204 protein-coding genes, 1 riboswitch and 1 other annotated feature (2 of these 206 running past the window's edge) are annotated in these 230,686 nt (G+C 37.4%); of the genes, 52 read left to right on the top strand and 152 right to left on the bottom strand.

Going from position 1 to position 230,686, the window contains the following annotated elements; genetic code table 11:
- Positions 1–30, top strand: partial view of a peptide deformylase gene (gene def, locus MHB44_RS04835; protein ID WP_341301781.1) — the final stretch only. 528 nt of this gene lie to the left of the window's left edge; only the last 30 of its 558 coding nucleotides appear in the window; the start codon falls outside the window, past its left edge; its stop codon occupies positions 28–30.
- A 209-nt stretch (positions 31–239) separates the two neighbouring features.
- Here the strand turns inward: def and MHB44_RS04830 are convergent, their stop codons facing one another.
- On the bottom strand, positions 240–536 hold the full coding sequence (locus tag MHB44_RS04830) for a hypothetical protein (RefSeq protein ID WP_341301780.1): 297 nt from the start codon (positions 534–536) through the stop codon (positions 240–242).
- 121 nt (positions 537–657) lie between these two features.
- Positions 658–1,428: a Cof-type HAD-IIB family hydrolase gene (locus tag MHB44_RS04825; RefSeq protein WP_341301779.1), complete on the bottom strand. Its 771-nt coding sequence runs from the start codon at positions 1,426–1,428 to the stop codon at positions 658–660.
- A gap of 436 nt (positions 1,429–1,864) precedes the next feature.
- Here MHB44_RS04825 and MHB44_RS04820 point away from each other — a divergent pair, with 436 nt between their 5' ends.
- Both MHB44_RS04820 and rnjA read left to right on the top strand, forming a co-directional pair.
- Entirely contained in the window at positions 1,865–2,074 is a 210-nt protein-coding gene (locus tag MHB44_RS04820; RefSeq protein ID WP_341301778.1) for a DNA-directed RNA polymerase subunit epsilon, read from the top strand.
- Between the two features lie 5 nt (positions 2,075–2,079).
- Positions 2,080–3,747 (top strand): ribonuclease J1, encoded by a 1,668-nt coding sequence (rnjA, locus tag MHB44_RS04815; RefSeq protein ID WP_341301777.1) that lies wholly within the window; start codon positions 2,080–2,082, stop codon positions 3,745–3,747.
- 65 nt (positions 3,748–3,812) lie between these two features.
- Here the strand turns inward: rnjA and MHB44_RS04810 are convergent, their stop codons facing one another.
- On the bottom strand, positions 3,813–5,990 hold the full coding sequence (locus MHB44_RS04810) for a methyl-accepting chemotaxis protein (protein ID WP_341301776.1): 2,178 nt from the start codon (positions 5,988–5,990) through the stop codon (positions 3,813–3,815).
- An 892-nt stretch (positions 5,991–6,882) separates the two neighbouring features.
- Here MHB44_RS04810 and MHB44_RS04805 point away from each other — a divergent pair.
- A complete protein-coding gene (locus MHB44_RS04805) occupies positions 6,883–7,062 on the top strand; it encodes a hypothetical protein (RefSeq protein ID WP_341301775.1) in 180 nt (59 codons plus the stop codon).
- Entirely contained in the window at positions 7,062–7,832 is a 771-nt protein-coding gene (locus MHB44_RS04800; protein WP_341301774.1) for a protein kinase, read from the top strand. The genes MHB44_RS04805 and MHB44_RS04800 overlap by 1 nt, the downstream gene beginning before the upstream one ends.
- Before the next feature lie 48 nt (positions 7,833–7,880).
- On the opposite strand, the gene MHB44_RS04795 is transcribed toward MHB44_RS04800, so the two are convergent.
- Positions 7,881–8,714, bottom strand: coding sequence for a TetR/AcrR family transcriptional regulator (locus tag MHB44_RS04795; RefSeq protein WP_341301773.1), 834 nt, complete (start codon positions 8,712–8,714; stop codon positions 7,881–7,883).
- A gap of 99 nt (positions 8,715–8,813) precedes the next feature.
- Here MHB44_RS04795 and MHB44_RS04790 point away from each other — a divergent pair, with 99 nt between their 5' ends.
- From MHB44_RS04790 to MHB44_RS04780, 3 genes are all read left to right on the top strand, one after another.
- Positions 8,814–11,906, top strand: coding sequence for an efflux RND transporter permease subunit (locus tag MHB44_RS04790; RefSeq protein WP_341301772.1), 3,093 nt, complete (start codon positions 8,814–8,816; stop codon positions 11,904–11,906).
- A gap of 174 nt (positions 11,907–12,080) precedes the next feature.
- Entirely contained in the window at positions 12,081–12,362 is a 282-nt protein-coding gene (locus tag MHB44_RS04785; RefSeq protein ID WP_341301771.1) for a transporter suffix domain-containing protein, read from the top strand.
- Complete coding sequence (locus MHB44_RS04780) at positions 12,352–12,783, top strand: MarR family transcriptional regulator (protein WP_341301770.1); 432 nt, start codon at positions 12,352–12,354, stop codon at positions 12,781–12,783. Before MHB44_RS04785 ends, MHB44_RS04780 begins: the two co-directional genes overlap by 11 nt.
- A gap of 298 nt (positions 12,784–13,081) precedes the next feature.
- Here MHB44_RS04780 and MHB44_RS04775 read toward each other — a convergent pair whose 3' ends face one another.
- Positions 13,082–14,650 (bottom strand): family 10 glycosylhydrolase, encoded by a 1,569-nt coding sequence (locus tag MHB44_RS04775; protein WP_341301769.1) that lies wholly within the window; start codon positions 14,648–14,650, stop codon positions 13,082–13,084.
- Between the two features lie 444 nt (positions 14,651–15,094).
- Here MHB44_RS04775 and MHB44_RS04770 point away from each other — a divergent pair, with 444 nt between their 5' ends.
- The 3 genes from MHB44_RS04770 (at position 15,095) to MHB44_RS04760 (ending at position 17,269) form a co-directional block, all read left to right on the top strand.
- Positions 15,095–16,318 carry an MFS transporter gene (locus MHB44_RS04770; RefSeq protein WP_341301768.1) on the top strand — a complete coding sequence of 408 codons (1,224 nt, stop codon included), beginning with the start codon at positions 15,095–15,097 and terminating at the stop codon, positions 16,316–16,318.
- 76 nt (positions 16,319–16,394) lie between these two features.
- The gene (locus MHB44_RS04765; RefSeq protein ID WP_341301767.1) at positions 16,395–16,598 is read left to right on the top strand and encodes a hypothetical protein; all 204 of its coding nucleotides are present in this window, start codon (positions 16,395–16,397) and stop codon (positions 16,596–16,598) included.
- Between the two features lie 134 nt (positions 16,599–16,732).
- Positions 16,733–17,269, top strand: a complete 537-nt coding sequence (locus MHB44_RS04760; protein WP_341301766.1) for a GNAT family protein — start codon at positions 16,733–16,735, stop codon at positions 17,267–17,269.
- A 133-nt stretch (positions 17,270–17,402) separates the two neighbouring features.
- On the opposite strand, the gene MHB44_RS04755 is transcribed toward MHB44_RS04760, so the two are convergent.
- The 9 genes from MHB44_RS04755 to MHB44_RS04715 all read right to left on the bottom strand — a co-directional run bounded on the left by MHB44_RS04755 (position 17,403) and on the right by MHB44_RS04715 (position 25,321).
- On the bottom strand, positions 17,403–18,743 hold the full coding sequence (locus tag MHB44_RS04755; protein WP_341301765.1) for an LLM class flavin-dependent oxidoreductase: 1,341 nt from the start codon (positions 18,741–18,743) through the stop codon (positions 17,403–17,405).
- Positions 18,744–18,755: 12 nt separating this feature from the next.
- On the bottom strand, positions 18,756–19,634 hold the full coding sequence (locus MHB44_RS04750) for an ABC transporter permease (protein WP_341301764.1): 879 nt from the start codon (positions 19,632–19,634) through the stop codon (positions 18,756–18,758).
- Entirely contained in the window at positions 19,570–20,400 is an 831-nt protein-coding gene (locus MHB44_RS04745) for an ABC transporter permease (RefSeq protein WP_341301763.1), read from the bottom strand. Before MHB44_RS04745 ends, MHB44_RS04750 begins: the two co-directional genes overlap by 65 nt.
- Before the next feature lie 14 nt (positions 20,401–20,414).
- Positions 20,415–21,413: an aliphatic sulfonate ABC transporter substrate-binding protein gene (locus tag MHB44_RS04740; protein WP_341301762.1), complete on the bottom strand. Its 999-nt coding sequence runs from the start codon at positions 21,411–21,413 to the stop codon at positions 20,415–20,417.
- A 35-nt stretch (positions 21,414–21,448) separates the two neighbouring features.
- Positions 21,449–22,225: an ABC transporter ATP-binding protein gene (locus tag MHB44_RS04735; protein WP_341301761.1), complete on the bottom strand. Its 777-nt coding sequence runs from the start codon at positions 22,223–22,225 to the stop codon at positions 21,449–21,451.
- Positions 22,226–22,916: 691 nt separating this feature from the next.
- On the bottom strand, positions 22,917–23,396 hold the full coding sequence (locus MHB44_RS04730) for a hypothetical protein (protein WP_341301760.1): 480 nt from the start codon (positions 23,394–23,396) through the stop codon (positions 22,917–22,919).
- A gap of 6 nt (positions 23,397–23,402) precedes the next feature.
- Positions 23,403–24,065 carry a TrkA family potassium uptake protein gene (locus MHB44_RS04725; RefSeq protein ID WP_053994880.1) on the bottom strand — a complete coding sequence of 221 codons (663 nt, stop codon included), beginning with the start codon at positions 24,063–24,065 and terminating at the stop codon, positions 23,403–23,405.
- A 137-nt stretch (positions 24,066–24,202) separates the two neighbouring features.
- Positions 24,203–24,658, bottom strand: a complete 456-nt coding sequence (locus MHB44_RS04720) for a redoxin domain-containing protein (protein ID WP_341301759.1) — start codon at positions 24,656–24,658, stop codon at positions 24,203–24,205.
- Positions 24,659–24,778: 120 nt separating this feature from the next.
- A complete protein-coding gene (locus MHB44_RS04715) occupies positions 24,779–25,321 on the bottom strand; it encodes a peroxiredoxin (protein WP_337988232.1) in 543 nt (180 codons plus the stop codon).
- Between the two features lie 385 nt (positions 25,322–25,706).
- Here MHB44_RS04715 and MHB44_RS04710 point away from each other — a divergent pair, with 385 nt between their 5' ends.
- The 7 genes from MHB44_RS04710 to thiW all read left to right on the top strand — a co-directional run bounded on the left by MHB44_RS04710 (position 25,707) and on the right by thiW (position 32,152).
- Entirely contained in the window at positions 25,707–26,249 is a 543-nt protein-coding gene (locus MHB44_RS04710) for an XRE family transcriptional regulator (RefSeq protein WP_341301758.1), read from the top strand.
- A gap of 18 nt (positions 26,250–26,267) precedes the next feature.
- Positions 26,268–27,374, top strand: coding sequence for an ABC transporter ATP-binding protein (locus tag MHB44_RS04705; protein WP_341301757.1), 1,107 nt, complete (start codon positions 26,268–26,270; stop codon positions 27,372–27,374).
- A complete protein-coding gene (locus MHB44_RS04700) occupies positions 27,364–28,170 on the top strand; it encodes an ABC transporter permease (RefSeq protein ID WP_341301756.1) in 807 nt (268 codons plus the stop codon). The genes MHB44_RS04705 and MHB44_RS04700 overlap by 11 nt, the downstream gene beginning before the upstream one ends.
- The gene (locus MHB44_RS04695; RefSeq protein ID WP_341302923.1) at positions 28,170–28,967 is read left to right on the top strand and encodes an ABC transporter permease; all 798 of its coding nucleotides are present in this window, start codon (positions 28,170–28,172) and stop codon (positions 28,965–28,967) included. Before MHB44_RS04700 ends, MHB44_RS04695 begins: the two co-directional genes overlap by 1 nt.
- Positions 28,964–30,037, top strand: coding sequence for an ABC transporter substrate-binding protein (locus MHB44_RS04690; protein ID WP_341301755.1), 1,074 nt, complete (start codon positions 28,964–28,966; stop codon positions 30,035–30,037). Before MHB44_RS04695 ends, MHB44_RS04690 begins: the two co-directional genes overlap by 4 nt.
- 151 nt (positions 30,038–30,188) lie before the next feature.
- Positions 30,189–31,385 carry an MFS transporter gene (locus MHB44_RS04685; RefSeq protein WP_341301754.1) on the top strand — a complete coding sequence of 399 codons (1,197 nt, stop codon included), beginning with the start codon at positions 30,189–30,191 and terminating at the stop codon, positions 31,383–31,385.
- A gap of 64 nt (positions 31,386–31,449) precedes the next feature.
- A riboswitch (TPP riboswitch) is annotated at positions 31,450–31,557 on the top strand.
- 91 nt (positions 31,558–31,648) lie between these two features.
- Positions 31,649–32,152 (top strand): energy coupling factor transporter S component ThiW, encoded by a 504-nt coding sequence (gene thiW, locus MHB44_RS04680; protein ID WP_341301753.1) that lies wholly within the window; start codon positions 31,649–31,651, stop codon positions 32,150–32,152.
- 217 nt (positions 32,153–32,369) lie between these two features.
- Here the strand turns inward: thiW and MHB44_RS04675 are convergent, their stop codons facing one another.
- The 14 genes from MHB44_RS04675 to MHB44_RS04610 form a co-directional block, all read right to left on the bottom strand.
- Complete coding sequence (locus MHB44_RS04675; RefSeq protein WP_341301752.1) at positions 32,370–34,967, bottom strand: VWA domain-containing protein; 2,598 nt, start codon at positions 34,965–34,967, stop codon at positions 32,370–32,372.
- The gene (locus MHB44_RS04670) at positions 34,951–36,696 is read right to left on the bottom strand and encodes a BatA and WFA domain-containing protein (RefSeq protein WP_341301751.1); all 1,746 of its coding nucleotides are present in this window, start codon (positions 36,694–36,696) and stop codon (positions 34,951–34,953) included. The genes MHB44_RS04675 and MHB44_RS04670 overlap by 17 nt, the downstream gene beginning before the upstream one ends.
- Before the next feature lie 11 nt (positions 36,697–36,707).
- Positions 36,708–37,583, bottom strand: a complete 876-nt coding sequence (locus MHB44_RS04665; protein ID WP_341301750.1) for a DUF58 domain-containing protein — start codon at positions 37,581–37,583, stop codon at positions 36,708–36,710.
- Positions 37,580–38,575 carry a MoxR family ATPase gene (locus MHB44_RS04660; protein ID WP_341301749.1) on the bottom strand — a complete coding sequence of 332 codons (996 nt, stop codon included), beginning with the start codon at positions 38,573–38,575 and terminating at the stop codon, positions 37,580–37,582. The genes MHB44_RS04665 and MHB44_RS04660 overlap by 4 nt, the downstream gene beginning before the upstream one ends.
- Positions 38,576–38,586: 11 nt before the next feature.
- Entirely contained in the window at positions 38,587–40,008 is a 1,422-nt protein-coding gene (locus MHB44_RS04655) for a hypothetical protein (RefSeq protein WP_341301748.1), read from the bottom strand.
- A 12-nt stretch (positions 40,009–40,020) separates the two neighbouring features.
- Complete coding sequence (locus tag MHB44_RS04650) at positions 40,021–40,866, bottom strand: ABC transporter permease subunit (RefSeq protein ID WP_341301747.1); 846 nt, start codon at positions 40,864–40,866, stop codon at positions 40,021–40,023.
- Positions 40,863–41,798 (bottom strand): ABC transporter ATP-binding protein, encoded by a 936-nt coding sequence (locus tag MHB44_RS04645; RefSeq protein ID WP_341301746.1) that lies wholly within the window; start codon positions 41,796–41,798, stop codon positions 40,863–40,865. The genes MHB44_RS04650 and MHB44_RS04645 overlap by 4 nt, the downstream gene beginning before the upstream one ends.
- A complete protein-coding gene (locus MHB44_RS04640) occupies positions 41,795–44,191 on the bottom strand; it encodes a hypothetical protein (RefSeq protein WP_341301745.1) in 2,397 nt (798 codons plus the stop codon). Before MHB44_RS04640 ends, MHB44_RS04645 begins: the two co-directional genes overlap by 4 nt.
- 744 nt (positions 44,192–44,935) lie before the next feature.
- Positions 44,936–45,823, bottom strand: a complete 888-nt coding sequence (locus tag MHB44_RS04635) for a LysR family transcriptional regulator (RefSeq protein WP_341302922.1) — start codon at positions 45,821–45,823, stop codon at positions 44,936–44,938.
- Between the two features lie 68 nt (positions 45,824–45,891).
- Positions 45,892–46,332, bottom strand: a complete 441-nt coding sequence (cbpB, locus tag MHB44_RS04630; RefSeq protein ID WP_053993727.1) for a cyclic-di-AMP-binding protein CbpB — start codon at positions 46,330–46,332, stop codon at positions 45,892–45,894.
- A 219-nt stretch (positions 46,333–46,551) separates the two neighbouring features.
- Positions 46,552–46,791, bottom strand: coding sequence for a short-chain dehydrogenase (locus MHB44_RS04625; protein WP_341301744.1), 240 nt, complete (start codon positions 46,789–46,791; stop codon positions 46,552–46,554).
- Between the two features lie 63 nt (positions 46,792–46,854).
- Positions 46,855–47,622: a 2,4-dienoyl-CoA reductase gene (fadH, locus tag MHB44_RS04620; RefSeq protein ID WP_341301743.1), complete on the bottom strand. Its 768-nt coding sequence runs from the start codon at positions 47,620–47,622 to the stop codon at positions 46,855–46,857.
- 257 nt (positions 47,623–47,879) lie between these two features.
- The gene (locus MHB44_RS04615; RefSeq protein ID WP_341302921.1) at positions 47,880–49,064 is read right to left on the bottom strand and encodes an iron-containing alcohol dehydrogenase; all 1,185 of its coding nucleotides are present in this window, start codon (positions 49,062–49,064) and stop codon (positions 47,880–47,882) included.
- Between the two features lie 81 nt (positions 49,065–49,145).
- Positions 49,146–50,666 carry a CoA-acylating methylmalonate-semialdehyde dehydrogenase gene (locus tag MHB44_RS04610; protein WP_341301742.1) on the bottom strand — a complete coding sequence of 507 codons (1,521 nt, stop codon included), beginning with the start codon at positions 50,664–50,666 and terminating at the stop codon, positions 49,146–49,148.
- A gap of 290 nt (positions 50,667–50,956) precedes the next feature.
- On the opposite strand from MHB44_RS04610, the gene MHB44_RS04605 reads away from it, so the two are divergent.
- Entirely contained in the window at positions 50,957–51,568 is a 612-nt protein-coding gene (locus MHB44_RS04605) for a TetR/AcrR family transcriptional regulator (RefSeq protein WP_341301741.1), read from the top strand.
- A gap of 45 nt (positions 51,569–51,613) precedes the next feature.
- On the opposite strand, the gene MHB44_RS04600 is transcribed toward MHB44_RS04605, so the two are convergent.
- The 8 genes from MHB44_RS04600 to MHB44_RS04565 form a co-directional block, all read right to left on the bottom strand.
- Positions 51,614–53,620 (bottom strand): EAL domain-containing protein, encoded by a 2,007-nt coding sequence (locus MHB44_RS04600; RefSeq protein ID WP_341301740.1) that lies wholly within the window; start codon positions 53,618–53,620, stop codon positions 51,614–51,616.
- A 30-nt stretch (positions 53,621–53,650) separates the two neighbouring features.
- Positions 53,651–55,804 carry an RNA degradosome polyphosphate kinase gene (locus MHB44_RS04595; RefSeq protein WP_341301739.1) on the bottom strand — a complete coding sequence of 718 codons (2,154 nt, stop codon included), beginning with the start codon at positions 55,802–55,804 and terminating at the stop codon, positions 53,651–53,653.
- A complete protein-coding gene (locus MHB44_RS04590) occupies positions 55,801–57,348 on the bottom strand; it encodes a Ppx/GppA phosphatase family protein (protein ID WP_341301738.1) in 1,548 nt (515 codons plus the stop codon). The genes MHB44_RS04595 and MHB44_RS04590 overlap by 4 nt, the downstream gene beginning before the upstream one ends.
- Before the next feature lie 164 nt (positions 57,349–57,512).
- Positions 57,513–58,415: a chemotaxis protein gene (locus MHB44_RS04585; protein ID WP_053993718.1), complete on the bottom strand. Its 903-nt coding sequence runs from the start codon at positions 58,413–58,415 to the stop codon at positions 57,513–57,515.
- Positions 58,416–58,480: 65 nt separating this feature from the next.
- Positions 58,481–59,803 (bottom strand): MFS transporter, encoded by a 1,323-nt coding sequence (locus MHB44_RS04580; protein WP_341301737.1) that lies wholly within the window; start codon positions 59,801–59,803, stop codon positions 58,481–58,483.
- A 254-nt stretch (positions 59,804–60,057) separates the two neighbouring features.
- Positions 60,058–60,924 carry an NAD(P)-dependent oxidoreductase gene (locus MHB44_RS04575; protein ID WP_341301736.1) on the bottom strand — a complete coding sequence of 289 codons (867 nt, stop codon included), beginning with the start codon at positions 60,922–60,924 and terminating at the stop codon, positions 60,058–60,060.
- A 219-nt stretch (positions 60,925–61,143) separates the two neighbouring features.
- Positions 61,144–61,350 (bottom strand): aspartyl-phosphate phosphatase Spo0E family protein, encoded by a 207-nt coding sequence (locus tag MHB44_RS04570; RefSeq protein ID WP_341301735.1) that lies wholly within the window; start codon positions 61,348–61,350, stop codon positions 61,144–61,146.
- A 92-nt stretch (positions 61,351–61,442) separates the two neighbouring features.
- Entirely contained in the window at positions 61,443–61,631 is a 189-nt protein-coding gene (locus tag MHB44_RS04565) for a hypothetical protein (protein WP_341301734.1), read from the bottom strand.
- 363 nt (positions 61,632–61,994) lie between these two features.
- Between MHB44_RS04565 and MHB44_RS04560 the strand changes: the two genes are divergently transcribed.
- From MHB44_RS04560 to MHB44_RS04550, 3 genes are all read left to right on the top strand, one after another.
- Positions 61,995–62,183, top strand: a complete 189-nt coding sequence (locus tag MHB44_RS04560; protein WP_053993713.1) for a DUF2187 family protein — start codon at positions 61,995–61,997, stop codon at positions 62,181–62,183.
- A gap of 84 nt (positions 62,184–62,267) precedes the next feature.
- Positions 62,268–62,885: a type II CAAX endopeptidase family protein gene (locus tag MHB44_RS04555; RefSeq protein ID WP_341301733.1), complete on the top strand. Its 618-nt coding sequence runs from the start codon at positions 62,268–62,270 to the stop codon at positions 62,883–62,885.
- Between the two features lie 61 nt (positions 62,886–62,946).
- Positions 62,947–63,645: a hypothetical protein gene (locus MHB44_RS04550; RefSeq protein WP_341301732.1), complete on the top strand. Its 699-nt coding sequence runs from the start codon at positions 62,947–62,949 to the stop codon at positions 63,643–63,645.
- Positions 63,646–63,742: 97 nt separating this feature from the next.
- Here MHB44_RS04550 and MHB44_RS04545 read toward each other — a convergent pair whose 3' ends face one another.
- Together MHB44_RS04545 and MHB44_RS04540 are read right to left on the bottom strand one after the other, a co-directional pair.
- Entirely contained in the window at positions 63,743–64,189 is a 447-nt protein-coding gene (locus tag MHB44_RS04545; protein WP_341301731.1) for a MarR family transcriptional regulator, read from the bottom strand.
- A 121-nt stretch (positions 64,190–64,310) separates the two neighbouring features.
- Positions 64,311–65,678 carry an ATP-binding protein gene (locus tag MHB44_RS04540; RefSeq protein ID WP_341301730.1) on the bottom strand — a complete coding sequence of 456 codons (1,368 nt, stop codon included), beginning with the start codon at positions 65,676–65,678 and terminating at the stop codon, positions 64,311–64,313.
- 310 nt (positions 65,679–65,988) lie between these two features.
- On the opposite strand from MHB44_RS04540, the gene MHB44_RS04535 reads away from it, so the two are divergent.
- Positions 65,989–67,755: a B12-binding domain-containing radical SAM protein gene (locus MHB44_RS04535; RefSeq protein WP_341301729.1), complete on the top strand. Its 1,767-nt coding sequence runs from the start codon at positions 65,989–65,991 to the stop codon at positions 67,753–67,755.
- Positions 67,756–68,152: 397 nt separating this feature from the next.
- Here the strand turns inward: MHB44_RS04535 and MHB44_RS04530 are convergent, their stop codons facing one another.
- The 8 genes from MHB44_RS04530 to MHB44_RS04495 all read right to left on the bottom strand — a co-directional run bounded on the left by MHB44_RS04530 (position 68,153) and on the right by MHB44_RS04495 (position 81,490).
- Positions 68,153–69,508, bottom strand: coding sequence for a potassium transporter TrkG (locus tag MHB44_RS04530; RefSeq protein ID WP_341301728.1), 1,356 nt, complete (start codon positions 69,506–69,508; stop codon positions 68,153–68,155).
- A 113-nt stretch (positions 69,509–69,621) separates the two neighbouring features.
- On the bottom strand, positions 69,622–70,380 hold the full coding sequence (locus MHB44_RS04525; RefSeq protein WP_341301727.1) for a TerC family protein: 759 nt from the start codon (positions 70,378–70,380) through the stop codon (positions 69,622–69,624).
- A 263-nt stretch (positions 70,381–70,643) separates the two neighbouring features.
- Positions 70,644–71,729, bottom strand: coding sequence for an SDR family oxidoreductase (locus MHB44_RS04520; RefSeq protein WP_341301726.1), 1,086 nt, complete (start codon positions 71,727–71,729; stop codon positions 70,644–70,646).
- A gap of 22 nt (positions 71,730–71,751) precedes the next feature.
- The gene (locus MHB44_RS04515) at positions 71,752–74,802 is read right to left on the bottom strand and encodes an efflux RND transporter permease subunit (RefSeq protein WP_341301725.1); all 3,051 of its coding nucleotides are present in this window, start codon (positions 74,800–74,802) and stop codon (positions 71,752–71,754) included.
- Positions 74,803–74,977: 175 nt separating this feature from the next.
- The gene (locus tag MHB44_RS04510; protein ID WP_341301724.1) at positions 74,978–76,555 is read right to left on the bottom strand and encodes a peptide chain release factor 3; all 1,578 of its coding nucleotides are present in this window, start codon (positions 76,553–76,555) and stop codon (positions 74,978–74,980) included.
- Between the two features lie 680 nt (positions 76,556–77,235).
- Positions 77,236–78,141 carry a zinc ribbon domain-containing protein gene (locus MHB44_RS04505; RefSeq protein WP_341301723.1) on the bottom strand — a complete coding sequence of 302 codons (906 nt, stop codon included), beginning with the start codon at positions 78,139–78,141 and terminating at the stop codon, positions 77,236–77,238.
- Positions 78,142–78,358: 217 nt separating this feature from the next.
- Complete coding sequence (locus MHB44_RS04500; RefSeq protein ID WP_341301722.1) at positions 78,359–79,825, bottom strand: UDP-N-acetylmuramoyl-L-alanyl-D-glutamate--2,6-diaminopimelate ligase; 1,467 nt, start codon at positions 79,823–79,825, stop codon at positions 78,359–78,361.
- A 276-nt stretch (positions 79,826–80,101) separates the two neighbouring features.
- Entirely contained in the window at positions 80,102–81,490 is a 1,389-nt protein-coding gene (locus tag MHB44_RS04495; RefSeq protein WP_341301721.1) for an aldehyde dehydrogenase, read from the bottom strand.
- 207 nt (positions 81,491–81,697) lie between these two features.
- Here MHB44_RS04495 and MHB44_RS04490 point away from each other — a divergent pair, with 207 nt between their 5' ends.
- A complete protein-coding gene (locus MHB44_RS04490; RefSeq protein ID WP_341301720.1) occupies positions 81,698–81,853 on the top strand; it encodes a hypothetical protein in 156 nt (51 codons plus the stop codon).
- 111 nt (positions 81,854–81,964) lie between these two features.
- Here MHB44_RS04490 and MHB44_RS04485 read toward each other — a convergent pair whose 3' ends face one another.
- A complete protein-coding gene (locus MHB44_RS04485) occupies positions 81,965–84,058 on the bottom strand; it encodes a catalase (RefSeq protein WP_341302920.1) in 2,094 nt (697 codons plus the stop codon).
- Between the two features lie 442 nt (positions 84,059–84,500).
- On the opposite strand from MHB44_RS04485, the gene yhfH reads away from it, so the two are divergent.
- Positions 84,501–84,626, top strand: coding sequence for a protein YhfH (yhfH, locus tag MHB44_RS04480; protein WP_341301719.1), 126 nt, complete (start codon positions 84,501–84,503; stop codon positions 84,624–84,626).
- A gap of 307 nt (positions 84,627–84,933) precedes the next feature.
- Here yhfH and MHB44_RS04475 read toward each other — a convergent pair whose 3' ends face one another.
- From MHB44_RS04475 to MHB44_RS04420, 12 genes are all read right to left on the bottom strand, one after another.
- Positions 84,934–85,509 (bottom strand): RloB family protein, encoded by a 576-nt coding sequence (locus tag MHB44_RS04475; RefSeq protein WP_341301718.1) that lies wholly within the window; start codon positions 85,507–85,509, stop codon positions 84,934–84,936.
- A complete protein-coding gene (locus tag MHB44_RS04470) occupies positions 85,506–86,783 on the bottom strand; it encodes an ATP-binding protein (protein ID WP_341301717.1) in 1,278 nt (425 codons plus the stop codon). Before MHB44_RS04470 ends, MHB44_RS04475 begins: the two co-directional genes overlap by 4 nt.
- A gap of 181 nt (positions 86,784–86,964) precedes the next feature.
- Positions 86,965–87,906, bottom strand: coding sequence for an NAD-dependent epimerase/dehydratase family protein (locus MHB44_RS04465; RefSeq protein ID WP_341301716.1), 942 nt, complete (start codon positions 87,904–87,906; stop codon positions 86,965–86,967).
- 247 nt (positions 87,907–88,153) lie between these two features.
- The gene (locus tag MHB44_RS04460; RefSeq protein ID WP_341301715.1) at positions 88,154–88,681 is read right to left on the bottom strand and encodes a YceI family protein; all 528 of its coding nucleotides are present in this window, start codon (positions 88,679–88,681) and stop codon (positions 88,154–88,156) included.
- Between the two features lie 258 nt (positions 88,682–88,939).
- Positions 88,940–89,698, bottom strand: a complete 759-nt coding sequence (gene srtB / locus MHB44_RS04455; RefSeq protein ID WP_341302919.1) for a class B sortase — start codon at positions 89,696–89,698, stop codon at positions 88,940–88,942.
- Between the two features lie 13 nt (positions 89,699–89,711).
- On the bottom strand, positions 89,712–90,482 hold the full coding sequence (locus tag MHB44_RS04450; RefSeq protein ID WP_341301714.1) for an ABC transporter ATP-binding protein: 771 nt from the start codon (positions 90,480–90,482) through the stop codon (positions 89,712–89,714).
- A gap of 6 nt (positions 90,483–90,488) precedes the next feature.
- Positions 90,489–91,454 carry an iron ABC transporter permease gene (locus MHB44_RS04445; RefSeq protein WP_341301713.1) on the bottom strand — a complete coding sequence of 322 codons (966 nt, stop codon included), beginning with the start codon at positions 91,452–91,454 and terminating at the stop codon, positions 90,489–90,491.
- A gap of 295 nt (positions 91,455–91,749) precedes the next feature.
- On the bottom strand, positions 91,750–92,658 hold the full coding sequence (gene isdE / locus MHB44_RS04440; RefSeq protein ID WP_341301712.1) for a heme ABC transporter substrate-binding protein IsdE: 909 nt from the start codon (positions 92,656–92,658) through the stop codon (positions 91,750–91,752).
- Positions 92,659–92,903: 245 nt separating this feature from the next.
- Entirely contained in the window at positions 92,904–94,163 is a 1,260-nt protein-coding gene (locus MHB44_RS04435) for an NEAT domain-containing protein (RefSeq protein WP_341301711.1), read from the bottom strand.
- Positions 94,164–94,244: 81 nt separating this feature from the next.
- Positions 94,245–95,654, bottom strand: coding sequence for an NEAT domain-containing protein (locus tag MHB44_RS04430; RefSeq protein WP_341301710.1), 1,410 nt, complete (start codon positions 95,652–95,654; stop codon positions 94,245–94,247).
- Positions 95,654–96,274, bottom strand: a complete 621-nt coding sequence (isdC, locus tag MHB44_RS04425) for a heme uptake protein IsdC (protein ID WP_341301709.1) — start codon at positions 96,272–96,274, stop codon at positions 95,654–95,656. Before isdC ends, MHB44_RS04430 begins: the two co-directional genes overlap by 1 nt.
- Positions 96,275–96,687: 413 nt before the next feature.
- On the bottom strand, positions 96,688–97,260 hold the full coding sequence (locus tag MHB44_RS04420) for a manganese efflux pump (protein WP_341301708.1): 573 nt from the start codon (positions 97,258–97,260) through the stop codon (positions 96,688–96,690).
- 206 nt (positions 97,261–97,466) lie between these two features.
- On the opposite strand from MHB44_RS04420, the gene MHB44_RS04415 reads away from it, so the two are divergent.
- Positions 97,467–98,348 (top strand): glycine betaine ABC transporter substrate-binding protein, encoded by an 882-nt coding sequence (locus MHB44_RS04415; RefSeq protein ID WP_341301707.1) that lies wholly within the window; start codon positions 97,467–97,469, stop codon positions 98,346–98,348.
- A 46-nt stretch (positions 98,349–98,394) separates the two neighbouring features.
- On the opposite strand, the gene MHB44_RS04410 is transcribed toward MHB44_RS04415, so the two are convergent.
- The gene (locus tag MHB44_RS04410; protein ID WP_341301706.1) at positions 98,395–99,012 is read right to left on the bottom strand and encodes a thermonuclease family protein; all 618 of its coding nucleotides are present in this window, start codon (positions 99,010–99,012) and stop codon (positions 98,395–98,397) included.
- A 277-nt stretch (positions 99,013–99,289) separates the two neighbouring features.
- Positions 99,290–99,871: a phosphatidylglycerophosphatase A gene (locus tag MHB44_RS04405; RefSeq protein WP_053993695.1), complete on the bottom strand. Its 582-nt coding sequence runs from the start codon at positions 99,869–99,871 to the stop codon at positions 99,290–99,292.
- A 111-nt stretch (positions 99,872–99,982) separates the two neighbouring features.
- Here MHB44_RS04405 and MHB44_RS04400 point away from each other — a divergent pair, with 111 nt between their 5' ends.
- From MHB44_RS04400 to MHB44_RS04390, 3 genes are all read left to right on the top strand, one after another.
- Positions 99,983–100,702: an alpha/beta hydrolase-fold protein gene (locus tag MHB44_RS04400; RefSeq protein ID WP_341301705.1), complete on the top strand. Its 720-nt coding sequence runs from the start codon at positions 99,983–99,985 to the stop codon at positions 100,700–100,702.
- 83 nt (positions 100,703–100,785) lie between these two features.
- Positions 100,786–101,301 (top strand): YjcG family protein, encoded by a 516-nt coding sequence (locus MHB44_RS04395; RefSeq protein ID WP_341301704.1) that lies wholly within the window; start codon positions 100,786–100,788, stop codon positions 101,299–101,301.
- 4 nt (positions 101,302–101,305) lie between these two features.
- Entirely contained in the window at positions 101,306–101,734 is a 429-nt protein-coding gene (locus MHB44_RS04390; RefSeq protein WP_341301703.1) for a GNAT family N-acetyltransferase, read from the top strand.
- A 110-nt stretch (positions 101,735–101,844) separates the two neighbouring features.
- On the opposite strand, the gene MHB44_RS04385 is transcribed toward MHB44_RS04390, so the two are convergent.
- The 6 genes from MHB44_RS04385 to MHB44_RS04360 form a co-directional block, all read right to left on the bottom strand.
- The gene (locus tag MHB44_RS04385) at positions 101,845–102,093 is read right to left on the bottom strand and encodes a stage VI sporulation protein F (RefSeq protein WP_053993691.1); all 249 of its coding nucleotides are present in this window, start codon (positions 102,091–102,093) and stop codon (positions 101,845–101,847) included.
- A gap of 116 nt (positions 102,094–102,209) precedes the next feature.
- Positions 102,210–102,371 (bottom strand): YjcZ family sporulation protein, encoded by a 162-nt coding sequence (locus tag MHB44_RS04380; protein ID WP_083448446.1) that lies wholly within the window; start codon positions 102,369–102,371, stop codon positions 102,210–102,212.
- 65 nt (positions 102,372–102,436) lie between these two features.
- On the bottom strand, positions 102,437–102,802 hold the full coding sequence (spoVAE, locus tag MHB44_RS04375) for a stage V sporulation protein AE (protein ID WP_053993690.1): 366 nt from the start codon (positions 102,800–102,802) through the stop codon (positions 102,437–102,439).
- Between the two features lie 10 nt (positions 102,803–102,812).
- Positions 102,813–103,808, bottom strand: coding sequence for a stage V sporulation protein AD (locus tag MHB44_RS04370; RefSeq protein WP_341301702.1), 996 nt, complete (start codon positions 103,806–103,808; stop codon positions 102,813–102,815).
- A complete protein-coding gene (gene spoVAC, locus MHB44_RS04365; protein WP_341301701.1) occupies positions 103,802–104,257 on the bottom strand; it encodes a stage V sporulation protein AC in 456 nt (151 codons plus the stop codon). Before spoVAC ends, MHB44_RS04370 begins: the two co-directional genes overlap by 7 nt.
- Entirely contained in the window at positions 104,258–104,662 is a 405-nt protein-coding gene (locus MHB44_RS04360) for a YhcN/YlaJ family sporulation lipoprotein (RefSeq protein ID WP_341301700.1), read from the bottom strand.
- A 134-nt stretch (positions 104,663–104,796) separates the two neighbouring features.
- Between MHB44_RS04360 and MHB44_RS04355 the strand changes: the two genes are divergently transcribed.
- A complete protein-coding gene (locus tag MHB44_RS04355) occupies positions 104,797–105,321 on the top strand; it encodes a CotY/CotZ family spore coat protein (RefSeq protein ID WP_053993687.1) in 525 nt (174 codons plus the stop codon).
- Between the two features lie 62 nt (positions 105,322–105,383).
- On the opposite strand, the gene MHB44_RS04350 is transcribed toward MHB44_RS04355, so the two are convergent.
- From MHB44_RS04350 to MHB44_RS04325, 6 genes are all read right to left on the bottom strand, one after another.
- Complete coding sequence (locus MHB44_RS04350) at positions 105,384–105,779, bottom strand: hypothetical protein (RefSeq protein ID WP_341301699.1); 396 nt, start codon at positions 105,777–105,779, stop codon at positions 105,384–105,386.
- 53 nt (positions 105,780–105,832) lie between these two features.
- Positions 105,833–107,209: a magnesium transporter gene (gene mgtE, locus MHB44_RS04345; RefSeq protein ID WP_341301698.1), complete on the bottom strand. Its 1,377-nt coding sequence runs from the start codon at positions 107,207–107,209 to the stop codon at positions 105,833–105,835.
- Positions 107,210–107,613: 404 nt separating this feature from the next.
- On the bottom strand, positions 107,614–108,519 hold the full coding sequence (locus MHB44_RS04340; RefSeq protein ID WP_341301697.1) for an RluA family pseudouridine synthase: 906 nt from the start codon (positions 108,517–108,519) through the stop codon (positions 107,614–107,616).
- Positions 108,512–109,306: an NAD kinase gene (locus MHB44_RS04335; protein WP_053993684.1), complete on the bottom strand. Its 795-nt coding sequence runs from the start codon at positions 109,304–109,306 to the stop codon at positions 108,512–108,514. The genes MHB44_RS04340 and MHB44_RS04335 overlap by 8 nt, the downstream gene beginning before the upstream one ends.
- Complete coding sequence (locus tag MHB44_RS04330) at positions 109,306–109,974, bottom strand: GTP pyrophosphokinase family protein (protein WP_053993683.1); 669 nt, start codon at positions 109,972–109,974, stop codon at positions 109,306–109,308. The genes MHB44_RS04335 and MHB44_RS04330 overlap by 1 nt, the downstream gene beginning before the upstream one ends.
- A gap of 53 nt (positions 109,975–110,027) precedes the next feature.
- Positions 110,028–110,411 (bottom strand): hypothetical protein, encoded by a 384-nt coding sequence (locus MHB44_RS04325; protein WP_341301696.1) that lies wholly within the window; start codon positions 110,409–110,411, stop codon positions 110,028–110,030.
- A 127-nt stretch (positions 110,412–110,538) separates the two neighbouring features.
- Here MHB44_RS04325 and MHB44_RS04320 point away from each other — a divergent pair, with 127 nt between their 5' ends.
- The 4 genes from MHB44_RS04320 (at position 110,539) to MHB44_RS04305 (ending at position 113,351) form a co-directional block, all read left to right on the top strand.
- On the top strand, positions 110,539–111,129 hold the full coding sequence (locus MHB44_RS04320) for a CYTH domain-containing protein (protein WP_341301695.1): 591 nt from the start codon (positions 110,539–110,541) through the stop codon (positions 111,127–111,129).
- 22 nt (positions 111,130–111,151) lie between these two features.
- On the top strand, positions 111,152–111,934 hold the full coding sequence (locus tag MHB44_RS04315) for a lytic transglycosylase domain-containing protein (RefSeq protein WP_341301694.1): 783 nt from the start codon (positions 111,152–111,154) through the stop codon (positions 111,932–111,934).
- Positions 111,935–112,141: 207 nt separating this feature from the next.
- Positions 112,142–112,549: a globin gene (locus MHB44_RS04310; protein WP_053993679.1), complete on the top strand. Its 408-nt coding sequence runs from the start codon at positions 112,142–112,144 to the stop codon at positions 112,547–112,549.
- A complete protein-coding gene (locus tag MHB44_RS04305) occupies positions 112,542–113,351 on the top strand; it encodes a DsbA family protein (RefSeq protein WP_341301693.1) in 810 nt (269 codons plus the stop codon). The genes MHB44_RS04310 and MHB44_RS04305 overlap by 8 nt, the downstream gene beginning before the upstream one ends.
- Positions 113,352–113,924: 573 nt before the next feature.
- On the opposite strand, the gene pepF is transcribed toward MHB44_RS04305, so the two are convergent.
- From pepF to spxA, 4 genes are all read right to left on the bottom strand, one after another.
- On the bottom strand, positions 113,925–115,742 hold the full coding sequence (gene pepF / locus MHB44_RS04300) for an oligoendopeptidase F (RefSeq protein ID WP_341301692.1): 1,818 nt from the start codon (positions 115,740–115,742) through the stop codon (positions 113,925–113,927).
- A 52-nt stretch (positions 115,743–115,794) separates the two neighbouring features.
- On the bottom strand, positions 115,795–116,916 hold the full coding sequence (locus MHB44_RS04295) for a competence protein CoiA family protein (RefSeq protein ID WP_341301691.1): 1,122 nt from the start codon (positions 116,914–116,916) through the stop codon (positions 115,795–115,797).
- A 185-nt stretch (positions 116,917–117,101) separates the two neighbouring features.
- On the bottom strand, positions 117,102–117,770 hold the full coding sequence (gene mecA / locus MHB44_RS04290) for an adaptor protein MecA (RefSeq protein ID WP_053993675.1): 669 nt from the start codon (positions 117,768–117,770) through the stop codon (positions 117,102–117,104).
- A gap of 437 nt (positions 117,771–118,207) precedes the next feature.
- Entirely contained in the window at positions 118,208–118,603 is a 396-nt protein-coding gene (gene spxA / locus MHB44_RS04285; RefSeq protein WP_200908532.1) for a transcriptional regulator SpxA, read from the bottom strand.
- Between the two features lie 472 nt (positions 118,604–119,075).
- Positions 119,076–119,292 (top strand) — a binding site (T-box leader).
- A gap of 112 nt (positions 119,293–119,404) precedes the next feature.
- Here spxA and trpS point away from each other — a divergent pair.
- The gene (gene trpS, locus MHB44_RS04280; RefSeq protein ID WP_341301690.1) at positions 119,405–120,394 is read left to right on the top strand and encodes a tryptophan--tRNA ligase; all 990 of its coding nucleotides are present in this window, start codon (positions 119,405–119,407) and stop codon (positions 120,392–120,394) included.
- Between the two features lie 334 nt (positions 120,395–120,728).
- On the opposite strand, the gene fabF is transcribed toward trpS, so the two are convergent.
- Both fabF and MHB44_RS04270 read right to left on the bottom strand, forming a co-directional pair.
- The gene (gene fabF, locus MHB44_RS04275; RefSeq protein WP_341301689.1) at positions 120,729–121,970 is read right to left on the bottom strand and encodes a beta-ketoacyl-ACP synthase II; all 1,242 of its coding nucleotides are present in this window, start codon (positions 121,968–121,970) and stop codon (positions 120,729–120,731) included.
- Positions 121,971–122,000: 30 nt separating this feature from the next.
- A complete protein-coding gene (locus MHB44_RS04270) occupies positions 122,001–122,939 on the bottom strand; it encodes a beta-ketoacyl-ACP synthase III (RefSeq protein ID WP_341301688.1) in 939 nt (312 codons plus the stop codon).
- Between the two features lie 375 nt (positions 122,940–123,314).
- Between MHB44_RS04270 and MHB44_RS04265 the strand changes: the two genes are divergently transcribed.
- Positions 123,315–123,509: a YjzD family protein gene (locus MHB44_RS04265; protein WP_053994876.1), complete on the top strand. Its 195-nt coding sequence runs from the start codon at positions 123,315–123,317 to the stop codon at positions 123,507–123,509.
- Between the two features lie 46 nt (positions 123,510–123,555).
- Here MHB44_RS04265 and MHB44_RS04260 read toward each other — a convergent pair whose 3' ends face one another.
- Positions 123,556–125,682 carry an AAA family ATPase gene (locus MHB44_RS04260; protein ID WP_083448445.1) on the bottom strand — a complete coding sequence of 709 codons (2,127 nt, stop codon included), beginning with the start codon at positions 125,680–125,682 and terminating at the stop codon, positions 123,556–123,558.
- Positions 125,683–125,952: 270 nt separating this feature from the next.
- Between MHB44_RS04260 and MHB44_RS04255 the strand changes: the two genes are divergently transcribed.
- Positions 125,953–126,639 carry a Crp/Fnr family transcriptional regulator gene (locus MHB44_RS04255; RefSeq protein ID WP_053993669.1) on the top strand — a complete coding sequence of 229 codons (687 nt, stop codon included), beginning with the start codon at positions 125,953–125,955 and terminating at the stop codon, positions 126,637–126,639.
- A 55-nt stretch (positions 126,640–126,694) separates the two neighbouring features.
- On the opposite strand, the gene MHB44_RS04250 is transcribed toward MHB44_RS04255, so the two are convergent.
- Both MHB44_RS04250 and MHB44_RS04245 read right to left on the bottom strand, forming a co-directional pair.
- Positions 126,695–127,003: a metal-sulfur cluster assembly factor gene (locus MHB44_RS04250; protein ID WP_053993668.1), complete on the bottom strand. Its 309-nt coding sequence runs from the start codon at positions 127,001–127,003 to the stop codon at positions 126,695–126,697.
- Positions 127,004–127,056: 53 nt separating this feature from the next.
- Entirely contained in the window at positions 127,057–127,821 is a 765-nt protein-coding gene (locus MHB44_RS04245; protein WP_341301687.1) for a prolyl oligopeptidase family serine peptidase, read from the bottom strand.
- Positions 127,822–127,943: 122 nt separating this feature from the next.
- Here MHB44_RS04245 and MHB44_RS04240 point away from each other — a divergent pair, with 122 nt between their 5' ends.
- Positions 127,944–128,753, top strand: a complete 810-nt coding sequence (locus MHB44_RS04240) for a Cof-type HAD-IIB family hydrolase (protein WP_053993667.1) — start codon at positions 127,944–127,946, stop codon at positions 128,751–128,753.
- 49 nt (positions 128,754–128,802) lie between these two features.
- On the top strand, positions 128,803–129,660 hold the full coding sequence (locus MHB44_RS04235; protein ID WP_341301686.1) for a DegV family protein: 858 nt from the start codon (positions 128,803–128,805) through the stop codon (positions 129,658–129,660).
- A gap of 112 nt (positions 129,661–129,772) precedes the next feature.
- On the opposite strand, the gene MHB44_RS04230 is transcribed toward MHB44_RS04235, so the two are convergent.
- The 8 genes from MHB44_RS04230 to MHB44_RS04195 form a co-directional block, all read right to left on the bottom strand.
- The gene (locus tag MHB44_RS04230) at positions 129,773–131,242 is read right to left on the bottom strand and encodes an alpha-amylase family glycosyl hydrolase (protein ID WP_053993665.1); all 1,470 of its coding nucleotides are present in this window, start codon (positions 131,240–131,242) and stop codon (positions 129,773–129,775) included.
- Between the two features lie 187 nt (positions 131,243–131,429).
- Positions 131,430–131,795 (bottom strand): YisL family protein, encoded by a 366-nt coding sequence (locus MHB44_RS04225; protein ID WP_053993664.1) that lies wholly within the window; start codon positions 131,793–131,795, stop codon positions 131,430–131,432.
- Between the two features lie 241 nt (positions 131,796–132,036).
- The gene (locus tag MHB44_RS04220) at positions 132,037–132,939 is read right to left on the bottom strand and encodes a fumarylacetoacetate hydrolase family protein (RefSeq protein ID WP_053993663.1); all 903 of its coding nucleotides are present in this window, start codon (positions 132,937–132,939) and stop codon (positions 132,037–132,039) included.
- Between the two features lie 125 nt (positions 132,940–133,064).
- On the bottom strand, positions 133,065–134,231 hold the full coding sequence (locus MHB44_RS04215) for a DUF418 domain-containing protein (RefSeq protein ID WP_341301685.1): 1,167 nt from the start codon (positions 134,229–134,231) through the stop codon (positions 133,065–133,067).
- Positions 134,232–134,315: 84 nt separating this feature from the next.
- The gene (gene addA / locus MHB44_RS04210; RefSeq protein ID WP_341301684.1) at positions 134,316–138,032 is read right to left on the bottom strand and encodes a helicase-exonuclease AddAB subunit AddA; all 3,717 of its coding nucleotides are present in this window, start codon (positions 138,030–138,032) and stop codon (positions 134,316–134,318) included.
- Position 138,033: 1 nt separating this feature from the next.
- Positions 138,034–141,543: a helicase-exonuclease AddAB subunit AddB gene (addB, locus tag MHB44_RS04205; RefSeq protein WP_341301683.1), complete on the bottom strand. Its 3,510-nt coding sequence runs from the start codon at positions 141,541–141,543 to the stop codon at positions 138,034–138,036.
- Between the two features lie 303 nt (positions 141,544–141,846).
- Positions 141,847–142,485, bottom strand: a complete 639-nt coding sequence (locus tag MHB44_RS04200; RefSeq protein ID WP_341301682.1) for a TVP38/TMEM64 family protein — start codon at positions 142,483–142,485, stop codon at positions 141,847–141,849.
- Positions 142,486–142,496: 11 nt separating this feature from the next.
- Positions 142,497–143,048, bottom strand: a complete 552-nt coding sequence (locus MHB44_RS04195; RefSeq protein WP_341301681.1) for an XRE family transcriptional regulator — start codon at positions 143,046–143,048, stop codon at positions 142,497–142,499.
- A 124-nt stretch (positions 143,049–143,172) separates the two neighbouring features.
- Here MHB44_RS04195 and MHB44_RS04190 point away from each other — a divergent pair, with 124 nt between their 5' ends.
- Complete coding sequence (locus MHB44_RS04190; protein ID WP_341301680.1) at positions 143,173–143,904, top strand: AzlC family ABC transporter permease; 732 nt, start codon at positions 143,173–143,175, stop codon at positions 143,902–143,904.
- Entirely contained in the window at positions 143,901–144,227 is a 327-nt protein-coding gene (locus MHB44_RS04185; protein ID WP_341301679.1) for an AzlD domain-containing protein, read from the top strand. Before MHB44_RS04190 ends, MHB44_RS04185 begins: the two co-directional genes overlap by 4 nt.
- A gap of 37 nt (positions 144,228–144,264) precedes the next feature.
- Here the strand turns inward: MHB44_RS04185 and MHB44_RS04180 are convergent, their stop codons facing one another.
- From MHB44_RS04180 to MHB44_RS04125, 12 genes are all read right to left on the bottom strand, one after another.
- On the bottom strand, positions 144,265–144,486 hold the full coding sequence (locus tag MHB44_RS04180; protein ID WP_341301678.1) for a DUF2198 family protein: 222 nt from the start codon (positions 144,484–144,486) through the stop codon (positions 144,265–144,267).
- On the bottom strand, positions 144,486–145,667 hold the full coding sequence (locus MHB44_RS04175) for a PDZ domain-containing protein (protein WP_341301677.1): 1,182 nt from the start codon (positions 145,665–145,667) through the stop codon (positions 144,486–144,488). The genes MHB44_RS04180 and MHB44_RS04175 overlap by 1 nt, the downstream gene beginning before the upstream one ends.
- A 92-nt stretch (positions 145,668–145,759) precedes the next feature.
- On the bottom strand, positions 145,760–147,202 hold the full coding sequence (locus MHB44_RS04170; RefSeq protein ID WP_341301676.1) for a S41 family peptidase: 1,443 nt from the start codon (positions 147,200–147,202) through the stop codon (positions 145,760–145,762).
- A 194-nt stretch (positions 147,203–147,396) separates the two neighbouring features.
- Positions 147,397–147,984 carry a redoxin domain-containing protein gene (locus tag MHB44_RS04165; protein ID WP_341301675.1) on the bottom strand — a complete coding sequence of 196 codons (588 nt, stop codon included), beginning with the start codon at positions 147,982–147,984 and terminating at the stop codon, positions 147,397–147,399.
- Complete coding sequence (locus tag MHB44_RS04160; RefSeq protein ID WP_341301674.1) at positions 147,981–148,601, bottom strand: hypothetical protein; 621 nt, start codon at positions 148,599–148,601, stop codon at positions 147,981–147,983. Before MHB44_RS04160 ends, MHB44_RS04165 begins: the two co-directional genes overlap by 4 nt.
- Before the next feature lie 232 nt (positions 148,602–148,833).
- Positions 148,834–150,147, bottom strand: coding sequence for a M23 family metallopeptidase (locus MHB44_RS04155; protein ID WP_083448444.1), 1,314 nt, complete (start codon positions 150,145–150,147; stop codon positions 148,834–148,836).
- Between the two features lie 79 nt (positions 150,148–150,226).
- Positions 150,227–151,111, bottom strand: coding sequence for a permease-like cell division protein FtsX (gene ftsX / locus MHB44_RS04150; protein ID WP_053993648.1), 885 nt, complete (start codon positions 151,109–151,111; stop codon positions 150,227–150,229).
- Entirely contained in the window at positions 151,101–151,787 is a 687-nt protein-coding gene (gene ftsE, locus MHB44_RS04145; RefSeq protein ID WP_053993647.1) for a cell division ATP-binding protein FtsE, read from the bottom strand. Before ftsE ends, ftsX begins: the two co-directional genes overlap by 11 nt.
- 209 nt (positions 151,788–151,996) lie before the next feature.
- Positions 151,997–153,181, bottom strand: a complete 1,185-nt coding sequence (locus tag MHB44_RS04140) for a DUF4097 family beta strand repeat-containing protein (RefSeq protein WP_053993646.1) — start codon at positions 153,179–153,181, stop codon at positions 151,997–151,999.
- Between the two features lie 266 nt (positions 153,182–153,447).
- Complete coding sequence (gene uvrA, locus MHB44_RS04135; protein WP_053993645.1) at positions 153,448–156,318, bottom strand: excinuclease ABC subunit UvrA; 2,871 nt, start codon at positions 156,316–156,318, stop codon at positions 153,448–153,450.
- Between the two features lie 7 nt (positions 156,319–156,325).
- Complete coding sequence (uvrB, locus tag MHB44_RS04130; RefSeq protein WP_053993644.1) at positions 156,326–158,305, bottom strand: excinuclease ABC subunit UvrB; 1,980 nt, start codon at positions 158,303–158,305, stop codon at positions 156,326–156,328.
- A 535-nt stretch (positions 158,306–158,840) separates the two neighbouring features.
- Positions 158,841–159,083 (bottom strand): IDEAL domain-containing protein, encoded by a 243-nt coding sequence (locus MHB44_RS04125; RefSeq protein ID WP_053993643.1) that lies wholly within the window; start codon positions 159,081–159,083, stop codon positions 158,841–158,843.
- Positions 159,084–159,310: 227 nt separating this feature from the next.
- Between MHB44_RS04125 and MHB44_RS04120 the strand changes: the two genes are divergently transcribed.
- Entirely contained in the window at positions 159,311–159,820 is a 510-nt protein-coding gene (locus MHB44_RS04120) for a competence protein ComK (RefSeq protein WP_053993642.1), read from the top strand.
- A 207-nt stretch (positions 159,821–160,027) separates the two neighbouring features.
- Here the strand turns inward: MHB44_RS04120 and prfB are convergent.
- From prfB to MHB44_RS03990, 26 genes are all read right to left on the bottom strand, one after another.
- Positions 160,028–161,129, bottom strand: a protein-coding gene (gene prfB / locus MHB44_RS04115; protein ID WP_341302918.1) for a peptide chain release factor 2 whose coding sequence is annotated in 2 segments (ribosomal slippage) — positions 160,028–161,056 and positions 161,058–161,129 — 1,101 coding nt in all. Because the reading frame shifts where the segments join, the coding sequence is not laid out codon by codon here.
- 92 nt (positions 161,130–161,221) lie between these two features.
- On the bottom strand, positions 161,222–161,755 hold the full coding sequence (locus MHB44_RS04110) for a competence protein ComK (RefSeq protein WP_341301673.1): 534 nt from the start codon (positions 161,753–161,755) through the stop codon (positions 161,222–161,224).
- Positions 161,756–162,106: 351 nt separating this feature from the next.
- Positions 162,107–164,617, bottom strand: a complete 2,511-nt coding sequence (gene secA, locus MHB44_RS04105; RefSeq protein ID WP_341301672.1) for a preprotein translocase subunit SecA — start codon at positions 164,615–164,617, stop codon at positions 162,107–162,109.
- Positions 164,618–164,757: 140 nt separating this feature from the next.
- Positions 164,758–165,309 (bottom strand): ribosome-associated translation inhibitor RaiA, encoded by a 552-nt coding sequence (gene raiA / locus MHB44_RS04100; protein WP_053993639.1) that lies wholly within the window; start codon positions 165,307–165,309, stop codon positions 164,758–164,760.
- A 254-nt stretch (positions 165,310–165,563) separates the two neighbouring features.
- Positions 165,564–165,947 (bottom strand): PilZ domain-containing protein, encoded by a 384-nt coding sequence (locus MHB44_RS04095; protein WP_053993638.1) that lies wholly within the window; start codon positions 165,945–165,947, stop codon positions 165,564–165,566.
- Positions 165,948–166,118: 171 nt separating this feature from the next.
- On the bottom strand, positions 166,119–166,529 hold the full coding sequence (fliS, locus tag MHB44_RS04090; protein WP_053993637.1) for a flagellar export chaperone FliS: 411 nt from the start codon (positions 166,527–166,529) through the stop codon (positions 166,119–166,121).
- Positions 166,530–166,578: 49 nt separating this feature from the next.
- Positions 166,579–166,941 (bottom strand): flagellar export chaperone FliS, encoded by a 363-nt coding sequence (fliS, locus tag MHB44_RS04085; RefSeq protein WP_341301671.1) that lies wholly within the window; start codon positions 166,939–166,941, stop codon positions 166,579–166,581.
- A 31-nt stretch (positions 166,942–166,972) separates the two neighbouring features.
- On the bottom strand, positions 166,973–167,332 hold the full coding sequence (locus MHB44_RS04080) for a flagellar protein FliT (RefSeq protein ID WP_053993635.1): 360 nt from the start codon (positions 167,330–167,332) through the stop codon (positions 166,973–166,975).
- Positions 167,333–167,360: 28 nt separating this feature from the next.
- Positions 167,361–168,881: a flagellar filament capping protein FliD gene (fliD, locus tag MHB44_RS04075; RefSeq protein ID WP_053993634.1), complete on the bottom strand. Its 1,521-nt coding sequence runs from the start codon at positions 168,879–168,881 to the stop codon at positions 167,361–167,363.
- 30 nt (positions 168,882–168,911) lie between these two features.
- A complete protein-coding gene (locus MHB44_RS04070; RefSeq protein WP_053993633.1) occupies positions 168,912–169,298 on the bottom strand; it encodes a flagellar protein FlaG in 387 nt (128 codons plus the stop codon).
- Positions 169,299–169,418: 120 nt separating this feature from the next.
- Positions 169,419–170,108, bottom strand: coding sequence for an acylneuraminate cytidylyltransferase family protein (locus MHB44_RS04065; RefSeq protein ID WP_053993632.1), 690 nt, complete (start codon positions 170,106–170,108; stop codon positions 169,419–169,421).
- The gene (locus MHB44_RS04060) at positions 170,098–171,153 is read right to left on the bottom strand and encodes a nucleotidyltransferase family protein (protein ID WP_053993631.1); all 1,056 of its coding nucleotides are present in this window, start codon (positions 171,151–171,153) and stop codon (positions 170,098–170,100) included. The genes MHB44_RS04065 and MHB44_RS04060 overlap by 11 nt, the downstream gene beginning before the upstream one ends.
- A 5-nt stretch (positions 171,154–171,158) precedes the next feature.
- Positions 171,159–171,782, bottom strand: coding sequence for an acetyltransferase (locus MHB44_RS04055; RefSeq protein ID WP_053993630.1), 624 nt, complete (start codon positions 171,780–171,782; stop codon positions 171,159–171,161).
- The gene (gene neuB, locus MHB44_RS04050; RefSeq protein WP_053993629.1) at positions 171,775–172,848 is read right to left on the bottom strand and encodes an N-acetylneuraminate synthase; all 1,074 of its coding nucleotides are present in this window, start codon (positions 172,846–172,848) and stop codon (positions 171,775–171,777) included. The genes MHB44_RS04055 and neuB overlap by 8 nt, the downstream gene beginning before the upstream one ends.
- On the bottom strand, positions 172,845–173,972 hold the full coding sequence (gene neuC / locus MHB44_RS04045; protein WP_235473291.1) for a UDP-N-acetylglucosamine 2-epimerase: 1,128 nt from the start codon (positions 173,970–173,972) through the stop codon (positions 172,845–172,847). Before neuC ends, neuB begins: the two co-directional genes overlap by 4 nt.
- Complete coding sequence (locus tag MHB44_RS04040) at positions 173,965–174,855, bottom strand: polysaccharide deacetylase family protein (protein WP_053993627.1); 891 nt, start codon at positions 174,853–174,855, stop codon at positions 173,965–173,967. Before MHB44_RS04040 ends, neuC begins: the two co-directional genes overlap by 8 nt.
- A gap of 1,458 nt (positions 174,856–176,313) precedes the next feature.
- A complete protein-coding gene (locus MHB44_RS04035) occupies positions 176,314–177,642 on the bottom strand; it encodes a transposase (protein WP_053993626.1) in 1,329 nt (442 codons plus the stop codon).
- A gap of 126 nt (positions 177,643–177,768) precedes the next feature.
- Entirely contained in the window at positions 177,769–178,017 is a 249-nt protein-coding gene (locus tag MHB44_RS04030; RefSeq protein ID WP_341301670.1) for an acyl carrier protein, read from the bottom strand.
- Positions 178,014–179,531, bottom strand: a complete 1,518-nt coding sequence (locus tag MHB44_RS04025) for an AMP-binding protein (protein ID WP_053993624.1) — start codon at positions 179,529–179,531, stop codon at positions 178,014–178,016. Before MHB44_RS04025 ends, MHB44_RS04030 begins: the two co-directional genes overlap by 4 nt.
- 6 nt (positions 179,532–179,537) lie before the next feature.
- Positions 179,538–180,635, bottom strand: coding sequence for a hypothetical protein (locus MHB44_RS04020; protein WP_053993623.1), 1,098 nt, complete (start codon positions 180,633–180,635; stop codon positions 179,538–179,540).
- On the bottom strand, positions 180,632–181,324 hold the full coding sequence (locus MHB44_RS04015) for a class I SAM-dependent methyltransferase (RefSeq protein ID WP_053993622.1): 693 nt from the start codon (positions 181,322–181,324) through the stop codon (positions 180,632–180,634). Before MHB44_RS04015 ends, MHB44_RS04020 begins: the two co-directional genes overlap by 4 nt.
- Before the next feature lie 49 nt (positions 181,325–181,373).
- The gene (locus tag MHB44_RS04010; RefSeq protein WP_053993621.1) at positions 181,374–182,531 is read right to left on the bottom strand and encodes a LegC family aminotransferase; all 1,158 of its coding nucleotides are present in this window, start codon (positions 182,529–182,531) and stop codon (positions 181,374–181,376) included.
- Entirely contained in the window at positions 182,528–183,526 is a 999-nt protein-coding gene (locus tag MHB44_RS04005) for an NAD-dependent 4,6-dehydratase LegB (protein WP_053993620.1), read from the bottom strand. Before MHB44_RS04005 ends, MHB44_RS04010 begins: the two co-directional genes overlap by 4 nt.
- A gap of 14 nt (positions 183,527–183,540) precedes the next feature.
- Entirely contained in the window at positions 183,541–183,879 is a 339-nt protein-coding gene (locus tag MHB44_RS04000) for a hypothetical protein (protein ID WP_053993619.1), read from the bottom strand.
- Positions 183,876–185,585 (bottom strand): 6-hydroxymethylpterin diphosphokinase MptE-like protein, encoded by a 1,710-nt coding sequence (locus MHB44_RS03995; RefSeq protein WP_053993618.1) that lies wholly within the window; start codon positions 185,583–185,585, stop codon positions 183,876–183,878. Before MHB44_RS03995 ends, MHB44_RS04000 begins: the two co-directional genes overlap by 4 nt.
- 84 nt (positions 185,586–185,669) lie before the next feature.
- Positions 185,670–186,908, bottom strand: a complete 1,239-nt coding sequence (locus tag MHB44_RS03990) for a flagellin (RefSeq protein ID WP_053993617.1) — start codon at positions 186,906–186,908, stop codon at positions 185,670–185,672.
- 404 nt (positions 186,909–187,312) lie between these two features.
- Between MHB44_RS03990 and MHB44_RS03985 the strand changes: the two genes are divergently transcribed.
- Entirely contained in the window at positions 187,313–189,511 is a 2,199-nt protein-coding gene (locus MHB44_RS03985) for a glycosyltransferase (protein WP_053993616.1), read from the top strand.
- A 129-nt stretch (positions 189,512–189,640) separates the two neighbouring features.
- Here MHB44_RS03985 and csrA read toward each other — a convergent pair whose 3' ends face one another.
- The 14 genes from csrA to MHB44_RS03915 all read right to left on the bottom strand — a co-directional run bounded on the left by csrA (position 189,641) and on the right by MHB44_RS03915 (position 201,055).
- Complete coding sequence (gene csrA, locus MHB44_RS03980; RefSeq protein ID WP_053993615.1) at positions 189,641–189,862, bottom strand: carbon storage regulator CsrA; 222 nt, start codon at positions 189,860–189,862, stop codon at positions 189,641–189,643.
- A complete protein-coding gene (fliW, locus tag MHB44_RS03975) occupies positions 189,862–190,302 on the bottom strand; it encodes a flagellar assembly protein FliW (protein ID WP_053993614.1) in 441 nt (146 codons plus the stop codon). Before fliW ends, csrA begins: the two co-directional genes overlap by 1 nt.
- Before the next feature lie 39 nt (positions 190,303–190,341).
- Positions 190,342–190,908: a DUF6470 family protein gene (locus MHB44_RS03970; protein ID WP_053993613.1), complete on the bottom strand. Its 567-nt coding sequence runs from the start codon at positions 190,906–190,908 to the stop codon at positions 190,342–190,344.
- A gap of 190 nt (positions 190,909–191,098) precedes the next feature.
- Positions 191,099–192,025, bottom strand: coding sequence for a flagellar hook-associated protein FlgL (gene flgL, locus MHB44_RS03965; RefSeq protein WP_053993612.1), 927 nt, complete (start codon positions 192,023–192,025; stop codon positions 191,099–191,101).
- A 25-nt stretch (positions 192,026–192,050) separates the two neighbouring features.
- Positions 192,051–193,601 carry a flagellar hook-associated protein FlgK gene (gene flgK / locus MHB44_RS03960; RefSeq protein ID WP_053993611.1) on the bottom strand — a complete coding sequence of 517 codons (1,551 nt, stop codon included), beginning with the start codon at positions 193,599–193,601 and terminating at the stop codon, positions 192,051–192,053.
- Between the two features lie 16 nt (positions 193,602–193,617).
- Positions 193,618–194,118 (bottom strand): flagellar protein FlgN, encoded by a 501-nt coding sequence (locus tag MHB44_RS03955; protein WP_053993610.1) that lies wholly within the window; start codon positions 194,116–194,118, stop codon positions 193,618–193,620.
- 15 nt (positions 194,119–194,133) lie between these two features.
- The gene (gene flgM, locus MHB44_RS03950) at positions 194,134–194,394 is read right to left on the bottom strand and encodes a flagellar biosynthesis anti-sigma factor FlgM (RefSeq protein WP_053993609.1); all 261 of its coding nucleotides are present in this window, start codon (positions 194,392–194,394) and stop codon (positions 194,134–194,136) included.
- Positions 194,395–194,516: 122 nt separating this feature from the next.
- Positions 194,517–194,930, bottom strand: coding sequence for a TIGR03826 family flagellar region protein (locus MHB44_RS03945; RefSeq protein WP_053993608.1), 414 nt, complete (start codon positions 194,928–194,930; stop codon positions 194,517–194,519).
- Positions 194,931–195,011: 81 nt separating this feature from the next.
- Positions 195,012–195,602 carry a ComF family protein gene (locus MHB44_RS03940; RefSeq protein ID WP_053993607.1) on the bottom strand — a complete coding sequence of 197 codons (591 nt, stop codon included), beginning with the start codon at positions 195,600–195,602 and terminating at the stop codon, positions 195,012–195,014.
- On the bottom strand, positions 195,599–196,984 hold the full coding sequence (locus tag MHB44_RS03935) for a DEAD/DEAH box helicase family protein (RefSeq protein ID WP_053994873.1): 1,386 nt from the start codon (positions 196,982–196,984) through the stop codon (positions 195,599–195,601). Before MHB44_RS03935 ends, MHB44_RS03940 begins: the two co-directional genes overlap by 4 nt.
- Positions 196,985–197,182: 198 nt before the next feature.
- Positions 197,183–198,025: a DegV family protein gene (locus MHB44_RS03930; RefSeq protein ID WP_341301669.1), complete on the bottom strand. Its 843-nt coding sequence runs from the start codon at positions 198,023–198,025 to the stop codon at positions 197,183–197,185.
- 359 nt (positions 198,026–198,384) lie between these two features.
- Positions 198,385–198,933, bottom strand: a complete 549-nt coding sequence (locus MHB44_RS03925) for a DUF3225 domain-containing protein (protein ID WP_341301668.1) — start codon at positions 198,931–198,933, stop codon at positions 198,385–198,387.
- A gap of 261 nt (positions 198,934–199,194) precedes the next feature.
- Complete coding sequence (locus tag MHB44_RS03920) at positions 199,195–199,869, bottom strand: response regulator transcription factor (protein ID WP_337988233.1); 675 nt, start codon at positions 199,867–199,869, stop codon at positions 199,195–199,197.
- A gap of 34 nt (positions 199,870–199,903) precedes the next feature.
- Positions 199,904–201,055, bottom strand: coding sequence for a sensor histidine kinase (locus tag MHB44_RS03915; protein ID WP_053993602.1), 1,152 nt, complete (start codon positions 201,053–201,055; stop codon positions 199,904–199,906).
- A 146-nt stretch (positions 201,056–201,201) separates the two neighbouring features.
- Between MHB44_RS03915 and MHB44_RS03910 the strand changes: the two genes are divergently transcribed.
- Positions 201,202–201,837, top strand: coding sequence for a YigZ family protein (locus tag MHB44_RS03910; protein ID WP_341301667.1), 636 nt, complete (start codon positions 201,202–201,204; stop codon positions 201,835–201,837).
- A gap of 176 nt (positions 201,838–202,013) precedes the next feature.
- The gene (locus tag MHB44_RS03905) at positions 202,014–203,060 is read left to right on the top strand and encodes an LCP family protein (protein WP_341301666.1); all 1,047 of its coding nucleotides are present in this window, start codon (positions 202,014–202,016) and stop codon (positions 203,058–203,060) included.
- A gap of 230 nt (positions 203,061–203,290) precedes the next feature.
- Here MHB44_RS03905 and MHB44_RS03900 read toward each other — a convergent pair whose 3' ends face one another.
- Positions 203,291–204,373, bottom strand: a complete 1,083-nt coding sequence (locus MHB44_RS03900) for an MraY family glycosyltransferase (RefSeq protein WP_053993599.1) — start codon at positions 204,371–204,373, stop codon at positions 203,291–203,293.
- A gap of 225 nt (positions 204,374–204,598) precedes the next feature.
- Between MHB44_RS03900 and secA2 the strand changes: the two genes are divergently transcribed.
- Both secA2 and MHB44_RS03890 read left to right on the top strand, forming a co-directional pair.
- Positions 204,599–206,962, top strand: coding sequence for an accessory Sec system translocase SecA2 (gene secA2 / locus MHB44_RS03895; RefSeq protein ID WP_341301665.1), 2,364 nt, complete (start codon positions 204,599–204,601; stop codon positions 206,960–206,962).
- Positions 206,962–207,858, top strand: coding sequence for an accessory Sec system S-layer assembly protein (locus MHB44_RS03890; protein ID WP_341301664.1), 897 nt, complete (start codon positions 206,962–206,964; stop codon positions 207,856–207,858). The genes secA2 and MHB44_RS03890 overlap by 1 nt, the downstream gene beginning before the upstream one ends.
- Before the next feature lie 93 nt (positions 207,859–207,951).
- Here the strand turns inward: MHB44_RS03890 and MHB44_RS03885 are convergent, their stop codons facing one another.
- Complete coding sequence (locus MHB44_RS03885; protein WP_341301663.1) at positions 207,952–208,845, bottom strand: LysM peptidoglycan-binding domain-containing protein; 894 nt, start codon at positions 208,843–208,845, stop codon at positions 207,952–207,954.
- 249 nt (positions 208,846–209,094) lie between these two features.
- Between MHB44_RS03885 and brnQ the strand changes: the two genes are divergently transcribed.
- Complete coding sequence (brnQ, locus tag MHB44_RS03880; protein ID WP_341301662.1) at positions 209,095–210,438, top strand: branched-chain amino acid transport system II carrier protein; 1,344 nt, start codon at positions 209,095–209,097, stop codon at positions 210,436–210,438.
- A gap of 320 nt (positions 210,439–210,758) precedes the next feature.
- Positions 210,759–212,132: a S41 family peptidase gene (locus MHB44_RS03875; protein WP_341301661.1), complete on the top strand. Its 1,374-nt coding sequence runs from the start codon at positions 210,759–210,761 to the stop codon at positions 212,130–212,132.
- Between the two features lie 541 nt (positions 212,133–212,673).
- Here MHB44_RS03875 and MHB44_RS03870 read toward each other — a convergent pair.
- Complete coding sequence (locus MHB44_RS03870; RefSeq protein ID WP_341301660.1) at positions 212,674–213,537, bottom strand: EamA family transporter; 864 nt, start codon at positions 213,535–213,537, stop codon at positions 212,674–212,676.
- 174 nt (positions 213,538–213,711) lie between these two features.
- Positions 213,712–215,196 (bottom strand): sodium/proline symporter PutP, encoded by a 1,485-nt coding sequence (gene putP / locus MHB44_RS03865; protein WP_341301659.1) that lies wholly within the window; start codon positions 215,194–215,196, stop codon positions 213,712–213,714.
- A 324-nt stretch (positions 215,197–215,520) separates the two neighbouring features.
- Here putP and MHB44_RS03860 point away from each other — a divergent pair, with 324 nt between their 5' ends.
- Positions 215,521–216,495, top strand: a complete 975-nt coding sequence (locus MHB44_RS03860; RefSeq protein ID WP_341301658.1) for a proline dehydrogenase family protein — start codon at positions 215,521–215,523, stop codon at positions 216,493–216,495.
- A gap of 99 nt (positions 216,496–216,594) precedes the next feature.
- Here the strand turns inward: MHB44_RS03860 and MHB44_RS03855 are convergent, their stop codons facing one another.
- On the bottom strand, positions 216,595–217,926 hold the full coding sequence (locus tag MHB44_RS03855; protein WP_341301657.1) for a helix-turn-helix domain-containing protein: 1,332 nt from the start codon (positions 217,924–217,926) through the stop codon (positions 216,595–216,597).
- A 172-nt stretch (positions 217,927–218,098) separates the two neighbouring features.
- On the opposite strand from MHB44_RS03855, the gene pruA reads away from it, so the two are divergent.
- A complete protein-coding gene (pruA, locus tag MHB44_RS03850; protein ID WP_341301656.1) occupies positions 218,099–219,643 on the top strand; it encodes an L-glutamate gamma-semialdehyde dehydrogenase in 1,545 nt (514 codons plus the stop codon).
- A gap of 61 nt (positions 219,644–219,704) precedes the next feature.
- Here the strand turns inward: pruA and MHB44_RS03845 are convergent, their stop codons facing one another.
- Positions 219,705–219,836, bottom strand: a complete 132-nt coding sequence (locus tag MHB44_RS03845) for a hypothetical protein (protein WP_341301655.1) — start codon at positions 219,834–219,836, stop codon at positions 219,705–219,707.
- A gap of 262 nt (positions 219,837–220,098) precedes the next feature.
- Between MHB44_RS03845 and MHB44_RS03840 the strand changes: the two genes are divergently transcribed.
- Positions 220,099–222,072 (top strand): S-layer homology domain-containing protein, encoded by a 1,974-nt coding sequence (locus MHB44_RS03840; RefSeq protein WP_341301654.1) that lies wholly within the window; start codon positions 220,099–220,101, stop codon positions 222,070–222,072.
- A 183-nt stretch (positions 222,073–222,255) separates the two neighbouring features.
- Here MHB44_RS03840 and MHB44_RS03835 read toward each other — a convergent pair whose 3' ends face one another.
- The 4 genes from MHB44_RS03835 to MHB44_RS03820 form a co-directional block, all read right to left on the bottom strand.
- Positions 222,256–224,178 carry an N-acetylmuramoyl-L-alanine amidase gene (locus MHB44_RS03835; protein ID WP_341301653.1) on the bottom strand — a complete coding sequence of 641 codons (1,923 nt, stop codon included), beginning with the start codon at positions 224,176–224,178 and terminating at the stop codon, positions 222,256–222,258.
- Positions 224,179–224,415: 237 nt separating this feature from the next.
- A complete protein-coding gene (locus tag MHB44_RS03830; protein WP_053993588.1) occupies positions 224,416–225,327 on the bottom strand; it encodes a C40 family peptidase in 912 nt (303 codons plus the stop codon).
- Positions 225,328–225,548: 221 nt separating this feature from the next.
- Entirely contained in the window at positions 225,549–226,625 is a 1,077-nt protein-coding gene (locus MHB44_RS03825; RefSeq protein WP_341301652.1) for an S-layer homology domain-containing protein, read from the bottom strand.
- Positions 226,626–226,799: 174 nt separating this feature from the next.
- Positions 226,800–230,686: the 3' portion of a cell wall-binding protein gene (locus MHB44_RS03820; RefSeq protein WP_341301651.1), read on the bottom strand. It continues 85 nt past the right edge of the window; 3,887 of the gene's 3,972 nt are visible here — the last part of the coding sequence; the start codon falls outside the window, past its right edge; the stop codon is at positions 226,800–226,802.

Genomic DNA, 230,686 nt, shown 5'->3' with positions numbered 1-230,686 from the left:
CCAAATTCCATCCCTTATGAGCGTGACTAAATACAGCAACCTTGGCAGTTTATAATTTTACTTCTGCCAAGGTTGCTGGTGTTTTAGCTATCCGTGACTTTTGTAAGACTATCCATCACTTTAGGCGCTCTATCCTCTGCTTTATTAGGGCTATCCACCAGTTCAGGTATTCTATCCACTTCTTTTGAGGCTATCCATCACTTTAAATATTCTATCCGCTACTTTATTAACACTATCCATCAGTTTGCATTAATAACATCAATCAATGCTGATAGCTCTTGCATCGTTTCAATCGTATAATGAGCGCTCGTTTCCTCAAATATACGTTTTGTTTTTTCAATGACCTGATGCTGTTCCTCTGAAGTCAAGGCATGAAATTCTTCTTCAGAAAGTCCCATCTCAGAGCTACCAATAATCACGCCCACTGCCCAGACACCTGCATTTAAGGCTTCCTTTATATCTGAGGTTGTATCACCAATTTTGACAACTTGCTTTGTTGATATCGATCCTAATGCCTCCATATTTTTAAAAATCATATAGGGATAAGGTCGCTCTTTATTGCTCACCTGTGCTGGGGTCAGTCCTCTGGTAAACTGCTACTAGTTGCTTCTTTAATTTTTATCCAGCAGTTAAGACTCCTACTAACTGAAGTTTCATTTATATAATAGCTAGCTTACGCATTATTTTGGCGAGTCCGTCCTGATCCACATGATCGGCAATATGATGCGCAACTTCCTTTACACGCTCATGTCCATTTCCCATCGCAACACTTGTACCAACCGCTTGCAGCATCTCAATATCATTGATACCATCTCCAAAAGCTGTAGCCTCCTGAAATGTAACACCCATTCTCTCAAGAACCTTTTCAATACCAAGTGCCTTTGAGCCGCCCTTTGGCAATATATCACAAGAATAACGATGCCAGCGCACAAATTGGACATTTGGGAACGCGTCGCAATATAAGGGCTCATCTTTTTCTTCCATAAAGATCAGTGTTTGATAGACAGCATTATGCATATAATAAGATGAGTCTAATACTGGATACGGATATTTAAGTGTATTTAAGCTTTCCGCTACCATATTATGGTCGCCAATAGACGCAATCATACGTTTATCATCTAAAAATACTACAGGCTCATTACGTGCCTCACCAAAGGCAATGATTTTAGTCAACTCCTCTTTTTCAATACCACTTGTATAGACAACCTCACCTTTATAGACAACATACTGTCCATTGAAGGTAACATACGTATCTATAGCCAACTCTTCTAATAAGGGCTCAATCATAAATGGTGCACGTCCTGTAGCAATTGCGAGTTCATAGCCCCTGTGACGAGCTTCCAGAAGAGCTTCTTTTGCAGATGCAGGTAGTTTTTTTTCACTATTATAAAGTGTACCATCTACATCAAAAAATAAAATTTTACTCATTTTACTATCCCTCTCTATAAATATTATTCATTCAAGGTAAATGACTTTACATAGAGTGCAAATTCTATTATAATGATCCTAAGGAGTGATGTGCCATGATGAAGAAACTAAAACGGAAACTGTTGAAGCAACTTCGCGGCATACTCGGAAAAAAGTCAATTGCCTAACATTTGCCCTTCAAATATTGAAGGGCTTTTCTTTATTTTAGAGGAACTGCATGATAATATAAAGGAAATGCATTTATTTGGCTATACACAACCACTGTCTCACTGCTTCCTATCTAGTTTTAAAACATAGTGCACAGTTGAAGCATTGAGATACAAGTATTACAAATGTATATTTCTTCTGTTAAAGAAATTCATTGTTTTCTTGTAGCACGTGTGTGGTAGTAGTCAATGGTGCAAGAAAATTGTACGCAATTAAAGGAGAGCAAACTATGATTTACAAAGTTTATTATCAAGAAAATGCAAATGAAATTCCAGTTCGCGAAAATACTAAAAGTCTATACCTTGAAGCTGCTTCAGAACGCGAAGTACGTCAAAAGCTAAAAGACCGTAACTACAACATCGAGTTCGTTCAACTGCTTGAAGGTAACTATTTAGAGTACGAGCAAGCAAGTGCGAACTTCGTCTTGGAGGAAATTTAACAAACATGAAGTTTGTTAAAAATGACCAAGCAGCTGTTTTCGCACTCGGCGGACTGGGCGAAATCGGCAAAAACACTTACGGCGTTCAATTTCAAGATGAAATCATTTTAATTGACGCTGGCATAAAATTTCCAGAAGATGATTTACTCGGCATCGACTACGTTATTCCAGATTATACGTATTTAGTACGCAACGTCGATAAAATCAAAGGACTGTTTATTACACATGGACACGAGGATCATATCGGTGGTATTCCCTATCTTTTACGTCAGGTAAATATCCCTGTCTATGGTGGTAAGCTTGCACTTGGCTTACTACGTAATAAATTAGAAGAGCATGGCCTATTACGTACAACAAAGCTTATTGAAATTAAAGAAGAGGATGTCATTAAGTTTAGAAAAACATCGGTTAGCTTCTTTAGAACAACACATAGTATTCCTGATGCATATGGAATTGTGGTCAAAACACCTCCTGGTAATATCGTTCACACAGGTGACTTTAAATTTGACTTTACACCAGTGGGCGAACCAGCCAACCTAACAAAGATGGCTGAAATTGGACGAGATGGCGTACTTTGCTTACTATCAGATAGTACAAATGCTGAAAAGCCTAATTTCACTATGTCAGAGCGTACGGTCGGCAAGAGTATTGATGAAATTTTCCGTAAGGTGGATAGCCGTATTATTTTTGCAACATTTGCGTCAAACATTCATCGTTTACAGCAAGCAACAGATGCTGCTATAAAATACGGCAGAAAAATCGCTGTCTTCGGACGTTCCATGGATAATGCCATTACCATTGGCCGCGAGCTCGGCTATATTAATGCTCCGAAGGATACATTTATTGATGCCCAAAGCATTAATCGCCTTCCTGCAAACGAAGTCATGATTTTATGTACAGGCTCTCAAGGTGAACCAATGGCTGCCCTATCACGTATTGCCAATGGTACACATCGTCAAATTCAAATACAGCCTGGCGATACAGTTGTCTTTTCGTCATCGCCCGTTCCAGGCAATACGGTGAGCGTCAATAAAATTATTAATTTATTGTTCCGTGCTGGTGCAGAAGTAATCCATGGTGCATTAAACAATATTCATACATCTGGACATGGCTCACAAGAAGAACAAAAATTAATGCTTCGTTTAATGAAGCCTAAATTCTTTATGCCTATCCATGGTGAATTCCGTATGTTAAAAATGCATACACATCTAGCAGAAGATTGCGATGTACCAATTAACAATACATTTGTTATGGAAAATGGTGATGTACTGGCATTGAGTGCCAATGAAGCGCATGTAGCTGGCCGTATTCCATCTGGTGATATTTACATTGATGGGAATGGTATTGGCGATATCGGCAATATCGTGTTGCGTGATCGTCGCATACTTTCTGAGGAAGGCTTAGTTATTGTTGTTGTAAGTGTTGATATGGAACATCAAAAAATTGTCTCAGGTCCTGATATTATTTCACGTGGCTTTGTCTATATGCGTGAATCAGGTACAATGATTAATGAAGCACAAAAAATGCTTAATCGTCACCTAAATGAAACAATCCAAAACAAAACACCTCAATGGACAGAACTAAAAAATGAAATTACAGATGTTTTAGGTCCATATTTATTTGAAAAAACAAAACGTCGACCAATGATCTTACCGATTATTATGGAGATTTAATATTCTAACAGAGAAGCTATCTGAACAGTTATGTTGACATCATTGCTCAGATAGCTTCTCTTATTTTATAGGTTATTTTCCTCTGATTTGACTTTAAATTTTGATACTGCATGAGCCAATCTGCCAATCACAAAGGACGCACGTTCAGAATCAAAGCGAGCTTGTTTTATTTGATTCATCATATTTTCAGCTGCTTGTGATACTTGAGCAACAATATCCACATTTTTTTCACTACTCGTTGCGATAGAGTGGATTATATTTTTCATTTCTTCTATTTCGTGATTTTTGGTTGTAGTAGACGATAGCTCCATCAGCATAGCATGTACACCACTTATAAAGTTTGCACCTTGCTCCACCTCAACACTACTGGCTTTAATAGATTGTTGGATAGCAGTTGAACTATTTTCAATAAGTCGCAATGTACTATGAATGGCTTCTGTGGCATTTTTGGTTTGCATGGATAGCTTGCGTATTTCCTCTGCTACCACTGCAAAGCCTGCCCCATGCTCACCAGCCCTTGCTGCCTCGATAGAAGCATTTAGCGCTAACAAATTTGTTTGTTCAGCAATGGCCTGAATCGATAAGACAACACCACTAATACTATCAGCTGCCTGTTGAAATGTAACAGTAAGTTGAGATGTAGCTTGTACTTTATCGACAACTTTTGTCATTTCCTTATTAATATCCGCTACCTGCTGTTGAGCTAATTTTAATTGCTTCTCTGCCCCTACTTCTATAGTGTCTATTTTTTCCTGAATTTCTTCAATATGTCCCATTGCTTGTTGAACATTGTATAGCTGATCTTGAATGGCAGTGTCCATTTCTTGCATGTGTTTTTTAACAATCAGTGAATCTGTTTCTACATACATTGTGCGATTTTGTAATTCTTGATTAGTGATCTCAACATCACTTGAAGAGCTTTGCACTTTTGCTAATAACCCTCCCTGACTATCAACAAAGTTATTTAAAGCCCGAGCCATATCACCAACTTCATCACGGGTCAGCATGCTTTCTGGTGTACGAATCGTTAAATCACCAGCACCCTCAGCAATCTTTTGTACCATTTTTGTCATATTCTCCAGCTTGGTTGTTATGGGTGCTAAACGCTTTTTGACAAAATACCAAGCCCCTATAGCACCATAGACAATATGCATACAAAATATTAGACTACTTGGTAACTGCAACCACAATAATAATTGAAAAAGGATAATGTTCATTAATATAAAGGCTAAAAAGCTACTTGCTAATTGAAAGCCAATCGATCGTTCATGATATACTTCTTGTAAATCTGCTTCACACATAATGCCCCATTCATCTGGAGAATGCGGCAATCGAAAAATTCTTCCACTACCTACAACTGGTACATGTCGATAATCAATATAGCCCGGAAAATGAACATTTATATGTTGGCCATGTTGGATTGTACTAGTGATTCCTGCATGTAGCTTTTTAGTGGCAGGATTTATAAACAATAATTCAAGCTCTGTATGATTGCTTACCTCAACCTTATGTCCATGTTTCGTCTCAATACCCGACTTTAAGTTAGCACCAGGGGCAAAGGTGCCGTCCTCAAATCGACTACGCGAAAGTGCTACGCCAGCAGATATAGAAGCATCAAACTTTGAGGAAGCCATAAACAAATAGTTATCACCTGATAATGGATAGATATGACCAGCCTCACGTTGTATCAAATCGCCTAAAACATCATTAGGTACACGTGCAACTAATACGCTATGAAGTTGTTCATGATCTAAAACTGGTTGTAAAAATAATAAGGTCACTGCATCATGAAAGCGAGAGGATCTAGCACCGATTTTCTCGGTTAGAGGGTCAATAAATGGTCCATATAATAAGGGCTGCTTAGTTGTTATTACCTGATGAATTGCCTTTGTTAACATTTGCTTGTGTAAAACATCATATTGTTGACCAATATGATCTATGTAACTGGATGCGAATACAATAAATTCCTCATTCACTAAAAATAGTTCTGTAAAATATGTACTTTTTTCTTTTGATTCCTGTAAAAAAGAGTTAAGCAAGGACGGTGGGGTTTGAATAATTACCTGTGCTCTATTTTCGAGTGAGAGCCATCGATCATTTGCCCAGTTAGTCAGTAAATCTACTCTTGTTTTCGCAATACTTACAAACACCTCCTCTTTCATATTTAGCGTTTTTTTATTCAACTGATAATTCCACCATAAATGTATTTTTTCTTTTATTGATGTCCATCTAAATAAATTCATATTAATCACTCCTTTTTATGTAATATAAACTAACACGAAATATCTAAATCATTTTAAAAACGATTGAAATAATGAACAAATGATAGCATATATAACATATCAAATAAATATTTTTAAAGAACTTTCTGAAAATAATCGCACTATTTTATGACAAAGTGATTAGTTACCACTAAATAAGATTGAATCTTATTTTTCAATGATGAAACTCTTTCCTCCTTCATAAAAAATGCTAAAGCGTTGACTTAACAGCGCTTTAGCATTTTTCTATTGTTAACAAAAGTAGTCCTGCTATTTTAAAATGCTCGCTTTATTCTTATCACAAGCATCTTATTATGATGTATCTAAAGTAGTTGCTCTCTTTTTTCTGTAAAATATCGATACTTCCCACAGCACCCCACTTCAATGAAGTAATCACACTTACTACAACAAACATTACACCAGCGATGGCAGTGAATCTGGAAGCATGTTGAAGTCTTTCTTTATTGGTGTTGGTCGCCTAACTTCTTATTTACTTTTTTAAATGTGTCGTTACTTTGATAATCATCTACTCCCTCTAAATAAGTAATTACAGTGTGTGATTTGTAAACAGGAATCTCCCCGTTATTAAACAATCATACCCAGCATTTTTCCTATGTTTTAGCAGAACAAAAGTCTTCACAAAGCTCAATCGATTTGTTACGAATTGTTTTTTATCCGTCCTCTGATAAAACTGATTTTGCAAGCATTCATTTCCTCCTATCTACTTTTACAAACATTTTTTATTGTCGTTCGCCAAAAAGTAATAAAACATCCAAGACTAAATTAAACAAAATTGAATACAACTTGTTTATTTTTGAAACCTCTTTTTTAGTTTTGCGTATATAGTACTATCAACATCAAAAGGAGCGTTTTTATGCTGGATAAAATTCTTCATTCTCTACTCAACGTGAAATCCAAACGTCGTTATTCTTCATCGAGCAGCCGTCGCAGCTATTCCCAACGGCATAATTATTATGGGCATAAGCACTATAAACGTAAGTCACGTAAAAGTTCACGTAGCTTTTTCAGCTCGAGAAGTTTCTTTAGTAGCTAATGTGGTGGAAACATTTATTCGAAAAAAACTTTGATCAAACAGTCCAACGTTTTATAGTAGAGCATTCAGATTTTACATTTAAAGCATTCCTTGGCTACGGCTCATATGGTCGTGCTTATCTAATTGAAGCAAGCTCTTCTCAACAACAATTTGTGTTAAAATGCTTGCGCCCTAAACATCGTCGCCATCAGAAAACGATTGCTAAATTTAAGCAGGAAAGTGATATATTGCAGCAATTATCACTGCCCTACGTTCCGTCTATTCATATGACAGGAACGATTCAAGGTCTGCCCTTTTTTATCATGGACTATATCAATGGGCAAACCTTCGAACAGCTTATTTTTCAAAATGGCACAAAGTTTACTAGGACACAGTCACTCGCTATTACCAAACAGCTTTTAACACAAATTATTGCTATACACAATCATGGTATTGTACATCGAGATTTACGTATTCCTAATATTTTACTAGTCAATAAGCAATTGCATATTATTGATTTTGGTCTTGCTACCACTTTCAAAAGAAATATTGATCTTACGACGATTGACAATCCTAAACAAGCACAAAACCACATTAGTGATCTTTACTTTGTTGGTCATTTTTTATTGTTTTTACTTTATTCCAACTATGAACCAAGCAGCCAAAAAGAAAAAGCCTGGCAGCATGAATTAAATTTGCCAGTTGAAGTCAAAGATTTTCTCGAACGATTACTCTGGATTCAAGAGCCTTTTCCGAATGCATCTGAGGCTCTTCATTCTATGCCATACTAAAAAATCGAATTGTTCACTAATACAGGGTGAACAATTCGATTCTGCTACTCAAATATGGAAGTATTTTGCACTTACATAAGCAATCCAGTTATAGGCTGGGTCTGCACGTAGATTTTCAATTAAACCTTTAATAATGGCTTTACCATAAGTCGGATTTTCTACTTGTTGCTTTAATAGCTCAAGGGATTCTCTTTCAATAGAATCCTCTGTAAGGTCTGTGCTTTGCTCCATTAATTGCAGCAAAGCATCCTTTGTGATTTCCTGCTCATAGGGTTTCGCAATCAATGACACAAAACCTTCTGTAATAAAAGGAATTGTCGTATAACGTGCAATAATATCTGTCTTTTCTGCTAAAGATTTGGCTAATTGCTCTAAATCCAGAGGCATATCTGAAAAAATAAAAAGCTCAGCATAGCTCTTCATAAATCCTTTGATGCAGTACATCACATCATATTTTGTGTCTTGAAGCTCATCCCCATAAAGCTGTTCAAGCATGTAAATAATTGATGTCGACATCTCTGCTTCATAGGCTGTTATTTTATCAAATAGCTCTTTTTTTACGATAAAGGCCTTTTCATTCAGAAATACACGTGCTGATGCAGAATGTTCCTTAAATGCCTGAAAAATACTTTTATAAAATTCAACCAATATTGTTTCTTTGTTAGACGCACATTTGACTACTTGGTCAATATCTATGATAAATTGTTGTAAGTAGTAGTCCACTATCGACATCATAAGCTCATCTTTTGTTTTGAAGGACAAATAAAACGCACCCTTTGAGATCCCACAACGTTCTGTAATTTGCTGGACAGAAGTAGCTTCAAATCCTTGCTCAGAAAAGAGTTCTGAGGCTTTCTCCATAATTAATTGCTTTTTTAACATATTTTTAATTCTCTCCTAATGCATTTCGTTGACAAATGACCGATTAGTCATTAGTATAAATAATTGAGTTTAGATAGTCAATTAAGGGTAGGTGTGAAAGTGAAAGGTTTAGTGAATTTCGTATTGAAAAACAAATTGGCAGTATGGTTATTAACCATTATTATTACTGCCTCTGGTATTTACTCGGGTACAAGAATGAAAATGGAATCGATCCCTGATATTTCGATTCCCTATTTAATCGTTATGGGTGTATATCCTGGTGCAACACCTGAACAGGTAATGGATGAGCTTTCCATTCCATTTGAAAAGACTATAGAAAGCTTAGAAGATGTCAAGGCAGTTTATTCAACATCCTCCTCAAACGTAGCACAAGTTCAAGTTGAATACGACTATGGAATTGATATGGATGAGAAAAAGCGTCAGTTAGAAGCAGCCTTAGATAATCTAACATTACCTGAAGGAGCACAAGAGCCAACGATTATGGCAATCAGCATGAACATGATGCCAGTCGTCGCTCTATCTGTAAGTAGTTCTACAGAAGATATTGTGGATCTAACTTCCACAGTAGAGGATATTTTATTACCAAAGATTGAAAAAATTGATGGTGTTGCCTCTGCTACAATTACTGGTCAGCATATTGAACAAGTATCATTTAAATATGATGAAGAAAAAATGGCTGCCCTCGGTTTAACGGAGGATACTGTTAAACAAATGATTCAGGCAAGTGATATGTCACTGTCACTTGGTTTATATCAATTTACTGTTGGTGAGCAGGCTGTTTCAGTAGATGGTAAAGTACAATCTGTTGATGAGTTAAAAGATTTATTAATTCCAGTTACCCCTTCAGCTACGAATCCTTCACCATTTGTTCGTCTTGGTGATATTGCAACAATTGAAGTAGAAGGGAAGGTACAATCTGTATCACGTACAAATGGTAAGGATGCTATTGCCATTCAAATCGTGAAAGGTCAAGATGCAAATACGGTAACCGTGGTTAATGCAGTAAAAGACCTGATGAAAGATGAAGAAAAACGTTTAGACGGCTTAAAGGTAGATATCTCTCTTGACCAAGGTGCTCCAATCGAAGACTCTGTATTCACAATGATTGAAAAAGCAGTGTTTGGTGGCGCAATTGCCGTATTGATCATTTTATTATTCTTACGTGATTTCAAATCAACGATTATTTCAATTATCTCTATCCCAGTTTCTGTGTTTATGGCATTACTGCTATTGAACTGGATGGATATCACATTAAATATTATGACGCTTGGTGCGATCACTGTCGCTATTGGCCGTGTTATTGATGACTCCATTGTTGTTGTGGAAAATATTTATCGTCGTATCCATTTAAAGCAAGAAAAATTAACAGGTCGTGCGCTTATTCGTGAAGCAACGATTGAAATGTTCAAACCAATTCTTTCGTCTACATTAGTAACAGTAGCCGTATTTGCTCCGCTTATTTTCGTAGGTGGTATGGTTGGTGAATTATTTATGCCATTTGCGTTAACAATGACATTTGCGCTAGGTGCATCATTAATCGTAGCCATCACAATCGTACCTGCCCTCTCTCACTTCTTATTCCGTAAAAAGCTATACGGTGAGAAGCAAGAAAGCCAACATAAAGAGGTAGGCAAGCTGGCTACTTGGTATAGAGGCGTTTTAGAAAAATCTTTAAATCACAAAATTATTACATCCGTTATTGCGGTTCTATTACTTGTGGGGTCTATTGCCTTAACGCCATTAATCGGCTTTAGCTTTATGGGCTCACAGGAAGAAAAGGTAATGTACTTAACGTATACACCTGCAACAGGCGAGCTAACAGATGAAACGGCAGCGAATGTTGAAAAGGTTGAAAAAGAATTAATGAAACGCAAAGATGTGGATATTTTACAAGTTTCTATAACAGATGCCAATAATGTCGATCCATCGGCAATGATGATGGGCGGCGGTGCTGGTGGTGCATTAATGTACCTAATCTTTGATCCTGATATGGAAGACTTCCCTAAAGCTCGCGAAGAGGTGGAAGACTATGTATTTAATATCGAGCAATCAGGAGAATGGAAATCTCAAGACTTCTCATCAATGGGTGGTATGTCTTCTAATGAAGTCAGCTATACATTATACAGCGACGATTTAGATAAGCTACGCGATGCTGTTAATCAAGTAGAAGGTGCATTAAAAGAAGTTGATGGCTTAGAAGATATTAAATCTGACAATGAAGACCCATACGTGGAGCATGTATTAAAAGTCGAACAAAAAAATGTTCTACAATACGGTTTAACAACAGCTCAAATTGTTATGGCTTTAAATACCCATGCAACAAAAGAAGTTTTAACAACTGTGAAAAATGATGGTAAAGATATCGAGGTTATTGTTCAACGTGATGCTAAAGCAGCAGCTACTTCGCTTGATGATGTGTTAGCAACTGAAGTGCCAACAGCATTAGGTACAACCATGACAATTGGCGAATTAGTAGATGTTGAGGAAGGTACAACACTTAACTCATTAGCTCGTTCAAAAGGTGAGTACTTTGCAACTGTGTCTGGCACTATTATCGGAGATGATATTTCAAAAGCAACATCTGCTGCTGATAAAAAAATTGATAAATTAGATTTACCAAAAGGCGTAACAACAGGCGTGGCAGGTGTAGCTGCTGATATGCAAGAAACATTTACTAAACTAGGTGTTGCTATGCTAGCGGCCATTGCGATTGTCTACTTTATTTTAGTTGTGACATTTGGTGAAGGTTTAGCACCATTCGCTATCCTCTTCTCACTACCATTCGCTGTAATCGGTGCATTTGTTGGTTTATTTGTAACAGGCCAAACAATATCTGTATCGGTTATGATGGGTCTATTAATGTTAATTGGTATTGTTGTCACAAATGCCATTGTATTAGTTGATCGTATTATTCATATGGAACATGACGGACTTAACATGCGTGAAGCAATCCTAGAGGCAGGAGCAACTCGTTTGCGTCCAATTCTGATGACAGCTATTGCAACAATCGGTGCGATGCTTCCAATGGCATTCGGTACTGGTGGTAGTGGTCTGATTTCAAAAGATTTAGCCATTACTGTAATTGGTGGTTTATTATCTTCAACACTATTAACTTTAGTTGTTGTACCAATTGTTTATGAAATGCTATCAAAAATGTTAAAGAAAAACCGTAAAGATATAAAAGAAAATTAAATGATAAACAGCCATTCTCGCTTTATTGCTTGAATGGCTGTTTTTTAATCAATTATATAGGGCAAGTTTTTATATAATAAGTTGATTTTTAGTAAATGCATTTTAAAGCCTTGTAATCAAACAGGCTTCGGCATATAATTTAGTTAACTTAACTAAATGAAGAGAGGCTTAAAATTGGAAAAAGATATCGTTTCTAACAAGGAGAAGCAAAAGAAACCATTCCTCTTTAAACTTGGGATAGGGCTTCTTATCCTTTATCCTATATTATGGGGATTGGCTGCTATCATACCATTTACCCCACTTCCCCTCCATATCAAGGCGACTATTATTACAGTATGTATAGTAGTGGGAGAAGTTCTTTTTTTAATAGGTGTAGCTTTTGTTGGGAAAGAAGTGGTAACCAAATATAAAAGGAAGTTAAACCCCAAAAATTGGAGAAGAAAAGATGAAAAATGAAACTCTAGCTGAGAAAATTAATCAAACACTGGAAGAACTATGGCTGTTACTAGAAGCAAAAGAAAGAACTTACACGAATTTCCAATTAAATAATCAGCAATATACGTTATTAACATTAATTATTCGGCATCCATCCTCCACACCTACAGCGTTAGCAGAAAAAATGAATATTACCAAGAGTGCTATCAGCCAGCAGTTAGTAAAACTTGAAATCGAAGGTTATATTTATAGAAAGCAACTTCCAGAAGATAAGCGTACATTTTCAGTGGAATTAGGCGAAAAAGGATTACTTTATAAAAAAGAAATGGAAAGATTTATGCAGCAGGTTTCTGAAAAATATTATGCGAGTTTATCACCTGAAGAGTTAACAAATTTTTTATCTGCACTTCAAAAGCTAACAAAAGTAATTGACAAACTGTAGTAATGAATAAAGATTTAACTATCATTCATTTATTACCTTTCATTAAATAGAGTATTTAAAGCTTTATATATTGGTAAAAAACCATACTTCAACTCATGCGGGCGTTAGTTGAATAAGAAGTAAACAGCTTGATTATTCATTTTTTTAAAGTAGATGAATGTAATTTGAAACAACTTTAAAGAGCCTTACTACGTATAGAATGTAGTAAGACTCTTCGCTCATTCAATAACTTTATTATTACTATACAATAGGCACATAAAGCCTCCAGCCATTCCTGTATCTATTTTGAACCTTTTGATTACTTGCCTGCTTGCACCACAAAAGCTTCCTTACTTTCCACGCCTGTAGCAGATACAGCCGAAATGCCATATGTATAGCTGCGCTGAGCAAGAGCTGTCTTATCCACAAATGTAGTGATGCCATCCGTATTATAAACAACATCTACGATATTTCGAGGGTCATCATAAGAACCTTCTTTGTTCCCTGTAAAACGATAAATCACATACTTACGTGGCTGTATTTTATTTTCATCTATAATTTCAATTGTGCGACCAGTCTTTTCTTTTATCACTTGCACAAAAGTCGGCTTGTCAGGTGCTGTAGCATCGTTCCAAGATGTATCTGGTGTCAGCGCTGTATAATTATATAGCTGCTGATTAATAATTGTGGCATAGCCTAGCTTATTGTTTTGTATACTTCTTAGGGAGAAATGCATTTGCCCACTAGCTGCTGTCTTTTCTGAGCGATTCGCTATGATTTGTTCAGGCAGCTCCATTTTATTTTTCCATGCTGCATCGCTGTCATTACCTACCTTGTAATCAGCAAGCCCAATATACAACTGAACAGGATGCGTCTCTGCATAGGCTTGTACTTCATGGCTCCACCAATCCAGTAACGTACCGTATTTGGCAACAGCTAATGTTCTTGACCAATAAATTTGTGGTGTGATGTAATCAACCGTGCCATTTTGAATCCATGTTCTAACATCTGCATATAAATCATCGTAATTATTAACACCTGCTCGCGTATCACTTCCTGTTTGATCTAGCGATTTATTGCGCCATACGCCAAATGGTGAAATCCCAAATTGCACATACGGCTTAGTGTCTTTAATAGCTGTGTAGAGATTTTCTACGAGCTGATTGACATTATCTCGTCGCCAATCATCTACTTTTTTAAAGGAAGTACCATATTTTTTATAGGCTGCTTGATCTGGAAAGGCTTCATTGGCAATTTTATATGGATAAAAATAATCATCCATATGAACTGCATCAATATCATAATTGGCTACTAGCTCTTTTACTGTATCGACTAAATAGTTTTGCACTTCTGGTAAACCAGGGTTTAAATAATATTGCTTGCCATATTTGACAACCCAGTTTGGATTCGTTCTTGCCACATTATCGGCAGCAAGGTCTGTTAGTTTTTGGTTAGGCATTGTGACACGATATGGATTCATCCATGCATGTAGCTCCATGCCTCGTTTATGTGCCTCCTCTACCATAATTTCAAGAGGATCGTAACCGGGATTTGTGCCTTGCTTTTTCCCTGTTATGTAGGACGACCATGGTGCTAGCTCAGACGCATACAGTGCATCATTTGTTGGTCTTACTTGATAAATTACAGTATTCAATTTGCTGGCTTTTAATTGATCCAATGTTTTGCGTGCCCAAGCTATGTATTGCTCCTGAGTCATGCCTGCTTTCATATCAATATTCTGAACCGTTGAAATCCAGACAGCACGCATTTCCCTTTTCGGCTGTGTCGTGCTTGCCATTACTGTCTTTCCAGGGATGGTCGACAGGCATAGAACAAAAATCATCGCGACTAAAGTGACAAGTTTCCATTTGCTATTGTTCTTTCTCATAATCCCTCCATCTACCATTTTTCTATTTTAGTATACGATAAATGATAGATACTTGCTAGCCTATCAAAATACTCTCTTGTTCAAATATGAGATAATTATCAAAATAATTCTGAAATTGAAAACTATAAAAAACTTTCTTGCTTCGTAACTACTTTACCATCCAATTTTAGCAAATTGATTTTTTAGTCACTGCTGAATCTTTACGGCTTATCAAACTTTATGCTACAATCAACACACATTATAGAGAACGGAGGTATTCCTGATGACAGCTTCAATCAGACTACGATTTCACCTTACTAATTAAATATGTACACTCTTTGCCTGCTGTGCAAAGAAAACGGGATTAGTCTGTCTGTTTTAGGAATACAGAAAAAGAGGGGACTTCGATTCCCCTCTTTTTTGTTGTCTTCCAACTTTCCACACAGGCATAACTGTTAGAAAGGAATGACAATATTGGAACATTGGAAACGTAATACAATTCTTTTTTTAAGCAGTCAAACGATTTCCCTCTTTGGCTCTGCGCTTGTGCAATATGCCATTACTTGGCATATTACATTAACAACACAATCAGGCATCATGATGACCGTTGCCATTATTTGTGGCTTTGTCCCTACCTTCTTTTTAGCTCCAATTGCTGGTGTGTGGGCAGATCGTTATAATCGCAAATGGCTAATTATTTTGGCTGATGGCATGATCGCCTTCTCCACACTTATTTTAGCGATTTTATTTTTAATGGGCTACGATGCCCTATGGCTTCTATTTGTAATATCAGCCATTCGTGCAGTAGGTGCAGGTATTCAAACACCCGCAGTCGGGGCAATTTTACCACAATTTGTACCTGAGGAGCATTTAATGAAGGTCAATGGTGCCAATGGCAGTATTCAAGCCTTTATTATGATTCTTGCACCAATGGCAAGCGGTGCATTGTTGTCGATGGCTTCAATTGAATCTATATTCTTTATTGATGTGGTAACAGCAGCTATTGCCATTACAATTTTTTTACTGTTTTTGCATATTCCTGTCCATGCAAAAGCAGCACAGGCTCAAACAACAAGCTATTTCAGCGATATGAAGCAAGGCATTATTTACATTAAGGAACACGCTTTTTTAAAGCAGATGTTTCTATTCTTTGCCTTTTTTATGTTGCTCGCAGCACCTGCAGCCTTTTTAACACCATTGCAAGTGACCCGTAGCTTTGGCAATGATGTATGGCGTTTAACAGCAATCGAAATGGCTTTTGCAGTCGGTATGCTAATCGGCGGCATTGGAATTGCTTCATGGGGCGGTTTTAAAAATAAAGTGCATACGATGACATTATCCGCTTTATTATTTGGGCTATGCACACTAGCCCTTGGAATCATCCCTAATTTTTGGATTTATCTTGTGGTTATGGGTGTTACAGGTTTAGCAATGCCTATCTTTAACACACCTGCTACGGTGCTATTACAAGAAAAAATAGAGGGCGATTATTTAGGAAGAGTATTCGGTATTCTTAGTATGATTTCAACCTCTATGATGCCCTTAGGAATGCTAATTTTTGGTCCAATTGCTGATATCATTGCCATTGAATGGTTACTAATAGGAACAGGGGTATTACTTTTCATCCAAGGGTTCTTCTTGCTTGGTAGCAAGGCACTTATCAACGCTGGCAAATCCATCAACAATTAGTCCTCACTACCTCCTATGCTAGAATGTTTAAACTCTAGGAAAATGGTGAATATCTATTAATAAGAGGTGATAGTGGATGACTGATAAAAAACAATCAAAAACTCGTTATACGAATAACCCTGACGTATTGGATACAGGTAAAGAAAGCATTTTTGACAAGCATGAGGATATGAAAACAGTCGATTCAATACCTGTAGAAGAGCTAAATGAAAAAGTTAAAGACGAACAGAATAAGTCCAAAACAAAGGATTCTTCAGCCACAGCTAAACGTTATCGATAAAATAAAACTTCATCATAGGAAGGTTTCTTTATCCTATCTCTGATGACGATGCGAGATAAATGTAATAAAAGTCGACCTATTTAATAAAAGGGTCGACTTTTTTTATATAATATATTGTTAAAGGAGGAAGTTGAATGAATGATTATGTGCCTATTTTAAAAACGAAGAGATTACTATTAAGACCTATCACCTTACAGGATTTAGAGGCCATGTATGCTTATACTTCTTGTGAAAATGTAGCACGCTATGTAACGTGGCAGGCACATCAAAGCTTAGAGGACACAAAGGCTTTTATTGAACTAATTGTAGATGGTTATCATCAGGGCAACCATTTGTTATGGGGTATTGAATATGCAGGACAACTAATTGGGACTATTGACTTCGTTACTATTAATGACACCCATAACTATGCAGAAATTGGCTATGTGCTTTCTGAAGATTACTGGAATAAGGGCATTACAACAGAAGCAACAAAAAGGCTTATTGACTTTGGCTTTCAGGAATTAGGCTTGGTACGTATTCAAGCACGATGCTTTAAAGAAAACATCGGCTCTCAAAAGGTAATGGAAAAATCAGGGATGCTATTTGAAGGGCTTTTAAGAAAAAGTATGCTGGTGAAGGGTCATTATCAAAATGTAAAAATGTATGCTATAACGGATGAGGATTATTAAACATAGGTTACGCTTGAACATTACACAAGTTTATATCATCAGGCTTACGTCCGATTAGAACTGAATCGGACGTATACCTTCCCTTAGTGTTTCTTTATTTAATAGTGTCATCTACCTCGTAGCCATAAAAAAGTTAAACTACTTTACTTTTTTTAAAGTGAGAGGGTGTTGGACGCTCTAAGCCTAAATGCTCACGTAATGTAGTGCCCTCATATTCTTTACGGAATAATCCACGTTCCTGCAACACTGGAATAGCTAACTCCACAAAAGTCTCTAAATCTGCTGGTAATATAGGTGGCATAATATTAAAGCCATCACAAGCATATTCATGAAACCATTGTTCCACTAAATCCACAAATTGTTCTGGTGTACCAACAAACTCCAGATGCCCACGTGCACCATGCATTTTTCTGCCTAATTCCACAATCGTTAAATTTTCAGCACGCGCTGTATCGATAAAGAGCTGAATGCGGCTTTTCATTGCGTTGGACGCGCCAGCTAAGTCTGGCAACTCTGGTAATGGTCCATGTGCAGGATAAGTTGATAAATCATAATTTAAAAAATGAGAAACAACTGCCACTGCATCTTCCTCCGAGACTAGTGAATTTAATTCCTCATATTTTACCCATGCCTCCTCCTCAGTAGGTGCAAGCACTGGGGAAATCCCTGGCATAATTTTAATGCTATCTTTATGACGTCCTTCTTTTTTCACTTGTTCATGAACAGCTTGATAGAAGGCTTTAGCTCCTTCTAATGACTGCTGTGCCGTAAAGACAACTTCTCCTGTTTTTGCAGCAAAGTTAATACCAGCCTGAGAAGCGCCAGCTACTACTAATACAGGGTAGCCTTGTGGTGGTCTAGGGACATTTAATGGCCCCCTTGAGCTATACCATTGCCCATTGTAATGAATTTCACGTACCGCACCTGGTTGTGCAAAAATTCCATTTTCTTTATCATTTACAAGAGCATCATCACGCCAACTATCCCAAAGCTCCCGTGTTACATCTACATATTCTTCTGCCATTTGATAACGTAAACTGTGCTCTGGATGTTGCTGACGTCCAAAATTTTGTGCCTCAATATCATGCTGAGAGGTTACAATATTCCAAGCTGCACGACCTTTGCTAATATGATCGAGTGTAGCATAGCGACGTGCTAGATGGAATGGTTCATTATACGTTGTAGAGCCCGTAGCCGTTAAACCTAATTTAGAGGTACGTGTAGCAATAGCAGACAGTAATGTTACAGGATCAAGCATGCCCGCAGTGGTCGTTTCCACACCTGAAAGATAAAGATAATCTGCCAGAAACATCATATCGAATTTACCTCGCTCAGCTATTTGAGCAGCTTTAATATAATAATCTACGGAAAAAATATCTTTACCATTTGCTGACGGATGGCGCCAGCTAGCACTATGATGACCACTATAATAGATAAATGCGCCTAATCGAAGCTTGTCTTGTCTTTTTTTCATATTTTATCCCTCTTATCCCTTAAAAGTATCCTGCCATTTTAAAACTTTCCGTTCAATCGTATAGACCAATGAATCTGATAATTTACCTAATAAGGCAAACATCACTAACCCTACAAAAACAATATCTGTTTGCGAATAAGCCCGAGCATCTTGAATCATATAACCTAGCCCCGCACTTGTGCCCATCATCTCGCTCACAACTAACACAAGCCATGACGCACCTAATGCTAATCGAATACCAAGCAAAATATTTGGCATAGCAGATGGAATAATTAGTGTGGTTAAACGTTTTTTAAATGAATACTGTAATAAGCCCGTTACCTCATATAATTGTATATTCACTAACCGTATACCTAAAAACACATTTACATAGATGGGAAAAAATGCGCCTAGTGCAATCATCAGCACTTTGCCAAATTCACCAACACCAAACCATAAAATAAACAATGGAATTAATGCTAATAAAGGTACCGTTCTAAGCATTTGAAGGGACGGATCAACGATTTCTTGCATTAGTTTACTAAAGCCCGTTACAATACCAAGCACGAGTCCTACAGAAGCTCCTAACAAAAAACCTACTAGTACACGCTCACCACTCACTACTAAATGATTCAATAATTCACCATTTGCAAGAAGTAGCCAAAATGTAGCTGCTATTTTTGTTGGAGCTGGCAAAATATGTGGTGCTACTAGCTTTAGGCTACTGATAATTTGCCAAAGCCCTACTATTGCCAATGGCACAATCCATGGTGATAAAATCACAGACAAAGCTAACTTCTTTTTTGTTTGTGGCTGGGGTATATTTTTAGATGTAAGGGTCATTTGATCACCGTCCTGTAAAATTGTTGTGCCAGCGTAAACTTTTTCGTTCAATCGATAATACGAGGGCATCTGTCAATTTTCCTAATATTGCAAAAATAATAATACCCGCAAATACTGTTGCAACAATGGACATAGACCTTGCATCATTAATTAAAAAACCAATTCCCTCAGAGGAACCCATCATTTCAGCAACAACTAAACCAACCCATGCAATACCAAGTGACAAACGAATGCCTAAAAAGATATGCGGTAAAGCGGATGGAATAATTAACTTGGTTAATAAATCCCACTTTTTAAATTGTAGTACTTTAGCTACCTCAAAAAGCTTTGCATCTAGTGAACGAATTCCTAGAAATATATTGACATAAAGAGGGAAAAACGAGCCTTTAGCAATTAATAGCAGCTTGGATGTTTCATCGAAGCCAAACCATAAAATAAACAATGGTGCTACCGCTAAATGTGGCAGCATTCTTAGCATCTGGAAAGTTGGGTCCAATAGCTGCTGTGTTTTATAAGAAAAGCCTACTAACACACCGAATAATAAACCAAGTCCTCCACCAATTAAAAACCCTGCTAATGCGCGCCATATGGAAATTTGTAAATGCATAAGTAATTGTCCATGCTGCCATAAATAGATAAATTCAGTAATAATAGTGGAAGGTGTCGGCAATAGTAAAGGATTTAATAGCCCTTGGCGTCCTGCTACTTCCCAAACAATTACTAATAACACAGGTAATAATGAACCCAATGCTAGTTTTCTCCAATACTCGTGGCGAGAACGATTAGATTGTTTGTTTGCCCTCGCCTGTACTTCCTTATTTGTCAGAGATACCATTCAATCTCCTCCTTCTATTGCAATGCCTTTTCAATATAGTGATTATCAAAAACCTCTTTCACATCAATTTTTTGACGAATTGTACCAATTTCATATTGAAAATCTGCTGTTTTTTGATGCTCCTGTATAATAGCTTCTGTTACTGGAATGTTAATTGGCAATGCCCGCTGACGTGTTGCTTCCATTAAAGCAACTGGTAAATTACGCTCTGTTGCATAACGCTCTACCGCTTCTTTTTCATTTGCTAGTTCCCATTCCAACAAACTATTTAACGTTTTTAAATACGTGACAACGAGATCTTCATGTTCTTCTGCAAATTTTGTGCGCACTATGTTATAGGAAGGTGATAATAATCCTAGTAGTTCACCATCTGCAATAATTCGTCCCTTTTGTGATAGCGTATTAATTGTTAAATAGGGCTCCCATACTGCCCATGCGTCGACACCTTTAGAATCAAATGCAGCTTGACCTTCATCAGGATTTAAATTGATAAGCTCAATATCCTCTACCTTTATATTTTCCTTTGCTAAAGCACGTAAAAGGAAATCATAAGCATTTGTACCTTTACCTACCGCTACTTTTTTGCCCTTTAAATCCTCTAATGATTGAATCGTACTTCCAGCGTCCACCACAATCCCAACATTTTTATTTCCTGCTAACGCTTGTGAAATAATAGTAAATGGAATATTAGCAGCTTGTGCCGTAATTACTGGCATATTGCCTAAACCCGCAAAATCCAATTTATCAGCAGCGATCGCCTCGGTCATTGGGGGTCCACTTTGAAACTCCACCCACTCCACTTTTGCCCCATACTGTTCAAATGCTTTCTCAAATAGTTGATCTTCACGTGCTTTCCCAAATAAACCACCACTACCTTGAACACCAATCCTTATAACTAAATCTTTAGAGGATTTTTCCTCTGTCGCTGCATTTGGAGCTTTATCCTGAGCACAGCCTGCTACAATAGTAAGAATAAGTGCAAGCAATAATATAATACTTGAAAATTTTTTCATCGTTCGTTCTCCTTTTTCTTAGAGCTAGCTATTAGTTAGATACCAGCCCCAATTGTATATGTTTCTTCCTCTACTTTTTCAAATTCATTTAACACAGCTCGTCGCATCTCCTGAAACCCAAGTGAAGAACGTTTGCGTGGAAATGATAAATCAATTGGTAAAATCGATTTAATATGACCTGGCCTAGGGTTCATAATAATCACACGTTGGCCTAAAAATACGGCTTCATCGAGATCATGCGTAACAAAAATCATTGTTGTTTTATTGGTCTGCCAAATATTTAGCAGTACCTCCTGCATATGTGAACGTGTAAATGCATCTAATGCACCAAATGGTTCATCTAATAATAAAATAGCGGGATTTCGTAGCAATGCTCGCGCAATGGATACTCGCTGTGCCATCCCTCCTGATAATTCACGAGGATAGGCCTTTTCAAAGCCCTCAAGCTTTACCAGTTTAATAAGCTCTGCTACCTGTTGCTTAATCGTTGGATCTTTTAATGATCGATCACCCGCAATATTTTTTTCAACCGTTAGCCAGGGAAAGAGACGTGGCTCTTGAAAAATAAACCCCTTTTGCAAACTCGGTCCATGAATAGCCTTACCATCGAGCTCCACTTTTCCTATATAGTCAACATCCAGCCCGGCAATAATTTTCAGTAATGTACTTTTACCACATCCGCTCGGACCAATAACAGTTAGAAACTCTCCTTGCTCAACAGTTAACTCTACATTTTTTAAAGCAATGACTTGTTCATTTGGTGTAGCAAAAACCTTGTTTAAATTTTCAATAACTAACGTATTTTTACTCATTATTGCTCCTCCCTTTCACATATTAGAGGACCTCCCCCTCCTCAGCAATTTGACGACTATACCCTCTCGTTTTATCTTGCTCTAAGCTCTACTTGGCTTCTCTATAGTAAATTGGCTCATAATCAAGTAGTTTTATATAGTAAAACAGATAAGAAAGACTCCTTCCTTTCACACAGATTCGTTATTTTTCACCTTATGACTGTGTGAAAAACCAATACCAATAGCCAATTAGTTAAAAAATTATCAATCGTTTTGATTCTTATTTCACTACAAAAACACATTTCTGATTGAGCCTCCTTCTTCACATAGCAACAGCAAAAAGCCCTTAAGTAACCATTACTTAAGGGCCTCTAGTGTTCTAGTCAGCGATCGCTACGAAATATAAAGTTTTAATACCAAGTAAATTTATATAAATAATAATATTAATCATTTTAGTTGTCAATTAGTTTTTTTGAGTTTTTTCACGGCCATCTTTTAAAGCCAAAACAAAAAAGCTGAGAAAAAGTTAATTAACCTCTAACTTTCTCTCAGCGCTTAATTTTTTAAATTGTTACATCTAATTATATACGTTTGCCTACTGCTATTGAATATTTAGGATGTGTATGATGAATATCCACATTCATCAAAATCTGAAATCAAGTATAACTAAAAGAAAAAAGTAGCGACCAGTTCAAATACTGTATCACCACCATTATTTACCGTACTGTTCAAGTAACTGCTGGGTATTTGTGGATTGTTCAAGCGCTTTTTTCTCTTTAGCCCAATAAATTAAATATTGCTCATCACCCATTTGAAAGACCAATTGTTTCAATTCCTCATCAAGCTCAGAGCTAATCGCCACCTTTAAAATATCCACCTCATATAACGGTTTATCTTTTATTTTATAGACAATATGATAGGCAGGCTGTTCGTCAAAAATTGTTCTTTCTTTTTTCGAAAGGTCTTTTACATGACTTAATGGATACTTTTCCATAAAATCTTGTGCTTCATCTTTAGTAGCTAAAAATAAGGATTGCTCCCCCTGCCATAATTCAATTGCATCAATTTCTTTAGCATGATCTAAAATAAGGGAAATCGCCTCCTCCTTATTTTTTTCACGATGTTGCATCGTAAAAACACCAATTAACAAAATACTCGCAAATATAACAAGTCTCCATCTTCGCTTAGTCATTGTGCATTATCCATTCATTGCCTTTTTCACAAAGCGATTTATATCAACATCTGCACCAATCACAAGCATAATATCGCCCAATAAAATTTTATCGCTTGCCTGTGGAGATACAATAATATCAGCGCCACGCTTAATGCCTACAATGTTAATGCCATATTTTGCTCGAATATCTAAATCTATAATGGAATAGCCTGCAATTGCATCATTAGCCTTTAATTCCATAATCGAGTGTTCATCTGATAATTCTAAATAATCCAGCACGGTATTTGATAACATATTGTTGGCAATACGAATGCCCATATCACGCTCAGGATGGACGACAAAATCAGCACCAATTTTTCGCAATACTTTTTCATGGTAATCATTTTGTGCCTTAACCGTAATTTGCTCCACACCAATTTCTTTTAAAATAATGGTTGTTAAAATACTTGCTTGAATATCTTCACCAATGGCAACAATCACATGCTCAAAATTTCGGATACCTAATGAATTCAGTACTGATTCATCCGTTGAATCTGCAATAATAGCCTGTGTAGCAATTGACGCAAATTCATCCACACGCTCTGAGGAATGGTCAATCGCCATTACCTGTGCGCCCTGACTCATTAATTCACGAACAATACTGCCTCCAAAACGTCCAAGCCCGATGACCGCAAACTCTTTTTTCATCATAAAAATCCCTCCGGAAACGACTATACCACCATTGTAGCGTATTCTCTATCATATGTATTGTCAAAACAACAGCTTAATCGTCAACATCAGACAAAAAAGACGAGGACTTTTATCCCCGTCTACTTCGTTTCTCATTATTCTGCATTACGCATTTCATCGAGTACACGATTTACACGTTTTTCTAGCATTTTCATGCCACTACCGCCCGCTTGCATATGACGAAGCTGACCATCCTTATCAAATACAAAATACGCAGGTACATATTGATTCTCAAAAGCATCTGTTAGCTTCATTTCGCTATCTACAAAAATTGGTTGCGTAATGTCATGCTCTGCTGCTACCGCTTTAATTGCATCTAAATCAGTATCTGCCTCAGAACGCGGCATATGTACTGCTACCACATTTAATTCATCTTTATATTGGTCACGGAAATTATTCACATCTGGCATTGCTTCTTTACATAAATGACAGCTTACTGACCAAAAATGGATTAATGTTGGTTTGCTACCTACTAAATCCGCCTTTGTGACTTCACCATTTAACCAAGTCGTTGCACCTGCAAGTTCAGGCATTTGTTCACGAAGTTTCATGAAAATCCTCCTCCAAAATCATAATAATCTGGTATCATTGCATCCAATTCAGTTAAAAGCCCCCACAAGCATGTCGTGGGGACTCTTTTTTGTGCAAAATAATGCGGCAAGTCTAGTGGATTATAGAGTTGCTTGACCTGGACGCCAGTTTGCTGGGCAAAGACCACCAGTTTGTAGTGCTTGAAGTACACGTAATGTTTCATCCACATCACGGCCAATGTTGTTATCGAATACTGTTTGGTATTTTAGTTCACCTTCTGGGTTAATGATAAATAAACCACGTAGTGCGATACCTTCTTCTTCAATTAAGACACCATATTCTTTTGAAACTTGGTGGTTTGTATCAGCAGCTAATGGATACTTTAATTCACCAAGACCATTTTGTGTGCGGTCTGTGTTAATCCATGCTAAGTGCGTATGAATTGTGTCTGTAGAAACACCAATTACTTCTGCATCTAGGTCTTCGAACTCGTCGTAACGATCACTCATTGCAGTGATTTCCGTTGGACATACAAATGTGAAGTCCATTGGATAGAAGAAAAGAACTGTCCATTTATCTTGTGCTTTAATATCTTCTAATGATACTTTACCAAATGATTTGTCAGCAAGTACTGCTTCCATTGTAAAGTCAGGTGCTTGTTTACCTACCATGCGTTCTGCCATAATAAATCCCTCCGAATAAATATGTAGTTTATATATTCCATTCGCACCAGCGAACTCGTCTTCTACGATAGCAGAGTAATCGTCTTTTTTCAAACAAGTCAACTTCATCTTTTTACATGATATATATTGTTTGACAAAAATTCGTCAAATCCATGATGAAGGCTGTAGATATAATCTATTTATTAGCTATATTTGACAAAAATATGCTGCCTTATACAAGCTTTTCCTTTCTCTCCAAGGTACTTTACTTTTTCACAAAAAAATAATTGCAAATTTTTTATGGTTATGTATAATTGTAATGGCTTTAGTAAACTAAAAGTTTCGTTAAAGTAAACTTCATATTCTAAAAGTTTATGATTGCTAAACTTCTTTTAGGAGGAAACAAATGCAAATAGGAGCAAAAATTAAAGCGCTTCGTTTAAAAAAGGGGCTTACCCAAGAGGAGCTTGGAGAACGCACAGATTTAAGTAAAGGTTACATTTCCCAATTAGAACGCGATTTGAACTCACCTTCTATTGAAACCTTATTTTCGATATTAGAAGTTTTAGGGTCAAGGCCCAAGGATTTCTTTGATGACGACTCACCTGAACAAAAGGTCGTTTATACAGAGGAAGACCAATCCATTTATACAGATGAAGACAAAAAATATAAAATTCAATGGCTTATTCCTACATCGAATGAAAAAGAGATGGAGCCCATTTTCTTAACCTTTGCCGCAGAAGGCGAATTCAAACAATTTGAACCTTCCCTTTCGGAAACATTTATTTATGTTGTCAAAGGACGTATTCGACTTGTTTTAGGGAATGAACAGTATATCGCAAGTGAAGGCAATGCCCTTTATTTTGACGCGACAGACCATCATCAAATTTTTAATGCACATGCTGCTGAAACAAAAATTTTACTTGTTGCAACGGACTCATATTTATAGCTTAAGGAGGCGTATCCAATGACATCGAATACAATTATCCGCTTTGACAATGTTTCAAAGTCGTATCAAGACGGAACTGTTGTCTTAAAAAATATCAATCTGGAGCTGGAAAAAGGCAAATTTTATACACTCCTTGGCCCTTCTGGATGTGGAAAAACAACAATTTTACGCATTATTGCAGGGTTCACAGAGCCAACAACAGGTGATATCTTTTTCCACGATAAAAAAATAAATACTGTGCCTGCAAATGAACGTCAGGTAAATACCGTTTTTCAAGATTATGCGCTATTTCCACATCTCAATGTTTTTGAAAATGTGGCATTTGGATTACGCATTAAAAAGCTACCTGAACACGATATAAAGGAACGTGTGACGGAGGCATTGAAATTTGTCAACTTAGCAGGCTATGACAATCGTGAAATCTCTGAAATGTCTGGTGGTCAGCGCCAGCGTGTGGCAATTGCGCGCGCTATTGTTAATGACCCTGAAGTGATTTTACTGGATGAGCCACTATCAGCATTAGACTTAAAGCTACGTACAGAAATGCAGTATGAACTGCGTGAATTACAGCAACGCCTTGGCAAAACATTTGTCTTTGTTACACACGATCAAGAAGAAGCACTTGCGATGAGTGACGAAATTTTTGTGTTAAGTGAAGGACAAATTCAGCAATCAGGTACACCAGTGGATATTTATGATGAACCGATTAACCGCTTCGTGGCTGACTTTATTGGTGAATCCAATATTGTGCCTGGTGTGATGATTGAGGATTTCAAGGTTGAATTTGCTGGCAAAGTTTTCGAATGTGTTGACCAAGGGATGAAGCCAAATGAAAAAATAGATATCGTTATTCGACCAGAAGATTTAGAAATGACAACGATTGATAAAGGCAAACTTGTGGTAAAAGTGGATACACAATTATTCCGGGGCGTGCATTATGAACTATCGACATATGATGAGGACGGCAATGAGTGGCTTGTCCATTCATTAAAAAAAGCTGAAGTAGGGACAGAAATCGGCTTGGACTTTGATCCTGAGGCGATTCATGTCATGCGTTTAAATGAAACTGAGGAAGAATTTGATAAACGTTTAGAATCGTATGGAGACGACGAAGATGCAAACTAAGACATCGAAATCAGCGTTATTTCCATATGTGCTCTGGATTGCCCTTTTCGTTATCGCGCCGATTGCACTTGTTGTTTATTATTCCCTACTTGATTTACATGGCAACTTCACGCTCGATAACTATAAAGCATTTTTTACTTCTGTTTACTTAAAGATGACATTGAGCTCATTTTGGTATGCATTTTTAATTACATTCTTTACTTTATTAATTTCATACCCAACAGCTTATTTTTTAACGAAAACAAAGCATAAGCAGCTTTGGCTTCTGCTTATTATTATTCCTTCATGGATTAATTTATTGTTAAAAACATATGCCTTTATTGGGATTTTTGGTCTATATGGACCGATTAATGCGTTTATTGAAGTATTTGGCTTTGATCCAAAGCAAATGCTATTCACAGATATTAGCTTTATCTTTGTATCTGTCTATATCTTTATTCCTTTTATGATTTTACCGATTTTCAATGCTTTAGATCGTTTAAACCCAACCCTTATTTATGCAGCACGTGATTTAGGAGCATCTGCCTTTACAACCTTCCGACGCGTTATTTTACCGTTAACAATGGATGGCGTGAAAGCAGGTATTCAAGTTGTCTTTATTCCAGCGTTATCGCTCTTTATGATTACGCGTTTAATTGCTGGAAACCGTGTTATCACACTTGGAACAGCGATTGAGCAGCAATTTCTTGTGACACAAAATTGGGGTATGGGCTCGACAATTGCTGTGTTTTTAATATTATTTATGGTTGTGATTATGCTAATTACGGGACAAAAAGATAAAGGAGGTCGTGTATGATGAACAAACTATCTGCATCAGCTAAAGTTTATTTAATCATTGTTTTTATCGTCCTGTATGCACCGATCTTCTATTTAATCTTTTATTCGTTTAATAGCGGCGGCTCCATGAATCATTTTGAATCCTTTACCTTAGAGCATTATCAGGCTGTTTTTGAGGATTCTCGCCTACTGGTGATTTTAATTAATACGGTGATTGTAGCATTACTGTCGGCTTTGCTTTCTACTATTATCGGCACGCTTGGCGCAATTGGTATCGTCACAGTGAAAGACTTAAAAATGCGTAATACATTACTCTCTTTAAACAATGTCTTAATCGTCAGTCCAGATGTAATTATTGGTGCAAGCTTTTTAATCTTGTTTACAATGATCGGCATTAAATTAGGCTTTTCTTCTGTTTTATTAGCGCATGTTGCATTTAGTGTACCGATTGTTGTCTTAATGGTTTTACCAAAATTACTTGAAATGAATACATCTTTAATTGATGCAGCGCTTGATTTAGGTGCTACCAAAAAAGATGTTATGATGCGTGTTATTTTACCCTATATTCAGCCAGGTATTTTTGCAGGCTTTTTCCTTGCACTTACGTATTCTTTAGATGATTTTGCTGTCACTTTTTTTGTAACAGGCAATGGCTTTAGTACATTATCCGTGGAAATTTATTCAATGGCACGTACTGGCATTTCACTAACAATTAATGCGATTTCAGGCTTAGTGTTCTTTGTTACAGTGCTAGTTGTGATTGGTTATTATTTTATAACAAGACGCGCAAGTAAAAGAACGGAGGGACAACAATGAAGTCATTAATTCAAGCAACCATTGCTATCCTTGTCGTTTCAGCTTTGTTATTTTATACTGCCGATGCTTTGAGTGCAGGCGGCAGTAAGGGTGGAAAAGATACCTTAACGATCTTTAACTGGGGAGATTATATTGATCCTGATTTATTGAAGGAATTTGAAGAAGAAACAGGTATTCATGTGATCTATGAAACCTTCGATTCCAATGAAGCAATGATTACAAAAATACAGCAAGGTGGAACAGCTTACGATATTGCTGTCCCCTCTGAGTATATGATTGAAAAAATGAAGGAAGAAAATTTACTAGTTCCTATAGATAAAACAAAGCTTCCTAATCTAAAAAATATTGACCCATATTTTTTAGATTTGCCATTTGATGATAACAATCACTATTCAATTCCCTATTTCTGGGGGACAGTAGGCATTGTCTACAATACAAGCCTTGTGGGGGATTTAGATTTCACCTCTTGGGAGGATTTATGGGACCCTTCGTTAAAACGTAAAGTCTTTTTAGTGGATGGTGCTCGAGAAGTCATTGGTATGGGATTAAATAGTCTTGACTACTCACTTAATTCATTAGACGACAATGAGCTGCGTGAAGCTACTGATAAGCTAATTACACTTGCCCCCAATGTAAAGGCAATTATCGGTGATGAGATTACACCGCTTATGATTAATAATGAAGCAACAGTGGCACTTACTTGGTCTGGTCAGGCCGCTGATATGATGTTTGAAAATGAAGAGCTAGACTTCGCAGTGCCTGAGGAAGGCTCCAATCTATGGTTTGACAATATGGTCATTCCAAAAACATCGAAAAATATTAATGGTGCACATGCCTTTATTAACTTTATGTTAAGTGCTGAGGCAGGTGCTCGAAATGCTGATTATGTTGGCTACTCCACACCAAATATTGCTGCGATGGGCTTAATGGATGAAGAGGTTGTCACAGACGAACGCCACTACCCTACTGAGGAGCAACGTGAGACATTAGAGGTCTATAAAAATTTAGGACCAGATTATTTAGGGAAATATAATGAATTATTTTTAGAATTTAAAATGAGTATTCGTTAACAAATGCAAAAGGTCTGCCGAGAAAATTTTGCGCTCTCGACAGACCTTCTATTTTATCGAAATGATACTATTTCAGACTTTCAACCGATACACTAAACATCTCCTTATGATAGACTGTAGTATATTTGGTGACAAAAAGGAGAGTTAGTTAATGACCCAGCAAAAGTCTAATAAGGCGGCTTTATATATTTTAATGTTTAATATGTTTATCACAATGGGTAGTATTGGTATTATTATTCCTGTTATGCCGGAGTATTTAAGAATATTTGGCGCAGCAGGGCAAATTCTTGGCATGTTGATTGCAACATTCGCCTTAGCTCAATTTGTATTTTCTCCAATTGCTGGGAATCTTTCGGATCAATACGGTCGAAAAAATTTAATTATTTTTGGTCTTATCCTTTCAGGGCTTGCACAAATTGGTTTTGGATTTTCTACAGATATATGGATGCTCTTTGTTGCCCGCTTTCTAGGTGGTCTTGGCTCTGCGTTTGTAGCACCTCCTATTATGGCTTTTGTTGCAGACGTGACAACCTATGAAGAACGCGGAAAAGGAATGGGGATGTTAGGAGCTGCTATGTCTCTTGGCTTTATGATTGGTCCTGGAATCGGTGGCTTCTTATCAAAAGTAAGCTTGCATTTCCCCTTCTATACTGCTGGCGCTGCGGCTATTTTGGCTGCGCTATTATCATTGTTCTTACTACCATCCACAAAGCCAAGCGTAGTACAAAACAAACAAAAGCAAGACAACCTTGCAAGGCAAATGGCCCGTTCTGTACATATGCCGTATTTCGTTATGCTCATTATTATGATGGTATTCTCATTTGGCATCGCTAATTTCCAAACAACTTTATCGTTATTTGTCACAGAGAAATTCAATTATACACCTGGTGATATTGCCATTATTTTAGTGGTTGGTGGTGCATTTGGCGTAGTCGTTCAAATGTTTGTCATTACACCGCTCTTTAAACGCTTAGGGGAAATGAAGGTTGTCTTAATCAATTTATTCGTCGCAGCTGTCTCTATTTATTTAATATTATTTGTGTCAGGATTTGCGCTTATATTAGTTGTAGCCACGATTTTCTCAACCGCTACTACATTAATTCGTCCTGCTGTTAATACACTAATTTCTAAGCTTGCTGACAATGAGCAAGGCTTTGCTGCTGGTTTGAACAATGCCTACATGAGCCTTGGCAATATGATTGGTCCTGCATTGGCAGGCATTCTATTTGATTGGAATATGAACAGCCCTTATATTTTGGGTGCCATTATTTTATTATCCTGTTTTTTCCTTGCTCTGATTTGGACAATAAAAAAAGCACCACATCTTATGCAGCCTGATACACATTAGTATTGACTATTTTTCAAAATACGGTATATTAAGGTTGTTCTACTAAAAATATCAATAATTTATTTATTACCACTAGGGGAGTCTTTACGAGGCTGAGACGTATATGGTTATATACGGACCCTTTGAACCTGATCTAGTTCACACTAGCGGAGGGAAGTGATGCAACTTGCTTGTTAATATGTATATGCAAGGTCGCTTCCTGCTGTTTAAAGGAAGCGGCCTTTTTATTTTTCTAGTAAACATCATCTAAAGGAGTGCATTTCATGTCTATTCGAAAATTAACAATTATGGCTTTACTGGTAGCAATAGCTATCGCAGGCTCTACCTTTGTATCTATTCCAACGGGGATTGCACGTGCCTATCCTGTTCAACATGCAATAAATGTGATAAGTGCCATTATTCTTGGACCCGTCCCAACCATTATCATTGCCTTTGTTACAGCAATGGTTCGTATCCTTACAGGTACAGGCTCTTTGTTGGCGATTCCGGGAAGTGTTATTGGTGCATTATGTGCTGCGCTTGCCTATAAATATAGCCATAAAATGTGGTTAGCTGGCGTTGGTGAAATAATTGGAACAGGTATTCTTGCTTCACTTATTGCAGTGCCTTATGCTCAATTATTAATGGGAACATCAGTAGCTGCGTTATTTTTTATGCCAGCCTTTTTAACGTCAAGTACCATTGGAGCTATTTTAGGTATTGTCGTTGCAAGCAGCTTACAAAAAACGGTGCTTATAAAACATTTTAAATCCTCACTGTATGAATAGTTAAATAGATTTTAATGGATTTCTGGGAGATTTTTGATCACTTGACTCCTTCTTTTGAGCGAAGCTTTCCTTTTTTGATCATCTGCCCCTTATTTTGAGCAAAACTTCACCCTTTTTGATCACTTACTCTCCACTTTTGAGCGGAGCTTGATCACCTCCCTATAAAACAACAAAAAGCAGTGCAAAATCCTACCTCTTTGCACTGCTCTCTTTCCTACTATGATCGCTTTTTCATACCCTTTAATAGCTGTGCAACATTTGTGTCCTCTGCCTGTACAGGCTGTTGTTCAGCAAGAGGCTCTTTGTGCTTCGGCTTAGTGAGGAAGCTCCAGCCAAAACGTCTAATGGTAATATCCATAAAGAATAACAGCATCCCTGCTAGCATAAGCCATGTCGTAATGTTTTGACGATCTGCTCCCTTTTGTGTAAAGTCACGAAAAGCATCCTCGGGTTCTTTTAAAACAGCACCACCTGTTTGCTTCGCTAATTCCTCTACTAATGACTCATTTATTGGGCGTAACTCATATTCAGCACTATAAGGAACACTTAGCCCTGCCTGATAAATAGCCTGCTCCTCATCAGCAATGCGGAAGAAAATCAATCCGGGTTCTGTTTGTACTGTTGCACGAACTTGGGAAGCAGAAATGGTTTCTAGCTGTGTTGCTAGTTCTTCTCCTGCTTCATTGACCGCTACAATATCTAAAAATGCGGCTTCATTTGTAGGGTCTGTAATCATAAATGAACCCTCTGCGTCTAATCTTACATCATAGGCAACATCATTATAGCTTGGCAGCATTTGTGAAATAAGGGTTTGCCAAAATGTGCCCCAGTCCTGCCACCTTGCCCAATCACCTGTCCATTTACCTGTTGAATCGGATGTAAAGGCAAATGTTTTACCGAGACCATATTGCCACTGCGCTAATACAGGATCTTCCTTCTCACTTTCCGCGATCACTGTAGCACCTTGCTTTGCTGTTGTGCCAATGTAGGCATTCATTTGTGGAACACCATTGGCAAACAGTGAATTCCATCCTGCTGCTTGATAAATCGCTGGATAGAAGGGATTATCCTCGATATAAGTACGAGAAATCATAGCTGTTTCGCGAGATAAAATAGAAGGAATCGTTTGCTCATCAACAACATCATAGAAGCGTCCACTGCCCATCTCACTCAGTGCTTCCAGTAAATTTGCATCAGCATCCTGCCCAATCGCTACTGTTGATAATGTAATACCTTTATCCTTTCCGTCAGCAATTAAATCCTCGTAATTGCCTGCTGGGGATTGTCCATCTGTTAATAAAATTATATGTTTACGTTGTAGCTTTAGATCTGCTAAATTCTCATAGGCTTTCCCTAGTGATGTATAGATTTCTGTGCCACCACCTGGTGTGACAGATAAAATCGTATCTACTGCTTCTTCCTTACTGCTAAGAGGCTTTGTTTCAATAATTTCCCAAGGGCGATCATCAAAGGCAATAAACCCTAATGTATCTTCATCTCGTAGCATTTCAACTGAACGTGCCGCTGCCTCCTTAGCAAGCTCTAGCTTAGCTCCGCTCATACTACCAGAGCGGTCAAGCACAATTACTAACCCTAATGAAGGTAATTGCTCTTTCCCCTTAATTTCCATCTCCACCGGCAATAATGCTTCAATCGGTGTTTTAAAATAACCACCTAAGCCAAAGCTATTTTCTCCACCAACCATTGTAAAACCAACGCCAAAGTTTTTCACAGCTTGCTCAATGACATTCATTTTTGCCTCCCCTACTAAATGACCAGGCACATTATCAAAAATAATCGCATTGTATTGCAAATAACTGGAGAGCTCATTTGGCAGACTACTGGCTGCTATAACGTCATGGGATATGGATTGACTGCCAAGTGCCGCTGCAATGGGTGAAGCTGTATCATAGCCATTGACAATCAGTAAATGTGGTTCACTTTCTACCATCGTGACACTTGTTAATTTATTATTTTCAAAAATAGCATCCTGTCCCACCTGCACAACGGCTTCATATTTTACAAGCCCTTCACTAGTTGCTGCATGTTTATAGGTAAAAACATTGGAGCCCTCAGCAAGCTCAACTGCCTCTCGATGAATCAGCTCATCATTTTCATATAATAATAGCTCACCCTGACCTGCTGCCGTTGCTTGAATTTCTGTTACTAATTGTTGCTGCTCTCCTACATAAGCAACCTGTGGGGAGACAAAGCTTTTTAATGATACATCATTGACAACAGGTTGACTAAAAGGTACAACATCCACACTAATATTGGACCCTTTAAACTTTGTGGCAAATTCTAAGGCATCTCCCTTTGTTTCATTGCCATCTGTTAGTAGTACAAAACGTGTAGCTTTTTTGGGATCAACAATTCCCGAGGTAAGCTGTAATGCTTGTTCAATATTTGTTTGATCTGTTGCTTTTATTTCCGTTAGTTTTGGTACTTCCTTTAATGTATTCGATAAAATAGCCTCAGTTTGCAAAGTAGAAGAAAAGGAATAGATACCCGCAAGCTGTTGCTCCTTTTTCGCTTGTAAGCTTTCCTGGATAAATTGAGCCATCTCGTCTTCTGTACCATTCATAGAAGCTGAACGGTCTACTAAATAAACAATTTGCTCTTCTTTAATGGGTAATAATAGATAGGGGCCTGCAAGCGCAAATACTAAACAACCTACTGCCACCATACGCATAACAAGCACAACCATATGGCTCTTTTTAAGCCGTTGACGTTCACGCCAATACGTCCAGCCAAAATACATAAACAAGGGAAGTAATAGCAACAATGCTACTGGTAGCTCAATTCGTAAATCCACGACGTCGTTGCACCTCCCATTCTAAAACAAGCAATACTACTATAATAAGAATCAGCCAAGGGATAAAAGAAGCCTTTGATACTTCTTCCTTGCCATTATCAGCAATATCACCGAGTGTATAGCTTGTTCCTGGTGCAATTACGCGCTCCTGCGCTTGTAGTTGCACAATCAATTGCTTTTCCTCATTATTTGAACGTACTTTATACACACCCGGCTGCTGTGGTGCTAGTAACATACCATTTGTCACAGAGGATAAAAATTTATCCTGTTGCGAATAAACGCTCCAATCGCCTTGTGCTAAGGCTACTGCCCGCTGTTCATTTGGCGTAAAAATGCCAAGTGACCCTGTTGACTCAGATAGCTGCTGTTCAACACTCCATAAAAATAGCGGGAATGATGGATGCAAAGGCCAGTCCGTATCAGCAATATCAGCCAATATAACAATATCACCTTTAGGCGAACGTTGTATAAATGGCTGTTCCCCAATAGAAGCGATGGTTTGGTAATCATTAAAGCCTGGATAAACAGCGCTGACATAGATATCCTTTAAGTCACTAAAAGCAAATAAAGCATCATTTGTTGTACTGACTGTGCCACTTGCTGCCACTTTTTCAGCATCATCGCGGCCAAATAAGACAAGCGGTTTATCCATCTTTTCTAGTAATGCTGCTTGCTTTGTAATAATGGTAGCATCCTTATTATCCGCTATTTGTAAGGGTGGAACCATCTTTATATCACTATGGATTGCTTGAAATCCTTTTTGAATCAATTGATGCAGACTTTGGTCTATCACAAGCTTTACAGTGGTTGTTTGCAGCAATACCGTTTGTTCATTATCAATGGCATAATCATCCTGGGCATCAATACGAGCCATCATTGTTTTGTCGAATGGTAAATCTTTAAAGGTTTTTGTAATCATTTCATTTGGAGGTAACACAACACTGTCTGCTACAAGTTCATTCCCTTCTGCATTTTGCAATGTCAGTGTCACTTCTTGTTCTTGATTGGTATCATTATGAAGCTGTACAAGTGCCATAGTAGCCTGCCCATCCGTGGTTGCAGCAAAACGCGTCATCGCTATATTCGTTAAATCCGTTGCTGCACCTCTTACTAGCCATTTTACCGAGTCTTTTTCCATCGGTAATTGCTGTTTATCGAGTGTATCTGTAAAAACATAAACAGAGGTTGGTCTATCTCCAACAAATGCCTGCGCTACATCAAGTGCTTTATTGATTTCAGCAGTTTCATAGGTTACTTGTAAATCTTCAATCGCTTTCTTCATATCCTTAATGTTTGTTTCCTGCTGTAATATTGCTTTTGGGGTAGCACCTGTTGTAATCAACGTCACAGGTCTTCCGTTTAGCTCATCAATTAATGCCAGCATTTCTTCTTTATGTGTATCAAAGGTTGATGTCCCTTTGCCTGCCAACATTGTTGCTGACGTATCGACAATAAAGATTGTTTGTGTACCAACGATGGTTGATTTTTTTACGTATGGATTCATTAGTGCCAATACAAGCAACAACAATGCAAGTAGCTGTAAGTAAAGTAGGGCATTTTTTTGTAAATGCTTTAAATAAGGGGATACGCGTGTTTCCTGCATGATTTCAGACCAGAATAGTGTCGATGAAACAGTCTGATCTGTATATTTTTTACGAAAGAAATAATAGAGTAGGACAATGACCGGGATGATGGCCGTCCAGCTAAATATCATTTGACTAAAGCCCAATACGGCTCACCTCACCTCATCCAATGTGCTTTTACGAACTGCTGAAAAATTGCATATTGCAAGCCATCTTCCACTTTCAATTGTAGTTTTCGAATCCCAAAGCGACGGCAAATGGCTTCAAATTCCTCTTCATGTAATAAACGTCGTGCATGATAGGTATCTAATACTTTCGAGGACATGGTCACATTCACATCATTGCCTGTTTCACGATCAAGAAGACGAATATCACCTGAGTAATGTGGTGCAAGCTCTTCTTGTGTAATGATTTGCACAATACGCACATCACCAGCATAGCGCGGCAATCTTTTTAACAACTGCTCCCACTCCTCGATCGGCTCTAATCCATCTGTGACAATAAATAATACTGTACTATCCTTCGGCAAGACTTTTAAAGCGCCCTGTGCAAAGCTACCCGAATAGCTTGCTTCCTCAATATCTGTCACTACCTGCAAAAAAGCACGACGATACATGGCACCTTTACGTCGAAATGGCGGCTTTATATCCTCCTGAATAAATGAAAAAGACAAACGATCATCTCGACCAAGCACCATTAAACCCAGTGAAGCTACTATTTGGCGGGCAAATAGCCATTTGGCATCCTCCCCCATTGATTTTGTAGCATCGAGCAAAATATGTACGCGCATCTCTTGCTCATCTAAAAAGCGTTTAATAAAATATTTATCCGTCCTTGCAAAGACGTTCCAATCAATTTGACGTACATCGTCACCTAAATGGTATTCTCGAAAATCCGAGAAATCAAGGGATGCCCCGAAGCGTTGCGAACGGTGTGAGCCCTTATGCTGCCCACGTAGTTTGGAGGCCGTTGCTACTTGAAAGCGACTAATTTTCGCTAACCAATCTTCAGGCAATAAATACTTTGCTGTCACTGGTTAACACCTTGCTGTACTTTTTCCAAAATGACATCAATCACATCATCTGCTGTTTTTCCTGAAGCCTCCCCTTCATAATTCAACAGCATACGATGACGTAATACTGGTTTAGCAACAGATTTAATATCAGCAACCGAAACATGGAAGCGACCATTCATCAGTGCTCTTGCTTTGGCTAATTTAATTAAGCTTTGCAAGCCACGTGGACCACTGCCGTACATTGCATATTGCTTTACCACCTCAAGCGCATCTGGTCTTTCAGGGTGGGTAGCTACCACTAAATCTGTCGCAAACTCCAGCATTTCATCTGCCACAAGGACCTCCTTCACCATTTGCTGTGCCGCGAGAAGCCCCTCTGTATTCATTAGCTTTTGTAAGCCAATTTCCTGGGCACCTGTTGTACGCTTCATAATTTCCATTAGCTCATGTTTTTCAGGGTAGGAGACAAGAATTTTACAAAGGAAACGGTCCATTTGTGCTTCAGGTAATGGGTACGTTCCTTCCATTTCAATTGGGTTTTGTGTCGCCAACACGAAAAATGGTCTTGCCATTTTTTTCGTATCCCCTAAAATGGTTACCGTTTTTTCACCCATCGCTTCTAGTAGCGCACTTTGTGTTTTTGGAGTTGCACGGTTAATCTCATCCGCTAAAACCATCTGACTAAAAATAGGACCCGGCTGGAATGTAAATTGCTGCTTACCATCTGGTTTACGTTCTATCATGCTCGTCCCTGTAATATCTGCAGGCATTAAATCAGGGGTAAATTGAATACGTGAAAACGATAAGTCCAGCACCTCGGAAATTGTACGAATCAGCATTGTTTTCCCTAGACCCGGTAAGCCTTCTAATAATGCATGACCATCTGCTAGCACAGCATACAACGTATAATCAATCGCCTCTTCTTGCCCTACAATAAAGCGATGAATTTCTTCTTTCACTTGCTGTAATTTTGTACTCATTTCTTTATACTGTTGCTCTGTAAATGCCATTTCTTCTCCTCCTACTGCGACTCAATTGATGTGAAATACGATTGCACAACATTTTGTAAATCCTTTGGTAACTGTAAACGCTCTGAGCTTTCTAAATAGCTATCTTTATAAGAGCCTATCACTTCTTCATATGGTCTGATCGTACCTTTTGTAATTGGACCATTTCCTTGTTGTTCAGATACATGAGAGCCGTCCCCTAAAGCTCCACCATCCACAGACGTTTCACTTGATCCACCGAGGCGATTGGGTGTTGTTAACAAATCTCGACTGCCTTGGCCAACGCCAACTCCTTGCCCTTGACCAGCGCCTTGTCCGCTACCCTGTCCTGAACCAGTACGGCCCGAGCCACTTCCCTGCCCTTGCCCCTGTCCTTGACCATTCCCCTGTCCTTGTTGTTGACTTTGGCCAGCGCCTTGCCCACTTTGTTGCTGTGAACCATTTTGCCCGTTATTTTGATTTGCTTGCCCTGTTTGACTGTTTGACTGGGAAGGATTAGATGACTGCTGATTGTTTTGCGAGCTATTTTGTTGATTATTACTGGCATTATTAGCGCTGGCAATTGCATTTTGCAAGGAATTACTTGCTGGTTTACCAAGCTTGCTCATCGCTGTTTGTGTAGCATTTGCATTTTCAGTTAATCCCTGCTGCATTTGGGCTAGCTCCTTTAGCTGTTCAACCTCTTCCTTCGATAAACCTTGGCCTTCAGTAGCTTCTGCTTGGCTAGCTGTTTGTTTATCCTTTAATTGTTGTTCCTTTAGGGCTAGCTCCTTTTGTTTTTTCACCATTTCTCGTAATGCCTCTTCCGCTGTTTCGGCCTCTTTTAATGTATTTTGCAGCTCTTGCAATTGTTCCTTCACTTCTTTTGTTTGCGCTTTTTTCTCCAGCTCAGCCACTTCCTTTTTCATATCCTCTATCACTGCCTGCTCTTTTTCAATCTGAATTGCTTCAATTTGTGTAGCTGCTGGGAATAGATAAAGAATGGCTAGTACCACCGTTGTGACAAACAATCCGATAAACGCTTTAGGGCGAAAAAGGGATTTCTTGCGAGCCTTAAAATCCATAAATGCTTTTTCAACTTTTTGGCTAGCTTGCACTACTAAAGCCTGTACAAGAGGGTCTTGATCATCCTTAAATGATAGGGCTGTCACAAGCTCATTATGTGGAAAATAATTATCCAGTGTATGCAAGGCTTCTTGCTCTTTTATACGTCTCCACCATAGATAGGCCATTGTTGCAATAATAACGACACCAAAGATAGTAAACGCTACTTGACGATAATAAGGCCAGACAAATAATCTCGAAAGGATAACGAGAAAAGCACTCGAAAGCAATGCCAAAAACAAACCATATTGTGCAATAGGAATACTTCGTTCAACTGTTAAACTAGTCTTTGCACGTTGAATATATTTTCGTAATTGCTTGCGACGCTCCATTGTAATTCCTCCTCATCGGCTACTTTTCATATTGGCACGTAATTTTTTAATCGCAATTGTTAAACAAAGTACAGTTATCCCTATATAAACAATTAAATAGGTGAGCCATACAGGTAATTCCACGCCTGAAAGCATGGCCAATGCATCCCCCATATCTGAGGAAACCAGTGTTAACATCAATGCACCTGGATTAATAGCTGCCCAGAAATAGGTCATAAAGGAACTACCTGCTCCAGCAGCATTCCCCATCTGATGAAAGGCTGTTGTTAAAAAGAAGAAAAACGCTGTAATACCGCCTAAAAAAATAATGGAGCCATATGTGGCAATCATGGCAACTATGGTTTTTTTCGTAATAGTTGAAAACATCACACCAACACTACCAATCGCCACTACCGTCACTAAATAAAAGAAAACGATTGATGCAAGCTGTAAAGGGGAAACACCGCCGAATAGAAATACTAAGCTATACAACGGTAACCCTGCAATTAACATTAGCACTAGAAAGGCAACAGACGATAATAATTTTCCAACAATAATTTGTGTAGAACTTTGTGTTGTGGTTAATAAAATATTTAATGTTTGCTTTTCACGCTCACTACTAATTGCCCCTGCTGTTAAACTAGGTGTAATAAAGAGCACTAATGCCATCTGTAAAATGGTTAGGATCGTGAACATCATAAAGCTCATTTCTGGTCTAAAAAATCCTTTGCCAGTAAATCCAGTTGTCAGCAATAAAAACCCTACAACAAACACACAAATAACGGCTAAGTAAAACATTAACCCTGAAAAGCTTTTAAAAGAACGGAAGCGTAACTTCAATTCTTTGACAAGCACTGGATTATAGAACCTTCCCATCATTGACTGTCCGCTCCCTTCGTAATCGCCATAAAGACATCCTCTAAATCCTTCTCTTCCTCACTTACTGCATAAATCGGTAAATCAGCTATTATGGCCCTTTTCAGTAATGCTACTTGCTCCGCATCTGTGCCACGATAGTTAAAGGCGATTTCTGAACGGTTATCGATGACATCAATAGACGAGATCGCGGGATCTTCCTCTAGGAATGCACGTACATCCGCAAGACAATCTGTGACCTTTATCACAATACGCTTTTCTCCTTGTAGCTGTGCTTGAATAGCTGCTACATTGCCATGTGCAATTAATTTCCCATTATCTATCACACCAATCTCATCACACATCTCTGCAAGCTCAGGTAAAATATGCGATGAAATAAGAATGGTTTTTCCCATAGTTTTTAAATTGCGTAAAATATCCCGCATTTCTACACGAGCGCGTGGATCTAATCCTGAGGCTGGCTCATCTAAAATCAATACCTTTGGATCATGGATAAGCGCTCGTGCTAAACATAATCGCTGTTTCATCCCACGCGATAATAAATCTACATATTCATAGCGTTTATTGGTTAAATTTACTAGCTCTAATAGCTGAGGAATCAATATTTGACGTTCAGCTAAAGGAATACCATAGCTTGCACCATAAAAATCTAAATACTCCTCAACCTTTAACTGATCATATACACCAAAGAAATCGGGCATATAGCCAATTTGCTTGCGCACTTCCTTTGGCTCCTTCACTACACTTTTCCCATTGATAAGTGCATCACCAGAAGTTGGTGACAGCAATGTCGCTAAAATCGAAAAGGTAGTGGATTTACCTGCTCCGTTAGCCCCGACAAAACCAAATACAACGCCCTCTTCCAAGGATAAATTAAGGTGATCCAGTGCTGTAAAGGAGCCATATCGTTTTGTTAAATCACGAATTTCAATCATTCTTTTGCCACTCCCTTCAGCTCTATTCCTGGTAGTTTTGTCTGCTCTCCTGATGGGTTTGGTCCATATTGGATTTCAAGTCGTAGCTCACCCTCTTCATTAAAATACTTCGAAATTTGCTCTGTCAGTACTTGCTTTGTGTCGACCAATGGTTCATAAATATCGGTTTCATTATTCCAGAGTGACAGTTGCATACGCTGAACATCCTTATTCGAAATTGTCAGCTCATCCAGTGATTGTACATCATTCATAAATTGATCTGGCATCATAATCGTTACCTCATGCAAGCCCTCTGATAAATACCAATTATTTAATTCCCCTTCCATTTTATCAGCATATCCATTTGTTGTTAGCGAATTTACTGTATACGTAAAATGATTAAGCTTCATTGTAAATGGACCTACTAGCTCAACATTTCCATTAAATGGTTGTATCAACACTGTGATAGGGGACATACTTGCGCTTGTTTCAAGTTCAACTCCAGCAATCACCTGATCGGCCCATGCTATAATAACAGGCTGTCTATCATTTTCTACAAGCGGTAACGCTAAGTTTTTCATTCGTTCAATACGCAGTGGATCCACCTCTTCTGTCTTGGTTGGATAACTATAATTATAATTATTATAGATAGATGGATTTTGCAGAATGGTTGTTTTAAATTCCTTGTTTACCTGTAATGTGCCATTTGGTTCAATATCGCCCAGTTTGACCTCTTTTGTACCAGAGATTAATGTGGCGTCCTTTAAAGCAAATGGGAAATTATTTTTAATCGTTCCTGTTAGCTTTTCATTTTTTAAAGTAATATCAATATCCATCTTGCCAATATTTTGTGCAGCGGTTTTTCCGCCGAACGATTGGACAGACCAATAACTTAAATCACGCAATGTTAGTGTTGAACCATTCGCATTTTCTTTAATATAGGACGATTCATGTAAATTGCCCATATTACCACCTGTAAGGTCAATGGAACTTCTTGTTGCTATCGCTGTTGTCTGTTGATCTGCATTAACAACAAAATCACCGCTACGATTCGTTAAGATGGATTCTATATAATAGCCATTTACACTGCTATCTTCATTAACCTTATAAAAGGCAGATTGTTGAACCTGTGGCTGCACAATACGATCTTTGGCACCAATAATAAAGAGGGCAATCGACATCACTATGGACAGCACAGGAATAATCCACCATGCATGTTCACGCTTGTCCATTTTTTTCAGCACAATATAAAGAATTGGCCCAATGATTAAAATATAAAGAATAACAACGATCAGCATATAGCTAACGGATACTTCAAACGATGGGAATAATTCATTCACATCACGAAGTTCATACGACATTCGCTCAAGCGGGGATTGCCCCTGTCTCATCATACCTTGCTGTGCAATGCTTTGGAGATTCACTACTTTTGCGATCAATGCAGCATAGCCATCCATGGAAGCGAGTGGTTGATCGCCTAAAGAGAAGGCTGTTTGAATAATTTCTCCACTGCCGACTTTCTTCTTTGAGGCTAAAATTGTCTCATTGTCTGTTAAAACTGATACGCTTCCTTCATTATTAGTCGCAACATTCATAGAAATTGGCTGTGTAAAAATACCGCCGCCTGTTAACTTTGTTAGGGTTTCAGCAGAGATTGTCGTCATCTCTTGTGATAAGGAGAGCGGTAAAGATTCTTGAAAAATACCTGCAGTTGCCTCCACTTGATCGGCTGCACCTAGTAGCAGTGTACCCCCTTCCTGTACCCAGCCCAGTAAAGCCTCCTGCTGTTTTTGTGTTAAATCAGCGATCGCTACCTCATCAATCACCATAATATCTGCCATGGCTAACCCTTGGACACTGTCTGGAAGTGTGTAATCTTTTAATTGATTGAGGTGAAAAATTTCCAAATTATTTTGGGGAACTAGTGATGCTAACCGTAAATAGGCTGCTAGACGATCGCTTTTATCTGTTAATGTATAAATAAATGTTGATGCAGGGTCTAAAAAATTTGCTTGCAGTTGTTTAGTACCTTTATAGGCCACCTTTTTACCCTGTTCAATGCCACCGCTATAAAAGGCAAATAAATCACCTTCCATATAAGTATAGTTAGAGCCATCTAAATAAAATGTAAAGGTCTTTTCTTCACCTGCTGCTAGATCAATTGGCACAACACGTGCTGATGCAATCTCATAAGAACCGGCAGCATTAATTGCCATATCTCCTGAGAAATCTTCACCATTATTTTTTATGGTCACTTGTAGTGGCACTGCTGATTGAGCTTTAGCTTTTCCTGACATACCTGCTGTTGCTTTGACCTCTAGTGTCGCAGCCGCCTTTACCTCTGTTAAAGGCATTATTAAGCTAATCGCTATCATGGCCAATAAAGCTAGTGCCGTTATTTTTAACTTTTTCAAATGCTCAACTCCTTGTTATGTAAATACATGGTTACATAATTATACGCTTTCTAGTGCATTTTGTTCCATTTCTTATGGTATCTTCATGAATATTCATAAACTCTTAAGAATTAAGTGATAGCCTAGAACGAGCCAGCAGAACAGCAAAATAGAGAATGTAAGGAATAATTCTCGTCTAAAAACAAAAGGCTTGAAAGGAGTTTACTTCCTAGTTCAAGCCTTCTTTTGATGAGCATTTTCAACTGTGTTGATTGCTACTGCTTCCTCATAGCAAACTAAATTTTCATTGCAAATAGAAACCTTCCACAAATATGGCTTCAACTAGAGTCACTATCTTCTACTCCAATCAACAGAGGGAATCTTTGTAGCACAGGTTTGCCACTAGAAAATATGCCTAATAATAGGCAATATTTTCATCTTCCTTTTGTATTAACAAATAATAATCTATTGATTGTAGCGCATAAATGTACTCTCTTTCTCAGCATGATTGTGCTATTTAGCAGCTTCTTCAAATTGCTTGCAAATCCCTGTGAAATGACCATCCATTTTTTCTTGATATTCTAACTCTTCCCTTTACTCCTTCTCTCGTTTTTTAGCTTTTCCAAATCAACCATACATTTTCCTTTTTCACGCAAATACACGATCATAGTAACAATCTCCACAGTACTAACTATTACACAATTGCATCGGTGCCCTAAAATTTACACAAACAAAAAGGCAATTCCAAAATACGTCGGAACTGCCTTACTTTGTATAGTCAAATAAACAGCGAGCATGATCTTGTACCACTTCCACAAAAGCCTCAACCTGCCTTAATTCAAACGAAGATTCATAACCGATTAGCCAAGTATCACGAGTAATGCCAAATTCCTTTTCATCATTCGTTAATGGAATTTTATGAATACCATCATGGTCGTTTAATGTAATAGAAGGTAATATGGCATAGCCAGTACCATTTAGAGCCATTTGTTTACAAATTTCAATTTGATCGACTAATATTTGTTTTCTTGGGTTCGAGGCAAAATGCTGTTGCCACCATTGTTGAATTTCTTGATAATAATTCGAATCACTTTTGTATTGAATAAAAGGACGCTCTGTCGTTAGTACATCTTCAATTGTATTCAATTCTTTATCTACCAAATAAAGTGTATCCCTAAAAAGATGTATTTTTTCTCCCCTCCAGTCCACCTGTCCACGTACAATGCCAATATGCGCCTCACCATCATAGAGGGCCTTAATAATCTCAGAGCTCCAGCCAGTCATCAGCGATATTTTGGCATCAGGATATTTGACAACAAAATCCTTTAATATTTTTGGTAGCCAGTTCTGCCCTACAATGGATGCACAGGCAATTTTCAATGTTCCGTTGACCTTTGTTGTTAAAGATTGAATCGTTTCATAAATTTCCTCTTTTTTTGCTAGCATTTCTTTTGCGTACGCAATCACCTGTTCGCCAGCAGGTGTCGCAGTTAATCCCTTTTGTGAGCGAATAAAGAGCTGTGTACCCCAATCTTTTTCAATCGTTTGTAATCGCTGTGAAAGGGCTGGTTGGGATAAAAATAGACGTTCTGCTGCTTTTCGCATATTACGTTCCTCAGCCAGAATTTTCAAAATTTCCGCCTCTGTTGCCATCAATCTGTAAACCTCCACTACAAGCAAAGAGGGCCTCATGATTCACATCTGAGCTCCCTCTTAAACTATTACTCTTTTTGATAAATATGTTTTTTTAACTGCTTCAAAATAACACGTCTTGTTAATATCCCTGCAAATGTTCCATCCTCATCCACTACACATAAAAAGGCGTGGTTAATGACTAAATCTAAAGCACGCTGAAATGTGTCCGTTAACTTTATGACAGCGATTTCTTTTTCCATAATAGTGTCAACTTTAATATCGGGTAACTTCTCATATTCAATATGTTCGAGGCCAAGAATTGATTCTGTTATCATTTTTATGCTAAGTAAGCCTTGAAGTCGATATTTCAAATCTAAGACAGGTATGGACGAATACCCTGTACGTGTTAGTACAAGGAGTGCATGTTCAGCACTATTTCCGCTTTGTACATGTGCAACTTTTTCAGAGGAAATGATAAAATCACTAATTGGCATTGCTAATAAGTCTTTGCTGTTAGTTGAAATCATGAACTTCTTCTCCTTTTCTGTCCTCACTATGCAGAACAGTCCTTCTCCTTCATCATATCATAATTTTTCTATCTATGACCATGATCGGGACGAGAAGAGTTTTCAAGAATAACGAATTATTTTATCGGCTTAAACAAAAACTACATACTATCCTCATTCAGTGCTGTACCATTTCTTCATAATGATTTCACCACTGAAATGAGGATTGTGTAGTACTATCTAATAACCAGCCTTACTCCAATAATAAAAAATCATAATTCCTAAAAAAAGCAAAAAAATCGCATATACCCATACAATTGGGTTTAACATTGTTGCATATTCTTCAACTGTTTCTGAAAGGGGTGTATCATTTTCTGATTTCCGTTTAGACGTCATTTTTGCAATTTTCAACGTGGAAACAAACGAAATGACAGTAATAATGATACCCGCAATAAGAGCTGGTATTAACCACATATCCATAGGCGAAACTCCTTTCTTTTCCCTTAGTATGCGTCAACCCAGCTCTGCATTATGCAACTATTTTTAGAATGGATACTGATTCAGCCACTGACCACCGTCTAATGTGACACATTCTCCGTTCATATAGCTTGCTTTATTCGACATAATAAATGTTGCTAAATCTGCTATCTCCTCTGGTGTACCAATACGACCTAATGGCACTGATTCTAATGTACGAGTGGCAGCCGCCTCTGACTCCCACAGCTTATCTGCTCCACCTGTACGCTCAATGGGACCTGGTGCAATGGCATTAACACGAATACCATACTGTTTCCCCCACTCCACAGCCAATGTTCTTGTTAATGATAATACTCCAGCTTTTGCCGCAGCTGAATGAATAACCCCTGCTCCTGCATTCCAAGCGTATGTGGCAACCATATTCAAAATAGATCCTTTGATTTTATGCTCAATCCAATACTTACCAACCGCAGAAGAGCAAAAAAACGTACCATTTAATACGATATCTACTACAGCCTTCCAGCCATTTGGTGTTAACTCCTCTGCACGTACGATAAAATTACCAGCAGCATTATTGACAAGCCCATCCACTTGTCCAAATTTTTTAACAGCAAATGCTAGCATCGCCTCCGCATGTTCTGGCACGCGCACATCCATTTGAAATGTTTCAATTGCAGCCCCAGCCTCTGCAATAAATTGTTTTGCCTCAGCTAAACGTTCCTCATTACGCCCTGTCACTACTACATTTGCACCTTCAGCTACGAATTGCTTCGCCATATAAAGGCCCATACCACTTGATCCACCTGTAATAATAATCGTTTTCCCCTGCAACATCCCATTTCCCCCTTTGTTTAAAAATGAATCATTATTCATTAGCATTTTACTATATATTCTCGAATATGTCATATTAATTCTACAAAAATCTTACTTTATTTTTAAAATCCTCACCGAAGCGTGTGCTTAACTATTTATTTTATTACAGATGCATATAAAAACATTTATACCTGTCACTTCGCTTTCGATACAAAAATATTTGCTAAACCAACATAAAAAAGAGCCATTCAGCTATCTGAATAACTCTCGAGAAATTTTTAAAATGTATAGGTATAGGCAATTTTATAAAGCGCCATTAACTCTTCTTTCGTTGGAATCTTTGGATTGTTGGCAGGGCTACCGCTAGCAAGTGCATCATCTGCCATTTTCGGTATAGCTTCATAATAAGCTTGTTGCTCTATCCCCCATTGCTGTAAATTTCCGATTTTCATATGTTTACACATTTCCTTAATAGACATAATCGCTAAATGTGCAAGCTCCTCTTGCGATAAAGATTCTGTTGTCTTATGAAAAAATTGCCCTAAGTCTGCAAGTCGATCAATACAGGCCTCTTTTGAATATTCTAAAACAACAGGTAATAGCATAGCATTTGAGATACCATGCGGCACATGGAAAAGTGCTCCTATTGGACGTGACATACCATGCACTAATGCGACAGAAGCATTTGAAAAGGACAACCCAGCCTGCATAGAGCCTAATGACATCGCTTCCCTCGCATCAACATCATCACCTTGTTCATAGGCTCTTACTATATTATGGACGATTAAATCCATGGCAGATAATGCAAGTACATTAGAATATGGATGTGCCAACCGTGATAAATAGCTTTCAATGGCATGGCTTAAGGCATCAATGCCTGTTGCTGCTGTAATGGCAGGAGGGGATGTTATTGTCAAGAGCGGATCAACGATTGCTACCGTTGGCATAAAGGCTGGCTGCTTAATCATCATTTTCACATCTGTCTTTATATTCGTAATAACTGTTGCATCTGTTGCCTCTGAGCCTGTACCTGCCGTTGTAGGGATAGCGATATGTGGAATTGGTGGCTGCTCTGCAACCTTTGCCATTTTCATATAATCCCCTATATAGCCACCGTTTGTAGCCACAACAGCAATCGCCTTTGCTGTATCAATACAGCTTCCACCCCCAACAGATAGAATAACATCACAGCCCTCTGTTAGTAATAAATCGAGTCCCTCTGCTACATATGTATCATCAGGCTCAGTTATCACCCCTAAATATGAAACCGCTTCCACTCCATGTGTTTTTAATAGCGTCATACACTGCTTTACAAAGCCCAAGCCATCCATAATAGGATCACTAATAATAAGCGCCTTTGCTCCGAGCTTTCTGGCATACTCCCCGACTTCTCGAAATGAATCGCGTCCATAGACAATTGTACCTGGTGAATGGACCTTAAAAATTGTTGTTGTTTGTATCATCATTCTACCTCCTAAGTGCTGTTATCGAATAGTGGGCTATTAAGAATGGTTACCTGCTCAATAGCCCGCATATAGGTTTAGTTAGTCAGTATTGCTTGGAAAGGCAAATGTTGAAGCTGTGGATGTGTTACCCGTCAGCCAGCGCTCTGAGATAGTCTTCGTTTTTGTAAAGAATCGTGCCTGATCTGGCCCAAACATATGCCCCTCACCAAAGCGAGAGCCCTTAAAGCCAGCAAAATTATGATAGCCAACTGGAATTGGGATTGGGACATTGACACCTACCATGCCAACATCAATTTCTGTTGTGAATTTACGTGCTGCTAAGCCATCATTTGTATAAATTGTCACACCATTTCCTAGCTCATGCTTATTAATTAGAGCAATCGCTTCATCTAGTGAATCCACACGCACAACGTTACGAGCAGGACCAAATATTTCTTGCTCATATACTTCCATACCTGGCTTCACATGATCTAATAATGTTGGTCCTACATAAAATCCTTGTGATTCTTTGACAATCGCTAGCTCACGCCCATCACAAATCAGCGATGCTCCTTCAGATTCTCCACGCTCAATTGCCGCAATAATTGCTTCTTTTGATTGCTGAGAAATAACAGGACCAAAATCTGAATCAGGCTCTGTATAGGGACCTACCTTTAAATTTAATATTTTCTCCTTAAGAATCGCTACAAGGCGATCTGCTGTATCCTTTCCAACAGGCATAATTGTTGAGATTGCCATACAACGCTGAGAGGCTGCACCATATGCTGCACCAATAAAAGCATTGGCTACCTGCTCTAAATCTGCATCTGGCATCACGACCATATTATTTTTCCCACCACCAAGTGCCGTGACACGTTTTCCATACTTAGCACCTGTTTCATAAATATATTTTGCCACTGGTGTTGACCCTACAAATGAAATAGCTTGCACCGTTGGGTTTTCTAACAATTCATTCACCGCATCTTTATCGCCATTCACCACTGTCCAAATACCATCTGGTAAGCCAGCCTTTTTCCAAAGCTCACTGACATATAGAGCCGTCATCGGGACACGTTCAGAGGCTTTTAAAACAACTGCATTCCCTACAGCAATCGCCATACTCGTTTGGGCTAAAGGAACCATAATTGGGAAATTAAACGGTGCAATAGCTGCCACTACGCCTAATGGATATTTTGCAGAATAGGCATTGATTTGACCGCCAACATTAACAGAGTATTCCCCCTTCATTAGCTGAGGAGCACCAATCGCTAAATCAACAGACTCCAAACCACGTGTAATTTCACCTTTCGCATCCTCTATTGTTTTACCGCTTTCCGTACAAATAATTTGTAGCAGCTCCTCCATATTGTCAGTCACTAAGTTGCGGAACCTTAGCACAATTTCTGCACGTTTAGCCACTGATAGATCACGCCATTGCGGAAATGCCGCTTGTGCTTGTTCAATAGCCTCGCGTGTTTCTTCTGCAGTTGCAAGTGGCACTTTCGCAATAACATCACCGGTTGTTGGATTAAATACGGAGCCAAAACGACCACTTTTCCCTTCTACTAGCTTTCCATCAATAAAATGCGTTAATATTTTAACCTCTTGTACTGTTGTCATATTCGTTTCCTCCTTTTAAAATGGTTCTTGGTGCTTCTATACATCATACTCCTCTGTTGACTTTTCCAATTCTTGTTTACTCAACAAGGAAGTTAAAGTAGAGACTAGCCAGCATCATTTTTTTGTCGTAACATTAATAACAGGATATTTCTAGCGACCTCAGTCAATGACCTCGGTCAACTAAATCATAATCAAAAGAAAGCCATTGCGTCAATTAAAATTTCATATTTTCAGAATATTTTTTCACAAAAGATATTTCATCATAATGAATAATGGAGGTGTTAGCTGGCATGGAATCATTAACTAGCAGACAAAAAAAAGCTTTGGCAACACGGGAAAAGTTATTAAAAACTTCTTTAGATCTATTTAGTAAATATGGATTTGAGCATGTCTCTATTGAACAAATTACAAAAGCTTGCCATGTCTCGAAAGGAACATTTTACACATATTTTCCGTCTAAATACGATGTTATTTTAGAAAAATTTAAGGAACTGGATAGTTTTTATAGTACAGTTGAAAAAAATATAGATCCTTTATTACCTGCAAGTGGAAAAATTTTAGGGCTGTATCAGGAACAAATGAAGTATTTAACAACTGTTGTAGGCAAGGACTTAATGCGTACTGTCTACACGGCTGCGATGACAAATCAAGTGGAGCAGGATCACTATTTAATTAATCCACAACGCAAGATTTTTCAACTAATGAACGTATATATTGAAGAGGGGATCGAACAAGGAGAATTTAGACAGGATTTACCTGCTGCTCGTATGCAGGCTATCATTCAGCGGTGTATGCGCGCGAATGTTTATGATTGGCTCATTCATAGCGATGACTTTGATCTAGCGACAGAGATGGCACAATTTACAGCAGTTGTATTAAGTGGCCTTAAAAATAACCAATAAAAAGTAGCACTTTGTCCATTTCATGGTAAAAGTGCTACTCTTTCGCTAACTTACAAAGTATTGTTGTTCAATGACTTCAACTGGTAATGGCTTATTGTATAAATATCCCTGCCCTTTTTGACAATGATGGCGTTTAAGAAAATCGACTTGTGTTGGCTCCTCGATTCCCTCTGCTACAACTTCTAAGCCTAAATTATGAGACATTGAAATAATGGCTTTAATAATGGCCTCATTTTTATCGTCCTTTGCAATATCTGCAATAAATGATTGGTCAATTTTAATAATATCGATTGGATATCGTTTCAGATAGCTTAATGAGGAGTAACCTGTTCCAAAATCATCCACTGAGACATAGACACCTAATTGCTTGAGCTCAGTTAAAATGGAAAAGGTTTCGTGAACATTTGTCATTGAGCTCTCAGTAATTTCTACCTCTAATAACTCTGGCGGGACCTCATATTTTTGCAAAGTTGCTTTAATTTTTCGTGCAAAATTTTCTTTTCTAAACTGTTTTGGTGAGATGTTTACCGCCACACGTACAGGACGATAGCCTTTCAATTGCCATTCTCGCTGATAACGACAGACCTCATCAATAATCCAATCACCAATTTCAATAATTAAGCCTGATGCCTCTGCAATTGGAATAAACTGTGCAGGAGATACAAAGCCGAATTTCCGATTATTCCAGCGCAGTAATGCCTCAAAGCTATTGATGCTATTATTCATTAAATCCATTTGTGGCTGAAGATGCAGACTGAGCTCATTAAATTCAATAGCACGTCGTAAATGGGCTTCCATTAAAGCTTCATTTGGAAAAATGGTTGTCATATCTTCACGGTAATAACGATAATGTGAACGTCCATGCTCTTTCACAGAAAATAGAGCTTGATCTGCTTTCCGTACAAGTGTTTCTAAATCTTTGCCATCTGCTGGACTAAGTGCGATACCGATTGATACGCTAATAAAATATTCCTGTCCATCTACCATAAAGGGCTGCTTTAACGTCTCTAAAATAGTGTTAGCAGTACTCTCAATTTTTTGAATGCTTGCATCCTTGACCACAAAGATAAACTCATCACTGTTATAACGATAAAGTGCACACTGAGCGTAACAAAGCTCTTGAAGCCTATGACAAAACATCCGCATCAGCTCGTCTCCCTTATTCTCGCCAAGGAATTCATTAAACTTTTTAAAGCGGTCAATATCCACTAAAATCAAGGCTGCTTGCTTCTGATTCTGCCTTTTATCCTGTAAATGTTGTAGCCAGTGCTCTTTTAGGGCTTTGCGACTCCAAATACCTGTTAACTCATCCATCAATGCTAAATGATAGAACGTCTCATGATCATTCCTGAATAAATCAGCATCTTTTACAAATAAATGGATGCCGATTACCTCACCATTCAAGTAAGTTGGATACGTTCTTAAGTAAAAGGGCTTTTTACTTAGAAATTGTCCTTTAAATAAGCATTTAGGCATACTAAATGATGAACCTTCAACGGTTTTAGCAAATAACAGTTTAAATTCTTTGAAATATTTACCTTCTAATAATGAAAAAATATCTCGTCCTATTAGACTGTGCTGCTCTCTTGATAAGAGAGAGACAGCTGTCATATTTTGATGAATAATTCGGCCTTGTAAATCTGTCGTGAGCACTGGATCAATATGCTGCTCCACAAATTGTAAATACGGCTGTACAGTATATTGCACCTCTCGAAAAATAATGGCAATCATTGATGTAGAAAATGACTGTACATGAATCGTAAATTTTTTTTCTTGAAGGTCAGTACCTACTTGCAGGATTGCGTGTTGATGAGTATCTTCGTTTAAAATTTTTGACAATTGTATCCAACATTGCTTGGTAAAAAAATGCTCAGCTACTGTTGCTGTGTTATCCTGCAACTCCATAACTAATGGTAGCTTCTCATTAAATTCAACAACCTCAAATACATGTGTATCAACTTTTCTTAAACATACGACAGCATCAAATGGATTGAGCTGTATAAGCTGTCGATAATCTGCAAATGGCGCTACACTCTCTCTATAGTTTTTCATTTTATCCCTCACCTAAGGAGCGTGTTTGCTCTATTCTTCGTCTAGCGTAGGCTTTAATGCTTCCTGTAAGAAAATCTCCTGACTATTAATCGGATCTTCACCCCGATTAAACTCTTTATAATGATATTTACCATTCGAGTCTTGAATACGCGCTTTTGCAGTATCCATTAATTGCGTATTCATAATGTCAATAATACGAGTTTTTATATCATTTGCATATACAGGGAATAAAATTTCTACACGTTTAACCATATTGCGTGTCATCATATCCGCGGAAGATAAATAGATTTTATTTTCTCCATTATGATGGAACCAGTAAATACGAGAATGCTCAAGGAAACGGCCAACTATACTTGTCACTGTAATATTTTCACTAATACCAGGAATGCCGGGTCTTAAACAGCAAGTACCTCGTATAATAAGCTCCACCTTTACACCTGCAATTGATGCCTCATATAGCTTCATCATTAAATCCTTGTCTGTCAGTGAATTCATTTTTGCACGAATAAAACCATTACCATATTTTTTATGACAAGCAATTTCCTCATCCATTAATCGTATAAATTCATCTCGGATATCAAAAGGAGCCACGACCAAATGATTAAATGTAGGTTTCTCTGTATAACCACTTAGGTAGTTAAAGAAGTTTGTCGCATCGATGCCAAATTCTTTATCTGTCGTTATGATGCCCATATCCGTATAAATTTTTGCAGTAGCATCATTATAATTGCCTGTTCCAAGATGCACAAAGCGCTCAATTTTGCCATGCTGACGACTAACGATAAGCGTTATTTTGGAATGGGTTTTTAAATTATTCATACCGTAAATTACGAGGCAGCCTGCTTGCTCTAATTGTTTTGCCCAATGTACATTATTTTCTTCATCAAAACGTGCCTTTAGCTCGACTAATACTGTTACTTGCTTGCCATTTTCAGCAGCAAGCTTTAATGCTTGAATAATGGGTGAATTGCCACTTACTCGATACAATGTTTGTTTAATTGCAAGGACATCTGGATTAACAGCTGCTTCTGCAATAAAATCAACAATCGGCACAAATGATTCATATGGGTGATGGAAGAATATATCTTGCTGTAAAGCCTTTTCAAAAATATTTTCATCTGACTGGACATCTAAAGGTGGCTGTGGGAAGAAGCTTTCATACTCTAAGTGCTCGCGGCCTACGGATATCCCTTTAACAAAGGAGAACATAAATGTTAAATCTAAAGGACCATCAATATGAAAAACATCCGTTTCCTCAATTTCAAATTCTTCTAACAAATACTGAAGCACTTCATCGTTCATTTCTCCTACACGAACTTCGAGGCGACTACCTACTCCCCATTTTCGTTTTTTCAGCTCTTTTTCAATTTCAACTAACAGATCTCTCGCACCTTCCTCATGAATGGTTAAATCTGCATTTCTTGTTAAACGGAATGCTTGAGCCGATTTGACACTATATCCATAAAATAGCTTTTCAATATGTGCAACAATAACATCCTCTAATAACACAACAACTGTTTTTCCCTCTTCAGATGGCACTTTAATATATCGATCTAGTACAGAAGGCACTTGTACAATTGCAACCCTCTCGCGATTCTCTAGGTCTTCCTCATCCTGCTCTAGTAGTACAAGTAAATTTAAAGTTTTACCAAGCAGGATCGGGAAGGGTCGATAGGCATCTACCGCTATAGGTGTTAAAACTGGGAAAATAGTTTCCGCAAACATTTCATTAATATATGCTTTTTGTTCACGATTCAAATCTTTTATATCTGCAATATGTACATTATGTTGTGGTAATAAATCATAAATTAAATGTCGATATACTTCTGTTTGTCGACGTACAAGAGCCTGGGTACGCTCTGCTATTTTTGCTAATTGTTCCTTTGGGGTTAAACCCGATTTATTTTCTGGCTTATGAAAACCCGCACGAACCTGATCCTGAAGCCCTGCGACACGCACCATAAAAAATTCATCTAAATTTGAACTAAAAATGGCTAAAAACTTCAAACGCTCTAGCAGGGGATTATTAACATCCTCTGCTTCTTCTAATACGCGTTCATTAAAAGCAAGCCAGCTTAATTCGCGATTATTATAATACTGGGGCTTAGTAATTTCCTCTAATAACCGACTATGCTCTGAGAACTCTTCCTCATGTAATTCATTATTTGTCACTTCAGTTGTCATACATTCTTCCACCCTTCTTCAATAAAATTAATTTTTAATGGCACTTTTAATGCTCGTTCCAAATGTTTTTTATGTCGATGCACTTGGTATTTTTCGGCTGCTGCATTATTTTTCATATAAATATCGAGCTCTACATAATCTTCTTCTGTATGCATTTCCAGTGCCTGCACCACATTGCGCTTCGAAACATTCAAAGCATAGACAAATTTTAATAGCCCTCCAAAATTACGTATTTTACGATATTCCTCTTGGCTCATCCATGTTGTAAAGGGAGCCGCAAATCGTTGAAAATAGTCTTTATTTTTATACGAGGCAAGCAATGCGAGGATCACTCTTTCTTGATGATTTAACCCGTCAATGGATTGATTGGCAATCAAATAAAATGTATGCTGGCTTGCAGAGCTTAATTCAATATACTCGCCTATATTAAATACCTTCGCTGCCTTTACTAATAATTGTAAATCTTTTGTATTATATTGTAAATATCCTAAATGACAACATTTACGATATAACTGGTCTGCTAAATGCTTTAAATAATTAACTTCCATTTCTGTACGTCCATATTGACGTGCTAGCCTTCTTACATTTCCTTCAAATACGTTATATTTATCAAAGGCGTTTCCCTCGGTTTGCAAAATACGTTGAATAATAAGTCCTTCACGTAAGCCTTTTTTTGTAAGCTGGAATGATTCACTTCCAACCACCTCCATCAATACTCTAAATACCTCTAATGCAGGAACAATAATATCTGCACGATCAGATGAAAGCCCATCAAGCTGATTTAACTCTTGAAAGCTTAACTGCCCTAAAAATGAGCTGAGATCATCTAAATCTTCCTTTGCCATAGCATAGCCATGCACACTTGCAATAGGGTAATCATGCTTTTGCTGGTGAATTTGTGCAATATTACGTGCACTCCCACCAATTGCAATAATAGGTAAACCGACATTCTGTATCCAAGGAAGTGTTTGGAACTGCTCTTTCACAAAGGCAATTAGCTCCTTCTTTTCACTGCTATTGATGATGTCCCCCTTTACAAAGCGTTGCTTTAACGACACTGTTCCAAATGGAAAACTATGTGATTGCTGTAGCTCTTTATTTTCAAATAGCGTGATTTCGGTACTTCCTCCGCCAATATCAATGGTCACGGCAGACGTTGTGCCCATTGAATAAGCAACCGCAACATAGCCAAAATAGGCTTCTTCCTCTTCTGATAAAAGCTCTATTTGGATACCTGTTTGTTCCTTCATTTGTGTAATGATTTGATCACGATTTGTGGCTTGTCGAATAGCAGCCGTTGCAGCCGCTTTAACATCCGTTATTTCAAATTCCTCAAGCATTGCTTTAAATGTTAATAAAGTTTCGGATAACACTTGAATGCCATCTTCAGACATCTCTCCCGAGGGCTGTATATACGTACGCAAACGTGCTACCGTTTTAATATTGCCTAACTCATGAAGCCCCTCTTCATAATTGTACTGATATAATACTAATCGAATGGTATTTGAGCCGATATCAATAATGGCTGTTTTTAATTCATTCAAATCATCACGTCCTTCAAGTGTATCATTCTGTTATTTTGTACATGGTGTGTTGTACTATACAAAAAAGTCGGACCCTTTCAGGCATCCGACTTTTCTTTCATTTATTCATATACTCGCAGGATACCCATTATTAAAATTGTCAAGTATCGTGTAAGGCATATACATCACAAAATCAATTGGTCTATACGTAAAATAAGCTCTGCAATTTCTGGCTTACTAATTTGATCCTCTGCTCCTACTTGATCACCCTTATGACGAAGATCATCTGTAATGAGACTTGAGAAAATAATAACAGGAAGCTTTTGTAAATCAGGATGCTCTTTGATTTTGCGTGTCAAATGATGACCATCCATTTGTGGCATTTCAATATCTGTTACCACCAATTGAATATGCTCACTTATATCACTACCACCTTTTACAATTCCCTCTAAATACTCATAGGCATCACGGCCGTTTTCAAAGAATTCAAGATTGCTATAGCCAGCTTCATTCATCGTATCAAATAATAATTTGCGTAATAATGGTGAATCTTCTGCAATTAAAATGCGCTTTTCACTGCGATCACGTTTTCCAAGCTTCTTCACGGATTCCACACTAATACCTGACTCAGGGTTAATATCTACCATAATTCTTTCGAAATCTAGTAGCAAAATCATCTGTTCATTTTGCTTTATAACACCGATGACTTGTGAAGTTCCCCCTTGATACATATCAGAAGGTTTTTCAATTTGATCCCAGGAAATACGATGAATTTGTGTTACATTATCCACATGGAAAACAACGCGTTGTTTATTAAATTCTGCAACGATATATTTTTGCTGTGGATTACGTTCTACCCCTTGAATGCCTAATACTCGCAGCATATCCACAACTGGTAATACCTCACCGCGTAATTGAATAATCCCTTCTACATGCGGGTGCGCGTGTGGAATAAATGTCACTGGTATCGGTTGAATAATCTCTTTGACTTTAATAACATTAATGCCAAATTTATTATTCGCTACTTCAAATTCAACGATTTCCAGCTCATTTGTGCCACTTTCTAATAATATGCCTTTATGTTCCAATGCAACCCCGCTCCTTTCTCTACTTCTATTTATAATTCAATTGTATCATAGGCAATACATTTCTCCTACTTGCGATTTCCATTTTTATCATTAACTTTTAGATGTACCAATAAACCAATCACTGTCATCACAATCAAGGTAGATAATGCTACACGACTTGCTAGCGTACCGTAATCCTTTAGCCACAATGTCACTGTTCCATAGATAGCTGGACCGATAATAGAGGAAACTTTCCCTGAAAAAGCAAATAAGCCAAAAAACTGGCCACGTTTCTCGGTTGGTGATAATTCAATAATATACGTCCGCGATGTTACCCACATCGATCCAAGAGATACACCAAATAGACTGCCAGCAAGCCAAAACATCCATTGTGCTGTTGCAACAGTAGCAAACACTAAAGCGACAATCATAATGAATGCTACAATGGTAATGGCGCGCTTAGCTCCTATACTTTTTGTAATATAGCCAAATGCAAGAGAACCTATAATGGTTGAGATAGTAGAGACTAAATAAAGAACGATAAATTGACCAGAGCTAAAGCCAACAATCGTCGTAGCATAAACAGCCATCATCGCAATCGTTGTAGCAATCGCATCATTTAAAAAGAAATAAGCAATCATAAAGGTAAAAATCGCTTTATATTGCTTCATATCCTTAAAGGTTTGAATAATTTCTTTATAGCCATCAAAAAATTTAATCGGTTTTCGCTCTGATTTTGGAATCGGTGTATCTTTATTAATAAAAAATAAAGGTAATGAAAATAATAAATATAAAATAGCTGTTGGGATAAATGCTCGATGAAAATCACTATTGCCCACATATAAATAAACCAGTAAGCCAAAAATTGTACCAAGATATCCAATGGCAACACCATAACCAGAGATCAGAGGCATCTCCTCTTTTGTTCCTAAATCACCCATCATTGAATCATAGAATACAAGACTGGAATTAAAGAAAAATTTAGCAATCACAAAACTAATAACTACTAAAAATAAGCTTAACGGCGCCCCTGAATAATGGACCGTTGTTTGTAAATTAGCAAAAACCCCCATCATAAACGTAAATAGAATGGAAATAGAGGCAAACCATACAATAAATTTCTTTTTATAGCCTGTATTATCAATCCATACACCAAAGAGTGGAGAAAAAATGACTAATAGAAAGCTTGCAATAGCATTGGCGTAAGAAATAAACGTACTTGCTACCTGCTGCATTACTTCATTTGTTCCCAACACTTCATCCATATAAAATGGGAAAAATACAGTATTGATATTGGAGGAAAATATTGTATTAGCAAAATCGTAAAATGCCCACGACAGTATTGGCAACGATAAGTAAATCGCTAGCTGACTTCGATGTTGTCCATCTATTGCTCCGTTTTTCTTCATAAAACCCTCCCTCTACTCTCTATAATAATCAAATAATTTTTCTTTGTAATAAATATTATCTTTTTTTAAAGAAAATTAATATTATTTACAATATAGCAGGAAATTCAATCCAGCATAACCAAAAAGCAATAATATAAATAGTAAAAAAACTAGCCCCATCTTCTACAGTTAAAGCCACAGCTATCAGCCAATCATAAAAAAGCCTAAAGTATCTTCTCCAAACAGGGAAGATACTTTAGGCTGCGTTCAATCGATTATTCGTAATATTTCAAAAGCGCTTGTGTGCCATTATCAGCATAGCCCTCTTCAACGAGCTTTTCATACATTTCAAAGGCTAAAGCAAGACCTGGTAACGAAATACCCATCTTTTTTGATTCGTCTAAAGCAATTTTCATATCCTTGACAAAGTGTTTAATATAAAAACCTGGTGCAAAGTCTTCTTTTATCATACGAGGGGCTAAATTACTTAATGACCAAGAGCCGGCTGCCCCAGAGGAGATAGATTGCAAGACAGTCGCTAAGTCCAGCCCTGCCTTTAAACCATAAGCCAATGATTCACAAACCCCAATCATACCAGAAGCAATAACAATTTGATTACACATCTTTGTATGCTGTCCGGCCCCTGCTTCGCCCTGATAAACAATATTTTCACCAAAATGCTTCATAATAGGTAAAATTTTATTATATGTAGCTTGATTACCACCAATCATAATCGACAATGTGCCATTTTGAGCCCCAATATCTCCCCCAGAAACAGGTGCATCTAAAGCCTCAACGCCGATTTTTTGTGCATGTTCAAAAATTTTCTTTGCTAAGGATGGCTCTGAAGTCGTCATATCAATCACAATATTGCCAGCCACTGCTGTTTGAAACAGCCCTGTTTCTCCAAAGTACACTTCTTCAACATCGGAAGGATAACCAACCATTGTAAATGCTATTTCTGTATTCTGAAATGCCTCAGCTGGCGTGCTTGCCCATGATGCTCCTAATGCTATAAGCGGTTCTGCTTTTGCCTTCGTTCTTGTATATACGGTTACTTCATGCCCATTTTGTAATAAATGCTTAATAATACTAGCACCCATCACACCCGCTCCAATAAATGCAATACGTTGTCTACTCATATGTACTTACTCCTTTGTCGACAAATTCTTCTTATTTCTCCAGTTTAGGCGAATAAATAAAATAATTCAAACTATTCTTGTAACCTGTATATGTCAAATAAGAAAAAAAGAGCGAGTGATTGGGGGATCACTGCTCTAAAGGGGGAAATGAGAATGTTGCTGTGTTCATAATAAGTTATTCCCCAACAGAGCACATTTTAAACATATATTTTTAAAATGTTATACCCTGTCAATATTAGAACAATCCTCTTCCGCGTCTTGTTCCTTTTCGTCCTCAAATGCAGTCTGTCTATAATAAGTATTCATTAACTGGTCTAACCTACGACTCAGTTGAATGGTTTTTGCATTTTGTAACCCATTTTCTACACCTGAGCGAATCATCATCTCACGCGTTTGTTCCATTTGTTTCAAGAGTAGATTGACCATTCATACAACCCTCCACATACAAATAATCATACCATTATTATACATTTATATTTTATTTCTTACAGCATTAACTTACGACAATGTTCGACAAATTAACTTCTAGGGATTTCACTATACGTATAAATAATCCGTCCGCTTTGCTTAGCCTCACCTCTGAAATGTTTAAATAAAGGATGCTTCACTAGTATTTCCCTAAAATCATAAAATTCTTCCTTTTGGATTTCAATACTTTTTATTTCCCCATTTTGTAATTGTTTAAGCATATTTTCGTATTTTTCCATTAATTTCATTCCTTTCTATTATAACATCATTTTTGTGTCATAAAATTTCGTCACCAGAAAATGTGATTGACGCTTTAAAACGACATAATAGTTGACTAGAGCGTCGTTAGGATCGCTCTTAGGGGGGTTGTGACAAGTTGATGGCCTTTTTACCTTTAACGAGTAAAGTAGCCCCTCCAACGCCCTCTGGTAGCTTTGCTCTGTGCGACTGCAAGAAAACACACTCCCAAAGGGTAAGTCAACTATAAGTTATGGTGAGAAGATGTAATAAAGATAAATTTTGAATTATTTAAAAAAAGCTTTACGTTTATCAAATTTTCATGCAAACTGTATATTATTAGTCGATGAAGGAGCTGACTGTCTGTGAAAATAGCTGAAGTTGGAAATATTATCGAGTTTAAAAATGGTCTTCAAGGGATTGTTGAAAAGGTCAATGAAAATTCCGTAATTGTTAATTTAACATATATGGAGAATTTTAATTCCCTTGAAATTGAAGAAAAAACAGTCGTCAATCATAAACGCTATAAAATTTTATATACAAATGAAGCTTAAATTAAAAGTCTGAATAGTCCCTATTTGTCTTTATAGATGATATGGGGCTTTTTTTTTGATAAAATTAAAGCATGGAGGTCGAATATGTTAACAAATTCGAAACAAACAATCATACTTCTCCTTTCTTTATTATTCGTTTATGGTATGCTTGCTTTTACCTTTGCTAACCAAGCCGTCTTTTGGTACATGTATGCATTTACTTTACTCGTATGTATTGCCATCGCCATTCTAGCAGGGTCGATTGAAGATCAAATACCAACATGGCAATTTTTACTCTTTGGTGTTGGCTACGGTACCATCACATATGGGGTTATCCGCTTGGGTTATTGGCTCGCCCCATATATTGATAATCATTTAGTACAATCTGTTCAAAAGTTTTTAGCAAACTATGGACCACAAAATATTTGGCACTATGCTCTACTTGTTTTTATCGTTGCCATTGGTGAAGAGCTATTTTGGCGTGGTTATGTCCAACAACAGCTAAAACGCTTTATGAGTCCAGTTTTGGCGGTTATCGTTACCGCTATATTATGTGCTATATCGATTGCTCTTAGCGGCTTTATATTGGGTGTAATAGCTGCACTTGTTGCAAGTCTTATTTGGGGCTTTTTATATGAATGGCGTAAAAGCATGCCTCTTGTTATTGTAGCCCATGTTGTTTTTGTACTATTATTATTTTTAGTATTACCTTTAACATCATAACATTAAAAGCTGGAAACATTTTATCTTTACAGACGTTTAACTTAGAAAGGGAGGGTTTTTTATGCAAAAAAAATTATTTTCTATCCTTGCATTATTACTAACAGCCGTATTATTTGTAGGCTGTAATACTTCTGAAAAAACAGGAGATGCAGATGCCGAACAAAATGAGCCATCTGATACTGGTGCTGAGCAACAACCATCCGATAATGAAACACCCGATGAATCACAAGAGCCAGAGGAGAACGTTGATACACCTGTAACGAATGATACAGAGGAAGACGGTACGAATGGGCAATCTCAACAAGATGTAAACTACGTTCAAAATGGTGAAGATAAAACTGAAACTGCCGCTGAAGCCAACAGTGTTGATCAAGGCTACAAATTACAACAACTTCCAGGATTTACATTAACACAGGAAGAGCCTGGTAAGGATATGCTCGTATCGAATGAGGATGATGAAGTATTTATGCGCATTGAAGCAATTGATGCTTCACAATCAAGCTTTGCCAATGTGAAAACAACTATGCAGGATTATATGAATGCTGTGGGCGAAACAGTAGCATTATCTGCCGATGAATTAGCAGCATTTAAGGATGTTCAAAATATTGAGGGTTATGTTGTTGACTTTGACACAGAAAAAGTAATTGGGGTTGTTTTTGAAAAAGATGGCCTTATTACAAAAATAACAATCCACGATAATGATAAGCAAGATTTAACAGATGCTATGTTAAACATGGCTGCAACGATTTCTAAAAAATAATGCTTGATAGACCTAAAGAGACTATAGACACAACGTTGTCTATAGTCTCTATTATGTGTATATAAAAAAGCTGTCTCAATTCAATGAGACAACTTTTTTAGTAAGATAAATCTTTAATAGAAAGACCAATTTTCTTTAATAATATAATGGCTTGCTCTTGCTCTGCTGGAGATAGCACACTCATTAATTCATGTAGATGCTTTTCGTGTTTTGGGAAAAGCTCTCCCATGAAAGCCTCACCTTCTGCGGTAATTTCTGCATACGTAACACGACGATCTGATGGACATGAAACACGTAGTAAATAGCCTCTCTTTTCAAGCTTATCAATGACATACGTAATAGACCCACTGGCAAGTAAAATTTTATTGCCTATTTGCTGTAATGGCTGTCTTCCTTTATGATAAAGAAGCTCTAAAACAGCAAATTCAGTTGGGTTTAAGCCATTTTCCTGAAATAATTGATGTGTTGTCTCGTTAATAGCTTTCAATGCACGTGATAATACAATATATAATTTTAAAGATTGCTTTAAATCTTCTGACGTCATATCCTTTTCCCTTTCGCTTCGCTCTTCTACTTGACATTATAGCGATATTAGAAAAGCATTGTCAAAAGCAAGATTTCATTTAGCCTGTATACTATTCTTCAAGCAACTATTTTTACTCTCATTATGTTACTAAATATGCAGAGTTTTTTGTGGACACTTCCAGCGTATCCATTTGATTAAATGTGTATATTGGAAACTGTAGATGGAAGCATGTTCCCTTCTGTAGCTCACTATTAACGCCTATTGCACCATCATGCTCTTCAATCACCTTTTTTACAAAAGCAAGGCCTAATCCTGTGCCTTTTGTTTTAGTTGTGTAAAAAGGCTGGAATAGATTTTTTAATGTTGTGCTGTCCATACCAGCACCTTCATCTTTAATTATTAATTCAGCAATTGCACAGTCATTGGTCACCATTTCAATCGTAATTGTGCCGCCACTATGCATAGATTCCATCGCATTTTTAATTAAATTCACAAATACTTGCTTTAATCGGTTTTCATTCCCACCGATATATATCTGTTGAGAAGGAGAAATATACTGAATCACAATATCTTTCATGAGTGCATCTGGCAACATAAATTCAATGACCTGTTTCACAAGTTGATCTAGCTCTAATAATTCCATTTTCATGGTTGTTGGCTTGGACAATACCAAAAGCTCAGACAAAATTTGTTCCATTCGTTGGAGCTCACTATCAATTACAGAGAGATACATACGTGATTCATCATCAGCGTTTAACTTTAATAATTCAGTAAACCCTTTTAGTGAAGTTAATGGATTACGGATCTCATGTGCAATACTTGCAGCCATCTGTCCAACAACATTTAAGGCTTGTTGATGCTCGACTTTATGCTGCAATTGCTTTTTTTCTGTTTCGTCATTGATCACCGTAACAATAATATTATTGTACTCGTCAAAAATACTGGAAATTTCATAGTAGCATGTACTGCTAACCTGTGTTTCATCCACTACATGAATACTTGCATGCTTGTCACCCATCAACTTCGAAAGATAGGCGGTAATCTGCCCTTTTTTTAATGTAAATGAATCAAATATATGCTGATGCGCTTTATGGAGAAGCTGCGAATTTTCTACTTTAAGAAACATTTCTGCATACCTATTAAGCCCAAGAATAATGCCACTAGCATCACTTACAATAATAGCATAAGGCAAATAATCATAAGCATTAAAAGATTGGGATTTTTCATGCGCTTGACTAACGTATAATTTATGAGCAACATCATCTGTTAATGTTGAAATTTGTGCAACAATTTCTTCTGTATGTGAGTCGTAAAAACACTTAAATGACAGCATTTCAAACTCATTTCCAGCTATTTGAATATTAAAGATTTCTTCTGATCGTAAATCACGCTGTAATTGTTTGACGAATTTTGCCCATTTTAAATTAGATGGCTCGTCCATCGTTAAGTAACCCATATACGTTAAATTAAGATTAAATAGTTGGCTAGCAGCCTCATTGACGTTCAAAATTTTCCCTGCTTTATTGAGTATAAGTGTTGGTGACGAAGTACTTTTCATAAGATTTCCAAAACATTGATTAATATCATTTTGCTTCAACTTTCTCACCGAACCTTTCAAAAGAGTAAAAAACCTCTAAATCGAATTTTGAGTCTTTACTATACTTTATGATCGTACGATTCTATTATTACAAAATTTAGTAAATTTAAGTATTTTAAATTATTTCACGAACCGTTCACAAAATAAATAGGTAAAAAGAATTATATTGTATGTCAGATACTTGACTGTTACAATTAAATACTGAAAGGAAGATTATTGTATGAATACTATTTTAACGACTTTAAATGCCAAGTATATACACACAAATTTAGCATTGCGCTATTTAAAAGGTGCTGCTTTACCAGATTTTAATCCAATTATAGCAGAGTATACAATTAAAGATCCCGCTTTTAATATTGTATCAGATTTATTCCAAAAAAAACCTGATATTGTTGGATTTAGCTGTTACATTTGGAATATCGAAGAAACGATTCATGTTATTAAAATGTTAAAAACCGTCTGTCCTCATGTTAAAATTTTGCTTGGAGGACCTGAAGTTTCCTATGATTCCCATCATTGGCTACGCCATATTCCAGAAGTAGATTTTATTGTGATGGGAGAAGGGGAAACTTCGTTTAAACAACTATTACACTATTTACACGGTGAGATATTACTTGAGGATGTTCCTGGAATTTGTTATTTGGAGGAGGGTAAAGTAAAAATTCACGCGCAGCCACAAAAAATTGATTTACGTGAATTACCAAGTCCATTTCGTTTCAAGGAGGATTTACCACATTTAAGTAAACGAATTCAGTATATTGAAACAAGTCGTGGTTGCCCATTTAGCTGTCAATTTTGTTTATCCTCTATTGAAGTTGGTGTTCGCTACTTTAACCGTGAAAAAATAAAAGAAGATATTCGATTCTTAATGGATCATGGAGCTCGTACCATTAAATTTGTTGACCGTACCTTTAATATTAGCCGTAGCTACGCGATGGAAATGTTCCAATTTTTAATTGATGAACACAAGCCTGGTGTTGTATTCCAATTTGAAATTACGGCAGATATTATGCGTCCAGAGGTTATTCAATTTTTAAATGACAATGCACCACAAGGGTTATTCCGTTTTGAAATTGGTGTCCAATCAACGAATGATTTGACGAATACACTTGTCAAACGCCGTCAAAATTTCGAAAAATTAAAACGTACAGTGACAATGGTTAAAGAGGGTGGCAAAATTGATCAGCATTTAGATTTAATTGCTGGTTTGCCTGAGGAGGATTACGCAAGCTTCTGTCAAACGTTTAACGATGTTTTTGCTATGCGTCCCGAGGAACTTCAGCTTGGATTTTTAAAACTTTTACGTGGGACAGGTCTTCGATTAGAGGCTGAAAAGTTTGGTTATACCTATGTGGATATAGCTCCTTATGAAATCTTTTCGAATAATGTCCTACCATTTGATGACATCGTTCGCATTAAACATGCAGAAGATGTTCTTGAGAAATATTGGAATGATCATCGTATGGATTATACGATTGAATATTTAGTGACAACCGTCTTTGCTACACCATTTGATTTCTTTCAAAGCTTTGGCACATACTGGGAAACAAAAGGATGGTCTCGTATTGGTCATCAGCTAGAGGACTTATTCCGTCGACTATTAATGTTTTTAGAAACAGTAGATGGTGCAAATCTGGATATTATTAAAAGTCTTATGCAGCTAGATTATTTGTCGGCTCAGCAATTTCAGCCACGTAAACTATGGTGGAAAGAACGACCAACAGAAGAACAGCAAAAAGCTATTTATCGTGCATTACGTGAAAATCCTGCGATCGCTGGTGAAGAATTTGCGAGCTTCAGGCTAACTGAGAGGGAGCTGTTTAAGCATACATTAGTGATTCCCCATGCACTTGATTATCAAAGTTTCTTGAATAGCAAAATTGTACAAAGAAACGGTTATTTGTTAATTTACTTCCGTCATGGTCAATCTCCTTATTTTGCATCCATTCATTTTACAGAACAAACTGAACAATTAGCATTAAAATAGGCTAATGGAAAAATCCACCTACACTTCCCAAAAAGATGTAAGGTGGATTTTTATCATTTTTCGTCCTCATTCTACTCTTTTTTTAGCTGAAATAGCATTTACTTCTTTCCAAAATCAGTATTGTATTCATATAATAACTCCCTAACATTTTAGGTCAAAGGTCTTATATAAAGGTCTTTTCCCTTTGTAAGTAATACCCATTCATTGCATTTATATTCGGGAAAATATGATTTGAAATTTTTGTGGCAGTATTTGTTTTCTTACTATTTATCTTTAGCCAATCTTGCTTTAGCTACATAATTCGACATCTTCTAGTATTTTTTCACACTATATAATAGAAGAAAGTCATATTCAAATTAGAGGCTTTACTAAGCGCTTCATTTTTTCTTTGTGTTATTTACCCAATAATCACACGTTCCTTCGGGTAATGGAAGCTCGATTTTTTCCCTCTGCCACCACCGCCAAGTGTATAAAGGAAGGAAATTAAGCCGACTCGTCCAATAAACATTAACACCATAATAATGATTTTACCTACCACCGATAAATCTGAAGTGATGCCTAATGACATGCCACACGTACCAAATGCAGATGTAATTTCAAAAATAATTTGAATTAATGACGCTTGAGGCTCTGTAATCAGCAAAATAATCGTTGCGATTAGCACCATAAAAAACGCCAATAAAATGACAACAAAGGAACGGAAAACATCAATTAAATGAATTTCTCGTCCAAATATTTGAATCTCCTCTTTTCCCCTTGCATAGGTAATTAAAAATAAAATTGCTATCGCAAAAGTAGTGGTACGTATTCCTCCACCTACTGAGCTTGGTGAAGAACCAATAAACATGAGAAAGCTCATAAATATATCTGTCGCTTCACTAAAGGTCGTTACATCATACGTTGTTAGACCAGCCGATCTTGTGGACACAGAATGAAACATTGCCGAAAAAAGAGCCTCATGCCAAGACATCTCCTTAAAGGAATGGAATGATTCAAGTAATAAAATTGCAAGGGCTCCTACAACAAATAACAGCGCATAGGTTGATGTCGTAATTTTTGTAAATAAACTAAAACGAAAATTCATATGTCGTTTAAGCAAAAATGTTTTTACTTCAATTAATACAGGAAAACCAATAGCCCCTAACACGATCAGTACCATTGTCACCATTTGAACAAAATAATCATTGTGAAACGGTAATAAGCTTAGACCTGTAATATCAAAGCCTCCATTCGTTGTAGCAGAAATAGAAGCAAACACGCCATGTAAAAAGGCTTCTTCGAATGTATCGAAATAATTGGTAAAATGAAGCGTTAAAATAAAGGCTCCCATTACTTCAATACCGATTAAAATTTTTATAATTTCTCGAATTAATTTTACGACACCTGACAAACTGTATTGGTTATGATCAATCATAATCAACTGTCGCTCACGCATGCCAATTTTTTTCCCTATTAACAGCCATACAAAGGTACCCAGTGACATAATGCCAATAGCGCCTAGCTGTAAAATTACAAGAATCATGATAAGCCCAAAGGTTGTATAGGTTTGTGAAACATTAATGGTTGTTAAACCCGTAACACTAACTGCACTGACTGCTGTAAATAAGCTATCTAAAAAGGAAACCTTTACACCTTCTTGATGAACGCCCGGAAGTCGCAGTAACAGGAAGGAAATTGCTATAGCTATAAAATAATAAGAAACAAGTACCTGAAATGGTGTAACAAGTTTACTTGATGATTTTTTCCAAGGCACTTTTATACAACTCCTCCCACTTAGGATGCCCAACTAGATAGATAATAGTATAAAAAAAATAACTAGAAAAAGAAAGAGGAATAGCTATAACTATCCCTCCCCATCAATATTCTTTATTTTTGACGACGCACGCCTACAAGATAGCCGATTAATGCTATAGCCAGTAAGACAATCCAAAATGTCAATTCCCATACAGTTGAATGTGGAAATTCTTCAGGTAATATGCCTACCTTTTCATGTGCTAATGTTAAAACAACAAGCTTCACACCTACCCAGCCTACAATTAAAAATGCTGCTGTTTCAAGTGAAGGATAATCATTTAATATTTTTACAAACCATTGGGCTGCAAATCGCATCATAATTACACCGATAAATCCACCGAGCAGCATCACTATAAACTGTCCGCCATTGATGCCGCCAATATCAAATTCCCCTAAATGTGGCAATGTTACTGCAATTGCAACTGCTGCCAGCATGGAGTCAATAGCAAATGCAATATCAGCTGCTTCTACCTTAAGCACTGTTAACCAGAAACCTGAGCCCTTTTTCACTGAATTGCTATCAGCATCTTCTTCAGGTTCATCCTTCTGTTTACGCAAATCATAAATATTTTTGGCAGACATAAATAGTAAATATGCTGCACCAACCGCTTGAATTTGCCAATAATTGACCAACACTGTAATAACAAACAGAGCTGAGAATCGGAAAATCAGCGCGCCAAATAATCCGTAAAATAAGGCCTTTTTCTGTTGCTCTTGTGGCAAATGCTTCACCATTACAGCCATTACGACCGCGTTATCTGCAGCAAGTAAGCCCTCTAATACAACAAGTACAATGAGTACCCAGCCATATTGTAATAAAATTGCTTCCATTGTTGTGCCTCCTCTAAGCTCTATACCCCTAAACTGACCATTTTAACGATAGAATAATCGAAAAAAACCCCTGCCTCTCTTTCAGGCAAAGGTTTCACTAAGTAAATAAGCATCTTAATTCTACGTCCATCATTTTACGTATAGCGCTATTCACGATCACATTCGATTTTAGTGAATATGACACCAGATAAATCATTATTACCTGTTAGCTACTTCTTTTAAAACATTATAGCACTATCATTTATAACTGACAAAAATATCTATTATTTAATTTGGACCTGATAGTTTTTATTTTCTTTATTGGCTAAATAAAATTCAATCATTCTTGGCATTGTCTTTATAAAATCAGGACATGTAATACTGCCTTTTTGTAAAATCTGCTGTGCTTCTGTGGTATCAAATGTAGCATTCCACGTTAAGTAATCTAATGTTTCTTGTTCGACCCCTAGTTTTTTTCGAATAAGCGGAACCTGTAATGAGAGTTTCGCTAATGTAAACGGTAAACGCCCCTTTGGATATGTATTCGTTATTAATTTTACCATTGTCCGATATACTTCCTGTATAGGGTGCGGATTAGGGTCTGTTAAATGAAGTGTTTTCCCCTTCGCCTCTTCCTGATTCATCAGAAAAATAGAGGCCCTTAAAATATAATCAACTGGTACTACATTAATGGTGACTGTTGATTGGCCAATGTACGGAATAAAGGGCAGTCCCTTTAAACGGTCAACTAAATTTAAAAAGAAATACGGACCATCAAATTTCACCGTTTCTCCCGTTTCCGAATGTCCCCGTACAATTCCAGGTCTAATAATGGTTAGCGGTATTTCTGATTTTAAATCCTCTACTCGATGCTCAGCCTCATATTTTGTTTCCTCATAGTAATTTTTAAAGGCTGGTGGCCGAATCAGCTCATTCTCACGTAATATGCCTTCACGTGTACCAGCTACATAGGCTGTACTAAAATACATATAACGCCTTAAATTGGGAAGGCTGCGCACGAAATCATTGACCATTGTTGTTCCATGCACATTCACCTTCCAAGCAATATCACGCGGCACAGCTAAATCATAAATTGCGGCTAAATGCCAAAGCACTTCAATTTGCGGTTCAATCTCCTTGAGGATCTGATCATCCAGCCCAAGATTGGGTAATGTAATATCCCCTTCTACAACATGAATGGAGCAGCCAGGAAACTCCTCCAGTAATTTATTTTTCTCCTGATTTGCCTTAATGGTTTCTCCTGCTAACACGATGGCAATAACTGTTTGTGTCTGTTTTTCTCGAAATAATGATTGAATTAATTGACTTGCTATAAATCCAGGAAAACCTGTAAAAAAGTGAACCTTCATCTCCCATCCCCCCTTAAGTTCATCACATCTTCCTTGTTTCTTTATCCACTAAACTATAGACAACTGGTACAATATACAATGTTAGTAATGTTGAGGTTACAAGCCCCCCAATTACTGCAATCCCCATGGGCTGATTCATCTCTGTACCTTCGCCAAGACCAAATGCCAATGGTAGCAGCCCTAATATCGTTGTTAATGCTGTCATTAAAATTGGGCGTAATCGATCCTGTGCAGCAAGTAAAATAGCTTCATAACTTGCCATCCCCTTTGCCTTTTGCTGATTAATATAATCAACAAGCACAATGCCATTATTCACAACGATCCCAACAAGCACTAATATACCTATAACAGAGGTTACACCGATTAATGTATGTGTTGTGAACAGTGCTACTGCTACTCCAATAATCATCAATGGTACTGTAAACATAATAACGAATGGATACTTGAACGACTCAAATTGAGCAGCCATGACAATATAAACAAGGATAATTGCTAAAGCAACAGCCAACAGCATATCATCTATTGCGCTATCATAAAGCTCACGATCCCCGCTAAAAACAATTTGCGTAGTTGGTGATAAATCAATTTGTGCTAATGCTTTATCCACTTTTGCAGAAATACCGCCTAATGATTCCTTTGTTTCATAATCCACAAAAAATGCTACCGCTGCTGCCTGATCGGAACGGCGAATAGAAACAGGACCTTCCTCAATAGAAATGGTTGCAATATCTTCTAATTTCACAAATAACCCAGCTGGTGATCGTAGCTGCATCGCCTTTAATGCATCAAGGCTATTATTAAATGCTTGTCCAAAGCCAGTATAGACAGGTAATACAGCACCATCTTCTGCAATAAGCTGAGATGTTAATTGTCCCTTTGTCATTTGGTTAACGGTTTGCGCAATTTGTGCTGGCATAAATCCATAATCTTTCGCCTTTTCTCGATTTACCTCGATTTGAATTTCTTGTACAGTGTTATCTAAATCAGTAGAGATATCTGTTACTTCAGGAATATTCTGTAGTTCCTGCTGTACTTGATGAACAGCAAGCTGTAGTCTTTGCTCATCAGAGTCTGTTAAGCGGAATGTTAATGTATTCGGTGATGAACCAGTTGCTGTCGATACACTAAATTTAATATCAGCTTGCTCGCCTAGCTCTCTTTGCAAATCCTGCTCCACTTCCTCCACAAACTCAAAAATTGAACGCTCTCTTTCTGCTAATGGAATGAGCTTGACAGATAACTCCGCTTGATTCGCACTTGTTTGATTGCGTGACTGTGACTGCTGTGTACCGCCAATTAAGCTAACATAGACATCCACATCTTTTTCCTGCTTTAAGCGCTCCTCTATTTTCTCAACAACCTTCTCTGTTTCTGTAACAGCTACTCCCTTTTCGAGAGTAACACTGATCGATGTAAAGCCTTCATCTGTTGGTGGTAAAAACTCTGTACCGATTCTTGTCATTCCAAATAATGCACCAGCAAAACAAAGGACGGTCACAAAAATGACAAGCAGACGATGCTGTAGCACCCATACAATGGAGGCTTGATAGCGTTGATAAAAGCGCGAGTTACTACGTTTTTGATAAATATTCGTAGTTGTTGCTTTTAGTAAACGGCTTGCCAGCATTGGCACTACTGTTAGTGCCACTACTAACGATGCGAAAAGACTAAAGGAGATCGTTAATGCAAATTCCGTAAAAATTTGCCCAATCAAGCCTTCAATAAACATCACAGGAATAAATACTACTATCGTTGTGAAAGTTGACGCTGTAATGGCAAGAGCTACTTCTTTTGTTCCTTCCTTTGCGGCAGCAATAGGGTCTTTCTCCTGCCCTAAATGTCGTTCAATATTTTCAATAACAACAATTGCATTATCCACAAGCATTCCAATACCTAATGCTAGTGCCCCTAATGTCATAATATTTAAGGAGAAATTAGCAAAAAACATTAACACAAATGTGACAATTACTGAATAAGGAATCGCAACTCCTATAATAATTGGACTTTTTATATTTCGTAAAAAAACAAACAAAATAAGCATTGCAAATAATCCACCTAGTAATAAGGAGGAGCCAATATTTTGAATAGCTAAATCTACATAGTTTCCTTGATCCACTAATATATCCGCTGTAATGCCCTTATACTGTTCTTTTGTTAATAACTCCGCTAACGCTTGCTGGAATTCTTTTGAAACCTCTGCTGTATTTGCGCCCGATTCCTGCAAAACAGACATGAGCACTGCTGGATGTTCATTCGCACGTGTTGTTGTTAGTGATTGTTGTTCCGTTCTCTCAACCGTAGCAAGATCACCAACTGTTAATGTTTCACCATTTAAAGGATTCACGGAGACAATAAGTTGGGCAATGCTTTCAGGTGAAGATAATGTACTAACAATACGTGTTGTTAACATTTTTCCATCATCCGTTACAATAGGATCCCCAGGAAGAGAGAGATTATTTGCTTGCACAATTTGAATAATATCTGACTGTGTTAAGCCTTTTTCCACTAGCTTTGCTTCATCTAGTGTAATTTGTACTTCTTCTATCAGCTTGCCAGAAACATTTACGCTGGCAACTCCCTCTGCTCGTTGCAGCTCCTTCTCTAGTTCCTCTACCAGTAAACGCACATCGACCTGATCATTTTCTGCACGTAGTGATAGCTGAATAATAGGGAATTGAGACGGATCGAATTTTAAAAAGCTTGGTTTTCCTGCGTCATTTGGTAATGGTGTCATATCAATGCGCTGTAAAATATCGAGTTGGACATCTTCAATGTTGGTGGACCAATTAAACTCAAGCACAATTAAATTGGTTCCTTCTTGTGAGGTTGACTGTAGCTTCTTGATGCCAGGTAAGGTTGCAAGAGTTGCCTCTAAAGGCTTGGTAATCTTCTCATTGACCTCAACTGGACTTGCACCAGGATAAGAGGTGACAACCACACCTATTGGGGGATTTAACTCTGGAATAAGCGTAATAGGGATTTTTAATAACGATACCCCGCCTAATAAAATAACAAAAAGCATTGTCACGATCGTAAAGACAGGTCTTTTAATGGAAAAATTACTAATGTTCATGGTAGACAAACTCCTTTTCTATCTCTTCCTTTCTATGATAGCCGAAAAGGAGATGATTTTATCAACTGGTAAGGAACCTCCCTTATGGTTCTATTCATGTTTATATTCTACATGCAGCCTTATTTTTCCTTGTAAAAAAACACGAATCGCAAAATTGTCGATTCGTGCTTCAAGATTATAGAAGGCTATAAAGTTTAATATTTTCATTTTTATCGGCAAACCAACGCATGGCAAACTCATTTTCAAATAGGAACACAAGATTGTCAAAACGATCTTTTACTAGCATTGATCGACCAGAGGACATTGACTCTTTAACATCCTCTTCATTTTCAATCCAGCGTGCAATTTTTGAACCAATTGGCTCCATCTTCACTTCCACATTGTATTCATTTTTCATACGATGCTCAAATACTTCAAATTGTAATTGGCCTACTGCGCCAAGCATAACTTCCTCTGTATGCAGCGTTTTATAGTATTGAATGGCGCCCTCTTGCACTAGTTGCAAAATTCCTTTATGGAATTGCTTTGATTTCATGACATTTTTCGCTGTAACACGTACAAATAGCTCTGGTGTAAACTGTGGTAACTTTTCAAACTGGAATGTTTTCTTACCACCTACAACTGTGTCTCCAATTTGGTATGTCCCTGTATCATATAAGCCGATAATATCGCCAGCAACTGCTTCATCCACAGTCTCTCGATCATCTGCAAGGAACTGTGTAGACTGTGTTACTTTAAATGATTTACCTGTACGAGAAAGCGTCATATTCATACCGCGTTCAAATTTACCAGAAACAATACGCACAAAGGCAATACGATCACGGTGGGCAGGATTCATATTCGCTTGAATTTTGAAAATAAAGCCTGAAAACTCCTCATGTTCAACCGGATCAATAAATTGCTCATCTTCAGTAATGCGAGGCTGAGGTGTTGGTGCAAACTGTAAATATGTTTCGAGGAATGTTTGCACACCAAAGTTCGTTAAGGCTGATCCAAAGAATACAGGTGTTAGCTCTCCTCGTCGGATTTTCTCCTCTGAATAGGCATTGCCTGCTTCATTTAATAATAAAATATCATCCATTGCCTGCGAATAATAAGAAGTAACCTTCATTGGATGCTCTACAGCTAGCTCTCCATTGTCGTCAATTGGTAAAAAGCGCTCCCCTTCATCTGTACGGAATTGCTCAATTCGTTGATTGTAACGATCATAAATACCAAGAAACTCTTTACCCATCCCAATTGGCCAGTTCATTGGGTATGCTTGGATACCTAGTACCTCCTCAAGCTCTTCAATAAGCTCAAGTGGCTCTTTGCCTTGACGATCTAATTTATTAATAAACGTAAAAATTGGAATACCACGCATTTTACAAACTTTAAATAGCTTTAATGTTTGTGCCTCAATCCCTTTCGCAGCATCCACCACCATCACCGCACTATCAACAGCCATCAATGTACGATAAGTATCCTCTGAGAAATCTTGGTGACCAGGTGTATCTAAAATATTGACACGTGACCCATTATAATCAAATTGCATAACGGATGATGTAACCGAAATCCCACGTTGCTTTTCGATTTCCATCCAGTCAGATGTGGCAAACTTACCTGTTTTTTTCCCTTTTACTGTCCCTGCGTCACGAATCGCTCCGCCAAACAATAGTAATTTTTCTGTAATCGTCGTTTTCCCAGCATCAGGGTGACTGATAATGGCAAAAGTACGACGCGATACTATCTCTTTTTCTAAATTAGCATTCATCTCGTCATTCTCCTTTTTTCATACTTCCTAATAATAAAAGAAGTCCTGCCTTTCGTACAACCTTTTTACATATAAAAATTGATTAACTATCAAAACCCATATTTTCTACTCTAATTGAACATTTTTAATTGAAAATATTACCGTTAAGAAAAGTATCTTATGCTATTTGAAGCGCATTTTTGATTTGTTCCAGTGTTATGTTGTCTGTTATTGCTGCGTAGACGAACTCTATAATGCTCACAAATTTTTGGTTTTGGACAGGTCTGTCGTACAAATAACCAAGAAATACGACATCATTTGAATATCGTTCAAGGCACCTTCATAACGATACACGAATTGTTTCATTTGAAATTGGATACCTTGTGGATACAAAATACGGTTCGTTTTAAGAGTGTGGCTTCAATGTTTGTGCATGTCCACATAATAAGTTTGAATGGTGGCAGTGGCTCATCATGTCTAATGAAAGTCTAATTTTACTGTCGGCTGTTTCTTTATCAAATATTTTTACTCATTTAAAGTCATTATAAATAAAAGTACCCTATAAGATAGGCTTTTTCAAAGTATCTATCTTATAGGATACAGTTTAAATAAAAGGTTTTCGCTTTATTTAAGGCTTTTAGATAGGCAATCAAAAAAGATAGATGTTTTTTACATAAAAAGAGAAAATTTATAATGAAAAACTATTGCGTATTTGTGATAACAATATAATGGCTTTCGATGCTGGGAACAACCGATACGGTTCCTAATATAGTTTTTACTTGCTGTGTCCCTATTACTAAACCATATATATCTACAACATCACCTACAATTAGATTTCCCGCTTGGTCTATGCGCTCTACAAAAATAACTTCACTATATGCCATTTGTGTTTCATTTGTTACATCAACCATTATATATTTTTGTTTCCCATCAGCTAAATGATATACTTTTCCTTTTAAATGGACCATTTTACCTAAATGTGAAGTTGCTGCATTACGTGTTAAATCATGATAATCCAAGTTTACTGCACCTGTTTGATATGTTTCGAAAGGTGGAAGTTCAGCTAACTGCTTAGTGTCTTCTAGGGAAAAGAAACTTAAAATAAAAAAAATAATGGACACTAAAATATGCTTTAAAACATTATTAAACTGGAGTTTTAGATTTTGTTTCATTATCAAAACTATTATTAGCAATAAAGATAAAAGAAATACAATAATGGAAATTGTCATAAATATTATCGAAGTAGTAGCATTGCCTAGCATAGTTACTAACAAAATCAAACAAATAATAATTGCTTCAAAAATGTAGAATCCTTTAAGGCTTTTCGTCTGCTGTTGATATCTTAAATTATTTGTGTTTTTTTGAAGCTTAGCGCTACCCCCAATCTTTATCGCCTCATGGGTAGTGCTTAAAAGCCATGTTCCACACTTTTTACAATATTTATCGGAGTCATTATTTATGGTCTTACATGCAGGACACTTCCATGCTATTTTTCCTGTTGTTGGTTCTGGACTTGAAGGATATGTACCACACTCTATACAATACCTTGCATGGCTATTGTTGACTTTATTACAGTTTAAACACTGCCATTTTCCTATTTTAATCACTACCTTTCTTACTATTTTATATTCATAGTATAAGATAACTATAAATATGTATAGAAGGTAGTTGTTTTTTGGAAAAATATTAATAAAAAAGCAATTGTTTATTAAAAAATCATAACTACAAAAAACGCTCCTTACATTGTCAACATAAATGTAAAGGAGCGTTTTTCCGATCTATCAAATTTTATCTAACTTATATAGGTTTCGAACATTTACAAAATCAAACAAATTTTAACTGCCCTGCTTCTAGGGCAATTTCTGCATCGCTATGTGGATATTTTGTATTTTCAATAATTTGATAATCCTCATGGCCTTTACCCGCAAAAATAATAATATCACCTGGCTCTGCCACCTCAATCGCATGTCGCACTGCCTCTGCACGATCTCCAATGCAGGCATACTGATGATGTTGCATACCTTTGGCAAGATCGCTTGTAATACTATCGTAATCCTCATAGCGAGGGTCATCTGTTGTTAAAATCACATAGTCTGCCGCAGATGCTTTTTCAGCCATCGCAGGTCGCTTTGATTTATCACGATTACCGCCTGTTCCAACTAGGAAAATCAGCTTGCCCTTTTTATAAGGCTGGGCTGCTTCAATGGCCTTCTCAATCGCATCTGGTGTATGTGCATAATCAATAAAAATTTGTACAGGCAAATCTGAGCATACTTTTTCCATACGGCCTTTGACTGGTGGTAATTGCTCAACTTGTTCAATAATTGCCTCCATAGAATAACCACGGCCATAAAACGCCACCATTGCTGCTAATACATTGTAAATATTAAATTCACCAAGTAAGTGCATTTTTACACGATAAATTCCTTCTGGCATCTCTACATCAAAAATTGTCATATAATCGTGATATTCACAGTTAATAGCGCGGAAATCTGCATTGTCATTTTGTAAGCCATACGTCCACACAGGAAAGGGCGTTAAAGCAGCATAACGCTCTGACCAAGGATCATCTGCATTTAGCACAACAAATTTATGCTTTTCTAAATCTTGCCCAAGCTGGGAGAATAATAAGCCTTTTGCATATCCGTATTCTTCCATTGTGCCATGAAAATCAAGATGATCGTGTGTTAGGTTTGTAAAAATCGCAATATCATAATCAACACCTGCCAATCGACCAAGTGCTAGTCCATGTGATGAAACCTCCATCGTCATTAAACTGCAACCTTCCATTTTTGCACGAAAGATCATTTGTTGTGTTGATAACGCATCGCTCGTTGTATTGGCAGATTCATATAAAATTCCATTTAAATTAAAGCCAATTGTACCTGTTAATGCAGATTTTTCGCCCATGCCTTGCATGATATTTTGAATAATGCCTGTGACAGATGTTTTGCCATTTGTGCCTGTTACCCCGATCATTGTAATATCCTTTGAAGGGTAATCAAAAAACTTTGCAGCTAATAAACCTACTGCACGATCCGTATCTTTCACAATAACCTGCGCAATTGTCTCTTCTAGTGGGAGTTTACGTTCTGTCACAACAATAGTTGCCCCACCATCCACAGCCTTTTGCGCATAGTCATGACCATCAACCGTATAGCCTTTAATACAAACAAACATACTATTTGGCTGTACACTTCTTGAATCTATTACAATATCACTAACCTGGTTCGGCAGCTCACCAATTATTTTCTTCAAAGGTAATGCACTTAACAATTCCTCTGCATACATTTCATAGTCCTCCAATCAATCTCTACACTCATATCGTTATTTTTGCCTATTCGACAAAATACGACAAGAAAGACCCCCCACTTCTTTTGAATTTATTTTACTACTTATTTCTTGATAAATAAAATGTCTCTAATACATTTTTTTAACGAAAACGTTTTCATTATTATAAAAAAATGTTTTTCTTAAAATTTTCAATGAATTATCGTCATTTTTCGACATATTTCTGTAGAACTTTTAGAGAAAAAGGAGGCACCTTATGAGATACCTCCATTTGTATTATTTCATCAATGAACGCACAATCTTCACCTTTTGTTTATAGGGTGGGAAAAGAACATTTGTCTCTAACTTAGAAGATTTCTTTAAAATGGATTTAGGATGCGTAAAGTTTTCAAAGCTAGCTTTACCATGATAAGCCTTCACCCCTGAAGGACCGACACCACCAAATGGTAAGTGTAGGTTCCCCACATGTGTAACCGTATCATTAATACATCCCCCACCAAAAGGAAGTTCTTCTAAAAAGTATTGAATTGCCTTTTCGTGTTCTGAGAAGAAATAAGCTGCTAAAGGCTTAGGTAATTGACGAATTTGATGAATGGCAAGTGGTAAATCTTGATAGACCATCACAGGTAAAATAGGACCAAAAAGCTCCTCCTGCATAGATGGACTTGACCATTTTACATATTCAATAATTGTCGGTTCAATATATAAATCATCGCGATCTACTCGTCCACCAAATGTAATAGCATCACGTTCTTCCATGATAATTTGCTGTAAACGATCGAATTGTCTAAGGTTCACAATACGACCATAATCAGGGCTCTTCAATGGATTTTTTCCGTAAAATGAACGTATTGTTTCTTTTACGATCTTCATAAAAGGATCATAAACCTCCCTGTGCACCATTACATAATCTGGTGCTACGCAGGTTTGTCCTGTATTCGTGAATTTTCCCCACACAATGCGTTTTGCTGCTACTTCTAAGTTAGCGGTTTGATCAACAATAGCCGGGCTTTTTCCACCCAACTCTAAGGCAACAGGTGTTAAACGCTCTGCCGCTGCCTTGGCAACCACTTTGCCAACTGCTACACTGCCCGTAAAAAAGATATAATCAAAAGATGCATGAATAAGGGCTGTGACCTCCTCTTTTTCTCCTTCCACAACACGGATATAGGAGGGATGGAATGTTTCTTCAATTATTTTTTTTACAATCGCTGCTGTGTGTACAGAGCTCTCTGATGGTTTAACAATTGCTGTATTGCCACCAACAATAGCTCCTACTAATGGCTCCATGACAAGCTGAAATGGATAATTAAACGGTCCAATAATTAATGTCACACCATACGGCTCTCGCACAATAAAGCTCTTTCCCATCTGATATTGAATGGGTGTTTTAACAGCTTCTGGCTTCATCCATTCCTCTACATGCTTAATCATATATGAAATACTATCTAAAACAATGCCAATTTCTGTAGCATAAGCTTCAAATTCACTTTTACGAAGGTCTAAGTATAGCGCATTGATGATGTCCTGCTCATACTTTAAAATAGCTTTCTTTAATTTCGTTAGCTGCTCCTTGCGAAATTTCACACTTTTTGTTGCACGTGAAAAATAAAATTGACGCTGTTCTGTAATCATATTCTCTACATCTTGCGTTGTAAAATTCATTGATAAAGCACCCCTTTTTTTAAAATGGCATACATAGTTTTGTGATTTTGAAACAAACTATCTTTGTCTATACGATACAACATTGATAGGCAAAAATCCTCTTTCTTCCTCGGAGGTGACTATTAAAGTGATACATGATATGTTTTAGATTTTTCTTCTCGGGAAATATACAATTACATATTAAAACCGAAACGGGGGCGTAGATGAATGACAACAACAACTGGAACATGGTGGGAGTCCATTTTTTCTGGACCACTAGCACATGGGATTTGCGAAGAAAAATTATTACTTTTGCAAGATGAGGCTTTCTTATATCTTTCTACAATACCTGGGGATCAAGAAGAAGAACCTGAAGTTAATTAAAAAAGCACATTATAGGATGGGTTAGTCCCTACCTATAATGTGCCTTTTATTTTTGCTGATATTCGCTGCTGATTCATCATTCATGCTTTTCTTTCTGCGGCTATTCAGCTTTTAGTCATCATTTTCATAAATATTTCTTTGCCAAAACCGTTGCTGGGCAATGGCAGCGACAAATTTTTTCGCAAAATCTCGATTACCTGTCGCCAAAACAATACCTGGTCCAGTATCTGCGTTTGACATATTAAAAAAGGTTGTACCAGTAGCAGCAAATCCAATTGGCTTATAGTGACGATATGCTTCATTAATATAATTCACAATATGTGTATTAAATTTAGCTTGATTATTTGTCTTTACCCCCACAACATATAGGGAATCAAATAATACTGCATCTGTTGTGGTAAATGTTTCACTTGCTGTTAATTGAACACCACTATTGCTTGTCACAATGCCTAGTCGATCAGAAACAATACTATAACGTACACCCTGCCTTGTTAAATGCTTTAATACTTCTCCAACCTCATTTGCATCAAAGCCATCTCCAATTAAAACACCGACTTTCAGCGTATAAGGTAATTTTATTGTATTGGCTTGACTCAGTGCTGGTGATGAGGTTGTTACTTTGGACTGCTCTCCGCTAGGGCGATTAACGCCAACATTGTCTGCCACCATTGTAGCCATTCCTTTATCCACATGAACAAACATATCCACCACTTGTTGTCGAACAGATTTACTTTTCACTTTTCCGACCTCAAAGCTAAAGGCATCAATAATATGCTGCTTTTCAGGCGGGGACATACTATTCCAAAATAACCGTGCTTGCGAAAAATGGTCATCAAAGGATTTACTGCGCGCTCGTGTAATACGGCCCTCCACCTTTGTTTCATAATGAACATAGCCACCTTCCCTTGCTGTAGAAGTAGCAGGCGTATTATTGGCAAGTGAATTTTTATGATAGCTTACTTTCCCTACATTAATCGTTTGTCGGCTAAAGCCATTGCGCTGATTATTATGAACAGGACAGATAGGACGATTAATTGGAATCTCTGTGAAATTAGGACCTCCTAATCGAATTAGCTGTGTATCTAAATAGGAGAAGAGACGCCCTTGTAGTAGCGGATCATTCGTAAAATCAATACCTGGTACAACGCTTCCTGGATGGAAGGCAACTTGCTCTGTTTCCGCAAAGACATTATCCACATTGCGATTTAAGGTCATTTTGCCAATCTTCCTTACTGGTACTAATTCCTCTGGCCATAGCTTTGTGGCATCTAAAATATCAAAATCAAACTTAAATTCATCCTCTGGTTCAAGCATTTGAATACCAAGCTCATACTCTGGATAATCACCGATCTCAATGGATTCCCATAAATCTCGACGTTGAAAATCAGGGTCCTTCCCCGCAATAATTTGCGCCTCATCCCAAACAAGTGAATGCACGCCTAGCACTGGCTTCCAATGAAATTTCACAAATCTCGATCTACCCCTATCATTAACGAAGCGGAATGTGTGAACGCCGAAGCCCTCCATCATACGAAAGCTCCTAGGAATTGTTCGATCAGACATATGCCACATAATCATATGGGCAATCTCCTGATTGTTCGCCACAAAATCCCAAAACGTATCATGGGCAGAGGCTGCTTGTGGCATTTCATTATGGGGCTCAGGCTTTACCGCATGAATTAAATCAGGAAATTTGATCGCATCTTGAATAAAAAAGACAGGAATATTATTACCCACTAAATCATAATTTCCTTCATCCGTATAAAATTTCGTTGCAAATCCACGTACATCGCGCGCTGTGTCCATCGACCCTAAGCTACCTACAACTGTCGAAAACCTTACAAACACAGGTGTTTTCTTTTTTGGGTCCTGTAAAAAGCCAGCCTTGGTATATTCCCTCATCGATTCATACAATTCAAATTCACCATGTGCTGCAAAACCTCTCGCATGCACCACACGCTCAGGAATCCGTTCATGATCAAAATGAGTAATTTTTTCTCTAAGATGAAAATCCTCCATAATTGTCGGGCCACGAATACCTGCTTTGAGTGAGTCCTCATCATTGGACACCCTTAGCCCCTGATTCGTTGTCATCTTTGTACCATCATTTTCGACACGAAATGGCTCAAGCTGCTGATCCTTCGCATTGTCCTGTGCATTTTTAGGTTGATCTGACTTTGAGTGATCCACGTAATCCCCTTTCATCTCCATACTTTGGTCGCTCCATATACACTATATGTTTCTCTTCCACAAACATGCCCCTCTTTCGACAAATCGCTACTGGAGAGCACCTTTAAGGAGCTGGCTATTCTATCTCGGTTAAAAATCGTCTGAATGGTTTCATTTAGCAATCGTGTCTGGGAAAATCTTTTGCTCGCGGCTTCACATATTCTTGAAATTCCTTCGTTGTTATATGCCTTTTCCATCCTATTTTTATAGTGATATTCCTCTTCCTGTTCTACTAAATTTGAACAACACCAATTGCCTTGTCTCCTTTATTAAATGATTATATTATTGCATGTCATAAAATTGACAAAAATAATGCGAAATATTCTGATTATTACATTGACGTTTCCTATCTGTTATAATACAATACAAATATCAAATAATTTATATATAACAGTTACCTACTGAGGAGGAAATAGATATGTTAGAAAACGTTATGGAATTTTTCAGAAATTTACCAGAGAAAACTTGTATAGAATGTGGAGAAAAAATGGAAGAGCAAAGTGAATGCTACAGCCATCACTGTGAAAACTGCAACTCTTTATAATAGATAAAGCCATCAGCAGAACATTGCTGATGGCTTTTCTTATACTATTTACCTAAGTATCCAATTTCATTATCTCTCTAACGAATATTTTTATTGGAATCCATCTAGCATAAAACAATTGTGGCATCTATCTATTCACCATACTCATATTCCAAAAAAGAAATTTACCACTAGTGAACTACTCGCCACTTAGCTACGCTTGAAGTGGGAGCTTCTTGGGAACAGAGCCTACTTGCGAGCGTATGTACTTACCCACAGCGATTTCCCTTATAGACCAAGCTATCCTCGTAGTCCCTACGATTCGATATTAAAATATGTATCGTATCATTTCATGTACGTTACAGTACGGATTATCACGGCTCTCAGCTTGTCTTAGGGCCATCATATTAGCGCAATTTTTCAAGGCTACCTCATGGCGTAAGGCGATAGGAGCAATAATGGATTCATCCGCTTTATGACGGAAATAACGCTTTATCCCAAGATGTTGCTCCATTTTGTCGTTTAACACAGCCCTAGGATATTTTTCTGTGCTATCAACTTCTTCAAAATGCAACAGTAGCCATAATTCAAATGCCTCATTTGTATAAGCAATATGAATATTTTTTTCCTCGCAAAATGTATTTACTTCCTCTAATTGCTTTTCGGTTAAATCATCCTTATCAAAGACAACCCAAACCTCATCAAAATATTGATAGCTTGAATCTCGATACGCGTGCTGAGCAAGTTTGATGGCAGAGCGTTTCACATTTTTTATTTTGACACTTACCATTTTAGAGCGCTTTAAAATACGCATTTGCTCAAAATAAATGCGCTCTGTCTCACCCTCACAATAAATTAAAATCGTTTTCCGCAGTGTTCGGCTCCCTTGTTGACGTACTCTCACTGCTTCGATACCTCCGCTTCCTTTAAATATTGTTCTGATAAATATTCATTAATCACAGGTGTTGCACCAAATTCCCCTTTTAAATAGCGTTTTGCATATGTCACATCGCCACGCTTCTTCTGCAGATCTGCAAAATCAAATAAAGAATATAACTCCGATTCATTTTTAAAGCTTTTATTCACAAACCATATTTGATCGGCTCGTAATGGCTGATCCAGCAATTCTATTTCATGACTTGTCACAACAAATTGGTTACTCGTATTGCGCTTGCTGTTCATAATCGCCATTAAAAACTCACAAATTGATACATGAAAGGCTGTATCAAACTCATCTATAAAAATGGTCTTTCCTTTATTGTATGCATCCACCATCACACATGCTAAATGCAGCATACGCACTGTTCCTTTAGAATCCATTGTCCAATTAATCGTATCTGTTCCTATTGGTGCACCTAATTCATCAAATGCTAAATAATGCAGATCGATATCGACCTCCTGAATAACCTCAGAAGCATCAAATTCATAGCCAATTGTATTTTTTTCTCTGCGCTCCACACGTCTAGCTGTAACATCTTGAATTGAAAAATCTGCAATTTTAAGAAGCTTCATCACTTCCTTTTTAAAAGGCTCCTCTTCAAGTTTACGAATAAGGGGATGGCTTGATAACCGATTCGCTTCATCTAAGAACAGAATCTTATGTAAAAACCAGTCGAATATTTGAATTGCATCTGGATCATTAAACACATGTAACACAGATAAAAAGGCAGTATTGTTCCTTGTATATTTTGTCAATTCCTGTGCTGTCGTCTGTAGCGTTTCATAAATATAGGCTGTACCATCCCATTGTCTAACAAATAATTCCTCTTTCCCTGTCCCTGTCGTTTTGGTCAGACGCTCAAAAAGAACTTGCGCAGCATTATACTGTACTTCATAGTCATATAAAGTTCCATCTAAAAAAATGGAAATCATGAACTCTGTTGGTTTGTCCTGCTGACTTCCTAATTTAAACGGTTGATAGGGTAGACGTAATTGCTTAACATTATTTAAACTTTCAAAATTAAATAAGAGAGAACGTAATACTTTAATGGCAGTAAAAAGATTGGATTTTCCGCTACCATTCGGACCAAAAATAAATGCACTTTTCACAAGACGCAGTGAATCAAGCTGCATCGTATGCGTATCCTTCCATTTACGTAGCCGACTTCCTGCTACCATTGAAAATGATGTTTCATCTTTATAACTTAAACAATTTTTTACGCTAAAATCTACAAGCATTGATAGACCTCCGTTCAATTCCACAACCATTTCTTTAATGAATTATTATACTATAGACATGGAAAAAGAGGGCATCTTAAAAGTAGATAGCCCTCTAATCGATCAAAATTATTTAGCTCGTTTTCACATCTTAGCAATCATTGGAGGACATGCGAAAAGACCCGCTGATTGAAGGCCCATTTTATCCTCTATTTTGTTGAATTTCTATTAGTTTTTCATGTTGTAGCGCATGCAAGGTACGTTCAATTCCCTCAGCAAAGGAAATTTTAGGTTTCCAACCGATTGCCTTCGCTAGTTTATCATTATTTAAAAATGAATGCTCAATATCACCTTGCCGCGCTGGCGCATATTGAATTTCAAGTGGGTGATTAAGATGCTGTAGCAATAAGATGACTTGATGAATGGACCATGCCTCATTCGTCGATACATTGTAAATACCTTGCAAACGTGCACTTACACCAGCGTAAATAGCATCTGCAATATCATCTACATAAATAAAATCACGTGTCTGTTCACCAGTACCAAAAATCGTAAACGCTTTTCCTTCAAGACTGCTTTTTAACATGCTTGGAATAACCGCTGCTTCTCCCTGCATGGACTGCCTTGGACCAAACACATTCGCAAATCTGTAAATTAAAATAGGCAAATGATAATCCTTTTGCCATTTTTCACAGTAGGTTTCGCCAATGCTTTTATTTAAGCCATACATGGAAATAGGCTCACAAACATCTGATTCGTCTAAAGGTGGATAATGACTATCTCCATAAACAGCCGCTGAGGAGGCAAAGACAAAATGCTTTACCTTATATTTAGATGATAAAAAGAGTATTTGACTCAACCCTACAATATTGGTCAAAATATCTTTTACAGGCTCCCTTATCGATTGCTGAATGTTTGTTTGGGCTGCACAATGAACCACCACATCAAAATCCACTTCTTTAAAAAGATGCTCACAAACCTCATCCTCAATATTTAAAAGATAGGATTTATGTTCAAACTCGACATTCCGTAAATGACCTGTACTTAAATTATCAATAATATAAACTGTTGCACCTTCCTCAAAAAAACGCCTGCCTACCGCACTGCCAATAAAACCATAACCGCCTGTCACCAACACATTCATCCTATCGCCCCCAAAAACAATATGATGATTTATATGCATCTATAACGAAAAATATGCCAGAAGCTTTGGCATATTATTACAAAATTATTGATAATGTTTCGTCTTCCTTTACATCAGAGGAACAATCTTTTATTTATGGCTATAATAAAAAGCACACTTGCATATTATTGCAAGCATGCTATCTCATAGTCAGGATCTTCTTTTATCATGGAACATCTAAAAAGCTGATAGCCAATTTTTATGTTTATTAAGCTGGATTAACTTCTAATTCAACAGCTACTTTAATATCCTTACCAACCAGAACGCCACCTGTTTCTAATGCCGCATTCCAAGTTAAGCCAAATTCTTCACGATTAATGGTTGTTTTTGCTTCAAAGCCATATACCTCTTGGCCCCATGGATTCGTTCCTTTTCCATTAAACTCTGTATCAAATGTTACTGATTTTGTAACGTCTTTAATTGTTAAATCACCTGTTACTGCATATTCATTGTCTGATTTTTTTGTAATGCTTGTTGATTTGAATGTAATTGTTGGATATTGTTCAGTATCAAAGAAATCAGCTGCTTTTAAATGATTATCACGATCTTCACTACGTGTGTTAATGCTTGCTGGATCGATTGTAAAGCTAATATTAGCAGTTGTTAAGTCTGTAAGATCTGCCGCTTCAATATCTGCTGAGTATTGATCAAATACTCCTTTTACTTTTGATACCATCATGTGTTTTACTTCAAAGTTAATCGCTGAGTGTCCTAAATCAATGTTCCATTTTGCCATTGTAAATTCCTCCAGTTAGGTTGATTTTATCTCGATTTCGAGATATATTTTAAAATATGAAGCAACTACATTATTTATGTTACCCAAAACTTTATAGGATAAACACTAATAGTTACTTCTTTGCTTCCGTTTTCAGTTATAAAAGTTTTTAATTACTTTATGTAACTTACTATATATTAATAACTCAATTACGTCAAGTAATTAAAAATAAATTTTTTATAAAATAAAAAGGATGTCCCACAAGCAGGTTCATCCTTCTTAACGCTTTACTAATTTGCCTTGCACAACAAAGCGATGGTCATCACTAATAACAGAGTCCTTACAAGTCGATAATGTAAGAATTTTATCGTCTGGGCTTACAATAACATTCTTATTAATAGCAGAGCGTTCCTTAATATCCTCTAAAAATTGTTGATAGGCTTCGCTGTTTGCGAAATCCGTCTCAATATAATAAAAATCGATGGTTGTCTCGTAGGCTGCAAATACCTCGATCTGATAGCCCTCATACAATGTATCCAAATAAATAATTGGATGTTGATCCGCATAATCTTGCTTTAAGTAATTTTTTAAACTTCCAAACATCGTATCATTCTTCATAGCATGACCATATAAAATAGTGTTTTGATTCATCTCCATTATATTATTTCGATAATCCATAAAAACACTACCAGCACGGCTATGTTGATCTTTAAAATTATGATTTAAATAAAAATCATTATTGTCAGTTTGCAAAATTGGATTATTTAGCTTTGTCCCATCCACTGAAACCCACCCAACAATATTTTTATTGACAGCTTGTAAATCCTGAAATTGCGGTCTTATTGTATAAGTCATTACATCGTCAGCCGTTTGGATTTCCTCAGGCTGTTCTTCTATTGTTGCCAATGTGGTTTGATAAATCGTTTGCACTTCCTTTAATGATTTCGACGCTTCATAATAAGTGTATAGGTATTTCACTAGGGAAAATCCTGAATATAAAAATACTACTATATAGAGGAATGTTAAAAGTTTAGACATATTCTTTTTCATTTTATATTCCTGTAGGCATCATATAATAGCCAAGCTCTTTATCTTCATGAAATAGCGCATTTACCCCATAGACCTCTTTAATAACCTCTTTTGTAATAACATCACGTGGTGCACCCTCTGCAAAAATTTGCCCATCCTTCATTACAATAATGCAATCACTATAGCGAATAGCTTGATTAATATCATGAAGCACCATAATAATTGTTAATCCGTACTGCTTATTCAATGTTTTGACAAGCTCAAGCAACTCTATCTGATAATAAATATCCAAGTAAGTTGTTGGCTCATCCAAACATAGTATTTCTGATTGCTGTGCTAAAGCCATAGCAATCCATACACGTTGCCGCTCCCCACCTGATAATGCCTCTACATCTGTCGTGTTTTTATGTTGTAAATTTGTACAAGTAAGGGCCCATTCGATAGCTTTTGCATCCTCATCATGATTTTTTTTCAGCATTGTTTGATAAGGGAGACGTCCAAAGCTCACTAGTTTTTCAATCGTTAAATCTTTTGGGCTTTCATTTTGCTGATAAACAATCGCTAGTTTTTTCGCAAATTCTTTCGGTTTGTAATTTAGTAAATCTTTATTTTCTAATCGAACATAGCCTGCTTTTGGTGAATGGTAGCGGGAGATCACACTTAATAATGTTGATTTTCCACAGCCATTTGGCCCAATAATTGTAGTAATTTTACCTTTGTTAATTGTTGTTGAAACACCATTTAGATGATTATGTGTATTATCATGCGATACAATGATGTCTTGTATATCCATGTTTCGTCACTCTTTTCTTAATAAGAATATTAAAAAGGGGCCACCGATAATTGCCATAATCGTTGAAGCTGGAATTTCGAGAGGCGCTACAACCGTACGTCCCAACGTATCTGCCACTAAAATTAATAATGCACCCGCTAATGCTGTAAATGGAATAAGCACTTGATGATCGTGCCCCACCAATCGCCGCGCAATATGAGGTATTAATAGCCCAACAAATGAAATAACGCCTGCCACAACCACAGACACAGCCGCTAATAAAACGGCAACAGCAGAAATCAGCAAACGTGCACGTGCCACTTGGAATCCTAAACTCTTGACCGTTTTATCTTGCAATACAAGTAGATTACACCAGCTATATAAAGCAAAAGCAGCAAGTAATCCAACTGTGCCATATGTCACAATTGTAGACACATCTTTCCAAGTGCGCATGGTTAAATTTGAGCCAATAACACTTGATGCAGATGTATTTAAAGAGCCACCTAAGCTAATAAATGCCTCTGTTAAGCCTGTAAACATCGCATTAATGGCAATGCCCACTAAAATCAGTTTCAATGGGCTCAAGCCTGATTTCCAAGATAATGCAAAAACAAGTGTACAGGCCAATGCACCACCGATAAAGGCTAAAACGGGTGTCATAAAAAATAATGTAGGAACAAAGGTAATAATAAAAAGCTGAACAAATGCTGCTCCTGATGAAATACCGATAACACCAGCATCTGCTAGCGGATTACGCATCACCGATTGTAAAAGCACCCCAGAAACGGAAAGTGCTGCACCTGCAAATAATGCGACTAGGATGCGGGGAAAGCGTAAATCTCGAATAGCTTCCATTTGGCTATTTCCCTTGTCGAATAATGCCCCTATAAATTCAAAAAAGCTCATTTGAATGCTGCCTGTTGTCGCTGAATAAATAATTGTCACTAGTAATAAAGCAGTTACACTAAAAAAACTAACGATTCTTTTGGTCATAGCAGACTTCCTTTTTCTTTTTATCTTGATTCAGTAGAAGACCCTACCTCTGTAGGAAGGGGATAAATGCCTATTTTTTACCTCTGTTCAGTGAGTGTCCAAGCGCAAGATAAAAGCCTTGACGTATGTACCTGACACTAACGCTGTCGGTACAGAAAACATTGTCATGGATTTTGAAGAGGTGCTTTTTCGAGCAAGCTCGAAAAAATCCAGACGCAATTACGCTGGAACGTAATTGATATGCCACATAAGAAAAACGCTCTATGACGAATCATACGAGCGACATTTCTACGAGCTATTGACGATAAAAGATTTCCATTAGCTGCCCTAAAGCCTGGGGAACCTGTAAGGAGGCAGTTGTCCCAAATAACTCTTCCTCTAAATCATAAACTTTACCATTTTTCACGGCATCAAAATGTTTCCAAATATCATTTGTTTTAAATTCCTCATCAAACATTTTCACAACCTCATCAGGCAGGCCATGTGCTAAACGTAAAATAATATCAGGATTACTATTATGAAGATATTCCGTATTGGAAGATAAATACTCAGCATCCTGACCTTCCATTACATTTATGCCGCCTGCGCGCTTCACAAGATCACCTGCATAGGAGTTTTCAGTTGCAACTAAATAGCTTCCTGGAATACCAAGTAAAATTAATACACGAGGGCCTTCCTTGCTCGCAGCTACTGCCTGTACAGCTTCAATATTTTTCTGTAGACCTTGCACTAATTCTTCAGCTTGAGCTACACGATCATAGCGTTCACCAAGCGTTGTAATTTCTGTTAGCATCCCATCAACACTTTGAAAGTTTAAAAACTTCACAGGAATAGTCAGTTGTTTAAATTTATCCTGTAAATCATACTCCAATGTTGATACAGACAGCACTTCTGTTGGATTTAATGATTTAACAATTTCCATATCAGGCTCCATGGCATTACCGATTGTTGGCAAGCCTTCAAAGCGTTTGGCTAGCTGCTTTTCTGTTTCTGGTACAGCAATAGCATCCAGCTCCAGCTTATCTAAAATTTCTGCCACAACAACTGTTCCTGCAATAATTCGTTGCTCACTGTTTGCTGTTGTTTGTTCTTTCTCTGTAGCTGGAGCTGACTCCTTGCCTGCCTGTTTATCACCGCTACAAGCCGCAAGTAGTAATACAAGGAATATTATTAGTAGCAGTCCTATTTTCCAATCCTTTTTCATTCTGTCATCTCCTAATTTATCTTGATTCAGTAGAAGACCCCTTCCTCTGTAGGGAGGGGAGGAATGCCTATTTTTACCTCTGCTCAGTGAGTATCCACACGCCCACTAAATCAAGATAAAAGCCCCGGCGGATGTACCTGACACTAACGCTGTCGGTACAGAAAACATTGTCATGGATTTTGAAGAGGTGCTTTTTCGAGCGAGCTTGAAAAAATCCAGACGCAATTACGCTGGAGCGTAATTGATTACTGATCAGCCTTAATCTTTTTGGCATTTTTCATGCGTCGAATAAGCAACCAGCCTGACAATACACAAAGAAAGACGAGTAACACAATCTTTGCTATATTCAATGGTGCCATTGTTGAATCTGCTACAGGCTGATTCACTGGCTTTTTAGTAGTGTTTTCATCTTTTTGCTGAGCTTCCTCTTGTTCCTCCGCTCCTTGCACTGTTGATTCATCCAATGTACGATCAAAGGCTAATGGCTCTTCCTGTGGTATCAGGGGTGCCGTAAACGGTGCAGCAGGTATTGTTGATATAGGCGACTGGTCGATCGTCTTCTCTGGAAGAACAGATGTTGATGCTTTGGGCGCTACGTTTTGTACAATGACTGTCGGTTCTTCTATAACTATAATAGCAGGCTCCTCATGTATAACCGGTTGTGTCACTTTGTTTTCAATTGGCTGATTTATAATAGCTCCAATTTGTGCTTGCTCAAATGCTAGTTGCACAAAATATTGATGATGATAAGAAATGTCTGGAATATCAATTTTGACCCACATTCGTACTGGCTGTGTTAAATCTTCAATCTCAAACTCTATGACCCTTGTATTATCAACAAGCGAAATAAGCTTAGGCTCCATTTGCTGTCCCTGCTTATCTATCTTTAATCCTGTTACCCAAGCAGCTTGTAAAATCGTGATATGTGCATAATAGCTACCATCTTTTTCAATTATTTTTGCTACTGGATCAACATATGTATTCATAATGGAAGGTTCATTTTTACCATCTACCAATAGTATATAATCTACTTCCCATTCCTGTCCTATTACACCTATCTCTATCTGTGGGAGTGTCTGAGGATTCATTTCAAGTTCCTGCGAAAATAAGGTATACGGCTCTTCAGTTGAAAGCTCTATATTGCCCTTTATTACAATTGGTTGATCTAATGAAAAACCATCAAGCTGAACTAAATTTTCTATTTTATCAAATGTAAACGAAATTGCATTGCCTAGCTGTTCAATATGTATATCACTGACAGCATATTGCTGCTCAAGTGCCACTGTTAATTGATAGTGCCCATTTTCCACCGCAAGCGTTGCTATTTTTTTAAATAGAGGTTCTTGAAAACCTTCAGCAGGAGAAAAATTTAGTTCAACTTGATAATGACCATCTGCTATAACAGATGGCTCTGCCTTTGCTTGTAGGAAAATGGATGGAGGGACAAGGACTAATAGTATTGTACAAACAGTCAATATGCAAATGTTTCTTCTATTTATTGTCATTGCATCATATCCTCCAATTTCTTTAAAAGCACAGTAACTTCCTTCCTCAGCTAAATGAGAAAGGAAGTTCTGTTAACATCATTATTTTTTCATGTATTGTAATGCACCATTTAATATTTTTGCCATATGTGAACGTTTTAATGGACTCTTAGCATCAATAACAGTTTTACCATTTGCATTCACTGAACCTGTCATTACTTTTCCAGCATAAAGTAAGGCAAAGGCTTTTTTCGCTTCTTCATCTGTTACTGTAGCTCCATCTGCATAATAAGATAAGCTTGTATCACCCATATTCAATTCTTGTCCTGCTACGTGTGTGACTGTACGATAAATCATAACAGCTGCTTGCTGACGAGTTAATGTATCATTTGGATTAAAATTATCTGCTTTCTTAACAATTCCGGCTTCCGCTAATGCATTAATAGCTTGTACAGCTTCTACATCAAGCTTAGCTGTATCTTTGAAGCCAGCGTCTGTTGTCGAAGATACCCCTAATGCTCGAGCAACCATTAAAGCAAATTGTGAGCGTGTAATATTATTATTTGGGTTAAAGTTGTCTTGACCTTTCACAATCCCCAAGTTGTAAAGTGATAAAATAGCTTCTTTATTAGCATCATTACTAATATCTTTAAATGGATTTACAGTTGGTTTCACTGCACCCTCTACAGCAAAGCTAAATTGTACTGTATGATTAGAATCATAGTTAACGCCTTGTGCTGGCTCATTCACAACAATGTGTAATTGTGCATTTACAAGTTTCTTTAGATCTGCTACTTCAAATGAGTATGTGCGTTCATTTGTTGCCTTGTCTTCACTCACTAACGTTGCTTCTTTTCCTTCTATTGTAAATCCTTTTACATATTGACCTTGAGGGAAAGTCATCGTGACAATATTTTTACCATTCTCTACAGAAACGCCTACTTTTGGTGCGATATATTGCTTCATAATGGATTCTTCTGTTGTACCATTTTTATAAACAGTAACAGCCACTTCATCCACTTTAACTTCTTCTTTTACTTCCTTCGCTGCTTTTAAATCAAAGTCATACCATGTGTCCATATTGGCTGCTGCAACGACCACATGAATTTTTGCTGATACGACCTCATCAGCAACAGCAGGGAAACGATATGTAAGAGTACCATCATCATTTTTTACTTCTGTTGCATCAATATATTGATCGCCTTGCTTGATTTGTAAGCCAGCAATCATTGGTGCAGATTTTGCTGTAATCGTTAATTCCACTTCGGATTTTCCATCTTTTTCAACAATAGCTCCTTGTGGCACTAGATGAGCACTAATAGCAGGCTGATTTTCTAAAGTACCTGGTTTAAAGGTCTGGATGTTGACAACTGCTTTTGCCGTTTCTTCCTTCACTTCTGTATTCGTTGTTACGACTTCTGCTGCTGATGCAAAAGATGGGATGGAAAGAGATGCTGCTAGCAATGAAGCTAGTACAATTTTAGTTGCACGAGATTGACGTTTTTTAGCCATTATTGACCCTCCGTTTTTGTTTGTGAATTTTTTCTATAAAGTAAGAATGCTGAGCCCACTAAGGCAATAATAAATAGATATGGTGTTGCATCACTTGTTTGTGGATTCGGCACTTGACTTCCCTCGTGAGATGCTGCTGGCGCTCCTGTGTCATTTGCTGCTGTTGTTTTTTCAGATGCTGGTGCAGAAGTAGCACTAGCCGTCGATGCTGCATCAAAGACTAAGGAGACACTATATTCATGATGATAATTAATATCATCAATATCAATTTTCATTGATGTTACTACTGGCTTAGATAAGTCCTTTACTGTAAACTGCACAGTGCGTGTATCTGCCGCCTGATCTTCACTTACAACAGTTGCCCCACCAGGTGGTTCAAATTTTGTAATCCATGCGCTGTTTTTTAACGTAATTTGGACAGTAGCTGTACCATTTTTTACTGTAACATTCGCTGGCTTTACAAAATAATCATTTGCAATAGATGCTGAATTACTTTCTGGCTTATTCACCTGATATTTTATCGAATGAGTGCCATCAGCCAGTTGAGCAGATGCTTGTGTTAGTCCTAAGCTCACAACAAATAGACTAACAAGCATAATCAACATAAGCGTCTTTTTCATAGGTTGCACGCCTCCCTTGGTCATAATAAAACATCCTAATTGAAAAAACATCTACTTGAAAGCACTTTCAAGTAAACGAAAATTATTCTCAATTACGATTCTACTCCCAAGAATAATCGTTAATCCCAGTGGATGTCAACTGTAAATCCAAAATAGACCTCAATATGTCAAAATTACCTTCCGGTGAAATGGTTAAATATATTCTAAAAGTCAAACCTATCTTTTTCTAAATAACAGAGAAAAACCCGCATAGCTTTCTATAAAAAAGCAAGGATATCCAGCGAATCCTAGTCGTAGAAAATAAAGTAGATTTTCATGCGTTATTCACGATAAGCATTTGTTTTCATTAAAGGCTAAATAACATTTTCTTATTGGTATTAGCGGAGATTTGTCAATCTAACAACAACTTTCTACTATTTAATAAAAACCTCAAAAATACCAATGATAATCAGCAACCAGCCTGAAATGACCGTTGAATATTTGCCAAGTAATGTTTTTGCTAGTAAAGAGCCAAAATGACTGCCCACCCCAACGGTAATAAATGAAAAGACACCAATCGAAATAACTGTCCATAGCGCGGAAATACCATTTGCACCAATAGCAATTCCTGCTGCTAAACAGTTTGCTGATAGTACAAAGCCAAGTGCCATTGCCTCTCGAATCGAAATGACTAAATTTTTATCTTCATCAAATAATTCAGGATTGCCTGCGATCCGTTGATTGGAAAATCGATGAGACATTAAAGTCCATATACCAATCAAACATAATAATAAGCTCCCTAATACATTTGCTGTATGTGGTGAAATATACGCTACAACCGTGCTACCCGCTGTTACGGCAACATATGTAATAATCATAGAAATAACAGCAATTACCGCATTTGATAAAACAGGAATTTTTACTTGCTTAATGCCATAGGCTAGGCTAATTCCTAAATTATCTAAGTTTGCCGCTATGCCAATTAAAATAATTGTAACCCAATGCATACTAGGTCCCCTCTCATTAAGTGCCTATTTTCCCTTATCATATGTCATACCATAAAAGTTTTATGGGCAGCTCGATAGTTGCTGTATGTATGAAATTATCATTTGACAAAAGTAACAACTTATCTATAGAATTAAGTTGTTACTTGTCATTTTAAGACATAAAATTAATGTTTTACTAAGGTAGAATGTTCTTAAGGGGGATTTTCATGAGATTTTGTCGATTATGGGGAATTGGTTTAGCTTTTATCTGTTTACTAGCTTTAACTGCTTGTAGCTCAGCAGACACAAAAACAGGCACAGAAAATAGTAACAAAAAAGAAATTAACTTAGCATATGTTGAATGGGATACGGAGGTTGCCTCTACCCATGTAATAGGACAAGTTTTAAAAAATCTAGGCTATAATGTTACACTTACACCATTAGATAATGGGATTATGTGGGAGGCTCTGGCAAACGGAGAGGTGGATGGCATGGTATCTGCCTGGTTACCGCAAACCCATGCCCCACAAGTAGAGAAATATAACGGAAAAATTGATAATCTAGGAGAAAATTTAACAGGCGCAAAAATCGGCTTAGTCGTCCCAAGTTATATGGACGTAGATACTATTGAAGACTTAACAAGCGAAGCCAATAAAACCATTACAGGTATTGAACCAGGGGCTAATATGATGGCTACAACCGAAAATGCTTATAAAGAGTATCAAAATTTAGAAGACTGGGATGTTTTAACTTCTTCTGCTGGTGCAATGACAGCAGCGCTTAGTCAAGCAATTGCCAATAATGAAGAAATCGTTATTACAGGCTGGTCACCACATTGGATTTTTAATGCCTATGATTTAAAATATTTAGATGATCCAAAAGGGTTATATGGTGTCGAGGAATATATCGGTACATTTGCTCGTAATGGTTTAAAAGAGGATGATCCTGAAGCATATAATATCCTTAATAGTTTCCATTGGACTGCTGAAGATATAGAAAGTGTCATGTTTGATATTATGGAAGGAATGAGTGCCACAGATGCTGCAAAGAAATGGATTGATGACAATCCAGACAAAGTAGCCGAGTGGACAAAAGGTAGTAAAGCGTAATATCAAAAAATCCATTTACATCATCACCTGTAAATGGATTTTTTAGTTAGTTCATAACTTCTGGATGGAAGCCATCTTTCTGGAAGTAATTTTCATGTGACCAAATATTTAATTTAGCGTCCTGTGCCTCTTGCTGAATCTCACGGAATGTTTCCTCAAATGTATTATTTGGCTTATGAATAAAGCGAACAGCAGCCAGCCCTTCCAGTAATAAGGATTCCTGTAATAATACATCGTCTACAAAAACATAGGCAAGCAAACGATCATAATTATCTGTTTCTGGTCCTACATCATAGACTGCTTCAATTTTTTTAGCATTTGCCAATAAATCCATTGTATAGTCCTTTGCTTGTTCAGCATATGGTTGTGCTTCACCTTTGTTGTAATTCATTTCTGGCGTATCCACCATCAGCAGTCGAATCTTTTGCTTCTTACCATCCACTGTTACCTGAAGGGTATCACCATCATAGGCTTTTATATACGCTACCTCAAAGCGTTTATTCCCTGTTTCTTCTTCTACCTGTTCAATGGCTATGATGCCCTGCTGCTCTGTAGTTGTTTTAGCATCCTCTTCTGTGGAAGTTTTGCCAAATATCATATACAAAGCGACAGCAAGAATAATCGTACCACTTGTTATTAATGTCTTTATATCTTGCATTTTCATATAGTAAGCCCCTTACAACCTGTCATCTTTGCTTATAGCAGCTATTTCTATAAGCTGTTCAACTTTTTATGAAGAAAGACAAAAAGTTTCACGATGTTTCTATTGTAAAATATCAGGCTACTACATTCAAGCTATGTTGTTGAAACGGCTACTCAATAGTTCGTCCAAGTTGACCGTTTCCACACTAGCCTGTTAGCACTATTATTTTGCTATTGTCTTAATTTTTAGTAACAACAGAAGAGCCTTCTCAAATTTTCTGAGAAGGCTCTGTTATTTGTTAAATTTCATTATGTGATTTTGGTTTTGGACCAAGTTCCTCTGGTTCGATATCTGCAAATGTTCCGCCCTCTTCTTCGAGGTCACGCATACGATGGGCAATACGTGAAGCTGCTGAAGCCGCAATACTAGCAACCAAATCATCTAAAAATGTGTTCACATGATGTCCAGGCTCTGTATCTAGCTTTTTGATAATTCCTATTTTTTGCTTATCTAAATGACCAAAAGTAGTTACCGCGATGCTACCGTATGTAAAAACTGAACCTAGTGCGATTGTTTCGTCTACACCGAATAAACCTTCATCAGACTCGACAATTTGCTGCAATGGCGTGGATAATAATTTTTTCTCTGCAAGTTCATCTAATTCTATCCCTACCAATAAAGCGTGTTGTACTTCTCGTTTCCGTAACACACGCTCAACTGAATGAACACAATGTTCCAGTGTTAAGCCTTCATTATACGATTTTTGCATTTCATAAACGATTTTGGCAATATCCTCTATCGTTACACCTCTGCGATTTAACGCGGCTTGTGCTGCCTTCGCAACTTCATCAGAGTGTACACGCACATTTTTATTATGCATACCTAACCCTCATTTCATTTTTATTGCTAGTTAGTGCTAGCCCAACCTATTATACCTTTACTTACGCAATATGGTACAATTTTGTCACAAACAGAAGAAGGAGTGTCACCATTGGATAAGGGAACAGTACAGGATTTAACATTTTATAGTGCAGCATTACAGGAAGAATTACCACTCTATATTTATGTTCCTGCAAATTATTCTCCACTATATAAATATAACATTTTAATCGCCTCAGATGGGAAAGATTATTTCCAGCTTGGCGGGATTACAAAACTAGCTGATGAACTGATTGAAGACTATGAAATCGAAAATTTAATTATTGCCTTTGTTCCTTACAAAGATATTAAAGATCGACGTCATAAATATTTACCAAGCGGCGAACAGCATGAGGCCTATTTACGTTTTTTAGCACATGAGCTTGTGCCCTATTTAGATAATGAATTTGCTACCTATCAAATGGGGATGAGCCGTGGGGTCATTGGTGACTCAATGGCTGCAACCGCTTCCTTAATGGCTGCTTTAAAATATCCAAGTATCTTTGGCAAAGTTATTTTACAATCACCATATGTGGATGAAGATGTTTTACAAGCCGTTGAAAATTTTAAAGATCCAGGAGCCATTTCTATTTACCATATCGTAGGAAAAGGGGAAAACCAAGTTGTGACACTGGATAAAACGGTCAAAGACTTTTTAACACCAAATCGTCAGCTACATGATCTTATGATAAAGAAAGGATTTTCTATATTTTATGATGAGTTTGATGGCAATCATACATGGAAATATTGGAAACCAGACCTTCGGCGTGCATTAATTGAAAATTTCAATTAATATAGGAGCATTCAAATTACGAAAGGCGAAATTTCTGTTATACTTAAACAGAAAAATTGTTTATTTTCGGGAGGTAATGGACTATGAAGTACGGTATTGTAGCATTTCCGTCAAAAAAATTGCAAGATTTAGCGAACACTTATCGCAAACGATATGACCCTCATTATGCGAAAATTACTCCGCATATGACGTTAAAGGACAGCTTTGAGGCATCTGAAGAGGAAATTCAGACACTCGTCAAGCAATTGGATGAACTTGCTGCTAAATATGCGCCTTTGGCTATTCATGCATCACGCATAAGTTCGTTTTTCCCTACAACAAATGCGATTTTCTTCCGCATTGAGCCAACTGAACAATTAACAGCATTCCAACGTGAGCTTCAGGAAAAAATTCCACATGGGGAAATGAAGCATGTCTTTGTCCCACATATTACGATTGCTCAAAAACTGTCTGACTCTGAGCATGATGACATTTTCGGCCAATTACGTATGACAGGCGTGGATGAAAAAGATATCATTGACCGCATTCATCTTTTATATCAATTAGAAGATGGCTCATGGACAACATACGAAACATTCCGTTTAGCTGGGGCTGAATAAACTATTGTATAAGGTTAAAATTGTTGAAACCAAGCAAGAACATGATGATGCGTTTGCCATTCGTAAAAAGGTCTTTGTTGAAGAGCAGGGCGTTCCACTTCATCTCGAATGCGATGCAGAGGATGCGACTGCTACGCACTTTATTATGTATGAGGATGATAAGCCAGTTGGGGCAGCACGTTTACGTAGTATAGAGCAAACCGTGGCAAAATTTGAACGTGTCTGTATTTTACAAGATCAGCGTGGTAAAAAATTAGGGGCACTAATGATGCAGGAAATGGAAAAGCACGCCATTTCCATTGATAAGCAACTATTAAAGCTTCATGCACAAAGCTATGCTGTGCCATTCTATGAAAAGCTAGGCTATATCGTAACATCTCCTGAATTTATGGATGCAGGTATTCCACATCGTGCGATGGAGAAAAAAATTTAATTAAAAGGTGTTACGATATTGCATGTTGCAGCTCGTAACACCTTTTTATATAGCTTGCCACCATTTAGCTTATCGTAACAAGCTGCTTTGCCAACTGAATATGCCATATGCTACTTCATCATTCTAGTAATTTTATCAAAATCTAGTGACGCACCATCTTGAATAATAGATTTTACTAATTTATCCTCTAATTCTTGTGTAATAGATCTATTCGAAACTTTAGCAACACGGCGGACAATTTTTCTCACTTGTTTTTCACTCGTAAAATCTGCATGTTGAATAGCATTGGCTAATGCGAAAATTTCATCCATCGATACACCTGTTTTTTGCTCAATCGAATTAAAAAGCGAGCGATGCATGTTTTCCCTCCTATCTTATAAACTCAAATAAGCTTGCGTCTTGCACGAAATCTTTCACAAATGGTGGAGGCCTTAGCTTTCAAATAAAAGCTAAAGCCGTTATTGTGATCATCCAATTAGATGTAAGTAGCGCCAACAATAATTAAAAGGATAAATAGGACAACAATTAAAACAAATGTTGAACCATAACCATAGTTGTTGTCGCCCCCACAATAGCTATTATTCCACCCACCAACATTATTCCCATACTGCTGTGAGCACCAGCCTTGATATCCCATAAAAGCACCCCTCCCTTCTACAACCTATAATATGTTTTGGTCATAGATATGGGAGGGGTATTCGTCTAGTCAATATTGCCTTTTGGTTTAAAAATTAACGCGCCGATAAAGCCAAAAACAATGGCTGCACTGATACCTGAGCTTGTCACCTCAAACATACCTGTGAGCACACCAACAAGCCCATGCTTTTCTGCCTCAGCCATTGCCCCATGTGTTAAAGAATTGCCAAAGGAAGTAATGGGCACTGTAGCACCTGCTCCAGCAAAATCAATAAGTGGCTCATATAAGCCCATGCCGTCCAATATTGCACCTAAAACAACTAAGGTGCTTAAGGTATGTGCTGGTGTTAAATTACCTACATCCATTAATAATTGACCTATGACGCAAATAATGCCTCCAATAATAAATGCAAATACAAATGTCATTACCATAGCTCTTGCCTCATTTCATTGTAATTTCTATCGCATGTGCGGTACAGGGAATGGTCTCCCCCTGTTGATAGGACAATGGCGACAATAACGCACCTGTTGCCACAAGTAATACACGCTTATAGCTGCCTGCTCGCATTTGTTGAAGAACATAGCTAAAAAAAACAGCTGCCGAACAGCCTGCCCCACTTGCTCCAGATTGAAATGCTTCATCCTGTCCATAAAACTCAGCACCTGCATCACGTAAAAATGTTAATTCTTCATTTTTTATACCATTTTCCACAAACATACCTTTTAGCAGCTTTAAGCCTAGCTGTCCTAAATCACCCGTTAAAATTAAATCATAATGATAAATTTTTTGATTGCGCTGTTCTAAATGAGCCTGAATTGTTTGAAAGGCAGCAGGAGCCATCGCTGCACCCATATGAAACGGATCATCCATGCCATAATCAATGGATTTACCGATTGTTGCGGCTTCTATAGAAGGATATTCCTCACGATGTTTACCAATCAATGCATAGCCAGCAGCAGTTACTGTCCATTGAGCAGTTTGCGGTTTTTGCGCGCCATAATTGATGGGATAACGGAATTGACGCTCAATCGAATTATGTTGACTAGATGCACCAGCAAGTGAAAAATTAGCTGCACCTAGCTCTGTTAACAGGCATGCAATAATAACAGAAGAGACAGAAGTTGCACATGCTGAAAATAAGCCAATAAAGGGAATTGCTAAATCTCTAGCGGCAAAATTGGTCGGTGTCATTTGATTGACAAGGTCACCACCCATTAAATAGCCAATATCATCTTTTTGTATATTCATTTTTTTCATGGCAAACTCACAGGCCTCTTCAATCATTTTACGATGCCCCTGCTCATTTGTTTTCATTTGCCACCGTTCATCATCATAGACTGCATCAAAATACTGACTAAAAATGCTGCGATTCTCCAAAGGGCCTGCTACAACGCCACCAGCTAACAGGGATGGCTTCGATTGAAAAACAATTACCATGAAACCACTCCTATCGTCACAAGGATATATTTAATAAGCGCAACAAAAAATGCTGAAACCACACCAAATAAAACAACCGATCCTGCTAACTTAAATAAATTTCCACCGACCCCCAGTACTAACCCCTCTGATCGATGTTCGATAGCCGCAGAAATAACAGCATTACCAAAGCCTGTTACTGGCACTGCTGAACCTGCTCCAGCAAATTGACCAATTCTTTTATAGAGGCCAAGTCCTGTTAAAATCATGGCGAAGAATACCATTGTTGCAACAGTTGGATTACCTGCTGTTGCCTCTGTAAAATTAAAGAAAATCATATAAAAAAGGGACACCGCTTGACCAATTGCACAAATAAAACCACCAACAAAGAATGCCTTTGCTACATTTTTTAAATAGGGTGGCTTCGGTGTGACATTTTGCTCTAACTGTTGATATTGCTCCTTTTCCATTTATGTCTCCTCCTTTGCAAGCTTTATGAGTTCTGTAATTTTATCGCTCAATTTATTATCCTCCATCTGATCCTTTTTTATTTTATTGGCCTCATAAAAAATTTTATAATCAGCGGACACAAACACATCTTTGTTTGGATATTTTTTATCAAATTTCTTTTGTAATTTTTTCTCTAGCTTAGCCTTTTTCCACTTATCCCATGGTTTAATTTGTACTGCAACAAGCATACTATCGTCATACTGGATAACCGTTGTACGTTCCACAAAGTCTTCTTCTTTTATAAGGGCTTCGACTTCTCCTTCATTTTGTGGTGAACCATAGACAATAAATTTTTCTTTTTCAGCACAGCCATTTAACAGCATCAAAACAGCTAAGAGAGGTAATGTTATTCCTAGTAGCCTCAAGTTTTACCCTCCTTTTCTTTACAGTTTCACCACAATAAAAAAAACTATTCATGCGAAGAATATATACGAAAGCCCGAGTCCATTTTTCAAAAGTACATATTGTAGAAGTAGTAACAAGGAAAGGAGGTGACAATATGGGTTGTGGTAAGCCAACAAATCCTATTGGACCAATCCAATCAGCAGGCTGCGTTTGTGACGTAGTTCGCGCTATTTTAGATATTCAAAATCAAGCGGTGCGAGATGAGTGTTCCCCATGTACAGCTAACTGTTTCTTAGAACCACTAGGCGGAATTGTAAGTCCCGCTCGCTCTCATGCAGATACACGTGTATTTATGTTAATTACAAAAGACGGTACTCCATTTAAAGCTTTCTTTAATTCTCCAACAGCAGATCCTTGTATTTGTACATCTGTCTTCTTCCGTGTAGAAGATATGTTTGATGAGTGCTGTGCAACTTTACGTGTTTTAGAGCCTTTATGTACATTTGACTCTAGTGAAAGTACAGTAGACTTATTAAGCCGTGACGGTTGTTGCGTAAACATGAAAAAAATCTGCAAAGTAGATGACTGGAACTCAACAGATAGCTGTATCACTGTAGATTTATCTTGCTTCTGCGCTGTACAATGTATCGCTGATGTTGACTTAGGGATTTGTGACTAATTCTTTCACCTTTGACACACACACATAAAAAAGTGTACAGCATCCTCTGCTGTACACTTTTTTTACAATGTGGGCAATTTCTTTCCACGCCAAAGTATTTGTTGTATATCTTCAAAATAAATGATTTCCTGTGTTTTTAATTCTAAGGATGTCAGCATTAAAGAATCATGTTGGACATCTGAAGCAGTACCCGTTAATTTTCTCCCATCCTTCAAACAAACTAACAACGGTTGATAGGCTTTTTGACGAAACGGCTTTTCTAAAAATTGAAGCTGCTTTAGCAAGTACGGATCAATCTGTATATCCTCCACTCTCTCTTCGCTTGCTGCTGGTTCATCATATACATAGTCCCTTACGTAGACAGACGTACTTTCATCTAAATCAAGCTCATGCAACATCTTTGAAATATTTAAAAAGTACGATGGCGATTTTATAAACAAGCGTGGCTCTCGACTCACATTACTCACTTCCCTTTTTTCCATACAATATGCGAAAGCAAGTCATTTGGTTCTTAGCCTATTTGACTTAGGAAAACTGTTGCTAACCCTAAGTAAATTAAAATACTTGTAATATCATTTAACGTTGTAATAAAAGGTCCTGATGCCACCGCTGGGTCTATTTTCAAGCGGTGCATTAACAGAGGAATAAATGATCCTGCTAATGTTGCGACTAAAATGGAGCCACAAAGCGCTGCCCCTACTAGCATACCTAGAACAAGCTCTTGCTTCCAAAAATAAACAATACCAATCACAATTAATCCACAAACAACACCTGACATTAAACCTGTACCCGCTTCACGAAGAAGAAGCTTAAATTTACTATGTTCCTCAACATCTCCTGTTGCAATTCCTCGTATTGCCACGGCCAATGCCTGTGTGCCACTATTTCCTGAGGTTCCTGAAATTAAAGGAATAAATACTGCAAGCAGAGCAACTTTATCTAAGGTATCCTCAAATTGCCCCATTAAATTAGCTGTCAGCATTCCTAAAAATAGTAGTACCACAAGCCAGGGCAAACGTTTCTTAGCTGCTTGTAATGGCGTGACATCAAACTTATCCATATCCGAAATACCCGCTAATTTAGAATAGTCCTCAGAGGCCTCCTCATCAATAACGTCAATAATATCATCGACTGTAATAATCCCAAGCAATTCACCTTCATGGTCGATAACAGGTGTTGCTAAGAAATTATAGTCTTTCATAATTTGGGCAACTTCTTCTTGATCATCATCTACATGTACCATAACGACACGTTCATTCATAATGGAGCGAATACGTGTATCCTCATCTGCAATAATTAAATCTCGTAACGAAATAACACCTGTCAAGCGGTGATTTTCATCTACCACGAAAATATAATAAATGGTTTCCGCATCTGGTGCTTCTTTTCGCAAAATAGCCATCGCTGAACGAACAGTTGAATTTTCTGGAATAGCGACATATTCAGTGGTCATAATGGAACCAGCTGTATCCTCACTATAGCTTAACAGCTCATTAATCTCCTCAGCTGTTTCCTCATCCATCATTTCTAAATAGCTTTCACGTTGCGCTATATCCAGTTCATTTAAGACATCTGCTGCATCATCCGCATACATATGGGACAGCATTTCTGCACCATAGGATGGGTCCATTTCAGCAAGATACGCTTTATACTCATCATCTTCAATATCGATTGCCTCAAAAATATCAGCCATTTCTGTCGGAGACAAGAACGAATAGATGATCTTCCTTATATCAGGCTCCACCTTTTCATAAAACGTTGCCTGATCATATGGATGAAGCTCTAAAAACTCATCACGGAATGCGTCAATATTATGTGCTTCGAGCATTTCTCGTAAATGTGCCTCGTCAAATTGCACATCATCCTTTTCATTTCTTTCCTCTATCATGCTTGTCCCCTCCTTCCGAGCTTTTAATCGGTGTTACGGGCAATGCCGTAAATCCACCTTCTATATAATAGAGTGATTAGACCTTTTTTTGCAAATCCTTTTTACGTTATTTTACCGAGTCTTTATATACTAGTAGAAATTACACTTCCTAGCCAAATATCTTTGAAAAATAAGAAAAATCTTTTATTTTACTATACCTTACCTTCATTATTTTTTTGTTAACAAACTGTTAAGAAAATAACCTCTTTAAACGTGATAAGGAGATGCCCGTTTGTGCGAACATCCCCTTTATTTATGAAGATAACGTGAACCTTCAATCAGTGAGGCGTTTCTTTATTTCTCACTGATTAGTAGAGCAACACAAGCTAAGCACCTCACAGCCTGTTATAGACAGGATAGCTTTATTAGCCTAATAGCCTAAGTATATCGTTAGTGAGCATACTTGTGAATTGTAATGGCTCATTTGTTAACGGATGAGCCATATCGAGAGATACACAATGCAGGGCTTGGCGGTCAATAGAACGACGACTTCCTCCATAAAGATCATCACCAACAAGTGGATGTCCCAGATAAGCCATATGCACACGAATTTGATGGGTACGCCCTGTATGCAATTGCAGGCGTATATAGGTCATTGGTTCAGAATCGAGAAAAAAACGTTTTAGCACAGTGACATCTGTATGTGCATATTGCCCATCTGCACGTACTTCTCGCTCAATAATGCTCATTTCGTTACGACCTATAGGTGCTACAATGGATTGGCTATCTTGTTCGACATGACCATGCACAATTGCCTCATATTTCCTTGAAATTTCTCTACTGCGCTGGGCAAGACCTGTTAAATGATGGATATGTGCATGCTTAGCGATACACAACAAACCCGACGTATCACGATCCAGCCTTGTCACAATATGAGCAGTAGATGCTAAACCTTGCTGTTGAAAGTGACCACACACCATATTTGCAATACTACCAGTTGGATGCTCTCGTGAGGGGATTGTATTTTGATGAGCTGGCTTATCTACTACTAAAATCGCTTCATCCTCATAAACAATAGTTAAATCACCATGCTCAACCGCAAGCCCATCACTTTTTTCCTCTGGTGGAAATGTTACTTCCACACAATCACCAAGCTGAAGAATATATCTAACATTGCGTTCCACACCATTGACAGTCAATAAGCCACCATCAAATTTAATGGCTGTTAAGGCACGTTTAGAAATGCGCCATTCCTGAAGAGCCTCTCTTAACAATTGACCGTCTTTTTGAGCAATAAATTGCACTGTAAATCTCGGGTCTATTTTATTCATTCGCTACGAATGATTCATGCACACGCTCCCAAAATGGGAATGGACGGAATCGTGCAAATCGTACCTTTTCATTGGCAACATTAAAAGCAATCGCCTTGACATCGCCTTGTGTAATTTGCAAATGGTCAACAGTCATATTAAAATTCTGGTCATTTACTGGACGCAATACGCAATGATGGTGGGCTGGTAAAATTAATGGTGAGCCAACTGTTCGAAACACACGATTATTAATCGAGGCAATCTCAGTTACTTGAAGCGCTGCCAATGTTGGATGGATAATAGCCCCTCCAAGCGCTTTATTATAGGCTGTACTACCAGATGGCGTTGACACACAAAGCCCATCTCCTCGAAAGCGTTCAAATTGATTGCCATTTAACTCAACATCCATCACCAGCGTAACATCAGGTGATTTGACAGTAGCTTCATTCAAGGCGAGATACGTATTGGAGTCAGCGTTATGATGCTCGACCTTCACCTCTAATAATGGATATTCCACAACATTAAAGTCCTTTTTCGCAATGGACAGCACTAGCTTTTCTAATTCAGATGGCTTCCAGTCCGCATAAAAGCCTAAATGCCCTGTATGGATACCGACAAATGCTACTTGATCTAATAAATGCAAATAGCGATGAAAGGCATGTAAAAGTGTCCCGTCTCCACCAATGGAAACAACAATTTCTGGTGTTTCTTCATCATACGTTAGACCGAAATCCTGCAAATAGGTTTTAGCTAACTCTGCTAGTTCATTGGATTGCGCATCTCTACGTGATTGAATCGAAAATTTCATTATGTGTCACGCTCCTTTTCCGATAGTAAACTAGGATTCGATGCTTCTTTATATTCACTAAAATAAGCTTGTGCCTCTTGAATTTCACTGCGAATCGATGACATTTCTTCATCCAAGCGAAATGCTGCCTCGGCTGCACTTTGTAGCCGATTTTTAATTTCCTCTGGAAACATACCCTTGTATTTATAATTTAAGGAATGCTCAATCGATGCCCAAAAATTCATTGCGAGTGTTCGTATTTGGATTTCAGCTAACACTACCTTTTTCCCCTGAATGGTTTCAACAGGATATTCAACAATCATATGGTAGGAGCGGTAGCCACTTGGCTTATTATGTGTAATATAATCCCGTTCTTCCACTACACGCATATCATTCCGTTGACGAATTAGCTCTGTAACAGTCGCAATATCATCAACAAATTGGCACATAATACGAAGCCCAGCAATATCCCCGAGTTCGTCACCAAGCTGTTTAGATGGCTCAAATGCTAGTCCCTTTTCTAATGTTTTATCGTATATACTTGCTAAAGGCTTAACCCGTCCTGTGACAAACTCAACTGGTGAATTGGTATTAATAATCCCAAATTGGGAGCGCATCCCCTTTAGCTTTACTTTTAATTCATCTACTGCCTGTTTATAAGGACTTAAAAAGATTTCCCACTGCCCCATCGCAAAAACCTCCCGACATTCGATAGCGAACACCGTCTGTTCGTTATGTCTTTCTATTCAGCAAGAATTGCTCTAAAATGTTGTTCCACTGCTTGGACAAATTCTGCCCCATAATTGAAATTACCCTCAATATTATACACGAGCATCTCTAATTCATCGTAGAAATTTGTCAGCTCGATATTTTCTTCCCCTATTCGCAATATGGGGTTTTCTTTTTTTTGCAAAATATGTACAAGATTTTCCCAACTACTCGGTGGAAAACGCAAGTAATGATAGTCTTCGCCTGCATCCAGTAAATAAATAAATGCAAAATCATCTGAATCTGCAATAAGCTGTCCAGCAGGTTTTAACTGTAATTTTTCTTCATTGTCGTTTAAACTAAAATGAAGTTGATCCTGTTCAAAATTTGATGTTTCTATTGTATAAATTTTACGCACATGCGGTTCCCCTTTTCGTTGTACTCTCCCTCTTATTTTAGCACACAGGGTAAATAGTTGCAGTGTGTAAATATTAAATCAAGCAAAACAATGAATGAAAAATAAAAAATAAAAGCGGTGAATATATATGACACAAGAAATTGAAATTGAGTTTAAAAATCTCTTAACAAAACAACAATACGAGCAATTATTACAAGCTTTCCATATCCACACTAATGCTATCCATCGTCAAATAAATCATTATTTTGATACACCTACTCAAGCTATTCGAAATCTGCAAAGCGGGCTGCGAATTAGACAAATCAATCATTATTACGAATGTACACTGAAGGAAAAAAATGCAGAACATGTTCATCTCGAAACAACAGACGAATTAACCGCAGAGCAAGCTAAAAGGATGCTGAATGGCGAGGGCTTTTATGCACCAGAGGTAGCGAAAAGACTCGCATTTCACAATGTTCCCTTAGAGCAACTATATGTATTCGGCTCCCTGACAACAGATCGTGTTGAAATTCCATATCAAGAGGGACTTCTTGTTTTTGATCATTCTTACTATTTGCAGTGCGATGATTATGAGGTAGAATATGAAACAAATGATGCAGTAAAAGGAAAGACAATTTTCTACAATTTTTTACAACAATACGGTATTCAAAAGCATGATACAGATAAAAAAATTGCTCGCTTTATGAAGGCATTACAAGCACAAAAATCCTTATGAAAAAAGGAAGGTGACTGACTCCTTGGATATCCAATCACTAAAATCTTTACTAGAAATTCAAGCATTGCAAACACTTGGAGCTACTACAAGTTCATCAACAAACAGTTTAACAAGTAATAATACGATCTTTTCTGACATGATTCATGAAATATTAGGGGATGCATCGACAGCTAGTAACGCAAAATTATCTAGTTTACTTGCAACAGGTACGACTAACTATACTGATTTTGCCAATCAGCTCGGGCAACTTGCTTCTTTATCAGATCAAAATACTTTGGAATCACTGCTATACAAAGGGCCTAATGCTGTATTCGTACCCGAATCCGTTAAGCAGGCACTAGCCAATAGCCCTACAGATACGAAGCTTAATTCCTATGTCTCTGATGATGTGATTGGCTCAACAGCCTATGCAAATACATTAGCAGGAGCCAATCAGTATGCTGCAATTATTGAAAAAGCTGCGGCTACTTATAATGTGCCTGCCAAGTTAATTGCAGCTGTCATCAAACAAGAATCTAATTTTAATCCAACAGTTATAAGCCGTGCTGGAGCACAGGGCTTAATGCAATTAATGCCTAAAACAGCGCAATATTTAGGAGTTACAAATGCCTTTGATCCAGAACAAAATATAATGGCTGGCGCTAACTACTTGCGTCAGATGCTTGATAAATTTAATAATGACCCTGCATTGGCATTAGCTGCCTATAACGCAGGCGCTTCCCGTGTTACAAAATATGGAGGCATTCCGCCTTTCAAAGAAACACAGAATTATGTCAAAAAAGTAATGAATTACTTCACCGTGTAGGTATATCATCATGTTTTTCAGCAAATTTCACCCTTTGTGGTGAAATTTGCGCGTTTATAGCGAACAACAATTCGTAAGAGCGCTTTGTTTGTGTAAACGAAAAGACGTTGATAGAATGAAGATAGACACAAGAATTTCACATTTTTGTGATGATAAAGTATCGAAATAATACTTTATGCTATAAAGAATAAAAGGAGCATATAATTTATGAATCGAAAATACACTGTTCCTTATGAGGAGCTGGGAGCTGAAAAACTGTCAGAACTTATTCATGCTTTCTATAAAAGAGTTGCTCAGCATCCTGATCTTATCCCAATATTTCCAAAAGATTTGACAGAGACAATCCGTAAACAAATTCAATTTCAAACACAATATTTAGGTGGACCCAATCTTTTTACTGAAGAACACGGACATCCAATGATGCGCGCACGTCATATGAATTTTCCGATTACACCAGACCGTGCACAAGCTTGGCTAGAATGCATGGCTGAAGCAATGGATGAGGTGGGCTTAGAAGGGAAATTCCGTGAAACTTATTATCAACGCCTAGTATTAACAGCTCATCACATGGTTAATACGCCAAATGACGATGAGGGGGAATTGTTACGTGAATAATATTCAAATGATACAACAGCCAGCACCAACGATTTCTACTACCAATAAGCCAATTGAATTGTATATTTTCATAGATCCACTATGCCCTGAAGCTTTTAGTATGCAGGCTACTCTTCGTAAACTACAGCTTGAATACAACCATTACTTTACATGGCGCTTCGTCTTAAGCACAGAACTTACTTCTTTAAACTGCTTAAGTAAACGTGTCAAAGGGTGTATATCAGGAATAGAGCTTGATATTAATCACCCTGTTTTACCATCCATTGCGATTAAAGCAGCCGAATTACAGGGTAAACGCGCAGGTACGCGCTATTTGTCAAAATTACAGGAATACGTCTTACTCAATCATCAAGATGTTAACTCTTATGCAACGCTATTAAAAATTGCGGAGGATGTTCAGCTTGATATGAATGAGTTTACGGTGGATTTTGGCTCAAAGGAAGCAGCACGAGCCTTTCAATGTGATTTATATATTAAGCGTGAAATGGAAGTCGATGAAGTGCCAAGCATTGTATTTTTCAATGAATGCATTGAAGATGAGGGGCTAAAAGTCAGTGGCAGTTATGCCTATGAAGTTTATGAACATATTTTACAAGAGATGCTGAGTGAGCAGCTTGTACGTCAGCCATTACCAACCATTGAGGACTTATTTTCTAAATTCCATACACTTTCTACAAATGAAATTGCCTTTATTTATTCATTAACAGAGCAAGCAGCGGAGCGCGAACTAAAGAAGCGTATGCTGCAACAGAAAATTGAACGAATCCAGACAACTCACGCTACATTATGGCGTCTTAAATAATAGTTTATTAGATAAAAATAAGCTCTAGTGCAAGATATTGCACTGAGCTTATTTTATTTTTATAGGGTGCTTTTTTCTTGGTTCAGTAGGCGTTTGGACACCCACTGAACAGAGGCAAAAAAAGCATTCATCTCCTCCCTATAGAGGGGCTTCTGTATGTGCTACTGACGCTTCGCTTTCGCCCAAAAGAGATTTGCTGCTGACGCCTTGCTTTCGCGCAAAAAGAATTTGCTAAACCAAGATAAAAACGAAGAAGCGTCTCTATCCTCGATCGATAGAGACGCTTCTTTTTCACAAAGGGGATGGGAGAAATGTTCACGTTCAAACAAAGGGGTGTATGTTTGTTTTGTGATTTATTTCACAGGACTTACTTTATCACGGAATAATATATATATCAATGAAACCAATAGTAGTTTCACAAATTTGTCAAATAGAAAGCGATTTCAAACAGTATTTTTCCAAGATTGACACTTTTAATCTACTTGGAAATCAAAAAAAATCATTATTCTTTTTTCAAAAATATCTAAACACTACTTAAAAGAGGCTATAGGAATCGTCCTACAGCCTCATCAATTAATTATCTAACAATAATTTTTCTAATTCATTTAAACGTTCTTCAAAGACTTTACATGCATCATCAATTGGCTTCGCAACATTCATATCAACACCTGCAGCCTTTAATACTTCAATTGGGAAATCCGAGCAGCCTGCCTTTAAGAAGTTATTAATATAACGTTCTACAGCTGGCGCACCCTCCTCTAAAATTTGCTTACTTAATGCCGTTGCCGCTGATTTACCTGTCGCATATTGATAAACATAGTAATTGTAATAGAAATGCGGGATACGTGCCCATTCTAAGCCGATTTCCTCATCCACTACAATATCATCACCGAAGTATTTTTTATTTAACTCATAATAAACCTCTGTTAAACGCTCTGCTGTTAAAGCCTCGCCATTGCTATCCATTTGATGAATCAGATGTTCAAATTCCGCAAACATTGTTTGTCTAAACACCGTGCTTCTAAAACCATCTAGCCAATGATTTAATAAATAAATTTTTTGCTGTGGGTCGTCAATTGTTTTCAGCAAATAATCATTTAGTAGCTCTTCATTACATGTAGAGGCTACCTCGGCTACAAAGATAGAATAGTTGCCATAAACAAACGGCTGATTGTTTCGTGAATAATAGCTATGAACACTATGTCCAAATTCATGTGCCAATGTAAATAAATTATTCACATTGTCTTGCCAGTTCATTAAAATATAGGGGTTTGTGCCATATGTGCCTGATGAATAAGCTCCACTGCGCTTCCCTTTATTCTCTAGCACATCGACCCAACGCTGATCAAATCCACTTTGAACAATGGATTGATATTCCTTACCTAATGGCGCTAAAGCCTTTACTAAGATTTCTTGCGCTTCATCATACGTAACCTTCATATCGACTTCTTTCACAAGCGGTGCAAATAAATCCCACATATGCAACTCGTTCACACCTAATAGCTTTTTACGCAATGCAATATAGCGTTGCATTGCTGGTAAATGCTTATGAATGGTTTCAACCAATTGGTCATAAACATTTTCCGGAATAAAGTTATTCGACATGGCTGCATGGCGTGCAGAATCATAATGACGAATACGTGCACTCACATTATGCTTCTTCACATTGCCTGTAAGCGTTGCTGAGAAAGTATTTTTAAATTTACCATATGTTTTATACATGGCTTTAAATGCACCTTCACGTACAGCACGATCCTTGCTCTCTAAAAATTTAATATAGTTACCATGCGTTAGCTGTACCTCTTCGCCCTCTTCGTTCTTTACATAAGGGAATTCCATATCGGCATTATTTAACATGCCAAATGTATTGGAAGCTGTGCCAGTGACCTCTGCCATTTGTGCTAATAATGCTTCTTGTTCTGCTGGCAAAACATGTGGGCGTGCCATTGTAATTTCTTGTAACGATTGCTTATATAATTGCAGGTCTTGATTTTCTGCTAAATAGCTTTCAATGGTTTCTTCACTTAAAGCTAGGATTTCAGGTGTTAAGAATGATAGGCTAGCTGAAATATTTGTTGCCAATGTTTGAATACGACTGTTCATATCCTGATATAGGCTATTTGTTGTGTCTTGATCGTAACGCATATGGGCATATGTGTAGAGCTTCATGGCACGCTCATAAATATGATCGTGATACTGTAAAGTGGCCAATAATGCCGCTGCTCCATTAGTAAGCGTACCTGCATAACTAGAGGCTTTTTTGGCAAGCTCTGCAACTTCTTTAAATTCCTCTTCCCAAAGTGCATCTGTGGCAAAAATGTCCTCTAAACGCCAAGTTAACGCCTCTGGTACTTCACTTCTCAGTAAGACCTGATTATTGTTACTAGCCATATATGCTAGCCCCCCTTTATATGTGCTTTTTTCCTTTTACTCTCATATTTTCTCAGTATATTGTGGCAATTGCAACTAATTGTACATAGACTTGCTCACAAATATCTGACAAGTCTTGTTTATCATCAATAGCCTTCCATAAAAGACTATAGGATTGAACAGCCTTTATGGCTTGCTCTGTTACTTCAAGCTTATGTTTATTTAAAAAATGTTCAATATGATCTCTTGTTAATACATGAGGTTGTAAGCATAATTGCTTACTAAAATGGAGCAGCATTATTTGCCATTCACTAGCACATAAAGGAATAGCAGCCCCTTCTTTGACGGGTATGCCAATAAATAAAGGGATAGCACTGGGTGAAAGCTGTAATTCATAGCAATATCGTAAAAATGGATCTTGCACACCTTTTTTACTATACAGTAATCGCCCATACGCAAATTGTCTACAAGCGTCTTTATAAAGTTGCCAATACTGCTTAAATTCTTGCTGGGTAATACAGATAGGTTGGTAAAACGGAAAACATTGCTTAGCTAGAGGAATTTCTTGTACTTTGCCTATAAAAGTATGCCCATGAACATGAAGAAGATTCGTCCAATAGATAAATTTTGCTGTTAACGCATTATAGGTGATTAAATAAGGGAATTCTGTTTCAGTCGATATCAATGCTTTTTGGAGTAATGGGGAAATTTTAAGTTTTCTAATGCCACTGATTGTTTGTTTCTCTGGGGGTGCTTGAAAGAGCCAAACTGCCTCTATATAATGTTTTTCATAGCCCGTTGTTCGCTGTTGCCATTTTTCATGGGAGATGGTACTGCATTGAAATTCAAATGCGAAGCGCCTATCTGCTACTGTAACAAGTAAATCTGGACGTTGAGAAAGAGTGTTTAAGAATGGCTCTAGCTCCACTTTATGCCCAAGCGTTTGTAGCCATTCAAATAATTGAATTTTCCCTTGTAAATGCAATTTAGATTCTCCCTCTGCAAAGAGTTGGTCACAATGATTTTTAGCAAGATGGGCAAAATGAGGAATAGTATAATGGCCAATTTTAAGCCGAACAGGCTGTAAACATTGCGGACAATAAAATTTTAGTTGCCGCCTATATCGCTGTAAAGTCTCCCTCGTATATTGATAAGGGAGAAATAGCTGCCGTTGATCGGTATAGGCAATCAGCATAACATCAGCTCCTTTTTAGCCAACTATAATCGAGGATAGACGTGTAAACAAATAAAAAGGGGGTTTTTTTTGAAATTTAAAAAATGCAGCTTATTTCCCAATAAAAAAAGACTGTGGTGAATCTCAAGAGGTTACTTGAGTTTCACGACAGTCTAAATACTTGAAAGAATCAGAAGCTTCTATGCTTAAGCAAAATATTTTCGAACAGTTTCAAAGCAATTAAATTCCATGATTTTTTCACCATATTCCTCTAAACGATGGATCGTAAAATTGGATGGTGTTAAAAATTCCTTGATCACTGCATTTCGATCATGACGATTTAATTCCTCATCTGCATTGCCGAAATCAACAACTAAATAGTACCAATTTTCATATTTGAATAATGAGGAATCCACTAATTCGTCTGTCATTCGTTTGGCAACAGGGATTAACTCATCAATATCTTTAAATTTATAAACATAAATATCTGTATCCATAAACAACTCTGACTCATCCATATCACCAAATTGAGTTAGCTGGCTAAGAAGATCCTCTCCAACCTCATCAAATGGTGCAAACATATCTTTGTGTTCATCAAAATTCGAATGACCATCTAATGTTTCACCGTCTTTTAAAATATGTGCACGTGTGACAATGATTTCCAAGCCCACTTCAGATGCATTGATATGAATCCAAATCGGACCTTCTACATCAAAATAATCCTCCGTGTTTACTTCATCAATCATATCCCAAAAAAGTTGCTCACCCTTCGCTCGATTGTACCAAATCTCTTCACGACTATAGCCGCGATCCTCTATATCATTGTACGTAATAAAGAGCTTGAGTGTATTTTCATTTACACGTTCGATGTCCACTAGACCTCATCTCCCTTCACTGTCATATGTCGAAAAACAGCTTTGTTTCATTAGTATGCTTTTATTCATTAATTTTAACCTTCATACCACAATTGTTTTTCAACCTTTGACCACACTACAATAAAATCACTTGAGGAGCTGTAAATATAAAATTTTTTATTTACAGTTATCCCTATCTCTATTGTATGCTGTTTTGTCATAAAATGAAAAGGATATACACCGTTTCACAGAAGTTATTTGAATTATTGAAATTGTAGTAAACTATCTACCTTAAATCAAGTTTAACATACTTTTACGGAAATATATGACTCTTTCCTATTAATTATTATACTTTATAGAGAAGGATTTACCTAAAGTAAACCACAAAAAAATAGATGTCACAATATGTATTTTACATTTGTAACATCTACTACTTATATTATTCAGAAATGATACGATTAATTCACTACACGCTGAGCTTCTTGTAGCTGATAAGCACGAACTTTACGAGGTAAAAAGCGGCGAATTTCATCTTCGTTATAGCCTACTTGTAGACGTTTTTCATCCAAAATAATTGGTCGACGTAATAATCCAGGGTATTCCTGAATTAATTCATATAAACGTTGTAGCGGTAAGCTTTCAACATCGACATTTAATTTTTGGAATATTTTTGAGCGAGTAGAAATAATTTCGTCTGTTCCATCTTCTGTCATACGTAAAATTTTTTTTATTTCACTAATGCTTAATGGTTCAGAAAATATATTTCGCTCTGTATATGGAATTTCATGCTCCTCTAACCATGCTTTTGCTTTACGACAAGAAGTACAGCTTGGTGATGTAAATAGCGTGACGATCATTCTGACACATCCCTTCCTTTTGTAATCATTATCTATAACTAGTGTGTTAAATTAGAATTAATGTAATGTACGATACACATAAATATTATACAGCACTCTGTTGTATTTGAATATAGTTCCAATAAAAAAAAGACGGATTCCCTAACTAAATATTCTGTCTATTTATATATTTTCATCTATCTGTCTTTTCTTACATCCCAGATGTCTACTACTAATATTCCCACTCTCCACACATTTTAAACATCTTTTCATACTCTTATTTGTTCTCATTTACAAAAAATAAACGAGAATATTGTCAATTTGACGTGTACATTGAAACGTAAAATTACTAAAAATAATTTTGTTTTTAACAAAATTATGCAACAAAAAAAGCATATAATTTTTTTGCGAAAAAAAACACCGCCAAAAGTCTGACTTTACATAATTTAATCTTTATAATATAATTCTTTGCAATTATACATTACATTAAGGAAAAACGCTGACGAAGAGTAGTACATATGCTAAAACGTGTAGAGAGTCTGTGGTTGCTGCAAACAGATCGTGGAGGTATATGGAATGGACTTCTGAGTTAGCTTTGTGAACGTGTTCAACTATTAGCAAAGCTCGTCCCTTCACGTTACGAAGCAGAGTGGCCGATTTCGGCAAGCTGGGTGGTACCGCGGATTCAAACATCATTCGTCCCTTCATTAGAAAAAATCTAATAAGGGCGCATGATGTTTTTTTATTTTGATTCTGTCTAAACCACGGCAAAGCGCAGCCAAGGCGTAATCCATTTTTTTAGCCAAGGAGGAAATTTTAATGACAACTATTTTTTCAGGTGTACAGCCAACAGGAATCGTCACGTTGGGGAACTATTTAGGAGCCTTTAAGCAATTCCCTGCATTACAGGACGAAGGAAATGCTATTTATTGTATCGTTGATCAACATGCTATTACAGTCGCACAAGACCCAAAGGAATTGCGTGACAATATTCGTAAGTTAGCTGCTACTTATATTGCTACGGGAATTGATCCTAAAAAATCGACCTTATTTATTCAATCAGAGGTACCAGCACATGCCCAAGCAAGTTGGATGCTACAATGTGTTGCGTCCATCGGGGAACTTGAACGTATGACACAATTTAAAGATAAATCACATGGCAAGGAAAGCGTATCTGCTGCCCTTTTAACATATCCGCCATTAATGGCTGCGGATATTTTACTGTACAACACAAATATTGTTCCTGTTGGTGATGATCAGAAGCAGCATATTGAGTTAACACGTGATCTTGCAGAGCGCTTTAACAAACGCTATGGAGATGTTTTTACGATTCCAGAAATTCAATTACCAAAAGCAGGCGCTCGTATTAAATCTTTACAAGAGCCAACGAAAAAAATGAGCAAATCTGATCCAAATACAAAAGCAACCATCAAGCTATTAGATACAGCAAAGGACATCGAGAAAAAGATTAAATCAGCAGTCACAGATTCTGATGGTATTGTGGCATTTGATGTTGAAAATAAACCAGGTGTGTCAAATTTATTAACAATCGAATCCGCTATTTCAGGTGGAACGATTGAGGATCTTGTGAAAAAATATGATGGTATCGGCTATGGTGGCTTTAAGCAGGGTGTTGCAACAGCGGTTATTGAGCATTTAGCGCCTATTCAAGACAGATTCTACAATTTAGTGGAATCTGCTGAGTTAGATATTATCTTAGATGAGGGTGCTGAAAAAGCAAATGCCATTGCTAGTGCCACATTAAAACGTATGGAGGAAGGCATGGGTCTTGGCCGTACGCGTCGCTAAATTATGGCTTGTCTGCTGATCGATCAAAACCAATATCAAGAACAACAGCGCATAATATAATACAGGCTCCTATCGCCATATAAAATTCTGTTGTTTGAAAAATAAATTTAAATACAACCTTCCAGGAATATCCAAGAGTACGGTAATTTAAGTACAGTATCAAATTTCCTAGTGAGAGAATCATTAAGCCATAGCTTACTAAAAATATAAAAAGACGAAACAAAGTAGCGGCATCCTTTCTATTTCTTCTTACTTATCATGTATTCATAAAACGATAAAAAAAGACGTCAGCCGTTAAAAATTTGGCTGACGTTTTTAAATTTAGAAGCGCTACTTATGCTTCATATTTTTTAAATAAAAGACTAGCATTATGACCACCAAAGCCAAGTGAATTACTCATTGCGTATTGAATCCCTGCTGTACGTGCTTCATTTGGTACATAATCTAAATCACACTCAGGGTCTGGCTCTGTTAGATTAATTGTTGGTGGTAATATACCTTCTTTTAAGGCAAGTGCTGTAAAAATAGCTTCTATACCGCCCGCTGCTCCTAGTAAATGACCTGTCATCGACTTTGTCGAGCTCATTGCAAGCTTATAGGCATGTTCACCAAACACTGTTTTAACCGCTTGTGTTTCAAATAAATCATTGTAAGGTGTACTTGTACCATGTGCATTGATATAGTCAACTTGTGCTGGCTCTACACCGCCATCTGTCAATGCTTGGGCCATCGCACGTGCTGCACCCTCGCCCTCTGGAGCTGGGGCCGTGATATGATGTGCATCTCCAGTTGCACCATAGCCTAACACTTCAGCATAGATTTTAGCACCGCGAGCTTTAGCATGTTCATATTCCTCTAAAACGACAATGCCTGCACCTTCCGCGATAATAAAGCCATCGCGGTTTTTATCAAATGGACGACAGGCAGTTTGCGGATCTTGATTTAAGGATAAAGCTGTATTAGCACAGAAACCTGCTACAGCCATTGTCACGATTGGTGATTCAGCTCCACCTGAAATCATCACATCTGCGTCGCCACGTTCAATTACCTTAAAGGCATCACCAATTGAGTTTGTACCTGAGGCACATGCCGTTACTGAGCAAGAGTTAATGCCTTTTGCACCAAAATGAATAGATACCTGACCTGAAGCCATATCAGGAATCATCATTGGAATAAAAAATGGGCTAACACGTCTTGCACCGCGCTCTTGGAATGTTAAAAACTGTTGTTCATATGTTTCCATACCTCCGATACCAGAACCAATCCAAACACCTGCACGTGGTGCAAGCTCCTCATCGATTGTTAGCTGTGCATCTTCCATTGCCATAATAGAAGCGGCTAATGCGTATTGCGTGAAACGATCCATTTTACGTGCTTCTTTGCGGTCCACATATTGTTCAATATTAAAATCTTTTACTTCTGCCGCAACCTTCGCTGCAAAAAGATCTTTATTTAAACGTGTTAGCTCACCAACGCCAGATTTACCAGCTTTAATGTTAGTCCATGTTTCTTCGATGTTATTTCCAAGTGGTGTTACTGCGCCAATTCCTGTAATTACTACTCGTCGTTTACTCATTTTCTTGCTCCCCTCTAGCATTTTTCGTTGTTATTTGCCCCATCTCATAGTAACGGCTCCCCATGTTAAACCGCCACCAAAACCAACTAGGACTAATAAATCATCTTCTTTAATTTTACCTGCTTCAAGCTCATCTACCAAAGAAATACCAATAGAAGCCGCAGAAGTATTGCCATATTTGTGAATCGTTTTTGACATTTTTTCTGGTGGTAGCTCTAAGCGCTCACGAGCAGACTCCATAATTCTTATATTTGCTTGGTGTGGCACTAAAAAATCAACATCTTCTTTTGTTAAACCAGCTTTTTCTAATACATTAACAGCCGATTCACCCATTTGACGTACTGCAAACTTAAATACTTCACGACCATTCATCGCAATTGTGTCTTGTTTTGTTAAATAAAGATTTTTACCACCTGTTCCATCTGCACCAAGCTCAAAAGATAAAATACCTCTACCTTCAGATACTGGACCAACGATGGCTGCACTTGCTCCGTCTCCAAATAGGACAGCTGTATTACGATCCTGCCAATCAATGACTTTAGATAGCTTTTCTACACCTACTACTAAGACATATTTATAAGTATTTGCCTCTACAAAATGCTTGGCTGTCACTAAACTATATATAAATCCTGCACATGCTGCTGCTTGATCCATCGCCGCTGCATTTACTGCTCCGATTTGCTCCTGCACCATACATGCTACACTTGGAAAAGTTTGATCCTGCGTTACAGTTGCTACAAGTATTAAGCCAATTTCCTCTGGTGTAATGCCTGCTTTTGCAATAGCTTCTTTGGCAGCAGCTACTGCTAAATCTGAAGTTTCCTGATCATCTGCCGCAAAATGACGCTCTTCAATGCCTGTTCGTGTACGAATCCATTCATCCGAAGTGTCCATTATTTTTTCTAAATCAAAATTTGTCATGACCTTCTCAGGAACATATTTACCAATTCCTATAATACCAGCATTCATATAGCAACCCCTCAGCTTTCTTACTATCAATTATTAGTAACTGGTCATAATTATAACGCATAGTAAAGGAAGGGTGCAAGATGATTTGCGATTATTGTATTTTAGTGATAACATTTTGATCACTTTAAGGGACATCTTGCTGTTATTGAGCGGAGTGACTCTACTTTTGGGCGAATCTTCACTTTTTTGAGCCGAATTCCCTTGCTTTTGAGCGACTACTCACTCTTTTTGAGCGAAGCTTCCTTACTTTTGAGCACCGTTCTAGAATTGTGACAAATTCATAAAAGGTTCATTTTTTTTCGATTTATGTTATGATATGATAATGAATATGAGTAAAACTTTGTGATTGAAAAAAGTTCGGTTGAGGTGAAATTAATGCAATACATTGTGACGTTTATATGGTCATTCCTACTAGTGTCAATGTTAAACTATGTAGTCAGCTCTGTGCTTGGTGCACCATTTGATTTTAAAGTTGGAGCAATCATTTCTGTTGTATTCTCCATCCTAATTTTTGTTATTGGTGCCATTATTCCAAACGATCCTACACCAGAGGCTGCAGATCATCATTAATGCAATTAGAAAACCTGTTCCGCATCATGCGAAACAGGTTTTTCTTTTATTGTTCCACCACACATTGCCCATCACGCATTGTGACATGCAATGTTTCTCCTGGTAATATCTCACCACGTAAAAGTTCCTTCGCCACAGCTGTTTCAATATGTCGTTGTACAAAGCGTTTTAACGGTCTTGCCCCAAATTGGGGATCTGCTCCTTGTTCTACAACCCAATCAATTACTTCTTGATCAATAGCCAATGTAATGTCCTGTTCCGCCACACGTTTTATAAGCTGCTCCACATATTTCCAAGTAATGGCTGTAAAATGCTGATCAGATAGCGCATGGAAAAGGATAATATCATCCATACGATTTAATAGCTCTGGTTTAAAATGTTGGCGAAGCGCAGCCATTACTAAATCTTCAACTGTTGTATCATCTTCCTTTGCCTCCATTAAATAATTAGAGCCAATATTGGATGTTAAAATAACAACGGTATTTGTAAAGTTCACCATACGTCCTTGGCTATCCGTAATGCGACCATCATCTAAAATTTGCAATAAAATATTGGCTACATCTGGATGTGCCTTTTCGATTTCATCTAATAGGACAACAGCATAAGGATTGCGACGGACAGCCTCTGTTAATTGTCCCCCCTCTTCATAGCCGATATAGCCAGGAGGTGCACCGACAAGACGAGACACACTATGCTTTTCCATATATTCACTCATATCAATACGAATAAAATGATCCTCTGAATCAAATAATTGTGCAGCAAGTGCTTTGGCTAGCTCTGTTTTACCAACTCCTGTTGGGCCTAGGAATAAAAAGCTACCAATCGGACGTTGTGGATCTTTAATGCCTGCACGTGCACGCCATACTGCTTCTGTCACTAATTGAACGGCTGTATCTTGCCCAACCACGCGTTCATGCAGCGTATCTTTTAAGCGTAATAACTTTTCACGCTCACCCTCCACTAATTTTGTAACAGGAATGCCTGTCCAACGTGAAACGATTGCAGCGATTTCCTCAGACGTTACCTCTTCACGTAAAATACGTGATTCTGCGCCATGCTCTAATTGCTGCTCTAATGTTTGAATTTCTTTTTCTAATGTTGGAATTTTACCATGCCGTAATTCAGCAGCTTTATTTAAGTCATATTTTCCTTCCGCTTCATCTAAATCACGGCGGTATTTATCCAATGTTTCACGTTTTTTCTGAATATCATGTAGCATTTCTTTTTCTGCTTCCCACTGTTGTCGCATGCCTTCAGAGGACTCTTTTAACTTTACTAATTCCTCGCGGAGCTGCTCGAGGCGCTTTTTACTTACTTCATCTTTTTCCTTACGTAAGGCTTGTTCCTCAATTTCTAGCTGCATAATACGACGCGTTACTGCATCTAATTCCTGTGGCATGGAATCAATTTCTGTACGAATCATGGCACAGGCTTCATCGATTAAATCAATTGCTTTATCTGGTAAAAAACGCTCTGTAATATAACGATTTGATAGTTCTGCCGCAGCTACAATCGCTCGATCATGAATACGTACAGCATGATGCAATTCAAAGCGCTCCTTTAAGCCACGTAAAATAGAAACTGTATCCTCTATAGATGGTTCACGGACAAGCACCTGTTGAAAGCGTCGTTCTAAAGCAGGGTCTTTTTCAATATACATACGATATTCATCCAATGTCGTAGCACCAATACAATGTAGCTCACCGCGGGCTAGCATTGGCTTTAACATATTCCCTGCATCCATAGCACCATCCGTTTTTCCTGCACCCACAATTGTATGAATTTCATCAATAAATAAAATAATTCGCCCTTCAGATTCCTTTACTTCTTTTAATACACCCTTTAAACGTTCCTCAAATTGGCCACGATAGCTTGCACCTGCAATTAATGCACTCATATCAAGCTCATATAGTACACACTCCTTCAAGCCCTCTGGTACATCGCCTTTTACAATGCGCTGCGCCAATCCTTCTACAATGGCTGTTTTCCCAACACCCGGTTCACCGATTAATACAGGATTATTTTTAGTTTTGCGTGTTAGAATACGAATAACATTACGAATCTCCTCATCACGCCCAATAACAGGATCCATTTTACCTTTTTTAATTTCTTCAATTAAGTTACGTCCAAATTGCTCTAATGGTTTTTGGTTATCTGTTTGTTGAAATTGCATAACTAGCACTCCTTCTTCATCATGTTTTATAGACTTTCTATACCCATTGCTATTCTTTTAAAAAAGGTTTGACCTTTTTTGACTAACTTTATTTTACATCAGAGAATCATCAATAGCAAAGAAATCGCTCAAATTTTTTCACTTAAAATGGTAATTTACGTTATAATAAAAGTATGTTTCTATGTTTTAAACTGTCGAAAATCCACTATCCTTTTGTAATAATAGCCCTTTATTACAAAAAGAAAGCGATGTGTTGGAGATATGGTGATAATGGATAATATGTTTGAAAAGATTCAAGATCTTTTTCAAAGGCATGGTGTTTTTATTAAAGTCAATAAAGGAAGTAAAATTTTTTTAGAGGGGGAGCGAGCGAAAGAAATTTACTATATCAAAACAGGTACTATTTCGATTAGCCAAGAAACCGAGAGTGGTAAGGAATTAACCGTTCGTATTTGTGGTCCTGACAGTATTATTGGCGAAGGTTCATTATTTTGTAACCTCGTTTATAATTCTATGACTGCAAAGGTTTTAGAACCTTCTACACTGTATGTATTGAGCCGCCAATCATTAGAGCACTTACTAGAGGAACAGCCCACAGTAATGATCGAGTATATGAAATGGCTACAAACAGAAAATTTAAAGCATCAAAGTCGATTACGTGATTTACTATTAAACGGTAAAAAGGGTGCTTTGCTTTCAACGCTTATCCGTCTTTCCAATACGTATGGTAAACCTTTAGAAAATGGTTCGATTTTTATTGATTTTCAACTAACGAATACGGAGCTTGCCAATTTATGTGCAACAAGTCGCGAAATGATTAATCGTATGTTGAATGATTTAAAAAACCACAAAATTTTAACTTTTGATAAAGGCTTTATTACGATTCATGATTTACAGTTTTTAAAAAAGGAAATTGCCTGTGAAAATTGTCCATTACAAATATGCCGTATTGATTAATTTGTTACATGCAAAATCCCTGCTTATCAGCCCTAAGCAGGGATTTTTTTACGTATTAGCGTACACCTAATGCCATTTTTGCATAGCGAGACATTTTATCTTTTGACCAAGGTGGACTCCATACGATATTAACATCTGTACTTTTCACTTCTGGCAGCTCACTTAGTGCTGTCTTGACCTGATCTACAATTACTGGTCCAAGTGGGCAGCCCATTGATGTTAATGTCATTGTAACGGTTGCTGCACCCTCATCATCTAAATCTACATCATATACTAAACCTAAGTTGACGATATCAATTCCAAGCTCAGGGTCAATTACATTTTCTAATGCACCGAACATGCTTTCTTTCATATCCTGATCCATATCTATTTCTCCTTCCATCACAGTGTTAACTTTATCATAGCAGATGCACCCTCTTATGCCAAATGCTGTGCAAGCCATTCTGTTGCTGCGAGCATTCCATCCCGTGACACCGCATGCCCTGCTTTTTTGTTCACTAAGAACTGTAAATCTTCAGGATTTGCTTTATAGTATTCCCGTAATGTCTCATAAAATTTATACGTTTCATCAAAAGGTACAGTTTTATCTAACTTACCATGCCAAAATAATACAGGACGTCCAGCAAATTTTTCTGGTGTTAGACTCACATCATATTTCGCCAACAGCTCATTTGTTTTTTTGATTTCTTCCCCCGACATTGGCCAATCCACACCATTTTTTGCAAATTGTCGCAATTGATATTCACCTAATTTAATAAAGCCCGGTGCACCCATGCATATTGTTGCTGTTTGAATCCAATCATAAAGCTTAAGGCAGCCTGAAGTGACAATTCCACCCATTGAAGTACCAGCAATGCCAATTTGCTGGCTTGCTAATAAATTTTTATGTTTCAAGTCATTATATAGTTGTTGTACTTCTTGAATAGAATTTAAAACAATCTCCCAAAACTTTACATTCATTTGTCCTTCTGTTAGGCCTTGGCTACGGTCACCATGAAATTTTGCATCTGGTAATAGGACACGCACCCCTTTATGCACCAACTGATACGCATAGTGTAGATTATGTTCTTTTGCACTCATAAAACCATGTAAAAAAATAACTACAGGGGTTTCTTCATTCATATGCTCTGTATGTATATGTAATAAAGGTATATTGCCCCAAACTTCTTTTTCTACAAACATTTTTGTCACTCCCAACTTTTGTCTCCTCTTTTATGTTAACAAACTTTTTTCTACGTGACAAAATTTTGACGAATGCATGACAAAACGATACTATTCAAACTATAGGAAAGGGGTAACAAGCTATGAAACCGCATTTAATCGTATTAGACCTAGACGGTACATTATTAACAGACCAGCAACAAATTTCAGCACAAACGAAAAAAACATTATTGCAGGCGAAGGAACAAGGGCATCCAGTGATGATTGCAACAGGCCGTCCTTATCGTGCAAGTGATATTTATTATCACGAACTTGGACTGACAACACCCATTGTCAATTTTAATGGTGCTTATGTGCATCATCCAAAAAATATCTCTTGGCAGCATGTGCATACACCTATTGACTTAAGTGTTGTACATGATGTCGTTGATTCCATCAATAGCTATGAATATGAAAATATTATTGCTGAGGTAAAGGACGATATTTATGTGCATACAGAGAATGATCGCATCTTAAATATTTTTAATATGGGGAATCCTAGAATCACACTCGGCGATTTATATATACATCTTCAGGAGAATCCAACAAGCTTGCTCATTCAAGCAAATGAAGCCAATTCAGCGATTATTCGTGATCATTTACAGGCCGTCCATGCAGAGGTCATTGAGCACCGTCGCTGGGGTGCGCCACTCCATATTATTGAAATCGTACGCCGTGGCTTAAATAAAGCAGTAGGCATTGCACATGTGGCAAAGGATTTAGGGATACCACGTGAGCGCATCATCGCGTTTGGTGATGAAGATAATGATTTAGAAATGATTGAATATGCTGGACTTGGTGTAGCAATGGGTAATGGTATTTCAAGTCTAAAAAATATAGCGAATGAAATTACTTCAACGAATAATGAGGATGGCATTGCAAAAATACTTATGGAGCGCTTGAAATTATCCTAGTGAAGTAGTAAGTTCAAGTTAAAGGTGTTGAAAATAAGGGGGACAAGAAATGAAAATATTTACGGATAGTGGCTGTGATTTACCAAAGTCTTACTATGAAGAAAATGATGTCGTGCTACTCCCTTTACGAGTGCAATTGAACAATGAAGAATATGAAGATGTGATTTCCATTGATTCTAAAGAAATTTATGATGCTATACGGCAAGGCGCACATCCCAAAACATCACAAGTATCACCAGAGGTTTTTTTACAGCACTTTGAAAATCTCGCTAAAAATGATGAAGAAGGAATCTATATCGCCTTTTCATCCGAATTATCCGGCACGTATAGCACCGCTCAAATGATTCACAAGCAATTACTAGAGGATTATCCTTCCTTGAAGCTAGTTATTATCGACTCAAAATGTGCTTCATTAGGACATGGTCTTGTGGTGGAAGAGGCTGTTCGTCTACGCAATGCAGGTACAACATTGGAGGAAATGCAAGCTAAAATTACTGCACTCGCCCCGCAAATAGAGCATTTATTTACAGTGGAAGATTTAGACTATTTGGCAAAGGGTGGTCGTTTATCAAAGGCAAGTGCATTTTTAGGGGGGCTTTTGAGCATTAAGCCTATTTTAAATGTAGAGGACGGCAAGCTTGTACCGATCGAAAAATCACGTGGCCGTAAAAAAGCTCTTGCACGTATGTTGGATATAATGCAAGAGCGTGGCGACAGCTTTACAGATAAAATTGTTGGCATTAGTCATAGTGATGATATAACCTTTGCCAATGAAGCGAAAGCAGCTATTCAGGAACGCTTTTCACCTAAGGCTATTCAAGTCACAATGATTGGCTCCGTTATCGGCTCACATGTTGGGCCAGGCACAATTGCAATTTTCTTTACAAATAAAAATTATCAAAACTAATCAAAAAGGCTATGCAAAAAATTTTCACTTTTTGCATAGCCTTCTTCTATTAATTAAAATATACTAAGCTTCTGTGGTGGACACAATTAATTATGATGAGCCTCAGTACATTCTACGACTGTATATCTTTCTTTGGACGAGGAGCTTTTCCTCGTTTAATGATAATCACTACAAAGCCAATAAAGATTACCCATACTAATCCAAGTGCTACCATATATGGAATATTAAATCCACTATCATTGCGAACCTGATAAATTTCGACCATTTCACGATCTAAAATAACAGGATACACCTCATTTTCATTTAAACGAACCTTTTCCTCATGTAAAATCCCATTCAGCATTTTACCTTCACCCAGTTGTGCAGGTGTTAAGTCAACGCGTTGTGTTGCACTTGTATTGTTGACCATAATAACCCATTTTTCTTCATCTGATGTACGTGTAAAAACAAGTAAGCCATTGTCATTTGTAATAACTTCAAAATCACCTTTACGTAAAGTAGCGGATTGATTGCGCAATGATTGAACATTTTTAATATAATCAATCAGTTCTGTATCTGTTTTAAAGTTATAAAGCTGATGTGTATCAGGTTTTGCCTCCCCATTCATCGCAATTTCGGTTCCATATTGCACAACGGGAATCCCTGGCAACATAAACAAAGCCCCCATTGCCATTTTCAAACGCGTAGGCGGGAACATGTTTTCAGTTGCAGAATCGAATGTAAAACGGTACGTCTCCAACGAATCAATCATAATCTGTACAGGCTTTTCTCCTGTAAATGGCTCCATTAATTTCGATGAATCCATATCCACATTTTTGAACATATGACGATAGATCTCCGCTATGGCTGGAGTGAAAGCCGCATCAAAATTGGCATCGCTTTCTTCGTTACTAATTACATAAAGTGACGCCTTTGTTTCTTTTAAAGCCGCTATCATCTCATTGATAAAATCTGTATCAGCCTCTGCAATATTTGTTAAGCGCACACCACCTATACCATATGTAGAAACAAATTCAGTTGCTGATTGGATAAGTGCCTCTTGCACATCCTTGTTTGTTAAATCCCACTGTACTTGTCCATTATTAGTCGAAGCAACCCAGTCAGCTTTTGTAGCATCCTTTGCCCACTCATGATTTGGGCTTACATTGTTAAGCGGAAAATCCACCATCATAGACATATTTTTTGCCTTGTAAGCTTCTACAACACTTTGAAATTCTTCTGATGTCCCAAAATGACGCTCAAGTGTGGTATAGCTTGTTAGCAATGATCCATCATATTTTTCTGTTGAAAAAATAGGGCCAATTGAAACAATGGTATAGCCCATTTCACCGATAAAATTTAATTTATCTTGTAAACCTGTAAAATCGCCACCTGCAAATTTCTCAGGATCTTTCGTATTTGTATCAAAATCGTTTGAGCCTGAACCATTAAAGAAACGGTCAACGAGTAAATCAAAGATGCTTTCTTCCGCAATCGATCTTGTTGCTGGTTCATCCGCATAAGCCGCTGGCGCTAGACTTACGAATGAAGTTGCTAATAAAAGTGATGCAGCTGTTGCACTTATCCACTTCTTGAATTTCACTATTATTCCCTCTCTTTCAAACCAATCCATCGTCATTTTACCAAATAACACTGGCACGTCGCTATCATTTCAAAAGATTTTCCACAAATGCAAAATAAATTACGGCAAAAAGGTGTCTGTCTAACCCCTTCTCTTTTTACTCACAATAAAGGTCGTGAAGCAAGCACCTCACGACCTTTACAAATTATTATGCTAGGAAATCAAAGTTCAGTGGCAATTTAAAACCTAAGAACAGTGTAATAAATAGGAATACCGCAAATAAAATCCAAAAAATTCCTGTTGGTTTATTTTTCTGTTGGCGCACTAATACCATTTCCATCATACCAATTACTAAAATACCGAATAAAAATTTCAGACCATACATCATCGGGTCAACCGTCTGATATTGGAAGAATAATGCTGCACCTGTAATAATAATTAGTACGTAGAATAGACGTAAAGCCATATGTAAGCCTTTTGATTGCTTGCCCATAAGCGCTGCAATTAAAAAGATAACAATCGCCACGACCCACGTAGTAATATGCAAATGCGTTTGGCTCGTTAAAAAACTCATGTTTGTTCCACCTCATTCTTTTTCTATCAAACTCTATCCTACCATGTGATGGAAAGGGTTTCAAATCTTACAATAGCGTTCACAAAATAGACGAACAAATATACTAGCACTTCTTTGCGACTTGCTTTACTCACAATCAGCAAATTTTAAAACTACTATATGAAAATAGGTGAACTTTTCACTTATTATGTTGACCATATAAAAAATCCGCGGAGCATTGCACTCACACGGATTCGTATTCTTACTCAAAGTGATTGACTAATGTACCGATTCCTTGAATAGATACTTTTACAGTATCTCCAGCCTTTAAGAACTGTGGGGGGTTCATGCCTTTGCCAACCCCTGCTGGCGTACCTGTTAAAATAACATCGCCTGGCTCTAATGTTACATGCTGAGAGAGAATAGCTACTAATGTTTCTACAGAGAACATCATATTTTTGGTAGAGCCATTTTGACGTACTTCATCATTGACCTTTGTCACGACTGTTAAATCTTGTGGATTTGGAATTTCATCCTTCGTTACAAGATATGGTCCAAGCGGGCACGTGCCCTCTAAGCTTTTCCCTAAGAAGAATTGCTGGTGCTTTTCTTGTAAATCACGAGCTGTTATATCATTAGCAATTGTATAGCCAAATACATAGTCATATGCTAAGTTTTTCGGAATATTTTTACCACGTTTACCAATAACGATAGCAAGCTCACCTTCATAATCCATTTTTGATGAAAGCTCAGCATGAATCGATACAGTTTGTCCATCTGCTGCAATAGCTGTTGGTGATTTTGTGAAGATCATTAAATCCGTTGGTGCTGCCTCCGCACCCATTTCCTTCGCATGCTCATTATAATTTTTACCTACACACATAATATTTTTTGGTGTACGTGGAATCGGTGATAACCATTCAATAACTGTAAATTCACGTTTAAAACTATCAGCACGATCCGACTTTTCTGCTGCTTCTACTAATTTACGAATCTGTTCAACAAAATCAAAGCCTAAAGCTATGCCATCCACAATTGAACTTGAAAAAGAAGGGAGAACTTGAAGTTCATTTTGAATAGCGAGTACATCCCATACCGCTTCTTCTTTTTTTACTTTTGGTCCAAAGCTTACATGTCCACCTAATTTGAATGATAAAATTTTCATGATTTTAAGAGCTCCTTCTTTTTTCTACATAATACAACAATATGATAGAAATTGCTTTACTTTTACGACAATAATTTTATAAGTTGCTATATTCTTCATAGATTATGCCTATAAAGAGGTAAATATTAATGCGATTCTACTTTTTGCTTATACGTTAATTTACGCCATAGTGCCTCTAGTGGTCCTTGCTTCCACTTGGATAGCCAAATTTCAGCTATAACCATTTGTACCACGATAATCCCGATAGCGATGAAAACGCCTGTAGCAACTGTGATTTTACCATACCAGCCAAAGCCAAATTGATAGAATAAGCAAGTACCAATAATCGATTGCATAATATATATTGTCAATGACATACGTCCCATATTCGCCAATGGACGAAGCAGTTTTGGTACAAACGGCCATAAGCAAAGTAGGACAACTAGACCAATATAGCCAATAGATAGAATTGGTCCTCCAATATAAATTTTTATGCTATCCAATAAAAGAGTACGTGTAAATAAAATAGGTAAGCTTTTTAGGAAAATACCTATTACAAGCCCACTCACTGCTAGCGTAATCCAGAGCCACTTCAATTCCTTAGCACGCTCCACTAAATGCCATTTTGACGCTGCTGCTCCAACTAGCATATAGGGCAGAATTGTAAATAAAGAGACAATCCACATAAGAGGACTAGCTTGAACAGCTAAATCTGCTAACCGTTGTATAAAGGCATCCACCCATGTACCTGTTCCATATGCAGTAATTGCTTGCTCAATCGAAACAATATCCACATAATACCCCTCAGCCTCAGGAACATTAACAAATGCGAGTGCTAAGAATGTAAAAGCATGCATTATACCATTAAGGATAATAGCAATCAGCAATAACCAAATAGGTCGTAGACGTAGTAGCAGCAATAAAAAAACGCCACAAAAGGCATACATCATTAAAATATCGCCCCACCAAATCAGCACGGCATGGATAACACCGAAAACAAATAATACTAAGAGCCTACGAAATCCTAGTGGATAAAAATTTTGTGCGCGACTCTGTGCCTTTTGCCATTGTATGGCAAGCCCATAGCCAAAGAGCATTGCAAATAACGGATAAAAGCTACCTTGCACATAAATATCTAAGTTTTGTTGCCAAACGATATCAGATGGCGTGTTAAACCACGTTACCAAATCAATATGGGGCATTGGCAAATAAAAAGCATACATATTTACGAGTAAAATACCTATCAAACTAATGCCTCGTAAAATATCTAATGTTGCAATTCGCTCCTGCAACATTGTTGGTTTTAACTCCACAACATAAGCCTCCTCTTTCCTCAAAACAATGATACAAGCAGAGCTATTAGATGCCAGTGCTCTGCTTGCGTGATACTCACCTCTTTATACCTGTACGCTCTGTCCACTATCAAATAAATATACTATTTTATCGCTTACTTTAATATGAAGAATCGCTTCAATTGCTTCACTATAGACACGTAGCTGGACAGCATAGCGATCTCGTATTTCCTTTGATAATGCAGGCTCCTTGGCAAAATGCGACTGAATACGATCTGTCTTATAATCGAGCAAGATCCAATGACCATGCTCATCCTCCAATAGACAATCAATAATCCCCTGCACAATTTGAGCATCGCCATCCTCATCTACTCGACTAATTGTAAACGGCATCTCTCTTCGTATTTGCTTTGCTCGTTTAAAACGTTGTCCAATAGCTGTAGTAAAGAAATGAAAAATCTTCGCTAGTGGCACAATTTCTCCCTCTGTCTCTGTTAAAAGTTGTCTTGCCACTAAATCTGCCACAAAGCTTCTTACTTCCTCAAGATTGTGAAAGCCCTGCTGTGGCACATGCTGCATCGCTGTATGTACAGCCGTTCCTATCTCAGCGCCTGTTAGCTGCTGCTCCTGTAAAAATAATGGTCGCGGTGCAATGGCCGTGATACTGCGCTTAGCAGGTGCTGCAAAGTAAAATTCAGGTTCTTCCTGACGCTGTAAATTTTCTAAACGTTTAATTTCACTAACAGACGTTTTCGAGCGTTTTCTTGTTGATTTTTGATAGGCATATTGTGCTTGGAAGCGTGTCGTTATTTCAGACAATAAAGCCTGATCTTCTGGCATTGCCAGCAACTGCTCTACCTCATCCTCTAATGCCTCTATTTCATATGAATACTGGCTTGTATCAATTGCTTGTACCGACCAATGTGAAGGATCTCCCAATGCCTTATAGGTGGATGTAGCGACTGAGGCAAAATCCACATGCCTTGCTACGGCTGGTCCAACCCAATCCAAATAGCTATTAGCTCTAGCACGTAAGTATTCCTGTAGCGGTGCATCTGTTGACAAGCTTTGTGCCTCCTGCCAGCGCTCACGTGTTTTGTCCCAATTTTTCACGGAGCCCACTAAAATTAGCCGTTCTTTGGCACGTGTCATCGCTACATATAAAACACGCATTTCCTCTGCTCGCATTTCAAGCTCCTTTTTCTCTTTTAGCGCCAAAAACGGCAGGGATGTATACGTAATACGATTTTCTGGGTCAATCGCCTTTACTGCTAATCCAAAGTCTTGGTCAAATAAATAGGGCTGATGAAAATCCATCTTATTAAATGGTCGCCCCATACCTGCCACAAAGACCACTGGATATTCCAAACCTTTTGAAGAGTGAATGGTTACAAGGCGTACAACATCATCCTTCTCGCCTATCGATTTAGCTGTCCCTAAATCATCTCCACGTGTACGCATTCGATCAATAAAGCGTAAAAAACGGAATAATCCGCGGAAGGCTGTTCGCTCATACATGAATGCACGATCATGTAAAATACGAAGATTTGCCTGTCGTTGCTTACCATTTGGCATCGCGCCAACCATTTCGTAATAATGGGTATCTAAATAAATCTTCCAAATTAAGTCTGACAATGAGCCGCGGCGCGCTAAATCTCGCCAATGTTCAAAAGCTAACATAAATCGTTGAAGTTTCTCAAAGGTAACGGTTTGTACACCGTGTCCCTCGCTACGAATAAATTGTCGTAAGGCGTCATAAAAAGGTACTTTAGGATCAGCTAAACGAATTTGAGCTAGTTCATTTTCTGTCAAGCCCACAAAAGGCGCGCGTAACACAGAAGCTAATGGGATATCTTGGTACGGATTATCGACAATCTTTAATACATTTAGCATAATCATTACTTCAAGCGCATCAAAATAACCTTTGGATGACTCTGCGTATAGCGGAATACCAGCTAGCTTAAATTCTTCCACTAAATCGTTTGACCATGTCATCGAGCGCATTAAAATCACGATATCACTATATTTTAACTGTCGCTCTGTCTTCGTTTTTGTATCATAAACCATTGTACCCTCAGCCATCATCTGCTGGATACGCTTGATCATAAAGCGTGCCTCATACTGTGACTTTTTAAGCTCCTCTAGTTCAGTGGCTTCATTCGTTATTTCCTCTGCCTCTTCAGCTTCTTCCTCTTCCTGTGAAGGATGCAGCACTGCAAGCTCAACAGGAATTTCTCTATCATCATAAGGTGCTGCTGGCTTTAAGGATGCATTATCATCATACTGAATTTCGCCAACACGCTCGCCCATTATTTGGGCAAACACATAGTTTGTTGCATTGAGCACCTCTTTGCGACTTCGAAAATTTGCGTTTAAGTCGATACGCATACCTGTTGCTGTTGGTGATTCCAAAAAGTCACTATATTTTCGCATAAAAAGCTTCGGTTCAGCTAAACGGAAGCGATATATACTCTGTTTCACATCGCCCACCATAAACAAATTGCCATCCTGCTCGCTGCCTATTTTTACAAGTTGTAAAATCGTTTCCTGTAATAAATTCACATCCTGATATTCATCCACGAGCACCTCTTTAAATCGCTTCTGCATATCTAATGCCACAGGAGAAGGCTCCAGCTTGCCCTCACCTTTTACTGTTAATATTTGCAAAGCATAATGCTCTAAATCTGAAAAATCAATAATGCCCCGCTCTAGCTTTGCCAGTCGGAATTGCTCACTAAAAATGACTGTTAACTCCACCAATGTTGTAATGGTTGGTGCCATTAACCGTATTTCCTCAAGCAAGCGTGCAGGTGTACGAACGAAATAGGTTTCTTTGATTTTATTCATCATTTTTTTGGCAGCTTCTCGCTTTTTCTTGGCAAGCTCCTGTAGCTCCACGTCTACTAAAGCATCCTTGGATAGTCGTTTTAACGTAGACCATTTCACCATTGCAAAATAATCAAATAACTCCTGCCATGTACCATCCTGACTAATGCGAATCCCTTCTTGAATCATAGCAAAATCAATTTCTGCCGTTTCCGCATACGGGGCAGGTCCTGCGGGCTGTAATGTTATTGCCCGCATTTCTGAAATAAGTACAAAGGCTTCCTCCAAACTATGGCGAACCGTCAATTTCACATACTGAGAAAGCGCTAAATCGTCAATCGTTATATCCTCAGCTAACTCATAGGCCTTTGGCAGACTCCATAGCCATTTTTGTGGCTCTGCATGGACACGAGATGTATCATACAGCTTGCTAATCAGTGTTTCAATGGCCTGATCATCACGATCTGAGGTAAAGCTATCAACAAGACGATAGATGGCTTGCACTTGTGTCTCATCCTCAGCATCATACGCTTGCTCTAGCACCTCTGCTAAAATATCATCTCTTAATAAAGCAACTTCAGCTTCATTGGCAATGCGAAAGCCTGGGTCAATATCAAGCAAATAGGCATATTGCTTTACAATGGCTAGACAAAAGGAATGCAATGTTGAAATTTGCGCTTTATTAACAAGACTAAGCTGACGCCGTAAATGCTGAGAGTTTGGATTTTTTTCGATCGCCTTTTCCAGCGCCTCCGCCATACGATGACGCATTTCGGCAGCCGATGCGTTCGTAAAGGTTACAACAAGCAGTTCATCTACATTAATAGGATTTTCAGTCGCGATCACCTTTTCAATCATACGGTTAATTAGGACTGCTGTTTTTCCCGACCCTGCCGCAGCTGATACAAGTGTATCCTGACCACTAGCATAAATCGCCTTCCATTGATCATCCGTCCATGTCACATCTGCTGGCTTTACAGGTATTGTTTGTCCCACGCTACTTCATCTCCTTCCGAATCATATCAACAATTTCATTCGGCTTTGCCTGTACTAACTGACGATAGCTTTGCTTGCCATCTGATGGATCAAATTGACAAACCGCGGCAAATTGACAGTAATCACAGGCTGTTTTTGTTTTTAATTTATAAGGACTAATGGCTGTATCACCAGCTAAAATCCCATTCCCTGCCTCCTGATGCTTGCGCCGTACAAAGTGCTGTAGATTTTTCATATCATTGACAGGCACAATACGTGATTGTGATTCAGATGGTGTTCCGTCTTTTTTCATATAAACGGGAATTATTTTAGAATGTCCGTTTTTTTCCTCTAGTTGCTCATCCATTGATAAAATAGCCTCAGCATTTTCAACGAGCAGACCTTTCATTTTATATTGCTTTAAACGATCCTCTTCGATTTCACTAGCTGTTAAATCCTTATCGAGCTTTAGCATTGGATTGTGGACGTGAATATATAGGACACCCGCTGGCTCTGTTTCACCTGGCAGCCAATAAGAGCTGTTTTCCATAGCCACATCTAAATAAGTGAGAACCTGTAAGGACAGTCCATAATATACCTCGTTTAAGTCCAAATCACGAGCGGATGATTTATAATCAACGATGCGTAAATAAGAGCGATTATCGATTGTTGCACTATCCACTCTATCAATACGTCCTCGCATAAACATTTTTTTGCCACCTGTTAAATCAATTTCAAGCGGTGGGAGCTGCTCATTCTGCCCTGGCCCAAACGATGCCTCAATAGCAATTGGCTTAAAGTGAGAGACATTGGCATGCTGTGTTAATGCTGTCATTGTGCGCTCAACAATACGAATAAGCTTACGTTGAATATAACGATAACGCGCACTCGATAGTAAAATTTGCTGTGAAAAGACAGGCACAATTTGCTCCACAGCCTGACGTGCTAATTGTTTAATTTGCTGCTTTGTTAACCGTATCCATGATAGCTGCTGTCGATGTGTTTCTTCGGTAATCCACTTTAAAGCTTCATGGAATAAATCACCCATCGCAAAGGTTTCCAAACGATATTCAGCACGTTCCTCTAAACGTAGACCATACGTTGTGAAATGGGAAAATGGACATCTAAAATATTTTTCAATGCGAGAAACACTTGATGTTAGCTTTTGTCCATATAATTCCTGCGTAATATAGGCTTCAAGGGGCTCTGCCTTATTTTTATGGGTAATCGGATAGCGCACACGTTCAAAAATTAATGCCCAGTAAGGGTCTTGTTTATAAAATTTTTGCAATGCCAGCCATTCTGGTGCTAATTCACGACTATGCTCAGCCTGACGTAGCTGCACCATTAGATGCGCTAAAGCAGTACGTGGATGACGTAAATAGGGTAAAACATCGCCCTCCAATAATTCGATTGGGTCGATGACAACACGTTCTACTGGGACATCACATAATAGTCCAGGTGTGCTAGTATTGCCAATTATCTTCTTTATATAGATGGAAGCTAGCAACGCTTTACCCTCTTCATCTGCTGTAGGGTATGTCATATAAAGCTTATGAGATGGCGTTGTCACCGCGCGGTAAAATAGAAAATTCTCCTGCAATAGGCGATTAACGGAGGTTGGGGCAAGTTCATAGCCAATTTGACTAAACCATTCACGTTCTGTATCCGATAATAAGCCCTCATAGTCCATTCGTGTTGGATAAACACCATCATTCATCCCTATTACAAAAGCCGCTTTTATATCAGAAAGTCGCGCTAAATCAACCGTCGCTACCATCACTTCATCTAAGGTAGGCGGAATTCTCGAAAATTCTAAAGTATCAAAGCCTTCATCAAGAATCTTTGCCGCTTCCTCCAGAGACAGCCCCTGCTCTCCAAACATATAAACAAATTGATCTAGCACAGCTACCCATTCATGCCATGCCTGCTCATGCTCGCTTGCCGCTAACGCATCACCTCGCTCAAGCTCACGATCCTTTAAGGCTTGAAGCTTATCATAAACATGCAATGCCTCTATAAACTCAAATAAAGCAGTCGCTATTGCTCGTCCTGTTTGCGCTCGTTCAAGCTGATCCTGCAAATTTTTTAATGGTTGACGAATTTCATCTCGAATGGCCTCGATTTCTGCCTGCATTGCTCGTTCCTCATCTGTTTGTACACGCGAATGGAACTCTAAGCCACGATATTTTTTATAAAACCAACGAGACTCCTCAAACCAGCGTTCTCCATAAATCCCCTGTGCTAAGCAATAATTTTCTAAACGATCTGCACGCTCACGCCAAATCGCTAACTCAGCCTGTAATGGGAAAAATAAATCTGTTTTGACACTACGAAAAACAGGCTCATATTTCCAATTAGAAGTTATTACCTCTAATGCGGAACGACTTAGCTCAATTAAAGGATGGTGAAGCATTGTCTTTTTTGTATTTGTAAAAATAGGAATTTCATATTGTTGAAAAATACTTGTAATAAGTGGATCATATAATTCCGCCTGGCGATACAGTAGTACAATATCACGATAACGATAACCATCTTCCCTAGTTAGCTTCGTTATTTCCCGGGCAATGGCATGCACCTCTGCTCGGCGATTAGACGCCTCAAACACCTGTACATCTCCTACGTTTTTTTTTGTTTGCGGCACTATATCAGCAAATCGAGCCTCTATATGCTGTAAATCGTTGGAAGAGAATCTTCTTGTATGATAAAAATGGATTGGTGCATCAACTTCAATGCCTTCTTCTTGTACAATATCATGCAGTCGTTGATTGGTTAATGCCGCCTCATGAAATAAAGCCTGCTCATCGAATGCCTCATCCATATGATCGAATGGTAGAACAACTGTTACTTGTCTCGTAACCTTTAATAATTCTCGCACTAGCTCTAGCTCTCGCACAGTAAAGGCTGTGAAACCATCAATATAAATAGTCGCTTGTTTCATTGTTTCTGCATATTTTAATTGCTCAGTTAGAATTGGATAATAGCCCTCACTATCGACATAGGTTGTCCCAAGCTGTTCCTCTAATGCCTGTAACACAACATGCAAATCACTTGCTTTAGCCTGTAATGTATGCGGTGCATCAATTGCCTTTAACGAGGCTATTACCTCTGCTAAAACAGTGCTATTGACACTATAACGGCTAAACTCCTTTAACAGCGCTTCAATTTCCTCTGTAAAGCCACGTTTGCCAGCAGCTTGTCGAAATAAAGAGAATCCGCTTTGTTGTTCCTCTAACAATTTGCGAATCAGCATGCGATAACCATAGCCATTTACTTCTTTACGAGCAATCCCACCTGTCTCCTGCAGCACAAGCCATGCTAAACGTTTAAATGTCATCACCTGTGCACGAATTAAACCTTGTACACCATGTTTATTCGTTAGTTCATATTCTGTAGAATAGGACATCTGATCAGGAACAATAATAAAAATAGGATGACCTAATGGATCTGACTTGAGTTGCTCGACAATTTCCTTATAAATAAAAGCGGATTTCCCTGTTCCCGAACGCCCCGAAACAATACGCAATGTCATGAACTTCTCCCCCCTTTTTTAATTTGAGATTGAGTGGACTTCTGGCTGTTTTGAACAGCTTAACCCCATTTTGAACAATTGTTCTGCTAGTTTCATCACTTTAATCCTGTTATTGAGCGATTTCACTGCTGATTTGATCACTTTAACCTTATTATTGAGCGATTCTACTGCCAAATTGATCACTTTACTTAAATTCTATCGAAAAAAGCTAGTAAATACTATCTAACAAGCTTCATTTGGTAACAATTAAAAACAGCCTCTTCTCATCTATAACAAAAAAAGGCTGTTTGCTTGGTTAAGTTATTAACTTGCATGTTTATCTCGGTTTTCTGGCAAATTTCGCGCTTGCCGTAAATCTCTCTCAACACGCGCATTCAAACGTTTCTCGATCAGCTTGCCTATCCACCATAAAATCAAAATCGCAACAGCTGCAATCACCAATCTTACAGGGCTCGTCAGTAATGATTTTAAATCATAGCCGAGGACACTCATCCCTAAAATCATGACAAACTTTCCAGCTAGTAAAACAATTAAGTAAAACTTTTTATGAATATTGGACAATCCAGCAACAATATTGACAATAACAGATGGTGTAAAAGGGAAGCATAGCAGAACAAACAGAGGGCTAAGGCCGTTCATATCCACCCATTGAATAAGCCTTTGTACTTTTTTACTGCCTGTCAAAAATCGCAGCTTTGGATGCTTGCCAAAATGACGAACAAGCAAAAATACCGCATAAGATCCAGCGACAGAACCTAACCAAGATAATAAAAACCCTACCCATAATCCAAATGCACTTGCATTGGCTACAACGAACACGACTAATGGTAAGAATGGTAAAAACGCTTCTAAAAATGGTAGCAATAAACCAATAATTGGACCAAGTGTTCGATACTGTGCCGCAATTTGTTCAATATTTTCTACAGTAAACCATTCACTCACTATTGACACCTCTATTTATACTGTAAAATTAAATGTAAAATGGTTAGCCCTTCTGATGTATTGCGATACTCATGGGGTTGATGCCCTGAGAATACTAGTGTATCCCCTTCATCCAGTAATTCATGCATATCTCCAGCAGAAATCATGGCTTGTCCTTTAATAACGATTACAGTTTCCTCTACCCCTTCTGTATGAGCTTCACTCCTGCTTACTGCGCCAGGTTCCATTTCAACCTTATAAAATTCCCAGCCCCTCTCAGGACTATAGGGAATAATGGAATACACGCGATAACGTCCCTCATCCTCATCCACATGTGGTGCATTTTTGCTGCTATAACGTGTGTAATGAGCGGTTGGCGGCTGTAATAAAGAGGAAAAAGAAACACGCATACCTGCTGCAATTTTCCAAATCGTTGATACAGTGGGATTTGCCTCCCCTTTTTCAATTTGAGCGAGCTGTGCCTTACTGACACCTGTTGCTTTTGCAACATCATCTAAGCTGACATAACGTTGCTGTCGAATTTTTTTTAATTGGAAGGCTAAATTTCGACTCATTTGTTCCATTGCTATTCACCAATCTCTATTGTTTATTTTATCAGACATATGTATACTTTAATAAACACTTCTAACTATCAAACTATTCTATTAATTAGTATACATTGTTTTTTTAAGAAAGGATGACCTATTTATGACAAGTACAACAGAGTCTCATCATAAGGCAACAAACTCCCTTAATGACAGCTTTTTACAAGGTGTAAAGGATTGTATTCCTACTTTACTCGGTTATATTAGTATAGGACTTGCATTTGGCGTTGTAGGTTCCGCTTCAGGGCTATCTGTCATCGAAATTGCCCTTTTAACAATTCTTGTTTATGCAGGCTCTGCACAATTTATCTTTTGTGCACTGCTTTTAACGAGTAGTCCTGCTTCTGCTATTATTGTAACCATTTTTGTGGTCAATCTACGTCATTTATTAATGAGTTTAACATTAGCCCCTCATTTTACGCGCTACTCCATGCTAAGAAATGTTGGGTTTGGAACATTATTAACTGATGAAACCTTTGGAGTAGCTGTGACGAAACAAATGCAAACAGGTAAATTACACGGTAAATGGATGGATGGGTTAAATATAACAGCCTATCTGTTTTGGATTCTTTCCTGTGTAGCAGGTGCCTTTTTAGGGCAGTGGGTCGCAAATCCTGAGCGATGGGGGTTGGATTTTGCTTTAATTGCCATGTTTATTGCACTGTTAGTTTTACAATTAAGCAGTGTTGGAAAAAGCAAAATTATGCACTATATTAAGTTAATTGGCTATATAGCACTCATTATGTACGGTCTCTCTTATGTAGTGCCTTCTCATGTAGCTGTACTATTAGCAACAGTCATTGTTGCAACAATTGGGGTGGTGACGGATAAATGACAACAACCTCTTATATGGTGTGGCTTATTATTGGCTGTGCAGTTGTTACATGGCTTCCACGCATTATTCCATTTATGTTTGTACGCAGTATTGCACTGCCAGATGTTGTTTTGAAATGGCTTAGCTTTATTCCTGTCTGTATTTTAAGTGCTCTTGTTATCGAAAACTTATTAGATACCGAAAGTGACAAAGTTGTCACACTAGATTGGCCTATTTTTGTAACATTTGTGCCTACCTTAATTATTGCCCTTGTTACCAAAAGTTTATCCATTACAGTTGTTGCAGGCGTTATAATAATGGCAGCTGTGCGATTCTTTATGTAAAAAAGTCAGTCCCATCACTAAGATAGGACTGACTTTGTTATTTCCTCATTTTACTTGCCAACCAAAAGCCTACTGTTAATGAAAAAGCATCAATTATAAAAATAATAGATGGAGATGTATAGCCTGCATAAACAGAGGCTGCGATTAGCGCAATGGCTAATACTAATGCAATATAGCGATTATACGTTATTCTTGTAAACAATAACACAAGCAATGCAGGTATAAAAAGTGCTAGCATCATTTTCCCAAAAACATCCATTATACATCCCTCGGCTCAGCTAATAGTAATCCAATACGGTAATGATCATTACTATAAATGACATGCTGTGTTAAACGAATTTCATTGTTGCGATCTAACACTTCTAGGCGACAATGTGCCGCATTTAATTGCAATGCTTCATATAGCTCATTTTCTGTAAAAATCGCTACCCCATTTACTTTACAAATACATTCTCCAGCAAGTAAGCCCATTTTTTCAGCTGGTGAATCGGGCAGAACTGCAGCAATCACAGCCCCCTTTGTACTAGGTGCTATTGCATAATGATCGGTTTTATCCTGCCATGTGTAATAAATAGAGATGCTAATACGGCTGATTGCTCCCAGTGCAAGTGTGATCAAAGCGATCAATGGCTCAAAATAAGCAGCCAGTCCACCAAGTAAAATAAGCTGCCCTAGTAATAATACTGAGCGGCCAATTTTAGGGAATACTAAAGCTGGCAAATCTTTTCTTGTAAGCTTGGAAAAACCGATAACAAGAGGAAATAGCACAAGCGCAAAGCTATTCTCCCCAATTGTAAATTGTGGCCAGTATGGTAATACCGCAGCAATCGTATCGCCAGGCATCACAAAGAAAATGGGTAGCATCCACACATTTCTTGTGCGATAGACAATTGCCTGCATGCCTCGCTTTGTTTTTTCAATACCAGGCGTTGCTACCTTTAGCGCTGCTCGTCGAATAAGAAGTCCTTCTGCAATCACACTAAGACCTGCAATAATAGTGATTGCTACAATGGCTCCATCCATTACATTGACACCCACCAAGGAAATTTTCCACCATGAAAAAGTCCAATCATAGTAAAACATTGCCCATACTGCAAGCGTTGCAGCGCCCATTGTCAAAACAGGTGACAAAGCGTTGATAACATACAATACCAATGCTACTACAGAGACCACTATTAACATTATTAAAAATACCTTTGGTACCGTCAGCCCTGCCGCAATACTGATAAAGGAAATAATCAGTGCATACAGCCAGCCATCTTTCCATTGTCCGATTAACTCCGTCCAGCCCCAAATAATTCGTCTATTAAAATATTTACGCTCCTGTTTGACACGACGGTACCCTAATAAAATAGCAAATATAATGGCTATATATAATAATGGGTTGAGTAAAAAGCGGCCAATCGCTGTTACAATCTCTATGAATATATCACTAACCATACGAACACCCGCCATTTCTATCTTACATGCTATGAATTTATTGTATCAAACGACCACAGTCTTGCGTAGTACAAACTCATAGAAAGACGTTTTTATTGCTCAATTGTATGCAGTAAAAAGCTAGTGGCCATTTGGAACTGCTGGTCATTTTGACGATCGGTCTTATAATTTTTTAATGTTTCATTTAAACTATTAAAGAAAGTTGTGTCCATATAAAATTCACCTTCTGCTTGTTCTAGTTTTTTCTGTTTACGATAGAGATTTACAGCCTCAGCCGTTGTGTCATCCATGTAGCCATCTAAACGATCAATTTGGTAGCCAAGCTTTTGCAAGGCATTTTGCGAATAGGCAATTTCCTCGCTCATATCACCTACTTTAAACTTCCCTGTTAATGGATGTAGCTGGAAAGCAAATAATTCATTTTGCTCGATCACTAAGCTTGCCTCAATGCCCTGCCCATGAATCCATTCCCGTTTTGGAGTTAGCCATTTATTCGTTGATAGCTTCAGCTCACCACCATTCGTAAGCGACCAAGATTCTTGTACTGTCCCCTTTCCAAAGCTTTTCACGCCAACAAGTGAAGCACGGCCCCAGCCCTTCAAAGCGCCACTTAATACTTCACTAGCAGAAGCACTACCTTGATTTTGTATGACAACAATTGGGATTTTATTCATGGTTTCTAAATATTTTTCATCAAAGCCCTTTGTTTGTGTTTTTAATGGTTCCATAGCACCTTCCGCATTTTGCATATATGCAAACACCTTGCCATTTTCCAACACTGTGCTTAGTAGCGCTGCAACGCTATGTAAATACCCACCTGGATTATCACGCACGTCAATCACAATTCCCTCCACATCTTTGCGCAGTAGTTTACTTGTTTCAGCAACCCATTCGTTCGCTGTTTTTTCACCAAAAAGGGAAATTTCTACATAACCAATTGCTGTATCCTCAATCTTCACAACCTCACTTGATACAGTTTTATTAGAAATAGCAGCGCGTTCCATCGTCATTTTAATATGCTTATCCTCACTTGGGCGATAGACTACAATCGTTACCTTCGTTCCCTTTTCACCTTGAATTAAATGCATTAATTCACTCATCGTTTTACCATCTATACGAACACCATCTACTTGTACAATTTCATCAAGTGAACGCATTCCTGCCTTCTCTGCTGGAGATGAGCGCACAGGAGACACGACAATAAATTTGCCTTTATTTTCTGTTAGCTCAATCCCAATCCCAACTCTTTCCTCAGCTAGCATTTGCCGATGTTGCTCAGCCTCTTCCTTGGTATAATAGGTGCTATAAGGGTCTTTAATAGCATCAGCCATCCCACGTAATGCCCCTTCCACCAATACATCCTTTTTGGTGCTATATACTGATTTTTCTTCAATTAATGTCATTGCTTCATCAATGGTATCAACCTCCGTAACGGGCTCCTTTTTATCACCCAGTGTAAACCAATCAAAATAAATTCCACTGCCTACCACTAAACTACTAATAAGAACTCCGATTCCAGCCGTTATTTTGCGCAAACCTTCCCTCCTCCGTCTCTTTTACTGTATGACACTATTTTTTCAAACATACAAGATTACATGGCAAATTTATAAAGAGCAGGTATTAGTCTTTCATGCCCAAGCGTTTGACTCAGCTTCGTAGTCTTCCTCTATCTTCCCTGCATAAAAAAATCTGCTCGCTTCTACTAGAGAAACAAACAGATCTTTCTAAACTAATCGAGAGCATCGACATAATTTTTTAGCATATCCACATCCATCGGTCCTTTAATGGCACGTTGAATATAACCGTTGGAATCAATAAAATACGTTGTTGGAATAGTAATAATTTGATAATCAGAGCCAGTTAAATTGTCAGGATCCAGTAAAATCGGAAATGTTAACTCAAAACTATCTCTAAAGGTCATAACAGTATCCACCTTGGCATCTGCTGTCACATCACGTTCCTCTGCTGTTAAATTAACTGCTATAATTTCAACATTTTTTTCTTCAGCAAATTGATCATAAAAGTTTTGCATATGTGGCATTTCAGCTTTACATGGTGGACACCAAGTTGCCCAGAAATTTAATACTACTTTTTTTCCGCGAAGCTCACTCAATGTTACATCTTTTCCATCCAAGCTTGTTAATGTAAAATCAGGTGGGGTATCACCATCTTTTAAACCAATGTTGCGCTCTTCCATATCCTTTCCAAGAGCCGACTTGTCAATAGCGCGCTCCTCATCAATTTGCTGTTTCACATATGTACCAACCATCGCAACTACTAAAAGCACAACAATCAATAGCCCAATATTTTTTTTCATGCTTTCCCTCCTGCATTGTTCTCATTGTGGTGAATGACAATCCCCATACAAAGTAGTAAGAGGCTGACACCTACAGCAGTTTGCCATATCCCTAATGGTTGAAAGAAGGCAACGAGGATAAAGCCAGCTGTATACAGTAATAATGACTGTTTCAGTGCTGTTAGTTTCCATAGTATGAAAATAGTTAATAAACTTAGCACTACTAATGTCATCACTTCACCTATCACTGAATTATTATTCAATAATGCGGCAAACCATTGGTAAATCGATTGGGTCAATACCATTGCCCAGCAATATGCTTTTAGATCTACTACCACAGCTTTTTTCCGCCATACTTGCCATAATGCTGCTAACACGCCCAGAAAAACGCCTATTGTTCCTCCATTAAAATATAATAAAGAAATTGGCTGGGCAATAACCGCTTTGAAATCAGTGAAAAATAAGCTAAATTTCCACACGATCATAAATGTAAAAACAGCATCTGCATAGATTTCTGCATATTTTTTTGAAAATTGTAATCGCAATATAAGCCAGACGATTAAAAAAGTATATAGTAAGGCAACTGCTGTTGCTGGTAATGTTAGTGCTCGAATTGTATACCACTCTGTATTAATCACACCAACAAATCCTCTCTTAAAAGATAGCTACAGCATAGCATAGATATAGTTTAGCAGAGGAATATTTCACACTGTGTTCAAAAAATAGTCAGAATCCTTAAAAAAGAGTTTGTCCAAAAAAATTTCTCTTAGGACAAACTCTTACACCAAGCAAGCTTATTTAGCATATTGTTATTAGTAGAAGAGAGCTGTGCAAAAAGATCTTTGTCTTTTGCACAGCTCCCTGTCCCCTTTACAACGGAATATATTTTAGTGGATTTACGCTACCAACAGCTTGCCCTTTCCAAGGACCAATATGCACCTCAAAGTGTAAATGTGGGCCTGTAGAGCGACCTGTGCTACCCATCGCTGCAATTTGCTGACCTTGTGTTACCTCTTGCCCTACACTTACATTAAATGCACTTAGATGTGCATACACAGTTGTATAAATTTGGCCATCAATTGAATGTGTCACAATCACAACATTTCCATAAGAGCTAAGCGGTGCTGCATAGGAAACGACACCTTCAGCCGCCGCCCAAATTGGTGTGCCTGTTGCATTGGCAAGGTCGACACCATAGTGGAATTCAGGGCCAGCTCCGATATTTCGCCAGCCATAAGGTGATGTTAAACGACCATTTGTTGGCTTAATCCAAGTACCATTCGATTGAGGCGCGTTCACAATAACGCCAGATGAACCACCGCTAGCATTGTTAGCAGCAGCTGCGGCCGCTGCCGCCGCGGCTGCTGCTTTACGTTTCGCTTCCTGCTGGCGAGCAATTTCAGCTAAGCGATTTTGCTCAGCAATAATCTGATTTTGTAATTCCTGACTAACTTCCAATGCCTCAGAATATTCTTTTTCAAGTAATACCTTTTCAGATTTCAGCTTTTCTTGCTCTTTTTCTAATTGATCAACCAAGTTATTTTTCTCGGCTTTTTGACTATCTAAAGATTTTTTTAAGCGCTCAAGCTCAGCTTTTTTCTCTTCCAACTTTTTACGCTTTTCTTCTACACTTTGCTTTTGTTCCTCTAATTTTTGCTTATCCTCTTTTTGATCTTGGATAATTTGACGATCTGCTTCTAGCAGTGCATTGACCGCAGAAAATCGATCAATAAAGTCTACAAAACTATTGGAACCTAATAACACATCTAAATAACTAACAGAGCCACCCGCTTGAATCGCACGTGCACGCTCCTCTAGCAATAAATCCCGCTCTTCAATTTTATGTAGAAGCTCTTGAATAGATGCTTCTAATTTTTTAATTTCCTCATTTGTTGTATGAATCTCGGCTTCTACATTTTTAATATTGCTATTTGTTTTGTCGATTTCAGCGTTTAATGCTTGAATTTGATCTAAGATTTTTTGTTGCTTTTCCTGGTTAGCAGAAATTGCATTTGACTTATTGCCAATGGATGAATTTAACTCATTTTTCTTTGTTTCAATTTGTTTTTTTTCTTCTTTTAAATCCGACAAACTTGTTGCGTATGCTGATGGAGTTTGGATAAAAAGAAATAGAGCAGATGCTACTGCAAGTGTTTTCCATGTGTTCTTCGCCTTACTTCTCACCGATCGAACTCCCTTTCGCCTAGGATTCATTGTATTCACAAATATCCGTTGTGATTAGCGCATAATGAGAGCGCCCAAATTAAATTTTTAAAAACTTACGCACTGACATAAAGCTTCCCCAAATACCTATTAATACGCCAATAAGTAGCAGTAGAGCACTCACCTGATACACAAGTGGAGAGAAATCCAGTAATTGAATAAGCTCCCCCTGTAAACGAGGTGCAATAATTTTATATATATTGTGGTAAAGGGTTGTGACAACCGCAATCGGAATAATCGAACCTAAAATTCCGAGCCACATTCCTTCCAGTAAAAATGGAATACGCACGAATGAATTCGTGGCACCTACAAGTTTCATAATTTCGATTTCATCTCGACGCGCAATAATCGTAATCCGAATCGTATTTGAAATTAAGAAAATCGCTGTAAATAATAACCCTAAAATTAGCACGATTCCTACATTACGACTAATATTTAAAAAGTTAAATAGCTTTTCAACTTTTCCTTCGCCATACATCACATCATATATATAATCATGCTTATTAATCTCTTTCGCAACCTTCGCTGTTTGCTGAGGATCAGCGGCCTTTACATAAATAACGTTGCGTAAAGGGTTACTTTGCTCAAATAGTTTAAAATCATCACCAAAATCCTTCACGAGCTTATTTAACTCATCCTCTTTCGTTGAATAGGTGACCTCTGAGATACTTGCCCATGTTTTAAGATTTTTAACAAGCGCTTGTTCAGCTGCTTCATCTGCTGTTTCATCAATTAATACTTTAATTTCAACATCATTTTCTAAATCAGTCGCTACTTTATTTAAGTTCATCATAATCAGCGCAAAGACGCCGACTAATATGAGGGTAACGGTTACTGCACTAACGGATGCAAGAGTCATCCAGCTATTTCGACCAAGTGATTTAATACTTTCTCGGAAGTGTCGCTTTACAGTATTAAATGTCATAACCGTAGTCACCTCCGTGCTCATCACGGACAATTAAACCGCCCTCAATAGCGATCACACGCCGACGAATTGTATTCACAATTTCACGATTATGCGTTGCCATGACAATTGTTGTTCCTCGTGCATTAATTTCCTCAAATAAATTCATAATTTCCCATGATGTTTCAGGGTCAAGGTTCCCTGTTGGTTCGTCTGCAATCACCACTTTTGGAACATTCACAATCGAGCGTGCAATTGATACGCGCTGTTGCTCTCCCCCCGAAAGCTCATTTGGGAACATTCTAGCTTTATGCTTTAATCCGACAAGCTCTAAAACTTCCATAACTCGGCGACGTATTTCTTCTGGTTTTTCCTCTATAACTTCAAGGGCAAATGCTATATTTTCATATACGTTCAAACGAGGTAATAATTTAAAATCTTGGAAAACAACACCAAGCTGACGACGCAAAAAAGGTACCTTCTTATCTTTTAACGTTGCTAAATCTATACCATTAACAAAAATTTGCCCTGAAGTTGCCTTTTCTTCGCGATACATCAATTTAATAAATGTAGATTTACCTGCACCACTTGGACCAACCACATAAACAAATTCACCCTGCTTTATATTAACGGAAATACCATTTGTCGCAACAACACCATTTGGGTATTTCTTTGTCACATTTTTCATTTCTATCATGATTAAACCACCTAAAACTCTCATCTATGTAAGAGGTATTTCTTTTACTATTATAGCACTCAATTTCTGTTTTTTTATTACAGTTTCATTTCAATCCGTGGTAGTTCTTTCTAATTCGTTTTTTCCTTGTCATAGTTGTGAAGAAAGCTCGACAAAATTAAAACAGGAACCAACTTTTGACAAAGTCGATTCCTGTTTGATTGTTACGTTTATTGTTCTTCTGTTGTTGTATAGCGCACTAAAACAGCTCCTGTTTTGGATTCACCTTCAATAAATAAGCGATTGGCATTTTCGACTTCTTTATCAAAGCGAATAACTTTCGATAAAAATTGATCCGTTGACTCCATTTTTGATACATCCTGGATACCAACATCTATTTTCCCAAAATTCGTCACTACTTTACCACTTAATGATATTGTTCTTGGCACATATAATTCAACAGCACCTGCAACTGTTTGTGCTTTAATTTTTGAGGAATTTGTTGAGCAAGTTGTAACAACAACATGTCCATTCACCGATTTAGCCTCTACCTCATCCAATGCACCGTCTAAATAAACACGGCCATTCAATGTCTCTGCCTCTAAATCTTTCCCCCGGACATTTGTTAATTCAATGGAGCCATTAGAAGAATCCACTTCCGCTTTGCCAAAGTTAAACTTCGTGCCTTTAATAGCGCCGTTTAATGTTTTAACCTTTAATTCTTCAAATTCTATATCCTGTAGTGACACACTTCCATTCATGAGACGAACAGATAATTTTTCAAGTTTCTCCTTCGGTACTAGCACCTTTATATTGACTTGAACAAGCTTTAATTGGCTTAAAATGCGCAGTGCACGCTCATCCTCTTTCACCACAAATTGCTCTAAAAAATGATTGCGCGTTTCTTCTTCACTGTCATTCATCAGTGGTGCCTTTACCTTGCAAACTACCTGAATCGTATCTCCCTCACTGGCTTCCAATGAGAAGTTACCATTTGGCAGTTCAGCAATAATATTGTCTACATTAACAGCAGCCACTTCTTCTGTATGTGTAAACTCAATTTTATCTCCAAATGGAGAAGCTACATCAAATTCCTTCACCTTTTTAACAGCGGTATTCATCATATCCATAAACAAGGAGCCAATTTGCGTTAAATCCTTACGAAAATCTTGCATTTCATCTTGGAAGTATTTCATAAAATCATCTTTTTTCTTGTCACCATCTTTTGGTTTTTCTTCAAATAGTGACTCTTCTTTTTCAGTTGAAAAGGATTGCGTCTCCTTTGACACATCATTCATAACATTTTGAGTAGACTTGCTAGGTTGCTCTAATGCTTCTAATAATGTAATCGCCTCTTGTGCTGAAATCGTACCTTTTTCTACAAGCTCTAAAATTCGTTGACGTTCATTTTGCATAAATAAATAGCCTCCCTCAGTTCGTTATACTATTTATACGATTCATCATGTGAAAAGTTTCACGACAATATTAAATGAATTAGGCTTTTATTCGTTTTTTGATCACTTCTCACCTCAGATTGAGCGATTCCCTACAATTTTTGATCACTCTTCACTCTCAATTGGACGACCCTCTACACTTTTTGATCACCCTTCACTCTCAATTGAGCGACTCTCTACACTTTTTGATCATCCTATACTCTCAATTGAACAATTTCACAAGTTTTTTAGATATCCTCAGAGGCCTTAACTAGTACGGCCTCCATACGCATACGGTCGCGCTCTAAAATTGGCTTTAAATATTTGCCTGTGTAGGAGCCAGCAATTTCGGCTACCTCTTCAGGCGTTCCAGTTGCAACAATGGTACCACCCTTGTCTCCACCCTCTGGACCTAAGTCAATCAAATAATCAGCCGTTTTAATAACATCTAAATTATGCTCAATTACTAATACCGAGTCGCCATTTTCAACAAGACGCTGCAGCACAACGAGTAAACGTGCAATATCATCTGCGTGTAAGCCTGTTGTTGGCTCATCTAAAATATAGAAGGACTTGCCTGTAGAGCGACGATGTAATTCAGAGGCTAATTTTACACGCTGTGCCTCACCGCCCGATAATGTTGTGGCAGGCTGCCCTAATTTCATATAGCCCAAGCCTACATCCACAATGGTTTGCAGCTTACGTTGAATCTTTGGAATATTTTCAAAGAATACTACTGCATTTTCAATCGTCATATCCAAAATATCAGCAATGCTTTTATCTTTATATTTCACTTCAAGTGTTTCACGATTATAACGTTTACCGTGACATACTTCACATGGTACATAAACATCTGGCAGGAAGTGCATTTCAATTTTAATAATGCCATCACCGCGACATGCCTCACAGCGACCGCCTTTAACATTAAAGCTAAAGCGACCCTTTTTATAGCCACGTACCTTTGCCTCATTTGTTGCTGCAAACACATCACGAATATCATCAAAGACACCTGTATACGTTGCTGGATTTGAGCGTGGCGTACGACCGATTGGTGATTGGTCAATATCAATGACTTTCTCAAGCTCCTCCATCCCAGTTACTTCTTTATGCTCCCCTGGCTTTACCTTGGAACGATTTAGCTTTTGTGCCAATGATTTATATAAAATTTCATTAATTAATGTAGATTTTCCAGAACCAGAAACACCTGTCACTGCCACAAATAGACCTAATGGAATATCTATTTTAACATTGCGTAAATTATTTTCCTTAGCACCTTTAATGGCAAGCTTACGACCATCTGGCTTGCGTCTCTCAACTGGTAATGGAATAAATTTTTTACCACTTAAGTATTGCCCTGTTAACGATTTTTCATTATCCATCACTTCCTCTGGTGTACCTGCTGCTACAATTTGACCACCATGAACACCGGCACCAGGCCCGACATCAATCAAATAATCAGCTGCCAGCATCGTATCCTCATCATGCTCCACCACAATCAGCGTATTGCCGATATCACGCATATTTTTTAACGTGTTAATCAAACGATCATTATCACGTTGATGCAAACCAATCGAAGGCTCGTCTAAAATATAGAGAACGCCCGTTAAACGTGAACCAATTTGCGTAGCAAGGCGAATACGCTGCGCCTCTCCACCTGATAATGTTCCTGCCGCACGACTCAATGTTAAATAGTCTAAACCAACATTGACAAGGAAGCCCAAACGCTCTTCAATTTCACGCAAAACAAGGCGAGCAATTTGCATATCCTTTTCTGTTAAATCTAGCTCTTTAAAAAATTGATCCGCTTCCTGAATCGAATATTGTGTGACCTCACCAATATGCTTATCGGCTACTTTCACTGCTAATGTTTCAGGCTTTAAGCGATAGCCTTTACAGGATGGGCAAGCCTGCTGTGCCATATATTTTTCCATTTGCTCTCGTACATAGTCAGATGTTGTTTCTTTAAAACGACGCTCTACATTACGCATAACACCCTCAAATTCAATCATTTGATCTCGCACATTGCCAAACTCATTTTCATAATGGAAGTGTATTTTGTCTTTTCCTGAGCCATATAAAACCTTATCCATCTTGTCCTTTGGCAAATCCTTCACAGGCACGTCCATTGGTATATCGTAATGATCACAAACAGCCTTTAATAGCTGGGGATAATATTGTGAACTTGTCGGTTCCCATGGAGCAATGGCGTGCTCTAGCAATGAACGATTCCAATCGGGCACCACTAGCTCCAAATCTACCTCCTGTGTTGAGCCTAAGCCATCACAGCTTGGACAAGCTCCAAACGGACTATTAAATGAAAACATTCGAGGCTCTAGCTCACCTATAGAAAAACCACATAATGGGCAGGCATGATGCTCACTAAATAGTAACTCTTCATGCTCCATCACATCAACAAGTACACGCCCTTCTGCCAAACGTAAGGCCGTTTCTAAAGAATCACTCAGACGAGCGGCAATACCTTCCTTCATAACTACACGGTCCACTACTACTTCAATTGAATGCTTTTTATTTTTATCAAGTTCGATCGCATCATCTAAATCACGTAATTCCCCATCAATTCGCACACGAACAAAGCCCTGCTTTTTTAAATCCTCCAGCAATTTAACATGAGTTCCCTTACGTCCAGAAACCATCGGCGCAAGAAGCTGCATTTTTGTTCTTTCTGGATAGGTTAATAAGCGATCCACCATTTGCTCAATTGTTTGAGATGTGATTTCGATCCCATGATTTGGACAAATGGGCTTGCCAATACGTGCGTAAAGTAAGCGCAAATAATCATAAATTTCCGTTACAGTCCCTACTGTAGAACGCGGGTTGCGGCTCGTTGTTTTTTGGTCAATGGAAATAGCAGGCGATAGTCCTTCTATCGCATCAACATCTGGCTTATCCATTTGCCCAAGAAATTGGCGAGCATAGGCGGAAAGGGACTCAACATAACGACGCTGGCCCTCCGCATAAATTGTGTCAAATGCTAGAGAAGACTTTCCAGAGCCTGATAAACCTGTTAAAACAACTAATTGGTCACGTGGAATTGTGACATTAATATTTTTTAAATTATGAGCACGTGCACCTTGCACGACAATTTCAGTATTTTTCACAAGTCATTCACCCTTCTACCTTCAATTCAAATATTGTATCTCGAAGCTCAGCCGCACGCTCAAAATCAAGCGCTTTTGCTGCCTCCTTCATTTCGACTTCTAGGGAAGCCAACAGCTGTTCTCTTTCTGCCTTTGTCAGCTTTTTGCCCTTCGTAGCCTTTGTTACATAGGATTCCTCTTCCTCTGCTACCTGTGTCGCACGAATGACATCTGGAATTTTCTTAATAATCGTTTGAGGCGTAATGCCATGCTCCTCGTTATAAGCCATTTGTAATGTACGACGACGCTTCGTCTCATCTATCGCCTTTTTCATCGAGTCTGTTACATGATCTGCATACATAATGACATGACCATTCGCATTACGAGCAGCACGACCAATTGTTTGAATTAAGGAACGCTCTGAACGTAAAAAGCCTTCCTTATCCGCATCTAAAATGGCTACAAGTGAGACTTCAGGAATATCAAGCCCTTCACGTAATAAATTAATACCAATTAGCACATCATACGTTCCTTTACGCAGCTCACGGATAATCTCAATACGCTCCAGTGTTTTAATTTCTGAATGTAAATATTCAACCTTTAAGCCCATCTCTTTTAAGTAGGCTGTTAAATCCTCAGACATTTTCTTTGTTAATGTTGTCACAAGCACACGTTCATTGCGTGCCATTCGCTCATGAATCTCATCAATTAAATCATCTATTTGCCCTTCGATCGGACGTACATCAATTAACGGGTCCAGCAATCCAGTAGGACGAATAATTTGCTCTACCATTTCTGGTGTATGCTCCAGCTCATATGGACCAGGCGTTGCAGAAACATAAATAGCCTGATGCACACGATTTTCATACTCTTCAAAACGCAATGGACGGTTATCGAGTGCTGAGGGCAAACGGAAGCCATGTTCCACTAATACACCTTTACGAGCTTGGTCACCATTGTACATGCCACGCACTTGTGGAAGTGTTACATGGCTTTCATCCACAACCAGTAAAAAATCATCAGGGAAATAATCCAATAATGTATAAGGCGTAGCACCTGACTCACGTAATGTTAAATGACGTGAATAATTCTCAATGCCTGAGCAAAAGCCCATTTCACGCATCATCTCTAAATCATAACGTGTGCGTTGCTCTAAACGCTGTGCCTCCAGTAATTTATCCTCAGCTCGCAACAGCGTCAAACGTTCCTCTAGTTCTTTTTCAATATTTTCAATTGCTTTTCGCATTTTTTCTTCTCGTGTCACGAAGTGAGAGGCTGGGAAAATCGCAACATGATCCCGATCCGCTAAAATTTCACCTGTTAGTGCATCTACCTCACGAATACGATCAATTTCATCTCCAAAAAATTCCACACGAATACAATGTTCATCACGTGATGCTGGGAATATCTCCACTACATCTCCACGTACCCGAAAAGTTCCGCGTGTAAAACTTACATCATTACGCTCATATTGCACATCAACAAGTTTGCGCAATAGTTGATTACGTTCAATTTCCATGCCTGTCCGAATCGACACAACCATTTCACGATATTCCTCTGGCGAGCCTAAACCATAAATACAGGACACCGATGCAATAATAATGACATCCTCACGCTCAAATAATGCAGAAGTGGCAGAGTGACGTAGCTTATCAATTTCATCATTAATGCTAGAGTCTTTCTCTATATACGTATCTGTCTGTGGCACATAGGCTTCTGGTTGGTAGTAATCATAATAGCTAACAAAATATTCAACAGCGTTATTTGGAAAAAATTCTTTAAACTCGCTATATAGCTGTCCTGCTAAGGTTTTATTGTGTGCCATAATAAGTGTTGGTTTTTTTACCTGCTGAATAACATTCGAAATTGTAAACGTTTTACCCGTTCCTGTAGCACCTAGCAATGTTTGATGACGTTTGCCTTCCTTTACACCCTCCACTAATTCAACAATTGCCTGTGGCTGATCTCCACTAGGCTGATATGGCGCTTGTAAATCAAATGTTTGCACACATGTCCCCGTCCTTTCCTTCCAATTTGTACATATATTTTAGCATAGCAAGCGTAAAATTTCGAACATTTAACGAACGAATGTTTGTAAATCCTTTTTCTCTCTGTAAAATTTTTAAATATATATGAATGGAGTAAAGCTTCTCGTCTCGGTACTTGCTTTCTCCAATCTGACTACGAGGGCACTGAAAACAGATGAATTGTTAAAAAGCATAGCCATTAATTATGAGCCTCTCAATTTTCTTCCATGATAAAAGTAGATTTATACCATAAACACAGGGCTTTCAGGGACCTCTCTGTTTTTCATGGAGGAGTCTCACATCTATACAACAAGCTATCAGTAAAAATATGAAAGAGTAACCATTAAAACTTACTACTTACATAATAGCCGCTTTATCGCGTTTTCAAGCTCCAAAACTTGAAATAGGTTTCAGCATGGAGTGGCATTCTTGTGTGTTTGAGTAGCCCCACCCACTATTTAGCCGTAATCAAAAAAATCCCGCTCTCCAATATTCATGGAGAGCGGGGTCATCGTATTAAGCATCCTCTGTTTGCTGCAAAGAATTTAGTTCAGCTGCGTAGCGATAAAATGCGTTTTCATCTTTTTCATCGAGTGCTCTATCGATTAGAACCATGAGCTGCTCTTGACGATGCATACGCTGGATACGATTTAAAAATAAATCTAAATAAATCTCGTTTAATAATTTCTCTGCCTCATCAACTTTTTTTGACTGACCAACGGCTTTCAGAAAATCTGTGTACGAATAATATTTATCCAACGATCTCACCTCGATCCTTTTCTAAATTATATGAAAATTGAAACAAAAAAGCAATGCTTAACGCTTGAAAATAACTTAGATTAGCTATTAAACTCGTGTGATTTGTAGCAAACTCTCTAAGCAATTTCGTCATTTTTCAAGGGATTCATGGGAGTATTGGTATTTTCTAAAATTCATTTTATTTCCTATACTACAACCATCAAAAGAAAAAAGGAGGCACTTTTCATATGTCATCTAATTATGTAAATCGCTATTTAATATCCTTCAATACGTACATGCTACAGCCCATTCAACACAACACTAAAATTTTTACACATGTAATTGACAAACATAATGAGCTTATCGTTACACGTAAACCGCTACATGTGCTTCGAAAATCTTGTCTCTCCTTAGGAACAACCTATGAAGCTGCAAAGCAATCAGCCAAACTCTTTTTTGGCAATCAACATAAATTACCAATTGTCGTTGCTTTTGACTATGGCTATCCTTGTATTTTTTTACCAACTTATTCACCAAATTCTATCCATAATATATGGATTGGTCTTCACGCCATTACCAATATTATTCCTACTAAAACAGGTTGTATTATCACATTAAAAAATGATAAAGAAATTGAGCTTCCTATTCAATATGCCTCCATCAGCAAACAGTTTGTCAATGCATCCATGCTCTATAAGCATTATATGAATGAGCGTAAACAACTGAGCCAAGATGCTCCATACCATCCACCCTTTTAACATCAATTACGCCCCAGCGTAATTGCGTCTGGATTTTTTCGAGCTCGCACGAAAAAGCTCCTTTTCAAAATCCATGATATCGGCTGGGGCTTTTATCTTAATTCAGTGGGCGTTTGGATATCCACTGAATCAAGATAAAAATCCCCCAAGAATCTCTCTTGGGGGATAATCCATTATTAGAATCTTGCACGACTGCTACAAGAGCAATTAGTTGATTTTCGAACGTAAATAAGCATTAATAAACAAGTCGATATCGCCATCCATCACTGCGCCAACATTACCCGTTTCTTCATTTGTACGGTGATCCTTGACCATTGAATATGGATGAAATACATAGGAGCGAATTTGTGAGCCCCAGCCTATTTCCTTTTGCTCACCGCGTATTTCATCGAGCTGTGCTTGTTGTTTCTCTAGCTCTAATTGATACAACTTCCCTTTTAACATTGTCATTGCTTTCTCACGGTTTTTAATTTGTGAACGCTCTGCCTGACACTGAACGATTGTACCAGTTGGAATATGCGTAATACGAACAGCTGAGTCTGTTGTATTAATATGCTGACCACCAGCACCTGTTGCACGGTACGTATCAATTTTTAAATCCTCTGTGCGGATATCAATTTCAATATTGTCGTCGAACTCCGGCATCACATCACATGAAACGAATGATGTATGACGGCGGCCAGACGAATCGAATGGTGAAATACGCACTAGACGATGCACACCTTTTTCAGCCTGTAAATAGCCGAAAGCATTGTGACCTTTAACCGATAATGTTACGGATTTAATACCTGCCTCATCACCAGGAAGATAATCTACTGTTTCTACTTTAAAGCCTCTTTTTTCAGCCCATCGCGTATACATACGTAATAGCATGGAGCCCCAATCCTGAGACTCTGTACCACCAGCGCCAGGATGTAGCTCTAAAATAGCATTGTTTTGATCATAGGGACCACTCAACAGCAATTGCAGCTCAAAATCCCCCATTTTTTGTTGGAATTCTCCAAGCTCTTTTCCTAGCTCCTCCTGTAATTCCTCATCTGGCTCTTCACGTAAAAGCTCTAGTGTCATATCTAAATTTTCATGTGTTTCCACTAAATCTTTATATTCATTGACAATTGCCTTTAAACCATTTCCTTCATTGATAATCACCTGTGCACCTTGTTGATCATCCCAGAAACCTGGCTCTAGCATCATTTCATCTAACTCTTGGATGCGTGCCTCTTTATTTTCTAAGTCAAAGAGACCCCCTGAAATCCGCCAATTTTTTGGCTGTAGTGTCTAACACATTACGTACATCTGCTAATTCAATCATTATTAAATCCTCCGAACGTTAGTAATAAAGCATATGAAAGCTCCGTATCCTTTTATTATAACGTTTTTATAAAGGAAAACATACTACTATTACACTTCATCCTCAAACATATTAAATGCCAAACGCTGGAATACCTTCGCCCGATCATACTGCACAAGTAAATGCTTTGTTCGTTTCTCTAATTTATATTTTAGTAAAAAAGCCCGTTGAATACGGTATTCTAGTGCCTTGACGCTAATTTCCACCGTAATGTCCATACCGTTCATAAAAATAATCTTGGTCCTTTTTTTATCTACTGCCACATAATCATCAATATGATGCACAGCAAACCAACTACACTGAGGTTGTAAGGGTGATTTACTCGGAATCCATAATATATTACAACGCTCATGAATCACAATTGGATTTTTATTTAGCTTCCCCAACACCATTTTTGACCCATCAAAAGCACCTCTTAAGCTAGAACCAAAATAACGTAGGTTAAAGTCTATTAATTTTGTTGGGGCTAATTTCGATACATATTCATTATCCTTTTCGATCACCCGAGTACATAAATTTCCAAAGGCATCATACTCAGGCATATATAGCATTGTTTCACTCGTCATAATATCCTTTTTATGCATTAATATGTTCCTCCTTTATACACTTTATGTTTTTCATAAAAATACATAGGAATATACTCATACAGTCCTATATTTCTCCTCGAGCAGGATTATTCTACAAATCTGAGTATCTTTGTCTTCACATCTATTTCTCCCCCTTTTTTTCTTTTACACAGACCTTAGTACCACTACCGACACATAATTTAGGACAATAACAGGAAATATTTATTGAACTAAATTCCTATTATAACAGTTATTGTATACCTATAAGTTCAAATTGTCTATAAATTCTGAATTTTAATATTAAAATTTCTTTTTATAGTAAAAAAAGATCATTTCAACATAGTGTTAAAATAATCTTTTTTATTTACTTTATTGTGCTGCCCCATGACAGTTTTTATATTTTTTCCCGCTTCCACAAGGACATAAATCATTACGACCAATGTTTTCAGCTTTACGGACGGGCTGCTTTTTCGGAGCCGAGCCGCCTTCCTCTTTTGGATTAACAGCTTGTCCCTTCGCCACTTCCTCACGCTCAAGGTTACTACGAATTTCCGCCTTCATCGCATATTTTGCCACATCCTCACGAATAGCCGCTACCATATCCTCAAACATCGCAAATCCTTCTTGTTGGTATTCACGAAGCGGATCATTTTGACCATAGGCACGTAAATGGATACCTTGACGTAATTGATCCATTGCATCAATATGATCAATCCATTTCGTATCAATTGAACGTAATAAAATAACCTTTTCAAATTCACGCATACGCTCTGGTGTAAGCTCAGCCTCTTTTTCATCATAGCGAACTTGCACTGCATCAGAAATTAACTTATTTATCTCTTCAGCAGACTTACCTTGGAAATCAGATACTTTCAGCTGACCTTCTTCTAATAGGTTAGCAGCTACAAAGTCTTCAATCGCCTTTAGGTTCCAATCCTTCTGCTCACCCTGTGTATACAGGCCTACAATATTATCGATGGTTTCTTGAATCATCGACTCCACAAGCTCACGCATATTTTCTGTTTCGAGCACATCGTAACGCTCTTTATAAATAATTTCACGTTGCTGACGTAAAACATCATCATATTGTAATAAACGTTTACGTGCATCGAAGTTATTTCCTTCGACACGCTTCTGTGCTGATTCTACAGCTCTCGACACAACTTTTGATTGCAATGGTTGTGAATCGTCCATTCCTAAACGCATCATCATCGACTTCATATTATCTGAACCGAAGCGACGCATTAAATCGTCTTCCAAGGATAGGTAGAATTGTGTTACCCCTGGATTTCCTTGACGTCCTGAACGTCCACGAAGCTGATTATCAATACGACGTGATTCATGGCGCTCTGTCCCGATTACTGCTAGACCACCGATTTCCAGTACACCTTCACCTGGTTTAATGTCTGTACCACGACCAGCCATATTTGTAGCAATGGTTACAGCGCCTTTTGAACCAGCATTGGCAATAATTTCAGCCTCACGTTCATGGTTTTTCGCATTTAAGACATTATGTGGAATTTTATATTTATCCAATAATCTTGAAATAATTTCAGATGTTTCAATTGCTACTGTACCCACAAGAACAGGCTGACCTGCCTGATGTCGCTCTGCGATATCTGCGGCTACCGCTTTATACTTTCCTTCCATCGTTGCGAAGATTAAGTCAGCACGGTCATCACGGGCAATTGGTCTATTTGTAGGAATTGCCACAACATTCATATTATAAATATTACGGAATTCCTCTTCCTCTGTTTTAGCCGTACCAGTCATCCCTGCAAGCTTTTGATACATACGGAAGTAGTTTTGGAAGGTAATCGTCGCCATTGTCATTGATTCATTTTGAATTTCAACGCCTTCCTTCGCTTCAATTGCTTGGTGTAAGCCATCCGAGTAACGACGACCTTTCATTAAACGACCTGTGAAACCATCAACAATAACGATTTCACCCTCTTGTACAACGTAATCCACATCATTATGCATACTTACATGTGCCTTTAATGATTGGTTAATGGCATGGTTTAAACGAACATGTGTTAAATCAAACAGATTGTCAATGCCAAATGCTTTTTCTGCTTTTTCCACACCTGCATCTGTTAGCGTAACACCCTTTGTCGATTCTTCATACGTATAATCCGTCTCGGCATTTAACATACGTACAAATGCATTGGATTGCTTATAAAGCTGTGCTGATTTCCCAGCCTGACCCGAAATAATTAATGGCGTACGTGCTTCATCAATTAAGATCGAGTCCACCTCATCAATAACAGCATAATGCAATGGGCGTTGTACACGTTCCTCTTTATACAGCATCATGTTATCACGTAAATAGTCAAAGCCTAGCTCATTATTTGTACTATACGTAATATCCGCCTCATATGCAGCACGTTTTTCATCTTTTGAAAGACTATTAAGATTCAGACCAACCGTTAAGCCTAAAAAATTATAAAGCTGGCCCATCTCAGCAGCATCACGGCTCGCTAGGTATTCGTTGACCGTTACTACATGTACACCTTTCCCAGTAATGGCATTCAAATAAACAGCCATTGTCGCCGTTAATGTTTTACCTTCACCCGTTTTCATCTCTGCAATATTACCTTCATCGAGAGCGGCTGCCCCCATAATTTGAACACGGAATGGGTACATCTCTAATGTACGCTTTGATGCTTCACGACACACGGCAAAGGCTTCCGCGCGAATCGACTCCAACGGTTCACCATCGGCATAGCGCTTTTGAAACTCTTCCGTTTTTGCTTGTAATTGATCATCTGAAAGCTGTTCCATTTGAGAAGCGAATCCCTCAACTTGGTCAGCAATTTTTTCTAATTTTTTTAACTCACGTTTATTGAAATCAAACAATTTATTTAATAGGTTTGCCATGAATGTTTTTCACTTCCTATATAGATTCAACTTCCATTTTACCATTGTGTAACAGCTTGATGCAAACAGTCTCCCTAAAACCTAAGTGCGCTATACAAAAAAGACCCTCGCCATTGCGAGAGCCTTTGTCATCATAAAGTTTAAGTTGTTTCGATTAAGCCATATTTACCATCTTTACGCTTATAAACAATATTAGTGCCATTGGATTCAGCATCTGTAAAGACATAGAAATCATGACCAAGCATATTCATTTGTAATACAGCCTCTTCTTGATCCATCGGTTTTAAATCAAATTGCTTTGTACGTACAATGGAGTACTCTTCTTCCTCTGAAGCAGCATCAACAGCAGCTTGTGTACTAGCAAAATAAAGACCTGCGCCTTCACGCTCACGGAATTTACGATTTACTTTTGTTTTATGCTTACGAATTTGTCGCTCTAGTTTATCCACAATAAGATCAACAGCAGCATACATATCATTATGACGCTCTTCAGCTCGAAGCGTTAAATTTTTCATTGGAATTGTAACTTCGACTTTTGTTTGCTTGTCATTATAAACCTTTAAATTGACATTAGCATTAGCATTTACATCTTCATTAAAATAACGTTCAACTTTCTCAATTTTATTCTCAACATACTCTCGAATAGCTGGAGTTACCTCAATATTTTCACCGCGAATGTTAAAGTTTAGCATGTAAACTCCTCCTTTATAACTGCTATACTATATGTTTCTACACAAGTGTGTGAAATTCCTCTAAAATCATTCTTTTTTTTACAAAAATTTTTATTTAATTTAACAAGCATCTTTTATAGCCCAAGTAACATGAAATACTTATTTTTCTTCTGTTCACTTCAGTTTTCATTGATCTCTTTTGGCCATAAAACGCTTAATAAACCGTTGATTTTCACGACAAGATTCAGCATAGTTAGCTAAAAAATACGCTTGCATCAAGATAAATTATTGTGCTTTTTAGCCTCTGCTACTTCTTTTTTACGTCGTAGCTTCAGTTCTTCAATAATTAAATCCTCAACAGCACCTTGCTGATTAAAAAATACCCCATACTGCTTACCATTGCCAAAAGGACGACTCCACATAATTTCTCCATAAGCTCGTACCTCTCGTGAATCCAATACAAAGCGGATCTCTAATGGAGGAGGATTCATACCTAAATCCACTTTCGTAAACATCTTTAGCCCACGTGGACTGATATCCAGCAATTCTCCCATACTCGTTCGTTCATGATTGACCCTACCGTTCTCATAAATAGCAAAAGTAATTGGAAGAGGCTCCTCAAACTTAAAACGGAAGCCCTCTTTACGTTTAAAAATCATATTCCCACCCCAGTACTATGTTAAACATGTATATTGCTTTGATTATGACATGATCTGTAGTGAACAGCCAGAGGGAATTAGTAACATATTTTACCGATAAACACCCTAAATTATGGCGATTTAGTGATAATAAAGAAAAGAGACCACCGTTTAGGATGGTCTCTTTTTTGGCTACACTTGTTCACTACTTCCCTGACCAAATTGCTGTTGTCGATTAATGCGAATAACTTCCTTCCATGTATCGCGGAATTCCGTCACCAATCCCTCAACTTCTTCAACAATCGCTACATCATCTTGCATATTAGCTTCCATTAGACGTTGATTCATATATTCATATAACGCTAACATATTTTTAGAAATTGCATAATCCATATTCAGTGTCACCATTAGCTCATGAATAATCGCTTGTGCTTTTTGAATATTGGTGTTTTTTTCTTGAATTTTTTTTTCCTTAGTAGCTATCTTAGCTAGATGTAAAAACTTCAAACAGCCATTATAGAGCATTAATGTTAGCTCTCCTGGAGAAGCAGTAGAAACACTATTTTGTTTGTATGCATTTTGCGCCGATAAATTTGCTGACATGAAAGGCCAACTCCTTTTTGGAATATTTTAATACTAATTTATTATCAAACTATATGACTTTTTTCCATGTATCATGGAACTCTCTCATTAAGCCTTCCACTTCTTCGAGAATGACCAAATCATCTTGCATATGAACTTCCAATAAACGATGATTCATATATTCATACAGCGCAAACATATTTTTGGACATGTCATAATCCATATTCAGTGTTGTCATCAGCTCATGAATAATTGCCTGTGCTTTTTGGATATTGGCGTCTTTTCCTTGGCGATTTTCATCTTGAATTGCCACTCTTGCTTGATGCAAAAACTTCAAGCATCCTTCATACAGCATCAGTGTCAATTCGCCTGGAGAAGCAGTGGCCACATGATTTTGATTGCCTGTATGTTGCGTTTCTACATTGGTTGGCATAAAAAGTAAAACTCCCCTTTAAGTAAAGCAATTAATTTTTTTTATCATAATACATACCGTCCAGTGTCCGAACCTCGGAATAGGGATTATAGTACTGGGATTCCTTTTTCTTTGCTTTTTGTAAATTTGCCAAATCCTGCTTGATTGAGCTCATCACAGTGACCAATCGTTCCTTAATACCATTGTCTAGTTCACGCAATGTACAATGCGTACGATCTTGCTCGTCAAAGCGAAAGTTTGTCTGCATTAACGCTTCTATAATGGTTTCACGTGTATCTAAAAGATAATGGATACGTTCAATGTATCCATCACGTCCTTCACTAGTCGGCATATCTCCTAAAACTTTGTATAAATTCGCTGATACTTGCAATAGTTGCTCTATTGGTTGCATAGCACACTCCTACTTCGCTTGATCATCCTTATTGACCTTGCATAAAAATGCTCGATTGTTCATTAGCTCTGTTGATTGCCTTTTCCATAGCCGTAAACTGATTCCAATACATTTGCTCAACCATTTCCAACCTTCTCTTTAAATTATCCATTCGTTCATTTGTTTCTTTCAAATCTCGACCAATGGAGAACGTCTCATCTGACATGTTCGCACGACCTGCTTTGCCCTCAATGACAAGCTTAAAGCTATCCAATGAATCACGCAATTTTTTAACAAAACCACGTGTATCGGCTGCACTGATTTCCTCCATGCCCGTATTTGGGTTTACTTTTGTTACAGTACCATTTTTATCGCCTGTACTTGTCAGGAGCTGCTCAACGGCATCTGGGTTTTCCGTTAGAGCTTTACGCAATTTCTCCTCATCGATCTCTAGCATACCACCGTCTTTATAATCTTTGGTTGTAGTAATCCCAATTTTATAAAGGGTATTATAGTTTGAATCCTCGACTGCTGGATTGGACTGATAAAGTAATGAACGCATATTAGATAAACCATCACGCAAAATACTATCTCTACTTAGTAAACCACTTTTCGCTTTTTCATCCCAAAGTTTTACTTCGCTCTCAGGCAACTCTTTTCTTTGTTCATCCGTTAATGGTGGAAAATCACGATATCTCGGTTCATTTGTTTGATCCATTAAGTCTTTGACAAATCCATTATAGGTTTTTACAAAGTCTTTCACCTTGTCTACCATTTCATCCACATTACTTGTCGAATTGATTGCAACAGCAGTACCTTGATCAAATGTTTCCTTTAATGTAACATTGTAGCCAGAAATAGAGAAACTATTGGATGTGCGCTCAGTGGAAATACCGTTCACTGTAAAAATAGCATTTTTCCCCTCTGTTTTTTGCACATTATCTGTAGATGCAAAACCTAAGGCATCTGCACCAACAAGTTCAATTTCCTCGCCTCCCTTTACATCACCAGTGTTTTTCGCAGTAAAGGAAAATCGACCATTTTCAAAAATGGCTGTTACACCAGCATTACTAGTATTAACCTTATTAATAAATTGATCGACCGTCATATCTGCCATAATATCAATCTTTGTTGCTTCACTTGCCAGTATCCCATTATCTTGAATTGCTTTAATATCAATCGTTGATGCTGTTACACCTAAATCACTCAATTTGGTCGAACCTGTTGCATTTTTTTGTGCGCCTACTAAACGCCCTGCAACCGCTAATTGTGATACCTCTTCAATATTTATTGTACCTGATGCATTTCCTGTTGCTGTAGCATCTACTAACTTGGAATTGGAGCTGGTAGCTGTTTTACTATTAAAACCTTTTAACACCAAGTTGTCTGCCAAATACGTATCAAATGTTCTTATTTTTGTATTAACACTGCGGTAAGCATCACGCTGCCATTCAGCTGTTTGCTTCTTTTGAAATAATTTGTCTAATGGCGCTCTTTGTGCAGTCATCATCTTTTTTACAATTGCATCAATATCCATCCCTGAGATTAAACCGCCAATTCGATTTACCATAACTATTTCTCCCCTTAATATTACATAAATTTAGATTTTTTCGTCTACAATGAGACCGAGCATTTTTTGCATTTCATAAAAGGCATCCAACAACTTCTTTGCTGGAATTTCTCTTACAACCTCCTCCGTCTCCTGATTTACAACAGTCACATAAAAACGATTTAAACCTTCATGATACATAAATTTTGCAGCATTGTTATTCGCCGCTAATACATTATTCATCGTATCGACTACTTGTTGTAATTGTTCTTTCGAAACTTCTTGCTCTTCTCCAGTAATCGGTGCTGTTTCTACTGTTGATGTTGAACTTATGTTAGTAGAAACTGTAGATGTTATCTTTTCTAGTACGTTGGCTGTAGTTGCATTTGTTGCTGTAGTGCCCACTTCTATAGACTGTCCCTGTGATGCAATACGCATTGAATTCACCCTCCTGCATGTTTTAATTTGCTTACTTTTATTATCGGAAGGAATTTCTATATATTTATGTCTTTCATAAAACATAGTGAAATTACTAGTAACAGTAAAATTCCTACGTTCTTAACAAGCGCCACTACGATCTACTAGTAAACACTCACATATTTTAAAATCAATGCTAGTATCAATATCAAAGGATTTTTCTTGAGGCATTGTATAGCCAATTGTATGTTCTGTTAAAAAAGATTTCTCTGCTAATAATGCATCTGTTTTCGCCACATAGACAGCGCCATTTAAAGCATATACTATTGGCAGTTCTTGACGTCTTGTAATCAATTGCTCTTGCTGTAGAAGTGGCGACATCTTATCATTTTCCATTGTATACATCCAATAAGGTGATTTTGTTGTCTCTGTAACTGATACACAAAAATCTGCTTTATTTTCTATTAATTTTTGAATGCAGTCATCTATATCTTCCGTTGTTCTAAGTGGTGATGTTGGTTGTAATAACACGATATAGTCAAAATCTTTACATTGTTCGATTGCATGTATAATCACATCTATAGTTGATGTATCATCTTGCGCTAATTCGATTGGTCGTATAAATGGCACATCACAGCTATATTGTTGCGCTACCTCTATAATTTCTGGGTCTTCTGATGATAAAATCACTCGACTAATATATTTCGATTGTTTTGCTGCTTCAATTGTCCACGCAATCAATGGCTTTCCAGCAAGCTCTTTCACATTTTTACGTGGTAATCCTTTGGAACCACCACGCGCAGGAATAATAGCTAATATATTAGGCTTCATTATTGGTAAGCTCCTTAAAGTCATTCTTTGCCCTATGAAAATCATCTATTCTACCAATATCCAACCAATATTCACGGATAGGGAAGACCGATACTTTCTGATCTGCTGCAATCAGTTGCTCAAAAAGCGTTGGCATATCATAAAACTCATTTTGCGGAATATAATCAAATACTTCTGGATTCAGTACATAGATACCTGCATTGACAAAGCTACGTTGAATAGGCTTTTCTTTGATTCCCGCTAAATGCACCCCATCTGTTTCAATAACGCCATAGGGCACTTGATACTCATATTCTCTTACACACATAGTTGCCATAGATTGATGTTCTCTATGAAACTCCATTAACTGATCGAAATTAATTTGTGTAAGTAGATCGCCATTCATCACAAAAAATGGCGCTGTAGGTCGTTGTTCAAGCAAGGACAAAGCACCTGCTGTCCCCATTCGTTTCTCTTCCTCAATATAGTCAATTGTGACATCAAACGCTTCACCATTTTGAAAGTATTCTTGGATAATTTCTTTTTTATAATTGACTGAAAAAATAAAATGCGTATAGCCGAACTGCTTAAAACCTTCAATAATTGTTTCAAGAATCGGTTTATTACCTATTTTCAGCATTGGTTTAGGTATATCATTTGTTAGCGGACGCAACCTTGTCCCAAGTCCACCCAGCATTAAAATAACAGTATTTTTATTTGTGGATGTCTCTAAGTTATCCGTAAAAAAAATATCAACGACTTGATTATGTTTATTAACTATAGGTAATTGCTTTAATTTTTTCGATTTCATAAATTGTTTTAGACGATAGGGTCTTTGTCCTGTTTGTACACTAATTGGATTAGCATTCATAATAGATGTGATGGGTACTTCAAGCCCTTCTCCACGTAAAATACCACGACGAACATCACCATCCGTTACTGTCCCTAATAAATGTCGCTCTTCATCAACAACTACTGCAAATTGCAATGAAGAATTATCAATTATTTTCATTGTTTCCAATAAAGTCTGATCTGGCGTAACTATTATTTTTTGCCACTGCTTCATCTCAATCACACTTCCTTTGCAGGTATACCTACCGCCTTTTTATTATCCGCTATATGTTTCACAACAACAGCACCCGCACCTATTAAACAATTCATTCCAATATTCATTCCTTGTATAATCGTTGCCCCTGTTCCAATATGTGTGCCGTTTTGTATATGTACCTGACCTGATAAATTGACACCAGGAGCAATATGTACATGTGCCCCAATCTGACAATCATGGTCAATTAATGCACCTGTATTTATAATACTATTATCGGCAATTATCGTATTTGTTTGAATAATCACTCCTGCCATAATTTGAACCCCCTGCCCTAATTGAACAGAGGGCGCTATAATAGCTGATGGGTGAATAAGGGTTGTAAATTGAAAGCCTATTTTTTGAAAGTGATGAAAGATTTTTTTTCGTAATGGGGAGGGGCGAATCATGCCAACCCCTAATACTAGTTCAATCTCTGCTGGCTGATAATTTTGGACAACATCATCTGTACCTAAATAAGGTAAATTAAAGTTGTTTTGCTCCCTCTGAGGGGCAGTAAAGCCAATAATATTAATAGATTGAGCTAGCAAAATTTCTGTTAAAACAGAGGCATGTCCTCCATTTCCTATGATAATAGTCTGTTTATTCATCTATCAATTCATCCTCATGATACGACTTTATAGCTAACTTCCCAATATATGACCAATAATTTGAAGGAGCAATACCGCTACCTGGTCTTTTAATAGTTAAATTATCTAACGTAAAAATCTCACCTGCTTTAATGGAAGCTTTAGCGACTAAACTTTTTCTTGCTGGTAGACGATTTTGAAGTTCGATTGGCGTCGGCCTTTTTATCCCATCTCCTAAAGCAACCTCTATATCCCTTATTCCTTGAATCATAGTCTTTAACTCTGCTGGATTTAAAGAAGCAACATGGTCAGGCCCTTCTAACGCTTTATCTAATGTGAAGTGCTTTTCGATGACTATAGCTCCCATACTAACAGCCCCAATAGGGATATGAATTCCTTCTGAGTGATCTGAAAAGCCAATCGGTAATTGGAACGTTTTTCTCATCTCCTGCATAGCATTCAAATTAATGAATGCTACTGGAGTAGGGTATTGTGTTGTGCAATGCAATAGTGTTATATATTTTTTCAGGACTTTTTGTGCTTCTACTGTTTGATAAAAAGCTTGAACTTGTTCTATCTCAACAGGTTCTTGAGGTCTAGCTAAACCATAGGCAAGAAAGGTTAATGCCTCATGAATTTCATCAATCGTTGCCATGCCCGTTGATAAAATAATAGGTTTTTGTTTAGTTGCAATATAGTGAATAAACGGTGCATTGGTTAATTCACCAGAAGGAATTTTAATTGTATCCATATGTAATTCATTTAGCAAAAAATCGACACTATCAAAGTCAAAAGGTGTCGATAAAAATGTAATGTTCTCTATTTGGCAAAAAGCCTGTAATTCCTTAAATTCATCATATGAAAGTTCTAGTTTTTTTAACATCTCAAATTGGGATGTCGCCCCACCTAAATTATCTACTTGATAATCCGCCTGCTCTGCTTGTTTTGTCACCAAATTTGCAGCCTTAAAAGTTTGGAATTTAACCGCATCTGCTCCAGCTTCTTTTGCTACTTTAATAAGTTCCTTTGCCATTTCCAGTGAACCATTATGATTTACTCCTGCTTCTGCAATAATGTATGTTTTCATTCTAAATCGTAAAACTCCTTTTTAATTGAAATTGACGGTATTTCTTTTAAAATAGAGATAATTTTTTCTGACACCTCTCCCTCACCAAAGATGTGATTATATGGTCCTTTAAAAGCTCTAGCCTGCTCTATAGCGGTGGATATTTCCTCTGTATCAAGAGATGTATTAAACACAGAAGTTGGTTGCTCACGCCCTCCTTGTCTCGTACCACAATTCACTGTTGGTGTTTCTAAGTAAGGTACTTCAATTAAGCCACTTGATGAATTGCCTATTACCACTTCAGCATGTTTTACTGCACTCAAATATCTTAATTGTCCTAATGAATCGTATAATTTTGCATGTGGATGAGTTAATGTAAATTCATAAATAGCTTCATTAATCATTCTTCCACCATTATCTGCATTTGATTTTGTGAAAAGTAAGTTCATTTTTTGATATTTTTTTAAGGATTTTAATACTGAGAAGATACCGCCTGCTTCACCATTTGTCTCAGGATGGTAGGTAATTAGAAACAGTGGTAACTTCTTATCTAAATTCAATTGCTCAAATAACTCATTTTTTGTCAACAGTTTCAAATTCATAATATTTTCTATACCGATTGCGCCAACATTAAATACACGCTCAGGTGACTCTCCAAGTTGAATCACACGCTTACGATGTGTTTCAGTACTCGTAAAATGCCATGAAGCCATCTTTGTAATGGAATGACGAATTGCATCATCATATGCACCAAAAGTACATTCCCCTCCATGTATGTGTGCAATAGGTATTTGCATAATTAAAGCAGACTGAGCAGCAGCAAGCATTTCAAACCTGTCACCTAAAATAATAAGTAAATCAGGCTGTAAACGAGCAAAAACGTCTGCAAAACTAATTGTTGCCAGTCCTATTGATTTTACAACACCTGTAGCTGTATCAGTTGATAATAACATTTCCACTTTTTCATCAATAACAAAACCATCTTGTTCAATTTGTTGATATGTAGTACCAAACTCTGGAGATAAATGCATGCCTGTACAAATTAATTGAAATTCACTATCCTTCTGAACTTTCTTCATTAATGGATACAATAAACCATATTCTGCTCTTGTTGCTGTGATAAAACAAATTTTCACCTTAAACAACCTCATTTATAGTCAAATGGTTACAATCAATTCGTTTATGCCAAAAACCTTCTCTTAACTCTGTAAAGCCTTTTTCCGTAGTAAAACCTAAAATAAATCCATGCTCTTTTAATATAGGCAATAATTCTATTTGCATTTGAGTTGATTGCTCACCTCCACCAAAAGAAGGTGTATATAATTTGATATCTTTGTTTAAAAGTTTTTCTAAATAACTTTTGCAAGATTTAATTTCTTTATCATAAAAATCTTGTGCACTTCCTCCATATGGGAGATGATTTACACAATGAACTCCTATAGACATGCCACATGCGTCCATTTCTAAAATTTCCTGCTCAGATAAATAAAATTTATCTATAAACATATCTAGTGAAGTATAAATTGAAATGACCTTTTTTTCTAAAAAGGTCCTGCTTTGCTCTTCTGACCAATAAAAATTAAATAAATATTTTACAAAACGTCTATGTTCATTCGTTTCATAAGAATAAATATCACTTTTATTTTTGATTTCATCCCTATTTACGAGATTAGAAACTTCTTCCCAAATTTCTTCATCACTAAAATGTGAAAGTACCGTATGCACTAAATGAAATATTGGTACTTTTCTTTCCAGAAGAGGTCCTGACATAACAGCGAAATAACCAGGAACTTCCAATTCATTCAAAATTTGAAATGCATTTGCATACTGATCTTTCGTTGCATCGTCAAATGAAATGATACATTTTGGTTTAGTAGTATGTTTATGCAAATCCTCAGGCTTAATAATTTCATAATGTTCTTTAGCCCACTCTACTTGCTTTCTAAACTCGCTTGGTGAAATAGGTACACTCCCCTTCCACTGTTCAGGCTCCATGACATAATGATACATAATAATTAAGTCTTTCATCTCAAACTCCTTCTATAAATGTTGATATATCGATAGTTTACACCATTCTGGAGTATCAAAAAAATATTTTTTGATACATTCATCTATCGTTATTTTGTAATTCTTGATTTTTTACCAAATATCCGTACGCTTCGCGAAAGGACAATCCATTAAATGGTGATTTCTGTCTTAATCCAGCGCGATATATCGATGCACTTGTGGATCTCTGCGTTGCTTATGATGACGTACCCTCCTATGTCTCTAAGCGTCTCGTTGCGCGTACGTTCCTTCGTTCTGTCTCTTCTATAAGGTAGAGACTAGCGCTGCTCCTTTAGGGACCCTATGCTTTTGACACAGTTGAATGGTAAAAATAATGCCAGCTTCTCTGTGTCACCCTCTTGATTTTGACTGCTGATGGTGACGCTTAAGCAGCCGTTTGAAGACCAACGAAATCCTTCATCATTTGATGTTCGTTAAACATCGTTTTCCTTTTACACAAGGTATGTAAAACCTTCAATAACTTCCTATATTTTTGTAATTTTGAAAAAGAAAAGATAGAAAATTTTTGATTGTTAACTGACACTCACATTGAATGAAACCTGTTTCTCGAGCGACCTCCTCTTTTTTTGATGCATATAATAGTTCATAATACTTTCATGTGTGTTGATTAACCAATTTTATCCTGCCCCAATACTAGAAAAGGTGATTTCCGCTACGGACTACTCGCTTTTCTGCGGGCGAGCGCCGAGCTGCTTCCTCTGCAAAAGGAACAAAGGCTAAAAGCGTCACGTCCTGTGACAATTTATCTGCGCGACAGCAGCAACGCCTTTGTGACCAACATCATATTGGCCTCAGGGTCTCGTCTGTCTCGCTATCCCGCGGGAGTCGAGTAGTCCTTCGCTACAATCTAGATAATCGGGCTTACTTATACAGGAAAATAATATAGAAAATCAACAAACATTGCTAAAAACTCATACAATTTTTCCCTAATCAACACGCCTGTAATACTTTTTTAAATGAAGTAAATCATAATTTGTCATGATAAACCTCATCTAAAGTTGTTTTATCTTTCTTCACCAACTTAGAGGTTTTTTCAATCTGGTAATAAACTTACAAAATTAAGTATACAGCCTCCTTAGGGATTAACGAACAGCTTGAGATCCCACAAGAGTGCTAGCAACGAGGAAGCCCCCAGCAACGTGTCCGCCTGTAGTGGAATGTGCCTAAGCAACGATTCTGATATATATCCAAAATGTTTTAGAGCTTTAAAATTGTTCTATACATACTTATCGTTTAAAAGGCGGTACGATAAAAGGGTATCGTAATTAAACTTAGCGATACCCTAAAATAATTTTCATCAATAAACTTGATTCAAATTCTATTTGAATCAATTTCATAATTCGATTTTTTTAAGAGCTTAGACTGCTCCTGTGCCTGATTTTTAATTTTTAAAAATTACGTTGCGTTGTTTTGAAGCTGTCAAAATACATTCATACGATCGACTGCTAATTTGCAGGCATTATAAATAAACGTCACGAGATTGAAGTGCAGTTTGGCTTTTCTACCGGTTCTGTGGCGGACGTTGTTTAACTGAAAGAATTGCTTTAAATAGGCATTTACTCGTTCGACAGCTGTGCGTTCCTTATAAATTGCTTTCCATACTACGGAGCCACGTGCTGGATACGTGTATTTGCGGAGATCTGTTTCACATTTAATTTTAAATACCTTTTGACAGAGCGAATCCTCACGTAATGGACAGGTTGCGCATTCTTTTGGACGCGTGAACTTAAGCGTCTGATATTTTTCATCAAAGCTGTCGTAACAGTAGCTATGTTCACGCACACAGGTTGGACGGAAATGCTCATCAAAACCAACCATTTCGCCTTCGCGTCTTTTCACATAAGGAATCACAGGTTTCATCTCATGTATCCATATTTGGCGATAAATCGCTTCATAATCATAGCCCGCATCGAAAATGGCCGTTGTGAAATGGTTAGGCATGATGTGATTCACCTTTTTTAGTAACGGAATCGCCGCTTTACTATCACTCAGATTTCCGGAAGACATCAGACGCGCCACGATATACTGGCTTTTTGTCGAAACAGCTAAATGCCCTTTAAAGCCGTACCAGAATGTGTTTTTACCATCGCTATTTTTCTTAATGCCCCACTTTGGTTCAATGGGAATTTCTTGCCAAAGAGTCATCAATGGAATGGTTATTTGTACTTCCAACTTCTTTTCATAAGTCGTTTGATTCGCTTCGATTTCGGCTTGTTCAGCGAGCCAGGCAGCACGTTCTTCCTTTGATTTACGCCCCCGTTTTTTCGGAGCGATTTCTTTTTTCTCAGAAGGTTTTGCGGCATCTCTCGCTTCAAAATGTGTCGCGTCAAAACCAAGATGTTCTTCTTCAAGAAAACCTTCTGTAAAAGCAGTCTGAATCAGTTCATCGTGCATGCGATCTAACACATCTGATTGACTAATCGCGTCGACCATACGTGAATACGAGGCTTCAGATGGCACGGTGTCCGAAACTAAAAAGCCACAATCTAAACGAAAGACAAAATCAACCGTTAAACGATTGACCAAATCTTTAACGGTTGGGATACGCTCGACAATGCGAATAATCAATGATTGAATCATCGCCCCGTAATTACATTCACGTGGAGCACCACGCATCGTCTTCTTTCGAAATAGCTGAAAGATCGGCTGCACATCGAAAGTGGCTAAAATCGCATCAAAACGACGAGAACTTTCCATTTTCAATAATTCATGGATGTCAAAAAGGCTCATTTGTTTTACAATCGTCATAGGGCATTCACCTCTTGGTTGATTTTGGTTTGGTCACTTAAATTATACCAAAATGGGGAGGTGCCCGTTTTTTATTGTCTTGAAACCCTTGGGAGACAAGGGGTTAGAATTATGAAATTAACTCATTTAACCATGATTTATGTTTTTTTGTACTAATGTAACAATATTGGTTACAGAATCAAAATATTCCGGTGTAATGTCATCAACATCTATTTTAATTAAGAACTCTTCCATTATTAATGAAATTATTGTAATTACATCAAAAGAATCTAAAATCTCATTAGATATTAACCCTTCAGATGAAGTGAAATTTATATCAGGTCTTATTTCCTGTAAAATATTTAAAATTTTTTCATATATATTATTATCCATCATATTTCTCCATAACCTTTATAATAATTTAAAGTAGCTATTCTATCTAATTTCCCTCTAGAATTTTCAGGAATTTTTTCAATCCATAAATATTTTGAAGGCAGCATATACTTCGGTAAAGTTGTTGAAAGAATATCTCTTACATTTATTTCTTCTTCACTAAACTTTTGAATCACTAATACAATTATATTTTTATCTTTATCGTATAGGGCACAACATCTTTGAATTTTATCAAATCCAGTGTAAACCATTTGTTCAATTTCTTCCAATTCAATTCGATAGCCCATATGTTTTATTTGATTATCTGCACGACCTACATAGTAATATTCACCATTTAAAGCAGTTGCTATATCACCTGTTTTATAGACTATGTCGGGGTAATTATTATGCAATGGATTTTGAACGAAATTTTCAATCGTTTTTTCAAAATCATTATAATAACCCTTCGCTAAGAATGATCCTCTAATATATATTTCACCATGTTCATTTTCACAAATAGGTAAATTATTTTCATTAAGAATCATTACATCGATATTGGAAAATGTTCTTCCTAAAGGCAATTTAGAATATCTATCATCAAGTTCCTTTATGCTAAAATACATGCAATTTCCGGTTACTTCTGTTGGTGCATATAAATTAACAAACTCTATTCCATCTAAGTTTGTAATCCATTGCTGCAATTCTTTAATTTGTATAACCTCTCCAGAAAAGAAGACCTTTCTTAGATATTCTGGCTTCTTTTTAAATAAAACTTTACTATTTGCTACAAAACGGATTGCTGCTGCTGCCCAAATAAGTATCGTAATCTCAAATTTGTTTAAGAACTTAATTAGTTCAATCGGCATTAAAAAGCATTTTTTGGGTATTATGACTAACTTAGCTCCCAAAAATACTGAAAGAAAAATATCTTTAGCTGCAACATCAAAATCGAAAGAAGCTTGATTCCCAAAAATATCGTCTTGATTTAATGAAAATGTTTGTTGAAATGACTGAAAGAAATTTATCATCGATCCTTGACTCTTTATTACACCTTTAGGAGTACCTGTACTTCCTGATGTATAAACCATGTATAAAGGGTCTATATCTAACATAGTTTCTTTTATATTATTAATAAATGTATCGTCTATTTCAATATTATCTAAATTTTTATCCCAAAAAATAATTTGAATATTTTTTGCTAAGCAATATTCCTCAATTGTAGCATTATTCTTCATTAAGATCATTGTATTTGGATTAGTATTTTCAACAATTGCCTTTAATCTTTTTAATGGAATGTTTTCATCTAATGGTACGTAAAAATTCCCACTATATATCGTGCCCCAAAAAGAGATTATTGAAGATACTTCTCTATTGCATATTATTAGAATAGGCTTTTTATTTTGATATTTAATAACCGTTGCTATTTTTTTTGCTTTATCCATTACTTGAGAGTAAGTATATTCATTTTCATTATCAACAAGAGCAATTTTATTAGGATATTTGCTTACAGTGTTTTCAAAATAATTTAAAACGTTCATTTTATCTTATTCCTTTAATAATTTATTCGGTCTATCCTGATCCGCATCACCTTTAAATATCACTATATTCACATTGTCTTCTTTTGTATAAAAATGATAGTCTAGGTCGATATGCTTTTTAACGAACGGCTCAAAGTATAAAGGTATTACAATTTCATTACTATTAGAATTTGTGAATCCTCCAGCAACAATACCTTCGCTATTTAAACCATATTCATAAAAGCTGATAAATTCAGCATTATATTTTTGCAATAAAAACTGGAATTCATTATATAATCCATCCAATTCCAAACCATTTCCAATATAATCTACTACAAATAATCCACATGAATCGTTGGCCTCACATTTTCTAACTATTAAACATGCGATAGCGTCATTATGTTCATTATTAATTTCAATAAATTTATAATTATATATAGGATGCTTTGCATATCTATTCATATAATATAAAGGTGATTTGAACTCTGGAATATGGCTATAATATTTTTGAGAATTTGCAATAAATATTTCAGGCTTTATTTCTTTTAAAGATTTGTTTTTACATACTATATTTTGAGGCACTTTATTTTCCTTATTAACATTATCTATTAATACAAAACGCTCAATTTCGGTATTCAAAATATAATAAAGGTTCATTTTCCCTACCTGCTCACCTAATTTATTATTTATTACTTTTGAATAATTAGACAAACCTAGTCCGCCTACATATTTTGCTGGGGCATTAACTTCAAAGTAATATTTTAATGCAAGGCCTAGTCCCTTTACCCCTACATCATCTCGTACTTTCCATATAGTTCCCCATCTAATAGGCTTTTCAATATTTTCATCATATATACTTGACATTATAAATCCTATAACACCATGAATCTCATTAGAAACCTTATCAACAGCAATTACAAAGTTATAACGCTCTTTTTTTTTATCGAAATGTTGCCAATCAAATAACCTCTTAGATTTGGTAAATATGTGTCCTTTTTGCCAATAATTATCGATGAAATAAATCAAGTTATCATAATCTGTTACTTTACAAAAGCGAATATCATATTTTTTTTTGTATATTCGATAAATTTTTTCAAACTTATCCCACTCCATCAAATTATTCAAATCTCTTTTTCTCCTTTTCTAACCCATATGTGAAAATGAGAATTTTTAATCGTCATATTATTAACAATCAGTTCTTTCTTCTCTATATTAATAATATCAAATCCTTCGTGTTCATATAACGCAATAAGCTCTTCTTTATTGCAAAACCAATAAATCAAATCTTTTAGGCTCCCTGCTGAACTATCATCTAGCTTAAATAAGTTTTCTTCTATTTTTGTACCTCTATTGTACAAATGGTCATCCAGCGTTCTATAATCTGCTAAAATTAATCCACCAGGCTTTAATACTCTATTCATTTCTTTACAAAATAGCTCTCGTTCTACTTTATTAAAGAAAAATAATGCTCCCCATGCAACAATACAGTCCACAGACCTATCAGGAAGATTGATTTCTAATCTTTTATTTAAAATATATTCTACATCTTTATAATTAACCTTACCTAGTTTATCTTTTGTTAGTTCTAAACAAACCTTATTGTAATCCATGGCATAAATCATAAATTCCATTTCAGCCATTATAAGGGTATGTCTCCCACTTCCACAACCAAAATCTAGTATTTTTTTATCTTTACCTGTCTTAAAGTTTTTCTTTAAAAATCGAATTACATTTTCATCTGGATACTTTAAGTCATGTTTTTTTCTTTCCTCAGCCCATAAAGCTAATTGCTCTTTTTCTTCAATTTCATTCATACTTTAATCTCCTAATCGCGTAATTTAGTAAGTGTATAAAACCTTTTGATTATTTCGAACCTTTAAAGGGTGTGCTTGGTATATTAATTATTTTCAGTTTTAAATATTCAGTTGTTGACAAATCCATCCTCGGACAATCTTTATACATTACCAACTCATACATCGGTGTCCAAATAGGCCGACTCATAACACCTTCTTCATTTAATAGTTGCAAAACTTCATCACGCTTATACGTTTCATCAAGTATTAACGTCTGTAACCAATAATTACTTGATGTATGAGCTGGCTCCTTCATTAAGTGCACGCCATCTAAATTTGCGACAAGTTTATCATAAAAATCTGTTAGCGTACGCTTTTGCTCGGCAAATATCGGTAGCTTTTCTAATTGTGCACAGCCAAGCGCTGCATTAATATTTGGCATACGATAGTTATAGCCGATTTCATCATGAACAAAATCCCACTGATGCGGCACTTTAGCAGTTGTTGTTATATGCTTGATATAATTAGCTAGCTCATCATCATCTGTCAAGATTGCACCGCCGCCACCTGTTGTTATAATTTTATTGCCATTAAAACTTATCGCACTTACTTTACCAAATGTCCCTGTATGATTCGCTTTATAATAGCTTCCGAGAGACTCTGCCGCATCTTCTACGAGGACAATGTTGTATTTCTCACAAATAGCCACGAGATCATCCATCATACAAGGATGGCCGAACGTATGCATTGGCACAAGTGCTTTTATACGACGGTTCGTCTGTTTATTAAAGAGCTCACCACTGCGCACCTCCCCAATTTGTGCTAAGTATTCCTCAAGCTTCACAGGGTCTACACCAAGTGTCTCTTCATTCACATCGACAAAGTGCGGCACTGCTTGTAAGTAACTCACTGCATTCGCTGTCGCAATAAAAGTTAATGAAGGCATTAATACTTCATCATTTGCTTCTACGCCTACTATTTTCAAGGCAATATGTAAAGCTGCTGTGCCATTAACAACCGCAACAGCACGCTTCACACCAACAAATTTCGCCAAATCCTCCTCAAAACGTGTCACATATGAGCCGACAGATGATACCCATCCTGTTTTTACACAATCTGTCACATATTCAATTTCTTTTTCATTAAATGTTGGCTCATGTAAGGCTACAAAATCTTTACCATATAGTTTTTTTATACTTTTAGCAAAATCTATCCATTGTTGATTCATATATTATAAACATCTGCCTTATATTGAGCTAAATTTTTGGGATTTGTAAACCATTCAATTGTTTCTTCTAAGCCTTTACGCAAGCCTTCTTTCCCACCATACTGGGGTTGCCAGCCAAGTAATTCTTTTGCCTTCTTATTTTCTGCCCATAGACGTTCTACTTCGCTTTTTTCTGGGCGAAGACGCTGCTCATCTGTTTCGATAGTTAAATTGACACCCATAATATCCGCAATCATTTCTGCTGTTTCACCAATGGAAACTTCATAGTTAGAGCCAATATTAATCACTTCACCAATTGATTTTTCTGCATTCATCACGGAAATAAAACCTTGTACTGTATCCTTTACATAGTTAAAATCGCGAGTTGGACTAATTGCACCGAGCTTAATTGTTGTTTGACCACTTGCCAATTGACTAATAATCGTTGGAATAACTGCTCGTGCCGATTGCCTTGGTCCATACGTATTAAATGGACGAATAATAGACACTGGTGTATCAAACGAACGATAAAATGACAATGCCATCTGATCTGCGCCTATTTTAGAAGCAGAATATGGTGACTGTCCTTGCAAGGGATGTTCTTCATCAATCGGTACATATAAGGCGGTACCATATACTTCACTTGTTGATGTATGTACGATTTTCTCTACACCCAATTCTTTAGCTGCTTGGACAATATTCAAGGTTCCTGTAATATTCGTATCTACATAAGTTGCTGGTGAGTGATAAGAATAGGGAATCGCAATAAGAGCTGCTAAATTTAAAACATGTGTACAGCCCTTCATCGCTTCCTTCACACCATAGGGATCACGAAGATCACCTGAAAAAACATCCAATTGTGCTTTAATTTCTTGTGGAGATTGGTCAAGCCATCCCCACGAATTAAAGGAGTTATAATAGACAAATGCACGTACATTATAGCCTTGACGTACTAATTCTTCTGTTAAATGAGAGCCAATAAAACCATCTGCACCTGTTACTAATACTTTACTCATCAAAGTCTCCTTACTTACTGGTATAGTCCTTGTACTTTTTCTGCAAAAAAGGGTGAAATTTCATATTCGAATAAATCTGTCACTAACACCCAATCTTGTTTAGCTAATCCTTCATTAATTTCTACTAAAAAATCTTGAATTTGATGGATAGGTAATTCAACCTTCATGCCATATTCCTGCAATAATGGCTGAACCTCAATTAGCCACAGCATACCTTCTGAAAAATCCTGAATCGCTACTAACGCTGGCTCTTTGTTCCCTTTTGTTAACTGTTCAGCGATATAACTAGCTCCGTTTGGTACATTATTGATATATTCATTATAACTTACTATAACTTCGTGTAAATCCGTCATTTCTGAGCACCTCTTTCTTCAATTTTGGATAAAACATCTTGTGTATAGTGTCTAGCTTTTTGGAAAACATCTAACAATTTTTCATACAAAGCTTTACTTTGGTTATAGACACGCTCATAAATCTGTTGCTGAGTTTCATCTTTTCCTTTTTTATAATCTTTGCGTACTTCTATAATAATAAGATAAATAACACTATCAAGTAACACTTGATCGTACAATCTAATTAGTTTTTTGTCAATCTTGTCTAATTTTTTAAGAACAGGTTTTGTAAATTTAACGGTTGACTTCTTTTCTCTTAACACATCTAGTGCCTTTTGTAATTGTTGTTCTAATTGACGGTATACAGCCAATTCATCTTTGAAAAATGTTTGTAATTGGGATAACGTTACAGTTTGTTTCTTGTAGTTAACCTCCTGCTGCTCTCTTACTGGTAGAGACTCCACAAATTCTTGATAAAAGGCTTGAAATGATTTTTGAGGCATCTCACCAATTTTAATTCCACCTTCTGTACAATTATAAATCATACAGTTTTCTTTTAACACTTCATAAATATCCTCAAACTGTTGACGCATTGAATTAAAGATCAAATCCGTATAAACTTTGCCACCATCATACCCTTCTACCTCAAAAGCATGATTATTTTTTAACCAGTTCTCATCTATAGCCAAATAGCCCGCATTATTCGTGGCATGGGATTGATTATTCGTATAAGCTAAATCTTGCCCAATCAATGCTACAGGTCCATTGGAAATAAATGTAGCGATATGTAATGCTGTATGGGCGCAACTTCCACCATTAAGCATAATGGGTATTTTTATACCTAGCTTTTCTTCACAATAGTCCAAAATAGTATCCTCTATACCCATTCCATAAAAATACAGATTATTTTGATATTTTTCTGTTATTTTATAGTGACTACTTAATGCTGTGATTAACTTTGTTTTCCCTACTTCAAGATTTTTAAAATGAAGGTCATAATTAATGACCGCTCCATCTATTGTGACCACATAATCTGGTTCAATATCTGCCGCAAGCAAGGATTTAATCGTAGAACCCGCTGCAATAATCACCACTTTATGGGCTATCTTTTTCAATAAAGGTAACTGCTTTGTAAGCGATGGACCTCCCGAAGCGACAATAACAGGCTGGGTATAGCGTTTATACAAATCCCTAACACTTCCTGCCCCATCTAAATAAAGGAGGTTGTTGCGGACATTTTGCTGCCAAATATCACTAAAAAATTTGATGGTATTTCTCCTTGTCTGGTCTGCTAAATAACTTTCTTTCACGATAAGATTCACACTACGATGCTCCAGCGGAAATAATTTATTGTAATTAGGTGAACTAATTAATTTAATATTGGTGTCATACTCTCCATGATAAGCTCTCACTTGTTGTTGTAACACTTTTTTATCTGTTAAAACCATGATATCTTCTGTGCTTGTGTCTAGTTTGATACCACTGTTTGTAGGCTCATAGACAAGCAATGGATCATCCTGCAGTTTGTTTTGCAAGGCTTTTGCCAGATAACCACAGCCATACCCAAATAGCACGTGGACATACCCAGGCTCTACTTCTTTTTCAGCAATTTTGGCTGCTTCTTTTTCGGGGTCATATTTACTATGTAACAAATAGCCACCTAAAACTACTGTCGGTAACCCTGTTTTTGTTTCTATATATTCAATTGTAGGTTGTTCTTGCTCCATATTGTTCACCTCTCTATATGTATCGGTTATGTTTTGTGAATATAAAGAAAAAGCCTTCAAAGAGAAGACTTTTTCTATGGATGCTTATTGAAGTAATTGAAGCACACCTTGTGGTTGTTGGTTGGCTTGAGCTAACATCGACTGAGCCGCTTGCATTAAGATATTGTTCTTAGTGAAGCCCATCATCTCCTTAGCCATATCAGCATCACGGATACGAGACTCAGCATCAGATAAGTTTTCAGCGGATGTGCCTAAGTTTTTAACAGTATGTTCCAAACGATTTTGTACAGCCCCTAAGCGTGAGCGCTCTGTGGATACTTTTGTGATGGCATCGTCAATCTTTTTAATGGAAGCGTCTGCTTCTGCTCGGGAAGTAATTTCCATCAAGTTGTTCCCTTGATCATCTGTCAAATTAAGTCCTTTAAGATCCATGTTAGCAATATTTATTTCAATATTTTGCCCTTGGTTCGCACCAATATGGAGTTTTTTAGCTTGGTACGTACCATCTAATAATTTCATATTATTAAATTCAGTTTGCTCTGAAATACGATCTACTTCACTTCGAAGAGCAGTCAGTTCTTCTTGAATTTTCCCTATATCTTTGTTTGAAGCCGCATCTGTATTACCCTCACCCTTACCAGCTTTTAATGTAGCCGATGCATTCTTAACAGATGCTGAGTTAGCCTTAGTAGCTGCTGAGGCTGCCTTATTAGTTGCTGAGGCAGTCTTACCAGCTGCTGAACCTGCCTTACCAGCTGCTGAAGCTGCCTTACCAGCTGCTGAAGCTGCCTTACTAGCTGCTGAAGCAAGTCTACCAGCTGCCTGAAGAAGATCTGCTGAAGCCTGAAGCCTAGCTGCTGAACTTGTAAGAGCATCTGCTGAAGCTTGAAGTTTAGTTGCAGACTCTCGAAGAACAGCTGCTGAAGCACTTAGCGTAGCTGATGAACCTCGAAGAACAGCTGCTGAAGCCTGAAGCGCTGCTGCTGAAGCAGCATTACCAGCAACATTTCCACGTTCATTTGTTTGTGTAGATGCTTGAACAGCTAGCTCACGCATACGTTGTAATATTGCATGTGTTTCTTCTAATGCACCCTCAGCTGTTTTAATTAATGAAATACCATCTTGTGCATTTTTAGATGCCATTTGTAGACCACGAATTTGCCCACGCATTTTTTCAGAGATTGCTAGACCTGCTGCATCATCGCCAGCACGGTTAATACGGAAACCTGAAGATAATTTCTCAAGGTGTTTACTCGTATTTGTTGTATTGTTTGCCAAGTTACGATGTGCATTAAACGCTGCAATGTTATTTTGAATTCTCATTTGGAATTCCTCCTTGAATGTTTTTTATTCCACGTCCATGTGGTTTATAGGAACAGACATTATTTTTATAACCCCTGTACCCTACATTTACTATATCGTAATGTTTTAAAAAAGTTTAATAGTTTTTTTTATTTTTTTATTTTTTTGGATTTACTAGCGCTGGTTAAATCTTTACTGAATTTTCTACTTTGACTGCTAGCCATTTGAATTAATAACGAAGACAGTTAATTAATTCAGTTTTATCTATCATGATGGATTATTGTTAATGTGACGATTAGTAATTCCAATTCTTTTTTTTTTTGATAAAATGTTTATAAAGATATCATTGCTGATTTGTAACAGATTAAAAATAAAATGTTAATAATTTAGCGAAAAATGATTAAAAAGAGAGGATGTTCAACAATATGAGGAAAATTTTAATTAATCTTTTTTCGGAAAGTTTAACTGTTGAAGATTTCGAATATTTTACAAATACGTTACCGATAAAATTTGAAGTGTTTAACTATCAATTTGCAGCCCGAGATATGTTTCCAGATATTGTGGAAGCAATTATAAAGGATATACTACCTGCTAGAGAAATTGCGAAGACAAGGATTATTTTACAAACGAACGTAGTGGATTTGGGTCATTTTGGTGCTAAATTTTATTCAGAGCTATTAGATGGCGTCATTATTGTGGCGAAAAACAGTGAATTATTAACAAATGCGCAAAAAAATTTCTTAACAATGGATAGCCAAAATAATGTCGATTTTATGCTAGATATACTGCAAGCAGATAGCACCAACTTACGATTACACAAGGTGTATATGCATCAGCAGCATCAAGTGGACAATCGTTACTTAACGTTTTTATTTAACCAACGTCTATTAAATGATATTTCTCCTATAGAGGATTTCAGGCTGGTGGAAAAGAAAAAGTTGAGACATAATCTACAGTTTGTTAGTAAAGGCAATTTTGTTGAAACACATTTTTCGTTAGCAAATAAAAAATTGATTCCATTGAAAAAATCCGATGCACAAGACAAGATTTTTTATATCCAAACAGCCTTTGGAATGTACCAGTTCATACACGCTATTATGTCAACATCAGAAAGTGACTTTACAAAAAGAAGCTTTTTATTCACTTTGTTCGAACATGCCAAAACAAAGGGGAAAGCAGATGAGGTTCTCCGTTATATACTAGCATATCTGGACATAGCTGAGCTTCCACTTGTATCATTTGCAAATTATAACACATTTTGTATGTTACTTAGAGACCAGTCTGTGTTAAAAAGGCAGTATACATTTTTAAAGAAACATTTTGACCGCTTACATCCAAGTCAAGTTCATGCACTCATCACAAATAGTTTGTTCTATAAAACAGCCCACAATCAACCTACCTATGATGGGATGATAGCTGATCAATTACTACTAATGGGAAAAATTAATCAATTTTGGAGAAAGGAAATAACACTTCCTAAAGAACAAAAACGAGTACCATATCGAATAGCGGTTGTTGTAGGGCAGTTTCTATCTATTGAACATGGTCCAACTAAGTTGGCAGTTCAATATGTAAATGAATTGAAAATGCATTATCCAAAAGCAGATATAAAAATTTTCGTTGAGGATTTATTTACCTATTCACCAAACGAGTTAGGGTGGCTAATGGCCTATACAATAAAAAGTTCTAGTACACAACAATTATATCATCGCCCCCATTTACATACAGAAATAGATGTCTATTACTCCAATTGTACATTGGAAAGAACACAACGGATACAACAAGATGTACAAGCAATTGTTGACTTCCAACCTTCTATTATTTATAAGATAGGGTCATCTTATAATGTAGTAACCGATTTATTGTATCCGTATTTCCCTATCGTAAGTCAGTCGATCAGTGGAGAAGAAGCTTGTCAATTTGTTGATGTATTCACGAGTGGTTATCCGGAAAGTCAAATACAGCAATTTTATGATGAAACCAATATTGCTGATCAAGAATATATATCCCATACAACCAAAATAGAGCAACCTCAAAAAGCTGTTATCAAAAACCGAATAATGTATGGATTGACTGATTCGGATTTTGTGATGATCACAGTTGGCACTAAGTTAGAAGCCGAAATCACAAAAGCATTTGTTGAGCAACTAATAAAAGTCTTAGATACAGATATGGACAGCAAATGGTTGATTGTAGGTACACAATATCATTCGATAATAAATAATTCTTATCAAAAATATGTAGATGAAAAGAGAATACTATTTATAGAATATGAAGAACATTTATTTGACTTATATCATATTTGTGATATTTATGTAAATCCACCTAGATTTGGTGAAGGAATTAGTGGAGCACTAGCTATGTGGGCCAAGTTACCCATTATTACAACTGATCCTACTGCTGCTGTTAGCCTATACACCGGGGAAGAGAATTGTATAGAATTAACATTATTCTCACAAGAAATATTGACACTCAAAAGCAATAGGGAATACTACGAACAAAAAGCCAATGATATGCAAAATCGTATTACCACAAATCATTTTTTTGAACAGACAACCAATGATTTACAACAAATATTTAATCGAGCGATTAAAAAATTTGAAGAAAGGACCTATAAAATTTGAAAGAAACCCTGCCTATTAGTAAAACAGATTCAAGACTATAAATTACTCTCAAATTAAGTAACACAACTTTGATCTTCAACATAAAAGGAGATACCTAGACAAATTTGCCTAAGTATCTCCTTTTGTATTCTATTTATGCTTTTTCAACTGTTCTAATACATCTGTCGTCATCGCAAGTGCTTCTTTATTTTGACCTTGAATCGCTTGAAATACTTCTGTCCGATGAATTGTTACTGCTTTTGGTGCGACAATGCCTATCTTAATTTGCTCGCCTTCGATTGCTAGTATTTTCACTTCAATTTGTTCACCAATCATAATGGACTCATTTTTTTTCCTAGATAAAACTAACATTATTTCATACTTTCCTTTAGTGTTGGAATTGGATAACGTAACGGGTAATCTTTGTCATGTAACACAATTTGTTTACCTAGCTTTTTGTTACTATTCATCACTATTGGTGCTAGTAGGTTCAATGTTGATTCTTGGAATGGTTCTTTTAATGTAATAATCACATAGGTCATTACATCTTCTTCTTTTTCAATTTGCAACTGTTCTTTATCGTCATTGCTTAAATCAAAGTTATAGTCTGGCTTAAAAGCATATGGAAACGCAAGGATAAAACTGATTTCCGCACATTCTGTTGCTTGCAAAAGAACTAATGGTAAATCGACGTCGAGTGGTAATAAAGCAAACTTTGTATATTCTTCTAATCCCATTAAACCATGTTCGAATGTTAAAATATCTTGCTCTGCAATTTCTATCTCACCTAAAAATTTTGTATTAATTTTCATCTATTTTTGAACCCTTCTTCTGTTTATTTTATCCGCTTGTTAACTGAGAACATCAATATCGACACGCGGTCTTTGCACCATTGTTCCCATTATTTTACCAGGTGTGTAATCATGTATTGCTTTGTTTACTTGTACATTAATTTGTGGTTTATTACGTGTAATATTGATGTCTAGTTTGCTAGGTTGATAGTTAGTTTTCACCGAACCGACAGAAGGGACAAATTTAATATTATATGGTCCTTCTCTTTTTGGACCATGGTTTTGTTTAGCAATCTGTTGGATCACAGCATCTTTTTGTCCTTTACCAGCACTCTCCATCATTTGTCGCCCTTCTTGAGCACGACGCGCAAGACCCCTCATAGCCTCTTGCTTTCCCTCTTGTGCATAGCGCTTTATCATTTCACCAGTTGGAAAGTAGCCTAAATCTCTTCTAGCATCTGAGGAATCAATTGTCAATTTGCCCGGTGTTGTATGCATTTCAAGTGTTGCAGCAGGCTGAGAAATTGTTAGTTTAGCTTGTGGCTGCTGAATATGCTGGACAGGGGCCTGTTTTTGCCAATTCATCTGAATATCCGTTGTACGAATTTGAATTTGCGGTAATTTCATATGCATCTCACCTTTCCAAAAAATATCTAAATCGATTAGTCAAATACTTTTTGATAATAGGTTACTATTTTTCCCCTTCCACTTTGCCTTCAGGATAGAACCTTAGCAGATTCTATATTATAAAATCTACTTCAAATACAAAAACGTTTGCCTCTGCCGCTTCGCTTTCGAGGCAGAACCTTAGTAGATTTTATCTTATAAAATCTACTAAGGTTTGCTGAATAATTTTTGCTCCTACTGATAGAGCGGCTTGGTGAATGGAACTTTGTGTTACCATATTGGTAATCGTTGCGGGATATTCCGTATCTTCATTTAGGGACATTTGCTTTATGATATTTCCTTCACCTATTCCTAGTCGATTTTCCATCAGCTCGACACGATTTTGACGTGCTCCAACATCTGCTTGCATTTTCAATGTCTTTTCATGAACGCTATCTAGTGCTGGGATTGTTGTACCAGCACCATCTATAACTTGTAAGCCAAGCGCTTCACTGATCTCATCACTGGTTTTAGTATCATCGTCTAAAATGGTTGTTACATGGGCCATAAAGTCATCTAGTTCACCAAACAACTCAGCTCCTGGTGTATTAATGGACATTCTAATTCCATCAAACACATCAATCTCAACCGTTTTCTCTTTGCCAAGTGTTGTAACAGCTGGATTTTGTGGACCTATTTTATCCGTATAGAGCGGCTCGTTTACATGTGTACCTGAAAAAATATAATTCCCAGCAACTTGCGTATTGCTAATATCGCGTAGATGCTCTTTAATTTGTTTCATTTCTGCATTAATTTTTTGACGTTCAGTCCCATTTGTATCGTTTGCTGCCTGTACAATCAGCTCCTTGACACGCTTTAATGCCGAACTCGCTTGATCAAGTGCTTCGTCTGTTGAATCCAACCATGAATTTGCTGTACTTAAATTACGTTGGTATTGTTCAGTTTTACCAAGATCCACACGGTACCCCATCCCCATCACTGCTGCAACAGGATCCTCAGATGGTTTGGTAAATTTTCTACCAGAGGTCAACATATCTTGATAGTTTGACATTTTCCCATAACTATTATTTAAATTCCTTAACATATTACTAGATAGCATAGATTGTGTAACACGCATTATTAACTCTCCTTTTAAATAACGATTATAGTCCTACTCGTCCCATTCCATTGATAATTCTATCTAATGTTTCATCTACGACTGTAATCATACGTGCATTGGCGTTGTAGGCTTGTTGAAATGTAATCATATTGGTCATCTCTTCATCCAAATGAACCGAACTCATCGAAGCACGATTATTTGCGATTTGTAAGTGTAGTGCCTGTGAATTTTTCACATTAGTATCTGCCTCTTTCCCTCTGACAGCTAAGTTCCCTGTTATTCCTCTATAGTAGTTTTGAAATGTCGCTTGACCTAAAATAGCATTTGCCTTAGATTGTAACGCTGCTAGTTCAAGCATATTTTTATTATTACCAGATTCACCTGCCGTATCAGATACAGCCACATCTTCTGGATCCGTAATCACTACTCTAAAATCTCTAGCTGTCGTACCACTGAAGAAATCCCGATTGCCCAAAGTGTCATTTAAACCAAAGCCTGCTCGATGAATCGTATTAAACGTGGTAATAAATTCATTAGCTAATGTATCTAAATTGGCTAGCATTTCTGGATAAAGACCTTGCCCTGTATCATGCCCATATGCCTCTATTAGTGCTCGCAAACCTCCACCTTCTTTATGTAGCTGAGCGTAGTTAATAGTAAAAGAACCTGTTGTTGGATCGGCTGGTGGGTCTCCAATAGCAGAAACTCGAAACTCCTGAAACTCTGCAAAACTTCCTGTTGCTGGGTCATCCTCCTCACCATCAACTCGGAGACCATTTCTATCCATCACAGCAAGTGCTGCATATTCTTTGCCCTTCACTAAAGTAATTGGTGCACTGCCATCTGTTGGTACATAAGTAATCGTCATTGTGCCTTCTGCTACATCTTTTGCTAACCCACCAGTTTTTTCTCGTAAAATGGAGACAGGTAACTGTTTATTTAACTCATCCACTAATACATCACGCACATCATATAAATCATTCGGCACATAGCCACTTGGTTCTACCATTTCAATTTGCTTATTAATCTGTGCAATTTGTTTAAGTAACGAGTTGACATTGTCTGTTGTAACCTTGATTTCATTTCCGATGTTCCCCTGAATCTTCTTTAATTGTTGATCCATATAATTGAAGGAGTCTGCAAGGGTTCTCCCGTTAGCAATTAACACTTGACGTGCAGCCGATAACTGTGGATCTTTCGTAATATCCTCCATAGATTTCCAAAAATCTGTAAACGCTTGGTTAATTCCATATTTAGAAGGCTCATCCATTACATCTTCCATTTGTGAAATAGACTTCACCGTGGATTCCCAATAACCTAGCCTATTTGTTTCTTGTCGATATTGTCGATCAATAAATTCATCGCGAATCCGCTGAATCGAGCCTGCTTCTACACCTGTTCCAAGATGACCTGGATAATTGGGTTGGTTCAAACCTGGTCTTGGAAAGCCAGGTGTTGCTTGCATATTAACACGTTGACGAGAATAGCCTAATGTATTGGCATTCGAAATATTATGCCCTGTTGTATATAAAGCCGTTTGTTGTGTGAAGAGACCTCGTTTATTTGTTTCTAAGCCCATAAATGTTGAGCGCATTGTTGTTCCTCCCTTTTTATGCTTGCGAATCGAAATATGATTTTTTCGCTACACTATTTGTACCATGTACCTCACTACTAGAGTAGTTTATTTGCTCTGTACGAGGTTTCAAGGAATCTAATGTTAGGTTAACAATTTGTAGTGATTGGAATACAAGCTTTTGATTTAAGTCATTTTGGTTTCGTAAGTCGTTAATAATTACTAATAAACGATCGCGAACTGCTGATAATGCTTCTTTATCAGCTTGTTGTTCAGCGGCCTCGATGACATCCGCCACAGTTCTATTGTCAGTTGAAGCAACTCCCTTTGCCTCAAAGTAATCCGTTACTTGTTTCTGACGCTGTTGCTCGAACTTATCGATGGCTGCTACATGTGCCTGCTCGTCCTTGAGCAATTGACCCAGTGCTTCGATATCGCCAGCTTTAATAATTTCTGTTTTTTTATAGGCTAGTTCAAGTAAGCTTTTATGCATTCTTTCTAGCATAGTTAATGTAGAACATATCGCTTCTACAGACATATCATGAACACCCCCTTAGAAACGATAATATTTCAGCATGTCCTCTGCTACTTGGCGAGCGTTTACTTTGTATTCACCTGAAGCGATATCCTCTTTCAATTGTTGGACACGTTCTGCGCGCTCAGTGCCATAGGTTGATACCCCTTGCAACTCCTGTGCAGCCTTGGAAATTTCAATTTTATCTGCAAAAGATGCTTTGTTTGTATCCGATTTAACATTGCGTACTTGTTTTTTATAGGCATCCATCGCATGAATACCATAAGATGTAATTTTCATATTGAACCCTCCCATCAAAAAGTCTTCTCTTCCTATTATTTCGGATTGTCTCACATAATGTTAAGTTTTCACATCTAAAAAAGTGTGTTAATTTTGTTTAAAATTAACACACCTCTAATTGTCTAACGCTTACGATCTGAATGATATGTTGCACGATCACGTTCTTCTACACTTTCACGGAATTCCTTTGCCGCTTCAAATGTACGTAAATCTGCCTTTAAATCATCCTGACATTTCGTACAAAGCTTTCCTTTATTCGTAAGATGGCCACAATTATCGCAGGGATAGCCCAAATTAGGAAACATGGCTGGCTGTAAACGTCCTTTACGCACCCATTTATATAATAAATCCTGCTCTGCTCCTGTTGCTTCCACAATACGCTCTACCGTTGCTGCTCGGTTCTCACGTTTACGTAAAAAACGATAAACAATCTGATACAGCTCTTCCTCTGATTGCGCACACTTATGACATACTTCCCTTAAGCCTATATAGTTAAAAAATTCATTACATTTTGGACAATTGCGAACCTCTGCCATCTCTTTTCCTCCTCTTACCAGTCATCGTAATCTATCAATGATATACTCATAATCTATTATATACATAACCGATTCATATTTTCAGCCATCAATTAATGTGAAGTACTGGACATTTTTAGCTCCTGCTGTCATTAACACCTCTATAGCATGCTTTAAAGTTGTTCCTGTAGTTTTTATATCGTCAAAAAGTAGGTAATCTTTATATTCCACCTGTGCCCCTGCCTTTAAACGAAAAAGTGGAGATGCGTGTATGCGCTGGTCTCGATTTTTTGAGCTTTGTGTCTCCGTTGTTGTTTTCTCTAGTAGCTGAATATAGGGAATATACGCTGCCTTTAAAAGCTCCTCGGTATGTGAGAAGGTGCGTTCCTGCTGTTTTATGGGATGCATTGGAATAGGTAGAATAATGGCCTTTTCCTTTTTAAATCGGGTATAAAGCTCCTGCCGAAATACCTTTGCAAGAGCGACATCTTGTAAAAACTTTAATTGATGCAAATACTCTCTCATTGTCTCATTATATTGATAAAGTGCTGTTGTTGATTGTGCAGGGACAAAGCGAGCACTACATTTTTCACAAATAGTTGGCGAAAATTGTTTTGTTAAGAAAGCCTTCCAGGAGATTGTGGTCTTTAGAGGCTGTGAGCATAATAAACACCGAGATTCGATTTTATTCATAACGAAAATCCTTCCTTATTATAAAAAATAATTTTTGCACGTGCTTCATCCATTTTTGTCGTTATACCATGATGAAAAAATCGTATATCTCCATCAGGAAAATCCTTATTCCGCCCAACACGTCCTGCAATTTGAATAAGCGCATTGGCAGTAAAAATCGGGGATTCTGCACCAACAACTGCTACCTGTACATTTCGAATCGTAATGCCTCTTTCTAAAATAGTCGTTGTTAATAGTCCTGGGATTTCCTTATTTCTTAGCTTTAATACCTTTTCTTTACGCTCAGGGTCTTCTGCATGCACAGCGAGTATTTGTTTATTAATGGATTGAAAAAGTAATGCCGCCTTCTCCATTAATGCGACTGTTGGGAAAAATATTAAAAACGGTTCCTTTTGAACAATGCGTTGTTCCGTCCAGTGTTTTAGCTTTTTTGGGATTTTTCCTCGAAAAAAGCTTTTTTCATAGTTCCATAAAGCGTCAAATTGAGGAACTGGTAATGGATGATTATGATAACGTTTTGGGATAAATGAAGTACTTTCATGTTGAAAAGCCTGTTGTAGTTTTAAGGAAGGGGTCGCCGTCACAAAAACAATAGGTGCATCTGCTTTTTTAGCCTTTTCTACAGCTTTTTGCAATGTTTCATCAAATGTATAAGGGAAGGCATCTGCTTCATCAACAATCATCACATCAAATGCCTGATCAAACCGATAAAGCTGATGTGTTGTTGCTAGCACAAGCTGCGCATAGCCATCTTGCTTTGGTGCTCCACCATATAAAGCATGAATCACCGTTTTGGGAAATACCTGTTGAAAACGAGGGTATAGCTCTAATACAACATCCGTGCGTGGCGTAGCAATACAAACACGTAATGCTCGCTTTAATGCATCATGAACAGTTGGAAAAAGTAGCTCGGTTTTTCCAGCCCCGCAAACTGCACTAATAAGATGTGAGCGCTTTGCCTTTACGCTTGCTAATGTTTCATCGGCAGCCTGCTGTTGAAGCTCCGTAAATTGCCCTGTCCATTTTAATACATGCTTACGTTTTTTTATGGCGGTAGGTCCAGTCCAAAGTATTAGCTGTGTACAACTGCTCACCCGCCCCATTTGAATACAATGCCGACAGTAGATACATGGCTGCTGACAGCTTGCACATTCAAATATCGTAAATAGCTCAGGGTCTATATTATGACAACGATTACATTTATTAAATGGATTTTTTTGGATTCCCTCTAGTATATGAAAATATTGATGTGTAATTGCCTTATCAATATCTATGGGTAAAAAAGGTGAATGATTTTTTAACCAAATACGCCCTTCATGAAAATCTCGCAATGCTGGTGGTAATATCCAACCTGTATATTTCATAAATGTTTCTCCTTTCATGGACATAATATTGTTTCGAGCTTGCGTAAAAAAATTTTTCTCAAAATCTATGACACTTGCTGAATAGTAAGCATTCATCTTGTCATCTATGGAGGTGGGCGTCTTCTGTATCTGATGTTTTGCCTTCAATGCAAAAAATTTGCTGCACTAAAATAAAAAAGCCTCTACATTTGCTGTAGAGACCTTCGCACTTATAATTTATTTTTTTGTCCAGCCTAAGCCCATTGCACCTTCACCTAAATGAGTACCGATAACAGGACCAAAATAGCTCAATGTAAAGTTTACATTCGGGTAGGTGGCTGCTAATTGTGCTAACCATGCCTGGGCTTCCTCTTCACAATTGGCATGAATAACAACGGCATTCATCGCCTCATACTTCTTTGCATCTGCTGCTAACAATTCCTCCACACGCTTTAATGCCTTTTTACGTGTCCGAATTTTTTCAAAAGGTACAATAACCTTATCAACAAAATGCAGAACTGGCTTTACTTGCAGCAAGCCACCGATCAGCGCTGCAGCAGAAGATAATCGCCCACCACGCTGTAAATGTGCTAAGTCATCTACAATAAAGTAAGCACGGGTATACTGCTGCATATCCGCTAATGCTGCGAGTATATCTTGTGCTGAAAAGCCCTGTTGCACCATTTCAGCTGCTTTTAATGCAAAAAAGCCTTGAACCGCACAGGATATTTCACTGTCAAAGGCATGAACCTCAATACCTTCCACCATTTCGCCTGCCTGTACGGCCCCTTGATACGTTCCACTAATGCCGCTTGATAAATGAATAGCAATAACCTCATCGTAATCCTTTGCTAGCTCTTCAAAGAGAGCGACAAATTCTCCAATTGGAGGCTGTGTTGTTTTTGGAAACTCTTTTGTGCCACGCACCTTCTCGTAAAATTCAGATGCTGTAATATCTACTTCTTCGGCAAATAATTGACCTGAAATATTGACACTTAATGGTACCATATGAATATTTAAGTGTGCACGCTCCTCAGCTGTAATATATGCTGTACTATCTGTTACGATTGCCGTCCTCATCTAATTGTCCACTCTCCTATTCTTCATAGTTTACAATCATTTTCAACGCGGTGCAATTATTGCTTCAATCAATGATCCTTTGGCTAACTCTCATCTCGATTTTTTCAAATTCGCGAGGGAAATCCTATTTAACCCACTAGAGCCTTTATCTCGATTCAGTGATCATCCTGTCAGCCATTGAATAGAGTGAAAACATGCATTTTTCTCATCCCCTATTGAAGTCGGAGTCTTCTATTGAAATAAGAAAACAATTTATTTTCTACAAAAAGAAATGAATGTGACGTAGGTTTTCTTCCAACGCACATTCGTGTTCTATGTATAAAAGCTATCTTCACTCAGAAGAATGAAGATAGCTATGGTTAATTGCCTGTACTTGATTGTGAATCATCACCAATATAAAAGACGCTTGTGACCTTCCAATCACCATCTTCCTTTACAAAGACCGTGACTTGACGCCCTGCACTTTCATGCTCCACTTCTGTCTCAAGCTGAAGAGAGTGCATTTTCATATTCGCAAACACCTGAGCCTCTTTCTCTGGTTCAAATTTTGCAATTGTGACATTTTCTACTTCACGTTTTATATCAAATTGCTCAAATACTTCTGCTGCGTATACTTTTTCTTCATCGTAGTTAAAGCCTTTTGGGTTCTTCGATATGGTTTCCATATATCGGTCAATTTCTTCAGCATTGAGTGCTGTAATATACTCATCAAAAGAAGCTAAAATCGCTTTTTCTTCTGCATCTGGTACATTGTCAGCCTTTTCAACATTGCCCCCTGTCATCTCAAAACCTACTGTCCCATCATCTATGACCTTTTCTCGTTCTTCATCACTCATCTTCTCATCTTTATTACCACAGGCAGTTAATACCATTAAGATTAAAACTGCTAGAAAACTTTTCTTTAACATCAAAAACCCTCCCGCGCATATTGTAGCATATAAATCCTATCGTAGGAATTTTGTTGTGTATTTTCAACATTTACCTGCTACATCTTCCATATGACGCCTTGAGTGATAAAATGTTGCATGATTTGCATGAAAGTCTACTTGTAATACTGTGAAAGCTCAGCTCATAGCTAGCTCGTTTACTTATGTAGATGGTGTCACTATAAAAAAACTGTTTTAAAAACTACTTCAACATCAAGTAGTTTTTTAAAACAGTTTTGCTTATTAGCGCACTTCAACCCAACCATTTTTAATGGCTGTCACAACAGCTTGTGTACGGTCATTTACATTCATTTTTTGTAGAATACTTGATACATGGTTTTTAACCGTCTTTTCAGAGATAAACAGCGATTCACCAATTGTACGGTTTGATTGGCCGTCTGTTAATAGCTGTAACACTTCACATTCACGTTTTGTTAATAAATGGAATGGACGACGAATTTCAGTTTGGTGGAAATTCCCTTTATTTTCATGTTCTGAAAGGCGACGGAATTCTGCCACTAAATTTTTCGTTACTTTTGGATGTAAATAAGAACCTCCATTGGCAACTACTTTAATCGCCTCTACAATTTCATCTGCATCCATCTCTTTTAGCATATAGCCAAGAGCACCCGATTTCAGTGCATGTGTCACATATGTTTCATCATCATGAATCGACAGCATAATTACTTTTGCATCTGGAAATTCATGAATTAACTCCGCTGTTGCCTCTACGCCATTTTTACCTGGCATATTAATGTCCATTAATACAACATCTGGTTCATTTTCAGCATATAACGTAACTACGTCTGCACCATCGTCACCTTCCGCTACTACATCAAACGTGTCTTCAAAATCCAAAATACGTTTTACTCCTTCACGGAATAACTGGTGATCGTCTACAATAATAATCTTTGTCATGTGTCTTTACCCCCTAAATTTCTGCAACAATTACTTACTCTACTTCTAATGGAATTTTAAATAAAACGGTTGTACCACGATTTATTTCACTAGTAATAGAGAGTGAACCACCTAAAATTTCAATACGTTCCTTCATTCCTAAAATACCAAATGAATGGTCTTTTACTATATGTGGGTCGAAGCCTACACCATCATCTTTTACAACAATATTAACGGCATTCTTTAGCCATTCAAGCTTTACCCAAATATCTTTACATTTACCATGTTTCATGGCATTTGTCACACATTCTTGCACCAATCGGAAAATTGACACCTCATGATTTGAAGGTATACGCTTTTCTGTGCTTCTCGATTGGAAGTGTATTTCGATACCTGGATTGTATTCAGTGACTGTCGATAAATACTTCTTTAATGTCGGAACAATACCTAAATCATCAAGTGCCATTGGTCTTAAATCATAAATAATACGCCGCACTTCAGATAGCGCATTACGCACCGTTTTCTTTAAATCTGCAATTTCAGCCAGTGCCTTGTCAATGCCTTTTTCACGATACGTTCTATCTATTAAATCCGTGCGCATAAGGACATTTGCCAGCATTTGAGCAGGTCCGTCATGAATTTCTCTCGATAAACGCTTGCGCTCTTCCTCCTGTGCTGCAATAATACGTATCCCAAAATCTTGCTTCATTTTGGCTTGTTCAAGCGCTAAACTAACATTTTTTAAATCTTCTGAAGTTAAGTAACTCAAAACGACATTTACCTGATTAACAATATGATCAGCACGTTCAATGGTATCGAGTAGCCCTCTCAATCTTCTCTCTAAATCATCTCTTTTATCACGTAGCTGTTTTTCCTGTGTTCTAATAACGGAGAGCTTCACTTGAAAATCATGCGCCGTTTCATAGGCTTCTCTAACTTGTGCTTCGGTATAATTATCAAAAGCTTTACTTACTAGCACAAGCCTTTGCTTAGCAAGCTGTGTACTTTTTTCTAAAGCATCACCTTCATCAATTACGATGGATATTTGTTTTCGAACAATTTCTAACTCATTTTGCATATCTTCAAAGCTTCTTCGACTTTGTTCACTTATAATAAAGATATCGTCCTTTGAGCTCATAATTGTATCTAACATTCGATCAAAAATGTCATCAAGTGACTTTAAATCGAAGGTATCATTTGAAAACATAGTATACTCCCCAGTCTAATGATTACTTACTATTTGAATAGACCTAATTAGTCTACACCTATTATAGCACCACCATGCTAAAATTTAATGCTTTTTCTTTACGAAAATTATAAAATGGAACTCGAATTAAAAGGAGATTGATACAAATGAGAGAAAATTATTTAACCGTAAAAGGATATGGTGAGAGTGAAATTATTATTTCTAAATCTCGCTTCCTCACTTATATAGAACGCGCAGAAGCGGAAGAGGATGCAATTGCCTTTATCGACAGCATCAAAAAAAGGCATCAGAATGCTACTCATAATTGCTCAGCTTATATTATTGGCGAACATGACCATATTCAAAAGGCCAATGACGATGGGGAACCTAGTGGTACAGCAGGCGTCCCTATGTTAGAGGTTTTAAAAAAGCAGGGTCTAAAAGATACAGTTGTTGTGGTCACAAGATATTTCGGCGGTATTAAGCTAGGCGGCGGTGGTCTAATTCGCGCATATGGAAAAGCAACAACAGAGGGTTTGATGGCTGCCCAAATTGTGGAACGAAAGCTCCATCATTTTATGAAAGTTGCTATTGATTACACATGGCTAGGAAAAGTTGAAAATGAAATAAGAGGCTCATCTTATACACTAGAGGAAATACGTTATTTAGAGGGCGTCGAAATTATTGTTTCTGTGTCAAAGGAGGAAGAAGAGCAGTTCCGAAATTGGATCACAGACATCACAAATGGCCAAGCAACCATCACTTTCGAAAATGCACAATTTATAGAATTTATTGTTAGATAAATAGTTTTAATTGTCGAATCGAATTATGCATAGTATAATTTTTATGTTAGGCTATTTTTATTGACCACATATGTATCCATTAATTACATTTTAATTTTAAATTGTATTTGCACAAAAGATAAATTTAGCTTCATCGCATTATTATTCCCATTAATTTAGAGGAGAATATATTAAATATGAAAAAAAGGTCAATCAGTAAAAAAAGATCTTCTAAAGCTTCCCTAATTATAAAAGTTACACTTCTATTAGCTGCTAGTTTGGTAATTTGTGTAGTTGCCTATGGGGTGTACCTTACAAAACAGGTCGAACACGCTGCAAACTCAGCTCATGAAGTATTAGAAGGTCGAGAGGCTCCTCCACTGCGTGAAGCAAAAGTAGAGCCTATACACGATAATGTGTCCATTTTATTTGTCGGGGTTGATGATAGTGATAAACGTGAGCAAGGCTCTGACAACTCTCGTTCTGATGCACTGATTTTAGCTACATTAAATAATAAAACAAACTCAGTGAAGATGTTAAGTATTCCGCGTGATTCTTATGTTTATATTCCGGGAGTCGGCTTTAAGGATAAAATTACGCATGCACACGCTTTCGGTGGAACACTTACGACTATCGAAACGGTAGAAGAATTATTCGATATTCCCATCGACTATTATGTGCGAATGAACTTCAATGCCTTTATTGATGTTGTCGATGCTTTAGGCGGCATTGAAGTAGAAGTACCTTATGCTTTGCATGAATTAGATGAATTTGATAAATATACAATTAATTTAGAATCAGGATTACAACATTTAAATGGTAGTGAGGCTCTTGCTCTTGCACGAACACGTAAACTAGATAGTGATATTGAACGCGGTAAACGTCAGCAGGAGATTTTATCAGCCATTATTAAAAAAACTGCCTCTGTTGAATCCATCACAAAATATGATGATGTCATTAAAGCACTCGGTGATAATATGAAGACAGATATGACATTCGCAGAAATGAAATCCTTCTTATCGTATTTAACACAAGGTGTACCACGTATCGACTCATTAACATTAGATGGTCAGGATGATACATCTACAGGTATTTATTATTACCAATTAGAGCAAAGTTCTGTTAGAGAAATACAGGAAATTTTCAAAAATCATCTTGAACTCAATGAAAGCTCATCAAGCCTAACAAATAGCACAACAGGCACAAACAGTGCTGCCAGCGATGAAACCTCAGAAATCAAATAAGTAAATTTTTAAAGACCATGGACAAAATAATAATTGTCTATGGTCTTTTTTTATTGAAATTAATGACGAACCCTCTATGTAGGGATAGACTGCTCTATTTGACGGATAAAGCACCAGATTGGGTCAATAAACCCTGCGATTTGATCGATAACCCCATAAGACCTCCTGATTCAATGATCGAAATACCACAAAAAAAGCAATCACACACGGTTGTATGATTGCTTTATTGTTTATTTATTAAAGATCCGTACAAAATTTAATAACGGTTTGTAGTTCTTACCTGCGAGTCCAATGATCTCAACAAAGATTTCAATGGCTGTCAATATTACGGCTACCAGTAAAATCGCGCCCCATACTTTTGCCATTGAGAAAATAATGGCTGCTAAGCCAAACATCATCGCAATTCCATAAATAAGTAGTACTGTTTGACGATGTGTGAAGCCCATATCCAGTAGACGGTGATGTAAATGTGATTTATCTGGATCAGACCATTTTTTCTTCATACGTAAACGACGAACGATAGCAAAGAATGTATCAGAAATTGGTACACCAAGAATAATAATTGGAATGATTAATGAAACGAATGTAACGTTTTTAAAACCAAGTAACGCTAATACCGAAATCATAAAGCCAAGGAATAACGCCCCTGTATCACCCATAAAGATTTTCGCTGGATGGAAATTATAAAATAAAAAGCCCAGTGATGCTACAGCTAAAATGGCTGCAATTGCTAAAACAAACATATTGCTCATAATAAACGCCATCACTGCTAGTGTAATCAACGCAATTGTTGAAACCCCTGCCGCTAAACCATCTAAGCCATCAATTAAATTAATGGCATTTGTAATACCAACAATCCAAATAATTGTTAATGGAATGCTTAGTAAACCAAAATCTAATGTACCTAAAAACGGTAAATTCACCATTTCAATTTGAATGCCTCCGACAAAAACGATAATGAGTGCAGCCGCAAGCTGTCCCAGCATTTTTGCCTTAGCAGAAATTTCACGCATATCATCGACAACACCAGTGGCAACAATAATACATGCACCAATAATAATTGCCAATAAATAAGTATCACTATCATTTTTAGCATTTCTTAAAATGTCCATTAAAAACGGATATAAAATCGCTACACCAATTATAAACGCAAGGAAAATTGCCAATCCACCAAGTCTCGGCATAATTCGAGCATGTACTTTTCGATAGTTTGGCGCATCGACTGCACCTATTCTAAATGCTAAACGCTTCACTACTGGAGTTAATAAAATGGATGCAATAAATGCTGCTATTAAAGACACGTAAAGAAGCATGTCTCTCCTCCTCAAAAAAGTAATCTACATTGAAATCCACATTGATTATAGCATGAACAAGCATTGAAATATACTTTTTCTAAAAATTTTCCACGATTTCACAAATATTTTGTACATTTTAGTACTCATAGATTCCCATATAGTCAGTTGTAGTCACCATTCGTAAAATTTGATAGAATAATGAAGTGTCTAGCACTTAGACAACTTAAAAGGAGCGTATATTCCATGTTCTCAATTTTCAAAAGTAACAAAGAGCAAACAAGTGCTCGTCAATTAAAGCGCTACTATAAAATAGTAGAACAAATTAACAACCTTGAAGAAAAATATGTCAACAAGTCAGATGCTGAATTGCGAGAAATGACTTTTATTTTCAAAGATCAATTAGATCAAGGTGAGCCTATTACAGCTATTATTCCAGATGCTTTTGCTGTTGTACGCGAAGCCTCAAAGCGTGTGTTAGGCATGCGTCATTTTGATGTACAGCTTATCGGTGGTCTTGTTTTAACAGAAGGCAATATTGCTGAAATGCCTACAGGTGAAGGTAAAACGCTTGTTGCTTCCCTTCCCTCCTATGTCCGTGCATTAGAAGGTAAAGGCGTCCACGTTATTACTGTGAATGATTATTTAGCGAAACGTGACTTTGAATTAGTTGGACAAATTCATCGTTTCCTTGGTTTAACTGTAGGGTTAAATATACCAATGATGGAACCAGATGCGAAGAAAGAAGCCTATAATGCTGATATCACATACGGTGTAGGGACTGAATTTGGCTTCGACTATTTACGTGATAATATGGCTTACAGCTTAGCGGATAAAGCACAACGTCCTTATCATTTTGCCATTATTGATGAAGTGGACAGCGTATTAATTGATGAAGCCAAAACACCATTAATTATTGCGGGTAAAATGCCATCTAATGGTGAATTACATCGCATCGCAGCTATGTTAGCTAAACGTTTCAAAAAAGATGAAGATTATGATTTCGATGATGAAACAAAAGCTACTTCCCTTACAGATAAAGGAATTGAAAAGGTGGAGGCTGCCTTCAATGTTGATAATCTGTATGACTTAGAGCATCAAACACTTTTCCACTATGTGATTCAAGCTGTTCGTGCACATGTGATGTTTGAGCGCGATGTTGATTACATTGTAAAAGATGACAAAATTGAGCTTGTTGATATGTTTACAGGGCGTATCTTAGAAGGGCGTTCACTATCTGATGGTCTACATCAAGCAATTGAAGCAAAAGAAGGTGTGACAATTACAGATGAAAATAAATCACAGGCGCAAATTACCATTCAAAACTATTTCCGTATGTATCCGCACCTTTCTGGAATGACAGGTACAGCGAAAACACAGGAAAAAGAAATAATGGAAGTATACGGCATGGAGGTTGTGCAAATTCCAACAAACCGTCCACGTCGACGTATCGATCAACCTGACCTTATTTTTAGCACACAAGAGGCAAAATATAAGTATGTGACTGCTGAAGCGAAAAAACGTCATGAAAAAGGGCAACCTATCTTAATCGGTACAACATCTATCCTCCAATCTGAAACAGTGGCTGAGTATTTGAAAAAGGAAAACCTACAATTTCAATTATTAAATGCCAAAACAGTTGAGCAAGAAGTTGAGTTGATTTCACAAGCAGGTCAAAAAGGTCGTATTACTGTTGCGACAAATATGGCGGGTCGTGGTACAGATATTATGCTTGGTGAAGGTGTTCCTGAGCTTGGTGGTTTATATGTAATCGGTACAGAAAAACATGAAAGCCGCCGTGTAGACAATCAGCTACGTGGTCGTTCTGGCCGTCAGGGAGATGTAGGTGAGAGCCGCTTTATTCTCTCTATTGAAGATGATATGTTCCGCCGCTATGCAAAAGAAGAGGTGGAAAAATTCATAGCTAAAATGGTTGTGGACGAACAAGGTGTCATCCAAAATAAAGAGGTACAAGAACTTATTAACCGTACACAACGCATTGTTGAAGGCTCTCAATATGGCATGCGTGAATACAACTTAAAATTAGATGATGTGATTAACGATCAACGGACGGTTCTTTATGGTCTACGTGACCAAATTTTAGCTGGCGACAATATATTAGAGCAATTGAAACAAATGCTCTATGAAACGGTAGATTTTGCAGTGCGTGATGCCGCCCCTGACGATATTCCTTCGTTCGAATGGGATTACGAAGGAATTGAAAGAACTTTAAATAGCCTTTTCTTAAGTCCTGTAACAATTGATCGAGAGGTTGGCAAGGTTATACCGATTTTAGATTCCCTACAGGCGCCTGTAGATGAATTGACTGCAAAAATGGACAAATTCGCTCAAAATGAACAGGTGATGGAAGTAATTCCCAAAGTTATGCTAAGCTATTTAGATAGTGGATGGGTGAAACATTTAGAGGCGATGGCCCATTTAAAAGAAGGTATTGGACTTCGCCATTACCAGCAAGAAGACCCTATGCGTATTTATCAACGTGAAGGTTTAGAATTATTCGGTAAAAACTTCCAAGAATTACGTCGTTCGATTATTGTAGAAGTTATCGATTTTATGAAAACAATTGAAGCACAACTGGAGGAACAATAATGGGCTTATTTTCATTTTTTAAGAAATCAGATAAAGTAGTGCAGGAAAATACCATTGATTCAAAGGATTTACTAGGAAATAATGGAACGAATCAAAGCAGCGATGAGGAAGTAGAGACAAAGCTTTCTTTCCATCCCGATTGGGACGTACCCCAAGAGCAAAAATACATTTTTAATTTCCTTGCAAATGAACTAGAACCATTAAAGCCAAATCAATTATCATTATCTTCTATTAGTATTGAAGAAGATCGTTTTGGAAAATGGCATGTCCGTGCATTTTTCCGCTCATCCCTTTCTGAAGCCATTGAATTAGGTGAAATTGAACTTTTCATCATGGATAAAGACGATAAACTTATAGCTTCTAAGAGATTTGACTTTAAAGCACTTGGCACAATTCCTGCTAAAAGTGCTCGTCCTTGGGTATTTGAGTTTGAAAAATCTACCATTCAAGTTGATGAAGTGCCTGAAGATGGTTGGAAATTGGCATTTAATCTAGTATCTTTACGTGAACATCAATTAGAATTAGACCCTACTTGGGAAGAACAATTACCAGCAGAGCAAAAAGAAGAGCTTGCTAAAATTGTTAAAACTTTACCAAAATTAAATGATACAGAGGTAAACTTTACAGGTTTGCAAGCGAAATTTATAAATAATGGCAGCTTAAATGTTTCTATTTTTATTCGTAATGGACATAGTAAAGCGATTAACTTAGAACAACTACCTCTCGAGATTATTGACGCAAGAGGGAAACAAATCGCCAAAGGTTCTTTTAAAATGGACCCAGTTCTTACTGTCCAACCAAATTCAACAAAGCCATGGACATTTATTTTCCCTAAAGAGTTAGTGAATCCAAAAGGTGCTGACCTTTCCCGCTGGACAGCACGTGTCACACAATAACATCAAAAACAAAGCGACCGCATGATATCAAATATTCATGCGGTTTTCTCTACATAAAAAGCGATTTCTGTCTTAGCAGAAATCGCTCTATTATCATTTTACGCTATCGAAACGTTTATAGGCTACTAATTTGGAAGCCCAATATGTGTGCGTAACATCAGAGATTTCAACACCATCTGAACCCGCATGGATAAACTTATTATCACCAAGATAAATACCCATATGAGAAATGCCTTCCTTATAAGTGTTTTCAAAAAATACTAAATCTCCAGGTACTGGATTTTTCACCTGTACTGTACTGCCATTAAAATACCCTTCGCTGCTTGTTCTTCCTATTTTTAAGCCGCCTTGATTAAAAGTGTAGAAAATAAAGCCACTACAATCGAGACCTACAGGTGTATTGCCACCATATAGGTATGGTGTACCTACCAATGTATTGGCTACTTCTATTGTTTTGCTATAAATAGATTGTCCACTTACTGTAGGCTCTTTTGTAATTACTTTTGATGGTGTACCCGTATCCGAAGTTCCATCATTATGTATAGCACCTCTATCAGGTATCACTACAGTTAAAGAAAGCTTTAACACTTGTCCAATATAGATTGTGTCATTCTCTAGCTTATTCCACTCTTTAATATCCTTAATTGTCACATTATAGTGCTTAGCAATTTTTGATAATGTATCTCCTTTTGCGACTGTATGAGCATTAGCTGTCGGTTTAGTAGATGCAGGTGGACTAGAAGGTTTTAGTCCTGTATCTGTTGATGGCCTTTGAACCTCCAGCTTCTGAGCCACATAAATCGTATCCTTCGATAGATTATTCCACTTCATAATATCGCTAATTGTTACCTGGTGCTTTTGAGCGATTTTTGTTAGAGTATCTCCTTTTTGTACAGTGTATGTTGCTGCTTCTGCTGTTTGTATTGCTAAAAATGAAGTGGCAATTGTACTTAAAACTAAAATTCTCCACTTTTTTGTTTTTTTCATACCCAAAATGCCCCCGTTCATGCTAAAATATTTTCTTGTGTGTCTATCATACTAGATATTTCTTTTATGGAAATCGGAAATACTGACTATTTTTCAAACATTTTAGTAATCTTATAAAATCCGATAAAAACCGACTATATTACAATAGTTTTTTCATTGCAAGAATGTCGCCCCTATGATAACATACACATCTGTATTTAAAATTTTTTGAAAGTTTTAGCTTTTCAATTTTAAAGGAGTCTTAACATTATGAAAAACATCTTGCATTTCATCAAGGAGAATTTAGCAGTAGGTCTACTACTATTTGCCTTGTTTTTGGGTGCTGGTAATATTATCTTTCCACCATTATTAGGGCAACAAGCTGGCGGCAATATTACGCTAGCGATGATTGGATTTCTCATAACGGGGGTTGGTCTACCACTGCTGGCGATCGTAGCGGTGGCCAAAGCAGGTGGCGATTTACAGCTACTTGCGAATCGTGTGAGCCCTGCTTTTGGTGTGATATTTACATCAATCGTCTATTTAGCAATTGGACCATTCTTTGCCATACCACGAACAGGATCAGTATCTTATGAAATCGGCATTGCCCCATTGCTTCCTGAGGCTATCGCTGCTCATTGGGCACCGCTTCTCATTACATCCGTTATATTTTTTGCTCTAATCCTTTACTTATCCTTCAATCCTTCCAAGCTAGTTGATCGGATAGGCAAAATTTTAACACCTGTGCTTCTACTTATTATTTTATTGTTAGCAGGAAAAAGCTTTATCTCTCCAATGGGGGAACCAGGGGAAGCTGTAGGCAAGTATATCACTGCTCCGTTTGCTGAAGGCTTTGTCCAAGGCTATTTAACAATGGATGTACTAGCTGCACTTGTTTTCGGTATCGTGATTTTACAGGCATTGCGTAATATGGGGGTAACAGATAAGAAAAAACAAGTGAATACTACAATATTTGCAGGTGTTGTTGCGGCTTTGGGCTTATCATTTGTCTATATTTCACTTAGTCAAATTGGCAATACAAGTATTGATGCTATTGGAACATCTGAAAATGGCGGAAATATTATTGCAAAATCAGCTGAAGTACTTTTTGGTAGTCTCGGAAGTCTTATTTTGTCTGCTACTATTTTACTAGCTTGCATCTCAACGGCTGTTGGTTTATTGACAGCAAATGCACAATATTTTCATAAGCTATTTCCTAAAATTTCATATAAAAGTTTTTTAATCATCTTTACTATTTTTAGTATGGCTATTACCAATGTAGGACTTTCAACAATTATTAGTGCTTCTTTACCTGTTTTACTTATTATTTATCCATTAGCAATAGTGCTAATGATACTATCATTAGCAGATCAGCTCTTTAAAGGTGGACAAATAGTTTATATTTTAGCTCTTATCCCAACCTTCTTTGTCAGTCTATATGATGGCTTAAAGGAGATGAAGATAGAGCTCGTAGCTTATGAAAATCTATTAAAGATATTGCCATTATACGAGCAAAGCCTTGGATGGCTTTTACCAGCGATTATTGGTGCATGCCTTGGCTTTATTCTTCATAAGCTTAAAGTTGCAATGTTGCCTAAAAAACACCTTACTTAGTCGATCAGCCTGAAAGTGGTTGGGACAAAAGTGTTTCAGTCAACAAAAAAATCGAACTATCCAATGAAACGCTCATAAAGTGTTTTGGAATAGTTCGGTTTTTCGATTTATCATGTTTTGTTAATTTAGAGATTATTCGAAGAAACCATTTAGTTATGTTCCCGTCTCTTTATTTATTTTCCACTATTTTCACTGCTTCATGTATAATAAAAGTAGATACTCAATTTGTAAAATGGGCCCATCCATTTATAACCATACCTATTGGATGACGAATTAGTGCGAGTATAATTTTTGTTGAGTTTCTAGAAAAGAGGTGTCCTTTGAAAAAATTAATATGGTCGTTTGTATTTGTGCTAAGCTTCTTCCTCCTCCCCATCACTGCCACGCATGCTGCTAGTCATGAACAACAGCTTGTTAAGGAAATTAAAGAGGTTATTAAAAATACTTATGTCGGAACCATTGATGGAGACTTAAAGAGTGCCACATCCATCTCAGAAATCATAGATATGCTTGATCCTTACTCCACGTATTTTACAGAGCAAGAGTTTGAAGATTATATGAACAGTATTAACCTAGCAACAATTGGGATTGGTGTTGTTATCGAAGAGCATAATGATGGTATTTTGATTAAAGATGTTATTGAAGGCAGTGGAGCCTTTGAGGCAGATGTACAAGCTGGAGATATTATTATTGCTATTAATGGAAAATCCATCGCGGGATCTTCTGTACAGGAAGCTTCTTCTTCACTACTAGGGAATGAAGATACTCAAGTAAAAATTACACTCAAGCATAATGATGAAACAATATCCACTAAAACCATCACACGTAAAAAATTTGCATTACCAAATATACAATCCGAGTTACTTTTTGGAAATGTAGGCTATATAGCAATGGCCTCCTTTTCAGAGGATGGCGCACAGCTTGTAAAGAAAGCCCTATTGGACCTAAAACAGCGTGGTGCTACCTCGTTTATTCTCGATTTACAAAATAATGGTGGGGGCTATGTCACAACAGCTGAGGAACTTACAGGTTTATTCCCATCAGCTAAGGTTGCCTATTTATTAGAGGAGGCGCATGGTACCTATACCATACCTGCTGCTCATCAAGATGCAAAGTTTCCAGCCAACACTCGTATTTTAGTGAATCGTTATAGTGCAAGTGCTTCTGAAATGCTTGCCGCTTCATTGCAGGATCAAAAAGCGGCGATTTTATACGGTGAAACAACTTATGGAAAAGGCGCAATGCAGGGCTTCTATACGCTACAGGATGGCAGCTACTTAAAGCTAACGGTTGGTAAATTTACAGGACCTGATCAAAAAGCTATTCATGAGGTTGGTGTGAAGCCTAATATTCAAACAACAGCAGCTCCGATTTTCCAAGCACACTTTGATGCACTAAAGGAGCAATATCCAAAATATAAAAAGCTCTCAAATGTTAAAAATAGTACCAATACTCAAAAGCTAACGATAAAAATTCCTTCATTGCTAACATCACAAATAGCGAAGGGACACATTCAACTAGTAGCATTAGGGGCTAATGAAGTGTCAGCAAGCGCTAAAGTGACAGGGAATTCCATTATAGTAACACCCACAAATCCTTTATCATTAGACCAAGAGTATATGCTATTTATCCATCCAAATGCACATAGTAAAGTACAAAAAGGCTATTACCAACATATTAAAATAACAAGTTAAAAAACTCTCTCGCTATAGAGGAGTATAGACAAATAAAAAAGCATCTTCGATTGAATTCGGGTTTAGAAACCTAAACTTCAATTAGAAGGTGCTTTTTCTCTGAGTACAAGAGTGAGTTATCTGTATAAAATAAAAATGAAGACCACTGAGGAATACCAATCAAACAGGTAGTAAATGAATTAACTATATGACAGTGAATACAGGCGAAAACATAGATGTGTTGATATAAAAATGGAGAAGCCCAACGACTGGAACAACTTGTACGTAAAGAGCAGATCTTTTAAAGGTATACCCGCTGATAATGCCACTATTTCATTCAACATGAAAGTCTGAAACATTCTACTTAAACAATTTGAAGCGTACTACGAACAATCATTGTAGAATAAACTATCCAAGACTATGTAAATTATTATAACTCTATCTGAATACAAACAAAACTAAATAACCAGTCGCCAGTTCAGAACTGACAACTGGTTAGATAATGCTTTTTGTTCCCTATCTTGGATAAAGAGGTCAGTCCCCAAAAGGCACATTACACTTGTTATCTGCTTACACGAGTTCCTATTGTTAATACTAGAATCCCTGCAAAAATCAGTACAACACCTAGCCATGATGTCCACGCTAAATATTCTCCAAGGAAAAATGCCCCAAGTAATGCGGCTGTTAAAGGTTCCGCTAAGCTAAGTGTTACAGCTGCTGAGGATGAAATAGCTCGCAATCCTCCTAAAAATAGCACATATGCCAAACTTGTTGCCATTAACCCCATATACGTCATCGACCAAATATTTTCCGGCATTCCCATCCAGCTAAATCCATCTTGCCATGCAAATGGAAGCAGTAATACTGCACATAATGAAAATGTCATGGCTACTGCAGGCAATGTTGCTGCTTTTTCTGTTAAACGCTTGCTCACATTTGTGTACAATGCAAACATACAGCCACCACTGAGAGCAAGCAAAATACCAAGGCTATTTACTGTTGTGTCACCACCAACTGCAAACAATAAAATACAACCAACAATAGCAAATGTAGTTGAAATTACCCACGTTTTTGTCGGCTTTACCTTCCAAATTAGCCATTCAAGGATACCCGCAAATACAGGTGCGCTCCCAATCGTAACAACAGTGCCAATAGCGACACCTGTGTAACGTATGGATGAAAAAAAGAAGCCTTGAAAAAGTGCAATGGAAATAGCCGCAAGTATATTCCATTTCCATGGCCATGTTTGCCAGTGTATCATGCGAGCCGATAATGTAATAATTAGCAGTGCGCCTCCACCAATCGCTGAACGAATACAAGCAACAGCAATTGGGGAAATATCTCCTTGTAAAAATGTTTGTGTTGTACCAGTAGTTCCCCAAAGAATTGCAGATAGTAACACAATAATATATGGAAAAATTTTCATCTAAATTCCCTCCGTCTGTTATTTAGGTTGATGACAGCCCTTAACAGAGAGAAGTTCTCACCTTTCCTCCACTAAGAGCAGAAAAGTGGGGATGGTACATCATTTTCAAATAATGGCGTCCATAGCATATTTATTCACCTCAATCATCGAACATAATTTAAATAATAACAGCTACTATCTTTCTTCTTTCAGAATTTTTTCCATACTATTAAATTCATCTTCAATATCTTGATTTCGTTTATATGTTATAAGACTAACAACAACTGCCACGAGTAAACATACGATAAAACCAGGAACAATTTCATATAATGCTGAAGTTAGGGCTTCTACCTTACCCCAAATAAATGCAGTCACTGCACCTGTTATCATACCACTAATAGCACCATAGTTTGTTAATTTTCTCCAATATAATGATAATAAAATTATTGGTCCGAATGCTGCACCGAAGCCTGCCCATGCAAAGCTTACTAAGTTTAAAACAGAGTTATCTGGATTCCATGCTAAAATTCCTGCAATAATTGATACAACTAATACAGCCATACGCCCAACAAACACATAATGCTTATCACTTGCAGTTTTATTAAATAGAGCTTTGTAAATATCCTCTACAAGTGCTGAAGATGTTACGATTAATTGCGAAGAAATCGTACTCATAACAGCAGCTAAAATAGCAGCTAACATAATACCTGCAATGAAGGGATGGAATAAAATTTGTCCAAGTACAATAAAGACTGTTTCAGCATCCTTTAGCTCTCCGCCATTTTGTTGGAAATACGCTACACCAACTAAAGCAGTTGCAAGAGCACCAAATAAACTTAACATCATCCAGCCAATACCGATACGTCGAGCCTGTTTTGTTTCCTTTACTGAAGTAATCGCCATAAAGCGCACGATAATATGTGGTTGTCCAAAATAGCCTAAGCCCCATGCTACCGAAGAAATCAACGCCGCTGCTGTAAGTGTTGATGGTAGTAAGTTTAAATGTTCAGGATCAACGGCTTTAATCGAATCGATCGTGTCTCCTAGTCCACCTGTTAAGAACAGCCCAAATACAGGAACGGCAATCAATGCAACAAACATTGTTAAACCCTGAATAAAGTCTGTATAACTAACAGCTAAAAATCCACCAAATAATGTATAGGCTACAACTACACCTGATACAATTAATAAACCTGTATGATAATCATAGCCGAAGGAGCTATCAAAAAACTTACCGCCAGCTACCATGCCTGATGATACATAAAACGTAAAGAATACTAAAATAATAATACCTGATGCAATTCTGATCAGCTTTGTATGATCACGCAAACGGTTATCCAGGTAACTTGGAATTGTAATTGAATCGTTAGAAACTTGTGTGTACACACGTAATCTTGGTGCTACTAATAACCAGTTTAAATAAGCCCCTATTGTTAAACCAATAGCAATCCATGCCTCAACAATCCCTGATAAATAAATGGCTCCTGGTAATCCCATCAATAACCAGCCAGACATATCTGCGGCACCCGCACTAAGCGCTGTTACAGCAGGACCCAGCGAACGTCCCCCTAGCATATAATCCGTTAAATTCGATGTTTTAACAAATGAATACCATCCAATGGCTAACATTGCTACAAGATAAATAATAATTGCAAGTAATTGATACACATTTTCTGACATATTTTTTCCCCCTTGTTTAGTCATGATTGTTAGCTAATAAAAATGTTTTAGTGCAAATAAACTATATAATCCTCCTTTTCCCCATAAAAATTAAATCTACGCATTCTAAAATAAAGCATAATCACTATTTTGAAAAGTTCCAATTTTTTTAATAAAAATTTTTAAAGTATTTTTAGAGCTTGGAAAAGCCAATAAAGACACTATCTCATGCCCCCTAAGAGGGACCTCTAAAAATGTTAAAAAAAAAATCTTATTGTTTTACTTTTCAAAAAAAGTGTTATAATCGCCAAGAATTTAAAATTTTCAACTTTGGAGGTCATTTTAATGGCATTACGTGACTTTTTTATCGCACTTTCAGAAAACCAATTATTAAATAGCGCTGCCCAAAAATATGGTTTACGCATGGGTGCACAAAGCGTTGTAGCAGGCACATCCATTCCAGAGGTTGTGCAAACAATTAAAGAGCTAAACCGTGCAAACATTTCTTGTACTGTTGATAACCTTGGCGAATTCGTCTTTGAGAAATCTGCAGCAACAGCAGCAAAAAATAATATTTTAGCAGTGATTCAAGCAATTCATGATGAACAATTAGATGCACATATTTCGCTAAAGCCTTCACAGCTAGGACAAGATATTGATATTGACTTTTGCTACGAAAACTTAAAAGAGGTTGTAGCACTGGCACATCAATACAATATTTTTGTAAACTTTGATATGGAAAACTATGGTCGTTTACATAGCTCATTTGATTTACTTGATAAGCTACACAAAGAGTACGATAATGTTGGTACTGTTATTCAGGCATATTTCTTTGAATCAGACGAAAACATTGAAAAATACAAAGATTTCCGTCTTCGCATTGTAAAAGGTGCCTACAAAGAGGCTGAAGAGGTAGCTTATCAATCAAAAGCTGATATCGACCGCAATTATCTAAAACTAATTGAATATCATTTATTGCACGGGAAATTTACATCCATCGCTACACATGACCATAATGTTATTAATCATGTTAAGCAATTTGTAAAACAGCATAATATTCCCAATGATAAATTTGAATTCCAAATGCTCTATGGTTTCCGTAAAGATATGCAGTTAGATCTTGCACACGAAGGCTATAATTTCTGTACATATTTACCATTTGGTAATGATTGGTATGGATACTTTATGCGTCGTTTAGCAGAGCGCCCTCAAAATCTAGCACTTGTCACAAAGCAAGTGTTTAATAAAAAAACAAATACAGCAATTGGCTTAGGTGTTGCAGCCTTTGCTCTCGGCCGTCTATCTAAAAAAAGCAAATAAAATTACAGGCGATCCACTTATTGAGCGATTCTATCCACCACTTTAGGTAATCTATCCATCAGTTCAATAATGCTATCCACCAAAAAAGCGAAAACATCGTTAATCAATGTTTTCGCTTTTTTTATTGAGCTTATAGTTTTTAACACGATACTGTAAGCTTTGTCGTCGTATTCCTAATGCAGCCGCTGTTTTTGAAATATTACCCTGATGAAAATCCAATGCCTTGGAAATATAATATTCCTCAACCTCTTTCATGTAGACATCAAGCGGCCGAATATCGTGTGGATTTTTAATAATAAATAAATCAGCCTTCTCCTCTGCCCCATTTTCATAGGAATGCTGGATTTTCCATCTAAAATGTGCCGGTAGCATATGGGAGTCAACTACTGTTTCATTTGTTAAAAGTGAGGAAATTTCATCTAGTAAAACCTCTAATTCCTTTAAATTTCCTGGCCAGTCATACCCTAAAAAGATTTCTTGTACTTCCTCCGACAACCCTTGAATAGAGGAGCCAAAGCTATCACGATGTCGTTTAAAATAGTCATCAATAAAGGGCATAATATCTTCTTTTCGCTCTCGCAACGGTGGCACATAAATCGTAATACCCGAAAATAGTCGATATAATTTTTTCGATAGCTTTCGCGCTTGAATTAAATCAATAGGGTCTTTGCCTACACTCGCAATTAGCATATGGTGATGATTGGGATGGTTGTTGAAAAGCTCCACAATTTTCTCTTGAGCGGCCATGGATAAATATTCGATCCGCTCAGCAAAGAAAGTAATTTTTTCTTTTTCAACAATGTATTTTTCAAACTGCTTTAAAATTGTGTCCTCATCCCTACGGCAAATTAACGCAATAAACATATCATTTTTTACACTTAAATCATGGTGAATACCTTCAGCAATCATATCAATTCCCGTACCAGACTCCCCTATTAACACAACAGGCATTCTACTAAGTGCTACAATTTTTGCCTTTTCAATAACATCCCTCATCACTGCTGATACAGCCGAAATAATATCAAAGGTTAGTGGCGCACCATATCTTCTTAATGGCTGGTACATCATATATTCAAGCTGTGTAATATCGCGGGCAAATTCCACCGCCCCTACTAAAACTCCCTCATAATGCAGTGGATAAATATTGCTAATGTAGGTTACCTCTTGGTTTTTTTTATTCCAGTACGTTTTTTTTACATTGAGCACAGGCGTTTCAGAATTTAAAACTTTATAAATATCACTTTTCTCTGTTTCAAAATCAATAATTTCGAGTGCTCGCCTCTCCTCAAATTCATCCTCATTAACGCCTTCTAGCTCTCGCATTTTTTTATTATATATAAGCAATTTGCCATCTGTATCTACTACACAAATGCCCATATCACCTTTTTCAATAACATATCTATAAATACTGAGTAGTATACTATTATCCATTTTGTCCTCCTGTATGCTCCTAAGCTTATTCTAACACCAATCTAAAAGGCTGATGAGAAAATTTAAAAAATTTATATTGATTAATGCCAAATAATATTGCATTATATAATTAACAAAATCTTAAGAAGTGCATAATCATTTGGCACTCTTTTATCTATTGGAGGAAATTGACATGATTCCATACAAACACGAACCATTTACAGATTTTACACAAGAGGCGAACTATACTGCTTATGTAGAGGCTTTAAATAAAGTAGAGGGATATTTAGGGCAAGACTACCCACTTATTATTGGTGGCGAGCGCATTACAACTGAGGATAAAATCGTTTCGTATAACCCTGCCAAGAAAACAGAAGTCGTAGGTCGCGTATCAAAAGCGAGCCAGGAGCTAGCTGAAAAAGCGATGCAAGAGGCAGACCAAGCATTTAAAACATGGAAAAAGGTGGATCCAGCTATTCGTGCAGACGTGCTCTTCAAGGCAGCAGCAATTGTCCGTCGCCGTAAACATGAATTCTCGGCTTTATTAACAAAGGAAGCGGGCAAACCATGGGCAGAGGCGGATGCAGATACAGCAGAAGCGATCGACTTTATGGAATATTATGCACGTCAAATGCTACGTATTAAAGATGGGCAGCCCGTAGAAAGCCGTCCAGGGGAATATAACCGTTACGACTATATCCCATTAGGTATCGGTATTGTGATTTCTCCTTGGAACTTTGCCTTTGCGATTATGGCGGGTACAACCGTTGCAGCATTAGTAACAGGCAACACCGTGTTATTAAAACCAGCTTCGACAACACCAATCGTTGCGTATAAATTTATCGAAGTATTAGAGGAAGCTGGTCTTCCAGCAGGTGTGGTGAACTTTGTCCCAGGCTCTGGTGCAGAAGTGGGCGACTATTTAGTGGATCATCCAAAAACACGCTTTATCAGCTTCACAGGCTCACGTGATGTTGGCTTACGCATTAACCAACGTGCATCCATTGTCAATGAAGGGCAAATTTGGATTAAACGTGTCATCGCTGAAATGGGCGGTAAGGATACAATCGTTGTGGATAAAGAAGCTGATTTAGAGCTAGCTGCACAATCCATTGTAAAATCAGCATTTGGCTTCTCGGGCCAAAAATGTTCCGCATGTTCTCGTGTAGTAATCGTAGAAGATGTTTACGACCAAGTAGTGGAGCGTGTAGTTGAATTAACAAACACTTTAACAGTGGGCGACCCAACTGACTTTACTAACTTTATGGCGACGGTAATTGACCAAGCAGCGTTTAACAAAATTACGGAGTATATCGAGATTGGGAAAGGCGAAGGTCGTCTAGTAGCTGGTGGTACAGCCGATGATTCAGTGGGCTACTTTGTGCAACCAACCGTCTTTGCAGATGTAGATCCTTCAGCTCGTATTATGAAGGAAGAAATCTTTGGGCCAGTCGTGGCGATTGCTAAAGCAAAAGACTTCGATCATGCGATTGATATTGCCAACGATACAGAATATGGTTTAACAGGGGCTGTCATTACGAAAAACCGTATGAACCTTGAAAAAGCACGTGAAGAATTCCATGTGGGTAACCTGTACTTCAACCGTGGCTGTACGGGCGCCATCGTAGGCTACCAACCATTCGGTGGCTTCAATATGTCAGGCACAGACTCTAAAGCGGGTGGGCCAGACTACTTACAATTACACATGCAAGCAAAAACAACTTCCGAAATGCTTTAATTAAAAAAGGGGCTGTTTGGAAAGATAATATCTTTTCAAACAGTCCTTTCTCACATGCGATCTATTTATTTTTAGTTTTCCCTTTACTCTTCCCCGCGTAAAAAGCCACTGATAATGCAATACCAATAATAATAAATGTCCAATCTTTATTCACAAAACCAAGGATAAAAAAAGGAATGCCTATCACCCACATTGTCTCATCCCTCCTACTATTTTAGATGACTTCCTAGTTATACGAATAACGATAAAAAGAGATTCACTTTTCAAGAGCGTACATAAATAACTATATAATAGAAGAAACTCATCTCCATTTTGATGCTTTTTCTCTTGCCTTTGATAAAACCATACTTATTTCCTATAATAAATTGGTACTTTTTATATTTTTTCATATCATTTGACCCTTATGCCAATTTTATAACTTTGTTAAAATAATATCAGTTTAGGAGGGTCAAAATATGAGAAAACTATCAATTTTTCTATCACTTCTGATGCTTGTCAGTCTAATTATGTGGCAGCCCCAAAATGCCTATGCTGATGAACTATCAGGACATATGCATGAAAGTGGTCTTCGTTATTTAATTGCTAAAGAAGCTTTACTGCAAGATGAAAATGGTAGCTATCGTCCGAATGATACGGTGACACGCGGTGAATTTGCTACATACATAGCAAAGGCTTTAAATTTGGAGACAAAAAATAATAGTACCTTTACAGATGTCCCCAACACATATGTATTTGCAGACGAAATTAAACTCGCTGCGACTGCTGGCATTATTACTGGCTACACAGATGGCTCCTTTAAGCCGAATGCTCGTATTTCCAGAGAGCATATGGCTGTGATGTTAATTCGAGCTGTTGATTACTTAAAAATTCCAAAAGGCAGTTCTTCTATTACATTTAAAGATAATGCCACTATTTTTAAAGATTTCCGACAAGATGTTGCTATCGGTGCTCAGCTAGGGCTGATTAAAGGCAGTTCAAATGGACTGTTTTTACCAAGAGATAATGCCACAATTGGCGAAGCATCAACATTTATTTTCCGCTTAATCGCTCTTGCTGATAGCGTTCAACAAAACCCTGACTATCCCGACAATAACAATAATAATGGGAACAATGACAGCTCTGATAATAACAATGGAAACACTGGAGGTAATAACAATCAAACTACCCCCTACATTGTTCAGGAAATTTTAAATGGTAATTTAGTGGATAAGCAATCCTATACTAGCTTTGAAGCAGCAGAGAAAGCACTAACAAATCATTCACTCGTCATTACAAGCGATAGCAAAATTCTTAAAATGTCCTCAGGCTATGTTGTCACAAATAACTATGTAGCATTAAATTCTGAAACAATTAAGGATCAAATAGCCGTTGCTGCTAATACTGAGATGGAATACCTAGACAGTGATGCAACACAAGTAAAGGTACGCTTAGCAGGCCATGTTGGCTATTTAAAGCAGGCAGACGTATCCTTAATCCCTTCTGCATTAATGAAAGGGCGTTCTTACTATACAAATGAAAATGGCGAAATTAAGCATACTTTATATGATTACAAATCAAATAAGTATTCAGCTAGCTATGTGTATGGGAAGGCTCCTAGCTTTATGAAGCAGGGTGAAAAATACTTTAGCTGGGATGGCATTAACTTCACAAATGCGAATGGTTCTTCAACAGGAGAAGCCTATAACTACTATCAATTCCTACCTGCTCGTGCTAAAACACAATATACGGCTGAAGAACTAGATCAATATATTCTACAAAAATTAGCAGAAGTTGAAAGCTCGGGTGCTTCAATTTATAAAAATGCCACAACAAAAAGTAAATTAATTGGTTTAGGTGCTATCTTAAAAGAAGTGGAAGCTAACGCTCATATTAATGCGATGTTAATTTTAGCGCTTGCACAGCATGAAAGTGCCTATGGAATGAGTGATCATGCTCAAAATTTAAACAATCTATTTGGTTTATATGTGTATGATACAAATCCGCTCAATAAAAAGTTTGATAGTGTGGAAGCCAATATTAATGAGCTTGTTGAAAAGTTCTTACAGCCAAATTACATTACACCTGGTGGACGTTATACAAACGGTGCAGTTGTTGGCTCGAAGGCGATGGGCTTTAATGTGAAATATGCCTCTGATCCATTTTGGGGCGCTAAAATCGCTGGACACTACTATCGTGCTGAAAAAGCACTAGGCTTTAAAGATGCTAACAACCCATATAAAATTGCTCTCACAACCACTGCTGGGCTCAACGTGCGTACAGATACATCAACAAGTCAAAGCCCTCTCTACACATTTAATAAAAGCAATATGCCTGTTATTGTGACAGATGCAAGCTTAAATGGTTGGTGTCAAATTATCTCTGATCAACTTCATACAGAACCAGCTTATATTAGTTTAGATTATATAAAAGTGATTAATACGGTAAGATAAAATAGAAGGCAGCCTCAAGCCATCAACGAGGCTGTCTTTGTTTATGTTTAGGGAACATGGGTATATACAAATTAGAAAGAATCATGCTGAATATCATACTCCTTACTTTGCCAAAAGGTTTAATCACTTTTCAACAGAAAAAACGATTCCAAAAATAGTAATGGAATCGTTTCTTCTATAGCTTTATTGCTTTTTATAGTATTGCAAAATTCCATTATAAATAGATTCTGCAAATAATGTAACATATTGATCATTTGTCATTTTATTGCGATCTTGGCTATTCGATAAGAAGCCAAGCTCTACTAAAATAGATGGGATGACCATATTACGAATAACGTAATATTGTTCTTGCTTCACACCACGGTTTTTCATATTTAAGTTATTGACAATTTGATTATTTATGAAAGTTGCTAAATCAATGTCCTCCTGATACATATCTCCTGTAGAGATTGCATAATATGTTTCAGTACCCTGTGCTGACGTATTGGCAGCGGAGTTGACATGGATACTCACGAAAATTTCACCATAGTTTGCTTGTGTGAAGTCTACACGATCTTGTAAGGATGGATACGTGTCACCCGTACGTGTCATATACACCTTTGCACCAGCGTTCTCTAGCAGTTGCTTTACCTGTGTACCTACTTTTAATGTAATACTCTTCTCGGAAACAGAGCCTGATACTGCACCTGGATCTTTACCACCATGCCCTGGATCTAAAATAATAATGCGACCTTGTAATGGGTTCGCTGATTGATTTAATAGTTTTAGATAAGACTTATGCACATAGCCTGTTTGACCATTATAAGAGATTTCTGCCCAGTAACCATCAATATTATGAACTTGAACAGTTACCCCTTTATTTAGCTTAAATAATACTGTAGATGTTGAATTGCTTTGACTACGAACATTTAGATTCGCAACTGTTACTTTTCCAAGCACATCTCCTGAAGCTGCAGGCGGTGGTGTTGGTGTCGGCGTTGGATTAGGCTTAGGTGTTTCTTCGACAACTGTATCTGTTGTGCTGTTCGCTACAATATAACCTGGTAAACCATCTACTTTCGTTAAATAGTAGCCGCCAACCGTTTTATAAACTGGTAATTTTTCATTTGCTTTAAGCGTTGTAATGATTTTTGCTGATGAAGTTGGTTTCACATACAAGTTCACGGCACCTTTTGTGACAACTTCCTTTTCAACTGATCCTAATTCATTGCCATCTGCATCTAAAAACTCTGCATATTGCTTAAAGACATAAGCATATGCTCCCTTATAAGTTACCTTTAGCCAATTGCCTTCAACGGCATAGATAGATAGTTTGCCGCCTTTATTAACTTGACCTACTACATTTGTATTTGATGAAGAATCCTTTGACTTACGAATATTTAAACCATCTGTTGTTACTTTCATTAAGCCGATTACCTGAGATGTATCAGGAACAGATGACCCTTTTACAGGTAACTCTAAACGATATTTCTCACTTTTAGCACGTGCAACGAACAGCGAAAAATGTGCACGTGTTACTGTATCATTTGGTAAATACTTATCACCTGTACCATTTGTAATACCATTATAATAGATTGTATTCACATATTTTACGTATTCATGTGTAATACCTATATCAATAAATGGTGAATCAACACCCTCATACTCGCTTGTATCTAAGTTAAATGCTTTCGATAATACAAAACTCATTTCACCACGAGTTAAAGGCTTGTTTGGCAGGAACTGACCTTTTACATTTTTATCAAAAAATCCTAATTGTACAGCACGCTCTATATAACCTGACATTTCAGTACCTGCTGTTACATCTGAAAAGCTAGATTTATGGACAACCAATGGCTTATTTCCAGAGGCAACAACAACCATTTTAGCTGCTTGTCCTCTTGTTACATTATTATTTGGACCAAAAACTCTTTTACCATTAACAAAATAACCTTGGATTACACCTAAATTTACTAAATAATTGATTTCTTCATAGGCTGAATGATTGTTAGAAACATCTTCAAACTTGATATTTGTATTCGCGCTGACACTTGCACTATGTAACGTAAACATAGAAGCTGAAATGAATAAGACGCACAAGATAAGACTAATTTTTTTGATGTTCAATGTCTTATTTCCTCCCTTCTTGTTCTCTTAACGTGTCCATTTTAACAAAATTAACTAAATAAAACATCATACAATAGAACTGTTACATGTATTTTTTCCAAATCACATCCTTTTTTAATAGATAGTATCATAAAAATAGAAGAGTCTGCGATTGCAAACCCTTCTTCCATTATACGCTATTTAAAGATCATTTCTTACAATCTACTACACTATGAAAATGTAAATTCTATGAACGGCCTATGGTTGAATTCTATGAATAAATGTTTTTAACTCATCAATTTTAAGTAATTCATCAAGACCAAAGTGACCATTTTCATCACCAGTTGTCACACCATTTGCTGCAAGAGCGGAAACGTATTCGTATGCCCAGTTATTTTGTGGAACATCACTAAATGTTCTTGCTTCACCATGGTTTTCAAGATCAAATGCTAGTACCAATACTTTGGCAATTTGCGCGCGTGTAATTGGTGAAGACGGATTAAACTTACCATTTGCATCGCCTTCAAAGATACCTAATTTCGCTACAGCTGCAATCGCACCTGCATTTGCGTTCGTTGGTTTTACATCTACAAAGCTAGTGTTTGTATCAGATGTATCTAAGTTTAAAGCTTTCGCAATTTGTCCCGCTACTTCTGCACGAGAAGCATAGACAGAAAAGTCGATTGCTGCTTGTTTTACTTCAACTTGTTGCTGCTCATCAAATGTTGCTACACGTTTAGCACCTACATAACGAGAGCCCCAATAATATGGATCATTAACATTTGAGTAACTTACACCTTGATTTGTTTGAGAGTGGATCATTTTTCCGTCACCTATGTATATAGCTACATGTGAAATCCCACTACCGCTTGTATTGAAAAATAGTAGATCCCCAACTTGAAGATCACTTTTTGCTACTGCAGTACCTTGTTGATACTGTGAGCCTGATGTACGGTTTAATTGAATGCCTAAATCTGCAAATACTTTAGAAGTAAAGCCTGAGCAATCAAAACCGCTTGTCGTTGTACCGCCATATTTATAAGGAATACCTAAATATTTAGAAGCTGTGTCAGTAACGTCTGCATTTGTTGCTGCTTCAGCATTATCTATATGAGTTGTTGAAAATAGCATAAATGATGCAAAAATCGGTAGTAACCATTTCTTTTTCATACTTTTGTTATACCCCTCTCAGAACTTTTTTGCCTATACATAGACTATCACAAAAGAGGAGATTATTATTTTTCAATTGTGTAACGGTTTTAGAAAGCAAAAAAACGCTGTTATACCAACGTTTGGAGGTATTTCCAGCGTTCAAAAAAGCCTATTTTCATCGTAAATTTAAGCTTTCGTAACATTTCTGTAATATTCGTGATGCTTTGTCACACTACTACTTATTGACTAGAAAACATTTGTACCCAATAGTAATTTCCTTTGCTATCTTGTGCGATGGCTACCCCTGTATTCGTATAGTGCTCTTTTAAAATATTATCTCGGTGACTAGGAGAAGCCATCCATGCCTTAACAGCAATTTCTGGTGATTTTATATTGCGTGCAATATTTTCGCCAAAGCTTGTGTACGTATAATCAAATAATGTGGCTAAGTCCCACGGTGCACCATAGTACGGAGAAACATGCTCAAAATATTGACGCTTTACCATATCCTGTGCTTTAATAACTGCGATTTGTGTAAGCTCAGGATCATATATAACAGGCTGCAATTGCTGTTCCTGTCTTTCAACATTGATTAATTCAACAACCTCTCTCGACCATGCTGTTGAAAGATTAATCGTTGAAATGTAATCTTTGGCTAAATAATCATAGGCTACTTCTAGCTTTGTGATTTTTTGCTGAAAATCGATGCTTCGCTCTACAAATACAGCAAACTGAGCCCGTGTTACCAATTGATTAGGCGCAAATTGTTTAGAATTGATGCCACCAATAATACCTATATCTGCTAAAGACTCAATATAATCCTTTGCCCAATGTGTACGAGGAACATCCGTAAATTGGCTATGGTTTTTACTATCTACTTTTAGCTGATAGGCCAATGCTAGCATTTTTGCCACCTGCATTCGCTGTAAAGGCTCCTCTGGTTGAAAGGCATCCCCCTTTTGAATAACCCCTAGCTTTTCAAGCTGACAAATCTCCTGATAATACGGATGTGTCACAAAAACGTCCTTAAAGCTTGTAGACACCGCTGTAGCAGCATTCAATTGAAGGGAGCGTGCAATAGCAGCAGCAGCCTCTGCCCTTGTAATCGCTTGCTCAGGCTTAAATGTTTGATCATTATATGTGGTCATATATTGTCTCGATAGCATATGTTGAATGGAAGTATTTGCCCAATACGAATTGGAAATATCAATAACTTTCACAGATGCCGCTTCTACCTGATGAATGCTTGTAAAGCTACCTATCACCGTAGCTATTGAGAGTACCGCTATACAAACCCATTTTTTCAATACGGCCACCTCCTTCATCTTTCAAATAAAATATGTATAAAATGTTACCATTTACACTATAAGATACGAATTTCTAGTGGATAAAGTTTCATGATTTTGAAAAAAGGAAGATCAGAAAGGAATTTCTTATTATAGAAGGAGTTTTCCCGCAATATCCGCAGGGAAAACTCCTTTTTTGTCATACTATTGAATCATTTTAAGATATTCCTCGAGAACTCGATAATTATAGACTAAATCCTGCTGCTCTAATGATAATGCGCTATAGCTTTTTTCAGCGTCCAGCACTTTTTTCTCGAAGTTTGAGCTATCTGGATCAATGCTGCCAATTGCTTGCACAACTTTCAACACAATCGCTACATTTTTTTCAGCTTGCTTCAGTACATCCTCATTAATAACTTGACCGCGTACTTTAGCATCCAATGTTTTATAAGCAGCAACGGCATTCGCTACATCCTCTATATATGATGAAGAAGTGGAAGAAAGTGCTGCAATCATCTCTACAACTTTCTTTACATCAGCCATGCTTTTTTCTGCTTCTAATAATATCGAGTAATTAGAGATACGCTGTTTATCTATTGAATTTAGACTATCGTATTCTTTACGTACCGCTTCCACCATACCAAAGTAAAACTTATCCTTTGGATTTAACTTAGCAATATTGTTATAAACCTTAATAACATTGTCTAAGGATAGCAATAGCTGATCGTTATAGACATAGCGTCGTTGATCCCCATCCAGCTTATCATAGGCTTTTAAAATCTTTTGATATTGACTATTCATATCCTTCGCTGTTAACAGACGATCAATATCCTCTACAACTTTGATAACAGGCTTTACCACCTTCTCTTGGTCTTGTAAAACCTTGTAGTTTTGTACAGCTCGCTGCTGATCCTTTGGTAAAGCATTATAGGCTGCACGAATTTCCTGAACACGTTTCACATATTGCTTTGGATCAATAGATGGTAAATCTGTAATCATCTGCATCACATTACCAGCACCTAAAATACTCGCCTCAGCTGCCTCTAATAAATAGTAGTTTGTAACATACTGCTGCATATCTGTAGGAAGCGCATCGTAAAGGGAACGTGCACGTGAGGTCTCCTGAAGAAATGTGCTGCTTGACGATTTTAGCTTGCTAATCAAATTCACCACATTTGAGATAGGTTCATATTTTAAAAGTACATCAATATTATCAATATATTTTTTCTGATCCTTTGTTAGCTTATCGTAAGCTTTACGTACCGAATTCACCTTACTTACAAAGTTTTTCGCTTCTGGGTCCAATTCATTAATTTGTACCATAACATTTAAAATTGGCTTCACGGCTTTTTCGCGTGTTGTTAAATCTTTAATATTTGTCACTAATTTCTTTTGATTTGATGATAGTTGATCATAAGCTACTCGCGCATTCATGAGCTTTGTTAAATAATCAGCATCCTGCTCCTCTGTCAGCACAATCAATGCAATAACGCCTGCTGCTGTTGTTTGCTCATTTTCTGCTGCTACTAGTGCATCATAATTGATAATCGCCTGCTTCTTTTCTTCTGGCAATCCTTCATATAGCTCACGTGCTGTTTTTAAATCCTCTAAAAAAGTTTTACTTGTTGGCTTTAAGGAAGCAATAAGCCCAATTAATGAAGCAACATCCTCAACAGCTGTAAGGTTCGCATAGTTTGTGACACGCTTCTGAGCTACTTCATCAAGCGCATTATAAGCTTTGCGTGCAGCGAGCACCTTTTTTGTATAATCCTTACTTGTTGGGTTTAAGGCATCAATCATTTGAATAACCTTTATAACCGCTTTATTGTCTTTTTCATAAGTCGTTAACGCTTTAGCCTGCTCCACTAACTTTTTCGCATTTTTATCCATTGCTTTATAGTCAGCAGATAAGGTAGCAATCGTTGACACAAATGTCTCAGGATTTTCATTGGCTAACGCTATAATACGGTCATCAAAAGCCTTTGCTGTGTCAATATAGCCTTGTGCCTTTGTTAAATCTGTATAATTAACAACCTGCTCCTGAAGTGTTACTCCTAAAGCTGTATACACATCTGCTGCTGCTTTTACATCGTCTTTATATGTTTTTTTCGATGGATTTAAGGCATTAATTTGTACTACAGCATCTGTCACTCTCACAATATCGTTTAAGCCATTATAATTTTGGACATAAACTTGATCTGCCGCAGCAAGCTTATTGTAGGCTGTATAGGCCGATTTCGCTTTGGACAAATAATTTTTAGCGCTTGTGTCCAGCTTTTCAAATAATGACACGACATTGACAACCGTTTTATGTGATTTCTCTAAATCTGTGAGAATTTTTATATTCGTGACACGCTTTTTAGCAGCAGAGGTTGGCAATGCCTCATACGCTGTACGTGCCGCCAACATATCCTCCACTAATTTGGATGAACCACCTAATGCGTCAATTTGAGCGATCACTGCCGCAACAGCTACATCCTCATTTTCAAGCGCTTCTATCTTTGCATCAAGTTGTACTTTGATTGCATCAAGTGCTGCTTTAGCAGGGCTTCCAGTAGCATCTAAACCAGCAATACTCATTTTCGCCTCTGCCAGCTTGGTCTGATAGTCCGAGGCAGTTGGTTTTAATGCATTGACTTGTTTGGATGCCTCCGCATATTTGTAAAAGAGTTTTAGTTGCTCTGCTTCTTTCACAAATTTTTGCTCATTCTCTGTTAATTTCTCAAAGGCAGTATAGGCAGCTAATGTTTTCTTTTCGAACGTAGTAGATGCTGGGTCCAACTCGGTAATTAATTTCTCAACCTTTAAGGAAGCTTTATAATCGTTCTCCAATTGAACGAGCGCTGCTAAATTATTAACAATTTTCTTTACATCTTTATGATTACTTGAAGCATCATAAGCTTGACGTGCTTTTTGAATAGCCTCGACTTTATCGTTGTCATTTACAATAGCTGTAATCAGAGCTTCAATAGCTTTAGCGGCAGCAATATTAGTAGTAGCCTGCCCTAAATCGGCTACATTTTTGACAAAGTCTTTTTTGGTGAATTGATTATACTTATCTTGTAATGCCATAACCTCTGTGCGGTACACTTCATCACTTGATACACGCAATGCAGAAATACGCTTCGAAATATCGGCCGCTTCCAGATATGGCTTAAATGTATCATAGTTTGTTACCCACTTCTGGAGTGTTTCATCAAGGGCATTATACGATTTTTCAATTGCTGCAACGGCACTAATAAAGTTCGTTGCTGTATTAAAGTCATCTGGTTTTTTTTTCTCTAATTCTGCAATGCTTGTGGCAACCTTACTAGCCGCTCCAACCTTTACTTGAACATCTGTATACTGCTTATAAGGTGGGATTGTAGCATCTGCTGGATGATAAGCAGCAACGACTTTCTTTTGGTCTGGTGTTAGCACATCGTAGGCTGCTGCTACAGCGTTGAGGGCATTAAGAACTGTCTCGTAATCAGCATTAGCATTTGTCACAAAAGCATCCAATGCATCTGTTGCTACTTTGGCTGCTTTTGCATCGTTTTCCAATTTAACTAGCTTAGCAACATCGAAACCTTTGCCTTTAAAATAATTATTGCGTCCAGCTTCATCATAGCCATACTGTAAGGTTGTGCCTCGAATTGCTGAAACAAGAGCTTCTTCTCCGTCCTCAAGCGCCTCTACAATCACTTGTCTAAATTGATCCTGTACATATAAGTAGGATTTTTCTTGTTGGGCATTCCCTAAAAACTTTTCGTACTTATCTTTAGCATTAGCAACTTCCTGTAAAAAGTTCTTGCTAGTATAGGAAATAGCATTGATACTATCTCCAATCGTTTTAAGCTCGCCAAGTAATCGACGCTGCCCTTCAATATAGCTATATTTCGCTTCGATTAATTCTTCCTCAGTAAAATCAAAATCACTTGAGTTTTTAACAATGATTAGGTCTTCTTTTGCAATGGCCATCTCATCATCTGTTGAATTCTCAGATAGTTTGCCAAACCGTGCAATGATTTGTTCCTTGGCTGTTGTTGCTGCTACTGTCATAACAGGAGCAACTTGTTCTGTCTGTGTCATTACACGAGGCTGTGTATCAT

Origin of the sequence: Lysinibacillus sp. FSL H8-0500, assembly GCF_038051955.1 — a bacterium.
In the GTDB taxonomy this organism is placed as follows: domain Bacteria; phylum Bacillota; class Bacilli; order Bacillales_A; family Planococcaceae; genus Lysinibacillus; species Lysinibacillus macroides.
Note: the sequence above shows the minus strand (reverse complement) of the source record. Positions and strands in the feature narration are given on the sequence as shown.

Coding starts and splice junctions, on each gene's coding strand:
- MHB44_RS04610 (WP_341301742.1), bottom strand. CDS start 50,666: ATGACAACAGTACAAGAGGTTAAAATATTAACGCATTTTATTGATGGA.
- flgM (WP_053993609.1), bottom strand. CDS start 194,394: ATGAAAATTACATCTTATGGTATTCATGCGATGGATGCCTATAAAAAA.
- MHB44_RS04820 (WP_341301778.1), top strand. CDS start 1,865: ATGATTTACAAAGTTTATTATCAAGAAAATGCAAATGAAATTCCAGTT.
- MHB44_RS04370 (WP_341301702.1), bottom strand. CDS start 103,808: ATGGTAATTGTTTTTCAATCGAAGCCATCCCTGTTAGCTGGTGGCGTT.
- MHB44_RS04030 (WP_341301670.1), bottom strand. CDS start 178,017: ATGATGGATAATAATATATATGAAAAAATTTTAAATATTTTACAGGAA.
- MHB44_RS04355 (WP_053993687.1), top strand. CDS start 104,797: ATGGGTTGTGGTAAGCCAACAAATCCTATTGGACCAATCCAATCAGCA.
- MHB44_RS04545 (WP_341301731.1), bottom strand. CDS start 64,189: ATGACGTCAGAAGATTTAAAGCAATCTTTAAAATTATATATTGTATTA.
- thiW (WP_341301753.1), top strand. CDS start 31,649: ATGTCTATTCGAAAATTAACAATTATGGCTTTACTGGTAGCAATAGCT.
- MHB44_RS04735 (WP_341301761.1), bottom strand. CDS start 22,225: ATGAGTAAAAATACGTTAGTTATTGAAAATTTAAACAAGGTTTTTGCT.
- MHB44_RS04195 (WP_341301681.1), bottom strand. CDS start 143,048: ATGGAACAAATGAGTCGAAATTTAGCCTTCCAATTAAAAAAAATTCGA.
- MHB44_RS04760 (WP_341301766.1), top strand. CDS start 16,733: ATGAATGATTATGTGCCTATTTTAAAAACGAAGAGATTACTATTAAGA.
- MHB44_RS04525 (WP_341301727.1), bottom strand. CDS start 70,380: ATGGAAGCAATTTTATTACAATATGGCTGGGTACTCATTGTACTTGTT.
- pruA (WP_341301656.1), top strand. CDS start 218,099: ATGATTCCATACAAACACGAACCATTTACAGATTTTACACAAGAGGCG.
- MHB44_RS04615 (WP_341302921.1), bottom strand. CDS start 49,064: ATGATACAAACAACAACAATTTTTAAGGTCCATTCACCAGGTACAATT.
- MHB44_RS03935 (WP_053994873.1), bottom strand. CDS start 196,984: ATGAAAGGAGAAACATTTATGAAATATACAGGTTGGATATTACCACCA.
- MHB44_RS04780 (WP_341301770.1), top strand. CDS start 12,352: ATGAAAAATGAAACTCTAGCTGAGAAAATTAATCAAACACTGGAAGAA.
- fliD (WP_053993634.1), bottom strand. CDS start 168,881: ATGGTAAATCGAATTGGCGGTTTAATCTCAGGGATGGATATTGATGCA.
- MHB44_RS04270 (WP_341301688.1), bottom strand. CDS start 122,939: ATGAATGCTGGTATTATAGGAATTGGTAAATATGTTCCTGAGAAGGTC.
- MHB44_RS04445 (WP_341301713.1), bottom strand. CDS start 91,454: ATGACCAAAAGAATCGTTAGTTTTTTTAGTGTAACTGCTTTATTACTA.
- ftsX (WP_053993648.1), bottom strand. CDS start 151,111: ATGACATTTAATACTGTAAAGCGACACTTCCGAGAAAGTATTAAATCA.
- MHB44_RS03830 (WP_053993588.1), bottom strand. CDS start 225,327: ATGAAAAAGAAATGGTTACTACCGATTTTTGCATCATTTATGCTATTT.
- MHB44_RS04830 (WP_341301780.1), bottom strand. CDS start 536: ATGATTTTTAAAAATATGGAGGCATTAGGATCGATATCAACAAAGCAA.
- MHB44_RS04065 (WP_053993632.1), bottom strand. CDS start 170,108: ATGAAGCCTAATATATTAGCTATTATTCCTGCGCGTGGTGGTTCCAAA.
- MHB44_RS04795 (WP_341301773.1), bottom strand. CDS start 8,714: ATGTTAAAAAAGCAATTAATTATGGAGAAAGCCTCAGAACTCTTTTCT.
- neuB (WP_053993629.1), bottom strand. CDS start 172,848: ATGAAAACATACATTATTGCAGAAGCAGGAGTAAATCATAATGGTTCA.
- MHB44_RS04705 (WP_341301757.1), top strand. CDS start 26,268: ATGACATCGAATACAATTATCCGCTTTGACAATGTTTCAAAGTCGTAT.
- MHB44_RS03885 (WP_341301663.1), bottom strand. CDS start 208,845: ATGAAAAAAACAAAAAAGTGGAGAATTTTAGTTTTAAGTACAATTGCC.
- MHB44_RS04025 (WP_053993624.1), bottom strand. CDS start 179,531: ATGAACGTTTTAAATTATTTTGAAAACACTGTAAGCAAATATCCTAAT.
- MHB44_RS04320 (WP_341301695.1), top strand. CDS start 110,539: ATGACACAAGAAATTGAAATTGAGTTTAAAAATCTCTTAACAAAACAA.
- fadH (WP_341301743.1), bottom strand. CDS start 47,622: ATGTTGCAGGGGAAAACGATTATTATTACAGGTGGATCAAGTGGTATG.
- MHB44_RS04655 (WP_341301748.1), bottom strand. CDS start 40,008: ATGGAGCGTCGCAAGCAATTACGAAAATATATTCAACGTGCAAAGACT.
- MHB44_RS04000 (WP_053993619.1), bottom strand. CDS start 183,879: ATGACGGATTTACACGAAGTTATAGTAAGTTATAATGAATATATCAAT.
- MHB44_RS04435 (WP_341301711.1), bottom strand. CDS start 94,163: ATGACAATAAATAGAAGAAACATTTGCATATTGACTGTTTGTACAATA.
- putP (WP_341301659.1), bottom strand. CDS start 215,196: ATGTCAGAAAATGTGTATCAATTACTTGCAATTATTATTTATCTTGTA.
- MHB44_RS04070 (WP_053993633.1), bottom strand. CDS start 169,298: ATGCGTATTGCATCACAGGGACAGTCTATAGAAGTGGGCACTACAGCA.
- MHB44_RS04120 (WP_053993642.1), top strand. CDS start 159,311: ATGTCATCTAATTATGTAAATCGCTATTTAATATCCTTCAATACGTAC.
- MHB44_RS04260 (WP_083448445.1), bottom strand. CDS start 125,682: ATGCAATTTCAACAAACAGATAACCAAAAACCATTAGAGCAATTTGGA.
- MHB44_RS04040 (WP_053993627.1), bottom strand. CDS start 174,855: ATGAAAGACTTAATTATTATGTATCATTATGTCATGGAGCCTGAACAG.
- MHB44_RS04765 (WP_341301767.1), top strand. CDS start 16,395: ATGACTGATAAAAAACAATCAAAAACTCGTTATACGAATAACCCTGAC.
- MHB44_RS04175 (WP_341301677.1), bottom strand. CDS start 145,667: ATGGTTAGTGATATATTCATAGAGATTGTAACAGCGATTGGCCGCTTT.
- MHB44_RS04825 (WP_341301779.1), bottom strand. CDS start 1,428: ATGAGTAAAATTTTATTTTTTGATGTAGATGGTACACTTTATAATAGT.
- isdC (WP_341301709.1), bottom strand. CDS start 96,274: ATGAAAAAGACGCTTATGTTGATTATGCTTGTTAGTCTATTTGTTGTG.
- MHB44_RS04715 (WP_337988232.1), bottom strand. CDS start 25,321: ATGGCAGAACGCATGGTAGGTAAACAAGCACCTGACTTTACAATGGAA.
- MHB44_RS04650 (WP_341301747.1), bottom strand. CDS start 40,866: ATGATGGGAAGGTTCTATAATCCAGTGCTTGTCAAAGAATTGAAGTTA.
- MHB44_RS04465 (WP_341301716.1), bottom strand. CDS start 87,906: ATGAATGTGTTGGTGACAGGCGGTTATGGTTTTATTGGCAGTGCGGTA.
- MHB44_RS04385 (WP_053993691.1), bottom strand. CDS start 102,093: ATGCATCGCTCGCTTTTTAATTCGATTGAGCAAAAAACAGGTGTATCG.
- MHB44_RS04250 (WP_053993668.1), bottom strand. CDS start 127,003: ATGGATCAGGATATGAAAGAAAGCATGTTCGGTGCATTAGAAAATGTA.
- MHB44_RS04645 (WP_341301746.1), bottom strand. CDS start 41,798: ATGATTGAAATTCGTGATTTAACAAAACGATATGGCTCCTTTACAGCA.
- MHB44_RS04775 (WP_341301769.1), bottom strand. CDS start 14,650: ATGAGAAAGAACAATAGCAAATGGAAACTTGTCACTTTAGTCGCGATG.
- MHB44_RS04415 (WP_341301707.1), top strand. CDS start 97,467: ATGAGATTTTGTCGATTATGGGGAATTGGTTTAGCTTTTATCTGTTTA.
- MHB44_RS04565 (WP_341301734.1), bottom strand. CDS start 61,631: ATGGAAAAATACGAAAATATGCTTAAACAATTACAAAATGGGGAAATA.
- MHB44_RS04095 (WP_053993638.1), bottom strand. CDS start 165,947: ATGATTTTTAAACGTAAAGAGGGCTTCCGTTTTAAGTTTGAGGAGCCT.
- MHB44_RS04710 (WP_341301758.1), top strand. CDS start 25,707: ATGCAAATAGGAGCAAAAATTAAAGCGCTTCGTTTAAAAAAGGGGCTT.
- MHB44_RS03940 (WP_053993607.1), bottom strand. CDS start 195,602: ATGAATAAAATCGAATCTCGGTGTTTATTATGCTCACAGCCTCTAAAG.
- MHB44_RS03995 (WP_053993618.1), bottom strand. CDS start 185,585: ATGGAGCAAGAACAACCTACAATTGAATATATAGAAACAAAAACAGGG.
- MHB44_RS04740 (WP_341301762.1), bottom strand. CDS start 21,413: ATGAAAAAATTTTCAAGTATTATATTATTGCTTGCACTTATTCTTACT.
- MHB44_RS04220 (WP_053993663.1), bottom strand. CDS start 132,939: ATGAAAATTTTATCATTCAAATTAGGTGGACATGTAAGCTTTGGACCA.
- MHB44_RS04535 (WP_341301729.1), top strand. CDS start 65,989: ATGAATACTATTTTAACGACTTTAAATGCCAAGTATATACACACAAAT.
- MHB44_RS04575 (WP_341301736.1), bottom strand. CDS start 60,924: ATGAGTAGACAACGTATTGCATTTATTGGAGCGGGTGTGATGGGTGCT.
- MHB44_RS04010 (WP_053993621.1), bottom strand. CDS start 182,531: ATGAATCAACAATGGATAGATTTTGCTAAAAGTATAAAAAAACTATAT.
- MHB44_RS04495 (WP_341301721.1), bottom strand. CDS start 81,490: ATGAATTTTACAACGCAAGATGTAGAGAATATGATTACAGAACAGCGT.
- MHB44_RS04685 (WP_341301754.1), top strand. CDS start 30,189: ATGACCCAGCAAAAGTCTAATAAGGCGGCTTTATATATTTTAATGTTT.
- flgL (WP_053993612.1), bottom strand. CDS start 192,025: ATGCGTGTTACACAATCTATGCTATCTAGTAATATGTTAAGGAATTTA.
- MHB44_RS03900 (WP_053993599.1), bottom strand. CDS start 204,373: ATGCTTCTTTACGTGTCTTTAATAGCAGCATTTATTGCATCCATTTTA.
- MHB44_RS04165 (WP_341301675.1), bottom strand. CDS start 147,984: ATGAAAAAAAATATTGGGCTATTGATTGTTGTGCTTTTAGTAGTTGCG.
- brnQ (WP_341301662.1), top strand. CDS start 209,095: ATGAAAAACATCTTGCATTTCATCAAGGAGAATTTAGCAGTAGGTCTA.
- MHB44_RS04055 (WP_053993630.1), bottom strand. CDS start 171,782: ATGAATAAACAGACTATTATCATAGGAAATGGAGGACATGCCTCTGTT.
- MHB44_RS04580 (WP_341301737.1), bottom strand. CDS start 59,803: ATGAAGAAAAACGGAGCAATAGATGGACAACATCGAAGTCAGCTAGCG.
- MHB44_RS04725 (WP_053994880.1), bottom strand. CDS start 24,065: ATGAAAAAAGAGTTTGCGGTCATCGGGCTTGGACGTTTTGGAGGCAGT.
- isdE (WP_341301712.1), bottom strand. CDS start 92,658: ATGAAAAAGGATTGGAAAATAGGACTGCTACTAATAATATTCCTTGTA.
- MHB44_RS04035 (WP_053993626.1), bottom strand. CDS start 177,642: ATGACGATTGTAAAACAAATGAGCCTTTTTGACATCCATGAATTATTG.
- MHB44_RS04570 (WP_341301735.1), bottom strand. CDS start 61,350: ATGGTCAATCTACTCTTGAAACAAATGGAACAAACGCGTGAGATGATG.
- MHB44_RS03920 (WP_337988233.1), bottom strand. CDS start 199,869: ATGACAAAGATTATTATTGTAGACGATCACCAGTTATTCCGTGAAGGA.
- MHB44_RS03945 (WP_053993608.1), bottom strand. CDS start 194,930: ATGGCAGAGGTTCGCAATTGTCCAAAATGTAATGAATTTTTTAACTAT.
- addB (WP_341301683.1), bottom strand. CDS start 141,543: ATGACATTGCGTATTGTTTCGGGGCGTTCGGGAACAGGGAAATCCGCT.
- MHB44_RS04245 (WP_341301687.1), bottom strand. CDS start 127,821: ATGTTTGTAGAAAAAGAAGTTTGGGGCAATATACCTTTATTACATATA.
- mgtE (WP_341301698.1), bottom strand. CDS start 107,209: ATGATAGAGGAAAGAAATGAAAAGGATGATGTGCAATTTGACGAGGCA.
- MHB44_RS04490 (WP_341301720.1), top strand. CDS start 81,698: ATGACAACAACAACTGGAACATGGTGGGAGTCCATTTTTTCTGGACCA.
- MHB44_RS03915 (WP_053993602.1), bottom strand. CDS start 201,055: ATGTTTTCAAATGATACCTTCGATTTAAAGTCACTTGATGACATTTTT.
- MHB44_RS03840 (WP_341301654.1), top strand. CDS start 220,099: ATGAGAAAACTATCAATTTTTCTATCACTTCTGATGCTTGTCAGTCTA.
- MHB44_RS03845 (WP_341301655.1), bottom strand. CDS start 219,836: ATGTGGGTGATAGGCATTCCTTTTTTTATCCTTGGTTTTGTGAATAAA.
- MHB44_RS04405 (WP_053993695.1), bottom strand. CDS start 99,871: ATGCATAATAAAAATGTGCGTGTACACTCTGATGAAGTTGCGAAGGCA.
- MHB44_RS03860 (WP_341301658.1), top strand. CDS start 215,521: ATGGCATTACGTGACTTTTTTATCGCACTTTCAGAAAACCAATTATTA.
- csrA (WP_053993615.1), bottom strand. CDS start 189,862: ATGTTAGTTTTATCTAGGAAAAAAAATGAGTCCATTATGATTGGTGAA.
- ftsE (WP_053993647.1), bottom strand. CDS start 151,787: ATGATAGAAATGAAAAATGTGACAAAGAAATACCCAAATGGTGTTGTT.
- MHB44_RS03930 (WP_341301669.1), bottom strand. CDS start 198,025: ATGAGGACGGCAATCGTAACAGATAGTACAGCATATATTACAGCTGAG.
- MHB44_RS04185 (WP_341301679.1), top strand. CDS start 143,901: ATGACAACAACCTCTTATATGGTGTGGCTTATTATTGGCTGTGCAGTT.
- raiA (WP_053993639.1), bottom strand. CDS start 165,309: ATGCTAAACTTTAACATTCGCGGTGAAAATATTGAGGTAACTCCAGCT.
- trpS (WP_341301690.1), top strand. CDS start 119,405: ATGACAACTATTTTTTCAGGTGTACAGCCAACAGGAATCGTCACGTTG.
- secA (WP_341301672.1), bottom strand. CDS start 164,617: ATGGCAAACCTATTAAATAAATTGTTTGATTTCAATAAACGTGAGTTA.
- MHB44_RS04515 (WP_341301725.1), bottom strand. CDS start 74,802: ATGAACATTAGTAATTTTTCCATTAAAAGACCTGTCTTTACGATCGTG.
- MHB44_RS04730 (WP_341301760.1), bottom strand. CDS start 23,396: ATGACTAAGCGAAGATGGAGACTTGTTATATTTGCGAGTATTTTGTTA.
- MHB44_RS04310 (WP_053993679.1), top strand. CDS start 112,142: ATGAATCGAAAATACACTGTTCCTTATGAGGAGCTGGGAGCTGAAAAA.
- MHB44_RS04635 (WP_341302922.1), bottom strand. CDS start 45,823: ATGGCAACAGAGGCGGAAATTTTGAAAATTCTGGCTGAGGAACGTAAT.
- spoVAC (WP_341301701.1), bottom strand. CDS start 104,257: ATGGAAAAGGAGCAATATCAACAGTTAGAGCAAAATGTCACACCGAAG.
- MHB44_RS04800 (WP_341301774.1), top strand. CDS start 7,062: ATGTGGTGGAAACATTTATTCGAAAAAAACTTTGATCAAACAGTCCAA.
- MHB44_RS04410 (WP_341301706.1), bottom strand. CDS start 99,012: ATGAAAATGCAAGATATAAAGACATTAATAACAAGTGGTACGATTATT.
- MHB44_RS04510 (WP_341301724.1), bottom strand. CDS start 76,555: ATGAATGCTAATTTAGAAAAAGAGATAGTATCGCGTCGTACTTTTGCC.
- fabF (WP_341301689.1), bottom strand. CDS start 121,970: ATGAGTAAACGACGAGTAGTAATTACAGGAATTGGCGCAGTAACACCA.
- MHB44_RS04460 (WP_341301715.1), bottom strand. CDS start 88,681: ATGGCAAAATGGAACATTGATTTAGGACACTCAGCGATTAACTTTGAA.
- pepF (WP_341301692.1), bottom strand. CDS start 115,742: ATGGCTAGTAACAATAATCAGGTCTTACTGAGAAGTGAAGTACCAGAG.
- MHB44_RS04015 (WP_053993622.1), bottom strand. CDS start 181,324: ATGAATGAAATTGAAGAAAAAGAGCAATTAGCTTTATGGGCTGAGGAA.
- MHB44_RS04695 (WP_341302923.1), top strand. CDS start 28,170: ATGAACAAACTATCTGCATCAGCTAAAGTTTATTTAATCATTGTTTTT.
- MHB44_RS04745 (WP_341301763.1), bottom strand. CDS start 20,400: ATGGTATCTCTGACAAATAAGGAAGTACAGGCGAGGGCAAACAAACAA.
- MHB44_RS04005 (WP_053993620.1), bottom strand. CDS start 183,526: ATGAGTAAAGTATTAGTAACAGGTGCAGATGGTTTTATTGGCTCTCAT.
- MHB44_RS03905 (WP_341301666.1), top strand. CDS start 202,014: ATGAAAAAAAGGTCAATCAGTAAAAAAAGATCTTCTAAAGCTTCCCTA.
- MHB44_RS04295 (WP_341301691.1), bottom strand. CDS start 116,916: ATGCTGATTGCCTATACCGATCAACGGCAGCTATTTCTCCCTTATCAA.
- secA2 (WP_341301665.1), top strand. CDS start 204,599: ATGTTCTCAATTTTCAAAAGTAACAAAGAGCAAACAAGTGCTCGTCAA.
- MHB44_RS03870 (WP_341301660.1), bottom strand. CDS start 213,537: ATGAAAATTTTTCCATATATTATTGTGTTACTATCTGCAATTCTTTGG.
- MHB44_RS03970 (WP_053993613.1), bottom strand. CDS start 190,908: ATGAAATTACCGCAAATTCAAATTCGTACAACGGATATTCAGATGAAT.
- MHB44_RS04555 (WP_341301733.1), top strand. CDS start 62,268: ATGTTAACAAATTCGAAACAAACAATCATACTTCTCCTTTCTTTATTA.
- MHB44_RS04805 (WP_341301775.1), top strand. CDS start 6,883: ATGCTGGATAAAATTCTTCATTCTCTACTCAACGTGAAATCCAAACGT.
- MHB44_RS04810 (WP_341301776.1), bottom strand. CDS start 5,990: ATGAATTTATTTAGATGGACATCAATAAAAGAAAAAATACATTTATGG.
- MHB44_RS04625 (WP_341301744.1), bottom strand. CDS start 46,791: ATGGATATGTGGTTAATACCAGCTCTTATTGCGGGTATCATTATTACT.
- MHB44_RS04600 (WP_341301740.1), bottom strand. CDS start 53,620: ATGAAAAACTATAGAGAGAGTGTAGCGCCATTTGCAGATTATCGACAG.
- MHB44_RS04690 (WP_341301755.1), top strand. CDS start 28,964: ATGAAGTCATTAATTCAAGCAACCATTGCTATCCTTGTCGTTTCAGCT.
- MHB44_RS03910 (WP_341301667.1), top strand. CDS start 201,202: ATGAGAGAAAATTATTTAACCGTAAAAGGATATGGTGAGAGTGAAATT.
- MHB44_RS03990 (WP_053993617.1), bottom strand. CDS start 186,908: ATGAGAATTCAAAATAACATTGCAGCGTTTAATGCACATCGTAACTTG.
- MHB44_RS04395 (WP_341301704.1), top strand. CDS start 100,786: ATGAAGTACGGTATTGTAGCATTTCCGTCAAAAAAATTGCAAGATTTA.
- MHB44_RS03955 (WP_053993610.1), bottom strand. CDS start 194,118: ATGTCTGTAGAAGCGATATGTTCTACATTAACTATGCTAGAAAGAATG.
- srtB (WP_341302919.1), bottom strand. CDS start 89,698: ATGTCTAAACTTTTAACATTCCTCTATATAGTAGTATTTTTATATTCA.
- MHB44_RS04255 (WP_053993669.1), top strand. CDS start 125,953: ATGGATAATATGTTTGAAAAGATTCAAGATCTTTTTCAAAGGCATGGT.
- MHB44_RS04470 (WP_341301717.1), bottom strand. CDS start 86,783: ATGCTTGTAGATTTTAGCGTAAAAAATTGTTTAAGTTATAAAGATGAA.
- MHB44_RS04770 (WP_341301768.1), top strand. CDS start 15,095: ATGACAATATTGGAACATTGGAAACGTAATACAATTCTTTTTTTAAGC.
- MHB44_RS03925 (WP_341301668.1), bottom strand. CDS start 198,933: ATGTTAAAGAAAAGTTTTCTAGCAGTTTTAATCTTAATGGTATTAACT.
- MHB44_RS04485 (WP_341302920.1), bottom strand. CDS start 84,058: ATGAAAGGGGATTACGTGGATCACTCAAAGTCAGATCAACCTAAAAAT.
- MHB44_RS04140 (WP_053993646.1), bottom strand. CDS start 153,181: ATGCAAAATGAACGTCAACGAATTTTAGAGCTTGTAGAAAAAGGTACG.
- yhfH (WP_341301719.1), top strand. CDS start 84,501: ATGTTAGAAAACGTTATGGAATTTTTCAGAAATTTACCAGAGAAAACT.
- fliS (WP_341301671.1), bottom strand. CDS start 166,941: ATGCCAACCAATGTAGAAACGCAACATACAGGCAATCAAAATCATGTG.
- MHB44_RS04330 (WP_053993683.1), bottom strand. CDS start 109,974: ATGGGGCAGTGGGAAATCTTTTTAAGTCCTTATAAACAGGCAGTAGAT.
- MHB44_RS04235 (WP_341301686.1), top strand. CDS start 128,803: ATGAAAATATTTACGGATAGTGGCTGTGATTTACCAAAGTCTTACTAT.
- cbpB (WP_053993727.1), bottom strand. CDS start 46,332: ATGATTTCAACTAACAGCAAAGACTTATTAGCAATGCCAATTAGTGAT.
- fliS (WP_053993637.1), bottom strand. CDS start 166,529: ATGTCAGCAAATTTATCGGCGCAAAATGCATACAAACAAAATAGTGTT.
- MHB44_RS04500 (WP_341301722.1), bottom strand. CDS start 79,825: ATGTATGCAGAGGAATTGTTAAGTGCATTACCTTTGAAGAAAATAATT.
- MHB44_RS03985 (WP_053993616.1), top strand. CDS start 187,313: ATGAGGAAAATTTTAATTAATCTTTTTTCGGAAAGTTTAACTGTTGAA.
- MHB44_RS03890 (WP_341301664.1), top strand. CDS start 206,962: ATGGGCTTATTTTCATTTTTTAAGAAATCAGATAAAGTAGTGCAGGAA.
- flgK (WP_053993611.1), bottom strand. CDS start 193,601: ATGCGCTCAACATTTATGGGCTTAGAAACAAATAAACGAGGTCTCTTC.
- MHB44_RS04520 (WP_341301726.1), bottom strand. CDS start 71,729: ATGAAGGTTCACTTTTTTACAGGTTTTCCTGGATTTATAGCAAGTCAA.
- MHB44_RS04420 (WP_341301708.1), bottom strand. CDS start 97,260: ATGCATTGGGTTACAATTATTTTAATTGGCATAGCGGCAAACTTAGAT.
- MHB44_RS04190 (WP_341301680.1), top strand. CDS start 143,173: ATGACAAGTACAACAGAGTCTCATCATAAGGCAACAAACTCCCTTAAT.
- MHB44_RS04080 (WP_053993635.1), bottom strand. CDS start 167,332: ATGCAACCAATAGAGCAACTATTGCAAGTATCAGCGAATTTATACAAA.
- MHB44_RS04750 (WP_341301764.1), bottom strand. CDS start 19,634: ATGCCCTCGTATTATCGATTGAACGAAAAAGTTTACGCTGGCACAACA.
- MHB44_RS04380 (WP_083448446.1), bottom strand. CDS start 102,371: ATGGGATATCAAGGCTGGTGCTCACAGCAGTATGGGAATAATGTTGGT.
- MHB44_RS04700 (WP_341301756.1), top strand. CDS start 27,364: ATGCAAACTAAGACATCGAAATCAGCGTTATTTCCATATGTGCTCTGG.
- MHB44_RS04180 (WP_341301678.1), bottom strand. CDS start 144,486: ATGGATGTTTTTGGGAAAATGATGCTAGCACTTTTTATACCTGCATTG.
- MHB44_RS04265 (WP_053994876.1), top strand. CDS start 123,315: ATGCAATACATTGTGACGTTTATATGGTCATTCCTACTAGTGTCAATG.
- MHB44_RS04240 (WP_053993667.1), top strand. CDS start 127,944: ATGAAACCGCATTTAATCGTATTAGACCTAGACGGTACATTATTAACA.
- MHB44_RS04340 (WP_341301697.1), bottom strand. CDS start 108,519: ATGAATAAAATAGACCCGAGATTTACAGTGCAATTTATTGCTCAAAAA.
- MHB44_RS04110 (WP_341301673.1), bottom strand. CDS start 161,755: ATGCATAAAAAGGATATTATGACGAGTGAAACAATGCTATATATGCCT.
- MHB44_RS04450 (WP_341301714.1), bottom strand. CDS start 90,482: ATGGATATACAAGACATCATTGTATCGCATGATAATACACATAATCAT.
- MHB44_RS04720 (WP_341301759.1), bottom strand. CDS start 24,658: ATGAAACTTCGTGAACAAATGCCTGAACTTGCAGGTGCAACGACTTGG.
- MHB44_RS04595 (WP_341301739.1), bottom strand. CDS start 55,804: ATGACAACTGAAGTGACAAATAATGAATTACATGAGGAAGAGTTCTCA.
- MHB44_RS04755 (WP_341301765.1), bottom strand. CDS start 18,743: ATGAAAAAAAGACAAGACAAGCTTCGATTAGGCGCATTTATCTATTAT.
- MHB44_RS04605 (WP_341301741.1), top strand. CDS start 50,957: ATGGAATCATTAACTAGCAGACAAAAAAAAGCTTTGGCAACACGGGAA.
- spoVAE (WP_053993690.1), bottom strand. CDS start 102,802: ATGGTAATGACATTTGTATTTGCATTTATTATTGGAGGCATTATTTGC.
- rnjA (WP_341301777.1), top strand. CDS start 2,080: ATGAAGTTTGTTAAAAATGACCAAGCAGCTGTTTTCGCACTCGGCGGA.
- MHB44_RS04225 (WP_053993664.1), bottom strand. CDS start 131,795: ATGAGTTTTTTAACGAGCCAAACGCATTTGCATATTACTACGTGGGTC.
- MHB44_RS04335 (WP_053993684.1), bottom strand. CDS start 109,306: ATGAAATTTTCGATTCAATCACGTAGAGATGCGCAATCCAATGAACTA.
- fliW (WP_053993614.1), bottom strand. CDS start 190,302: ATGAAAATTAATACAAAATTTTTAGGTGAGATAGAAATTGCAGAGCAA.
- MHB44_RS04430 (WP_341301710.1), bottom strand. CDS start 95,654: ATGGCTAAAAAACGTCAATCTCGTGCAACTAAAATTGTACTAGCTTCA.
- MHB44_RS04060 (WP_053993631.1), bottom strand. CDS start 171,153: ATGAAGCAGTGGCAAAAAATAATAGTTACGCCAGATCAGACTTTATTG.
- MHB44_RS04660 (WP_341301749.1), bottom strand. CDS start 38,575: ATGGCATTTACAGAGCAACAGTATAAAGAAATGAGTACAAAATTACAG.
- MHB44_RS04550 (WP_341301732.1), top strand. CDS start 62,947: ATGCAAAAAAAATTATTTTCTATCCTTGCATTATTACTAACAGCCGTA.
- MHB44_RS03855 (WP_341301657.1), bottom strand. CDS start 217,926: ATGGATAATAGTATACTACTCAGTATTTATAGATATGTTATTGAAAAA.